Source organism: Mycolicibacterium arabiense (assembly GCF_010731815.2).
Classification (GTDB): Bacteria; Actinomycetota; Actinomycetes; order Mycobacteriales; family Mycobacteriaceae; genus Mycobacterium; species Mycobacterium arabiense.
Genome location: NZ_AP022593.1, coordinates 2,528,558 through 2,757,825, shown reverse-complemented (window position 1 = coordinate 2,757,825; position 229,268 = coordinate 2,528,558). Strand labels below are relative to the sequence as shown.

Below are 229,268 nucleotides of genomic sequence, written 5' to 3'. Positions count from 1 at the left end.
CACGCTGGGCGCCTCCGACGGCATGTGCAACACCACCAGGACGGCGTACGGCAGGTCCGCGGGCAGCGCCGATGCGAGGCGCATCAGTGCCTCGACACCGCCGGCCGAGGCGCCGACGACCACCACGCCAACCATCGCATTCTCGTCAGACATCTCCGCACGGCTACCCACTGACCGGCTCGTCAACCAAGATCGCCAACGGGCGTTTGGTGGCGATGGCCGTGGGAATCCGAAGCCGACATCGGTCGATCGACGAAGGAGGAATCCCGTGGGGGACAACAGCGGTCCGGAAGAGGGCATCAAGGGCGCCGTCGAGGGCGTGAAGGGAAAGGCCAAGGAAGTCGCGGGCACAGTTGCCGGGCGCGACGATCTGCAGCGTGAAGGGCAGGCGCAGCAGGACAAGGCCGATGCGCAGCGCGAGGCGTCCCAGAAGGAAGCGGAGGCCGAGGCGGCACGCGGTGCTGCCGCAGCCAACGAGGCGCGGGAGAAGTCGGAGCAGTAGCGCCATCCACTCGGCGAAACGCGCTGTCCCGACAACGCACGGCCCGGTTTCGCCCTGGGGCGACCCGGTTATCTCGACTCCCCGCGGCTGGGTCGGGCGCGGTCGAGCGATCGGAGTGTCGTGAAGGTATGCCTGGTCGGGCGGCACGCGGAGGTGGACGTCGACGGCGGCATCGGAGAGGAAACCAACCCTGCCCGGCGGGTGAGCGGTTTGGCCGCAGCCCTGTCGAGCCAGGGACATGCCGTCACCGTGTACACCCGACGCACCCGCGCCGGTCAGCCCGACCAGTGCACGACGAGCGCGGGTTACGCGGTCACGGTCCTGACGGCAGGCCAGTCTGTCGTCGCGTGCCCCGATGACGAACTCCCGTTCATGGGCGAGTTCGCACAACGGCTCGACGCCGCCTGGGCGTGCGATCGTCCCGACGTCGTCCACGCCGACTGGTGGACGTACGGCATCGCGGCGCAACTCGCCGCCAACCATCACGGCGTCCCGACCGTGCACTCGTTCACCGCGGTCGGTTCGGTGCAGCGCCGCAGGCAGAACCGCGACGCCGTCTCGGAGAACCGGACGCGCATGGAGAAGGTGTTGGCGCGCAACGCCTCCTGGGTCACCGCGTCGTGTTCGGAGGACGTCGACGACCTGGTTCGATTCGGACGCCCGCGTGGGCGCATGTCGATCCTCGGACGCGGGGTGGACACCGACGCGTTCGCCGTCGACGGGCCCATTGCCTCCCGCACCGAGCGCGACCGCGTCATCGTCGTGGCGCGCAACATACTGCCGCACAAGAACATCGACCTACTGATCCGCGCCATGGCGACCGTTCCGGATGCCGAGCTCTTGGTCATCGGTGGCCCGCCGCGCAGTGAACTCCGACGGCACGCCGAGGCCTGCCGACTGCATCGCCTCGCCGTCGACGGCGCGGTCGCCGACCGCGTGCACTTCACCGGCATGGTGCCGGCCGCCGACATGCCGGCGCTGATGAGGTCGGCCGACGTCTTGGTGTGTCCCTCGGCGTACGAGCCGTTCGGAGTTCCGGTCGTGGAGGCGATGGCATGCGGTGTGCCCGTGGTGGCCTCGAGCGCCGGCGGAATGGTCGACACCGTCGTCCACGACGTCACCGGGTTGCTCGTCTCGTCCGTATCGCCGGTGACACTCGGACAGGCCATCCGCAACGTCCTGCGGCAGGGCGTGCTACGCCGCGGCATGGGGCTCGCCGGACGGGCGCGGGCCACTTCCCGGTATGCCTGGGACCGGGTGGCACGCGATACCGCGGTCGTCTACGACCGGCTGGTGGCGTCCGACGGCCAGCAGGTGCGCCAACCTTCCTGACCGTTTCGTGACGTCTGCGGCGTATGCTTACCAGGTCTGGCTGAGCAACTAGCCGACGAGACTCGACTGATCGTCACTGCCGAGGGTGGTCGTCACGCGAGTCATCGCCCGGACTCTCCAGAGCGGACACGACATGACACAAGTCTCTCTACTTCGAGATCGCGACGTCCCCGAAGAACCGTCGACTCCCGCGCATGCCTTCTCGACCACCGATCCGGTCGCGAGTGATCGCGCCATCGACGCCCTCTACGGCGGCGCAGTCCGCCTATTCGGCTTCACCAGGGGCATGCCACTGCGGCACGCGCGTTACGACGGGGGCGAATTCACCCTGGACGAAGTCACGCTGCCGAGGGGGGTTCGCCTGGAGGTGGCGCCGAACTCCGGCGCGCTGATCTTCGAAGTGGTGGCGGGCGAACTCCGCTTCACCGACGAGGAGGGACAGACCGCGGTGCTGTCCGCGGGTGATTCCGCGCTCGCGTCGGCAGGCCTGCCGTTGACGCTGCATGCCACCCAGGCCAGGGTCCGCATCGTGGGCCTGGCGGCGTCGCTGCTACGCCGGGTCGCCGGCGAACAGGCGCGCTTGTTCCAGGGCTCGGTCGAGTTCCGGTATCGCCTTCCGATGGACCAGGCATCGAGGGACACGTGGGCGCGCTGCCTGCACTTCGTGCTGGAGACGGTCTGGCCGAGTCAGGCCACGGCCGCTGCGCTGCTCGTCGATGCGTGCGCCAGGACCCTCGCCGCATCAGCGCTGACCACGTTCGCCGACCCGGGGCGTGCTGAGCTGCCCGCGCCGGATGACGCTCAGACTCCCGCGCAACTCAAGCGGGCAATGTGGTTCATCAACGGCAGGGTCGACGGCGACATCGGCATCCAGGAGATCGCCGACGCCGTGCACCTGTCACCTCGCGCCGTGCAATACCTGTTCCGCCGTCACCTCGACACCACGCCGACGGAGTACGTCCGCCGACTCCGCCTGCACCGGGCGCACCAGGACCTCCTCGCAGGTAACAACGGCATCACCACCGTCAGCGCGATCGCCCAGCGATGGGGGTTCGCCCACACCGGCCGCTTCGCAGTGCAGTACCGCCAGACCTATGGTCAGAGCCCGCACCAGACGCTGCGCGGCTGAACCGTTTCACGGGCCGGGGCGTTTCGGTCGATGCCCTGCGGGTAGCACCCGAGAATGAAGGCCGTGACGTGGCACGGGAAGCGCGACGTACGCGTCGACACCGTGCCCGACCCAGAGATCCAAGAGCCCACCGACGCCATCATCGAGGTGACGTCCACCAACATCTGCGGTTCCGACCTGCACCTCTACGAGGTGCTCGGCGCGTTCATGACCGAGGGCGACATCCTCGGCCACGAGCCGATGGGCGTGGTGCGCGAAGTCGGCTCGGCGGTCACGAACCTCAGCGTGGGCGACCGCGTCGTCATCCCGTTCCAGATCTCCTGCGGGTCCTGCTACATGTGCGACCTCGCGCTGTACACGCAGTGCGAGACGACTCAGGTCCGCGAGCAGGGCAAGGGCGCAGCCCTGTTCGGCTACTCCCAGCTCTACGGCGCGGTGCCCGGTGGGCAGGCCCAATACCTCCGGGTGCCACAGGCCCAGTTCACCCACATCAAGGTGCCCGACGGACCACCGGACGCGCGCTTCGTGTACCTGTCGGACGTCCTCCCCACCGCCTGGCAGGGGGTCGAGTACGCCGACGTGCCCGACGGCGGTTCGGTGACCGTGCTCGGCCTCGGCCCGATCGGAGACATGGCGGCACGCATCGCCCACCACCGTGGATACCGCGTGATCGGTGTCGACATGGTGCCCGAACGGCTGGCGCGTGCAAACGCCTTCGGCATCGACACCATCGACCTGAACGCCATCGACATGACCGTCGGCGACGTGATCCGGCAGCTGACCTCGGGTCGGGGAACCGACTCGGTGATCGACGCGGTCGGCATGGAAGCCCACGGTTCACCGGTGGCGAAGACCGCACAGCAGATTTCCGGGCTGCTGCCCGACGCGATCGCCAAGCCGATGATGGAGAACGTTGGCGTCGACCGTCTCGACGCGCTGTATTCGGCGATCGACATCGTCCGCCGAGGCGGCACGATCTCGCTGTCCGGCGTCTACGGCGGCGCCGCCGACCCGATGCCGATGCTGACGATGTTCGACAAGCAGATTCAGCTGCGCATGGGCCAGGCGAACGTGAAGCGCTGGGTAGACGACATCATGCCCCTGCTCACCGACGACGACCCGTTGGGCGTCGACACCTTCGCTACGCACGTGCTGCCCATCGAAGAGGCGCCGCACGCCTACGACATCTTCCAGAAGAAGGAGGACGGCGCGGTCAAGATCATCCTCGTGCCCTAACTGGGGACATGCTCCGAACCTGCTGTGCGACAGCAGGTTCGGGTGAGATGCTGCGCTCCGGCACCCCTCTGAAAGATCTTCAATCCTAGAAGTTTCGAGGGTTCGGCCCAGGGTATGTGGCGCGCCATGCCCGACCCGGACGCACCTCGCGACGTGCTCATCTGGCACGTGCACGGCAGTTGGACGGAGGCGTTCGTCTCCGGTGAGCACTCCTATCTCGTGCCGCGGTCCGACGACGGCAGCGCCCGCGGGCTGTGCGGCAGGGTCTGGCCTGCTGCCGAGGAGGTCGGGTACGAAGACCTCGCCGACCGACCGGTCGACCTGGTGGTGCTGCAACGCCCAGAAGAGTTGGAGCTGACCGCACGGTGGCTCCGGCGCCGACCCGGCATCGACGTCCCCGCCGTGTACGTCGAACACAACGCACCGCGTCCGCATGCCGTCGACAGCAGACATCCGCTCGGTGACCGATCGGACATCCCTATCGTCCACGTCACCGACTTCAACCGACTGATGTGGGACAACGGCCGCGCGCCGACACGCGTCGTGGACCACGGCATCCCCGACCGCGGTCACCTCTACAGCGGTGAGATCGGCTCCGCCGCAGCGATGATCAACGAGCCGCTGCGCCGGTGGCGCACGGTCGGTACCGACCTGCTCGGCACGCTCGGCCGCTACGTCCCCGTCGACGTATGGGGTATCGGCAGCGACGACCTCAACGCCGACGAGCATCGGGTCGGGGGCGTCACGGGCCGCGGTGACGTGCCGGCTGCGCGGTTGCTGCGGGAGGTGGCGCGACGCCGGGTCTACGTGCACACCGCACGGTGGACGTCGCTGGGACTGTCGCTGCTCGAGGCGATGACGATCGGGATGCCCGTCGTCGCGGTCGCCGCGACGATGGCCCCGCTGGCGGTACCGCGGGAGGCCGGCGTGGTCAGCGCCGACCCCGATGCACTCGGCCGCGCGGCCGCCCACTTCGTGGCAGATCGCGAGGCCGCCGCGCTGGCAGGCAAGGCCGCGCGCGACTTCGCGCTGACCAACTTCGGCCTCGGTCGTTTCCTCGACGACTGGGACCGGCTGATCGAGGAGGTCTGTTCATGAGGGTCGCGATGATCTCCGAACACGCCAGCCCGCTCGCTCATCTCGGCGGGGTCGACGCAGGAGGCCAGAACGTCGCCGTCGCCGAACTGTCCGCCGCCTTGGCGCGCCGGGGACACGAGGTCGTGGTGTACACCCGCCGTGACGGCGAGGACCTGCCCGAGCACGTCGACACCGAGCAGGGGTACGCCGTCATCCACGTGCCGGCCGGGCCCGCTCGCGAGTTGCCGAAGGATGATCTGCCGCAGTACATGCCCGCATTCGGCGACTTCCTCGCCGACCAGTGGCACCGGTGGCGGCCCGACGTCGCACACGCGCACTTCTGGATGTCGGGTCTTGCCACCATGCCTGCCGCTGCCGCGCACGGCCTGCCCGCGGTCCAGACGTTCCACGCCCTCGGCATCGTCAAGCGCATCCACCAGGGCGCCGACGACACCAGCCCCGACGACCGGATCCGGCTGGAGACCACGATCGCCCGCGACGTCGACTGGGTGGCGGCGACGTGCTCCGACGAAGTCGACGAGTTGGAGCGGATGGGTCGGTCACGGTCGAAGGTGTCGGTGGTGCCTTGCGGTGTGAACACAGACGAGTTCACGCCGGGCGGACCCGCCGCCACCCGCGGCGGCGCGCCCCACCGCATCGTGTCGGTCGGACGGCTGGTGCCCCGCAAGGGGTTCGAGACGATGATCTGCGCGATGCGGATGATCCCGCACTCCGAACTCGTCATCATCGGCGGCCCGGACAAGTCCCGGCTGGACTCCGACGCCGAAGCCCTTCGGCTGCAGCGGCTTGCGACCCACTTCGGCGTCGCCGACCGCGTCCACCTCTACGGATCGGTGGGTAGGGAGGAGATGCCGATGCTGCTGCGGTCGGCCGACGTGGTCGCCGCCACGCCGTGGTACGAGCCGTTCGGCATCGTGCCGCTCGAGGCAATGGCCTGCGGGGTGCCCGTCGTCGCATCGGCGGTCGGCGGCATGCTCGACACGGTGCTCGACGACGTCACGGGCCGGTTGGTGGAGCCGAAGAACCCGCGGGCGCTGGCCGACGCCATCAACCCCATCCTGTGGGACGAGCGGCGTCGGGAGCGGCTGGGCCGCGCGGGCAGACGCCGTGTCCTCGAACACTATTCGTGGGACCGGGTGGCCGCCGCGATGGCCGGTGTCTACCGCCACGTCACCACGCGCAACGCAGTGGGGTCGGCTCGATGAGGCCGCATCCGTTACGACCGGGCGAGCAGCTCCAGCGATTCCTCGACGTCGCGGGGCAGTCGGCGTCTCCCTCGCGCGACGCTCGGCAGCAGCCGCAACGCCTCGGCCATCGCGCGTGCGTGCGCCTGGTCGCGCGTGGCGGCCCTGACCAACCGGGTTGCCGCACGGACGCATTCGCGCGGTGGTCGGCGCAGCCAGGTGGTCAGCACGTCGTTGCGGAGGCTACGGGCGTCCTGCACCGCGTTCGGCGGACGGGCGGACGACGGCTGGTGGTAGGCCACCAGCTCCGGGCAGAAGCACAGGTCCCACCCCGCCGCGGCGAGGTCGATCGCCAGCAGTCCCTCCTCGCCGCGGAAGTGCAGGATGCTGCTGAATCCGCCGACGGCTTCGAAGGCTTCCTTGCGGGCGATCGACGAGCACGCCAGGAATCCGAGGATCGACGGGCCCGGCAGCGATGGATCGTGGCCCAGCGGGCTCGCCGCCAGCATCTCGGAGAGTGCGTCTGTCCGGCCGCTTGGCAGCACCACGGTGCGCGCGGCGAGCAGACCGACCGTGGGGTACTCGGCGAACAGCTCCTCGGCGCGCGCGGTCGCGTCGGGTTCCCACCAGGAGTCGTCGTCGCAGAAGGCGACGAACGGCGTCGTCGCCGCCGACACCCCGACGTTGCGGCCCACGGCACCGAGGTTGTCGGCGAGCGGGATGACCCGCAGCCGTCCCGGGCCGATCGATCCCGCCCGGTGCAGCGCGAGCACCGAGTCGTCACGGGATCCGTTGTCCACGACGATGACCGGGCAGTCGGTCTCGCGCAACAACCGTTCCACGACCGCGACCACCTCCGGGGACCGGTCACGGCTGGCTATGACGAACGAGGTGAGTGACATGACGGCAGCAGCTACCCACCGCGATCCGGGTCAAACTCGGGGGTCGCGTGTCCTGGTGACGGGCGGCAGCGGCTTCCTGGGCAGCAGGCTCTGCGAGCGCCTGTTCGAACTCGGCGCAGCCGAGGTGGTGTGCGTGGACGACCTGTCCACCAGCGCGCCGGACGCCCACACCCGGCTCGCGCACCGGGACGGCTACCACTTCGTCGAACACGACATCGCCGACCCCCTACCGGCGCCGTGGCGAAACGCGCCGTTCGACACGGTGTTTCACCTCGCCAGCCCGGCATCGCCGGTCGACTACCTGCGCATGCCGACGGCCACCCTGCGAACCGGCAGCCAGGGCACCACCGTGGCGCTCGACGTGGCACAACGGTGCGGCGCGCGGTTCGTGCTGGCGTCCACCAGTGAGGTCTACGGCGATCCGCTGGAACACCCGCAGCGCGAACAGTATTGGGGAAACGTCAACCCCATCGGACCGCGGAGCGTCTACGACGAGGCCAAGCGGTACGCCGAGGCGCTGACCTTCGCCTACCGGCGCGAGCGCGGCGTCTCGATTGGCGTGGCCCGGATCTTCAATACCTACGGACCACGGATGCGTGCCGACGACGGACGGGCAGTGCCGACGTTCTGCAGGCAGGCGCTCCTCGGTGAGCCGATCACCGTCGCGGGCGACGGATCGCAGACCCGGTCGCTGTGCTACGTCGACGACACGGTCGACGGGCTGATCGCGCTGTCCCACGGCGACTTTCCCGGTCCGGTGAACATCGGCAACCCCGAGGAGCTGACGGTCCTGCGGATCGCGGAGCTGATCCGCGACCTCGCAGGCAGCGACTCGCCGATCGAGTTCGTCCCGGCCGCCACCGACGATCCCAGGCAGCGCTGCCCGGACGTGACCGTCGCCCGCGACCGGCTCGGTTGGTCCTCGACGATCGACTACGCCCGGGGCCTCGCCGCCACGGTTGAGTGGTTCCGTTCCGCGCTGGAAGCCGCCCCCGCAGCCAACGCCAGGACCACCGTCGACACTGGGAGCCGATGATGAAGATATTGGGCATCAACGCCGTATTCCACGATCCTGCCGCGGCTCTGGTCGTCGACGGCAACGTCGTCGCCGCAGCGGAGGAGGAGCGGTTCAGTCGCCGCAAGCACGGCAAGACGGCCGTGCCGTTCTCGACGTGGGAACTCCCGACCAGTGCCGCACAGTGGTGCCTGGCCGAGGCGGGCCTCGAGCCCGCCGACCTCGATGCGGTCGGCTACTCGTATGACCCCTCGATCATGGAGGGTGAGTCCGACGACCTCGAGGGTCTCGACAACAAGTGGGAGTACCTCCGCACGCTGTACGCCCAACGCGCATCCGGCTTCCTGGCTACGGCGCTGCCAGGGCTCGACCCTGCGAACGTCCGGCACGTGCGCCATCACGTCACCCACGCCGCGTCGACGGCGCTAGCGTCGCCGCACCCGGATTCGGCGGTGCTCGTCGTCGATGGCCGCGGTGAGCGGACGTCGATGCTGGCCGGCGTGTACCGCGAGCACAAGCTGGACGTGCTCGCGTCGCAGTCGCTGCCGCACTCACTCGGACTGCTCTACGAGGACCTCACCGAGCACCTCGGCTTCAAGCGCTCCAGCGATGAGTACAAGGTGATGGCGATGGGCTCCTATGGCAGCCCGCGGTTCGCCGACTACCTGCGCGAGCGGGTATACGTCTGCGACGACGGCGGTTTCCGCACCGAGCGCATCGACTGGTCGGCGTTGGCCCCCAAGCGACGGGCGACGCCTCCGGAGGAGATGTCGGCCTTCGCCAGGCCCGACCCGGTGCACGCCGACCTGGCATGCAGCGTCCAGCTCGTCGTCGAGGAGGTGCTACTAGGCCTGGTGGCGTGGCTGCGCGAGCGCGTGGACACGCCGTATCTCAGCCTGGCAGGCGGGGTGGCGCTCAATTGCGTTGCCAACACCCGGATTCACGCCGAGGGCAGCTTCGACGAGGTGTGGGTGCAACCTGCCGCCGGTGACTCGGGCACCGCGCTGGGCGCGGCGCTGTCACTGGCCGCCGACTTCGGCGAGCCGATCTCGCCGATGCCCTCGGCGCTGCTGGGCCGCGAGTTCTCCGACGAGCAGATCGCCCGCACGCTGGACGAGGCCGCGGTGCCGTATGAACGCCCGGCGGACTTCGCGGCCGCCGTCGGCGACGCCCTCGCCGACGACCAGTTGATCGGATGGTTCCAGGGCCGTGCCGAATTCGGGCCGCGTGCCCTCGGCGCGCGGTCGCTGCTCGCCGACCCCCGGCACGTCGACAACCTCGAGCGTCTCAACATCGTCAAGGGCCGTGAGCAGTTCCGGCCGGTGGCCCCCATGGTGCTCGCCGACCGCGCGGCCGAGATCTTCTCCCGTGGTCCGTTGCCCAGCCCGTACATGCTGTTCGTCCACGACGTGTTGCCGCAGTGGCGTGACCGCATCCCCGCGGTGACGCACGTCGACGGCACCGCCAGGATCCAGACCGTCGAACCGTCCCAGGCTCCGCTGCACGGCGTCATCTCGCGCTTCGCCGAGCGCACGGGTGTCCCGGTGGTCGTCAACACCAGCTTCAACACCGCGGGCAGGCCGATCGTCGACAGCCCGCGCGACGCGCTGGAGTGCTTCGGCAGTTCGCCGATCGACGTGCTGGCGATCGGGCCGTTCCTGGTGAGGCGCGCCCGGTGATCGTGGACTGCACCGTCGTCATCCCGACCATCGGCCGGGAGTCGCTGCACCGCCTGATCGCCGCGCTCGACGAGTCGGCAGGCGGCGTGCATCCGCGGCCCGCCGAGGTGATCGTCGTCGACGACCGCCGTGACAGCTCTTCAGAACTCGAGGTCCGGTCGGATCGGTTGGCGGTCAACGTCTTGCGCAGTGGTGGCCGGGGTCCGGCTGCCGCACGCAACGTCGGGTGGCGCGCAGCGGCCACGAGGTGGATCGCGTTCCTCGACGACGACGTGCTGCCCGGCGCCGACTGGCTGGCGTGCCTCGCCGACGACCTGAACCGCGCCGAGAGCGTCCGTGCCGCGGGTTCCCAGGGTGGCTTGCTGGTGCCTGCCGCCGAGGGCCGGCGGGCGACTGACGACGAGCGGCGCACGCAGCGTCTGGCCACCGCCCAGTGGATCACCGCGGACATGGCCTACCGGCGCGACGTGCTGGTGGCGGTCGGCGGGTTCGATGAGCGTTTCCCGCGTGCCTACCGGGAGGACTCCGACATCGCTCTGCGGATCACGTCGGCGGGACACCGCATCGTGCGCGGTGACCGGCGGGTGACCCATCCGGTCGCGCCTGCGACGGCGATGAGCAGCGTCCGCGCACAGATCGGCAACCGCGACAACGCACTCATGCGGCGGAAGTTCGGCGGCGACTGGCGAACCCGCATCGGTGAGGGTCCCGGCAGGATGCCCGCGCACGTCGCGACGACCGCGGCCCTGGCCACCGGTGCGTTGGCCGCAGTCACGGGCAGGCGCACGACGGCGGGCGTCGCCGCGACCGCGTGGGCCGCGCTCACCACGCAGTTCGCGGTGCGGCGCTTCCTCGACGGACCGCCCACCGCCGGCGAAGCGGTCCGGCTCGCGTGGTCGTCGGTGCTCATCCCGCCGGTTGCGGTGTGGCACAGGCTGGTCGGGGAGTGGACGCACCGCTCCGCGGTACCCGAACCGGTGCTCGCCGTGCTGCTCGACCGCGACGACACCATCATCGAGGACGGCCCTTTCCTCAACGACCCCAATGGGGTTCGGCCGCTGCCGGGTGCGGTGCGCGCGCTGGACAAGCTGCGCGAGCGGGGCATCCTGCTCGGGATCGTGTCGAACCAGTCCGGTGTGGCGCGCGGACTGATCACGCCCGAGCAGCTGCTGGCCGTCAACGCCGAGGTCGACGCCGTGCTCGGGCCGTTCGACACCTGGCAGGTCTGCGTGCACGACGATCACCACCAGTGCGCGTGCCGCAAGCCGCGGCCGGGGATGGTCCTCGCCGCAGCCGAGACGCTCGGCGTGCCACCCGAGCGGTGCGTGATGATCGGCGACACCGGCGGTGACGTCAACGCGGCACTGGCCGCCAACGCGCGTGCGGTGCTGGTGCCGACCGACCGCACCCGGGTCGAGGAGATCCAGCACGCCAGGTCCCGCGCCCGCGTGGCGGCGACGCTGACGGATGCGGTGTCGATGGTGTTGCGGGAGTCGCGATGAGCGCTTGCGCGAAGAGCCGAGGACACCGATGAGTACCGCACTGGTGGCACGCCTGGACAGCGCGGGTGACGTGCTGATCACGGGGCCTGCGGTGCGCGCAGTCGCAACACACCACGACCGGGTGGTGATGCTGGTCGGCCCGCGGGGCCGTGCCGCGGCGGAACTGCTGCCACGGGTCGACGAGATCGTCGAATGGCAGGCCCCGTGGGTCGACTTCGACTCTCCGGAGTTGACGGCCGGCCACGTCGAGGCGCTGGTGAAGCAACTGCGCGACATCGCGCCGGACCGGGCGTTCGTCTTCACCTCGTTCCATCAGTCGCCGCTTCCGCTGGCCCTGCTGTGCCGGATGGCCGGGGTGGCTTGGACCGGCGCCATCTGCGAGGACTACCCGGGCACGCTGCTCGACCTGCGCCACCACGTTCCCGACGGCATACCCGAGGTGGAGCGAGCGCTGTCGCTCGCCCGCGCCGGGGGGTGCGACCTGCCGGGCGGCGACGACGGCGGGCTGCGGATCCGCGACCTCCCGGGCGTGCCCCGCGACGTGGCCGAGGTGATCGGCACGGACCGCTTCATCGCGTTCCACCCCGGCGCCGCGGTACCCGCCCGGATGCCCACGCCTGGCCGGAGTGCGGGGATGGTGCGGGCGCTGTGCGAGGCGGGCTACCGCGTCGTCGTCACCGGATCGGGCGAGGAACGCGACCTGACCGGCCTGGTCGCCGGCGACGCCGCGGTCGATCTCGGCGGTCGGGTGGACCTGCCCGGCCTCGCCGCGGTGTACGCCGCCGCGCGAGTCGTCGTGGCGCCCAACACCGGACCGGCGCACCTCGCCGCCGCCGTCGGGACGCCGGTGGTGTCGTTGTTCGCCCCCGTCGTCCCCGCATCGCAGTGGAGCCCGTACGGCGACGCCGTCACGTTGCTCGGCGACCAAAACTCGGCATGCCGGGCGACCCGCGCCCGAACGTGCCCCGTCCCAGGACATCCGTGCCTGGACGGCATCACTGATTCAAGGCTGGTGGCGGCCGTTCACCAGTGGGGAGGAGCACCATGATCGCGACCAACTTCGACGCGCTCATCGAGGCCGTCGACCGCACGAAGGTCGACATCGACCGCGTCACGTCGTGGGGACAACGGCTCGCCGACGTGCTGCTGTCGGGCGGTCGGCTGCTGGCGTGCGGCAACGGCGGGAGTGCCGCAGAGGCACAGCATCTCACCGCGGAACTGGTGGGCCGGTTCTGCGACGAACGCATCCCGCTCGCGGCGATTTCGCTGCACGCGGACACCTCTGCGCTGACCGCCATCGCCAACGACTACGGCGTGGAGGAGATCTTCGCCAGGGGCGTGCGGGCCCACGGCAGACCGGGCGACGTGCTGGTGACGTTGTCGACCAGCGGCGCGAGCCCCAACGTGCTCGCCGCGGTGAAGGCCGCCCACGACGTCGGCATGGCGACGTGGGCGCTGACGGGCAGGGCGCCCAACCCGCTGGCGGGCATCTCCCACGAGGCGATCTGCGTGGAGGCCGACAGGGGCGCGACGGTGCAGGAGGTGCACCTGCTGCTCGTGCACGCGCTGTGCACGGCCGTCGACGCGGCCGTCCTCGGACGGGGACTCGGATGAGCGCCGGGCCGCTGGTCATCGTCGGCGACGCGATGCTCGACGTCGACCTCGAAGGCTCCGCCACCAGACTCAGTCCCGAGGCACCCGTTCCCGTCGTCGACACCGAACGCGTGTGGCACCGGCCCGGCGGCGCGGGGCTGGCCGCGCTGCTGGCCGCCCGACACGAGGAGGACGTGGTCCTGATCGCCGGCATCGCGTCGGATCCGGACGGCCGCCGGTTGCGAGAGTTGTTGCACGACGGCGGGGTTCGCGTCGTCGGACTCCCGATGTCGGGGTCGACGGTCACCAAGACCAGGGTGCGGGCACGCGGTCAGTCGGTGCTGCGCATCGATCACGGTGACGCCTCGGTGACCCCGGGGCCCCTGGCCCGGGAGGTGACCGAGGCCATTGCCGGCGCGCGGGCCATCTGCGTCGCCGACTACGGCGCCGGATTGACGGCCCTGCCCGCGCTGCGCGATGCGCTGACCGCGGCCACGGCGACGGTGCCCGTCGTATGGGACCCGCATCCCCGCGGTCAGAAGCCGATCCCCGGCTGTGCGCTCGTCACGCCCAACGAGGCCGAGGCACGCCACTTCTCGGGCGACGAGCCATTCGACGCGCTGCGCGAACGGTGGGGCACGGCTGCGCTGTGCGTGACGGTCGGCGCTCGTGGCGCGCGACTGTTCGTTCGCGGCGGCGAGCGCAGCCACGTTGGGGTACCCAAGCTCGTTGCCGCGGCCAGCGCGGACGTCTGCGGAGCGGGGGACAGGTTCGCCGTCGCGGCCTCGGTCGCGCTCGGTGACGGTGCCACACCGGCGGAGGCAGTGCGAGCGGCGGTCGAGGCGGCCGCCAGGTTCGTCGCGGCCGGCGGCGCCAGCGCGGTGTCGGCACCGGCCGCGGTCGCCCGATTCGAGCCTGCTGCAACTGTTTCCGATGAATGGTCGGGTGCCGACGTCACGGACATCGTGGACCGGCTGCGGGCACAGGGCCGAACGGTGGTCGCCACCGGCGGGTGCTTCGATCTGCTGCACACCGGTCACGTGCGGCTGCTGCGGCAGGCCCGCGAACTGGGCGACGCGCTGATCGTCCTGATCAACTCCGACGACTCGGTGCGGCGCATCAAGGGTGACGACCGTCCCATCGTGTCGGCACCCGACCGGGCCCGCGTGCTGTCCGCACTCGGCTGTGTCGACGCCGTCGTCACCTTCGACGAGTCGACGCCCGAGGCGATGCTCGAACTGGTCCGGCCCGACGTCTGGGTCAAGGGCGGCGACTACGCCGTCGACGACCTGCCCGAGACCGAGGTGGTCCGGCGCCACGGTGGCGACGTGGTCATCGTGCCGACGGTCGCCGGCTACTCATCCTCACGTCTGATCGCCGCCGCACGGTCGGACCTCACCCGAAAGGACGCATGACATGGCAGACACCAACACCCACGGAGCACTCGGCAACGTCCTCGTCACCGGCGGTTCGTCCGGTCTGGGTGCGGCAACGGTGGAAGCCGTGCTGCGCCATGGAGGTACGCCGCTGGTCATCGACTTGAAACCGCCGAGTGCCGACGTCGACTACGTGACCGCCGATCTGGCCGACACCGATGCGGTCGACGCCGCGGTGACGCTGCTCGTCGAGCGCGCTGGTGGCGAACTGACGGGTGTGTTCACGGCTGCGGGCATCGACTCGTGCGGCAGCCTCGCCGACGTACCCGCCAAGGAGTGGGAGAAGGTCGTCGCGGTCAATCTGTTCGGTACCGCGGCCGTGATCCGGGCGGCGCTGCCGATGCTGAAGGCCAGCCACGGGCGCGTCGTCACGGTGGCGTCGACGTTGGGCATCAAGGCCGTCGGCGATGCAACGGCATACTGCGCCTCCAAGTTCGGCGTCGTCGGGTTCACGCGCGCGCTGGCCGCCGAACTCGCGGGCGAGGTGGGCGTGACGCTGCTGATTCCCGGCGGCATGCACACGCCGTTCTTCGACGGCCGCACCGAGCAGTACAAGCCGCCTGCGGACGCCAAGCTGAACCAGCCGGGGGACGTGGCCGAGACGGTCGTGTTCGCGTTGTCGCAGCCGGCGGGGTGCGAGGTGCGCGAGCTGGTGGTCTGCGCATCGACGGAATCGTCGTGGCCCTAACGGTCTACGTGCTGAGGGCGCTCGGGCTTGGCGACCTGCTGACGGCGGTACCCGCGCTACGGGGCCTGCGTAGGCACTTTCCCGACGCAGCGATCGTGCTCGCGGCGCCTGCGGCCTACCGCGATCTGGCGCTGCTGACCGACGCGGTCGACGAGGTGGTGCCCACGGCGGGGCTCGGCGACGTTCGGCCGCTGGATGAGCCGCCGATGCTGGGGGTCAACCTGCACGGCGCCGGGCCGCAGAGCATCGAGCACCTGCTCGGTGTGGCACCACTGGCGATGCTCACGCACCGCCATCCGGACCACCCCGAGGTACCGGGGCCGGACTGGTCGGAGGACGTGCACGAGGTCGACCGGTGGTGCGAGCTGCTCCGGTGGGCCGGAATGCCTTGCTCTGCTGATGATCTCGACATCGCGCGGCCGCAGCGGAAGTCGGTGCTTCGCGATGCCGTCGTCATTCACCCGGGTGCGGCGGCGCCGTCGCGCCGGTGGCCGCCGGACCGCTTCGCGGCGGTTGCCGCCGAGCTGGCAGGCGAGGGGTACGACGTCGTCGTCACCGGATCTCGGGCCGAACGCGAGCTGGCCCAGCAGGTGGCCGGCTCTGCCGGTCTGCCCGGATCATCCGTCTTGGCAGGGGAACTGGATCTCCTGGATCTGGTGACGCTGGTGGCCGACGCGCGGCTGCTGGTGTGTGGCGACACCGGGGTAGCGCACGTGGCCACCGCCACCGGCACGGAGTCGGTGCTGCTGTTCGGCCCGACCCCGCCGAGCCGGTGGGGGCCGCGGCGACTCGAGCGTCATCGGGTGCTGTGGGCCGGCGACGTCGGCGACCCGCATGCCGATCATCCCGATCCCGGGTTGTTGTCCCTGTCCACGGCGGAGGTCCTCGACACCGTCCGCACCGCTCTGAAGGAGTCCTCGTGACCGACGTCGGAATAGGAGTGGTGGGCGCCGGGTACGTGGGCCTGACCACCGCCGTGTGCCTGGCCGAGCGGGGATTCGACACGGTGTGCGTGGACGTCGATCTGCGCAAGCTCGATCGACTGACGCAGGGCTTCTCGGCCATCGGGGAGCCGGATCTCGAGGATGCGTTGCGTGCGGGTCTCGCGGCGGGCACGTTGCGCTTCACCGCCGACTACGCCGAGGTGTCGGATCGCGACGTGGTGTTCGTGTGCGTGCCGACGCCCAGCGACGCCGACGGGTCGGCCGATCTGCGGGCGGTCGATGCCGTGGTAGCCGAACTCGGTGAGGTGTTGCGCCCTGGCGCGGTCGTGGCGCTCAAGTCGACGGTTCCGGTGGGAACCACGACGTCGGTGGGACAACGGTTGCGGGACCGCGGCATTGGTGCCGTGTCGACGCCGGAGTTCCTGCGCGAGGGGCGCGCCGTGCACGACTTCCGTCATCCCGACCGGGTGGTGGTCGGGGCAACGGACGACGATCACGTCGAGCTGCTGCGGAAGGTGCTCGGATCGGATGCGCCGACGCTGGCGATGACCCCGGAGAGCGCGGAGCTGGCCAAGTACGCGAGCAACGCATTCCTGGCGGTGAAGCTGTCGTACGCGAATTCCGTTGCGGATCTGTGCGCGCGGGTGGGTGCCGATGTCGACGACGTGACGCGCAGCATGGGCGCCGACCCACGGATTGGAGCGGCGTTCCTGCGGCCGGGACCGGGGTGGGGTGGGTCGTGTCTGCCGAAGGACACCGCGGCGCTGGTGCACGTGGCGCGGAGGCACGGTGGGAAGCTGGCCGAGGTGGAGGCGTGCCGTGTCACGAACGAGGGGCAGGCCGCGCGCATCGCGGAGGCATTGGAACGCAACATGTCCCGGCCGCTGGACGGCGCGCGGGTGACGGCGCTGGGCGTGGCGTTCAAGGCGCATACGAGCGATACCCGCGACTCACCAGCGTTGGCGGTGTGCGAACACCTGACCGGGTTGGGGGCGAACGTCTATGCGTTCGACCCGCGGTTGGCGGCGATCGACCCGGCGGCCCTGCAGTCGGCTGGGGTGACCGCGGTCGACGATCCACACCGAGCAATGAAGGCGACGGACGCGATCGTGGTGCTGACCGAGTGGCCGGAGTTCGGCAGCCTCGACTGGGCGGCAGTGGCCGAGCAGGCGCCGGACGCGGTCGTGGTGGATACGCGCAATGTCGCCGACGCCGATGCCGTCCACCGGGCTGGTCTGAAGTACGTCGCGAACGGCAGGCCGGGCGGGTACTGAGGGGTGGCCTTTACACCCTGGGTGCGACGAAAACACCGCCGCCTAGACGGTTTATCCCCAGTGCTGTTTCCATTCACAGCCTGGTCAGCGCCAGTTTTTGATGCGGAGACTTGTCGTACCCGGGTAGTAGATTCGAAAGTATGTTCGATCGATTCGCCACCGCCTTCGACGCCTCCGGCACCGTCGGGGAATGGGCGCGAGTGGAGGCCGCGGCGACAGCGAGGCGGCTCGCCGCGATGGTCGTGCTATTGGATCGGGCCTACGCCGCGGACGGCTCTGCTGATCGGGAGCAGTGGTATTTGGACAACTGGGGAGCGGTCGCCGCGGAGATCGGGGCCGAGCAGAACATCACCCAAGGCGCAGCGTCGCATCAGCTGTTGATCGCCACCGCGCTGCGGGACCGGCTGCCGGAGGTGGCGGCGTTGTTCGCCGACGGTCTGGTGTCCTACCGCGTCGTGTCGGCGATCACCGCCCGCACCGCTTTGGTCCGAGACCGCGACGCCCAACGCGCGGTAGACCGCGCATTCGCCGAGGTGCTCACGGACTGGGCGCCGATGTCAGAGGACAAGCTCAACAACGCCATCGATGCGATCGTCGCCGAGCACGACCCCCACGGCGTGTACCGCACCAAGCTCACGGCCAAGGGCCGCAACATCCAGTTCGACTACGACGGCTCCGGCATGGCCACCATGTTCGGCACGCTGTTAGCCACCCACGGCAAGGCACTTGAGAAGCGCTTGAATGTTCTGGCCCACACCGTGTGCCCGGGCGACCCGCGGACGGTCGAGCAGCGCCGTGCCGATGCCGTCCACTCCATCACCCATGCACTCGATTACCTACCCTGCCTGTGCGGTAGCGACGACTGCCCAGGACCCAAGACGCCTCCCACCGGCAACGCCGTTGTGTACGTGGTGGTCAACGAGGACACCCTCGACGACACCAGTGACGCGGCCGCTGCTCAGGATGCAGCGCTCGACGGCGACCCCGAGCGGCTGTTCGACAAGCCCCTGTCCGAGATCACGACGTGGGATGAGCTGGGCGGCAACACCGGTGCGGACGGCAGCGATGACTCCCACGCGGATGCCGAAGGTGAACTTGCAGACGCGGCGCCGGACGACGAGAGTCCGATAGCCGAACCGGATGCGAACCACGTTGCAGCGGATGACACGTGCGGCTCGGGTGGACCAGCCGCTCATGCCAATCACGAATCCCCCGCCACCCGCCCCGGCGCCATAATCGGCGGCCCGTTCCTCCCCGGCGCCCTGGCACGCCGCTTCGCGCTCACCGCGAAAGTGCGCAAGGTCTGCCACCCCGGCGACGCACCACCCGAACCCCGCTACACCCCATCGCGCCGGCTGGCCGAGTTCGTCCGCTGCCGAGACCTCACCTGCCGCTTCCCGGGCTGCTCGCAACCGGCCACCGAGGCAGACATCGACCACACCATCGCCTGGCCGATCGGACCCACCTGCGCGTCGAACCTCAAATGCCTATGCCGTCGACACCACTTGCTCAAAACCTTCTGGGGCGGGCCCAACGGCTGGGGCGATCGACAACTCCCAGACGGGACCATCATCTGGACCTCACCGCACGGCCGAACCTACGTCACCGAGCCGGGCAGTAAGCTGCTCTTCCCCAGCCTCTACACGCCCACCGCACCAGTCACCGTCACCGCCGAACAAGCCGAACGGGCACGGGCGCAACACAACCCTGGCCTCCTCATGCCCCGCCGCCAACGCACCCGCGCCCAGGACCGCGCCCAACGCGTCACCGCTGATCGCCGCCTCAACGAAGCCGAGGCGCAGGCCGGAGCGCCCGGGTACTAGGCGCTCAGGTCGTGCGCATCGTCGATCGCGGGCTTCCACGGGCCGTACGTGACGGTCCGCATCAACAGCTGGCCCTCGCCGAGCATGTCGAGCGTGCGCTCGGCTTCGGCGCGGTCCTCGGTGGTCATGAGGACGGTCTTGCTGTGCGGAGTCTGGATCGCGTACTCGACGACCTTCGACGCCGCATTGCCGGCAGGCATGGCAGCCTCCCTTCTCGCGCGCCCCAACAGGGCGTTCATGCTGCGCGTATAGCCCCTGAACGCCCAGTTCAATCCGTTTGAGCACGCCGCAATCGGCTATGGGAAATGAATGAAACCAGCAGACGTGATCGCACTGCCCTTCCAGTGGGGCTCCGAACTGCGGCACCGCAAGCTCTTCCATCCGCGCGGGGTGCTGATGTCCGGTCGACTGGAACGCACCGCCCCCGAAGGCGAGGGCCTGCCCCTCGTCTCCGGGCCCATTCTGGGCCGGGTGTCGAAGGCCCTGGGCGCACCAGGCCGCCTCCCCGACATCGGCGGGCTCGCGTGGCGCATGGAGACGCCGGAAGGCTCGGGCAAGTGGGACGTCCTCCTGGCATCGGTCATGCACGGGCCACTGAGCCGTGCCGTGCTGCGCCCGATCCTCGGATGGACGGGCTCGGAGTTCTCGACGCTCATGCCGCTGGCTCACGACGACGAATTGTGGTGGCTGCGGGCACGCATCACATCGACCATCGACGGCGGCGGACTGGCTCTCACCGACATCGCCCGCCGCGCATCCGGCGAGGGCCTCGACGTCACGGTCGAGCAGGCACTTAAGTTGAACGAGTTTCAGCCCTTGGCGCGCCTGCACTTCGACGGCGTCGTCTCCGGCGAAGACATCTCGTTCGACCCGGTCGTCAACGAACCCGAGCACGTCCGGCTGACGCCGCAGTGGTTGACCGACTTCCGCCGCGCCGCCTACCGGCGTAGCCGAGAGGGCCGTGACGCACCGAACCGGCCCACACCCGAAGAGGCCGCCGAGGCCAAGGACTCCTGACGCGAACCGGCCCCCGCGCAAACACGGGGGCCGATCGCACCAGCAGTGATCAAGCAGCGCCCCGCAAGGCGTCGCGGGCGCGGTCCAACATCGACGCGAACGGCCCGACGGCGAAGTTCGCGAACCCCGACTCGACTCCGGGGTGCGGATGCGTCGGCGCAATGCGCTCGGCGGCCTGCACCGCGGACGCCAACTTGCGGCGTTCCTCGTCGTCGAGTTCGGTTTCCAGCAGCGTGAACTCCTCGGCCTCCTCGGGCTCGGCATGCGCGAGGACCGCGGCCTGCAGGTGAATCAACTCCTTGCTGAACTCGGCAGTGCCGCAGGGGATGTTCTCCAGGCGCGCCAGCGCCTCCTTCGAATCGTGCTCCTCGGCCAGCCGAGCATCGGCCACCGCGGCGCCGCCGTCGACCTTCCGGCGCACACGCGGGTGCACCATCATCTCCTCGGCCGTCTCGTGCACCGCCAACAGCGTGCGCAGCCGGTCGAATGCCTGCTGCTGTTCGGTGGTACTGGCATCGAGTGTCTCGATGAACAGCGCCCTGATGGCCTCGTGCTGTTGCTTCAAGTAGCTGACGACGTCTTCTGACACGGTGAGTTGCCTCCGCAAGTGAATCGAATTGGGCTGACGGCGCGTGGGCTGTGCGCCGGTCCCATTTCGTCTACCCGACGGCAAAAGGCGAGAAACACCGTCAGGCGTTGCGTCCCAGCGCATTCGGTGAGCTGGTGGCCGTGAGCGACCGCTTGCCCAGGAGCACTCCGAGCGCGATCATCCCGATCGCGAGAACCAGGTGCAGCCAGTTGTCTGCCTGGTTGAGCGGGACGAAGTTCGCGGCACTCTCGTGGTCGATCACCAGGCCGTAGACGAACAGCAGGGCGTAGACGATGCCGCCGCCGATCAGGTAGTTGCGCGCCAAGGGGGCGGTGCGCGCCATCAACACGCCTGCGACGCCGAACAGCAGGTGCACCACGTTGTGCAGGATCGACACGTTGAAGATTCCGAGAAGCATGGCGCCGGAATGATGGCCTGCACCCATGAGCTGGTCATAGTTGGTGGTCACGCCGGGGATGAATCCGGCAATGCCGACGAGCAGGAAGACGGCGCCGACGACGAGTGCGGCCATCTGTACGGGGGTGCGGCTGCGGGTCGCCCTGGCCGTTCCACCGGTATTTGCTGTGGTCATGTTCAGTCCTTAGGTTGAGGGAGCCTCGGCGATACCCCGGGTACCGGTGCGCAAACGGGGTTTGTCGCGTGCGGCATGGGGTAGCTGAAGCTCATGATCAACCGGCTTTGGACTCCTCGAGCATCCCGTCGCGCCGTGGCAGCGGGAGTGTTCGCACTCGGCGTCGTCGTGCTGCCCGTCGTCACCGCATGCGGGACCACGCAGGACGCGCCGACCTACACGGATACGTCCGAGACGTCGACGAGCGAGAGTGCCCCGACGACGACCTAGACGACCACCTGGTTCACCGGCGGATGACGTGTGCCCGTGGTTCGTCGGTGCGCAGGGGGGCGCGACCGGTGGAGCGGAAGACGATCCTGCGCGCGATCTCGACGGCATGGTCGGCGAATCGCTCGTAGAACCTGCCGAGCAGGACCACGTCGACCGCGGATGCGGTGCCGTGGTCCCAGCGCAGATCGGTGAGCAAACCGAAGAGCCCCCGGTTGAGGTCGTCCATGGCCTCGTCGTCGTGCTGAACGCGTTCGGCGTGGTCCACGTCCCCCGTGAGCACGGCCGACTGCACGTCGCGGGCGAGGTCGACCGCCACCCGGCCCATCTGAACGAAGTGGTCCGCGGCGATCTCGGGTACGGCGACGTCGGGATGATGCCGGCGGGCGATCTTCGCCACGTTGGCCGCAAGGCCACCCATCCGGTCGGCGTCCGCGGCGATTTGAATCGCCGACACCACCATGCGCAGGTCTCGGGCGACGGGTGCCTGTAGTGCCAGCATGGCCATCGCGCGGTCACGGGCGCGTGCGTCGATGGCATCGAGGCGCGCGAGTTCCGCGGGCACCCGGTCCAGGCACGGCCCGTCGGCGCGGACGAGTGCCACGGTGGCGCATTCCATCAACGACGCCGCTATCCCACACATCTCGCCGAGTTCGCTCGACAGGCGGTCGAGTTCGGCATGGAATTCGGTACGCACAGTTCCTCCCCTGCTCGAAGAGCGCCGGTACCCGCTATGGGGCGGTGTCAAACACGAAGTGCACCCGACCTGCTCCGGGGGTCACGTACGAGTCTCGATTCGGTTTCATCCGATAGGTCTAAATCGGAGCGGAGGGGGAATCCCCACGGCAGCGATCACCCGCAGCGAACCATCTGAATCAATTGCCGGAGCAAACGTGACCACAGCCATCCAGGACGCCGACACGGTGCTCGGAGTCCCCACCATCACCCCCGACGTCTATCCGCCGCAGCACGACTCGGCCCTGCTGATCGACGTCATGCGCTCCACCGGTCGCGTGCCCGGCAACCGCGTCGCTGACCTGTGCACCGGCAGCGGCGTTGTCGGCCTCGCCGCGGCCGCGACCGGCGCCGCGGACGTCACCGCCCTAGATCTGTCCGCCGACGCGGTGCGGTGCGCCCGCGGCAACGCCGCCGCAGCCGGCCTGAACGTCGACGTCCACCTCGGTTCGTGGGCCAGGGCGGTGGAGTTCGGCCCGTTCGACGTCGTGACGTGCAACCCGCCCTACGTCCCCTTCGACGACGGCGCAGACGTCGTGCCCATCGCGGGTCCATCGACGGCATGGAACGCCGGGCGGGACGGGCGACTGGTGCTCGATCCCCTCTGCGAGAACGTGCCCTCGATGCTCGCCGACGGCGGCACCGTGTTGATCGTGCAGTCGGAGTTCGCGGGCATCGGCGCCACCGTGCGCGCGCTGCGCGCCGCCGGGCTGCGGGCCGACGTGGTCGCCGAGCAGCTGATCCCGTTCGGACCGGTCATGTCGGCACGGGCCGAATGGCTGGAGCGTGAGGGGTTGCTCCCGCGCGGCCGGCGCGAGGAGTGGATCGCCGTCATCCGCGGCGACGTGCGCTGACGCGATTCGGTCATACGTCACGTAGTCGTCAGATTGCCGGGCGCGTCGTCTGGGTAGATCACCGGGCGGAGTTACGTAGTCCACGAAGGAGAACACCATGACGCAATTCACCGTGCCCGGCCTGTCCGAACAGCAGGGCCGCGAGATCGCCGACCTGCTGCAGAAGCAGCTCAGCACCTACAACGACCTCCACCTCACGCTCAAGCACGTGCACTGGAACGTCGTCGGCCCCAACTTCATCGGGGTGCACGAGATGATCGACCCGCAGGTCGAGCTGGTCCGCGGTTACGCCGACGAGGCCGCCGAGCGGATCGCCGCACTCGGCGCATCGCCGCAGGGCACGCCCGGCGCGATCGTGAAGGACCGCACGTGGGACGACTACTCGGTTGGCCGCGACACCGTGCAGGCTCACCTCGCCGCCGTCGACCTCGTCTACAACGGCGTCATCGAGGACACCCGCAAGACCATCGAGCGCCTCGAGGAACTCGACCTGGTGTCGCAGGACCTGCTCATCGGCCATGCGGCCGAGCTGGAGAAGTTCCAGTGGTTCGTCCGCGCGCACCTGGAGAACTCGAGCGGCCAGCTCGCCAACGAGGGCAAGGACACCGAGAAGGGCGCCGCTGCCTCGGCGCGCTAGCGCTAGATCGTCACCGACGCGCCGCGGGTAACCCGAAGAAGTCGTTCGGAGTGCCCGCGGCGCGCCATTTCTCGCTCGAAGTCGGCCAGCGGCGACGCGAACACCCCGTAGTCGTCGAAGTGCACCGGAATCACCTTCGGCAGGTCGAGCAGTTCGACGACGTCGGTGCCCTGTTGGCCGTCCATCGTCACCGTGAGTCCGAACGGCAGCCTTGAACCTGCAGGCAACCGGGTGCCGCCCAGGTGCAGCACCCCGGCATGGATCGACTCGAAACGTGCCGGAATCTCCGACAACTCGTCGATCAGCAGCGTGTCGCCCGAGACGTACAGCCGCGACGTGACCGAGCCGTCGAGCGGGCCGAACTCCAGCATGGTCCCGTTCACCGGCGGCAGGAGGCGCTGCGCCCACAGCGGCGCATGCCGACCGGGCAGCGCCGTGACCGTGATCCGCGATTGGGTTCCGGTGAGCGTGTGCGACTGCCACGTCGCCATCCCGGTCGCGCGCGGAAAGCCGCGCTTGCGCAGCGCCTTTGCTGCCGCGTGCGTGGTGAGGATGGGCAAACCGTGGTCGAGTCCTCGCTGAGCGACGCGGTCCCAGTGGTCACCGTGCATGTGCGACAGCACGATTGCGTCGAGTTTCGGTAGCTGGTCGATGGTCAGCGCGGGCGGTTGCAGTCTTTTGGACACCAGGCCGTAGCCGAGGTAGGCGTGCTGGCCCTGGTGCAGGAAGTTCGGGTCGGTCAGCAGCGTGAGGTCGCCTGTCGAGATCAGCGTGGTGGCGTTGCCGATGAACGTGACGGTGACGGTTGTTGACATGGCCCCCGGCTACCCGCCTCCCGCGCAGGCAATCACCGGGTGTTCAGCAGGGACGCGGCGAATCGCAGATCGTCGACGAGTGACTGGAACGCCTCGTCGCGTCGCTCCTGGGGTCCGCGCAGGATCGACGACGGATGCACGGTCGCCACCACGGTCGGGTCGACGGGCGGCACGTCGTCGCCGGCGGGTAGGCGTAGCACCTCCTGCCTATGTGCGGTCAGTCGGAAGTCGTTGCCCAGCAATGCCTTCGCTGCGGTGGCGCCCAGCAGGATCACGACGTCGGGATCCACCGCCTCGAGTTCGGCGAACAGCCACGGCCGGCATGCCACGACCTCGGTCCGCGTGGGTGTCTGGTGAATCCTGCGCTTGCCGCGTTCGGGGAGCGTGAACTTGAAGTGCTTGACGGCGTTGGTGACATAGAGCGGTTCCCGCTCGACGGCAGCGGCGGCCAACGCCCTGTCGAGCAACCGGCCCGCGGGCCCCACGAACGGGCGACCTGCCCGATCCTCCTGGTCGCCGGGTTGCTCGCCGACGAGCATCATGGTCGCCGATCCGGCGCCCTCGCCGAACACGGCTTGGTCGGCATCCCGGAACAGGTCGCACCCCTGGCAGCCCTTCGCCGCGGCGGCGAGGTCGTCGAGATCCTTGGTCGGGGGCAGGAAGTCGGCAGCGGTCACGTCGTCATCACCTCTTCATTCGGTCGAGTTCGCGCAGGTCCAGTGGCGCCAGAAAGGTGCCGACGAGGTCGCGGTGCCACCACGCGCGTTCGGTCCTGCGTTCGTGCGGGGTAGTGAAGCGGTAGCGGTACAGCAGCGCCCGCACATAGCGTGGCGGCTGGTCGGGAAAGGGGTTGTGCCGCAACAGCCGTACGATGTCCGGGTCGTTGCGCAGCAGACCCTCGCAGAACCGCCCGACCCACGGTTGGGCGTACGCCGGAGAGATCGCGGCGAACCACAGCAGCCAGTCGAGCCGCAGGTGATACGGACTCCATTGCCTGGGCATCCGGGTGACGTCGCCGGGCTTTCCCCTGAATCCGTACTCGACCCACGAGGCATCGTCGACCGCCGCGTCCGCGGTGCCCTCGAAGACCACCTCGTTGCGCGTGCGCCCGACGGTGCCGAAGGCGCCATAGGCGTTGACCAGGTGCAGCGGGTCGAAGGTCTTGTTCATGCGCTGGCGTCGCGACAGCAGGTTGCGGGCGGGGTGCCAGCTGAGCACGGCGACCAGCACGGCGAAGGCGACGACGATCGCGCCGAACCAGACCGGCATGGCACCGGCGTGCCCGGGTGGCGAGAGCCCGGTGACCGCGGCGACCGTGCCGTCGTCGACGGCGCTGAACGCGAGCACGATCGTCAGCCAGTTGAGCCACGCGAAGTTCCCGGACGCGACCAGCCACAGCTGGGTGACGATGACGATGCCTGCCGCGACGGCGGCCACGGGCTGTGGGGCGAACAGGCCGAACGGCACGAAGAGCTGCGCCACGTGATTGCCTGCAACCTCGACGCGGTGCAGCGGCTTGGGCAGCCGGTGGAAGAACCAACTCAACGGGCCCGGCATGGGCTGCGTCTCGTGGTGGTAGTCCAGACACGTCAGGTTGCGCCAGCACTCGTCGCCGCGCACCTTGATCAACCCGGCCCCGAACTCGACGCGGAAGAGCAGCCACCAGGCGGCCACCAGCACCGCCCACGGTGGTGCGACGTCGTGGTTGCCGAGGAACACCGTCAGGAAGCCCGCCTCGAGCAGCAGGGACTCCCAGCCGAACGAGTACCAGAGCTGGCCGACGTTGACGATCGACAGATACGCCGCCCACAGCACCAGCCAGAGTGTCATCGCCGCCCAGAGCGGCACGGCGTCGCCGAGGCCGAGCACCATGGCGGCGGCCAGCGTCGCGCCCGCCCAGCACACCAGGGCGAAGAAGCGGTCCGAGTAGTGCAGCTGGAAGACACTAGGTGCCGCCCGGAACGAGTGCGTGCGCAGGAACGCGGGGATCGGCAGCATGCCGCGGGTGCCGAGCAGCCCCTTGAATTGCAGGCCGGCAGCGCCGAACGCGACGACGTAGATGACCGCGATGCCACGCTCCAGGAGCCATCTGGCCCAGGAGTAGTCGGATGCGATCAACCAGTCCACGACGTTCCCTCCGCCCGGGAACGGGTGCCCACTGCCCCGCCCGGGAAACCCGGCGGGTTCAGCTTCGCGATAGCGGGGAAGTCCGGTTCGTCCTAGAAGGAGTTCCCTTGACCCTGCTTTTGATCTTGATCGCGGCGACCGTGGTGCTGGCTCCGCTGGCCGAGCGCATCACGGTGCCCTATCCGGTGATGCTGCTCGCGTTCGGTCTGGTGCTCGCCTTCATTCCGGGGCTGGAGATACCGAACGTCGACCCGGGCTGGATCCTGCCGGTGGTGCTGCCGCCGCTGCTGTTCGCCGCCGCCAGGCGCACGTCGTGGCGCCAATTCCTGGACAACCGCCGCGCCATCGGCCTACTCGCCGTGGCGCTGGTCGCGGTGACGGCGTTCGTGGTCGGCGCGGTTGTCAGCGCCGTGGTGCCAGGGCTGCCACTGGCTGCGGGTGTGGCGCTCGGCGCGGCCGTCGCCCCGCCCGATCCCGTCGCCGCCACCTCGGTGGCGCGCAAGCTGAAGTTGCCACGGCGGCTCCGGACGGTCCTCGAGGGTGAAGGGTTGTCGAACGACGCCACGTCGCTGGTGCTCTACGAAGTCGCGGTGGCGGCCACCCTGACCGGTGCGTTTTCGCCATGGAAGGCAACGGGCACGCTGGCGGTGGCGGTGACCATCGGCATCGCGGTCGGGCTCGCGCTGGCACTGGCGACGCGCCGGCTCCTCGACGTCCTGCCCGCGCACCCGTCGGGTAGCGCGCTGGTGCTCGTAGTCCCGTTCGTGGCCTACGGGGCGGCCGACCTCCTGCACGGCAGCGGCGTGCTGGCGGTCGTGACGGTCGCCTTGGCGCTGAGCCGTTCCGGCGACGTGGAATCCGCGCAGACGCGGCTGGTCAGCGGCACGACGTGGGACGTCGTCGAACTGCTCCTCACCGGTGCCGCGTTCGCCTTCGTCGGAGTGGAGTTGCGCAACGTCGCAGCCAACGTGCCGGGGTCGTTGGACGTCGCCATCGGGCAGGCATTGATCGTCACGGCAGTGGTGATCGCGGTCCGGTTCCTGTGGATCTTCCCGGTCGCCGCCGCCGACGAGAAACTGCGTCGCCGCCAGGGTGCTTCGGGCGAGCCCACCGGGTGGCGGGAGATGACGATCGCCTCGTGGGCGGGCATGCGCGGCGTGGTGACGCTGGCGTGTGTGTTGGCCTTACCCGTTGGCACGCCGGGCTTTCCGGAGCGCGACCGGCTCATCTTCATCGCGTTCGTCGTGATCATGGTGACGATGCTGGTGCAGGGTCTGACGCTGCCGTTCCTGGTCCGGCGGCTGAACGTGAGCGTGTCCAACGACGCGCGGGACGGGGCCACCCAGGATCTGATCCGGCGGGCCAGGGCGGCCGGCCAGCGGCGGCTCGACGAACTGCGTTCCGGCGGTGACGTCGACACCGACGTCCTCGAGCACGCAGGCGAGAACGCCGACCGGATGTGGCATGCCATCGGATTCGCACCGGTCGAGCACGACGCCGAGGAGAGCGCCCGGCACACCGACCATGCGATGTCTAGCAATGCCGTGAAGGATCAGATCCTCGAGGCCGCCCGCAACGAGATCGTCACCGCCAGAGCGGAATCCGGTACCGACCCGACCATCGTCGACGTCGTGCTGCGCAGGCTCGACGCCCGCGGCGCTCAGCCGGAGTGAGAGAATCCACGTAGGTTCGGGCTAGCGCTTGGGCCCAGGGTCGTCGACGTTCGAGTCGACCAGGGGGCCGTCCTCGTCGTCGAGCGAATCGGCCTCCGAGTCGGGATCCTGGGCGGCGAGGACTCGCACGAAACTGTTGAAGAACGCGATGGCAGGCACCACGAGCAGGGCGCCGATCACGCCCGCCAGCACACCGCCCGCGGTGATGCCGATGACCACGGCGAGCGGGTGCAGCGACACCGCGCGACCCATGACCAACGGCTGCAGGACGTGGGCTTCGAGCTGCATGACGGCGATGATGAGCGCAAGGGTGATCAGCGCGTACACGATGCCCTTGGCCAGTAGGGCCACGATCACCGCGAGGAAGCCGGTGACCAGAGCGCCCACCACGGGGACGAAGGCGCCGAGGAAGATGAGTGAGGCCAGCGGCAGCGCCAGCGGAATGCCCATGATCGCCAGGCCGCTGCCGATGGCGACGGCGTCGACGAGGGCCACCAGCGACGTGGCGCGCGCATAGCCGGCCAGTGAATGGAACCCGGCCGCACCAGCTTCGCGCACGCGCGCCCGCTGAGCGCGCGGGATGAGACGGGTGACGAATTCCCAGATGTTGCGGCCGCCGAGGAGGAAGAAGATGACCGTGAAGAGGCACAGCAGTGCGCCGGTGAGGATCTCGGCGATGGTGCCCGCGGTGGACAGGGCGCCAGTGGTGAGCTGCGCCTGATGGTCGCGCAGCGAGTCGATGACGGTGTCGCCGGCCTGGTTGATCTGGTCGCGGCTGAGGTCGGCCGGCCCGTTGATGAGCCAGGCGCGGGCACCTTCGATGCTGCGGGTCACCTCGTCGACGAGTTGCGGTGCACCGTCGACGAATTGGTTGACGACGAACGACATGACACCGGTGAGGATGGCCAGACCGAGCACCATGACGAACGCCACCGCGCCCCCGCGAACCGCGCCGTAACGATCTAGGAAGTCGACGGCGGGCAGCAGGAGCGCGGTGAGGATCAGGGCGATCGCGATCGAGACGACCACGACGCCCATGGTCTGAAGTAGCCAGAGCAGTGCATAGGCGGCCGCCCCTATGACGAGCAGCCGCCATGACCACGCCGCGGCGGCGCGGACCAGGGGATGTACCGCCTGGTCATCACGCCCCGCGGCAGAGGTCACGCGCTAGAACCAGACTTTTCGACCACCGACCGGGCGGCCAACCGCTCCGAGGATCCACAGCACGACACCGACGACGACGAGGATCGCGCCGATCGTGTACAGGATGCTCAGGCTAGTGAAATAGCCGATCAACAGCAGGATTACGCCGAGGACGATCATGTCCGTTCCGATCTGTAGGCGGGGTGTTACGGAACGTGAATTACCTGAAACGTCAAAATCAAACCTAAATACTGAAACACCGGTTTCGGCGCAGCCATGTGGGGCACTCGCTGGCAAACTGCTTTCGACGCGGCCGTCAGTACAGGGCGGAACGCATGTTGTCCTCGTCGAAGTGCGTCTGCAGCTCCTCGAGGCTGATCTCGCGGTAGACCGCCTTGGCCAACTCGGCGACGCTCGGCACCGCAGTCGGATTCCACGTCTCGGGCTTCCACGCGTCCGACCGCAGGAACGCCTTGGCGCAGTGGAAGAACACCTCCTCGACCGCGATCTCGAGCGCGAGGATCGGGCGCTTGCCGTCCACGACCATCGCGTCGAAGTAGTCCGCGTTGGACACCACCCGCGCCGTCCCGTTGATGCGCAGCGTGTCACCGCGGCCCGGGATGACGAACACCGTCCCGACGTGGGGACGCTGCAGCACGTTGAGGTAGCCGTCCACGCGCTTGTTGCCCGGCCGCTCTGGGATCGCGATGGTGGCGTCGTCGATGACGTGGACGAAGCCCGGCGGATCGCCCTTGGGGGAGACGTCGACTCGGCCGTGGGCATCGGCACTGGCGACGAAGCCGAGCGGCGAGTGTGCCAGCCAATCCCGCTGGACGGCCGACAGTCGCGGCTTGACCTTGTCGGCGACCGCGGCGTTCGGATGACCGACGATCGCCCGCAGTTCCTCGACACTGGTGACGACGGTGACTTCGCGACCCATGGAAGCCATCATGCTCCGGTGTCGAATCGCGTGGTGAGTTCCCTACGGTCGACCTTGCCGATGCCCCGGCGCGGCAGCTCGTCGACGACGTGCACCTCGCGAGGCGCGGCGGTGGCGTCCAGTGTCTGGCCGACGTGCTCGCGCAACTCGGCGGGCGTTGGCGGCGCGCCACCCGCGGTGAGGACGACTGCCGCCGCGACGCGCTGACCCAGGCGCGGGTCGGTCACGCCGAACACCGCGCAGTCGGCGATGGCGGGGTGCGTGGCCAGCGCCGCCTCGACGAGTCCCGGCATGACGGTCAGCCCGCCGGTGCTGATCGCGTCGTCGATGCGGCCCAGCACGCGCAGTGCGCCCGAGTCGTCGACGGCGCCTGCGTCGTCGGTGCGGAACCAGCCCGGCTCGGCGAACGGATCCGGGCTGACCGGGTTGCGGTAGCCCTTGGCGACGGTGGCGCCGCCGAGCAGGATGCGGCCGTCGTCGATGCGCACTGCCACGCCTTCCAAGGGCACGCCGTCGTACACGCACCCACCCGCCGTCTCGCTCATGCCGTACGTCCGGACGACGGAAACCCCTGCGCGGGAGGCACGTTCGGCGAGCCCGGCAGGCATCGGCCCGCCGCCGATCAGGACGGCGTCGAGTTCGGCGAGTGCGGCGGCGTCGACCGGATCGGACAGCGCCTTGTCGAGTTGCACGGCCACCAGCGACGCATAGCGGCGACCGGAGTCCATCTCGTCGATGGCGGCGCGCAGTTCCCCGGGGGCGAAGCTGGGGATCAGCGTGACCGGGATGGTGCCAGAGATGATGCTGCGCACCACGACCTGCAGCCCCGCGACGTGGTGGGCGGGCAGGGCGAGCAGCCAGCTTCCGGGACCGCCGAGACGTTCGTTGGTGGCGTCGGCGCTCGCGATCAGGGCGGCCGCAGTCAACATGGCGCCCTTGGGCGTTCCGGTCGTGCCGGAGGTCGACACGACGACCGCGACGTCGTCGGCGACGTCCTCGCCGACGCGCAGCGCGCCGGCCAGGAGTTCGGCCTCCCGCTCGTCGGCGGGCAGCGGGACGATGCCGGACTCACGGCCGTCGAGGACGCCTTCGAGTGCGGCGACCAGTGCCGACGGGCTGGGTACGGGCGGTATGACGACCGCGCGCAGGGCGGCTATGTGGGACCTCCGGCCGAATCCTCGCCACGGGGGTCGTCCAGCGGCCAACCCTTCTTCGCCAGGCGTGCCCGCACCCGCTCGACGTCCTCCTCGCGTGGGAGTTCGTCGGTGACCTGGGTGATCTGCACGCCGATGTCCACGTGGTCGAACTCGCCGCGGTCGAGCAGCGCCTGGGTCACGGTCTTGACCTCGTCCTTGGACAGTCGACGGTCGAGCAGCGCCATGAGCGGCACCCGGTCGGGGCCGGGAACGCCTTCGGGGTAGCCCGAGGTAATCCAGGCCACGATCTTCGTCAGGAACGCGTTCACTGCGTCGATTCCCCCTTCCGGCCGTAGGTCGTCGTTGTCGCGATGCGATGGATCGATGCTAGCGGCGGAGCGTTGCGGTCGACGGGTGAGTCGAACCCTGCGAGGTGGCTGTGCGTCTTGCCGGCGACCGGGACGTGAACAGTCGATGAACACCTCAGCGAAGCAGGCAAACTGCCTGTTCAGGCGCTCTAACGGTGATGAGACCGGCTAGGTGATTTCGCTGAGAATCCCTCAGAATCATGCTCATGAGCGCTGAGCTGATCATTCTGGTGCTGTTGATAGCCACGGCACTGGCATTCGACTTCACCAACGGGTTCCACGACACCGGCAATGCGATGGCCACGTCCATCGCGACCGGTGCGCTGAAGCCCAAGACCGCCGTCATCCTGGCGGGCATCCTGAACCTGGTCGGCGCATTCCTCTCGGTCGAGGTCGCCATTACCGTCACCACGTCGGTCCTGAAGATCCAGGACAGCAAGACCGGGTCGCTGGTCGAGGGCATCGACGCGTCGACGGGCCTGACGATCATCTTCGCCGGCCTGATCGGCGGCATCCTGTGGAACCTGCTCACGTGGCTGTTCGGCATCCCGTCGAGTTCGTCGCACGCGCTGTTCGGCGGTCTGATCGGCGCCGGACTGGCAGCGCTCGGCACGGCGGGCGTCAACTGGAGCGGCGTGTTCGGCAAGGTCATCGTCCCCGCCCTCGCAGCGCCCTTCATCGCAGGCCTGGTTGCGGCGTGCGGCACCTGGATCGTCTACCGCCTGACCCGCAAGGTCCTCAAGAAGCGCCGCGAGGAGGGCTTCCGCTGGGGCCAGATCGCCACCGCGTCACTCGTCGCATTGGCCCACGGCACCAACGACGCACAGAAGACCATGGGCGTCATCGCGCTCGCGCTCATCACCACCGGTCACCTCACCGGCGACGTGAAGGAGGACGGCCTGCCGTTCTGGGTCATCGCGTCCTGCGCCCTGGCGATCGGCCTCGGTACCTACATCGGCGGCTGGCGCGTGATCCGCACGCTGGGCAAGGGTCTGGTCGAGATCGAGTCCCCGCAGGGTCTGGCGGCCGAGGCGTCCTCGGCGGCGATCATCCTGTCCTCGAGCGCCGCGGGCATGGCGCTGTCGACCACCCACGTCGCGACCGGATCCATCCTCGGTAGCGGTGTCGGCAAGCCCGGCGCGCAGGTGCGCTGGGCGGTCGCGGGCCGGATGGCCATGGCGTGGCTGATCACGCTGCCCGCCGCCGGACTCGTCGGTGCGCTGTCCTTCTGGCTCTCGCACTTCGTCGAGAACGCGACCGGTTCGTCGCTCGCAGGCGACGGCCTCATCTTCGTCATCCTGGTGGCGCTGTCGGGCTACATGTACTGGCGCGCCCAGCAGCAGAAGGTCAACCACGAGAACGTCAACGCCGACTGGGACGAGTCGACCAACTCGGTGGTCCCCGCCGACGCCCGCGACATCGCGGCCGACCCGACCAAACCCACGGCTTCGGTCTGATCCCCGACTTCTGCGACCACGAGCGTTCCCCAGAGAAGAGAACTCACATGACCTACCTGGAATCCATCCTCAAGGTGCTCGCCGTCGGGCTGATCCTCGGCGCCGGCCTGCCCGCGGTGTTCGCCGTCGGCCTCGTCGCCTACTCGAAGGGCGCAGGCGGTGCGGAAGCCGACGGCACGGTCGACGCCCCCAACCCCGCGCTCAAGGCCTTCGGCCTGCTGCTGTTCGCCTTGGTGACGGCGGTGATCGTGATCGCGATCCTGTGGATCACCAAGGGCACGATCGACCACCACTTCGGTTTCAACCCCGTCCCCTTCCTTCCGGGAAAGTGAGCTGAACGCCATGACCGAGACGCAGAGCGCGAGTTCGTTCGACAACGTCGTCAACTGGCTGCGTGCGGGCTACCCCGAAGGTGTCCCGCCGAAGGACTACTTCGCGCTGCTGGCGCTACTGAAGCGCTCGCTGACCGAGGAGCAGGTCGTCAAGGCGGCTCAGACGGTGCTCAAGAGCGTGGACTCCGACACCGTTACCGAGGGACAGATCCGCGGGGCCGTCGAGGCGGTCATCGAGAAGGAGCCCAACCCCGAGGAGATCAACCAGGTGGCGGCGCGGTTGGCGTCGGTCGGCTGGCCTTTAGCGGCGCCGGCCTCGCCGGTCTCCTAGTCGTTTCTGGTGTCGCGGCGCAGCGGATGCGTCTCGGGCACCTGAACGAAGATCAGCGTGACGCCGTCGGGGTCGGTCACGTGCATTTCGTGCAGACCCCACGGCTCCTGCTTTGCGGTGCGGGCGATGGTCACGCCGCGCCCCTCCAGTTCGGACTGGGTCGCGTAGACGTCGCGCACCTGCAGCCACAGCGCTCCGGGAAACGGCGGCGCTCCCTCGGCCGGTGAGCCGTGACCGGCGAGTTCGATCAGCGACTGCCCGGCGTAGAACACCGTGCCTGCGCCGTACTCGCGAGCGACCGCGAGACCGATGTCGTCGCGGTAGAACTCGATCGACCGCGCATAGTCCGCCGGCCGGAACAGGACCCGACTGGCGAGAATCTCCATGCTATCGTGTCTAACACACGCGCGGGTCAGGTCCCCGCTTCGGCGGCCTTGCGGTAGCCACGCACGGCAATCGGGCCGAACACCGCCAACAGCCCCGCCACCCACGCCATCGACTGCAGTACCGGCCACAGCGTGGGGCCACCCTCGGCCAGACCGCGCATCGCCTCGATCGCGGGCGACATCGGCTGCGCGCGCACGGCGGGCTGCAGCCAGCCGGGGAACACTTCGATGGGCACCATGCCGGAGTTGAAGAACAGCAGCAGGAAGCACACCGTCGACAGCCCGGTGATGATGTTCTTGCCGCCCGCCTGCACGCCGACCGCGACGATCACCGTCGCGAACCCGACCACCATCAGGACGGGAACCAGCACGAAGCCGACCGCACCGAGCCAACTCCCGGTGAAGCGCAGACCCATCGTGATGCCCACCGCGGTGATGGCCAGCGATCCGACCAGCGCTCGGCCCGCTTCGGCGAGGAGCCGTCCGGACAGTGCGCTGGCCCGGTGCACGGGCAGTGCCCACAGCCGGCTCAGCAGTCCGGACTCGCGCTCGTCGGGCAGTGCCGCGCCCGCGCCGATTGCGCCGAACAGGGCGCCGACGATCGCACACATCGGCACCAGGCCGTACAGGCTATTGCTCCCGGTGAGGGTCGCGATCGACTCGCCGATTACCAGCTTGTAGACCACCAGTAGGAAGGTGGGGAAGATCAGCGCCTGGATGAGGACGACCGGCTCACGCGTCCACCGCACCAGCAGACGTCCGGCCTGCAGCCTGCTCTGCGAGACGAATGTGCTTGTCACACGGCCCTCCTCTGCATCCGGACCGCGATGCCGCCGAACAGCGCCAGCAGTCCGGTACACCACGCCAGGCTCAGGAGCAGGTCGGCAGTCGTCACCTGCCCCTGGGCGAGTTCGCGCAGCGTCTGGGCGATCTGCGACACCGGCTGCCGCGTGACGAACCACCCGAGCCAGCCGGGAAACGCCGATGCGGGCGCGATGCCGGTCGACAGCATGACCAGCAGCAGCTGCGGGATGAGCAGGGTCTGCCCGGCCGCCTCGGCGTTCGTGGACATCGAGCCGAGCGCGTCGGCGCCCAGCGACAGAGCCAGCGACAGCAGCAGCGCGATGCCGCAGAACCCGAGTACGTGTAGGACGTCGCCCTGGAACCGGAAGCCGAACGCGTAGCCGACGGCGACCGCCGCGGCCAGCGACGCGGTGGCGCGGATCAGCGCCGAGAGCATGCGAGCCGTCACCGGTACCAGTGACGTCATCGGCAAGCTGCGCAGCCGAATGCCCATGCCGCTGAGGTTGTCTCGCGCCGCGCGGTCCGCGGTCGTCATCGCGGTGAAGATCATCGCCTGCACCACGATTACGGGCAGGATGTACTGCGGGTAGTTGACGTCGCCGGTGTCGATCACGTGGCGCAACGTGATGTTGAAGCACACGAAGAACGCGACCGGTCCGCCGATCGCGAAGATCAGATCGCCGTCGCGCAGTGTGCCGAGTACCGACCGCTTGGTCAGGGCGGCCAGCGCGCTCACGGGGCGGATTCCTGGACGGGTGCTCCGGTCAGCTTGAAGAAGACCTCGTCGAGTGACGGCTTGCGCAGCGAGATGTCGTGCAGGTCGAGGTCGAGCGGGGCGACGCGACCGAACACCTCGGACATCGTGGCGAAGCCGTCGGGCGCTGGGACCGACACCGTGCCGCGGTCGGGGTCGGTCTCGACGCCTGCGAAGCCGTCGAGCGCGGCGGCCACCCTGGGCAGGTCGGCGAGGTCGACCGGGCTGATCTCGCAGTAGCTCCCGCCGATCGTGCGCTTGAGGTCGTCGGGGGTGCCGTCGGCGATCACGCGGCCGCGGTCGATGACGACGATGGAGTCCGACAGCGCGTCGGCCTCCTCGAGGTACTGGGTGGTCAGCAGGGTCGTAATCCCTTGGTGCCGTAGCGATCCGACGAGGTCCCACACCTCCCGCCGGCTACGCGGATCGAGGCCGGTGGTGGGCTCGTCGAGGAACACGACCTTGGGCGGGACCACCAGGCCGCAGGCGATGTCGACGCGGCGGCGCATGCCTCCGGAGTAGGTGGCGACGCGCTTGTCGCCCGCGTCGGTGAGGCTGAAGGTCGCGAGCATCTCGTCGGCGCGCGCTCGGGCGCTCTGCTTGTCCATGCCACGCAGCCGGGCGAACAGGACGAGGTTCTCCCGGCCGGTCAGCAGTTCGTCGATGGCGGCGTACTGGCCGGTGAGACCGATCGACTCGCGCACCTTCCCGGCCTGGGTCACGACGTCGAACCCGGCGACGGTCGCGGTGCCGCCGGTGGGCCGCTGCAGCGTGGCGAGGATGTTGATCGTCGTGGTCTTGCCCGCGCCGTTGGGGCCGAGCACGCCAAGCACCGAGCCCACCGGCGCCGAGAACGTGACGCCGCTCAGCGCCTGATGGTCGCCGTAGCGCTTGGTTACGCCGTCGAGGGCGATCGCGAGGTCGGACACGCAAGCGAGTATGGCATGCCTAACCTAACTAACTAAATGCCGGTGGGCTGCACCCGCTGGCGCTTCATGACGGCGTCCACCGCGCCCGGCGCGAACGTGTTGACGAAGTCGGCGGTCATCGCCATCCGTGGGGCGATGCGCACTGGACGGTTGCGCGCCGCGGTCACCATCCATTCGGCCGCCTCGTCGGCGCTCAGGCCCGGCACTCCGTCGTAGGCCCGCGTCGGAGCGATCATCGGGGTCTTCACCAGGGGGTAGAACAGCGTCGTGGAGTGCACGCCGTCGGCTGCCCACTCGGTTTCGACGACCCGGCTCACGGCGGTCAGCGCGGCCTTGCTCGCGTTGTAGACGGCGAACAGCGGCGACGACTCGCTCAGCACGCCCCAGGTCGAGACGTTGATGACGTGACCGTCGCGGCGCTCCCGCATTCCAGGCCCGAACCCACGGATCAACCGCAGCGGCGAGTAGTAGTTCAGCGTCATCGTGCGCTCGACGTCGTGCCACCGGTCCAGCGACTCGGCCAGTGGCCGCCGGATCGAGCGGCCCGCGTTGTTGATCAGCACGTCCACCCCGCCGAACCTCTCGTCGACGTCGGCCACCAGGGCATCGACGGCGTCGAGATCGGACAGGTCGCAGTCGATCGCGGTCGCATCCCCACCTGCCGCGGTGACGTCGGCGACCACCGCGTCGAGCAGGTCCCTGCGGCGCGCGACCACGATGAGCTTGGCCCCGGCGGCTGCCAGCTTGCGGGCACCGGCCTCGCCGATGCCCGACGACGCACCGGTGACGAGGATGCGCTTGCCGGTCAGGTCGATGTCGCGCCGCGGCGCGAGCAACTGCGCGGTCAACGGCGGACGCATGCTGGCCAGCAGCAGGCTGTCGGACAGGCGGCGCAACGGGTTCCTGGTCACGGGCATCGAGCTTAGGCCCGCGCGAACTCGCGCAGATTCACCACCGCAAGCGTCTGCTGGACGCCGTGCTCGTCGAACGTCGTCGCGGGCTCGAATCCGAGCCGTCGGGCGAGGTTGAGCGACCTGTCGTTGGCGCTGTGCGTCACGATGATCACGGGCTCGTCGGGCAGCTCGGCGGCGGCCGCGCGCAGTACCGCGGTGGCGGCCTGGAACGCCCAGCCCCGCCCCCAGGCCCGCGGGCTCAGCGTGTAGGCGAGTTCGAGTTCCTCGCCGTCTGGGCTGACGTGGCCAGGGTGGTGCACGCCGCGGCGGGTCAGCGACATCGTGCCGACGAAGGCGTCGGATGCTGTGTCCGCGATCAGGTAGGCCCCGGGCGAGCCGGTCACGGCGCTCACCCCGACCTCGTCGAGATCGCGCGCGACGTCGCGCCGCGACTGCGCGCCGCCGAGGTGCGCGCGTACCTCGGGATCGCTGGCATGGGCGATGATCGCGTCGCGGTCGGAGTCGCGGGCCTTGCGCAGCACGACGTCGCCGGCGTCGATGCGCAGCGCGGTCAGCGTTCGTCCGGGCACCGGTCGAGTGTGCCAGGCCCGGCTGGTCATGCCCCTGCGCGCGGCGCGGGACGTAACACGCAGCGCGCGTAGCCAATCCACGACACGATGACCAGGACGACCGCGAGCCCGATGACCGTCGTCGTCGCCGAAGCGACCTCCACGCCCACCGCGTCGCGGCCAGGGGCGTGCCGGTCGACGACCGGCAGCAGCATCAGTGGCAGCAGGCCGACGCCGAACGTCGACATGGCCCCGATCACCGTGGCGCCGAACGCGGGCTTCACCGCACCCCAGATGGTCAGTCCAGCTGTCAGGTAGACGAGCACCGCCAGCGGCAGCGGACGCAGGCTGGCGTCGACGTCACCGGACCGGCGCCATGCGCCCCAACCGGCCATCTCGGCGTACCCGGCCACGCCGTACGCCGCGAACCAGGGCGCCACGGTCGCGGCCACGACGATCGACGCACCGAGAATCCCGATCGCCCATCGGGTCAGTGTCGCTTCGATGGCAGTACCTTCCCTAGAAGTAGCGGGGGAACCGGGACCAGTCGGGGTCGCGCTTCTCCAGGAAGGCGTCGCGGCCCTCGACGGCCTCGTCGGTCATGTAGGCCAGGCGCGTCGCCTCGCCTGCGAACACCTGCTGGCCGACCAGCCCGTCGTCGAGCAGGTTGAACGCGAACTTCAGCATTCGGATGGCCTGCGGCGACTTCCCGTTGATCTCATGGGCCCACTCCAGCGCGACCTTCTCGAGGTCGGCGTGGTCGACGACCTCGTTCACCGCACCCATCGCGTGCATCTGCTCGGCGGTGTACGGGCGGCCCAGGAAGAAGATCTCGCGTGCGAACTTCTGGCCGGTCTGGCGGGCCAGATAGGCACTGCCGTAACCGCCATCGAAGCTGCCCACGTCGGCGTCGGTCTGCTTGAACCTCGCGTGCTCCCGGCTGGCCAGCGTCAGGTCGCACACCACGTGCAGCGAGTGCCCGCCGCCGGCGGCCCAGCCGTTCACCAGGCAGATCACGGGCTTGGGCATGAACCGGATCAACCGCTGCACCTCGAGGATGTGCAACCGGCCTGCCTGTGCCGGGTCGATGCTGTCCGCGGTCTCGCCGGAGGCGTACTGGTAGCCGGTGCGGCCGCGGATCCGTTGATCGCCGCCGGAACAGAACGCCCACCCACCGTCCTTGGCCGACGGCCCGTTGCCGGTCAGCAGGATCACCCCGACGTCCGACGACATTCGTGCGTGATCGAGGACGCGGTACAGCTCGTCGACGGTGTGCGGCCGGAACGCATTGCGCACCTCAGGACGGTCGAACGCGATGCGGACGGTCGGCTTGCGCACGCCGTCGACGACGTGCCGGTGATAGGTGATGTCGGTGAGTTCGAAGCCCTGCACGGGTTGCCACAGAGACGGGTCGAACGGGTTGTCTGAGCTCACGGAACGACTGTAGAGCGTGACGGCGACGAGTTTCGCAGCGCTTGCCCAGGGGTAGAGAAGCCCCGCAACGGCGTGCTCAGCGCGCCACGATGAAGGAGACGACGATGAAGCGCGTAACTGGTGTGTTGGTGTCCGGTATTGCTGCCGGGCTGATGCTGGTCGGATGCTCGCCGTCGGTTCAGGGTGGCGACACCCCCTGCAAGGACTTCGTGGGTGCCGACGAGAAGACCCAGAACGAGGCCATCAACAAGATGATCAAGGACGAGAAGGGCGCCGAACCCGCGTCGCTCGAAGTCACGGGCACCCGGCTCGCCGTGTCCACCTATTGCCAGACCGCGGGCAAGCAGGACGAGCCGATCAAGAACGCCCCGCACCTGTAACCGGGTCGAACCGAAACACCGCGCATCGCCCGGCGAGGGCTTCGAACTCGTCGGGCGTGCCGTCGGTGACCAGGCCCGAGCGCTTCATGAAGCTCACTCCGGTGGGCACCAGCGTGGGAATTGCTTCAGCAGCGGGCGAGCCTCGTCGGCCGACAATTCCACCATCCGGACCGTCTCCCGACGCTTGCCGGTCGTCAGCGTCGCGGTATCGGCGGCGCGGGCGTTGCGTTCCCAGTCCGCACCGGGGAAACCCGCGACCACGTAGCGCGTGCCGTCAACGACCATCGGCGTGATCGGCGTCGATCGTGGCTTGCCGGACTTGCGGCCGGGCACGGTGAGGACGACGGGGCCGTCACCACCGAAGACGCCGAACTTCATCACGGTCATGAAGACCTTGTTCATGGGCTTGAGCCACCATGGCGGGGTTGGGTTGCCGTCAGCCATGATTCGAGGTTAGACCTCGACGCCTGCGCCCGTCACGGCCTCGATCAGGCCGTTGGGCCGCTCGGTGGTCGGCAGCGGGTCGACGAGCGCGAACCGGCACCCAACGGCGAGCGCGCCGCCGTCGGCCTCCTCGCTGTCCCCGACCATCAGGGCATCCGCGGCGTCCACCCCGAGACGCGACAGCGCGGTGTTGAAGATCTCCGGGGTCGGCTTGACCGCCCCCACCTCGAACGACAGCACGAACTCGGTGACCAGGTCCTCCACGCCGAGGCTGCGGAACGTCGGCCGGATGTCCCACGCGATGTTCGACACGACGCCGACGGCGATGCCGGCCCGGCGCAGGCGTTGCAGCACTTCGGCGGTGTCGGGGTAGGGCACCCAGTACGACGGGTCGACGGTGCGGGCGTAGAGCCGTTCGGCATGGTCGTCGGTGAGTCCGGATTCGCGCATCACGTGCAGGTAGGCCTCGCGGTGCAGATGTGGCTGCAGGTCGCGACCGGCCCAGCTGCGGTACTGCTCGTCGGACATCTCGACCGGTCGTCCGGTCGGCGCGGTGAGGCGGTACATCAGCTCGGCGCGGACGTGCTCGTCGACCTCCTTCTCGTCGACCAGGATGTCGTCGAACCAGCTGTCGTCCTCCTCGAGCCGGAACAGCGTCCCGGAGAAGTCGAACAGCACCGCGCGGATTTTGGACTGCGTCACGGCGTCTTCTCTCTGCGTGCGCGAGCGGCCTTGCGCTGCAAGACCTCTCGTTCGGCATCGTTGGTGGTAAGCGGGGCAGCGACGTCGAACTGGGCAGCGGCCTCGTCGTCGTGGCCCAGTCGGGCGAGCAGTTCGCCCCGCACGCTGGGCAGCAGATAGGAGCCCTCGAGCCCGCTGATGCCGTCGACGAGGGCCAGCCCGTCCGCGGGCCCGGAGTGCATCGCCACCGCGACGGCGCGATTCAACTCGACGACCGGTGATGGCGCGATCTGGAGCAGCCCGTCGTACAGCGCGACGATCCGCGCCCAGTCCGTCTCGGCCGCGGTCGGCGCCACGGCATGGCATTCGGCCAGCGCGGCCTGCAGTGCGTACGGTCCCCATCCGGTTCCCTTGCGCTGCAACGCCATCGAGGCCCGCTCGAGAGCGGCGACGCCGCGGACGATCTGAGCCCGGTCCCACGCAGCGCGGTCCTGGTCCTCGAGCAGGATGGGCGTGCCGTCGGGGCCCGAACGCGCGGCGAAGCGCGAGGACTGGAACTCCATGAGCGCGACCAGGCCGTGCGCCTCGGGTTCGTCGGGCACCAGCGCCGCCAGCGCGCGGCCCAGACGCAGTGCCTCCGTGCACAATTCGTCACGGATCCAGCGTCGGCCGAACGAGGCCGAGTAGCCCTCGTTGTAGACGAGGTAGATGACGCCGAGCACCGCCGACAGTCGGCGGGGGTACTCCGCGGGGTCCGGCACCTCGAATGGAACGCGGGCGTCGCCGAGGGTCTTCTTGGCCCGCACGATGCGCTGGGCGATGGTCGCCTTGGGCACCAGGAACGCCCGCGCGGTCTCCTCGGTGGTCAGCCCGCCGACGACCCGCAGGGTCAACGCGATCTGGTTCTCCCGCGACAGCACCGGGTGGGTGGAGATGAAGATCAGCCGCAGTACGTCGTCGTCGATGCGATCGGGGTCCCACGCCTCGTCGTGCGTCGTCTCGAGGTCGCGGGCCAGCGCCGCGTACTTGGCGTCCTGGCGGTCCAGGCGTCGCCACCCGTCGATCGCCTTGCGCTTGGCGACGGTGGTCAGCCAGGCGCCTGCGTTGCGCGGCACGCCGGCGGTGGGCCACTGCTCGAGCGCGTCGACGAGCGCTTCCTGGGCCAGGTCCTCGGCGAGCCCGACGTCACCGACGAGACGGGTCAGCGTGGCGACGATCTTGGCCGCCTCCATCCGCCACACCGCGTCCACGGTCTGCCGGACTCCCGAAGAGGCGGACGCGGTGGACACCCGACCATTCTGCCGAGTGAGCTAGACGTACCGCGCGCGCCCGGCGAATGCACCGGCCACGATCTGCACGACGTACACCGCCAGGAACATCAGCCACGGCACCGTCCACCCGTGCGTGACGTCGTGCAGCAGGCCGAACAGGAAGGGGCCGGTGCCCGCGATCAGGTAGCCCAATCCCTGTGCCATGCCGGACAGTTGCGCGGTGTCCTCGGCGTTGCGGGCGCGCAGGGCGATGATCGCCAGCGCCATCGAGAACGCGCTCATGCCGAGGCCGATCAGCACGCTCCACAGGATGGGCGCCGCGGCGGGCGCGAGCATCAGGCCGACGGCCCCGGTCATGCCGAGCAGGCCGAGGGCGACGACCCAGCGGCTCTGGCTCGGCTTGCGCGCGGCCAGCGGTGAGATCACCAGCGCGATCGGCACCCCGATCAGAGAGGTCAGCCCGACCAGCAGGCCGGCGTCGGTCTTCCCGATGCCGTTGTCGATGAAGATCTCGGGCAGCCAGCCCATCACGATGTAGGCCATGAACGCCTGACACCCGAAGAACAGCGTGACCGTCCACGCCAGCTTGTTGCGCAGCAGCGAGCGGCGCGGACCGGTCGGCGCCGTGCTCGCGGCCCAGGTGTCGCCGTGCCGCCGCGACGCGGGCATCCAGGCGAGCAGCGCGACGAAGGCGACGACGGCCCACGCTGCCAGCGCGATCCGCCAACCGCCCAGCGGTTCCTCGAGGCCGGGCGTGACCGCCGACCCCAGCGCGCCGCCGCCCTGCAGTGCGGCGGTGTAGATGCCGGTCATCAGGCCCACCCGGGCTGGGAACGAGCCCTTGATGACGACCGGGATCAGGACGTTGACCAGCGCGATGCCCGCGCAGGCGATGAGCGTCGCACCGATGACGAGGTGGGGACCGTCGACCACGCGCAGGGCCAGCCCCGCGGTCAGCGCCACCAGTGCGGCCGAGATGGTGCGGCCGAGGCCGATCCGCGACGAGAGCCACGGCGCGGCGAGGCCCGCCGCCGCGAAGCACAGCGCAGGCACCGTGGTGAGCAGTCCGGCCCACGTCGCGGAGACCCCGAGATCGCTGCGCATCTCGCCGAGCAGGGGAGCGACGCTCGTCACCGCGGGCCGCAGGTTCAGCGCGGTGAGCACCACGGCGAGGGCCAGCAGCGCGCCGCCGGCGACGGCCGGGACCCGGTCGGCGCCGACCTCGGGCGCGTACGCGTCGAGGTCGACCGTTTCGTCCCGCTTCTCCGTACGCATCCTGCTAGATTGCCATACATCCCATGATTGGTTGAAAGGATGTCCTCCGTGCCCCTGAGCACTGCGCGCCGCGCAGGCCTGGTCGACCAGGTGATCGAGCAGCTCCGGACGTCAGTGAGCAGCGGCGAATGGCCCGTCGGCGAGCGCATCCCCAACGAGACGGTGCTCGTCGAGTCACTCGGAGTCGGTCGCAACACCGTCCGCGAAGCGGTCCGCGCGCTGGCCCACGCAGGCATCCTCGACGTGCGGCAGGGCGACGGCACTTACGTCCGGGCGACCAGCGAGGTGTCGGGTGCGCTGCGCAGGCTCTGCGGGGCCGAGCTACGCGACGTGCTGCAGGTGCGCCGCGGCCTCGAGGTCGAGGGCGCCAGGCTGGCGGCCGCCAACCGAACCGACGCCGACGTCGCCGCACTGCGGGCGCTGCTGGCCCGACGCGACGAATGCCTTCGGGACGGGCGCACCGACGAGTTCGCGCGTGCCGACGTGGAGTTCCACCTCGCGGTCGTCGCCAGTTCGCACAACGTCATGCTGACCGAGCTGTACCGCGGGCTGCTCGAGGCCGTCGCCGCGAGCGTCGCGACCACCCACGAGAAGCCGGTCGAGATCGTCGACCACGGTCTGCTGCTCGACCACATCGCAGTCGGCGACGTCGAGGCGGCCGCACGCACCGCGGGCGAACTCCTCGACCGCATCCTCGCCGCCCTGTAGGGGGTTACCTCTCCCGGCGAGCGTGCGTGTCTGCGGGCGACACGCCGGGTCAGAACCCGAGTTTGCGCACGCTCGCGGGCGTCTTCAGCCGGCGCCTCAACCCCACGCATCAGCCCACGCGGCGGTCCGAGCCCTCCCAGAACTGCGCGCGCACGGCCTTCTTGTCGGGCTTGCCGAGCGCGGTGACCGGCACCGAGTCGACGACCACGACCTGCTTGGGCGACTGCACCGACCCCTTGCGCTCCTTGACCGCGGACTGGATCTCGGCGGTCATGCGGGCCACCGACTCCTCGTCGGTCGCGGCGTCGGGACGCAGCACGACGACGGCGGTGACGGCCTCGCCCCACTTCTCATCGGGCGTGCCGATCACGCACACCTGCGCCACGGCGGGATGTTCGGCGACGACGTCCTCCACCTCGCGCGGGAACACGTTGAACCCGCCGGTGACGATCATGTCCTTGGTCCGGTCGACGATGAACCAGAAGCCGTCCTCGTCTTCACGCGCCAGGTCGCCGGTGTGCATCCAGCCGTCGCGGAACGTCTCGGCCGTCGCCTCCGGCTTGTTGAGGTATCCGCCCGCCAGCAGCGGCCCCGACACGCAGATTTCGCCGACCTCGCCCTGGGGCACCGGCTGGCCGTCCTCGCCGAGCAGCGCCGTCCGCGCGAACAGCGTCGGCTTCCCGCACGACGTCAGCCGCTTCTCGTCGTGGTCGGCCTTGGCCAGGTAGGTGATGACCATCGGGGCCTCGGACTGCCCGTAGTACTGCGCGAAGATCGGCCCGAAGCGGTCGAGCGCCTCCTTCAGCCGGACCGGGTTCATCGCCGATGCGCCGTAGTAGACGGTCTCCAGCGACGACAGGTCGCGGGTGTGCGAGTCAGGGTGGTCCATCAGCGCGTAGATCATCGACGGCACGAGCATCGTCGCGGTGATCTTCTGCTCCTCGATCGTCCGCAGCACCTCGGCGGGGTCGAACTTGGGCAGCACCACCATCTCGCCGCCCTTGACGATCGTCGGCAGGAAGAACGCCGCGCCGGCATGCGACAGCGGGGTGCACATCAGGAACTTGGGACGATCCGGCCACTCCCACTCGGCCAGTTGGATCGTCGACATCGTGGTGGTCGCCTGCGACGTCATCATGACGCCCTTCGGCTTGCCGGTGGTGCCGCCGGTGAAGGCCAGTCCGGTGACGGTGTCGGGCGCGAGGTCCGCGGCGACCAGCGGTTGCGGCGAGTACTTGGCGGCCTCGGCGGTCAGGTCGACGCCGACGCCCTCGAGCGCCTGGGGCACCGGACCGATCGTCAGTACCTGCTTGAGCGAGGGCACCTTCTCCAGCAGTCCCAGCGCGCGCTCGGTGAACATCGGGTTCGGATCGATGATCAGCGACGTGACCTCTGCGTCGGTCAGCACGTAGGCGTGATCGTCCAGGGAACCGAGAGGGTGTAGTGCCACGCGGCGGTACCCCTGCGTCTGGCCCGCGCCGACGATCATCAGGACCTCGGGCCGGTTCAGCGCCAGCAGTCCGACGACCGCGCCGGAGCCCGCGCCGAGGGCCTCGAAGGCCTGAACGTACTGGCTGATGCGTTCCGCGAGCTGTCCGCCCGTGAGTGTGGTGTCGCCGAGGAACAGCACCGGCTTGTCCCGGTTGCGCTTCAGCGCGCCGACCGTGAGGTGGCCGGAGTGGATGGGATGACGCAGCAGCGAGTCGGTCATGGCATCAGATTAGAACGTGTTACAGAAATTGTTTCAAGGGTGGCCGCAATGGGCTTCACTCGATGGGTGAGCGAGAGGCTGCGGTCGGCGATCCTGGACATGGCCCGCGAGCGCGGCCCGGCCAAGACGATCTGCCCGTCCGACGCAGCCCGCGCCGTCGGCGGCGAGCAGTGGCGCGACCTGATGGACGACGCCCGCGACATCGCGCGCGACCTGGCCCGCGCCGGCGACGTCGAGATCAGCCAGAAGGGCGAAGTGCTCGACCCCGACGCGACGTGGCGCGGGCCCATTCGGATCCGCGCTACGTCGTAGTCACTGCTGCGCCGAACTGGAGCGTCACGTCGTGATTTCGCGGCGCGAACGACGTGACTCTCCAGTTCGGCGGGAACCTCAGGACTGAGCGAACCGGTCCGCGTCCGCGCGCGCCTGGGCCGCCAGCTTCTCGGCCAGCTCGGCCTTCCACTGGATCTCCTTGCGGACCCACGGGTTGTCCATCGGGAACTCCTCGGTCTCCGACACCCGTCGCACCTCGAGCTTCACGCCCGGGCCCAGCGGCACCTTCAGGGCCCACCGCTTGGCCTCCTCATTCGACGACACGTCGAGGATCCAGAAGCCGTTGAACAGCTCCTTGGCCTCGGTGTACGGCCCGTCGGTCACCACGGGCGGATCGGCGTCGAAGTCGACCACGAAGCCCTCATCGGGCCCGGTCAGGCCTTCGCCCGCCAGCAGGACGCCGGCCTTCATCAGTTCCTCGTTGAAGCGGCCCATCGACTCGATGATCTGGTCGAAGTCGATCTCCTGCTCGGCCATCATCGCTTCGGCCTCGGGGGACACCCGCATGATCAGCATGTAGCGCGCCATCGTTCTCTCCTTCATCTCGTGGGGGAGGGGCTCCGTCATCGTGCCCTCGATGACACGTCGAACGGCAAGCCCCGAAATCGACACGTGGCGTGAACTTTCTTGAAGAATCCGGTGCATGCCCTCCCCGATGCACGCTGACCTGGTCGTTCACGGAACCGTTCTGACGGTCGACGAGAACCGGCCGACGGCCGAGGCGCTCGCGGTCGCGGAAGGCCGCATCGTGGCGGTCGGAACGCGCGACGACGTCGGCCCCTTCATCGGACCCGACACCGCCGTGCTCGAACTCGGTGACGCGTGCGTCATGCCGGGCTTCGTCGAGGCGCACGGCCACCCGCTGATGGAGGCCATCGTGCTGGCCGACCGCATCGTCGACATCCGGCCCGTCACGATGCGCGGCCCCGACGACGTGCTGGCCGCCATCCGCGACGAGGTCGCCAAGCGCGGATCCGATGGCGCCTATCTCAACGGCTGGGACCCGCTGCTGCAGCAGGGCCTGCCCGAGCCGACGCTGGCGTGGCTCGACGCCCAGGCGTCCGACACCCCGCTCGTCATCGTGCACAACTCCGGCCACAAGGCCTACTTCAACACTGCGGCCGCGGAGAAGGCCGGGATCACCCCGGACACCCCGGATCCGAAGGGCGCCTCGTACGGCCGCGACGCCGACGGAAACCTCGACGGCACGGCCGTCGAGTCGGGCGCGGTGTTCTCGCTCATCGGCGGCGTGATCGACGCGTCGGCCTACCCGGCGATGTTGCTCGCCGAGTGTGCGCGGCTCAACCGGGCCGGACTGACGACGTGTTCGGAGATGGCATTCGACCCGATGTTCCAGCCGGCCCTCGACGCGCTGCACGACCACCTCACCGTGCGGCTGCGCACCTACGAGATGTCGACCGCGCAGATGGCGACGACCGCACAGCCGGTGAACGGCGACGACGTGGTCAAGCAGGTCGGCATCAAGATCTGGGTCGACGGGTCGCCGTGGATCGGCAACATCGATCTGACGTTCCCGTACCTCGACACCGAAGCCACCCGCTTGATCGGCGTCGTGCCAGGGTCGTGCGGATGCGCCAACTACACCCGCGAACAGCTCACCGAGATCGTCGAGGCCTACTTCCCGCTCGGCTGGCAGATGGCGTGCCACGTGCAGGGCGACAACGGCGTCGACACCATCCTCGACGTGTACTCCCAAGCGCTGCAGGCACATCCGCGTGACGACCACCGGCTGCGCCTCGAGCACGTCGGCGCGATCACCGATGAGCAGCTCCGCCGCGCGCACGACATGGGCGTCACGTGCAGCATCTTCGTCGACCAGATCCACTACTGGGGCGACGTGCTGGCCGACGGGCTGTTCGGCGAGGAGCACGCGTCGCGCTGGATGCCGGTCGGTTCGGCGCTGGCCGCGGGCATGCGGGTCTCGCTGCACAACGACCCGCCCGTCACGCCGGAGGAGCCGCTGCGCAACATCGGCGTCGCCGTGACCCGCACGGCGCCCAGCGGCCGCGTGCTGGGGCCGGAGCAGCGGATCACCGTCGAGCAGGCCATCCGAGCGCAGACCATCGATGCGGCGTGGCAGTTGTTCTCGGACAACGTCATCGGATCGCTGGAGGTCGGCAAGTACGCCGACCTGGTGGTGCTGTCGGCCGATCCGCGGACCGTGCCGCCGGAGGACATCGCGGACATCGAGGTGCGCGAGACGTACCTCGCGGGTAAGCGCGTTTATGCCAAAGCCGGTTGACAATGTTCGTTGTCATGGCACCCTCTTGGCATGTCCGCGCTGCCTGAACCCCGATTCCTCGACGAACGCGTCGCCCACTGGGCCGCGACCAAGCCCGACGACGAAGCCGTCACCTTCTCCGACCGCACCTGGACGTGGTCGCAGTGGTACGACCGCATCCGCCGCTTGGCCGGCGCGCTGAGCGAGCGCGGCGTCGCCCGTGGCGACGTCGTCGCCTTCCTCGACAAGAACCACCCCGCGTGCGTCGAAACCACGCTGGCCGCAGCATCTCTGGGTGCCGCCACCGCCATCGTCAACTTCCGGCTGGCCGGCGACGAGATGGACTACGTCCTCAACGACTGCGGTGCCAAGCTGCTGATCGTCGGATCGGAACTCAAGGCGGGCGTGGACAAGATCCGCGACAAGCTGACTGGCATCGAGCACGTCATCGAGGTGACGCCCGATGGCGCAGAGGGCGACGAGTACGAGGCCATGCTGGCCTCGGCCACGCCCGTCGACCGTTCACCCGACGTCGACCCCGACGACGTCTGCATCATCATGTACTCCTCGGGCACCACCGGCCGCCCGAAGGGTGTCTCACTCACCCAGGCAAATCTGATCGCGCACACCGCCAACGCGTTCGCGGGCTGGGAATTGGAGGAGGGCGACAAGAACCTCGTTGCGATGCCGCTGTTCCACGTGGGCGGTACGTCGTACATGCAGCTGGGCCTGCACACCGGGATATCCAGTTATATGACCCGCGACGTCGACGGGGCGCAACTGGCCGGCGGCATCCTGTCCGGCGCGAACCGGACCTTCCTGGTGCCCGCGGTCCTGGCCAAGGTGCTCGAGTCGGGCGAGGACGCGGTCAAGCTCTTCAGCGCGCTGAAGACCTATGGATACGGCGCATCGCCGATGCCGCTGCCGCTGCTGCGGCAGGCGCTGGACGCGTGGCCCGACACCGACTTCATCCAGGCCTACGGACTGACCGAGGTGGGCGGCGTGATCAGCCTGCTCGCGCCGGAGGACCACCGCGGTGACAACGAGGAGCGCCTGGTGAGTGCCGGGCGGCTGGTGCCCGGCGCCGAGGTACGGGTGGTCGACCCCGACAGCCTCGAAGACGTGGAGTCCGGCGAGCAGGGCGAATTGTGGTTCCGCACCAAGCAATTGATGAAGGGCTACCACAACAAGCCAGAGGCGACGGCCGAGGCGATCACCGAGGACGGGTGGTTCCGCACCGGCGACATCGGCCGGGTCGACGAGGACGGCTACATCTTCGTCGAGGACCGGCTCAAGGACATGATCATCACCGGCGGTGAGAACGTCTACTCGATCGAGGTCGAGCGCGTTCTGGCCGAGCACCCCGCGGTGACCGAGGTCGCGGTGATCGGCGTGCCCGACGAGAAGTGGGGCGAGGCCGTCAAGGCCGTCGTGGCGCTCGAGGGCGAGGCGTCCGAGAGCGACATCATCTCGTGGGCGCGCGAGCGACTGGCCGGTTACAAGTGTCCCAAGACCGTGGACATCCTCGACGAATTGCCGCGCAACCCCACCGGCAAGATCCTCAAGAAGGACCTCCGCAAGCCGCATTGGGAGGGACGCGAACGGTCCACCGTGTGAGGCCGGCTCGTCCGGCGGCATGATGTACCGCGTGACCCCAACCCTCGACGACCTCGTCGACCGCCTGCACGTCGTCGCGCTGCCGATGCGAGTTCGGTTCCGCGGCATCGACGTTCGCGAGGTCGCGCTCTTCGAGGGACCGCGCGGCTGGGGTGAGTTCGGGGCGTTCCTCGAATACGGTCCCGCCGAGGCGGCGCACTGGCTCGCGTCGGCGATCGAGGCGGCCTACGTCGATCCGCCGGTTCCGGTGCGCGACCGCATCCCGATCAACGCGACGGTGCCCGCGGTCGAGGCCGCCCGGGTGCCCGAGGTGCTGGCCCGGTTTCCCGGGGCCCGTACCGCGAAGGTCAAGGTGGCCGAGGCGGGGCAGACGCTCGCCGACGACGTGGCCCGCGTCGAGGCCGTGCGGGCGTTGGTGCCGACCGTCCGCGTCGACGCCAACGGCGGGTGGACGGTGCCCCAGGCCGTCGAGGCGGCCCGCGCCCTGACCGTCGGCGGCCCGCTCGAATACCTGGAGCAGCCGTGCGCGACGGTGCCCGAACTCGCCGAGGTGCGTCGCCTGGTCGACGTGCCCGTCGCGGCCGACGAGAGCATCCGCAAGGCCGACGACCCGCTGCTCGTCGTGCGCGCGAAGGCGGCCGACGTCGCGGTCGTGAAGGTGGCGCCGCTCGGCGGCGTTCGGCGCCTGCTCGAGATCGCAGCGCAGGTGGACGTCCCGATCGTCGTGTCGAGCGCCCTGGATTCGGCGGTCGGCATGTCGCAGGGGCTGCTGGCCGCCGGGTGCCTGCCCGAACTGCGCCACGCCTGCGGCTTGGGCACCGGCGGGCTGTTCGTCGAGGACGTCACCGAGCCGCTGCTACCGGTCGACGGCTACCTGCCGGTCGCCGCCGTAGCGCCCGACTCCGCGCGGCTCACCGCCCTGGCCGCGACACCGGAACGGAGGCAGTGGTGGATCGAGCGCATTGCCGAGTGCCTACCCCTCGCATCGTGATCAGCTGACGTCGTGCGCACGCGCCCGAAGGATCGCAAGGAGCAGATCGCCCGCGCGTCGGCGGAGGCGTTCAGCGAACTCGGCTATCACCGGGTCAGCATGGACGACATCGCTCGTCGGGTGGGCGTGACGGCGACGTCGCTGTACCGCCACTACGCAGGCAAGTACGACCTCTTCCGGCTCGCCGTCCTCGCACTGGGTCAGCAGCTGGTCGACTGCACCGCGTTCGCAGACGAGTCCGACGGCGAGACCCCGGAACGGGTTTGGGACCGCCTCGTCTCCGCGCTGATTGCGACGACGCTCAGGTACCGCGTCAGCGGCGGGCTGTACCGCTGGGAGGGCCGCTACCTCGAAGAGCAGGACCAGGCCGTCCTGAACGACCAGGTCAAGCTGGTGAATCGCAGGCTCCAGCGCCCGTTGACGGAACTGCGTCCAAATCTGACGTCCCGGCAGCGGTGGACGCTGTCGTCGACGGTGCTCAGTGCCATCGGCAGCATCACCGATCACCGCGCTCAGCTTCCGGCCGACCGGGTGCACGCGATCCTGAACAGGATTGCCCGCGACGTGCGGGACACCGACCTGCCCGACGGCTCTGCGGAGAAGCGACCACTGCCCGGCCGCGTCACGCTGGCCGCGGCTGCAGGCGAGTACGAGACGATCCTGCACGCCGCGATGGCGCTCTTCAACGAGCGTGGCTACCGCGAGACCGGCATGGAGGACATCGCGGCAGCAGCGGGCATGCCCACGTCGAGTCTCTACCGGTTCTTCCCCGGCAAGAGCGCCATCCTGACCGCGTCGTATCGCCGTGCGGCAGACCGGGTATCGGGCGACATACCCGAGGCGCTCGGCAACGCCGACGGGCCCGTCGACGCGGTCGGCCGGCTGATCGACGCGTTCGTGCGCCGGTCCTTCGCCGAACCAGAAGTCGCCTACGTGTACTACGCCGAGCGGGGAAACCTACCCGCCGAGGAATTGGCGGTGCTCACCAACATTCAGCGCGCGACCGTGACGGCGTGGGCGCGTCAGGTCACCGAGGCGAGGCCCGAGATCGCCTCGGGCGAAGCCAGATTCGCCGTGCACGCTGCTTTCGCGACGGTAGTCGACCTGGGTCGGCTGATGCAGTACGAGTACACCGAGGAGGCGCAGGCGGTCGTGCGCCACCTGCTGCGGGTCACGTTGCTCGGCGCGGGCTGATCACGAGGTCGCCCGTGTCCTGATTGGTGGGGTACGTGGCATGGACGCCATCGGCGTCGTCGCCCACACTGAGGGCGTGACGCGGACCGTGGTGATCCTGGGCTTCGAGGGCGTGCAGGCCCTCGACCTGGTGGGTCCGTTCGACGTCTTCACCGCCGCCAGCGCCTGCCTGGCCGCAGCCGGGCGGAGCCGGGACGGCTACGACGTCTCGGTGGTGTCCCTCGGTGGTGGGTCGATCAAGACGGGTACCGGTCTCGAGCTGGTCGCGCACCCGCTGCCCGAGGACGGAGCGGCGCTGGACACCGTCGTGCTGCCGGGCGGGTTCGGTTCCGACGACGCCCGCCGCGACCACGAGGTCATCGCGTGGATTCAGCGGGTCGCGAAGACCGCACGCCGAGTCGTGAGCGTCTGCAATGGCGCGCTGCTCGCCGCCGAGGCGGGATTGCTCGACGGCTGCCCGGCCACCACGCACTGGGCGTTCGCCGGACAGCTGGCCCGCGAATACCCCGCTGTCCGAGTCGATCCCGAGCCCATCTTCGTCCGCAGCTCGGAGACCGTGTGGACCGCTGCAGGCGTCACCGCGGGCATCGACCTGGCGCTGGCGCTGGTCGAGGACGACTACGGCACCGAGATCGCGCAGACCGTGGCCCGCTGGTTGGTGCTCTACCTCCGTCGCCCCGGCGGCCAGACCCAGTTCGCCGCCCCGGTGTGGATGCCGCGTGCCCGGCGGGCGCCGATCCGCGCCGTGCAGGAGGCCATCGAGTCGGACCCGGGCGGCGCGCACGCGATCGCCGACCTCGCGCGGCGCGCCGCGATGAGCCCGCGGCACTTCACCCGGCTGTTCACCGAGGAGGTCGGCGAGGCCCCCGGCGCCTACGTGGAGCGCATCCGCACCGACGCCGCCCGGCGCCAACTCGAGGAGACCGACGACACCGTGACCGTGATCGCCGCGCGGTGCGGCTTCGGGACTTCGGAGACCATGCGCCGCAACTTCGTTCGACGGATGGGCATCTCGCCGGACCAGTACCGGCGCAGTTTCGCCACAGCCCCCGCCTGACCCCCCCACACAGGAGACCACCATGCAGATCGCCATCGTCCTCTATCCGAACTTCACCGCACTGGACTTCATCGGTCCCTACGAGGTGCTGCGCAACCTGCCCGACGCGCAGGTGCGTTTCGTCTGGCACGAGACCGGACCGGTCGCCGCGGACTCCGGCGTCCTCCTCGTCGGAGCCACCCATACGTTCGACGAAACCCCTTCGCCCGACGTCATTCTCGTCCCCGGTGGCCCCGGCACCATGGAGCACGCCCGCGACGAGAAGGTGCTCGAGTGGCTGCGTCGCGCCCACGAGACGTCGATGTGGACGACGTCGGTGTGCACGGGGTCGGTGCTGCTGGCCGCAGCCGGACTGCTCGACGGCCACCGCGCGACGTCGCACTGGAGTGCGCTGCCGCTGCTGCGGCCCTACGGGGTGACGCCGGTCGGCGATCAGCGCATCGTGCGGGAGGGCAAGCTCGTCACGGCGGCCGGAGTGTCGGCGGGTCTGGACATGGCCGTGTGGCTCGCCGGGCAGATCGCAGGCGAGGCCCGCGCCAAGGTCATCCAGCTCGTCATCGAATACGACCCGCAGCCGCCGTTCGACTCCGGCCACATGTCGAAGGCGTCGGCGACCACGAAGGCCACCGCCACGGCGCTGCTGTCGCGGGACATGATCGCCACCGGCCAGGTCACCGCGCCGGTACGCCTGCTCTGGGACCGCGCAATCGGCAAGGTCCGCGCCCGCACCCGGTGATTTCGGCGCGGTAGCCAGTGCTCACCGCGGACGAGCGCGCCGAAATCGCTCTCAAGTAGGGTCGGCCGGGTGAATTTGGCCTACGACGACCGCGGATCCGGCGACCCCGTCCTATTCATCGCCGGCCGCGGGGGAGCGGGACGGACGTGGCACCTGCACCAGGTGCCCGCGTTCCAACGGGCCGGCTACCGCGTCATCACGTTCGACAACCGCGGGATCGGCGCCACCGAGAACGCGACCGGCTTCACCACGGCTCAGATGGTCGCCGACACCGCTGCGCTGATCGAGTCGCTCGACCTGGGCCCGGTGCGCATCATGAGCGTCTCGATGGGGTCCTACATCGCCCAGGAGCTGATGCTCGCCCGCCCCGACCTGGTGTCGGCGGCGGTGCTGATGGCCACCCGCGGCCGCGAGGACCGCACCCGCGAGTTCTCCCGGGTCGCCGAGCGCGAGTTCCACGCGGCGGGCGTCGAGCTGCCGCCCGCCTACGACGCCAAGCTGCGACTGCTCGAGGGCTTCTCGCCTAAGACCCTGAACGACGACGCCGCCGTACGCGACTGGATCGACATGTTCACCATGTGGCCGACGAAGATCACACCCGGGCTGCGCGCCCAGATCGACGTCGCGCCGGACGGCAACCGGCTGCCCGCCTACCGCAGCATCGTCGCCCCGGCGCTGGTCATCGGGTTCGCCGACGACATCATGCTGCCGCCGCACCTCGGCCGCGAGGTCGCCGACGCCCTGCCCAACGGCCGGTACCTGCGGATTCCGGACACCGGGCACCTCGGCTTCCTCGAACGTCCCGAGGTGGTCAACGCAGCCGCTCTGGAGTTCTTCGCGGCCGGGGTCTGATCCGCATGTGACACGCTGTAGTAGTGGTGATGAACCGATGAACCCGTCGACGACGCAGGCGCGCATCGTCGTCGACGAACTCGTCCGCGGCGGTGTCCGCGACGTAGTGCTGTGTCCCGGTTCCCGCAACGCGCCGCTCGCCTTCGCCCTCGAACAGGCCGACCGGCAGGGCCGGCTGCGCCTGCACGTACGGATCGACGAGCGCACCGCGGGCTTCCTCGCCATCGGGCTCGCGGTCGCGGCGGCGTCGCCGGTCTGCATCGCGATGACCTCCGGCACGGCCGTCGCCAACCTCGGCCCCGCCGTCGTCGAGGCGAACTACGCACGCGTCCCGCTGATCGTCTTGAGTGCCAACCGGCCCTACGAACTCCTCGGCACCGGCGCCAACCAGACGATGGAGCAGCTGGGCTACTTCGGCAACCAGGTCCGCGAGACCATCAGCCTCGGCCTGGCCGAGGGTTCACCGGAGAAGCTCGACGCGCTCAACGCGCAATGGCGCTCCGCCACCTGCCGAGTCCTGGTCGCGGCGAAGGGTTCTCGCAGCGCGAACGCCGGGCCGGTGCAGTTCGACATCCCGCTGCGCGAGCCGCTGGTGCCCGACGCCGGCGACGTCGACGACGCGGTGCCGCCCGGGCGGCCCGACGGCAAGTCGTGGACCGTCACGCCCGCGGTGTCGTTCGATCAACCGCTCGACATCGACGTCACACCAGACACCGTCGTCATCGCCGGCCACGGCGCAGGCGTGCATCCCAACCTCGCCGAGCTGCCGACGGTCGCCGAGCCCACCGCCCCACCGGCAGCCAACCCGCTGCATCCGCTGGCACTGCCGCTGCTGCAGCCCCGCCAGGTGATCATGCTGGGCAGGCCCACCCTGCATCGCCCGGTCTCGGCACTGCTGGCCGATTCGTCGGTGCCGGTGTTCGCCCTCACCACCGGACCCCGCTGGCCCGACGTCTCGGGCAACTCGCAGGCCACCGGCACCCGCGCGGTGCTCAGCGGCACGCCCGACCCGACGTGGATCGCGCGCTGCGCGAAGGCCAACGCGGCTGCCGTCGACACGGTCCGCAGCCAGCTCGAGACCCACCACCTCACCACCGGCATGCACGTGGCCGCCGCGGTCGTCGACGGTCTGCGCGACGGCGACCAGCTGGTGCTCGGCGCGTCGAACCCCGTGCGCGACGCGGCCCTGGTCGGCCTGCACCGTCCCGGGATCTCGGTGCGGTCCAACCGCGGGGTCGCAGGCATCGACGGCACGGTGTCCACGGCCATCGGCGCCGCGCTCGCGCACGAGCGGACGGGCGGCCGGACCGTCGCCCTGCTGGGAGACCTCACGTTCGTCCACGACAGCTCCGGCCTGCTGATCGGCCCCACCGAGCCGCGGCCGAAGAGCCTCACGGTCGTGGTCTCCAACGACAACGGCGGCGGCATCTTCGAATTGCTCGAGCAGGGCGACCCGCGCTTCTCCGACGTCTCGTCGCGCATCTTCGGCACCCCGCACGACGTCGACGTCAGCGCGCTGTGCCGGGCGTACCACGTCGAGGCGACCCAGGTGGAGGCCGATCAGCTCGCCGCCGTCGTCGCCGAGCCGTTCGACGGCATGCGCGTCGTGGAGGTGAAGGCCGACCGTTCGTCGCTGCGCGGGCTGCACGCAGCGATCCGCAGCGCGCTGCGAGACACGCCGTGATCGCGTCGCTCACCAGGGCCGTCGCCACGGTGCGTCGCGTCCTGATCCCGCACCTCTACGGCGAACCGGGCGAGACCAAGCCGCAGCGCGTCATCCGCTACACCCGCATCGGGGTGGTGATCTTCGCCTGCCTCGTCACGCTGCAGTCGGTGCTGCTGATCGCCGGGGCGTGGCGCAACGACCGCCAGATCGAACGGCACATGGGCGTGGCCGCCGCCGAGGTGCTCGACGCCGGACCGCGGCGGTCCACCATCGAGTTCGTCACCCCCGACCGCGTGACCTACCGGCCCGAACTCGGCGTGCTGTACCCGTCCGAACTCGACACCGGTATGCGGATCTACGTCGAGTACGACGAGAACGATCCCGACGTCGTCCGCGTTCGGGACCGCAATGCGCTACTCGCGGTGATCCCAGCAGGGTCGATCGCCGTGCTCGGCTGGGTGATCGCGGGCGCGATGCTGGCGGTCCTGGCCCTGTTGGCGCGCAGGCTCGACCGTCAGGACGACATGAGCGTCGAGAGCCAGTCGTTGTCGTAGACGTCGATCTTCTCGCCGTTCACCAGGTCGAAGACCGTCGGCGTTCCGGTGTCGACCGGGTCGATCTCGTAGAGGAACTCGTAGTTCGTGTCCGACATGCCCGTGGTGTCGAATGCCATGTCGCCCTGGGAGATCCGACCCGAGACTGCGCCGGGGATGCCTGCGCGGCCGGCCATGTCGGCCATCTCCTCGGCGCTGGGGCCTGGCCCGCCGGGCTCCTGGTTGGCCCACAGTTCCTCGACGAAGCGCTGGAACTGCGGTCCAGTGGCAGCGGCGCCCTCGGCGGAGTCCGGCGTCGCCGCCTGGAACATCGCGTTCGCGACGCGGGCCGAGTGGCCGTCGGTCTCGTCGTCGAGGAAGGTCAGCGGCCGGTAGGTGACGGCCAGCTGGCCGGTCGCGACGTAGGACGCGAGCTGGTCGCCGAAGTCGGCCTGCAGGTCCGCGCAGTGACTGCACTGGGGCTCGGTGAAGATCTCGACCTCGACGGGCGCGTCGTCGAACCCCAGGCGGATGCCGTACCCGTCCTCGGTGATCACGACGGGCGCGGTCGCCGGATCGGGTTGCGCGACACCGCTGACCTGCTTGGTGCACCCGGCGGTGAGGAGGACGGCCGCCACGATCGCGACCAGCAGACCCGTCCGACCCATCTGCGCTCCTTTGGTCGTCACGTCATTCCAGTATGCGGGGGTGGGAATCTTCGCGTGTCGTATCCCTTGCGGCAACCTCCGCGACAGGCGCGGCTGCCACGCTCTGCGGTGTGCGAGTAGCCATCGTCGCCGAGAGCTTCCTCCCCAACGTCAACGGAGTCACGAACTCGGTGCTCCGGGTGATCGAGCATCTTCGCCGGACGGGCCAGGAAGTGATGGTGGTCGCGCCGGACACTCCGAAGGGCCAGGACCCCGCCGAACGCGTGCACGACGGCGTTCGCGTCCACCGCGTGCCGTCGCGGATGTTCCCCAAGGTGACGTCGCTGCCGCTGGGCGTGCCCCGGCCGCGGATGGTCGGCGTGCTGCGCGGTTTCGACCCCGACGTCGTGCACCTGGCCTCGCCCGCATTGCTCGGCTACGGCGGACTGCACGCTGCCCGCTACCTCGGCGTGCCCACGGTCGCGGTGTTCCAGACCGACGTCGCGGGCTTCGCGGAGAGCTACGGCGTCGGCGTGATGTCACGCGCGGCATGGGCGTGGACGCGGCACCTGCACGGCATGGCCGACCGCACCCTGGCGCCGTCGACGTCGGCGATGGAGAACCTCACCGCCCACCGCGTCCCCCGGGTGCACCACTGGGGCCGCGGCGTCGACATCACCGGCTTCGTGCCCTCGGCGCGCAACGATGGACTGCGCGCGACGTGGTCACCCGAGGGCAAGCCGATCGTGGGCTTCGTCGGAAGGCTCGCCCCCGAGAAGCACGTCGAGCGCCTCGCGGTGCTGGCCCGCCGCGGCGAGGTCCAGCTGCTCGTCGTCGGTGACGGCATCGACTCGGCCAAGCTCCGCGCGCTCATGCCGTCGGCGGTCTTCACCGGCGCCCTCTACGGCGCCGAGCTGGCTGCGGCCTACGCGAGCATGGACGTCTTCGTCCACCCCGGCGAGCACGAGACGTTCTGCCAGACGGTGCAGGAGGCGATGGCCTCGGGCGTACCGGTCATCGCGCCGAACGCGGGCGGCCCGCGCGACCTGGTCACCCCGATGCACACCGGCCTGCTGCTCGGCGTCGACGAGTTCGAGGACAAGCTGCCGGGCGCCGTGGCGCACCTGCTGGCCGAGCGGCACCGTTACTCGGTCGCCGCCCGGCGCAGCGTGCTCGCCCGGACCTGGCCCGCGGTGTGCGGCCAACTCGTCGGCCACTACGAGCAGGTGCTCGGCATCCGCGGGGTTCGCGCGGCCTAGCCGTACTGCAGCTAGCCCTGGGCGAGTTCGGCGACGGGCTGCCACTCCTCCCAGGTCGCCAGCCTGCTCTCGTAGTCGGCCTTGGCCAGTGACAGCGGCAGTGACCCGAAGAACACCCGCAGTGGCGGCTGCTCGGCGTCGACCACCTTCAGCAGCGCAGCCGCCGAGGCCTTCGGGTCGCCCGGGGTGGACATCCGCTGGCTGCGCCGGCGGTCGGCCTCGGCGTGCACCTCGGCGTAGTCGGGCAGGGGGTCGGCGCGCCGCGACGACGGTCCGGCCCAGTCGGTGTCGAAGCCGCCGGGCTCGATCAGCGTGACGTGGATCCCGAAGCTCTCCACCTCCTGTGCCAGTGCCTGGGAGAAGCCCTCCAGCGCCCACTTCGACGCGTGGTAGATGCCGACGTTCTGGAACGCGGTGATGCCGCCGATCGACGACACCTGGACGATGTGTCCGCTGCGCTGCGCCCGCAGGAACGGCAGTGCCGCCTGCGTCACCCACAGTGCGCCGAACACGTTCGTCTCGATCTGGTCGCGCGCGTCGGCTTCGGACAGCTCCTCGATGAAGCCGAACTGCCCGTAGCCGGCGTTGTTCACCACGACGTCGAGCCGTCCGAAGTGGTCGTGGGCCTGCTTGACCGCCGCGAAGTCGGCGTCCCGGTCGGTGACGTCGAGCTGAAGCGGCAGCAGCGCGTCGCCGTACTTCTCCACCAGGTCGTCGAGGGTGCTGGTGTCGCGCGCCGTGGCGGCCACCTTGTCGCCGCGCTCGAGCGCCGCGATCGACCACTCGCGCCCAAACCCGCGCGATGCCCCCGTGATGAACCAGATCTTCTCGGCCATGTCGTCTCCTGTGTCCGTGTGCGTCGCTCGTGTTCGTCTCGCGAGCCTGTGCCGTTCAACACCATCGCGCATCACCCATTCCCGAACGGCGGATGTTCACAGGTAGCTTTGACCTGTGAGCAGGGCGTCGCTGGACAAGAAGCCGCACGAGGTCGCGTCGATGTTCGACGGCGTCGCTCGCCGCTACGACATCACCAACACCGTGCTCTCGCTCGGCCAGGACCGGTTCTGGCGGAAGGCGACGCGCTCGGCACTGCGCATCGGACCCGGCGACCGCGTCCTCGACCTCGCCGCGGGCACCGCCGTCTCGACCGTGGAACTGGCCACTTCGGGCGCGTGGTGCGTGGCGTGTGACTTCTCGGTCGGCATGCTCGCCGCGGGCGCGCAGCGGCCCGTGCCGAAGGTGGCCGGTGACGCGACGCGACTGCCGTTCGACGACGAGACGTTCGACGCGGTGACGATCAGCTTCGGCATCCGCAACGTCGTCGACCACGAGGCGGGCCTGCGCGAGATGGCGCGGGTGACCCGACCCGGCGGCCGTCTCGTGGTCTGCGAGTTCTCGACGCCGACGAATGCGATGTTCGCGACGGCATACAAGGAGTACCTGATGAAGGCGCTCCCGCGAATGGCGACCGTCGTGTCGTCGAACCCGGACGCCTACGTGTACCTCGCCGACTCGATCCGAGCTTGGCCAACGCAATCGGAACTGGCGCAACGGATTTCGTCAGCCGGTTGGTCCGACGTGCGTTGGCGGAACCTCTCCGGCGGCATCGTGGCGCTGCACGCCGCCGTCAAACCCGCCTGACAGCAAACTCCAAATTCGGCCTCGGTCAAAGTCTTTCGCAACCCGAACGACTTCGCCGACGGTTGAGTTCACCTTGCGTGGGTACGCTCCGGTGTCCTAACGGTGAACGACGGGTGAATCGCAGGGCGTGGAAGAGGGCGACATGAACATCATCCAAACGGCGACGCGTGTCGTCGTACAGGCTGCCGAGGCGACGGTGGCCACGGCCGGAGCGTTGAGCGGTGCCGCGATCTCCGGCGTCGTCGGCGGTGTCCGCGGCGCGGTGAACGGCGCACGCGATGGTGTGCGGACGGGAAGCCACTCCGGCCCCGCGGCGGCACTGACGATCGGAGCGGTCGGAGCGGCCGGTCTGGTCGAGTGGCCGCTGCTCGTCGGGATCGGCGGCACCGCGATGGTGCTGCACCGGCTGAACCAACGCCAGCAGCCCGAGCCTGCCAAGGCCCGACTGTCCGCCGTGCCCGATCTGACCGAGCCCAAGCCGGGCCCCGGCACCACCCAGGCCGCGACGACGAGTTCGGCGCAGACCGCGACACCCACCAAGACGCCCGCCAAGGCGCCCGCCAAGGCAGCTCAGAAGGCACCGGCCAAGAAGGCAACGCCGAAGAAGACCGCCAACGCGACACCCGCCGACTCCGTAAAGGCGACCGCGACCACGGGCGCCGCCAAGGCGCCCGCGAAGGCGACCAAGGCAGCCAAGAAGGCCACCCCGCGCAAGACGTCCCCTCGCAAGACCTCCCCCCGCAAGACCTCCCCCCGCGAGACCGAAGCATTTAGTTCCACGACCAAGAAGTAGAGACTTGAACCTGACCCGTCTGGTGCGGTCGTCCGTATCGCTCCCGTTCCGCGCCCTCGACACCGGAGTGCGCGCGGCCACGGTCGCCGCCACGGTGGGTGTCGGCCTCGTCACCGACCCCACCCGCATCGCCACTGCCACCCCCAACGACTTCGTCAACGCCGTCACCGACGTGGCCGCGGAGATCTTCGGCCGCACGCCCTCGCGGCGCCGCTGGCAGGGCGACCGGAGGTGCTGGATCGAGGTCCGCGGCCTCGACGACTCCGAACCCGGCGACGTCCTGGCGCAGGCCGTGCTGCGTCACGTCCGCGACCAGCCGGGCGTGCTGCGCGTCGACCTCAACCACGCACTGTCCCGTGTGGTCGTGCACACCGACGGCACGGAGTCCCTTGACGAACTCTCCGACGCCGTCGCGGCCGCCGAACGCGACGCGGACGTCGACACCACCCAACCCTCGATCGACCTGCCCGGCGACGGCATCGTGCTGGCGAGCAGCATCACCGCGCTGACGGCCAACACGGTCGGCCTGGCCACGGCGCTGGTCGGCCGTGCGCTGATGTGGCCCAAGCTGGTCCCAGGACTGTCGGCCGCGGTGGCGTTCGTCGACTACCAGCCTCGCCTGCGCGGACTGGTGGAGGAGTGGCTCGGCGAGGACGCCACCGACACCGCCCTGGCGCTGGCCGCCAGCATCGGCTACACCCTCGGCCAGGCGCCCACGTCGCTGGCCGTCGACGTGTTCATGCACCTCGTCCGCGTCGCGGAGGCGCAGTCGGCCGCGCTGGCCTGGCAGCGCCACGAACCCACGCTGGCCGAGTACGCCGAGTCCACGGACGGCATCCGGCCCAACGAACGCCCGCAACCACTTCCGTCGGGACCCGTCGAGCGTCACGGCGACCGCAGCAGCGTGATCCAGGGCGTCGGCGCCATCGTGCTCGGCATCGCCACGGGCGGCATCTCGGGTGCCGCGACGACGGCGTTGGTCGCCGCACCGAAAGCCGCGCGCAACACCCGCGAGGCGTTCGCCGGGACCCTGGCACGCGGACTCGCCGACCGCCACGACGTCGTCCCGCTGCGCTCGAATGCGCTACGCAGGCTCGACCGCATCGACGCCGTCGTCATCGACCCACGCGTGCTGTGGACCGCCGATCTGCGCGTCGGGCGCATCCGCGACGTCGACGACCGCCGCCGCGCCGAGGTGTGGCAGTGGGCGCAGGACCAGATCGACGCCGACGCGCTGACCGCGGGCTGGCACGACGAGCCCGACGGTGCCTCCGGGCGGGTGCTCGTCCGCTACGCCACCCACGCACTGGCATCGTCGGTGCTACGCGAGATCCGCCGCAGCGCAATCGAAGTCGTGTCCGTCGACGTCGACGGGCTCGACGATCTACGGTCGTCGTTCGACGACCTACACCCGTTTGACGGTCGGCTCGACGACGCGCTGGCGGCATCCGTGCGCCGGTTGCAGGACGACGGCCGCACGGTCGCCCTGGTGTCGTCGGCCGCCGCACAGGCGCTCGCCGACGCCGACCTGTCGATCGGCGTCGCGATCGACGCGGCGTGCTGGCATGCCGACGTCATCGCCGACGACCTCGACGGCGTGTGGCGCGTCCTACACGCCATCCCCGCCGCCCGACGGGCCAGTGAACGCGGCGTGCAACTGGCCACCGGTGCATCGGTGCTCGGCGCGCTGCTGATGGTGCCGGGCGTGCGCGGCCGCGGCCCAGGACCCGTCACCGCGGGTGCGGGTGCCGGCGCGTGGACCGGCTACCGCATCGCGCGGCAGGTGCTCGGTGACCCGACGCCGGCGCCGCCGCCCACGCTCGAGTGGCACGCGATGTCCATCGAGCAGGTGCGCCGCAAGCTGCCCCGGCCCGAACGCCTCGCCGCCCCGGTGCCCCAATCCCGAATCACCGCAACGGCTTCCACGGTGACCGGGCTCGCTCGCGCGGTCGGCAGCCCCGTGAAGAACAACGTCACCGACTTCGCCACCGCCATGAAGGACGAACTGTCCGACCCGCTGACACCAGTGCTGGCGATCGGTTCCGCGGCCAGCGCGATCCTGGGGTCGCCCGTCGACGCGATCCTGGTCGGCTCGGTGCTGACCGGCAACGCCGCGCTGGCGGCCGTGCAGAGGCTGCGCGCCGAACGCCTGCTGAATCGTCTACTGGCTGTGCAGGATCCACCAGCACGGCTGCTCACCGATGACGGCGAGGAGACCGTCGACGCCGTCGACCTGCGCCCCGGCGACGTCATCGAGGTGCGCCCCGGCGAGGTCGTGCCCGCCGACGTCCGCCTCACCGAGGCAACCGATCTCGAGGTCGACGAGTCGTCACTGACCGGCGAGTCGCTGCCCGTGCCGAAGCGTCTGGCGGCCACGCCCGCCGCACCCGTCGCCGAACGGTCGTCGATGTTGCACGCCACCACCACCGTCGTAGCGGGGACCGGGGTCGGCATCGTCACCGCCGTCGGCTCGCAGACGCAAGCCAGGCGCGCCGAACAGGCGCCGGGCTCGCAGAACTCGTCGGTGGGTCTGCAGGCACAGCTGCGCGACCTCACCAACCGCGCACTGCCGGTGAGCCTCGCAGGCGGTGCGCTGGTGACCGGCCTCGGCATCCTGCGCGGCGCCGGACTGCGGCAGGCCGTCAGCAGCGGCGTCGCGGTGAGCGTCGCCGCGGTGCCCGAAGGACTGCCGCTGGTCGCCACGCTCGCGCAGCAGGCATCGGCCCGCAGGCTCAGCGCACTGGGTGCGCTGGTGCGCAGCCCGCGCTCGGTCGAAGCGCTCGGCCGCGTCGACGTCGTGTGCTTCGACAAGACGGGCACGCTCAGCGAGAACCGGCTGCGCGTCACGTCGGTCGCGGCGCTCGACGGCACCGACGAGGACGTGCTGCGCCACGCCGTGCGCGCCACCCCACCCGCCAACGGCGACGGCCACGAGCACGCCACCGATGCCGCCGTCGCCGAAGCGGGCGACCCGGACGCCAACGGGACGGCCGACGCGTTCCTGCCGTTCCGCAGCGGCCGCCCGTTCGCCGCAGCGATCCACGGCACGGAGCTGTCGATCAAGGGTGCGCCCGAGGTGCTGCTCGCCGCGTGCGGTGACGACGCCGCCGCCGATCGCGTCCAGCAGATGGCCGCCGACGGACTGCGCGTGCTCGCCGTCGCTCGGCGCGACCTCACCAAGGCACGGGCACGAAAGGCGGCGGCCGATGCCGACGCATTCGACGCGCTGTGCCGCGAGGAGCTCCGGCTCGTCGGGCTGCTGGGGCTGTCCGACACGCCTCGACCCGACGCCGCCCGGGTGCTTGCAGGCCTCGCCGAGCAGGGCATCGACGTCCGGCTCATCACCGGCGATCACCCGGTCACCGCTACCGCGATCGCGAACGAACTCGGCCTCGCCGTCGGCGCGGATCAGGTGATCAGCGGCGCCGACTGGGAGGCGCTGTCACGGCGCGGCCAGGAACAGGCCGTCCGCGAGCGGATCGTGTTCGCCAGGATGTCGCCCGAGCACAAGGTGCAGATCGTCGAGACCCTCGAACGGCTCGACCGGGTGTGCGCCATGGTCGGCGACGGGGCCAACGACGCCGCCGCAATCCGTGCGGCGACCGTCGGCATCGGCGTGGCGTCGAAGGGCAGCGACCCGGCGCGCACCGCGGCCGACGTGATGCTGCTCGACGGGCGGATCGGGTCGCTGCTCGAGGCGCTCGAGGAGGGCAGGCAGCTCTGGCAGCGCGTGCAGGCGGCGGTGTCGGTGCTGCTGGGCGGCAACGCAGGCGAGGTGGCCTTCGCGGTGCTCGGCACCGCGCTGACGGGACGCGCGCCGCTCAACACGCGACAGCTGCTGCTGGTGAACATGCTCACCGATGCGCTGCCGGCTGCCGCGTTGGCGGTGAGCCCGCCGACCGCACCGGCCCGCGGCGCGGGCAACGGCCCTGACGAGGCCGCGCTGTGGCGCACGGTCGCGGTCCGTGGCGCGACGACGGCGGGGGCGGCGTCGGCGGCCTGGGTGATGGCCAGCGTCGCGGGACGTCAGCAGCGGGCGTCGACGGTCGCGCTGGTCGCGCTGGTCGCCACGCAGCTGGGTCAGACGCTCATCGACTCGCACAGCCCGTTGGTCGTCGGCACCGCGGTCGGCTCGCTGCTCACACTGGGTGCGCTGATCAGCACGCCAGGGGTGAGCCAACTGCTGGGCAGCACGCCGCTCGGGCCGGTGGGCTGGGGGCAGGCGCTGACCACCGCGGCTGGGGCGACCGCCATCGCCGCGATCGCGCCGCGCGTGCTGGGCCGTGCGAGCGAGGATCAGCCCTCGCCGTCGACCTCCAGCACGCCGAGCCGCCAGAGCACGGCGTACAGCTCGCGCAACGGAACGGTCAGCACGCCGGTGACGACGTCGGTCAACGGATCCGAGCCAGAGGTTGCCACGTCCGCCACGGTCGACGCGTCGGACGTCCACCCGTCGAATACGCCATGACCAGGAGTTGACGAATGGCCGAAGAAACGTCGCCGGACAGCCACCGCGAGGCCGTCGAACGCGTCCGTGACGCACGGACCTTCGCGGTGAACCTGCCGGTGGTGGGGCGCATCCGGGTGCCGCGCCCGGAGCACCTCGCCTACTACGGGGCGCTGGGCGCGCTGGCCGCCCTCGAGATCATCGAATGGCCGATCGCCCTAGCCATCGCTGCGGGCCACGTGCTGGTGGAGAACCAGCACGGCAACCGGATCGTCGAGGAGATCGGCGAAGCGCTCGAAGACGTCTAGGGACGACTGATGCCGGGCACCGCGACGGTCGTCGCAGCACCCGGCATCAGGTGTCGTATTTAGGCGCCCAGCGTGCGCTGGATGTCCGGCTTCATGGCGTTCAACTGCGAACCCCAGTAGCCCCAGCCGTGGGTGCCGTTGGGCGGGAAGTTGAACGTGGCGTTGCTTCCACCATCGGCGGTGTACGCGTTCTGGAAGGCGCGGTTGCTGTCCTGGGTGATGTTCTCGAGCAGCTGGCCGGCGATGTCGCCGCCGCCGCCGAGGTCACCCGGTCGGCCGTTGCCGGTGTACACCCAGATGCGGGTGCCGTTGGCAACCAGTCGGCCGGCCTGCAGCGTCGGGTCGTTGCGCTGCCATGCCGGGCCACCGCCGGGTCCCCACATCGCGGTGGCGTCGAAGCCGCCCGCGTCGCGCATCGCGAAGCCGACCAGCGTGGGCCACAGTCCCTGCGACAGGTTCAGGAAGCCCGAGAGCGAGCCCGCGTAGCTGAACTGACCGGGGTGGTAGGCGGCCAGGATCAGCGCCGCACTGCCCGACATCGACAGACCGACGACGGCGTTGCCGGTGGGCGAGATGCCCTTGTTCGCAGCGAGGTACGACGGCAGCTCCGAGGTGAGGAACGTCTCCCACTGGTAGGTCTGAGTGGTGCCGTTGCCGACGGCCGGGCTCTGCCAGTTGGTGTAGAAGCTCGACATGCCGCCGACGGGCATGACGACCGACAGACCGGACTCGAAGTAGTTCTCGAATGCCGCGGTCTCGATGTCCCAGCCGCTGTTGTCGTCGCGAGCGCGCAGTCCGTCGAGCAGGTAGACGGCCTTGGGGCCGCCACCCTGGAACCGGACGGGGATGTCGCGGCCCATCGCTGCCGAGGGCACCATCAGCGTCTCGACCGGGAGGCCGGGCCGCGAGTAGGCCGAAGCGGTGGCTGCGCCGCCTGCCAGGGCGACGAGCCCGGGCAGCAGCAGTGCCACCAGCGTGACGGCGGAGAGCCGTCGCATCCAACTGTGTAGGGATTTCATGGGGTGGTGCACATCCTTCTCGTTGCAACTGGCGTCGAACGCCTGGTCTCTTCGATGAATCGACAGCCGGCTCGGGCCTACTCGGGCCATCGTGGGCAGCCGGTGAGCGCAGCTGCTTAGCGCGTCACCAGGTTTCTCGCACGGGGCGTAGTTCCCGTTACTGCGCAGCCCATTCCTTACGGTTACGTCACATCGACGCGGGGATCACTGCGGCCGCACCGGGTGATCGGGCTGGCTACCGATCCGCTGGGCGAGCTGCGCACGGGACCGGATGCCGAGCTTGCGGTAGATCTGCGTGAGGTTCGCCTCGACGGTCTTCAGGCTGATCGACAGTGCCTGGGCCAGGTCGCGGTTGCTCATGCCATTGACGGCGAGTTCGGCGACCCGCTGCTCGGATGGGCTCAGGCCGTTCGCAGGCCCGGCGGTCGCGCCGCTCGCCAACGCAGCTCGCGCGCGCTCCGCCCACGCCGCGGCACCCATCCGTTCGAACTCCCGCAACACTTCGGTCAGCGTGTCCCTGGCCGCGCCGGACCGGCGCTGGCGGCGTTCGAGCCGGCCCAGTACGAGCTGGGTCCTGGCCCGTTCGAACGGCATCGGCAGGCGGTCGTGGTGCGCCATCGCCTCGTGCGCTGACCGCACCGCGCTGGGCAGGTCACGGTGCGCCGCGAACCACATGGCGCGGCAGCGTGCGCCGGTGGCCAGGAGCCGCGGCCGGTCGAGTCGGCGCCCGTTCGCCTCGAGCGCCTCGATGAGCGGCAGCGCCTCGTCGGCCCGGCCCACGGCGATCAGCGCTTCCACTGCATCGGGAACGAACCACATGCTCACCACGTCGCCTGCGTGGGCGAGGTCGGCGGCGCCGTCGATCAACCGGCGCGCAGCGGTGAGCGCCGCTGCGTAGTCGGCCACCGACACCTCTGCCGCCGCCATCGCCAGCGTCGGCCATGCCGCCAGATGCGGTGCGTCACCCCTCTCCGCCAGGGCGATCGCCTCGCGAGCGTTGCTGCGCGCCTGGTCGATCCGGCCGGTGTGGGCGGCGACGGTCGCGCGCAGGGTCAGCGCGATGATCCAGATCAGGTCGCCGCCCGCCATCTCGGCGCGCGCCATCGTCTCGTCGGAGAGCTGCTGCGCCTTGGCGAAGTCACCGCGCCAGATCTCGATCAGGGTCGCGTGGCCCGTCATCGCCATCAGGTCGTTCTCGGCGCCGCGTTCGGCGCATCGCCGACGCAGGTCCTCCGCGGCGGCAGCAGCTCCCTCCAGGTGCCCGGTCCAGCCTTGGATGAAGACGTCGACCGCGCTGGCACGCAGCGCGAACAGGGCGTCGGCGTCGCGGTCCTCCAGTTCGAGGGCGCGGCGCAGGCCGGCGTGGTCGACGCCGAGGCCGAGGTGGAAGTCGATGGTGACGCGCATCGCGAGCGCCTGGCTGGTCAGCGCCGGATCGTCGACGCGGTCTGCCAGGCGTAGCGCCTCGGCAATGGAGTCCAGTGCTTCGGCTGCGGCGCCGCCGTGGAACTGCGTGAAGGCGAGCAGCGTCCGACTCGCCATCGCGGTGGCCGCGTCGGCATCGCCTTCGGCCACCGCCCGTGCGGCGAGCTGGGCGGCCTCCGCGAAGGAGTCGTCGTAGACGCACACCCGGGCCAGCTGGTTGAGCGCCTGCGCGCGTAGCGGGCCAGCCGGTAGTTCGTCGACCAGGCCGGCGAGCAGGTGCCGGGCCCGGTCGGCGTCGCCCGCTCGGAAGTGGTGATCTGCCGCGCGGATCCGGCGGTGTGGGTCCGTGGCGTCGAGGGCGACGGCGAGGTCCAGCAGTTCGGCTGCTGCGGCGGGCGCACCCCGGCTGCGGGCCCGGGCGGCCGCATCGTCGAGGGCGCCCAGCGTGGCGGGGTCGGGTGCGGTGGCGGCCAGTGCCAGATGACGGGCGCGCGGTTCGGGGTGCTCGACGATCCGCGACAGGGTGGCGTGCATGGCGCGCCTGCGCTGCGGACTCCCGAGGTCGTAGGCGCCGCGCGCCAGCAGGGGATGGGTGAATCGGACGCGGTTGCCTCCGATCACGACGATGCCCTCGATCTCTGCCGCCTCGAGCAGGTCGACCACCTGGTGCGGGCTGCGGTCGGTGACTCGGGCCAACAGGTCGACCGTGGGCGTTCCGGCCGCCGCAGCCGCGAACAGCACGAGCTGACTCTCCTGGTCGAGGCGCCCGAGGCGGTCACCGACGAGTCCGGCCAGCGACGGTGGTAGCGCGACGTCGTCGGGGAGTGGCCGATCACCCATCGCCCTGGCCAGTTCGAGGGCATAGAACGGGTTGCCGCCGGACAGTTCGGCAATGCGGGTCAGTGCCGTGAGGGAGAAGGTGCGGCCGAGGTTCGCGGTCAGCACCGCGCGCAATCCGGTCGTCTCGAGCGGGCTCATCCGGATCCGCTGCACCCCCAGCAGACCGGCGACCCGAAGCCAGTCGGCGCCTCCGCCGGCGGTGGTGTCCGTGCGCTCGGTGACCAGGACGCCGATCCGGCCCCGGAGCCGACGGACGGCGAACGCGACCACGGCCCTGGACGAGGGGTCGAGCCACTGCGCGTCGTCGATCGCGACGAGCACGGGCGACGACGGCGTCAGCCGGTCGGCGATGGAGAGGAACGCGGACGCGACGACCCTCTCGTCGGTCGGGGGGCCGTCCCGGCGGTCGTCGACGCGGTGGCCGACCCGGTCCAGGGCGATGCGCTGGACGGCGGGCAGGAATTCGACCAAGCCGGGTTCGATGCCGGCGAGCAGATCGGCGACGGTGGCGTAGGCGCCGCCGGCTTGGTCGGCGCGCGCGCCGAACACGCGGAACCCGCGCTCCGACGCCATCCCCATCGCCGCCTGCCACAGCGTCGTCTTCCCGATGCCCGGTTCGCCCTTGATCACCAGCACCGACGGGTGGGTCTCGGCGGACTTCAGAAACTCGGCGACGGCGCGCGACTCGGCAGGTCGCTCCACCACTCGATGCGAATAGCCGATCTTTAGCTCGGCCAAACGTGCGACTTCGTTGGAAACCACTTTTAACAGGACGTATTTCGTGGGGACGCGTCTCGAAGACGCTTCACGTCATTTGCTCGATCAGCTAAATGGCGGTCGATTGTCGAGTCGGGTCGAGCCGCTGCCCGCCCGTCGCCACACCTTGGCGATCCAGTCGTCGTCCTCGTCGGTGACGAGGTTTCCCATCACCCGCACCGCGACGCCCATGAGGAACGTCGATCGCATCGCGAACGGTCCGGCGGAAGGCAGGAACCGGGGGATCGTCAGCAGCAGCGCCAGTCGGCGGGCGACCGAGAAGCCCTGGGCGTAGTGCCGGCGCAGTTCGGCGGGCCATGCGTCGGTGAAGTCGCCCGACCCGAGCATCTCGGCGGCCAGCCGCCCGGTCTCCAGGCCGTAGTCGATGCCCTCGCCGTTGAGCGGGTTCACACAGGCCGCGGCGTCGCCGATCAGCATCCAGTTGGGGCCTGCGACGCCCGAGACGGCGCCGCCCATCGGCAGCAGCGCAGACAGGCCGGCCCTCGGTTCGCCCTCGAAGCCCCACTCGTCGCGACGTAGCTGCGTGTAGTACGACATCAGCGGCCGGAGTGCGGCATCGGCGGGACGCTTGGTGGTGGCGAGCGCGCCGACGCCGATGTTCACCTCGCCGTTGCCGAGCGGGAAGATCCAGCCGTAGCCGGGCAGGACGTCACCCGCGGGGGAGCGCAGCTCCAGGTGCGAGGTGATCCACGGTTCGCTCGCGCGCGGCGTCGCGATGTACCCGCGGATCGCCACGCCGTACACGGTCTCCTGATGCCAGGTGCGACCGAGCTTGCGGCCCAGGGTCGAACGGGCGCCATCGGCGACGATCAGCTCCGCGCACCCGATCTCGTCGCTCGAGTCGAGGACCACCGACGTGACGCGGCCCGTCGAATCATGCCTGACGTCAACGGCTTTGGAACCCAGCAGCATCTTGGCGCCGTCGTCTGCGGCGACCGACCGGATGCGGTCGTCGAGTTCGGTGCGCGGCACTGCGCTGCTGGTCGGCGGAAACGAGGGGCCCGGCCACTCGATCTCGACGTCGGCGCCGAAGCCCGCCATCCGCAGACCGCGGTGGGTCACTCTGCCGTCGAGCCACTCGCCGAGGCCGAGCAACTTCAGCTCGGCGATCGCCCGCGGGGTGAGCCCGTCGCCGCACGCCTTGTCGCGGGGGAATTCCGCGGAGTCGATCACGAGGACGTCGCGACCGCCGCGCGCCGCCCAGGCAGCGGCAGCCGAACCGGCGGGCCCGGCGCCGATCACCACCACGTCGTGCCTCGTCATGTCCCCAGTATGTTGGACCCATGAAGACACCGGCGACCGTGGTCGCGGGCGTGGATTTCGGCGACGCAGAATTCGCCGCGCGGGTGCGCGACGGAGTGGCGCGCGTCGAAGATCTGATGGCCACCGAGCTGGGCAAGTCCGACGAACTGATGGCCGAGGCCGTTCAGCACCTGTTCAAGGCCGGCGGCAAGCGGTTCCGCCCGCTGTTCACGGTCCTGTCGGCGCAACTCGGGCCGGAACCGGACGCGTGGCAGGTGACCGTTGCCGGTGCGGTGATCGAGCTGGTGCACCTCGCGACGCTCTATCACGACGACGTCATGGACGAGGCCCAGGTGCGGCGCGGCGCCGACAGCGCCAACGCGCGATGGGGCAACAACATCGCGATCCTGGCCGGCGACTACCTGTTCGCGACGGCGTCGCGGCTGGTGTCGCGGCTCGGCCCGGAGGCGGTGCGGATCATCGCCGACACCTTCGCCGAGCTGGTGACCGGCCAGATGCGCGAGACCCGAGGGGTGCCCGAGAACACCGACTCCGTCGAGCACTACCTCAAGGTGGTGTACGAGAAGACCGCGTGCCTCATCGCCGCGTCCGGCCGGTTCGGGGCGACGTTCTCGGGCGCCGACGACGAGCAGATCGAGCGGTTGTCGCGCATCGGCGGCATCGTCGGCACCGCGTTCCAGATCTCCGACGACGTCATCGACATCGACAGCGATCCCGACGAATCCGGCAAGGTGCCGGGCACCGACCTGCGCGAGGGCGTGCACACGCTGCCCGTGCTCTATGCGTTGCGCGAGACCGGCCCGGACGCCGAGCGGCTGCGGACGCTGCTCTCGGGACCGGTGGAGGACGACGCGGACCTGGCCGAGGCGCTCGCGCTGTTGCGTTCGTCACGCGGCATCGTCGAGGCCAAGGCGACCGTGGCGCAGTACGCCGCCGACGCCCGCAGCGAGCTGGCCAAATTGCCTGCCGGCCCCGGCCGGGACGCGCTGGCGGGCTTGGTCGAGTACACCGTCAACCGGCACGGCTGACGGGTAGGAACCCCGACGCGCCCTCAGGCGTTTGATCATCGGAAGACTTCGAGTTCAACGTTCAAGGAGGTTGGCCCGCCGATGACCTGGCATCCGCACGCGAACCGATTCAGGACCTTCCTGCTGCTCGTTGGCTTCTCCGGTCTGATCGTGTTCGTCGGAGCCCTGTTCGGCAGGAACGTGATGTTCCTGGCCGTGCTGTTCGCCGTCGGCATGAACGCCTACGTCTACTTCAACAGCGACAAGATGGCGCTCAAGGCGATGCACGCCCAGCCCGTCACCGAGCTGCAAGCGCCTGCGATGTACCGGATCGTGCGCGAGCTGGCGAACGCCGCGCATCAGCCGATGCCGCGGCTGTACATCAGCGACACCGATGCGCCCAACGCGTTCGCGACGGGACGCAACCCGCGCAACGCCGCGGTGTGCTGTACGACCGGCATCCTGCGGATCCTCGACGAGCGTGAGCTGCGCGCGGTGCTCGGCCACGAGCTGTCGCACGTCTACAACCGCGACATCCTGATCTCGTGCGTGGCGGGCGCGATGGCCTCGGTGATCACGGCGCTGGCCAACCTCGCGTTCTTCGCGAGCATGTTCGGCGGGAACCGCGACGGCGGCACCAATCCCTTTGCGATCCTGCTGGTTTCGCTGCTCGGCCCGATCGCGGCGACCGTGATCCGGCTGGCGGTGTCGCGGCAGCGCGAGTACCAGGCCGACCAGTCCGGCGCCGAGCTGACCGGCGACCCACTGGCCCTGGCCAACGCCCTGCGCAAGATCAGCCGCGGTGTCGAGGCGGCCCCGCTCCCGCCGGAGCCGCAGCTGGCCGACCAGGCGCACCTGATGATCGCCAACCCGTTTCGCTCGGGCGAGAAGATCGGCAAGCTCTTCGCCACCCACCCGCCGATGGCCGACCGCATCGCCCGCCTCGAGCAGATGGCCGGCCGCCCCCCGGGTTACTACTGATTTTCCGCGAGCGTGCGTGTCTGCGGCCGACACGCTGCGTCAAAACCCGAGTTCGCGCACGCTCGCCGCGGCTAACGAACCGGGGCCCGTCGCCGAAGATCTTGGTGTGACGAGCCCTTCGCGAGGTAACCGCGCGCCCATCCAACGCCTGCTCTACTCTGATCGCGTGCTGAGCAGAACACTGATCGGCCTGGTTGCTGCGGGGGCAGCAGCGTTGGGCATGTCCACCGTGGCAAATGCCGAACCGCCACCGGCGCCGCCACCCCCACCGCCCAACGTCAACGTCCTCACGCCAGTGAAGCCCTCCGAGTTCGCGGCGATGGACGGCAGCTTCTACTCGTTCCGGGTCGCCGACGGCGTCACGTGCGTGCTGAACCGGAGCACCGGCGGCTACGGCTGCAGCGGGGCACTGCCCGCGGCGCCGAACGGAGCCAACGTCGTCAGCGGCGGACAGATCGGTGCGCCGGGCTTCTCGAACGCCGCAGCGCCGATCTACGACGGTCTCGCCGCCGACGCCAAGCCGATGCCCGCAGGCTCGCGCATCAGCTTCCGCAACGTGACGTGCGGCTTCGACGGCGTCGTCACGACGTGCCAGAACAACTTCGACCAGGCCGGCTTCGTGTTGAGCCCGGCGCGCAGCTTCATCCTCAACGCGACGAACCCGCTGCTGGACCGTCCCGAGGGAACAAACCCCTACTTCAACTAGGGCGACTCAGAACCCCGAGCCGTGCACCTCGTGGCCGGGCTTCTCGACCATGAGGCCGCGGTAGGCCTCTTCGACCGTCGAGCCGTGATTGACCACGCCGTCGACCTCGCGTGCGATCGGCATGGGGATGCCGTACTTCTCGGCGAACTCCATGACGACGCTGGCGGCCTTCACCCCTTCGGCCACCTGATTCATCGCGGAGATGATCTCTTCGATCGACTTGCCCTGCCCGAGTTGCTCGCCGACGTGCCGGTTGCGACTGCGCTGGCTGGTGCAGGTGACGATGAGGTCGCCCATCCCCGCCAGGCCGGCGAAGGTGTCCCGGTGCCCGCCCATCGCTTCGCCGAGCTTCGACATCTCCCGGATCGCGCGGGCCATCACCATGGCGCGGGTGTTCTCCCCGATGCCCAGCGAGTAGCCCATGCCCACGGCGATGGCATAGACGTTCTTCAACGCACCTGCTATCTCGACGCCCACCACGTCGTCGGTGGTGTAGGTGCGAAACCGCTTGGTGCGGAACAGCTGTCCCAGGTTCGCCGCCATGTGCTGGTCGGGCATCGCCAGCACCGCCGCGGCGGCGTAGCCGTCGGCGACCTCGCGTGCGATGTTCGGTCCCGCGAGGATGCCCGCAGGGTGGCCGGGCAGCACCTCGTCGACGACCTGGCTCATCCGTAGGTTGGTGCCCTGCTCGAGGCCCTTCACCAGCGACACCACCGGGACCCACGGCCGCAGCTCCTTGGCCAGCTCCTCGAGGACGCCACGGAATCCGTGCGACGGGACGCCCATGACGACGACGTCGGCACAGTTCGCGGCTTCGCTGAAGTCCGTGGTGGCGCGCAGCGTGTCGGCCAACTCGACCTCGTCGCCGAGGTACTTCTCGTTGCGGTGCCGGTCGTTGATGTCGGCGGCCGTCTCCTCCGAACGCACCCACTGCAGCGTCGGTCCGCGTCGCGCGCAGATGGATGCCACGGTGGTTCCCCAGGAGCCGCCGCCGAGGACGACGACCCTGGGTGCGCGTTGATCGGATGTCATGGCGATCAGGGTATGGCCGACCCGCATCTGCGAGGCCGTTTTTCCCGCCGAACGTCGATTACCGCAACGGTCGAGCGGACGAACCGTGGCTCAACCCGACAGTCGTCGGCGCCTAGCGATAGTTCACGAACTGCAGCGCGACCTCGAGGTCCGCGCCACGCAGCAGCGCCTGGACGGCCTGCAGGTCGTCGCGCTTCTTGGAGCTGACGCGGATCTCCTCGCCCTGGATCTGCGCCTTGACGCCCTTGGGGCCCTCGTCGCGGATGAGCTTGGTGATCTTCTTGGCGTTCTCGCTGTCGATGCCCTGCTTGATGCTGCCTATGACCTTGTAGGTCTTGCCCGACGGCTGCGGGTCACCAGCGTCGAACGCCTTCATGGAGATGTCGCGCCGGATCAGCTTCTCCTTGAACACGTCGACGGCGGCCTTGACGCGCTCCTCGGTCGTGGAGGTGAGGATGATGCCTTCCTCGCCCTGCCATTCGATGGTGGTGTCGGTGCCGCGGAAGTCGAACCGGGTGGACAACTCCTTGGCCGCCTGGTTGAGCGCGTTGTCGACCTCCTGACGATCTGCCTTGCTGACGACGTCGAAGCTTGAATCCGCCATGGGAGTCCTCCTCACGAGGGTGGGTGCGTTTTCGTCTTGGGACCATCCTCGTTGTACCCTGCTAGTCGCACTAAACCCGGGTCGGGTGGCGTGCGTCCCGGCAGGTTGCCCGAGCGGCCAATGGGAGCGGACTGTAAATCCGTCGGCTAACGCCTACACAGGTTCGAATCCTGTACCTGCCACACGAATCAGGCCCCCTCTGCGGAGGGGGCCTGATTGCGTTCTGTAGACCAGCAGCGTCCCGCCTCAGCGTCCTCACAGGACGATCTCCGTACCGTCGAACGCAGGCAAGGTGGCCTACACCTCGGCCGCCTGGCCGAGGTCTCGCCGGCCCTAAGGGTCGGCGGGACCGTCTAAGCGCGTAGGCGCCTACTTCAGCACGACGACGACGGCGTACCCGTCGTGATCCCCGGTGGTCATGGTCGCGGTGTTGTAGGCGTTGTTCAACGGGACCATGCCGCCGTAGGTCGCCTTGCCGCTGGCGATGAGCCGCTTGGCCAGCGCGTTGCGGGCCACGTTGGACGACACGTAGGCGTGCCTCGGCAGGAACTCGTAGATCACGAACTCCTCGGTGCTGAACGCGCCACTCCAGACGTACCCCTCGGCCGTCTCCACCGGGTCGGGCCCGAAGATGCGGCCGTGGTTGTTGGGGAACAGGAAGAAGTTGTCGGAGAACCCCAGCAGCGGTCCGGTGGGCTGCTGCCCGTAGAGGATGTCGTCGATCGCGCCGCGGAAGCCGGTGCTGTGGAAGGGCTGGCCCGGGAACCCCGACCAGAACATGGCGCAGTTGAGCTTCGCGGTGGATTCGGCCGCGGACGACGACGTCGGGTCCACGATGATGACGTTGACCGGCTCGAGGACGGTCCTACCGCCGTACGGCAGTCCGCCGTAGTCCGCGATCTGACCGTTCGGTTCCAGCATCCACTTGCCGATGTCGCCGTACGGCGTCGCCACGTCGTCGGTGGGGCTGGGCACGCCGACGGCCGTCGACGGCACCGCGTTGGTCGGGATCGTGACGGACGGCCCCTGCGGGAAGATGTGGGTGACACCCCAGATGAAGCGTTCGATCTCCCGGTGGACCAGCTGCAGTGCCGCCTGCACGATCGGGAACGGTGCGACGGGTGCGTCGCCGGTGCCCGCAGTCGGTGAGATGCCGAGGGCGGACAAGACGTGGCCGACGACCATTGCGATCGGGTTGGCCGGGGCCGGCTTGGCCTGAGTCGGCGAAACCGGGGAAATCGCAACGACATTCGTGGACACCGGTGCTGCGGCGGGCAGTGTGCCACCCGTTGCGACGACAGTCGTCACGATGGCCTTGGGCACCGTCGCGTCGGACTCGTCGACGACGTCCTTCACGGCGGCCCCGTGGGTAGCGACGATTCTCGGGGCTTCGGCGGGCTTGGTGCCGCCACGATTGGCGGGCGAATTCGAGTCGGAACCGCCCGGCCCTTTGGGCGCAAGGGCCGACACGACCTTCTCCGGGATGCCCACGACCAACTCGGGCAGCGTCTTCGGCTCGTCTTCGACGGGCCGATCCGCGTCGCGGCCGTTGCCCAGCTGCATCGTCGGGACGTTCGACGGCGGGTCGGTCTCGTCGTCCGTCGAAGTCTCATCGGTCGACGGGGTGTCGGTGTCGGTCGCTCCGGTGTCGGTCGACGTCTCGGCCGTACCTGCGGTCGCCCCGGTCGAGCCCGTCGACGTGTCCGGCGAGGACTGTCCGGTCGAATCGCTCGAGGCGTCCGGACCCTCCGCGTGGGCCACGCCCGCGCCACCGGCCACCGCCGCTCCGATGCCCAACGCCAGCGCGAGTGCGCCGACGCGACCGACGAACGATGCCGCACTCGACGCCAATGGTCGCGAATCCCGTTGGTGCGTCCCGATGATCGACGCGCTGTGCCGGCCCATGGTCGTTCCCTTCGCCCCCCGCGGATCGCCACGACTGTCCGCGTCCCCTGTAGTTCGGACGAAGTCTAACCCCGACGACCTGGCTTTCCGCAAACGATCCGAGCCGCGAGCGGACGGACGATCGCGTGGCAGGGCGTAACGATCTTGTGCACCAGAACGATGGCGCTCCACCTGCGTCGATGACGTCGGGTCGGCAACGGCGCAACGACCGCGCGCCCGATCATGACGACGCGACATCGTTTGCCGCGAGCAAAGGCAATCGTGAGCGTTTCGAGCGAAACGGGTCGCCCTCTCAGACCGTCGTCCATACTCGCCGGGAGGCGACGATTGCTGTCCGAAGGAGACGCGCTGGTGAAGCACTCGATGGCGGTAACGGCGTGTGTCATGGCGACGGTCGGCGCACTATCGGGGTGCATGGGCCGGCTGCCCACCAACGAGGCCAGCTCGACCGCGACGGCACCTCCGGAACAGGAGGGACGATCGGTGGCGTCATACTTCCGGGCCGGCGACTGCATCGAGGAGATCTCGCCGTCCGCGACGGCCGTGACGCTGGTCGACTGCACGGAGCCACACGCTGCCGAGGTCTACGCCGTGTTCGCGCTGCCGGACGGGCCGTTTCCGGGCGACGCCCGCATCCAGGAGTATCAGGACAGGTGCAGCAGGGCGGCTCTCGCGGAGTACTCGTCCGCCGCGGCGAACGACCCGTCCATCGACACCGTCAGACGATCCCCGGATCAGGCCTCGTGGGACATCGGAGATCGATCAGTGACCTGCATCGTCACCTTCGATCCGCCTAGGCGGGGCTCCATCCGTCAGCCGTGACGGCAAATGTGCCAACTAATTGTTTCGATCGGGCCATATCGGATACCGCTCCAGTGGGCCGCGCTGCTTGTCGACGCACATCGAAGAGCAGGTCCAGCGAAGCCCCGTCGCGCTTGCGTTCAGACAGAAGCGCGATACGAGAGCGGCGGGGCTTCGTCTCAAGTATCGGCAATCGTTCGGGATCGCCAAAAACCTGACGGCCGCGTTCACATTTTCTTCAGAACCGACCGGATCCGCCCGCGTGGCGACGTTTACGCATGGGTCAACGGGGATAGCCTCCCGACCATGGACGGTCCCGGCCTGTTGGGCGGCCGATACGAACTCCGCGACATCCTCGGGTTCGGGGGAATGGCCGAGGTCCGTGACGGCTGGGACACGCGTCTGGACCGGGCCGTCGCAGTGAAGCTGCTCTACCCGGGCTTGAGTTCGCAGCCCGAGACCCGCGAACGGTTCACCGTCGAAGCGCGCTCGGCTGCCGCGCTCAACCATCCCGACATCGTCTCGATCTTCGACTTCGGCGACGACGACGAGTCACCGTTCATCGTGATGGAGCGGTTGCCCGGCGAGACGCTGGGCGACCGAATCGAGCTGGGCCAGCTGTCGTCGGCCGAGGTGCGCGAGGTGCTGTGCAGCGTGTTGTCCGCGCTGTCGGCGGCACACGCGGCGGGCATGCTGCATCGCGACGTCAAGCCGGGCAACGTCCTGCTGACGTCGTCCGGCGGGGTCAAGCTCGCCGACTTCGGCATCGCGAAGACCCCCGGCGGGGCCCACACGACGACCGGTCAGATCGTCGGCACGCTGGCCTACCTGAGTCCCGAGCGGATCGCGAGCAAGCCGGCGTCCATCGCCGACGACCTCTACGCCGTCGGCGTGGTCGGTTACGAGGCGCTGACCGGCGAGAAGCCGTTCCAGCAGGACGAGATCATGCCGTTGGCCCGGGCGATCCTCGAGGAGGATCCGGTGCCCTTGACCACGCTGCGCCCCGACGTGGACCCCGACCTCGCCGCCGTGATCGAACGGGCGATGTCGCGCGACCCGCAGCGCCGGTTCGCCACTGCCGACGACATGCGCGACGCACTCACCGGGGGAGCGGCCCGCCGGTTCACCCCCGCCCGGCCCGTCGCGTTCGCAGCTCCCGTGAGTCAGCCACCGGTGTCCGCACCGTCGACGGGCTCGACTTCGCGGCCGATCACCAGGGTGTTCGACGCGCCCACCGACACGTTCCCGGCCGTGTCCACGAGTGCCGTCGACGACGGGCACAGGGCAGGCAGGGGCCGGGCCGTCGCCGTGGCATCGGCAGTCCTGTGTTCGATGGCAGCGCTGGTAGTGGTGTTTGGCCTCGATCGGTCGCCGACGTCGACACCGAGCGACACCGAGCCGGTCAGCATCAGCACGCCCGCCGCGCCGCCCCCCGCACCGCCGCCGCCTGCTCCGCTGACCGTCACTCAACTGGCACCCGCCCCGGTCGTCGAGCCGCAGGCCCCCGCGCCCGCTCCCGTCATCGAGCAGGCCACGCAGCAGAAGGAGCGCGGCGGCAACAACGGAAACGGCAAGGGCAACGGCAACGGCACCAAGAAGCCGAAGTAGCTCAGCGGTCTAGCGGATCCACTTCCACGGCTTGTCCCAGTGGCCGGGCGGTACGCCCACGACGTGGCCGATCTGACCGGGAGGCACGCCCAGCCACTGGCCGACCTGTCCCGGCGGCAGCTTGGGATCCCAGTGATCGGGGTCGGCCTGGGCGGGCGCACCCGCCGCCATCGCACCCAGTCCCATGGCCGCGGAGATCGCCGCCGTGGCTGCGAGCTTCTTCACGTTCACCGGTCACTCCCTTCGTTCGGTCACGCCTGTGCCCATGATCAACACCCGGCACGGCGGTCGTGTTCCGGCATCGTCGTTGCCCGACGCCGCGGTGCTTCCGGCGGTACCCTCGGTGAACAACTGAACATGCCGTAGACGCGTGGCGGGAGAAACCTCCTCAACCGGAGGCGCCGTAGGAGCAATGTCCTCCCCAGGAATCTCTCAGGCCCAAGCACCGCCGCGTCGAGGCGACTCTGGAGAACAGCGACCGCACTGCAGCCGTCGCTTACCGAAGGTGAAAGGCGTTGCGGCGCCCAAACTCTCAGGTGCCAGGACAGAGCGGGGAGGTGCCGTATTCGATGCCCTCCTGGGCGCGACGAAACCGGAGTGCCTCGTGACCATCAGCGTGTTCGATCTCTTCACCGTCGGCATCGGGCCGTCGAGTTCCCACACCGTGGGGCCGATGCGCGCCGCCGCACGCTTCGTCGAAGGCCTCTCCGACGACGGCGTGCTCGCCGCAGTCCGTGACCTGCGGGTGGAGCTGTTCGGCTCGCTCGCCGCCACCGGCGCAGGCCACGGCACGATGTCCGCGGTGCTGGTGGGGCTGGAGGGCCTGCATCCCGATCGGATCGATGCCGACGACATGGCAGCGCGGCTGCAGCGGATGCGCGAGACGGGTCTGGTCCGCCTCGGCGGGCAGGTCGAGGTTCCATTCCGCGAGGCCGACATCGCGCTCTCACCGCAGATCGTCCTCGACCGGCACCCCAACGCCATCACGCTCACCGCTCTCGGCGAGGACGCCGACGTGCTCGCCGCCAAGACGTACTTCTCGGTCGGCGGGGGGTTCGTGGTCGCCGAGGAAGAGGCCGCCCCCGACCCGGGGCAGGCCAAGGGCGTCGTCTTCGGATCGGCGCGCGAACTCCTCGACCTGGCGACCCGCCGCGACACGTCGATCTGCTCGGTCATGGCCGAGCACGAGCAAGCCCTGCGACCGATGCCCGAGGTGCGTGCGCGTCTACTGCACATCCGCGACGTCATGGCGCAGTGCTTCGAGCGCGGCATCGCCCAGGACGGCTACCTACCCGGCGGGCTTCAGGTCCGCCGGAGGGCGCGGGCCTGGCACGAGCGGCTGGCGGCCGAGGATCCGGAACGCGATCCCGTCTTTGCCGAGGATTGGGTGAACCTGGTAGCGCTCGCGGTCAACGAGGAGAACGCCGCGGGCGGACGCGTCGTCACGGCGCCCACCAACGGTGCGGCGGGCATCATCCCTGCGGTCCTGCACTATGCCGTGCACTACTGCCCGGCAGGGCGGGCCGACCCCGACGACACCGCCGTTCGCTTCCTGCTGACCGCGGGGGCGATCGGGTCGCTCTACAAGGAACTCGCATCGATCTCCGGCGCGGAGGTCGGGTGTCAGGGCGAGGTGGGCTCCGCGGCGTCGATGGCGGCGGGCGGCCTCACCGAAATCCTGGGTGGCACACCGGCTCAGGTTGAGAACGCCGCGGAGATAGCGATGGAACACAGCCTTGGTCTCACGTGTGATCCGATCGCCGGGCTGGTGCAGATCCCCTGCATCGAACGCAACGCGATCTCGGCGGGCAAGGCCATCAACGCGGCACGGATGGCGATGCGCGGCGACGGAACCCACCGGGTGAGCCTCGACGAGGTGATCGAGACCATGCGGGCCACCGGCCGGGACATGAGTTCCAAGTACAAGGAGACGTCCGCGGGCGGATTGGCCGTCGCCGTCAACGTCGTGGAGTGCTGAGCCCTACCCGCGTCCGTGGCAGCTCTTGTACTTCTTGCCGCTCCCGCAGAAGCATGCACCGCGCCGCGGTATCGGCATCTCGTCGAGCCGACCGGCGAGGGCCTTGTCGATGACGTCGTCGAGCCTGCCCGGTGTGGCGGGTTCCTCGGACAGGATCCAGATCGTCAGCAGCACACCGACGATGGCGGAGAGAGCGGTGGCGACCACCGGCGGCTCAGCGGACTGCCCGCGAAGCCACCTCGCGAGTGGGGCGGACACCGGTTCGACGGTCTCCGCCAGGACCTCGACCGACTCGGCGGAGTCGACGGTGCGCAGGGCCGATTTGAGCTGGAACAGGTCGCGCGCCGGCATCCGGTAAAAGACGCCGTCGAGACCGAGGCGGTTTACCTGACGTCCATGACGACGGGACCGATGCATGCGTGCCGCATGTATCGGAACGGATGATCGCAGATCGGGCAAGCTCCATCATCGTCTTGCTGCGTCACCGCCTGGTGCGGTCGGAGGCGGTGGGCGACCATGGTGGTGGTGTGCGTGAACAGCGTGGACAACATGACAGTCCCCCCAGACGTCGAGCGATGTTTTCCCCGTGGACCAGCATAGACCGGGAAAACCGACGTGGACGTCAAAAGTTAGCAAATTCTCCCGCGTCAGCCCGGCGGGGCCGGTGCGGGGGTCGGCGCCGTGGCCGGCTGCCTCGGCGCGGGCCCGGGTGCAATCCCGGGAGCCTGACCGGGTGCGGGGACGGCGCCGGGTGCGGGCGCGCCGCCTGCCGGCGGTGCCATGCCCGGCCCCATCGGCGGAGGCGGTTGCTGCAGTGTCGGTGACGGCGTGGTGGGCTGCGCGGGGATCCGGTCGACGCCGTTGCCCTTGACGATAAGAACGGCCAGCACGATGAACCCGGCCAGCGCGATCACTGCCAGCGCCGCAAGCGCATACCAGAGCGCATTCGCTGCCTTGCCTACCTGCGGTGACGTCGTCGTCGCCATTGAGCACCACCCTTCGCGCTGCCGAGTGTAGCGAGACGTTTCGGCGCCGAAGTGTCAACCCTTGCGGCACGCGTGCCGCGATCGTAAGACCATGGGCGGACGCCGTACGCCTGCGCGTAACCGCTGCGACAGTCGCCCGGCAGACACTGCGCCGTGCCCATCACGCCGAACCGGCGCAGCGTGCTCAAGGCGGGTGCCGTGTTCGCCGCACTGCCCGTCGTCGGGTTCACCGATCGCCGGCGAGCCGGACCTCTGGCTGGCGACCCATTCACTCTGGGCGTCGCGTCCGGTGAACCCGCGCCCGACGGCGTAGTGCTGTGGACGCGGCTGGCGCCGAACCCGTTGGCCGAGGACGGCTTCGGCGGCATGCCCGCCCGCGCGGCGGACGTCGAATGGGAGGTGGCGACCGACGAGTCGTTCAGCGCAGTGGTGCGACGCGGTGTGACGACGGCCCTGCCCGAGTCGGCGCACAGCGTGCACGTCGAGCTGAGCGGGCTGCGGCCGGGCGCCGAGTACTTCTACCGGTTCCGCACGTCGGGCCACGTGTCTCCGCCCGGGCGCACCCGCACTTCCCCGGAACCGGGCTCGCTGCAGCCGTTCAGGATGTGCTTCGCGTCGTGTTCGCACTACGAGCAGGGCTGGTTCACGGCGTACCGCCACCTCGCCGACGAGCAGCCGGACCTCGTCCTGCATCTTGGGGATTACCAGTACGAGTACGCCGCCGGCCGCAGCACCGAGCGGGTGCGCGACCACGTCGGACCCGAGACGGTGACGCTGGCGGGCTACCGGCAGCGCTACGCCCAGTACAAGACGGACCCGGACTTGCAGGCGGCACACGCCGCCGCGCCGTGGCTGGTGGTGTTCGACGATCACGAGGTCGCCAACAACTGGGCCGACGGAGTGCCCGACGAGCCGGATCCCAGTTTCCTCGGCCGCCGCGCTGCAGCCCTTCGGGCGTACTACGAGAACATGCCGCTGCGACCGTCGGCGCGGCCCCGTGGCATCGACATGGCTCTGCACCGGCGGGTCGACTGGGGTGCGCTGGCGTCGTTCCACATGCTCGACACGAGGCAGTACCGCACGGATCAACCCTGCGGTGACGTCTATCGATCGGACTGCCCCGAACGGCATTCGCCCGCAGCCACTTTGACCGGCGCCGAGCAGGAGCGCTGGCTGCTCGACGGGTTCGCTCGCTCACGGGCGCGGTGGGACGTCCTCGGCCAGCAGGTGTTCTTCGGCGAGGTCGACCTGGTGGCAGGGGAGGGCCGCGGCTACAACCCCGACGCGTGGGACGGCTACACCGTCAATCGGGATCGCATCGTCGCGGGCATCGTCGGCTCGCCCGTGCGCAACGCCGTCGTGCTCACCGGCGACGTCCACGCGCACTGGGCCGCCGAGATCCGCGAGCGGGCGGGCGACCCGTCGTCGCGAACGGTGGCGACCGAACTGGTGACCAGCTCGATCACCTCGGGCGGCGACGGCTCGGACACCAGGCCCGACGTCGAGGCGGTGCTACCCGAGAACCCGCACATCCGGTACTTCTCGGATCGCCGCGGTTACGTGCGCACCCGAATCACGCCCGACGCGATCGAAGCCGACTTCCGCACGGTGCCCTTCGTGTCGCGGCCCGGTGCGCCGATCGCGACCGGCGCGTCGTTCGTGATCGCCGATCGCGACCCCGCCCTCCACCGAACTGGAGCGTAGCGTCGCCGATCGGCCGCAATCACGACGTGACTCTCCAGTTCGGCGAAAGTTCGGCGCGAGCTACTCGTTGTCCCCACCCGTCGAGGCGGCGTCGGCCGCGAAGGACTGGTCGTGCGACGACGGCCACGCCCAGTCCCGAACCTCGGGGATGTCCTCGCCGTGGGCACGGGTGTATTGGCGTGCGGCCAGGCGCTTGTCGACCATCTGCTGGCGCAGCGTGGCGTAGCGCGAGCCCAGGGACGGCACGCGGTCGATGACGTCCATCACCAGGTGGTAGCGGTCCAGGTCGTTGAGCATCACCATGTCGAACGGCGTCGTCGTGGTGCCCTCCTCCTTGTAGCCGCGGACGTGGATGTTCTCGTTCACGGCGCGGCGGTAGGTCAGGCGGTGGATCAGCCACGGGTAGCCGTGGTAGGCGAAGATGACCGGCCGGTCGCGGGTGAAGATCATGTCGAACTCGCGGTTGGTCAGGCCGTGCGGGTGTTCCTTCTCGTCCTGCAGGCGCATCAGGTCCACGACGTTGACGAAGCGGATCTTCAGCTCCGGCAACTGCTTTCGCAGGATGTCAACGGCAGCCAGACCTTCGAGGGTGGGTATGTCACCGCACGTGGCGACCACCACGTCGGGGTTCTCACCTGCCTCCTCGGTGCCTGCCCACTCCCAGATGCCGAGCCCCCGCGTGCAGTGCGCGACGGCCTCGTCCATCGTGAGGAAGTTGGGGCTGGGCTGCTTGCCGGCCACCACGACGTTGACGTACTGGCGCGAGCGCAGGCAGTGGTCGTAGGTGGAAAGCAGGGTGTTGGCGTCCGGCGGCAGGTAGACCCGCACCACCTCTGCCTTCTTGTTGATGACGTGGTCGATGAAACCGGGGTCCTGATGGCTGAACCCGTTGTGGTCCTGACGCCAAACATGGCTGGAGAGCAGGTAGTTCAGGCTGGCGATGGGCCGGCGCCAGGGAATCTCGTTGGTCACCTTCAGCCACTTGGCGTGCTGGTTCATCATCGAGTCGACGATGTGGATGAACGCCTCGTAGCAGTTGAACAGGCCGTGCCTGCCGGTCAGCAGGTAGCCCTCGAGCCAGCCCTGGCACTGATGCTCGGACAGCATCTCCATGACCCGTCCGGCGCGGGCCAGGTGCTCGTCGACCTCGGGGCTTTCGTACTCGGCGTTCCACTGCTTGTCGGTCGCCTCGTACACCGATTGCAGGCGGTTCGACGCGGTCTCGTCGGGGCCGAAGATGCGGAAGTTGTCCGGGTTCAGCCGGATTACCTCGGTGAGCCAGTTGCCGAGGATTCGAGTGGATTCGGCGATCGTGGCGCCCGGTGCGGGCACCTCGACGGCGTAGTCGCGGAAGTCGGGCAGCCGTAGATCCCGCAGCAGCAGTCCGCCGTTGGCGTGCGAGATGGCGCTCATGCGCAGGCCGCCGGGCGGGGCGAGTTCGGCGATCATCGGGTCGAGTTTGCCGTCGGCGTCGAACAATTCGTCGGCACGGTAGGACCCCAGCCAGTCGTTGAGCACCTGCAGGTGTTCGGGGGTGTCGCGGGCGCTGCTCAGCGGCACCTGGTGGGCGCGCCACGACCCGGTGCTCTTCTTGCCGTCGATGTACGCGGGCCCGGTCCAGCCCTTCGGGGTGCGGAAGACGATCATCGGCCAGCGAGGCGTGCGGTCGTCGTCCTCGGGCCACGCCTTGATCTCCGCGATCTGGTCGAGCACGGTGTCGAGCAGCTGGGCGAACTCGCGGTGCGCGGTCGCATGCTCGGCCTCCTCGGTGGCGGTGAAGAAGTGCGGCTCGTAGCCGTAGCCGATCATCAGGCTGCGCAGGTCGTCCTCCGGAATGCGCGCCAGCACAGTCGGATTGGCGATCTTGTAGCCGTTGAGGTGCAGGATCGGCAGGACGACACCGTCGTTGACGCGGTGGGTGAACTTGTTGGAGTGCCAGCTGGTGGCCAGCGGACCGGTCTCGGCCTCGCCGTCACCCACGACCGCCGCGACGAGCAGGTCGGGGTTGTCGAAGGCTGCGCCGTAGGCGTGGGAGAGCGCGTAGCCGAGTTCGCCGCCCTCGTGGATCGAGCCGGGCGTCTCGGGCGCGACGTGCGACGGGATGCCACCGGGGAACGAGAACTGCCGGAACAGTCGGCGCATGCCCTCCTCGTCGGCGGTGACGTCGGAGTACACCTCGGAGTAGGTGCCGTCGAGGTAGGCGTTGGCAACCAGTCCCGGACCGCCGTGGCCGGGGCCGGTGACGTACATGGTGGGCTGCTCGCGCTCGCGGATCGCACGGTTGAGGTGGGCGTAGATGAAGTTCAGCCCTGGCGTGGTGCCCCAGTGCCCGAGCAGGCGGGGTTTGACGTCGTCGCGTGACAGCGGTGTGCGCAGCAGCGGATTGCTCAGCAGGTAGATCTGCCCGACGGACAGGTAGTTGGCGGCGCGCCACCAGCCGTCCACCTGGGCCAGGGTGTCGTCGCTCAACGGTGCGGTGTCGATGGTGCGCCAGGCCGTCGGTTCACGCTCGGTGTCGGTGGTCAGTACCACTAGTGCTCCTCGTGCTCGGGGTCTGCAGTCCATGTAACCCGCATCACCGAGTTCATGCAGGCGGCGTATCCAGGTGTTCACCAGGGCGTTGATTGCATTGGGCAGGACTTGGGTAGTGAAGGGGGGCGCTGCCTGGGCCTATCCGCTACGGGGGAATGGCTCGCAGACAAGCAACGTTGCGTTGTAACGCAAATGGACCAGTGGACGATTTCCTTTGCAGTGTGATGAACTGATCTCACTGAACTGGCGCGCGAGCTGCAGATTCGAAGTTCGAACAGAAACACCAGGGTTGGGAAGGTAATGAGAATGCGTATTGCAACCAAGGCTTTGATTGCATCGGGCGGCGTGGCCGCTGCGCTGTTGGGCACGGCCGGGATGGCCTCCGCGGCCCCCGACACCGAGGCCATCGTGAACACCACGTGCACGTACCCGCAGATCATCGCGGCCGTGAACGCACAGGATCCCGCCGTCGCGCAGCAGATCACCAGCGACCGGCAGGCCGTCGGCGTCCTGCAGGGCTTCGTTGCGGCGAACCCCCAGCAGCGTCGTGGGCTCATCGCGCAGGCGCAGATGTTCCCGCAGCTCACCCAGTACACCGGGCTGATCAACAACGTTGCGGGCACCTGCAACAACTTCTGACGTAGCACGATGCGGTGAAGACCGGCCGGGATCTCCCGGCCGGTCTTTCCGTCGTCAGGGCCCCGTTTCGCTCGACAGGCCGGCGAGCTTCTCGTTGCACGCGGTGAGCGTCGCCGCGATGGCATCCACCGCCTTGGCGCGTGTTTCCTCATCGGTCGGCAGGTCGGCGAACATCCCGCGCAGGATGTTCAGCCGGGCCGACTCCAGCCATGCCGCCAAGTCGGCGTCGCGCAGCCAACGCGACTGAGCGTCGTTGTCGGACATCGTGATCCGCAGCCAGTCCGCCGGTTCGTCGGGGTGGGGTACCGGCACGCACAGCGCGTTGCGTTCGTCGTCGGTGTCGTAGTTCGCCTCGACGTGTGCGATGAGCGCCGAGCTGAACACCTGTTGGCAACCGCGCACGCTCTGCAGCGTGATCTTCCCGTCGGAGAACACCGGCACCGACGGTGGCCGCGACAGGCCCGACGCCGTGCAGTCGACGTAGAGGCTGCCGGGGTCGGCGGGCATGGTGCCGTCGCGCAGGGTCAGCCGTTCCGGTTCGATCCGCTCCACGCGGCCGAGCCGCACCACGTCGCCGATGCGGCGCAGCTGCTCCAGCTCGCGCTCGGACACGATGGCGCAGTGGTACATGGTGGGCTCGACCGCCGTGTCGATCCGCATCAGGCTGCCGTTGGCCTCGAGGCGTTCGAAGAGGTCGTCGACGGAGGTGGCCTCGAAGGAGGCTTGCATGCGGCCGACGATCGCGGCCCGGACCTCGTCGAGGAACCGCGGCGCAGGCTGTACCGTCGCCCGGTTCATCAGCCAGGAGTCGCGCGGCATGATCCAGCGGACCCGCTCGGGTGGAATGCCGTTGCGCAGCAACCACAGGCACGCGTCCATCCCGGTCTTGCCCGCGCCGACGATCGTGAAGTGGTCGTAGTGCGACGCCCGCCCGGGCAGGTCGTTGGGGGTGACGACCTCGACGTCGGGGGCCGCCGCGTACGGCGGGGGACGCATCGACGGGACCGTGGTCTTCAGGTAGGTGGCGTCGACGACGCGACGTCGGACGTCGACGGTGTGCTCGGCGCCGTCGAGCGTGCGGAGGCGGTGGTCGCCGAGGTAGTGCGTCATCGGCAGGTAGGTCAGCCGGCCGGTGGGCTCGAGGTGGTGGCGCATCACCTGGTCGTAGTAGGCGCACACCTCGCTGCCGCTGGCGAGTTCGTAGAAGCCCTCGTTCCACCCGCCGGAGTCGATGACGTCGTCGCCGAACGGACGGGAGTTCACGCCGTAGTAGGCCGACGGCTGGTGCAGCCGGACGAACGGGTAGGTCGACAGCCAGTGGCCGCCGGGCTGGTGGCCCTCGTCGACGAGGACGACCGTGGCCTGCGTGTCGGTGGTGTCGGTGAGGAGCGTGTCGACGAACGCCATGCCCATGGCGCCTGCTCCCACGACGAGGTAGTCGGCTTCGATGGTGCTCACCGGTGCCGACGCTACGCCGGAGGCGCCCGGCAGTGGAGCGGTTTGCGGTGACGATTCGTTTGGCGGACCGGGTGCCGACTAGCCCCGGATCACGGTCTCGCCGAACTCCGTGATCGTCTCAGGCGGCGCGAAGTCGGCGAACCACACGTAGAAGCGTTGTGCGCCCTGGTCTTCGAGCCTGCGGAAGTGGGCGCCGAGCGACTGGGCGTCGCCGCACACCAGGCCGGGCCCGAGGTGACCGAACCGCCGTTGCGCCTTCTCGGTGGTCGCTGCCGGGTCGTCGCCGCTGCGGACGAAACCGGTCATCTGCTGCACCGTCGCCTTGGCCGTGCCGATCTTCGGCAGGAATTCCGGCAATCGGTCGACGTAGGTGGCGGGCAGGTTCCACCAGTCGGCGTGTTCGCGGACCAGGCCGAGCATCCGCGGTCCGATGCCGCCGAGCACGATGGGGATCGGTTGGCTGGGCGTGGGAATCTGGGCGCGCTCGTCGTCGGCGCCCCAGTACTGCCGCAGGGCACGCAGCGTGTCGCCGAGGGCGTCGACGCGTTCGCGTGGTGACGCGGTGCTGAGGTCGAACTTGGCGAGTTCGTCGGGCATGGATCCGGAGCCGAGTCCGAGTTCGAAGCGCCCGCCCGAGGCCTCGGCGAGCGTGACGGTCTGCTTGGCCAGCACGGCGGGGTGCCGGAACGCGTCGCACAGGACGAGGTGGCCGATCTTCAACCGTTCGGTGTGCGCGGCCATCCACGTCGCGACGGTCATGGCCTCCCAGATGGGACTGGTCGGCGCCATCGGCGTCTCGAGGTGATCGAGGAACGCGATGCCGTCGAATCCCGCCGTCTCCGCGGTGCGGGCCTTCTGCACCAGATCGTCGAGGCCCTGCCTGCTCTGCGGGACGTAGAGGAACCATTCGGCCATCCGGTGTCCTTCCGTGGGTGGAGCCCCGATGGTAACGGCATTCTCCGTAGAAGAGAGCGCGTTTCGGCCGGCGGTCGCCGGTCCGACGCGGCGCGGGCTGGCTGTTAGCATCGCGACGATCGTCGACTCCGATCTGAAGGAGGGCCCGTGGCCCGCACCGCGGCAGTGTGGGTCTCGTTGGCCGTCGGCTCGATACTGTGCGCGTCCGGCGTCGCGGCCGCCGATCCGCACCCACCTGCCACGGCCTTCGCGATCGGCATGTGCGTCGACGGCACGCAACCCGTTCAGGAACGGCCCCTGCGCTTCGCCTACAACTGCGACGGCACCGGCGTCATGACCGGCATGAACTGGACGTCGTGGGGTCGCGCCGGCGCGAACGGCACCGGCACCGACGTCGCGATCGAATGTCAGCCCAACTGCGCGCAGGGAACTCGGCTCGCCAACCCGATCGTCGTGCGGGCGTGGAACCCCGTGTCGCCGACGAGCGACGACTGTCCGCGCGGCGTGCAGTACTACTCCGACGTCACGATCGCATACCCGAAGAGTGCGCCGCCGTGGATCGACCCGGGCACGACGTGGGACGTGGGCACCGACTTCGTGACCGTCGATGGCATGCCTGCGGTGCACTTCTCCGGGCTCGCGCCGAACTGCCTAGCCCGCTAGCCACCACCCGGTCGATTCCGAGGTGATGGTGGCCGCGGGGTGCCTATACTCCGAGCGAGTGGTAACGGCATTCTCCTTTGACGAGAGTGCATTCCCGGCAGTGAGAGGACGGTCGACGTGGGAGCGTGCGACGGGAGGATCGCCCTGGTCACCGGCAGCAGCCGGGGACTGGGCAAGGCGATCGCGCAGCGGCTGGCTGCCGAGGGCGCGACGGTCGCACTGACCGCCCGCACGATGGACCCCGACCCCAAGTACGACGGCTCCCTGGCCCAGACCCGCGACGAGATCCTCGCCGGCGGTGGCCACGCGATCGCCGTGCAGGCCGACTTGTCGTCCAGCGAGGACCGCGAGCGGCTGTTCGCCGAGGTGGTGGAATCGGTTGGTGCGCCCGACATCCTGGTCAACAACGCAGCCGTGACGTTCCTGCGCCCGCTCGACGGGTTCCCGGAGAAGCGGGTACGGCTGATGCTGGAGATGCACCTCGTCGGACCGCTGCACCTGTGCCAGTTGGCGATTCCTGCGATGCGCGAGCGGGGTCGGGGCTGGATCCTCAACCTCACGTCGGTGGGCGGGGATCTGCCGGATGGGCCGCCGTTCTCGGAGTTCGACCGCGAGGCGGGCTTCGGGATCTACGGGACGGCGAAGGCCGGGCTGAACCGGCTGACGAAGAGCTTGGCCGCCGAGTTGTACGACGACGGCATCGCGGTCAACGCCGCAGCACCGTCGGACCCGGTCGCGACGCCGGGGGCGGGCACGCTGGACCTGGCGAAGACGAAGACCGAGGACATCGCGCTGATCACCGAGACGGCGTTCCGGCTGTGTACGGGTGATCCGGCGACGTCGACCGGCCTGATCGTGAAGACCCAGCCGTTCCTGCGTGAAGTCGGTTGGTTGGGTGACTGAACTCGGCCTCGACGGGCTGCGGATCCGGCTTGCCCGCAGCGGTGTTCGCGAGGTCGGCGTGCTGGCGGGCGGGGCGTCGAGCCTGACGTTCCGCGGCGTGCTCGACGAGCGGCCGGTCGTGGTGAAGGTGGCGCCGCCCGGGCACGAGCCGGTCGGCCATCGCGACGTGCTGCGGCAGGCGCGCATCCTCAGGGCGCTCGGGCCAACCGACGTGCCGGTCCCGGAGGTGCTGGTCGAGGACGCCGGGTCGCCGCCGCTGTTCGTGATGACGTTGGTGGCGGGTGAGTCGTTCGAGCCGCTGTTCGACGGCGGCACGGGGTTCGACGACACTGTGGCGCAGCGTTATCGGAGTGCGGCTCGAACCTTGGCCGCACTGCACGCGCTGAGCCCGGTCGACCTGGGTGCGGGTGAGGAGCCCGTGGTCGACGCGGCGGCCGAGGTGGAGCGCTGGTGCGCGACGCTGCGGACCGTCGCTCAGGATCTGGTGCCGGGCTGGGAAGCGGTCAGCGGCGAGCTGTTGGCCGGTGTGCCCGCACCGCTGGGTCCCGCGATCGTGCACGGCGACTTCCGACTGGGAAATCTGCTGGCCGTCGGGAGTGAGGTGACGGCGGTGATCGATTGGGAGATCTGGTCGGTAGGCGATCCGCGCATTGATCTGGGCTGGTTCCTGGCCAATGCCGACCCGGCCACGTACTCGCGGCCGTCACCATATGTCGACGCCGTGCCGTCGCGTGGTGACCTGCTCGGACAGTACGGTGACGCGCCGGACGTGGCGTGGTTCATCGCGCTGGCGTGCTTCAAGTCCGCGGCGACGTGGTCGCTGATCGTCAAGCACAATCGCCGGAGGCCAACGCCACGTGCGGAGTTCGAGGAGATGGCGCCCGTGCTGCCGCGGCTCCTGCAGCGGGCGCGAACGCTGCTGGCCTAACCCCGCGGTATGCCTGCGAGCCGGTCGGCGAACTTCGCCTCTGCCGCCTCGCGCAGCCGCAGCACGTGCTCGGACGGGAACCCGTCGGGTGCGGGTGCGACGTCCTTGAGCAGCTGGCGTGCCAACGTCACCTTGTGCACCTCGGTCGGGCCGTCGGCCAGGCCCAGCACGAACGATTCGGTCAGGTACTGCACGAACGGCATCTCGTGCGACGTGCCGAGTGACCCGTGGATCTGCAATGCGCGCGCCGACACGTCGTGCAGCACCTTCTGCATCATGGCCTTGACGGCCGAGATGTCGCCCCGGACGGCCTTGTAGTCGTTGAACTTGTCTATCTTCCAGGCGGTTTGGAGGGTCAGCAGCCGGAACGCCTCGATCTCCATCCAGGAGTCGGCGATCATCTCCTGCACCATCTGCTTGTTGGCCAGCACCTCGCCCTGGGTGTAGCGCGACACGGCCCGCTCGGTGATCATGTCGTAGATCCGGCGCACCAGCCCGACCGTCCGCATGGCGTGATGGATGCGGCCGCCGCCGAGGCGGGTCTGCGCCACGACGAAGGCGCCGCCGCGCGGGCCGAGCATGTGATCGTCGGGCACGCGGACGTTCTCGTAGCGCACGTACCCTTCGCGGCCGCCGCCGAGCGGCTGATAACCCAGGCCGACGTCGCGCAGGATGTTGATGCCGGGGGTGTCGCCGGGCAGCACGAACATCGAATAGCGCTGATAGGGCGGCGCTTCGGGGTCGGTCATCGCCATGACGATGATGAACGACGCCATCGAGGCGAACGACGAGTACCATTTCTCGCCGTTGATGACCCAGTGGTCGCCGTCCTGCACGGCGGTGGTGGTGAAGACCTTGGGGTCGGCGCCGCCTTGGGGCTCGGTCATCGAGAAGCACGACACGATGCGGTTGTCGAGCAGCGGCTCGAGGTAGCGCTGCTTCAGCTCCGGCGTGCCGTAGTGCGCGAGGATCTCGCTGTTGCCCGAATCCGGTGCCTGCGACCCGAATACGATCGGCGCGCACTCGGAGCGTCCGAGAATCTCGTTCAGCAGCGCGAGCTTCACCTGCCCGAAGCCCGGGCCGCCGAGGTGCGGGCCCAGGTGGGTGGCCCACAGCCCGCGGTCCTTCACGATCCGCTGCAGCGGTGGGATCAGCGCCTGGCGCACGGGGTCGTTGAGGTCGTGGGACTCCTCGACGATCATGTCGATCGGTTCGCACTCCTCGCGGACGAACTGCTCGACCCATGCGAGTTGTTCGGCCCACTCGGGGTCGGTGGTGAAGTCCCACGCCATGCGTCGGTCCTTTCAGCTGGGGCCTGTCACGACCACGCGGCGCGGCGTGCGGCCGCGTCGTCGGTGGCGTGGGTGAGCACCTGGTTGCGGTTCTCGAGTTCGAGTGCGGCGTCGAGGTTCGGCGCGTCGGTGTTGACCTGCAATGCGCGCTTGGTCAGTTCGACGCCGAGCGGTGCCAGCCCGGCCACCTGGCCGGCCAGTTCCAGCGCGCGGTCGAGCAGGGCGTCGGCGGTGACCACCTGGCTGACCAGCCCGCGGCGGTCTGCTTCGTCGGCGAGCACGGTGCGACCGGTGAGCGTCCAGTCGGCGGCGACGCTGGTTCCGACGATGCGGGGGAGGTGGTAGCTGGTGCCCATCTCCGCGCCCGACAGGCCGAGCAGGATGGCGGCGTTGCCGAACTTGGCCGTGTCCGAACAGATTCGGATGTCGGATGCCAGACATAGCGCCAGACCTGCGCCGACGCAGGCGCCGTTGACGGCGGCGATGACCGGCTGCGGTGCGTCGCGGATGGCGCGGGGGAGTGCGGCCATGGCCTCCTGGAAGCGCATCCGGTCGATCGCGGGGGCGGTGGCCTCGAGCATGCCGGGACCGAAGTCGCGGACGTCGATGCCTGAGCAGAACCCGCGGCCCGACCCGGTGAGCACGATGGCGCGCACGGACTGGTCGCCGCCGAGCGCGCGCAGCGTGGCGACGAGTTCGTCGCGCATGACCTCGTTGATCGCGTTGAGCCGGTCGGGCCGGTTCAATTGCAGGACCGCGACGCCGTCGGTCAACGTGTCGAGGAGCAGTGTCTCCATCGTCAGACTCGCTCGATGATGGTCGCGGTGCCCATGCCGCCGCCGGTGCACATGGTGACCAGGCCGGTGGTGAGGTCGCGGCGTTCGAGTTCGTCGAGCACGGTGCCGATGAGCATGGCCCCGGTGGCGCCGATGGGGTGGCCGAGCGCAATGGCGCCGCCGTTGACGTTGACCCGCTCGGGATCGAGGCCGAGATCGCGGATCGTCTTGAGCGGCACGGCGGCGAACGCCTCGTTGACCTCCCAGAGGTCGATGTCGGCGGCACGCATGCCGGCGCGGTCGAGGCAGCGCTGCGCGGCGGGGCCCGGCGCGGTCAGCATGATGATCGGCTCGCTCCCGATGGCCGCGGTCGCGCGGATGCGGGCGCGCGGGGTCACGTCGTGCCCGTCGAGCCAGGCCTTGGATGCCACGGCTGCCGCGGCGGCACCGTCGACGACGCCCGAGGAGTTCCCCGCGTGGTGCACGTGGTCGATCGTCTCGACGCCGTAGCGCTCGGCGCCGATCTGGTCGAACGTCCGGCACTCGCCGTCGACGGAGGCGGAACCCATTGGTGCGAACGCAGGTTTGAGGCCGGAGAGATTCTCGGCGGTTGTGCCGGGCCGGGGGTGCTCGTCGGTCTCGAGCACAACGGACCCGTCGGCGTCGGTGACCGGGATGACCGACCGGTCGAAGCGGCCCTCGGCGATGGCTACGGCGGCGCGCCGCTGGCTTTCGGCGGCGTAGGCGTCGACGTCGGCGCGGGTGAAGCCCTCCAGCGTGGCGATCAGGTCGGCCGAGATGCCCTGCGGGACGGTGGGGTAGCGCGCCCGGAAGGCGGGGTTGTCGCCGTCGATGGTCGGTAGGCCGACCCCGACGTCCCAGCGCGACATGGATTCGACGCCGCCGGCGAGCACGAGGTGCTCGGCGCCGGATGCCACGGCGGTCGCGGCGACGGTGATCGCCTGCTGGCCGGAGCCGCAGAACCGGTTGAGCGTCATGCCGGGCACGCTCTCGGGCCACCCGGCAAGCAGGACCGACAGCCTTGCGATGTCGTCGGCGTGGTCACCGGACAGGATGCCGTTGCCCCCGATGACGTCGTCGACCTCCGCGGGGTCGAAGCCGGTGCGCCGGGCAAGCGCGGTGAGGCACTGGGCGAACAACGCCTGCGGATGGATGCCGTGCAGAGCGCCGTCGGGGCGGCCCTTGCCGCGGGGCGTGCGGACGGCGTCGATGATCCAGGCGTCGATGTCGAACTCCCGTCGTTGCGAGAACCGGTGATCCGATATTGAGAATCATGTTCTCATGCTCACCGGTCTACCACGCCGGGTTTGGAACGCGTTCTCGCCCGTGGGCGTTCCGGCGCTTCGAGTGCGGCATAGGCTGGTCACCGCCGTGGCATGCCATCGCGCGCCGCCGGCCCGACGCAATCCCTGGAGGATCCGTGGACCAGTTGACTCTCGGTGTCATCGCCAACACCCGCAAGGAGAACGAGCACCGCCTGCCGGTCCACCCGGAGCACCTCGACCGCATCGACGCCGACGTCCTCAGCCGCATCCATCTCGAGCGGGGTTACGGCGAGCGCTTCGGCGTCAGCGACGAACAGCTCGAGCGCCACGTCGCGGGGACGCGCTCGCGCGCCGAGCTGATCGCCGAGTGCGACGTGATCCTGCTGGCCAAGCCCGACGCCAGGGATCTGGCCGAGTTGCGCGACGGCCAGGTGCTGTGGGGCTGGCCGCACTGCGTGCAGGACCGCGAACTGACCCAGCAGGCGATCGACCGCAAGCTGACGCTGATCGCGTTCGAGGCGATGAACCTCTGGAGCGAGGACGGCGCCTTCAAGCTGCACGTCTTCCACAAGAACAACGAGATGGCCGGCTACTGCTCGGTGCTACATGCCCTGTCGCTCATCGGGTCGACGGGCACCTACGGGCGACGGATGCGGGCGGCGGTCATCGGGTTCGGCGCCACCGCACGCGGTGCGGTGACCGGTCTGCACGCCCACGGCGTCGTCGACATCGACGTGCTGACCAACCGCAACGTCGCCGAGGTGGCCAACCCGATCCACTCAGCCAACATCGTGCAGTTCGAGAGCGTCGAGGACGGCAGCTTCGCCCTCACCGACGACGGCAGGGTGCCGCTGGAGCCGTTCCTCGCCGGGCACGACATCGTCGTGAACTGCGTTCTGCAGGACCCCAATGCGCCGCTGATCTTCCTGACCGAGGACGACCTGGCCTCGTTCCGGCCGGGCAGCCTCATCGTCGACGTGTCGTGCGACGAGGGCATGGGATTCAGCTGGGCGACGCCGACCTCGTTCGGGTCGCCGAGCTTCGTCGTCGGCGACAACGTCACCTACTACGCCGTCGACCACAGCCCGTCGTACCTGTGGAACGCCGCGACGTGGGAGATCAGCGCCGCGCTCATCCCGTACCTGCCGACGGTGCTAGGCGGGGCCGAGGCGTGGCGCGACGATCAGACGATCCAGCGCGCCATCGAGATCCAGGACGGCGTCATCGCCAACCCCGAGATTCTCGAGTTCCAGAAGCGGGAGGCCGAGTACCCGCACGCCGCGACCTGAGGCGGCGAGAAACTGGCACCGACTGCCTAGTTCCTCGTCGACTCGCTGGAATGTGCGGTAACTTCTCCTCGACACACCGACTGGCCGCAGCCGAGGAGTTTCTACGGTGGATGCGACACCTTTCGGGCATTACCAGTTGCAGATGCTGCTGGGCCGGGGCGGTATGGGCGAGGTCTACCAGGCCTACGACACCAAGACCGACCGCATCGTCGCGCTCAAGGTCCTCCCGCCGCACATGGCTGCCGACGAGGTCTTCCAGCAGCGGTTCCGCCGCGAATCGCAGGCCGCCGCGGGGGTCAACGACCCGCACGTCGTTCCCATTCACGGCTACGGCGAGATCGACGGCAGGCTCTATCTCGACATGCGGCTGATCGAGGGCCGCACGCTGGGCGCGATCCTGGCCGAGGACAAGAAGCCGCTCGATCCCGCGACTGCGGTGTCGGTGATCGAACAAGTCGCCAGCGCCCTGGACGCCGCGCACGCCAAGGGCCTGATCCACCGCGACGTCAAGCCATCGAACATCCTGCTGACCGATCGGGACTTCGCCTACCTCATCGACTTCGGCCTGGTGCGCACCGCGGGTGAGGCGGGGATGACGACGGCGGGCAACACCCTCGGCACGTTGGGCTATATGGCGCCGGAGCGGTTCGAGGGCGGCCCGATCGACGGCCGCGCGGACACCTACGCGCTGGCCTGCGTGCTCTACGAACTGCTGACCGGGGTGCGGCCGTACCAGGCCGACAGCCTCGAGCAGCAGATCGCCGGGCACATGATGTCGCCGCCACCGAAGCCGTCGGCCACCGACCCGAAGCTCGGCGCGTTCGACGACGTGATCGCCACGGGCATGGCGAAGAAGCCGATCAAGCGGTACCAGACCGCGGCCCAGTTGGCGGGCGCTGCGCGTCGGGCTTTGACCGCACCGGTCCCACGGGCCCGTTCGATCCGGACCAGCGGACGGCATTCCGCGCCGGTGCCGACCGGTCATCACTCCACGCCGTCGCGGGCGCTGGCGGTGTCGAGCGCCGTCGTGGTGCTGGCAGGCCTGTGCGCATTCGGGGCGTGGCAGCTCTGGGGTTCGCCCGCACGGGACACCAAGCCGGTCGGGGTGGCCGAGTCGACGGTGCCCGCGGTGGCACCCGACGGGGCGGTGCCCCAGATCGCCGCGACGGTACCGCCGGACATCCGTGCGACGGGCCGACTGGTGATCGGGGTCAATACGCCCTACGCGCCCAACGAGTTCGAGGATTCGTCCGGCAAGATCGTCGGCTTCGACGTCGACTTGATGAACGCGATCACGCGTGTGCTCGGCCTCGAGCCGGACTACCGCGAGACCGCGTTCGAGAGCATCATGTCGTCGGTCGGCGGCGGGAGCTTCAACGTGGGGATGTCGTCGATCACCGACACCGCCGAGCGGGAGAAGACCGTCGACTTCGTGACCTACTTCCAGGCGGGCACGCTGTGGGCCCAGCGGTCAGGGGGGTCAGTCGACCCGGACGCGGCGTGCGGGCTGCGGGTCGGCGTGCAGTTCGCGACGATCCAGGAGACCACCGAACTGCCCGCCAAGAGCGCCACGTGTACGGCCGCGGGGTTGGCGCCGATTGACATCGTGGTCTACAGCCGCCAGGACGATCTCACCCAGGCGCTGCTAGCCGGTGATGTCGAGGCGATGTCGGCCGACTCACCGGTCACGGGCTTCGCGGTGAAACTCAGTGCGGGCGCGCTCGAGCCGGCCGGCGAGATCTTCGACGTCGCGCCATACGGCTATCCCGTCGCCAAGGGTTCGCCGCTCGCCGAGTCGCTGCGGTTGGCGGTCGAGCACCTCATCGCCACCGGCGAGTACCGCACGATCGCCACGATGTGGGGTGTCGAGAAGGGCATGATCGACGCGCCCACGATCAACGCCGCCGTCGGGTGACCGGGTGAGCGACCCGGTCGTCGCGCCGGTGCCCGGTGCGCCGAATCTGCTGCTCGGCGCGTACGACGTCGGCACGGTCGGCTACCGCGTCGAGGAGTTCTTCGTCTCGGGCACAGCGGCTTCCGCGGACGCATCCACGAAGGCCGACTACACCACCCGCATCGTCGCGCTGACGCCCACCGACCCGGCCCGGTTCAGCGGAACGGTGATCGTGGAGTGGCTCAACGTCAGCGGTGGTCTCGATGCGCCCGCGGTGTGGTTCATGGCGCACCGCGAGATCGTCCGCGCGGGCCACGCCTACCTCGCGGTGTCCGCGCAGCGGGTCGGGATCGAGGGCGGCGCCAGCCTGGGCCTGGACATGTCGCTCAAGACGCAGAATCCGCAACGGTATTCGGCACTGCGCCATCCCGGCGACGCGTACGCCTACGACGTGTTCAGCCAGGCCGGACGGGTGGTGCGCGACGCCGACGTCCTGGGCGGACTGACGCCGGAAACGGTAGTGGCGGTGGGGGAGTCGCAGTCCGCGCTGTTCCTCACGACGTACGTCAACGTCGTCGACGCGCAGGCCGCGGTGTACGACGGATTCCTGGTGCACTCCCGGTTCGGCCCGGCAGCGCCGCTGGACGGCAGTTCGATCTTCGACGATGCCGGCGATCAGCGGGCGGTGCCGTTCGTCGACGACTTGCGGGTGCCTGTGCTGACGGTGATCACCGAGACCGACCTCGTCGGCGGTGTACGCGCCGGGTATCACGCTGCGCGACAATCGGACTCGGAGTGCCTGCGGGTGTGGGAGATCCCGGGTACGGCGCACGCCGACAACTACACGATCAACGTGGGCTTCATCGACTCCGGTGGGGCGCCGCTGGCCGACCTGGTGGGGGCCTACGCCCCGACGCGGTCGCTGATGGGCCAGGAGTTGCCGTACGCCATCAACTTCGCACCGCAGCACCACTACGTGTTGCAGGCCGCGATCGCAGGGCTCGTCGAATGGGTGCGCACCGGCGCGACGCCACCCTGCGCCCCGCCGATCGACCTGACCGATGCCGCCGAACTCGTCGTCGACGAGCACGGTCTGGCCTCCGGCGGCGTCCGCACGCCGTGGGTCGACGTGCCGGTGGCGCGGACCTCGGGTCTCCCGCCGGGCGGCGGGTTGCCGACCAACGTGATGGCGTTGCTGTTCGGCTCCGGCGAGGTGTTCGACGCCGAGAGGCTCGACCGGCTCTACCCGGGCGGCGCCGCGGAGTACCTCGGCCGGTTCACCGATGCGCTCGACACGGCGATCGCGGCCGGGTTCCTGCTGGCCGCCGACCGCGAGGAGATCGTCACCCTCGCCGCCGCGACCTACCCGGCTGCCGGCTAGCGCCGCCGACGGCACCAAATCGTCACATCTCGCGACGGGCCGAGAGCGCTCTGAACGCTTAGTATCGCAAAGGAGCCCGACGATGTTTGCTGCATCGACGACCGGGCAACCAAGGGGGGCTCGTGGCCAGGTTGCAAGAGCAGGCGCCGACGGCCGTGAACCGTCTGGGCGACGCCGTCGCAGGCGTCGGCATCGTCCCGGCCTACCAGCCGATCGTCGCGCTGCCGGACGGCGTCACCGTCGGTTACGAGGCGTTGGCGCGGTGGCCGTCGCTCGACGACCCGCGTCCGCAGGCGGTGTTCGAGTATGCCGCTGAACACGGCGGCCTCGATGGCCTCGACCAGTCGTGCATCACCGCAGGGGTCGACGTCGCGCTCCGCAACGACCTGGCGCCCGGCACGATGCTGCTGGTCAACTGCGAGCCCACCAGCACGTACGTCGGGCCCGATGACGACCAGGTCCTGGCGTCGGGGCGGGACCGTCTCCGGGTCACGTTCGAGTTCACCGAGCGCAGTCTGCTCGCGCACCCGCAGGCGCTGCTGCGCAAGCTGGCGCGAATCCGCGCCGACGGCTTCTCGATCGCTCTCGACGACGTTGGCGCGCATCCGGATTCGCTGGCGATGCTCGACGTCGTCCGCCCCGACATCATCAAGCTCGATCTCGCTCTGGTGCAGTCGGACCCGTCACGCGATCAGGCCCGGACGCTGTCGGCGGTGCTGGCCCATCACGAACGCACCGGCGCCGTGATCCTCGCCGAGGGCATCGAGAACGACCACCACCTCGAGCAGGCGCTGGCGCTCGGAGCCGACCTGGGGCAGGGCTACAAGTACGGCCGCGCCCGTTCACTCGAGGAGCACGGCGACGCCGCGCCGTGGTCGATGCCCCGGGAGCGCAACGTCGTAGCCGTGGACTCGCAGTCGCCGTTCGACCTCGCGTCGCGGCTGCTCGAGCCGCGGACGGCCCGCAAGCGGACGCTGCTGGCGTTCTCGCGGCACATCGAGAGCCAGGCCCGTCACGCCGCCGACCCGCCCATGCTGATGACCGCGCTGCAGCGCGCGACGTACTTCACGCCGCGCACCAGAATGAACTATCAGGCAATGGCGGCCGAGCTGCCGCTCGTCGCCGTGTTCGGCGAGGATCTGCCCGACGATCTCGGCCACGGGGTGCGCGGTGTGCCGCTGGCCTCCGACGATCCGCTCCGCCTGGAGTGGACGGTGGTGATCTTGGGCCCGCATACGGCGTCGGCACTGATTGCCCGCGAGCGCGACACCCCTGAGGCGTGGGTGGCCGATGGAGACCGACGATTCGACGTCGTGATGACCCACGACCGGTCGCTGGTGACGATGTGCGTGCGGAGCCTGCTGGACCGCATGTGCTGAGACTGGCCCGCGGCGTTCCGCTCAGTTGGGTGTGGCTGGCGATCCTGTTCGTGACGACGCGGCGCCAACGGTCGGCAGGGCGGCTGGGATCGCGCCGTCTGCAGCGCGAGCACTCGACGAATCTGCGCCGGCTGCGGACCGAGCCCGCGCGGGTTCTGGTGTCGAGCCTGTTCTGGCTCGACGATCGCCGGTGGTGGCCGTACGTCCCGGTGTTCGCGACGGTGGTGGTGCCCGCCGAGCGCCGATTGGGCACGGGGCGTTGGCTTCTCGTCGGCTCTGCAGCGCACGTCATCGGCACCTACGTCGGGCAGGGCCACCTGCGGCTGCGCATCCGCACGGGCCGTGCACCGTCGCGCTTGGTCAACGTTCGCGACGTCGGTGTCAGCTACTACGTGCTCGGGGTGGCAGGCGCGCTGTCCGGCTACGTCCCGACTGCATGGCGGGCACGGACCCAGATGATCGTCACGGGCGCGCTCGCGGCCAACGCGGTAGCACGCCCGACCGCCACCGAGGTCGGGCACCTCACGGCCTTCACCGTCGGGCTCGCAGCGAGCACGACGGCACCCGATCGCGACTGTAAGCCGTACCCTCCCGACGACTGGCCGAGCGCCAAACCGCGTCCCTAGGTCGACTCAGGGTCGCAGGGCCACTCGGATGCACCCGTCGGTCTTGTTCTTGAACATGTCGTAGGCGCGGACGCCCTCGGACAGCGGCAGGTCGTGCGTGATGAGCATCGACGGGTCGAGGTCGCCCTGCTGCACGTAGTCGAAGAACTGCGGGATGTAGCGCTGGCCGTGCTGCTGCGCCGAGCGCAGCGTGAGGCCCTTGTTCATGATGGCGCCCATCGGGAACTTGTCGGTCAGGCCAAAGACGCCGAGCACCGAGACGACGCCACCCTTGCGGCAGGCGAGGATTGCCTCGCGCAGGCTGGCGGCACGATCGGTTTCCAGCCGCAGGGCCTGCTTGGCGCGGTCGTAGGCGTGCTGCACGCCGGTGCTGTGCGCCTCCATGCCGACGGCTTCGATCACCGAGTCTGGGCCGCGGCCGCCCGTGGCCTCCCGCAGCGCCTCCTGCACGCTGTCGACCTCGGCGTAGTTGATGGTCTCGGCGCCTAGTCTCTCTGCGAGAGAGAGCCTTTCGGGCAGACGGTCGATGACGAGAACCTTGCCCGCGCCGTTGAGCAGCGCGCTGCGGGCGGCCATCAGACCGACGGCGCCAGCGCCCCACACCGCGACGGTGTCGTCGGCGGCGATGTTGCAAAAGTCGGCGCCCATGTACCCGGTCGGCACGGCGTCGGACATGAACAGGGCCTGCTCGTCGGTCACGTACTCGGGCACCTCGAAGCAGTTGACGTCGCCGAACGGCACGCGGATGTACTGGGCGTGCGAGCCTGCGTAGCCGCCGAATTCGTGGGTGTAGCCGTAGATGCCGGCCGTGGGCGAGCCGAGGATCGGGGCCTGCAGCTCGGCGTTCGGGTTGGTGGTGTCGCACAGCGAGTACAGGTCGCGGTCGCAGTACCAACACTGGTTGCACGCGATGAACGACGGGACGACGACGCGTGCGCCGACCTTCGTCTTGGTGACGTCGCGGCCGACTTCGATGACTTCGCCCATGAATTCGTGGCCGAAGACGTCGCCTTCGCGCATGCCGGGGATGTAGCCGTCGATGAAGTGCAGATCGGATCCGCAGGTGGTGGTGAGCCGCACCTGCACGATCACGTCATTGGGGTTGAGCATCTGGGGGTCGTCGACGGTCTCGTAGGAGATGTCGTTGACGCCGTTCCATACGAGCGCTTTCATGTCGTGTCCTTCTCAGCGTTCCGACGAGCGGGCGCTGGGGTTGTTCTTGATGGTGGGCAGTTCGCCGGTGAGCAGCAGCGCTCGCGCCCGGTAGAGCGCCTTGAACAGCAGTGGGCCGGTGAGCGCACCGGGGGCGGCCGCGTTAATGCGACCGATGACCTCGGTGCCGCGGTGCTGGGGTGCGTCGCGGAACTCCAGGACGATGCCCATCTCCGACTCGGGATTGACGTCTACGAAGCGCAGCCGTTCGCCCTCTTCGGACGAGACCACGCAGTTCCACTCCGCGCCGTTGTCGCCTGCGAAGTCGAACCGGAGTCGGTCGACGCCCGAGGATTCGACGACGGCGATGTCGCCGAAGATCTGCGAGAGGTGGCCAGGGTCCCGCAGGAAGTCCATCACCTGATGACGTGGCCGACCGATGGTGACGGCCTGCACCCGTGACTCGGTGGTGGCGACATCGGCGACCCGTTCTGCCACCTTCTCCGCGACGTGCTTCAACTGCTCTTTGACGTTGTCGACAACGTTCATCGGTTCTCCTCGAATGTCATTGACGTCCGCGTACCCGAGGGCCGATGCGCGAAACGTCGCGCCCAATCCCGCCGAAAGGGGTGGCCAATCGCCCAACCTTGGTGTTTGCTGTGAATGCGGAGTGTTGCCGAAGGCCGAGGCAGGGGGGTCCGCATGGCCGAACTGAACCCGCGTGCGCCGACGTCGGCCGACGTCGGTCGACTCGATGCAGCGATCGACGGAATCGGCATCGACCCCGCCTTTCAGCCCATCGTTGCGCTCCCAGGCGAGCAGGTGATCGGCTTCGAGGCGCTGGCCCGCTGGCCGGTGCTCGACGATCCCCGGCCGCAGCGGGTGTTCGCGCATGCGACCGACCACGGCGACCTCGACCGGCTCGACCAGACCTGCATCAAGGCGGCCCTGCGCGGCGCTCTGCACGACGATCAGCCGGAAGGCACCCTGCTGCTGGTCAACTGCGAACCCACCAGCGCCTACGTGGGGCCGACGGAACTGTCCGTCCTGGACCGGGCGCGGAACCACTTCCGGGTGACGTTCGAATTCACCGAACGCAGTCTGCTGGCGCATCCCCGCGCACTGCTGCGCAAGCTGGCCGACGTTCGCGCCGATGGGTTCTTCGTCGCGCTCGACGACGTTGGTGCACAACCGGATTCGCTGGCGTTGCTCGACGTCATCCGCCCGGACATCGTCAAACTGGACCTGGCTCTGGTGCAGTCGAACCCGTCGCGCGATCAGGCGCGGACGATGTCGGCGGTGCTGGCCCACCACGAGCGCACCGGCGCGGTGATCCTCGCCGAGGGAATCGAGACCGACGAACACCTCGAGCAGGCGCTGGCGCTGGGGGCGACGCTCGGTCAGGGCTTCATGTTCGGCCAGGCGGCCGCCATCGACGACGCGGCAACGGCGTGGCCGATGCCGCTCGAGCGCAATCTGGTGGACGTGGAGTCGCGGTCACCGTTCGAGGTGGCCACGGAGACCCACCCCGTCCGGACAGCCCGCAAGGACACGCTGGTGGCGTTCTCGCGGCACATCGAAACCCAGGCGTGGCATGCCGCGGACCCGCCCATGCTCATGGCAGCGCTGCAGCGCGGGCGCCACCTCACGCCGGCCACCCATGCCTGCTACGAGGAGCTAGCGACCCGACTGCCGCTGGTGGCCGTCTTCGGTGCGGACATGCCGGACGACCCGGGTTCCGGTCTGCGCTACGTGCCGCTGGCGCCGTCGGACCCGCTGTGCCGGGAGTGGGCGGTGGTCATGCTCGGCCCGCACACGGCCGCCGCACTCCTGGCCCGCGAGCAAGACTCGTCGGACGACGACGTGGTGCTCGATCGCGAACGCCGCTTCGACCTCGTCATGACCCACGACCGCGCGCTGGTCACGTCATGCGCGCGCAGCCTGCTGGACCGGATGCGCTGAGCCAGGTCACGCACGTCGAGTCACCGTAGTCACACCAGTCACTCGACGGGCCGCGGCAATCGAGTTGCGGATGTTCCACCTGACGAGCGAATTCGTCGGGCGGCGAACGCCTTCCGGGACGTTTTCGCTCACCAGGTGGAACAAGTCCCGGTCCGTCACGCCAGCCCGCGCAGTGACGGGTGTGACTCAAGAGACTCGACCCGTCACCACGGTTACTCGGCGGCCTGCTGCTCCTCGGCACGCTCCCGGATCGCGTGTCCGCCGTCCTCCTGCTCCATCGCGTCGTACATGGCGTCGGACTTCGACTCCGGCATGAACGGCGGCAGCAGGGGCGTGGCCGGGTCGGTGATCGCCTCGATGACGAACGGGCGGTCCGCGGCGAAGGCGCGCTGCCAGGCGTCACCGGCCTGCGCGGACTCGGTGATCCGCACGGCGCCGAGTCCGAGCATCTCGGCGTATGCGGCATACGGGAACGACGGCACCTTCTGCGAGTCGTCGAAGCGCGGGTTGTTCTCCATTTCCCGCTGCTCCCAGGACACTTCGGACAGGTCGCCGTTGTGCAGGATCAGCACGACGAAGCGCGGATCAGTCCAGTCCTGGTAGCGGTCGGCCAGCGTGACGAGTTCCTGTAGGCCCGCCATCTGCATTGCGCCGTCGCCGATGAGCGCGACGACGGGCCGGTCCGGCGCGTCGAGTTTGGCGGCGATGCCGTAGGGCAGCGCGCTGCCCATGCACGCGAGGTAGCCGGAGAGGTGCGCGGGGACGCCCGGGGGGAGCCGCAGGTGCCGGGCGTACCAGTAGACCGAGGACCCGACGTCGACGGCGACGCGGGCATCGTCTGGCAGGTGCTTGGACAACTCACGGACCACGAACTCGGGGTTGGCGTGGGTGGAGTCCGCGTTGCACCGCTGGTCGGCCAACTCGTGCCACTGCGTGGTCCAGGCGCGCACCTGCTGCTCCCACCCGCGGTCGGTCTTGCGTTTGAGCAGGGGGATCAGGTCGGCGAGTGCCTGGTGCGCGTCGCCGCTGACGGCGATCTCGATGCCGTACTTGGCGCCCAGCACGCGTGGCTCGATGTCGATCTGTACGGCGCGGGCCTGGCCCGGTGCGGGGTAGAACTCGGTCCACGGGTCGTTGGAGCCGACGATGAGCAGCGTGTCGCACTCGGCCATCAGTTGGGCGCTCGCCGTCGTGCCGAGGTGCCCCATCACCCCGGTGTGCCAGGGCAGGGTCTCGTCGAGCACCGGCTTGCCCAGCAGCGACGTGGTGACGCCGGCGCCGGTCGCGTCGACGAGCGCGGCGATCTGGTCGGCGCACCCGGCGGCGCCGCGGCCTACGAGCAGCGCAACCTTGCTGCCCGCATTGATGACCGCGGCGGCGTCGCGGATCTGCGACTCGGGCGAGATGATCTGCGCCCGTGCGGATATGGGCGAGGACGGCACGACGCCGTGGGTGTGCTCGGTCTCCTCGGGCATCTCCGCCTGCTGGACGTCGTGCGGGATGATCAGGCAGGTCGGGGTGCGGGTGGCAATGGCCGTGCGCATGGCGTTGTCGAGCGCGGTCAGCGCCTGCTCGGGCGCGAACACCGTTTGGACGTACTGGCTGCAGACGTCCTTGAACAGCGAGTGCAGGTCCACTTCCTGGAGGTAGCCACTGCCCAGGGCGGTGGACACCACCTGCCCGACGATCGCGACGACGGGCCTGCGGTCGAGCTTGGCGTCGTAGAGGCCGGTGAGCAGGTGGATGGCACCGGGCCCCTGGGTGGCCATGCAGACGCCGACCTTGTCGGTGTACTTCGCGTGCCCGCACGCGGCGAACGCGGCGAGTTCCTCGTGACGGGTGGAGACGAACTCCGGCCCGCCCGATTCGACGCTCCGCTGCATGGCGCCCAGCAACGTGTTGATGCCGTCGCCGGCGTAGCCGAAGACCCTTGCCACGTCCCATTGTTGGAGGCGTTTGACGATGGCGTCGGCGACGAGCTGTGGCTGGGATCCGGTAGTGGTCATGGGGAGGGGCTTACCCGGCCTGCGTTGCGCGAACCGCCCACGTGACGGCCGTGGCCCGTCAGTTGTGCTCGGGCGTGGCGGTGTCGACGGTGTGGTCGACGGTCAGCCGAGAGTCCAGCAGCAGCCCCCAGCGTGCGCGGACCACGTCGTGCGCGGTGCTCGTACCGTCACGACGCGACGCGATGTCGACCAGCGCGGAGGTGATGCTCGACAGCCGGTGGCCGGTGTCCCGCGCCGCGGTGACCAGTTCCATGAAGGCGTCCTCGCTGCTGCATCCCCGGAGTCCGATCAGAACGCCTTCGGCCCGGTCGAGCGTGCGACGTCCGCGCGTCGCGGCGTCGTATCCAGCGGGTCCGGGCTCACGCAGTGGGTTCATCGCCGCCATCACTTGGGGTCAGAACGGCAAGGCGGGGACAGTGGCTCACCCGGATCTGGTCGCCGCCCGAGCGCCGGGCATCGGCCATCTGGGCGGTGGCCACGGCGACGAGTTCGTCGATGACGGCTGTCGCTGGGGCGTCGACGAGCGCGCGTAGGGGCGTGATCAGAGCGCCGATGCTGGCCGTCAGACGGTAGGGCGCCGTGGCCACGGCACTCCGTAGACGTTCGGCCAGCGGTGACGGGTTCGGCGAGGTGAAGACCTCGGCAACGAGGAACCCGGTGTCGCCGACGTGCGCGAGCAGCGTGTCGCGGCGGATGGCCTCGCGGAGCCGTGCGCCGACGCAGACGCGGGCGCGGATGGCAGCCGCCTCGCCCGCCATGGCCTCGTGCAGCCCGAAGCCGTCGAGATCGATCACGATGACGGCGAGGAAGCGGTCGTCGCCGCGGGTGCGGGAGCCGATCAGGGCAGCGAGGCGCTCGTCGAAACCGCTGCGGTTGAGCAGGCCGGTGACCTGATCCAATCCGCCGGCGCGGTCGTTCCGGATGTCGATCAGGCGAAGCGCAACCGAGCACGCCGAAGCCACGAACGCAGTGAGCATGACGATCAGCAGCACGCCGCCGACGGCAAGTACGACGTCGGTCTGGGCAATGCGCAACCCCAGGACGGCCAAAGTCGCCGCTCCGATCGTCCAGGGGATCACCAACGTCTTCGCGCCGTGGAACATGACGGTGAACGCTGACAGCACCGCGAAGGTGACCGCTCCTAGCAGCCCGAGCATGGGCTGCGCCGTGATGAGGCAATCCGTTGCTATGCACGAGGCGCTGACAACGACGAAGGCGAGCGTCACCCGGCGCGAGGGCCAGCGATGCCCAAGCCACGGGACGGTCATGACGACACACGTCACCGCCACGACGACGGCCAGTCCACGACCCCAAAAACCCTGCGGCCCGGCAGAACTCGAGACCAGCCCGAGCGGGATGATGCCCAAGATCAATGTGGTTGCCGCGATGGCGCGGCACACCGGCCGGCACAGATCGTTGGCCGCGAGTTCTGCGGTCAGTCGGTAGTAGTGGTCGGGCCCGAGTGGCGCGGTCAACGCAACACCAACCTGCCTTGCACGTGGCACGACGGCCCCCGCTCACACGAACAGTCGCTCATGTCAGCCCATCCCCCCGGATCAGCGTCGACCGATCCCCCCGGATCAGCGTCGACCGATCCCCCCGGATCAGCATCGACCGATGATAGGTGACGGGCCCGTCACGCGGACGACTTCGACCCAGGCCTCGCTCGGTGGACTATCTTGCGTTCTCCACCTAAGAGGTCACAGCAGCCCGAGCAGCTCCAGATCGGTCGCGTACTTGGCGATCACCGGCGCGGACAGGTGCGGGATGTCCTTGTCCGGCCCGATCTTGGCGTCCTGCACGGCCGCGCGGAAGTGATCGGCCGGCGCGAGTGACCCGTTGATCGGCACAGCAGGGTGCTGGTAGTTGTGCAGCAGTGGGATCAGCGACGCCTGCCGCTGCTTCTCCGGGAGCGCGCGCAGCGCCGTCTCGAATCGCTCGAGCCACGCCGCGTACCCACCGACCACCCGCGTGATCGGGTAACCCGCCTCGACGAGCCAGTCGACGAAGGTGTCCATGCTGATGCCGTCGTCGTACGGGTTCATCACGTGGTAGGTCTCGTAGCCGTCCTGGACCGCAACACCCAGCGTGGAGATCGCCTCGGCGATGAACTCGACTGGCAGGCCGTCGAAGTGGGACCGCTGGCGGCTGCCTCCCTCGTCCAGCTCGTAGAACGAATCGGGCGCGATGCCGGTGGCGACCAGCGAGAGCATCATGCGGGTGAACATGTCCGGCACGTTGAGCTGCCCGGCGTAGGTGGTGTCGGCCATGATCATGTCGCAGCGGAACACCGACACCGGCAGGCCCGCGAGGTCGTGGGCCTCGCGCAGCAGGACCTCGCCGCCCCACTTGCTGTTGCCGTAGCCGTTGGCGTAGGTCTCGTCGACCTTGCGGGTGGCGCTCATCTGCCGGATGTCGGTCTCCTCGACGAACTGACCAGGCGTGATGCCGTCGCCGACGCCGATGGTCGAGACGTAGGCGAACGGCTTGATCCTGGTGGTCAGCGCGATGCGGATCAGCTCGGCGGTGCCGACGACGTTCGGCCCAAACAGCTGGCTGTAGGGCAGGACGTGGTTGACCAGGGCGGCGGGGTCGACGATGAGGTCGACGGTGTCGGCCAGTCGCTGCCAATCCTGCTGCGCGAGGCCGAGGTTCGCCTCACCCTTGTCGCCGGCGAGCACCTCGAGGTGGTCGGCGGCGAGGTCGCGATAATGGGCCAGCAACTGCGGGTCTCCGCTGTTGAAGGTCGCGTCGAGCCGGGCGCGTGCGGCGTCGTCGTCCTTGGCGCGGACCAGTGCGATGACCTTGCCGTCGACCAGGCTCATCCGCTCCAACCACTCGAGCGCGAGGTACCTGCCGAGGAAGCCCGTCGCACCGGTCAGCAGCACCGTGCGCACCTCGCGGGCCGGACCGGGCAGCGACGGTGCGGCGGCGAGGGTGGCCTCGTCGATGAACTCGTCCAGGGTGAGGTCGCTCGCATGCACGTCGGTCGCGTCGCGGCCGTGTACGGCGTCGTACGTCGGTCGCTTCGATCCGCCGCTGCGCTGTGCCTCGACGTAGGCGGCGATGGCCGCGAGGTCGCTGGCTGGGCTGACGATCACGCCGACGGGGACGTCGACGTCGAAGATGTCGTGCAGCAGGTTGGCGAACGTCAACGCCGACAACGAGTCTCCGCCCAGCTCCGTGAACTGCAGGTCGGGGGAGACGTCGGTGGCCGCAGCACCGAGCAACGCACCCGCCGCCCGGCCGACCGTCTCCAGCACGGGCCGGTCTGCGCCGTGCTGCCGCAGTTCGCGCAGTACGTCGGCCTGCCCGTCGACGAGGTCGACGTACAGCTGCTCGAGTTCGGGCCCGTAGCGTGCCTTGAGTTGCGGGCGGGCCAGCTTGCGGATGCCGGTAAGCAGGCCGTTCTCGAGCGTGAACGGCGTGGTCTCGACCAGGAAGTCGCGGGGGATCTCGAAGGACTGCAGGCCGGCGTCGCGGGCGACGGTCTGCAGCGCCTCGCTCAGCAGCGGCTTGACTGCGTCGGTGTCGCCGCCGACGGATGCCAGTGCGTCGTCGGTGGGGACGATCACGGCGAGCACGTAGGATCGGGCGCTGTTGCCGTACACGAAGATCTGCCGGATGGACGGGTGACCGCCGTAGGCTGCCTCGAGCTTGGAGACGGTGACGAACTCGCCCTGGGAGAGCTTGAGGACATTGTTGCGGCGGTCGACGTAGACGAGCTGGTCGGGTCCGGTCTCGGCCATCACGTCGCCGGTGTGGTACCAGCCGTCGGCGTCGAAGAGTTCAGCGGTGATCTCGGGTCGCCGGTAGTACCCGGGGATGAGATCGGTTGACTTGACGTACAACTCGCCGCGCGGGTAGGGCCGGTCGGTGGCGAAGTAGCCAAGCTCGGGCACGTCGACGAGCTTGTAGTCGAGCACTGGCGGGCGCCGCAGCGTGTCGTCGACCAGCACCACGCCGTCTTCGGTGGAGCCGTAGCCGTTGATGAGGTGCAGGTCCATGAAGTCCTCGGCCCAGGCCCGCAGCTCGGGCGAGATGGGCGCGGAGCCCGTCATCGCCGAGAACTGCCGTCCGCCAAACATGTTCACGCGCTGTTCGGCGAGAATCTCCTGCTCGACCTCGTCGCGGTCGGCGCCGTCGGCGACGCGCTTGTCGACCTGGCTCTGGATTTCCTGGAACAGCATCTCCCAGATGCGGGGGACCAGGTCGAGCTTGGTGGGGCGCACCAACGCGAGGTCGTCGAGCAGGGTGGACAGGTCGCTCTTCGCGGCGAAGTAGGCGGTGCCGCCTGCGCCGAGCGTCGAGTACAGGATGACGCGGCCCATGACGTGGCTGATCGGCATGAAGTTGAACGTGATCGCGGGCAGCTTGCCCTCGGTGTCCCAGTCGGGGCCGAACCAGCCGCGCCAGCAGTTGGCCATGAGGCGGTCGGTGTACATGGCGCCCTTGGGCGTTCCGGTGCTGCCGGAGGTATAGATCAGCAGTCGCAGGTCGTCGTCGTGACCGCGCACGAGTTCGGGCCCGGCTCCGTGCTCCGGTCCGGCGGCGATGACGTCGTCGAGTGCCTCGACGGTGACGTCCTTCTCCGCCAGCCGGGTGGCGGCGTTTTCGAACGCCTCGCGGTGGTCATCGATTTGCGGGTGGTAGTCGAACACGATGAGTCGCTGGGGCGCGTGCGCGGTGAGCGCGAGTTCGACGGCGTCGGCGAGGTGGTCGACGCTGGACAGGATGGCGACGGGCTCGGTCTCGACCAGGATGGGATGCAGCTGGGAGACGGGGGCGCTGGTCTGCAGCGGGACGGCGACGGCGCCGGAGAGTGAGAGCGCCGCGTCGACGACGACGTAGTCGGCGCTGGTGAAGCCGAGTGTGGCGACGCGGTCGCCGGGCTGTACGGGATCGTTGGAGAGGGAGTCGGCGAGGGCTCGGATGCGCGACCACGTCTCGCCGTAGGTGATGGTGTCGAAGCGGGGCTGGTACTCGGCGACGGTACGGCCGTCTGCGTCCTGCACGAATTCGACGGCGCGCTGGCCGAGGGCGGGGCGGTCGGCGTAGCCGTTCATGACGGTGCGGATGGCGTCGGCGAGCGTCACGCCGGGGCGCTGCAGTGCCTCGGTGATCACAGGGTCGGGCCTGGCGGCGATCAGTTGGGCGTCGCCAGAGGTCAATCGCTCGAAGCGTTCCTGACGGCGGGCTTCGCGAGCGGTGGCGGGAGTGGCCATGTACGTCTCCTCTGACAAATCGGTATTCAGTTCACGTCCGCGGACACCACGGGGTGCCCACTGTCCGAAACTAAGATAGGAAGCCTATGCATTCCTGTGAGTTGGCTGTCAGGAGTCGGGTCGCGAGGATGCGGAGAGGTCGAAACGCCTGCAACAGCGGTGTTTTGGCTCGCGGAGCTAGTGCGCTGCGGTGACCCATGTCATAGCGATGCGTCGTGCGCACCGGGGTCTCGGGGGCCGGCAGGGAGTGCGTCGACCGCCGCGACACAGCAGGCGCGCAGCCGGCGCAGGAATTATTCATCCATGTATCACGTCGTTGGAATGGGTCGGGGTGACTCGGAGCAACCACTCCGGACTAGGGAGCAGTAACCATGAATCTCAAGAAAGCCGTTGCAGGCGTTGCCCTCGCAGGCGGAATGGGGCTGGCTTCGATCGCCGGCAGCTCGGGGGTCGCGCTCGCGGCGCCCGGCGGCGGTGGCGGGTGCCAACCTCCCGTCTGCGCAGGAGGACCCGGGCCGGGCGGACCTGGTGGTGGCGGTGGTCCACAGGGCCCCCGAGGGCCAGGTGGACCTGGCGGGCCTGGCGACTTCCGTGGGCCGGGCGGCCCTGGCAACGGACCCGGCGGTGACCGCGGCCCAGGTGGGCCGGGCGGACCGGGTGACGTCCGTGGTCCGGGTGGACCGGGCGGACCGGGTGACGTCCGTGGACCGGGCGGGCCGGGCGAGGGTCGCGGGCCCGAGAACACCCGCGGGCCGGATGGCCGCGACTGGGGACCACGACCCCCGAATGCGTTCAGCGGCTGGCGCGACGCCCCCTGGGGCGGCGGGCCCGCACCGTGGGGCTGGGGAGCACCGCCGCGGTTCAACTGGGATCGGCCGCTTCCGCCTCCCGGCGGGTACTGGAACTACGGCCCCATCAACTACTGGGGTTACGACCAGACGCCGATCTGGAACCCGGGCTTCAACGGCTGGGGCTTCTATTTCTTCGGGATCTGGATCCCGATCTTCAGCATCTGAGGGATGAGCAGCCGCCTCGCAATCATGCGAGGCGGCTGCTTCGTTTCAGTGGCGTGCGCGGGCTACAGGCTCACGAACCGGAGGTCGCGGCGTCGATGGCGCTGAACTCCTCGTCGCTGAGTTCGATCCCGGCGGCCGCGACGTTCGGTTCGAGGTGGTCGACCCGCGAGGTCCCGGGGATCGGCACGATCACCGGCGAGCGCTTGAGCAGCCAGGCCAGCGCGAGCTGCGACGGGCTGGCCCCGTGGTCGGAAGCCAGAGAGCCCAGTGGACCGTCGGCTTCGGCGAGCGGGCCGGCCGCCAAGGGGAACCATGGGATGAAGGCGATGCCCTGCTTCTCGGCTTCGTCGAGCAGCGGTTCGGCGGTGCGGGTGGTCAGGTTGTAGAGGTTCTGCACCGAGACGATCGGCGCGACCTTCTGCGCGGCCGTGAGTTGGTCGACGTCGACCTCGGAGAGTCCGATGTGTCGGATCTTGCCCTCCTGCTGCAACTTCGCGAGTTCGCCGACCTGGTCCTCGAGCGGGAAGTTCGGGTCGATGCGGTGCAGCTGATGCAGGTCGATGTGGTCGACGCCGAGCCGCCGGAGGCTCATTTCGACCTCCTGGCGTAGGTAGCTGGGGTTGCCGAGCGGCACCCAGACGTCCGGCCCGGTGCGCAACAGCCCGGCCTTGGTCGCGATGACGACGTCGTCGGCGTAGGGATGCAGCGCTTCCCGGATCAACTCCTCGGCGACATAGGGACCGTAGGAGTCGGCGGTGTCGATGAAGTTGACGCCCAGTTCGACGGCGCGACGCAGGACGCGGATGGATTCATCATGATCGTCGGGCGGGCCCCAGACGCCCTTGCCGGTGAGCCGCATCGACCCGAAGCCAAGTCGGTTCACAGTGAGGTCGCCGATGGTGATGGTCCCGGCTGCCGCCGCGCTGGTTGCGTCTGTCATGGTGCTCCGTTTCGTCGGGTTCGGTCCACTTCGAGCGTGGCACCGGTGTGCGCGACTGTCCATGCTTGCGGCACGCACGAGTGGAAGGCCAGATGGGTGTCGCCGCGCATGCTGCGTTAGGACTCAATTCCCCGGGTTGTCATCATGTGATGACGGGCCCAGGCCGAATGTCAGATGCCCCGAGGTCCTGGGTCGTAAGACGAACAGAACGTCCAGCGTCGCCTGTCGCCCAGTGCCGGGCCGTCCCCTCGAGCAGGCTCCCCATGCACCCATGGTGCGCGACGACCGCACGTCACCCGAGCGGCAGCCCCTCCAGCAGCGCATCGCAGTGCACCGGCAGGTCCCGCACCCGGATGCCGGTGGCGTGGTGGATCGCGTTGACGACGGCCGCGGCGGAGCCGACGATGCCGATCTCGCCCGCGCCGCGCGAGCCCATCGGGTTGGCGTGCTCGTCGGCGTCGTCGTCGAGCCAGATCGCCTCCAGCGCAGGCACGTCGGCGTGACTGGCGAAGTGGTAGCTCGCGAGGTCCTGGGTGACGACGTGCCCGAAGCGGTGGTCGCGCACGCTCTCCTCGTGCAGCGCCATGGACAGGCCCATGGTCATGCCGCCGATGAGTTGTGAGCGCAGCGTCGTGGGGTTGATCGCCCGGCCGATGGAGAACACCCCCAGCATGCGGGACACGTGGACTTCGCCGGTGTAGCGGTTGACCCGCACCTCGACGAAGTGCGCGCCGAACGAGTACATCCCGTACTTCTCGTCGGCGTCGCTCTCCGGCGGCTCGGCCGTGGTGGCTGCGCCGACCGACGGGTCGTCGCCGTGGTCCTCTCGAAAGCGTTGCACGGCGGCGTGAATGGTGGCGCCCCACGAGCTGAGGCCCGAGGAGCCGCCCGACACCGACGCAGGCGGTAGGTCGGTGTCCCCGATCTGCAGGTCGACGGCGTCGGTCGCGCAGCCGAGCATGTCCGCGGCGATCTGCGTCAATGCGGTCCACGTGCCGGTCCCGATGTCGGTGGCGCCGATCTGCACGGCGTACCGGCCCGGGGCGACGCACTCGATGCGAGCGGCGTTGCCGGGCATGACCATCGCGGGATACACCGCTGATGCAACGCCGGTGCCGACCAGCCACTCACCGTCGCGCTGGCTGCCCGGTTCTGGATCGCGTGCGTCCCAGCCAAACCGTTCCGCGCCGGTGCGCAGGCACTCGAGGAGCCGACGGTTGGACCACGGGTTGCCGGTCTCGGGGTCGACGTCGGGTTCGTTGCGCACGCGCAGCTCGATCGGGTCCAGGTTGCACGCGATCGCGAGTTCGTCCATCGCGACCTCGAGGGCGAACATGCCGGGGCACTCACCGGGTGCGCGCATCCAAAAAGGAACGGCGACATCGAGTTCGGCGAGCCGGTGCGACGTCTTGCGGGCATCGGCGGCGTACATCATCCGCGTCGGCGTGGCGGTCTGCTCGGCGTACTCCTTGACGGTGGCTGTCTGCTCGACGACCTCGTGGCTGATCGCCGTCAGCCTCCCGTCGGCGCCCGCGCCGAGCCGCAGGTGTTGGATGGTCGGGGTGCGGTAGCCGACCATCGCGAACATCTGCTGCCGCGTGAGCGCCAGCTTGACCGGACGGCCGGGCACCCGTTGTGCCGCCATGACCGCCAGGACGTTGTGCGAGTGCGGTGCACCCTTGGAGCCGAACCCGCCGCCGACGTTCTTGGCGACGACGCGGATCTGCTCGGGCTCGAGACCGAACGTCTGCGCCAGCGTCTTGCGAACGACGTGGACGCCCTGGGTGGAGTCGTACAGCGTCAGCGCCGGCCCGTCGGGATCCCAGGTGGCGATGGTCGCGTGCGGTTCCATCGGGTTGTTGTGCTCATGCGGGGTGGTGTAGGTCTGGTCGACGGTGACCTCGGCCGCGGCGAGTGCGGCGTCGACGTCGCCCTTGGAGGTGTCGGTGGGGTAGTCGGGGTTGACCTGCTCGGGTGCGTAGAGGCTGGGATGGTCAGTGCGCAGCGCGGTGTCGTGGTCGGCCTCGTCGTAGGTGACGGTGACGAGAGCGGCTGCCTGCCGGGCGGTTTCGGCGGTGTCGGCGATGACGCCGCCGATGAGCTGCCCGCGATAGTGCACCTGGTCGTCCTGCAGGACGGTGAGGTCGCCGTCGTCGGTGTCGGCCAGCGCGGGGGCGTTGAACACGGTGAGGACGGCGTGCACGCCGTCGAGCGCTTCGGCTGCCGAGGTGTCCATCGCGGTGATCGTGCCCTTGGCAATGGTGGCCTGGACGGGGTGCAGGTACAGCGGGGCGTCGACCTGGTACTCGAACGCGTAGGCCGCGGTGCCGGTGACCTTCGCGGGCCCGTCGAGGCGGGTGAGCTTGCTGCCGATGGCGTGGGGTTCGACGAGGGTCATCGCTGCCGTCCTTCCGCGAGGGTGGTCAAGGTGGCGACGATGGTCCGCTTGGTCAGCTCGACCTTGAACTCGTTGCCCTGCTGCGGTTCTGCCTGCGCCAGTTCGGCGTCGGCGGCCGCGCGGAACGAGGCCTCGGTGGCGGGCTGGCCGATCAGCGCCTGCTCGGCACGCGTTGCGCGCCAGGGCTTGTGGGCCACGCCGCCGAGCGCGATGCGGGCTCCGGTGACGGTCCCGTCGTCGACGACGATCTCGGCGGCCACGGAGGTGACCGCGAAGGCATAGGAGGCGCGGTCGCGGACCTTGCGGTAGGTGGATCGCGCGCCGTCGGGTGCCGGTGGGATCTCGACGGCGATGATGAGCGCACCCCTGGGAAGGTTGGTGTCGACATCGGGCCGGTCACCGGGTAGGCGGTGAAAGTCGTTGAGCGGCAGGCGGTGTTCGCCGTCCGCGTCGACGTAGACGACGTCGGCGTCGAGCACGGCCATCGCGACGGCCATGTCGGACGGGTGGGCCGCGATGCACTGCTCGGAGGCGCCGAGGATGGCGTGGTAGCGGGTGTACCCGCCGATGGCCGAGCAGCCGGTGCCGGGGGTGCGCTTGTTGCAGGGGGTGGTCAGGTCCTGGAAGTAGACGCAGCGGGTGCGCTGCAGGAGATTCCCTGCGGTGGTGGCGAGGTTGCGCAGCTGACCCGAAGCAGCCGAGAGCAGGGCCCGCGCCAGCACGGGGTAGTGGCTGCGGACCAGCGGGTGGGCGGCGAGGTCGCTGTTGCGGACGTCGGCGCCAATGCGCAGGGTGCCGTCGGGCAGGCGTTCGACGTCGGTGAGGGGCAGGTGGCCGACGTCGACGACGAGTCCGGGTTCGGCGATGCCGAGTTTCATGTGGTCGACGAGGTTGGTGCCGCCGGCGAGGAACACGGCGTCGGGCCGGTCGGCGACGGCGGTGACGGCGTCTTGCACGCTGGTGGCGCGGTGGTACTCGAACGGGATCATCGTGCGGCCTGCTGGATCGCGTCGACGATGTTCGGGTAGGCGGCGCAGCGACAGAGGTTGCCGCTCATGCGTTCTCGGATCTCCGCGTCGGTGAGTTCGGGGCTGTCGTCGAGGTCGTCGCTGACGTGGCTGGGGGAGCCGGACTTGACCTCGTCGAGCATGCCGACCGCGGAGCAGATCTGGCCGGGCGTGCAGTAGCCGCACTGGAAGCCGTCGTGGTCGAGGAAGGCCTGGGCGACGGGGTGCAGGTTGTCGGGCTCGCCGAGGCCTGCGGCGGTAACGATCTCCGCGCCGTCGTGCGCGACGGCGAAGCCGAGGCAGGTGGTGGCGCGTCGGCCGTCGAGCAGCACGGTGCACGATCCGCACTGGCCGTGGTCGCACCCCTTCTTCGGGGCGGTGACGCCGAGGTGTTCGCGCAGCAGGTCGAGGAGGGTGATGCGGTTGTCGATGTGGACGGTGTGGTCGGTGCCGTCAACGCGCAGCGTGACGTCGGTGAAGTGGGCTGACTCCATGGGTGCGTCTTCCCCCGGGGCGGCCTCCTGAAACGGGCCGCCTCGCCGGGCGGTTCAGCGCACCTCTATGGCGTACTCCCCGGCCGGAACCAGTTCTCCGATCACCGGGGCGCCGGGGATCTCGCCTGCGATCAGGAGCCCACCAGAGGTCTGGGCGTCGGCCAGTAGGAGCGCTTCGTCGTCGGTGATCGCCGAGCGGTCGACGTGTGGCGCCACCCACTCGAGGTTGCGCCGGGTCCCGCCGCTGACGTGCCCGGCCGCCAGCGCGTCGCGCGCGGCGTCCAGGTACGGCACCGCCGACGCGTCGATGACCGCCGTGACGCCGCTGGCCCGCGCCAGCTAATAGAGGTGCCCGAGCAGCCCGTTGCCGTCGAAGTTATCGCTATCTGTAACGCCGTGCGTCTGGACAGCCTTTATGTGGAACTAGAGAAACTCACCAAAATCGGTAGAGTCTGCCGCTGGGTCACGCCAGTCTTCTGGTGGTTCGATTCTCGCGGTTACGCCGGTGTGCTCGGCTAGCAAATACAGAAGGTTGGCGCCGTCGATTAGTTCGATCGGCTTGTTTTGCGCGAATTCGAACGACGCTGCTCCGTAGCCACTTGTTGTGACTAGAATTCCTTTGGATGCTCCTTCGTTTTGAAGGGTTCCGTAGAGGTCACGCACGGCTGAAACACCAACGGTGTTCTTGTAGCGCTTGGCCTGAATCACCACCTTGCCTCCAAAAATTGGCCGTGTGTCGAAGGCGACGCAATCAACACCGCCATCCCTTGACGGCCGTGTCTGTCTTGCTTCAAGACCCATCTTTGTAAAGAGGTTCTGTATCAGGGACTCGAACTCGCGGAAGCTCAGATCCATCAAGTTGGGCCTGTCGTCCAAGGCCGACAACGCGTCGGTTTCGGTGACGAATCTCGCGTCAACCATTGATATTTCGAGTACGGGCCGCACGGGCACCAACTCCGTGGCACTTCTCGACACGCCTGCGGAGAGATGTTTGAGGCACGCCTGCGAATTGACATGAGCTAGATCTAATTCAGCGAACGTCTTCCGCGTGACCCGAACAGTGATGAGGCACGGTCGAATTGATCGCCCGGTCCGCGGATCGGTGGTTTCGACGACTCCGTTGAAAACGACGACCTCAAACGGGCCGAAAGTGTTGTATTCGAAGATGTGACCGAGGCAAAGTAAAGTCAACTGGGCAATGCAATCCGCGTAGAGCGCGTTAATGTGTGACACCGAGCGTGCGACCTCAATAACCTTGCCGGTGCTCTTGACGTATCGAAATGACTTGGTTCTCGGCACGATCGTCACGTCTGGTAGCTGGTATTCAACAGCGATTAGCCGTGATTCGTGTGAATGGGCGACTTTCACCTTCCTGTCGTGCTCGCCGAGCACCCACATACGGGACAGTGTTTCTTCGACGGAGTCTGCGATCATCGAAGCAAGCTCTTCGTCGTAGTCGCCGTAGAGTTCTTCAGACATGTACTGAAAGGAGTCGAGGATAGAGGCGTGGTCCTCCAAGCCTTGCTTGAGAACATTGGATAGGGCAAGCACGCGTTCTTCGAGCTGGGTGTTCTGGATATCGACCAGCTCTTCGGCGTCATAGACCTCTAGTTGCCGGTCGTCTAGCTCGACGCTTTCTGGCCACATGGCACGATGCCGCTTTCTGCGTTCAGCCTTCCTGGCGGCCCAATCATTTTCGAAGGCCACCGACTCGGCCGCCTCCATCTCCTCGGCCACCGCTCGCGCCGCTTCGAGTTGATTCAAGCGGAGCTTTTCGCGCTGCTCGTAGGCGTTCCGATCGGCCTCGAATCGACGCTGTGCCTCCGACATCACCGCCGCGGTGTCGAAGAGCGCCACCGTCATGTCGTCCGGAAGAAAGTCCTCTAACGCCGGATACGGCTCACGCACCTCCAGGTATTGGACCCGCAACTTCGCTTTGACCGCATTCAGGGCGGCCTCCTCTTGTGTATAACTCTCGCGAAGACGTCTGCATGCTTCGGTCCAGTCACTTAGCTGCGAGGTCTTGCGCAAATCGCGGCTAACGTAAAGGTCGCTGACGTGTTGAAGTTCCTGTATGCGGCTATTCCGCGCATGCTCGGCACGTTGTTGGCCTCTACCGAACAACCCCATTAGGACCCCCTGATCGAACCTCGACGGTTGATTAAACGCTAACAAAGCAGCCGAACGAGCACAGTCCATTTGGCACGGGTACATGCCGACTCCTTGGACGGCGGAGTCGTCCATTAACGCCGCGGGTGCAGCACACTCACCCGACTTCGCGAACGCGTGGGACGACCTTTTGACGGCGGGCCTGAACCAGCCGCCGGCGTCAGGGGCCGATAACTAGCCTGGTCGGCCAGTCTGATATCCAGGAAAATTGGTCAGTATGGCGACTCGTGGCCGACCTCCGATGGCGGAGTGAACTCGGTCGTTATTGTAGAAGTGCATCCAGTCCGGTAGGCCGTCGTTGCGCTGTTCGGTGAACGCGTAGAGGCGGGCGTCGACCCAGCGGTCGCGCAGGTGGGGTGGAAACGTTCGGTCTTGCCGTTGGTCTGCGGCCGGTAGGGCGGCCATGCACGCTCGATATGTACTTTCCCGCAACCCAAGAGAAGGCGTTGGCGCTCTGCGCAGGATCCCGTTGCTGCCACCGCGACTGTCTTGCTCACGGCTGCGGTGGGCGGCTTGTTGCTCATGTCGACATCGCCGCGAGCCTGGGGTATTGCCATCAGCATCTTCGGATCGCTAGCAGTGGCGCTTGTCGGCGGGTCTTGTCTGCGGATTCTGGATCTCGGATGGTGACCGCGAGCGCCGTGTGACTTTGACGAAGCAACATGACCAGCCTGGGTTTCGGCTCTTGCGCCGTGGGTTTACCTCACGGTGTTCATCATTCCGTTGCTGTTGCTGGACGCCGCGATCTCAGTGTTCCTTCGAGGTCGTCCAGGGACGCTCTCGGAGAGATCGGTCGCGGAATGCTGATCGGCTACATTGCCGGGCCGGCGGCCTTGGCCTTCTTCATTCCGCTGTACTTCCTGGCCGCGGCCACCGGCCTGATCTGAGTCTCGGCTGGGTGGCGTCATCATTTGTTGACGCCATCCAGCCGGCAAGCACCGGGCCGCCTCCCCAGCGCCATCAGTCCACGACACAATCACCGGTATGACCGATGACGCACGCCGTGGGTTCCTGCGGTCGATCCGCAAGGAGGTGCCGCAGGCGCTGACGGGCGGGCCGGTCGACGGGCACGCCGAGGTCGCCGCGATGCTGCGCGAGCTGGGCATCGCGCTGATCGAGTGCGAGCAGCCCACGCACCTGGTCGAGGCGCGGCTGCTGGCGATCGCCAAGAACTACACCGACGAGACCGTCCGCGTCGTCGTGTTCCCGACCGCTCTGATGGTCCAGGTCGGCACCGCTGCCTACGAGGTCTCGACGGTCGTGAAGCCGACGACGCAGCTCGACCTCGCGGGGCGCGTCGACGCAATCGCCGAACTCGCCGAGGTCGGGGCCATCACCGCGGCCGACGCTGCGCGTGAGGCTGCCGAAGCCCGGACGATGCCGCCGCGGTTCGGGCCCGTCGTCACCGTCATCGGCTACACGATCACGACGCTGGGCTTCGGCATGGTGATCAACCCGACGTGGGCGTCGCTGTGGGGGTACGTGTTCCTGGGCGCGGTGGTCGGAGCGATCGTCATGCTGGGCCGGCCCTTCCCGACGCTCGGCGCGGTGCTGCCGACCCTAGCCGCGGCAGTGGTCACGCTGCTGGCGACGTGGTTCGTCGCCGATGCCGCCAACGACGGGTTGCTGGCGGTGATCAGCCCGCCGCTGGTGGCGATGCTGCCGGGTCTGGCGCTGACGATCGGCGCGATGGAGTTGGCCAGCTCGCAGATGATCAGCGGCGCGACCCGCCTGATCTACGGAGTGACCCAACTGGCGCTGCTGGTCTTCGGCGTCGGCCTGGGGATCCATCTCGGCGACGACCTAGAGCCGCAGCAACCGTCGGCGCAGATGGGCAGTTGGTCACTGTACCTGGCCATCCTGGTGATCGCGGTCGGACTGTACGTCTATTTGTCGGCGCCGAAGGGCTCGTTCGTGTGGCTGATTCTGGCCGTCGGGGTGGCGTTGATCGGGCAGAAGGTGGGTGGCCTGTTCCTGTCGCCGACGCACTCGGGCGCGGTCGGCGCGTTCCTGATGGTGCCGTTCGCGATGCTGGCGGTGCGGATCAAGACGTCGCCGCCGGCGATCGTGATGATGCTGTCGGCGTTCTGGGCGCTGGTGCCCGGCGCGCTGAGCTTCGAGACGCTCGGCGAGGCCGTGGCGGGCGAGGGCGACGTGATGACGCTGGGCACGACCGCCGCGGCGATCTTCTCGATCGCGCTCGGTACGCTGATCGGGTGGAGCGTGTTCGCGACGATCAACGCCAGGTTGCCGCGCTGGCGCTGAAACAGCTGCCGATGGCGTAGTTGCTGGGTACCGTTTCCTTCATGCCGTTAGGGGACGGCGCGAAGTTTGCGGGCTACACGATCGAGCGGCAGCTTGGCGCAGGGGGAATGGGCGAGGTCTACCTCGCCCAGCACCCGAGGCTGCCCCGGCACGACGCGATCAAGGTCCTGAAAGCCGGCATCTCGTCGGATCCGGACTACATCGAGCGGTTCAACCGGGAAGCCGATCTGGCGTCGAAGCTGTGGCACCCGCACATCGTCGGGATCCTCGACCGGGGCAAGTACCGCGGTCGGCTGTGGATCTCGATGGACTTCGTCGACGGGACGGACGTCAGTCGCCTGCTGCACGGCCACCCAGATGGGATGCCGGTCGACGAAGCGCTCGAGATCGTCCGGGCGGTGGCGTCGGCGTTGGACTACTCGCACTCCAAGGGCCTACTGCACCGCGACGTGAAGCCCGCCAACATCCTGGTCGCCGACGTCGAGCACGGTGAACGTCGAATCCTGCTCGGCGACTTCGGCGTTGCGCGCGACCTGTCCGATAGCACCTCGGGCGGGCTGACGGCGACGAACATGACCGTCGGCACCGCCGCATACGCCGCGCCCGAGCAGCTGATGGGCCTGCCGCTCGACGGATCGGCCGACCAGTACTCGCTCGCGGCGACCGCCTACCACCTGCTGACCGGCAAGCAGATGTTCCAGGAGTCGAACCCGGCTGTCGTCATCGGCAAGCACCTGAACGCCGAGCCGCCGTCGCTGGGTCGGCCAGAACTCGCCGCGATGGACGCGGTGCTGTCCCGAGCGCTCGACAAGGACCCCAAGGATCGATTCGCGACATGCCTTGACTTCGTGGACGCGTTGGAAAGGTCCTTCGAAGTTCCCGACGAGTCGGCGACGACGCCGACCATCCACACGGCCGACACCATGCAGGCGCCGGTGGCGGCGCCCGTCGTCCGTCAACCGGATTACCCGGCGCGACGTAGCCGCGGCCGGTTGGTCGCCATCGTTACGGGGGCGGCTGCGGCCGTGGTCGCAATAGCTGTGGTCGCCTACCTCGCGCTGCAGCCCGCGGAGGCGCCGCCGTCCGGTGAGCCATTCACGCTCGCGGGCACGTTGAAGGTGGTCGGCAACAACGTCAAGACCGTCGGGCTGCCCGCCGGCTACAAGTGCGCCGGTGCGAAGGAGTTCGGCGACATCGCTCCTGACGCTCCGATCACGATCGAGGACGAGTCGGGGACGCTGCTGGCGAAAGGTGCGTTCGAGGGCAGCACCAGCGGTCCCGACGGCTGTCGGATGGAGTTCCAGGTCGGTGACCTGCCGTCGGGCGCGCGGTTCTATCGCGTGCAGGTCGGCGAGGGTCACGAGCGGAACTTCACGGAGTCCGAGGCCAAGGCCGGCGTCGAGTTTCTGATGGGGACGGTCGATGACCCCACCACCACGCGGCCGAAGCCGGCACCGACGCCAACACCGACGCGCACGGTCACCGTGGCGCCGACGCCAGACATGGAGAAGGTCAGTCTCACGCGGCTGCAGAACATCGCCGACGGCGACCGCTCCGACGTCGCGGTCTATCTCGCCGACCGCTGGATTCCGCAGATCAGCTCGAAGCGGGTGGGGCTCGTCGCGAAGGGCATCACCTGGGACAACCGGACGATCCTCGAGGAGCACCTGCGGCTGCGCAACATCTATCCGGATGTGAAGCTGCTGTGGTCGGGTGACTGGTCGACGTACGACGGTCCCAACTTCTGGGTCACCGTCGTGGGTCTCCAGTCCTACAACCCGTACGACGTCCTCGACTGGTGCACGGAGCAGGGCTTCGACCGGGACAACTGCATCGCAAAGCTGGTCAGCACCACGCATCCGATCGAGGGAAGTACGAAGCTGAACCCCTGACGGTCAGGCTGGCGTCAGGCGGATCGCGGCGATCTTCAGTCGCGTCGCTGCCTCGGTGAACTCCTCGAGCGAGGGCACCGTATCGCTGCCGAACGTCAGGCCCATCGAGCGCTGAGCCTTCTTCGGTCCGTAGCCGGTGGTGACGCGGTGCACGATGTCGGCGACGGTCGCAGGGTCCCTGATGAGCACGCCCTGCATTGGCGTCTTCCTGCCGGCGTGGGTGACCTCGGCGGGAGCGCCGTCGGCGAAGTTGTGCTTCCAGCCGGCCGCGAGGATGACATAAAGGTCGCCGTCGAGGCGGTGCGCGCTGACGGGCACGGCGAAACGCCGTCCCGACTTGCGGCCGGTGTACTCGACGACCATGAAGTCCTTGAGCTTGGAGCCGAGCACGGGGAGGCGGAGAGCGGCTCGCAGCGTCGGGTTGACGGCGCGCAGGAGCGCCTCCGGGGGATGGGACATCTCGATGGTGGCGGCCATGTCGCCACAGTAGGCCCGTCGTGTGGTGTGGATCGCGATTCCGCGACGTTTGCGCTGGTGATGGTGCCGGGGGTTTGATCAAGTCTCGACGTGTACCGTGGCATGCGAGCAATTGGCTTGTGCTGCTGCGACTTCGGTGTCGCGGTGCGCCGCCTGCCGCGGGGGTGCGGGTTGAGCGCCTAGACATGCGGGAACACCGTCAGCGTGGACGGCGTGACCTGCGCCGTCACCAGAATCGCAGCGAAAGGGCGGAGGGATCGGACATGGGCTCGTCAGGGGTCAGCTCTCGTCTGGGCTCGCGCTTCGGGCCTTATGAGCTGCAGTCGGTGATCGGCATCGGCGGGATGGGCGAGGTCTACCGCGCCTACGACACCGTGCGCGAGCGCATGGTTGCGCTCAAGGTGCTGCGGCCCGACGTGGCCGCCGACCCGGTCTTTCAGGACCGCTTCCGCCGCGAGTCGCGGATTGCAGCGCGGCTGCAGGAGCCGCACGTCATCCCCGTGCACGACTTCGGCGAGATCGACGGGGCGCTGTTCATCGACATGCGCCTGGTCGAGGGCTCCAGCGTGAAGGAGGAGCTGCGGCACCACGGCTCGCTCCCGCCGGGGCGGGCGGTGTCGATCGTCGGCCAGGTTGCATCGGCGCTGGACGCCGCGCATGGCAACGGGCTGGTGCATCGCGACATCAAGCCGGAGAACGTGCTGCTGACGACGGAGGACTTCGCCTATCTGGTGGACTTCGGCATCGCCCACGGCGGTGGTGAGGCGACGGTGACGAAGACCGGCCTGGTCATCGGGTCGGCGGCGTACATGGCGCCGGAGCGGTTGAACGGCGAGCCGGGCGGCCCGCCGTCGGACGTGTACTCGCTGGCGTGCCTGCTGTTCGAGAGCCTGACCGGTCGGGCGCCGTTCGAGGCGGGTGACTTGCGGCAGGTGATGAGTGCGCACCTGTTCTCTCCGCCGCCGCGGCCGAGCATCATGCGCCGCGGCGTGCCGGCGGCGTTCGACGACGTGGTGGCGAAGGGCATGGCGAAGAACCCGGCCGAGCGGTACGGGTCGGCGGGGGAGTTGGCCCGCGCTGCGTTGGCTGCGTCGTCGGGACGGGCGGCTTTCGTTCCGCCGGTGCCGCCCCCGGTAGCGGCACCGCCGCGGACGCGCCAGTTCGCGGCGCCCGATCCGCGCCCGGCGTACGCGTCGCACCCGTCGTTGCCGGTGACCCCGCCACCGGTTCGCAAGGCCGGCTTGAGCAGGACACAGAAGGCGTTGCTGCTCGGGACGTTCGCGATGTTCGCGTTGGCAGCTGTACTGGCTGCGGTGGTGGTGGCGAGCGGTGGAGGTTCGGATGACTCGCCGGCGCGGACGCCGCTGGCGGTGCCGCCGTCGACTGCGCCGTCCGCGGCGCCGACGACGACTTCGGAGGAGACGACGACGAGTGCGTCTCCCTCGACGACGTCGTCCTCGACCACTACTACTTCTACTTCGCCGACGACCACGACGAGTGGGGCGCCGATCGCGGGAGTGTCCGGGGCTGACGCGCAGGGCTTCGTCGGTCATTCGGCGCGCTGCGATGCGGGCAGCTCACCCGCGGCGATGATCAGGACGGCGAACTCGCTGGCGATCGTGTGCGAGACCGGGGCGGGGAGCTACTACTACCGCGGCGAGCGGCTGAGTGACGGCGCGCAGTTGGTGCTGCAGAACGCGACGCCGGCGGGTGGTGGGTTCGACGTGGTGAACCCTGCGGATGGGTCGCGGTACCAGGTGCGGCCGGATCAGCTGACGATCTCGAGTAGCCGTGGATCTGAGTCGGATCCTGCGTTGGAGTACGGGGCGCGGTAGGCGGTCGGCGTTGGTTGACAACGCATTTCGATCGACCGAGCTGCACTGAGACAGTCACTGCGGTGCGCATCGAGGCCGAGCTGGCCTCGACAGGCGCTGAATGACTGAAATCGTTTGGCCGGCGCTTCAGTCGTCGACCTGAGGAAAAGGTGTCATCGAGGGTGGAGACGGTGTCGCATAATCGAACGTGCGACGCCGATGCTTAACGGCTGTCGCCTAGGTCGGTCGGTCAGACATCGGGGAAGAGCCGGGGGGCAAGAATGCTGGTTGATCCTGAGATCCTGCGCGCCTTCGCCGGACAGGTCGACATCGCTGCAAGGGAAATCAGCGCAGTGGGCGTCGGCGAGAAGGTTTCGTCTGCTGGGGATGCTCTGCCGGGTTCGACGACGCAGTGGGCGGCGCGGACGGTGGGCGAGCACTTCAGCCAGTTGCTCACTCAGCTGTCGCAGAACGTGACGAAGATGGGGACGGCCGTGCGGGGCGCGGGTGACGCTTTCGAAGTGACTGATGACTCTCTGGCAGGCCAGTTCGACGGGCTCTTCTGACCGATGCTGCCGTCCCGACCGACTCTGCGGAGTTGGAACCCCGATGCGTTGGCGGCATCCGCGGCGGCGATTAGTGCTGCAGCGGAGTCGGTCGCCGGCGCGGTGGGTGGAATAGACACCGCGTGCACTCAGATGCCGGAGACACGGGCGTGGTCTGGTCGCTCGCACGAGGCGGCCAGCGCGATGTTCGGTCGGGCCAGCCGCGACGCGTCGAAGGTGTCCGAGTACGCCAAAGCCGTCGCTGCAGCGCTCAACAGCGGCGGGTCGGCGGTCGGGCAGGCCAGGGCCGCGCTACTGGCCAAGGCGGATCAGGTTGACGCCGGACCGCTCAACGTCAGCGACCAATGGGTGGTGCTGATCGACCCGGTGACGATGTCCGCTGATGACATCGCCAAGCTGCAGAAGCTGGCGGCCGAGGAGCAGGGCGAAATCAACACCCTGTTGACCGCCGTCGGTGACGCCGACGAGAAGACGGCGAACGCCGTTGCTGCGGCCGGCGGACGCTTCGGTTTCGTGGAAGCTAGGCCATCGGGAGATCCGTTCGACATTCCGACGGCGCCTGGACGGCCGCGGGACCAGGTGCCCGATCCGCGCGATCCGATTGGGCTGCTCGATCAGCAGGCGCTACGAAACGGTGACATGGCGATTTCCGTCCGCGAGGTCATCGAGTCGGAGAACGCATACGGCGAGGAGGTGAAGACAGTGATCATGCAGGACGGCAGCAAGCAGGTGATAACCAAGAAGGACCCCTTCGCCTGGCCCAGCAAGCAGAACTTCATCTCAGTCGAGCAATTCGACAAAGACGGCAATGAAGTCTCCGAGTCCAGCTCGTGGCACGACCTCGGAAACGAGTGCGACTACACATCCGTGACGTGGCCGGACGGGTCGAATTTCACCATGTCGATGGATCCGACGGGACACCGCACCGCCGGCTTCACGACCGCCGGAGGGCGACATCAAGCAGTTCCGGTGCAGTTGATCGACAACATGTCGCTCGGAGCGGGTTCAGCGTTGTCAGGCCTCGAGAAGCATGTGGTCAATGGCGGCGGCTTGCCGATGCTGACGGCCGAATCGGTCGAGGACATCGGTAGGTCCGCCAAGTATGGTGGGCCGGCGTTGGGTGTCGCGACGACGGTGTTCGACATGGTGATGGCGGAGTCCGGACGGGACGCGTGCATCGCAGCGTTCGGCGGCGGGGGTGGCGGTGTTGGAGGCTGGGCGTTGGCAGAGGGAGGTGCGATGGCCGGTGCAGCGACAGGACCGTTGGCACCAGTGATGGTCCCGACGCTCGCGGCCGGCGGAGCGCTGCTCGGCGGGTGGGGGTTCGCCGAACTCGGGAAAAAGATCGGAGACCTCGTGTGTCCGTATTGACGCTGCCGGAGCCGCAGGGGTGGGTGTCGAGTGGGCGTCGGCTGGTGTTGGTCACCGTCGCGGGCTTGGCGCCTGCCGTTGCGGCCCTTGGGTTCGGGCTGCGGGCATTACTTCGGGGGAATTACCTGACTGCAGTGGTGATGTGTGGGCTCGGCGCAAGCTTCGTACTCGTCGTAATAGCCCTGCAGCTTGTCCGTCGAGGACGCACAGCCCTACGCGCGGATCATGACTCGACAGGCACAGTGCTGCTGCCGGACCGGCGGTTTTCTGCGCTCGTCGTCGTCAGCCTTGTGCTCGCCACGATGAGCATGCTGGCGATTGCCGTCGCGGTGCCGATGGGAGCGTTCGACATTCCGATGTCTTCGGGTATGAGGATGTTCTCTCCGTTGGTCGCGGGATTCGGTGCGCTGGTGGGAGTAGCCGGCTTGCTTACCGGGTGGCGGCGCGGTGGCGTCGGCTATGTGGGGTTGTCACCGGACGGTGTTGACATCGCCAACATCGTTTACACGGAGTCGGTCGACTGGGACGACATCGCTCAGGTGACAGACACTGCGCATGGAAAGAAGACGCGCAAGGCTGTCGTGCTACAGCTGCAGGACGGCAGCGAGAAGGTCATCGACGGTGCGGACTTGTACGTGCCGGGCGGGGCGACGCTGTATTGGATGGTGCGGCACTACTGGTTGCACGCTGCGGACCGGACTGAATTGGGTGATGGTCGAGCGTTAACGCGAATGTGCGACGGTAGATTCGCGACCGCTTAGAGATGCCGTGACGGGTCCGTTCTCAGTAGGCTTGGCGGTCACGTCTTCGGGATCGCCAGCTTGAATGGCAATCGACGAAAGTTGCGAGTCTCGTCTTAGCTGGCGGATCGGTTTAGCAGCGACCTGCAGTGACCCCACCGGGAGCTTAGAAGCTCCAAAGCCTCGCGGGCAAGAATAAAAGAGGTGACGTGGACGCATCGAGCTGCGTTCTTGCGGCGGGAAAGCGGTGCATCACCGGTGTCCCGTCTTGAGTTATGGGATGACCCATGACAGGCGTCCAGCTTCTTGCAATGCCCCTGGTGAGGATCCTTGAAATCCGACCCTTATCAATGGATCCCATTAATCTATTGGGATAGCGTGGACGGATGCTGGCAACGACACCACTCATGGCGGAGATGGAAACGACCCTGCTGGCCAACGTGGGACGCACACGATTCTCGTTAACGCTCGAAGGCATTCATCGGGGACTCACGAACGAAGAGATGTCCGCGGAGGCCGACCGTGACGGCATCCCGTGCTCGGCTGAAAGCATTGGCATGGTCCGACGTACCCTCACGCTCACGCTTGCCGACCAGCTCCACCCTGCGCCCTCCGACGCCGAAAACCAGTCGTACCTCTACCGGGAGGTGCTGAACTATAAGCACTCGCCCAAACTGCACAAGCTGATAATGACGCGCTTGTCGCAGCTCCAGGCCATCGACCCGGACGTCAAGCTCACACCCCTGGGCCACGTCAATCTCGGAGGCGGCCAGTCTCGCTCGTCCGAGACGCTGCCCGCCCAATGCCCCGATTGCTGGCTGCACCACGCGGGAGAGTGCCCATCCTGACCTCCACAGCGTCGCCGTAGGCCAATGCTCGGCTACGCGCCCGTGTCGACGGCGCACCAGTCGAACGGCGCGCAGACCGACGAGCTGCTCGCCGTCGGCGTCGACGAGGACCGCCTATACGTCGACAAGCTGACTGGCGCGTCCAAACGTGAGGGCCGGGTCCAGTGACGGTGAATTTTCAGCGGACGCTGCAAATCCCCGAGACGGGGGTTGTATCCGCTGCCGCCGGCTCTGGACCGTCGCCCGCTCGCCCACTACGACGAGAGCAGCGCTAGGCGGGTGCTCGTCGATTTGTGCTCGGCCGCGCAGTGGACTGTCCATCACCGGGGAGGTGCCGCCCTCGACCCCGGTCGACCGGGACGGCTACATCGACGCCGGGCTGCCGTGGTTCCACGAACGCGACGCCGATGCGCAGGACCTCGCTCAGTCCAAAATTTCGTCTAACATCGAGGGCGTCGACGAAAAGCCTGGGACCGAGGACGATCAGTTTGTTCCCGTTGACCCGAAGACGGTGATCGCTATCGGCGTCTTCAGTCCCGACGTAGTCGCTGACGGGGAGTGGTAGCTCGTTCGGTCTGGTCAGCCGAAGGTTCGTACGCTGCGGGGGCGACACTCAATCGAAACTTCGTGGTCACCACGCAGGACAACAACTGAGACCTTTCGATTGGCGACATCTCGCCGCAGCGCGCGCAGCAGATCGTTCTGCGAGTCGATGTCGCGATCGCCGACAGCGACTATGGCATCGCCGCGCTCGAAAGGGCCCGCTGAATTATCGCGAACAGCGGTCACCACAAGAGCATGGCCACCGGGTGCGCGGTTGACGGCCCGACGTGCGACGCTCACTCCGAGCGACGCGCGTTCGACCGCTCCGTAGGTGATGAGCTCATGGACGACCTCAGCAACGGTGTCGGCGGGAACTGCGAAGCCGATGCCGTCGGCCTCGGGAATAGCTGCCGTGTTCACGCCGATGACTTGACCGTCGACGTTCACCAACGGCCCCCCGGAGTTCCCCGGATTGATCGCCGCGTCCGTCTGGATGACGTCAAAGATCGCTTGCTTGTCGCCGGTGGGAAGGCTCCGCTTCAGTCCGCTCACGATGCCGATGCTGATGCTCTCCGGGAACTCGCCTAAAGGGCTGCCGAATGCGAAGCAGAGTTCGCCAAGCCGGGCCCCCTGGGGTGAGATCGTAAGTGGCTGAGCAGATTGCGGGTCCACGCGAAGGATCGCCAGATCGGTCAAAGGGTCGCGCCCGACTACCCGTGCCTCGGCCCGCTGCGCGCCGGGAAGCTGAACGTAGATGGGTTCAACGAGGTCTTGTACCACGTGATTGTTTGTGACGAGGTGTTCGACGTCGTAGACGAACGCGGACCCACTACCTTCCTCGAAATCGTGAGTCTGCCCCTTGACGATGGCAGTCGAGAGCACCACCTGCTCAGCCAGATCGATGATCTCGTCACTGAACTGCCGGAGCAACCGCCCCGGTGTGTTAGACATCGAACTCGTCGCCTTCATCGTCCTCGAGCATGGTTCTGCCGCCGAACCGCTTCTGAAGAAGGCTGTCATAGTGGTCCGCTCGGTCAGCCACGAGGTCAATGGTGGCCATGAGCTGATCGGGGGACAGCTCGTCGAAGATGTACAACTCTGCGGTAAGCACGATTTGTACGTTGTCTGGGTCGACGTATGCCTTGGCGAGCGGTGTATTTCGATTGATGGAGTTGACTGCCGCGAACACCTCGGGGCGCATGGTGAAGTCCTCCAGCAGCGGGGAGAAGATCTCGATGCGCGGAGGGTCGTCATCCGCAGTGTGTACGTACACAAGCGCGCTTCCGCGGGGAATGGGGATGTCACCGTCCTCGTCACGCTCAATGGCGTCAACCTTGAACTCGCGCTTGAGTGTCTCCTCGAGCCACTTGTCGAGTTCGTCGGTGCGGCGTTCGCCGCCGGACCCGAATATTCGGCCTAGAAGCGGCGTCGACTGTATCCGTGGTGCGAAGCGGGACAACTCATCATCTCCACTCTGCAAGCTTGCCGGTGGTCATTCTTTCTCGAACCCCGACTGGTCGAACTTCAGCGTCTTCGCGTTCTCCGACACCGTGCGGATCTTGTTCTCGTCAAAGCCGCCTGAGTCGACTGCTTCGATCTCAATCTTCACGACCAGGTTGATGCCCTGTTCCCGAAGGTTGGCGATTACCTCATCGGCGATGTTCTTGAAGTCCATCGCGATCTTGTCCGAGCTGAGCGTCTTGACTCCGTAGAACCGCGTGAACGCGATATCGATAGGGCCGGGGCCGGTTGATGTTCCGGTCCCAGTCCCAGTCCCAGTTCCCGTTCCGGTGCCCTTGCCAGCTTCAGTGTCGGTCTCGGAATCGGTTTCTGTTGGCTCCTCATGCTTCCGCTGATGGATCGCCACGTCGGGCCGGACCAAGAGCAGCGAGTCCGCCGGAGTAGGAGCTGAATGGCTGTCTCCGGGGATCCAGAGTCCGACAAACCGTCCTGAGGCAGCGTCGATCCCGGTCGCCAGGGCAAACGCGTCGGTTTCCCAGATCATCGGAAGGTCGAGGACGCCCTCCTCCAGAACTCGCCGATCCCGCAGGCGCGGCATGTACGGGTACTGGCAGTACAGCCCCCACAGCGCGCCGAGGGTGACGTGACCGTCCTTCCAGATTTGTGGCACCTTGTTGACGGCGAGCCGGATCGTTACCGCGGCCTGCCGAACGGAAAGATCGCCGTCGTTGCCGAGTCGTCGGGCTACTCGTTCGGCCAGGGACTCGGACTGGCCTTCGACCTTCGTTTCTCGCACGACGAATGGAGCGCTCGTATCAGGCTGTGACGGGACCAGTGCCCACGTGAACGTTTGCAGCAGACGCGACTTCACCGTCTGGTCGGCCTGCGCCTGCCGAGTCGACGCTTGATTCTTTTGGTTTTGGGTCAGATCCAGGTCGGCCTCGTTGGTCAGCACATGGGACCAGCCGAGGTAGTCCCGCGTAGCGGCGTCGAGCTCCTCAAGCCGCGCTTCGTCGGCGGCTAAAAACACCAGCATGTTGCGGTTGGTTCGATTGGCGGTGCCACGCTGCTCGGTTGCCTTTTGTGCGAACGCCCTAGCAGGAGAGTCCGATCCGCGTTTGTGCGCAACCTTCGGATGCAGGACGATCAGTCGGGCTTCGTCGGTGTCGGGGATATCCCCGTTCGATTCGGGGCACACGTGCACACCCGCGAAGTCCCCACGAGTCTTCGCCTGGCCCTGCAGGCGACGGGCGATCTCGGCCCAGACATCTTCCTTGTGGAGTCGCTCCGCCTGGTCCTTGGCGGTGCGAGTAATGTTGGCCTGCAGGTCATACCAATACTTGCCCGAACCGGAATAAAAGTAGGTGGCCCGGTCACCAAGCTGGGTCAGCGCGGAATGGAAGTTCCCAGGAACATCACCCGGAACAGCAGTGCCTAGGAAGACCCGCTGGGTTTCGAGGCCCTTGTGCGCGGACCCTATAGTCGGAGTGGCGCCAAAGAACACCGTGCGAGCCAGCCGCTTGGTCAGCGACCGCTGACCGAAGACGGGCTTCTCCTTGTCGATCCGCGCAGGCTCGGAGGTTGGCCCGTCGACATCGGCGTCGATGATCGCTTTCCACGAATCTTGCAGGTAGGACGTGAGTTCGGCGTTAACGTTGGATGTGGCCAGCGGGATGGACCCAGGCATGATCAAGGGCGAGGCGTCCTCACCGGCCCACAACGCGTGAATAACGGTGCTCATCAACCGCAGGACGCCGCGGGTGCGCTGGAAGCGTTCCAGCGAGGACCATTCTTCGTAGAGGCGGTCGAACAACTCAGGATGGATGGGGTAGGTCCTCTTGATGCGGTCTTCGTATGCGGTGTCGCGGGATTCACGCGGGAAGTCGTCGGCGTACTTGCGGTACATGTCGACGTAGGCGCGCGCGGTGGCTCCGATGGAGGCGAGTGCAGCACCGTCAGGTTGGACGAAGAGGCGTTGTCGGACGATCTGGTAGGCCTCTGCCGAGGACGCTGGCCGCCATTGTTCGGCGACGCGACGCACGACGTTCTGCAGTCGTTTGAGCGCTTCGAGGCCGTGCGCGCCGCCGACTTCTTCGGCATTGCCGGCGACGACGATCTTGTCCGAATCGTCCCCGGTTTCCGACGCGGGGATGGAAATGACCAGCAGAACACCGGAAGTGCCCTTTGCCGCCTCGGTGAGGGATTGGGCGAAGGTGAACTGGTCGTCGAAGGTACCGCCGGCCAGGTCGTCGCGGCCGACGAGTGAGCGGGCGTAGGCGACCCATTCGTCGATCAGGATGACCGCGGGGGAGTACTTCGCGAGCAGGTCGTGGAGCGCCTCCCCGGGTGTGGTGCGATCTCCGTCGGCCTTGGCGACCAGAGCGTAGGCCTCGGCGCCTCCGAGTTGCCAGGCGAGCTCGCCCCAGATGGTGTTGACGTGGGTGCCGTCGTCCTTGGTCGTGCCGGCCGGGCTGAAGTGGTTGCCGACGATGGCGACCCGGTTGACCTTGGCACCGGTGTAGCCGTTCTTGGTCAGCAGTTCCTGGGTGTCCTGGGGGAACTGCCCGACGGGCAGTCCTGCGGCGACGTGCCACAGTGCGAGCATCGAATGTGTCTTGCCGCCACCGAAGTTGGTCTGCAGATTGATAACAGGCGGTGCGTTGTCGTCGCCGGAGAGCCGGCGGACTGCGCGGCCGACGAGGTCGGTCAGGCCTTCGGTGAGGTAGGTGCGGCGAAAGAACTCAACCGCGTCGGCATAGCCGGAATCCTTCTCGCCGCCGAAGGCGACTTTGTAAAGGTCGGCGGCAAATTCGGAGGCGGCGAAGTTCCCTGTGGCGACGTCGTGGTGGGGTGGCAGCACTTCGCGCCAGGGTTTGAGGCCCGCAGCCTCGGGGTTGTCGACGGCGGCTTTGAGTGTCTTCTTGTCGTCTTTGTCGGCGGTGACACGGCGCAGGTTGAGGCGGATGGCGTGAACCTCGTCGGCCTCCTTTGCCGCTCCGACGAGCTTGAGCAGTCGCTCGCCGGTGTCCAACGCGCGGTAGGCGTCGTCATCGCTGAAGGTGCCGTTGTGGGCCCACGTGTTGCGGACTTCGCGGAGTTCGATGGCGAAGGACTCCCCGGCTTTGCCCAGTGTTTGGCTGAACGGGTACCAACCCGGCTTGAAACCGTTTGTGATGTTCGTTTCGGTGAGGATGCGGAACTGGACCTGAGGGTCGAGTGGGTTGTAGGTCTTGTCCGACGGCGCGCCCTTCTTCCCATCCTTGAGTTGAACCAGCTTCGTCCAGGCCGCTCCGAGTGCTGGATCGCCCTGCCCGATCACCGAAGCGATGAAGTCATCCAGCGGCGGTGCCATCGTCTGGAACATGCGGTCGATGCGGTCGCGGTTGCTTAGCGCCATCAGTCGTTCTCCAGGCCTGCGTCGTTGGGAAACTCTTCGGGCTCAAACTGTGCCGAGTCTTCGTCGGCGAATCCCAAGTCGATGTCTCGCTGCACGGCCTTACCGATCGCCTTTTCGACCAGCTCGCACAGCGATTCGCGCCGCGTACGGAAAAAGTTCTCGAAGTGGTCCTGGCGGAGGAAGTCGGCCGGAATAAGGTGAGTGGCCACAAGGCCGTCGAGGTGAGTCGAGTCAATTTGTGCTCGCGTCTCGATCACCGGAAGGTACGCAGACGGGGCGACACCGCCGATCGTCCGGTTGGTTCGCGCGCTGATCGTCGTCTTGTTGACGATGCTCTCCCGGTGCTCTGCATCGATGCCATTGGTGTCGCACCACTTCTGGGGGAAGATGTGATGGATGTCGACCGCAAGGTCGACGTACTGAACCTTGTCGAGCGCTTTGTCTTCCATCCAGTCCCGAGCACCTCCGGCAAGGATGAGTGCGGCGAGACCCTTATAAGCAGCAGCGTTGCGTGTTCGAAGCGAGTGCAGGCGGGATTCGGTGAAGCTGGCGTCCTGTACGGTCCTCGGCACCGGCGACGAGCCGTCGGTGGCCCAGGGCGGAACCATCTCGATGTCACGGGTGAACCGTGATTCGATTGCCGATCCGTAGAGTTCGCCGAGCACGCCACACCAGTACCAGCGGACGAGACGTTCACTCGTACTGATCAGATCTGCTTGCTTGCCCAGCACCACCTTGATAGCGGCCAGCGGAACCAGCTGTTTGGGGTAGGGCACGTCTCGTGGTGCGAAGATGTGGCGGTCAGCCAAGAATGTCGATGCCCAAATGAAAGCCTCGCGCAGAGGTTCACGCCACTGCAGATAGTCGCTCAAGGTCAGCTTCAGGACGTCCTCGCGCTTGGCTGAGATGGCGGGCGGCCGGTCGGAGGTGTCGGCGAGGTGGCGTTGGCGGGTGGTGAGCATGGTGACCGCTTGAAGGAAGTCGGTGTTCTCGACAGCCGCCAGCACGGGGTAGGACGACCACTTGAGTTGGGTCTCCCGCCAGTCGTCGTTGAGCCGGAAGTCTTCGCCGCTCTTGGCGTAGTAGTCGGCGTCGCCGGCGAAGACGGCGGTGAGCAGTTCGAACACGTTGAGAGGCAGGCCACCAATGTTCACCTTCTCGAAGACGGTGGCCACGGCCGCCTTGTCGGTGTCCTCGTCCAAGATGATCGCGGGGATGTCGTAGGTGGTCGACTGCTTGATGAACTTGTCATGAAAGTGTTTGCCTAGCGCTGGGTTCTGCAGTTCCAGGATCCAGCTCATGTAGTCCCCGTAAAGCAGATTCAGCGGGAAAAAGCCGTGCTTGTGTTGCTTGCCCTGGTCGCTGAGATCGAGCTCCACGTCCTTGCCGAAGTTCGACCGAACGACGCCGTCAGCCGGTACCGAGATCACCGCCTCGTCAACGCGGTTCGAGTCGTTGAGACTGGTTTCCATGTGGACGAAGTAGCGCCGGTCGAGCAACCGTCCTCGGCTGTCTTTCGTTGCAACCACACCGTTCCCGCTGAGGGCTTGCGTCAGCGATGTCAGACGCTGTTGCCCGTCCAACAGAAGGTATTTCGCGTCGGTGCCTGGGGTGAGGTGGACACCCTCGATGGCGCGCGGCTTGAACCGCACCTGTGAGTTGCCGGTCTTCAGCAGCATGACCGCACCCATCGGGTGTCCGCGCAGCACCGTCACCAAGAGCTGACGGATGCGTTCGTCTTCCCATTTGTATCCGCGCTGGAAGTCCGGCAACTGGATCTCGCCAGAACGAGTCCACTTCAGATACTCACCCAGCTCGTACATCGGCGTGAGGAAACCCATTTCAGTCGTCCCCTTCATCGAAGTCGAACGCACTCTGAGAACTGGTTGCAGATGTGTCCGTTCGTGCGGCATCGGATATCTCTGGCCAACTGGTGACCAGAGTGTTGAAGCTCAACGCGTCTTTGGTCCAGCCGTTGCTCTCCGCGATGCGAAACAACAGGTGCGCCAGCTCTTTGATGAGGTCAGCATCGACAGCACCGTCGGGGCGGCTCAGAGCAGTGCGCAAGAAATCACCCGCTGGGCCGATACCTTCGCCTTCGAGTGTCTTGATCAGATGGTGCAGTGCCTCCCAGTTGCTGGTGTGGAGGTCCGCGAGTATGTCGTAGTCCGTGTTCAGGTCCGAAGGCTTGATGAGGTGCACTTTGCCGGCCCGGCTGGTTAGAATTCCGCCGCGGTCCATCGCGTCGACCGTGGTGTTGCGGGCGTTGGCGAGATTGTTCGCGTCCCCGAAATTCCCAGTGTCGTAGCCGTGTTGGCGGTACCAGGCGATCGCGAACCGGCTTGTCGCATCGAAGTCGCCTTCTTGCTCGTTCAGCACCTGATCGAGGATCTCGTTTATCCGCGACAGCGCCGACCGAACCGACATCTTGGAGCCATCGGGTTCGAGCACTGCTGAGTAGCGGGAGAACACCGCCATACCGGGTCCAATCGCTGCCTGCGGGAGATCTACTGGCGCAATTGCGCCTTGCTGCAGTTCTTTGAGTGCGGCTGGCAGTTCGGCCTTGAGGGCCTCAACTAACTGCCTACGGTCAGTGCTGGCGGCATCTTGTGGTCGCGGGCGCAGCGCTAAGACGATCGATGAAGCGAGGGCATTCGTCCCTGATCCAATCATTCGGCTGCTTAGTTCACTACGCACTGGCCACGTGGCGGTTACTGCCCACCCAGAACCGATCATTCCTTCTAGCAATGTCTCCCAACCAGATGAGGATTCTCCGTTCTCGGTCGTGTCCGACTGCTTGAATGCGTAGTAGACGGTGATCGGGAAATCGGGAAGCGCGGCTTCGCGTGCTCGCCGGAAAACCTCCCGGAATCCCTGCTCAAAGAAATTGTGGGCGCCGGCTTTGCCTCCGTGGCGGTAAGGATTGGCTACGAGCTCTTCAGCTTTGGGCACCAGCATCGTGCTAAGCAGCCTTGGGTGGATCGTTCGCAGTGATCGGCGTAGCCAAACGTAGAAAAAGTCCGACAAATCGGAGTAGCCGATGTTGTCGTAGTAAGGAGGGTCGGTTGAGATGAGCATGCCGGTATAGGGTCGACGAGCGGCATCCGCCTGAATCGTGTGTCCTCCGCGGCCTCCAACCAAAGCGTCGAGAACTTCCACTTCAGATTGGACCACAGCGGTGAACCCGCCTCCACTTCCAGTTAATGGGTTTGCTTCGGCGTAGTCCCATGTCATCGGGATCGCCTGGCGCTGGAACGACCCTCGGAGTCTGTCCATTCCGGATTCCCAACCACACATCGTGTTGTTGCGGGCTAGCGCTTTGGACACCGAAAATCCAAGATATGTGGCAACTGCATCGGCGTACGCCACAGCCCCAGCACCACCAGCTTCTAGACGGTCGCCTTCGGACATACCTGCCGCGACGGAGTCGGCGAGCACCTTCTCGCGAGCTCCCGAAACCAAGTCGCTAAGAGCGGTGAGTGCGGTGAGCTGTCTTGGCGTGAAAAGGTCAGCGAATGATGTCAAACCAAATGCGGGAGTCGAAAACCAACGAGGATTTCTTGCAACATCACCGTCCGGCACGTCAGATGGCACCTCGACTTCCGCTGCCGCTTCGTCTTCAAGTGTCGGGCTGAGGTAGAGGCGAGTGCTATCGCCTTGAGCAACGGTGGCCATGAGCTGTGAGCCCATGCGCCCATTTCGGCCTTCAGCGCGGATGTAGTCCAGTGCAACATTGGCTCCGCAACCAATGCACGTTGCACTTGTGCGGCGTACAGTTCCGTCGTTCTCCTTCGCGGGCGCAGCTGTCGGGTCGTGTCCAATGGTGAACTGGATTGCACCGCTGATTAGCGTCGGTACGACGTACGCTTCCCTTCCTTTCTTCTTGCCAAGCCACCAAGAGCGCACTAGCGGCATCGCGATGCGGCAGGCGGGGTTGGGGCAAGTGACAGTGCGTGCCCATATCCAGGCAATCACAGGCGCTCGGGATCCATTCGGCAAGAGTGCCTTCGGGTAGAGGTGACCAATGCGCTTCTCGGCTTCGTCGCGCATCCAATTGCCGTAGCGGCGTACGTCTTCGGCAAGTCCGGTAGCGTCAGGCCACGGGTGGGTGAGCTGCTCTCCCGCGACGCCCGGTGACACTGGTGAGTATCCGCCGAACTTCGGTGGGATCTCGATCAGCGCCTTATTGATCAGCACTGCAACGGGATTCAAGTCAGATGCGTGCGCCTCGAGTCCAAGTCGCTGTGCCTCGAGCGGAATGGTTCCGCCACCCGCGAAGGGGTCGAGGATCGACGGGGGATTGCCATCCGTGGACCGCAGAATTTCGGCGTGCGCTTCGGCGAGAAGCTTCGTGTCTTGAGAATTATCCCACAGGACAAGACGTTCGATGAGTCTGTGCAGTCGCTCGCGTTCCTTTCGCTGCAGCTCTTCAGAGGGGAACTCCTCGGGACGCGAGGACGGGTCGTCGACCAATTGGGCGAACAGCACCGCGCGGGCCGCGGCGAGTGGACGACGCGCCCACCACAGATGCAGGGTGGAGGGGTGGCCGTGCCGGATCGACTTCTCACGGGCCGATTCCCGGTTGATCACTTCCAGGGGCAGTGCGACTTCGATCAGCTTGCGCTTCGGCGGTTGATTGTCAGAAGTCATTAGAAGGGTTCAGTTCCTTTGTTCCACATCTTGTTCCAGTCGCCACGGACGCCGGTGGCGTCGAAGTCGCCGAGATCGGTCGAGGCGAACGGGTTGTCGAGATAACGCACGTCGTCATGGCCTGGCCCCCGCGGGTCGACCTTGACCAAAGCTAGGCGGTATCGAGGGACTGCGTTCTTGCCGACCATCACCTCGTTGTGAGTGACGAAGAAGTCAGTGGCCCCGTCCAAGCGGGCCTTGACCTCGATTCTGTAAGTGTCACCGTTGGCGTCCGTGGATAGAATGTCGAATCCCTTGTTGTTGAATGATTGTTCGACCGGTGTACGGCCAACTGCTGTTTCCGTCGACATCACCAGATCGACACCGCGGCGCTCAACCTCCTTGGTCTCCTTGGCATGCATCGGTGCCGACGCCGGCAGGTCACCGTCCAGCATGTTTACCGGCAGGACCAGCGCGGCCGTCATGATGCGGGGCGGCTTCGTCGACATCAAGGCCTGTCTCTCCAGCAGGTCCAAGCGCTTGCGCAGTCGTGCGTCGAGTTCGACGGCTTTACGGTTGAGGCTCTCCGCAGTCTCCTTCGACTTGACACCGGCCTGCTCCTTCTCCGCGGCTACCGCTGCGTCCAGGAGCATTCGGTCACGCTCTCCCTCAAGCCTTCTGACGACCAGTTCACGACACTTGGCCAACTCAGCAGAACGTCGCGGCTGCACCTCGGCCAAGTACTCGGGAAGTTGGGTGGTGATGATCCAGCTGGTGGCGCGGTCCTCGGCCTCAGCAAGCCACGGCAGTTGACGCGCCGCGGCAACTACCGGCGTATCCGGTGCGGCGACACAATCCAGATACGGCGCAGGCCCGGCGGGCGCCACGGTGCCCAGGCTGTCGACATAGGCGTAGCCGAATCGTCTGGACACTGCGGCACCGGTGGCGTCGGCAACCTCTTCCACGACACCGACCAGCAAATGGGGCTCGTCCAGCGTCGCCGACACGAGCACCGTGCCGCTGTTGAGCGTGCCGCCGAAATGCCGGATCGCCTCGTCCATTACCGCGTCGTTCAGCGGGTGTCCTGGTGCGAGCAAGTCGGCGCGCGTCAGTTCCTCCGAGTGCACGTGTTCCAGGTCGAAGGCGACTCGGTCGTACTTGGTCGCGATCGGTTGGTACTTACTGGCTCTGATTTGCGCTGGGACGTTGGCGATCTCGTAGCGACCACGTTCGCGTTTGGCGATACGCCCACCAAGTCGGGTGAACGCGGTTTTGAACGCGAGCTCGATGTAGTGCGGTTGTAGACGGCGGGCTCGGGCTTCGTCCATGGCGGCGCGGAGCTTGGCCAGATCGGCGTCGGCGAGATGATCCGACGCCAGGGCGCGTTCGTCGAGCAGGTCCTTGAGTCCGTCGCCCACAGTGTGGTCGATTACTTCGTCTCTCTTCGCCCTCACTTCGGGCAAGTCGCCGTAGCGGATCGCTTCCAGCAGCAGGTCCCGGAGCGGTGTCTCGGAGAATGCTTCGCCGAGAACGTCGAATACCTTTCCGCCGTATGCCTTTCGCTGTTCTTCGATCTTTTCCAGCAGGCGTTCGAAGACCGCACCTTCCCGGGTGTTGCTGGCAACAAGATTCCACAGCCGGCAGACTTCTTCTTGGCCGATGCGGTGGATGCGGCCGAAGCGTTGTTCGATTCGGTTGGGGTTCCACGGTAGGTCGTAGTTGACCATCAGGTGGGCGGCTTGCAGGTTGAGACCCTCGCCGGCGGCATCAGTGGCCAGCAGGATCTGGCAGTCGCGGTTCTTGGTGAACTCTTCGGTGATCATGCGCCGTTCCTTGCGGCGCACGCCGCCGTGGATGGCTTGCACGGCGGAGGGCTTGCCGATCAGGGTCCGAATGCGGCCGGCGAGGTAGTCGAGCGTGTCGCGGTGTTCAGTGAAGATGATGAGCTTGCGAGGCCACCCGTTGGCGTCGACGGTCAGCGCTTCGTCTTGCAGTATTCTGCTGAGCTCGGTCCACTTGCGGTCGGTGCCGGAGTCGCGGACCTGCTTGGCAACGGTCGTCAGCTCGGCTAGTTCGAGGAGTTCGGCGTCGAGTTCCTCGACGGTTTGGGCAGCGGTGGCAGCGTCGAGCAGTTCCTCTTCGAGTTCTTCGATCTGTTCGGAGTTGTAGTCGTCGGCGTCTAGGCCTTCAAGATCGATGCTGGGTTCTTTGTCGGTGTAGGTGCCGTTAAGGATTTCGAGCTTTTTGCGCTCCAGGCGCTCGGTGCGCCGGACCAAGCTCCTATAGATGGCTTCGGGGCTGGAGGCCAGCCGTCGTTGCAGCACCGTCAACGCGAATCCGACGGTGTTCTTGCGTTTGCCGCCTACTCGGTCGGCACGATTCATGCCTTCGCGCACGTATTCCGTGACGTGGGCGTACAGCGAATACTCCAGTTCAGTGAGCTCGTAGGGCACGGTTTCGGCGCGGCGCTCGGGAAACAGTTTCTTGCCCTCGAAGGTCAGGAGATCCTCTTTGACCATGCGACGCATGATGCCGTCGGTGTTGGCGGTCTTGGTGTGCTTGCCCTCGAAGCGGTCGCGGTCGAGCAGTGTGAGGAAGAGCTGGAAGTCTTCTTCTTTGCCCGAGTGCGGCGTCGCTGTCATCAGCAGCAGATGCCGCGTGATGCGCCCGAGCATTTCACCAAGCAGAAAGCGTTTCGTCTTCTCCAGCTTGCCGCCGAAGTAGTGGGCGCCCATGCGATGGGCCTCGTCGACGATGATCAGGTCCCACTCGGTCTCGTTGAGTTGCGCCTGCAGCTCCTCGTTGCGCGATAGCTGATCCATTCGCGCTATCAGCAGTGGGTTGGTCTCGAAGACGTTCAGGTTGACGTTGGCGTCGATGAGCTGGTTGGTCAAGAGGTCGAACCGCAGCCCGAACTTGAAGAAGAGCTCGTCTTGCCACTGCTCGACCAGCCCGCCGGGGGCGACGATCAGGCATTGACGCACGTCGTCGCGCAGCAGGAGCTCTTTGATGTAGAGGCCCGCCATGATCGTCTTACCGGCACCGGGGTCATCGGCGAGTAGGAAGCGCAGCGGAGTGCGGGGGAGAAGCTCGCCGTAGACCGCACGGATCTGATGGGGGAGCGGCCGGACATCGCTGGTTGCCACGGCGAGCATGGGGTCGAACAGCCCGGCCAGGGTGATTCGCTGCGCCTCGGCGACCATTTTGAAGTCGGTGGCGTTGGCATCGAATGCGCGGCTGCCGGTCTGGGCGACTGTGAGGGTGTCCTGGTCCTTGCGGAACACGACCTGCTGACCGAGTGCGCCGTCGTTGGTCTTGTAGGTCAGCTCCAGAGCGTCGGTGCCATGCCATTGGGCAAAGATCACCGTGATCACCTGGGCTGGGATCAGCCCGTCAATGCGCAGGCCAGGCTTCAACTCTTCAAGCAGCACTGTTTGTCCTCCCCGGTAGATAGCCGGCCCACGCTAGTCGACCCCTCCGACAGTATCGGGGGTAGTCCGCGAACCGTCGCTAGGTCCGCTAATCTCCCGCAGAAAGCGAATCGATCCAACGGGGACCATGGCCAGCGAGGAACAGCCGTCAACATCGGCGATTGGTGATGAAGTGCGAGGCTGGGTTGACGCCGCCACAGCGGTGACCGCGGCCCGCCACGAGATTGCTAAAGCGGCCGTCGCACAGTCCGCAGCACTGCGAGCGCGCACTGTGAAGGCCCGACGAAACAACCGCTACCTCTGGCACGTCATCCCGTTGCGCTCGGACGACCATGCCGTCTTTCAAGCCACGGCGCGTTCGGCCTGCCTTCCACCCATACACCCCGATGTTCAACGAGAACTCGACCGCCTCACCACCGAGGTCGCTGCGGCGACAACAGACTTGAGAAAGGTCACGGGGTTCGGCCGCCTGCTGATGTTCGGCGGAACACGGGATAAGGCCAACCAAGCAGCGCAGTTCCTCGCCCACTACCGCCGCTGGTTCATCACCAGCGGTATCCCTGAGGCCATCGAGCAGGCCAGGCCGGTCGACAACCAACGGATCCGCGCCCTGACCGTCCGCGACGCGCTGGCCGACTGGGTGGGCTTCAAACAGAAGCTACCCGATCACGGCCGAACCGCCACGCTGGATGACTCGACGACCTTCGCGATCCTCCCGAACGCCACCGCCGTCATCCGGCGCGCAGCCGCCGAAGAGTCCAAGCTGCGCAAGTCTGCAGTCCACGCCGGCAACACAGTCCGACACAAAGAGACCGAGCGGATGCTGGCCGGCATGTCGGTCGAGCGGCTGCGGGAGGCAACGCGCGACAAGATCCGCGTCGGGGCTCTTACGGACAACGGCATCACCAATGTGCTCGCAGTCCTGGCTAACGAGCACCAGCTCCGGAGCCTGCCCGGCATCGGGGAAACCTCTGCTATCCGGATTCGCGGAGCGGCCCGGACGCTGAGGCAGAACACATTCGAAGAGATGCCGACGCGCATCGACATCAAGAATCGGACCCCAGAGCACTCCGACTTTCTGCGACGGCTGCGGGCCTGGGACGCCGCACGACGAGCGTCCGCTTCGTCCGCGGACATGGCGATCGTCGAGGAATTGGCGCCTGTTGCGGCTGTCATCGACAAGACGGTCACTCACGCCATCGTCATCCCCACCGCACTGTCGACGGTTGCGGACTTTAGAGACGCAGTGCAGATTGTTGCGCGGTCGGCCCGTGCTATAGCCGACGCGCAAGACGCGGCGACGAGTGGTGACCCGTGGGAGGACTTCCTCACGCGCCCCGCTGACTACTTCGCGCTGCTCTCCGAACTGGGGTTCATCACCGAGGACGACGAGAAGACCCATGGCGATCTGCCCGCCGAAATCATCGAGGCCGTTCGTGAGTTCGAGCTGAGGGGTGACTACCTCACCGCTTCGCTACGCGGGTATCAGAGTTTCGCTGCGCGGTTCGCGCTAGTCCAGCGCAAAGTCGTCATCGGCGATGAGATGGGACTCGGGAAGACCGTCGAAGCGATTGCTGCCCTGGCCCACCTTCGCTCGAAGGGCGACCACAACTTCCTGGTGGTCTGTCCCGCAGCCGTGGTGACGAATTGGATTCGTGAAGTCAATGGCAAGTCGAAACTCCGCGCGCACCGTCTGCACGGGCCCGTCCGACTGGGGGCGGCCAAGGACTGGAAGCGCAACGGTGGCGTTGCCGTCACCACCTTCGAGACGCTGCGATGGCTGAACGATGAGGTTGGTTTACCAGCACTTGGGTGCGTCGTCGTCGACGAGGCGCACTACATAAAAAACCCGGATGCGCTTCGTGCGCAGAGAACCTCGAAGCTCATCGCCTCCTGTGAACGAGCGATTCTGCTTACCGGCACGCCCTTAGAGAATCGGTTGGATGAGTTTCGCAACCTGGTCGGCTACCTTCGACCTGACCTTGTGCTAGACGCGAACGAGTTCGCTCCGAAAAAGTTTCGCCGACAAGTGGCACCGGCATATCTTCGTCGCAATCAAGAAGACGTTCTCACCGAACTGCCTGAACTCGTGGAAGTCAACGAGTGGATGCCGATGTCCAACAAGGATGCCTCTGCCTACCGTTCCGCGGTAGAGCGGCGAAACTTCATGGCTATGCGACAAGCCACGATGAAGCAGGGGATCAAGTCCACCAAGATGCAACGCCTGGTCGAGATTGTCCAGGAGGCAGAGGCCAACGGGCGCCGCGTCGTCGTATTCTCGCACTTCCTCGATGTCCTCAACGATGTCGCGCTGCATATGCCCGGAAGGGTCTTCGGCCCCTTGACGGGTTCAGTCGCAGCTAGCCAGCGGCAGGTACTAGTGGACGAATTCTCCGCTGCCAAGCGGGGTGCAGTACTGATCGCCCAGATCGTCGCCGGCGGCGTGGGCCTGAATATCCAAGCCGCTTCAGTTGTCGTAATCTGCGAACCACAGCTCAAGCCCACCACCGAGTGGCAAGCCATCGCGCGCGCATACCGCATGGGACAGCTGGAATCCGTCCAGGTGCATCGGCTCTTGTCAGACGTGGGCGTTGATCAAAGACTCCGCGAAATCCTCGCAGTCAAGAAGGACTTATTCGAGCAGTTCGCGCGCGAAAGTACTGCTGCGGCAAGCGCTCCGGAAGCTTACGACGTCTCCGAAGCTGAACTCGCCCGCGACATCATCGCGGCCGAGCGTGAGAGGCTTTTCAACCAATCTGCAACGACGGCGCAAGCCGAGCTCAAGGTCGACGGAGCAGCGAGCCGTCCTGACCGGCCGCTTAGCGAGCCACCTGCGACACCATTTGGACGGACGGCCCGAGCAGGACTCGCTAGTCAACCGTCATCACCTTTGAAGCCCGGCGTCGGGCCGGAAGGCGTGCAGAGGGAACCCACGCGCGTTGCGGACGCAGAGTCCGTCCACCGGTCGCAGCAAGTATCTGGGCATCATCACGAGCGCGTGTCAAGCGTTGCGCCCGAGATGATCGGCCGCAGTCTTGGAACGCTAAGCGAATACCCCGTCTTCGTTGAAGCGTTGTCGCCCATCTCGCAGACACCGCCGGAGCGCATCGTTGATAACGTCATTCGAATCGTCGGCGTCGAAGGTCCCATGACCGGCTGGCGAATTCATCAGGTGTACCGGGAACGCGCGTCAAGCCGAGAGTCTGGCGACGAGTTCTCACGCTTACTCAACAGGGCGATTTCGGATGCGGAGCGCCACCGACGTGTGGTTTCAGAGAACCCGTTCAATCGCACCGGGAATAAGCCAAGGACCTTCAGGCTGCCGAGTCAGTCGACCGCAGTGATGCGTCAGCTAGGACCTCGGACGATCGACATCGTGCCGGCATCAGAGATCTTGCAATACTGCCTCGGCGTGTCCGCGGACGATAATTTGTCCGATGACGAGCTGGTTGGTCGAGTTGGTAAGTTGTTGCGTACCGAGTCAGCGACTGTGGAAATGCGGAACTCCATCCTGGCCGCGAACCGCTTAGGCGTGACCGGCAGCCGTCAAGCACCCAGGCCGATTCACCGACCAGTCGGCTCCAGCCCTCAAAGGGCCGATGGGGTCTGTCCCCTGTGCTTCCTGGTTCACGCGGGAGAATGCCCTTGAGATCTGAGAAAGTTCCTTTTGATGAACTCGCAGCGGCTGACCTCGTTCTGGACCGTGTCTACTCGGGTGGGACGCAGGGCCATGCGGGGGACGATGCGATCGGAAAGCTCCTTCCCGTCGGCAATCAAGGGGGGTTTCGCCCAAAAGGGAGCGTAATTAAAGACGCCGTGCGGCTTGTGGCGCTTTATACTTCGGGGGCGGAAGTCGACTGGCCCGACCACATAGATCCTACGACAGGTGATTTCACCTACTATGGCGACAACCGAAAACCCGGCAAGGATCTTCACGACACCCCACGAGGTGGGAACCTATTGCTGCGGAGCATTTTCGCCGCATCTCGTGCGGGGGCAGATGACCGGCAGAAGGTTCCGCCGCTATTCCTCTTCGAGAAGGTCAGCGGTCGTGACGTCATCTTCCGTGGGCTATTAGCGCCCGGGTCTCCGCGGCTAACCAGTGACGAAGAACTTGTCGCGATTTGGCGGACCACACGCGATCTGCGATTTCAAAACTATCGTTCCCATTTCACGGTCCTTCAGACGCCGGTCGTTCGGCGTGAATGGATCGATGAGATCGTCGCGGGAGACCCACTTGGGGGAGCATGCCCGCCTGAATGGCGGAACTGGGTCAAAGCCAGGATATACCAGGCGCTCGAAGCGCCACGAAACCTCATCGTGCGCAGCAAGGAAGAACAATTGCCCAGGCCTGGTGACATGTGGATGATTCGGGCAGTACACAGGTACTTTGCCCAGTCCCCAGTTGAGTTTGAGCACTTCGCAGCCGACATGTGGCTCAACTCCGACCCGCACGTCGCATCGGTCGAAGTGACACGGCCCAGCCGTGACGGTGGACGCGATGCAATCGGCGAGTTCCGTATCGGTCCGGATGATGACCCTGTGCGCCTGCAGTTCGCCCTTGAGGCTAAGTGCTACAACCCCGACGGGGGCGGTATCGGTGTCAAGTTGGTCAGTCGGCTGATCGCCCGGATCAAGCAGCGGGAATTCGGCATTTTTGTCACGACGGCATTCATCGCCGCGCAGGCCTACCAGGAAGTTCGAGAAGACCAGCACCCAATCATTTTCATGACAGGCCGAGATCTGGTGAAGGTAATGCGGAGGATGGGGATGTCCGACGACAAGGTTCTTGCCACGTACCTCTCGACCCAGCATCCATTGGCACCGGCTGTGCATCAGATGGGAACCGGGGATGTCGCATGGCCAAAGGATCCTATGGCCGTTGATAGCGCGCCAGCAACGCACGGGACGCAAGAAGACATCGTTGACGAGGCCACGTTTGGTGGAGGACTAAAATGACCGTGGTCGCCGCGCAGCTGGGGCAGGCCGAACGCCCGCGCGTCGACCACCCTGTACGGCCACCGGTAGTCGTACTCGTTGAGCGTCTCGGTGAGGTGCCTCGTCGCCGCGCCTCGTTCGAGCTGGAGCATGAACGGCACGTTCTTCAGTAACAGCCAGCGCGGGCCGTCTTTGCGCTTGATCAGTCGGAACACCTCGCCGACGAGACCGGACTGCGAGCCGGTGATGCCCTTCGCCCGGCCCGCCTGCGAGAGGTCTTGATACGGGAAGCCAGCGGCGACGAGGTCGATGTCACGGGGCAGGCCGCGTAGCTTCCGCACATCGCTGCGCAGGTCGACGCCGGGCATCCGCGCCGAAGGACTGCGCTCGCGGCTGGGTCGATCTCGCAGAGCAGACAGGTTTCCCAGCCTGACCTGGCCAAGCCGACCTCCAGTCCACCGATACCGGCGAACAGACCTGCAGCGGTCTTGGTCAACGTGTCCTCCTCAAGCGTCGGCTCCGACCAGTGCTTACCAGGAGATACCGACAGGGTTATCTCGGCGTAGCTGGGTCGATGACCGCAGCGGCCGAAAAACACACTGAGGTCCCGCGATGACCGAGCCAGGCGTGTCAAGACCTGGAATATCGCTGACCAGCGCCATAATTGCCATGTGGCGGGAGGGGCGGACGACGTATCGGATGCGTCCTCTGTGATTCGCTTCCTGCTAGACACCAATGCGTTCATCGCGCTGGAGCCGTTCGCGGGCCATATGGAGCCTGGCATAGGTCCTGCCGCAACCTTCATGCGTCTGGCGATGAAGCAGCGGCACCAGGTATTCGTGCATCCTGCCAGTGGCGACGAGCTCGCGGAGGGCAAGGTCGAGAATCGCGTGCGGCAGCGTATGGCGGAGCTTCGAGAATTCGAGATGCTCGCCGAATCCCACATTCACTCCGACATCAACACCGAGCTCGGACCAGTTGAAGACGACACAAACGATCATCGCGACCGCCGCATCCTGGCGTCTCTGTACTCGAACTCGGTCACGTTCCTCGTCAGCGATGACGGGCGGCTTGGCAAGAGGGCGAAGCGAATCGGGATCGGCGCTCGTGTAGTGACGCTCGCCGATGCGGTAGCGATGCTGGAGGGCTATGAGCCAACCGCGTTGCCCCCGCCGCCGCATGTCATCAAGTTGCCCACGTACGCCCTCAACCTTGAGGACGCGATCTTCGACACCATTCGTGACGATTACGCAGACTTTGACAGCTGGATCAAAAAGGTGCAGAGCGATTCGGAAAATCGGGAATGCTTTGTGGTGCTTGAAGACGACGGCAGGTATGCGGCAATCGCTATCCTGAAGATCTACGAGAACCCCTGCGGCTACGGACTGACGCGGCCCGTCACAAAGATCTCGACTTTCAAAGTGGCGCAGCCATTCTCGGGGAATCGTTACGGAGAGCTGCTACTGAAAGCCGTGCTGCAGTCTCACCACGATCATAAAGCCGGTAGCGCCTATGTCGAGGCGTGGGACAAGCACCAGCCGCTTGTCGACTTCCTCGGAAATTTCGGCTACTTCGAATGCGGACGGTCGCAACGTGGAGAACGTGTACTAGCGAAGGCCTACGAACCGCGTGACGAGTCGGTCGGAGCGCTGGAGTACCACGTCCGGTACGGACCGCCCGCCGTGTCACTCAATGCGTCCGCGTTTGTTATTCGTATCAAGAACCATTGGCACAATCAGCTCTTCCCGGAGTGTGCGATGTCGTCAGCGGTCGAGAAAGGACAGCTCGCTTTTCCCGATTTTGCAGGCGAGCAGATACGCCCGTGGGGCAACGTATTGCGAAAGGCGTACCTGTGCAACGCAAGTACAAACAGGCTGGAGCCGGGGGATATCATCCTTTTCTACCGATCAGGCTTCAAGACCGTAGAAGTCATTGGGGTTGTCGAAGAGACGCTTCGGACTGGATCAGCAGAAGATGTCACGAACATGGTTGGTGGCAGGACCGTCTACAGCGCCGATGACGTCGAAAGGCTCGCGAGTCACTCACGACAAGTTCTGGTCATCATGTTCCGTCGCGACTGGGTCCTAGACGACCCGTGGACCCTCCCGGAACTCCAATTCAGTAGCGTGCTAAACGTGCCACCGCAGGCCGTTCAACAAGTGGGAGAGGCTGGTAAACAATGGATTCACCGTCAGCTGGCCGCCAGATAGTGATGTCAGTGCATCCGCAGTATGCGGAGGCGATTATGGATGGCCGCAAGAAAGTCGAGTTCCGCAAGCGACCGCTTGCCGATGACGTGTCGCTGGTCTGGGTGTATGCCACGGCTCCCGTTCAGAGGATCGTCGGATGCTTCGCTGCGGGTCCGAGCGTTACCGCCGAGCCGAGCGCCCTGTGGCGGAGGTTTCGTAGAGTGGGCTGTATCGATCGAATTGACTTCGACCGATACTACGGAGGCAGTGCGGTGGGTTCGGGTATCCAAATACTAAGTGCCATTCGTCTGGTTGCGCCTCTTAGTATTGGCGACTTGCTTCCTTCCGGTATCCCGCCCCAGAGTTTCGCGTACGTATCTGAATCAAATGAATTGCGGGACAACATATTTTTCGCTTTCACTTCCGAGAATACATGTGCTTAGACCGCCGGAATTGAACCTTGAATCTAACGCCTGGGTGTCGAGTCTCTGCGGAGACATACCCGGGGTGCGGACTGTGAACTACCTTGCAAAGTAACGATAAATCTCTCGGTTTCCGAATCCTTCAACGTGTTCGACAGTCCCGGCTGGGGCATCGAGCACCGCTCAGAGTGACGAATGCGCTCGACCGAGGAATGGCCTACTCCATCGGTCGCAAGAATCACCGCGTCCACATGGGGAAACTTGGCTCGTCCGACCCAACGTGGGACGCCATCAACGGTTTTCAGATTCCAGTCGGCGAACATGTTCGCATTCCTGGTCTTTTCGCCGTCGAGTTCTTTCCACCGAGCGCATCCGAAGAACTCAAACGAATGATCAAGCGCCATAACTGGCACGGTGGCCCCCACGGCACCACTCAGGCGGACTTCGACATCGTGGCAGATGCGCGGTCGGGGGCTGATTGGGTGTGGTGGACGCTGGGAACGTTCGTCGGAATGGAGAGCCATTCGAAGATTCCTGATGCACGAAAATACAAGTTGCCTAGGACATTCGATGCTGTAGCGCTCAACGCTGTGCAGGTAGGCGAATCTATCACAGCAGTCGTAGCCACTTTCTACGTGACTGAGGATGGCGCGCGTCAAGTTGATTCTGTATGGCAGCAGGACTACGAGCCGGAATTCGTCCACGGTCGGGGCGAATGGCCGCTGGCGTACACCGCGCAGGCTATGGCCAACAGACGCACACAGCAGGCGCGCCAATCGATGCATGACATCGCCAGGTCTTGGCTGAAAACTACCTGCCCAGGTTTCTTCGCTGCGAATGGCGAGCCGCAGCCCCTCGTCGACCTAATGCTATTTACATTGCGTGAAGCCACGATCGCACAGAATCTAAGCGCGAGGGATGACCGCGTCTACGGTGCGCTGGGGCTCTCGGAGAATACGTTCACGCAAACGTCGGACGACCTTCCTGGGCTCAATCTCGAACGGGTAGAACCTTTTACAGTCCACTACATCGACACGCGTCGTACTTGGGCACTGTGGGGCCAGCGTCAGTCGATCCTCGACCGAGGCAAGCATCATTTTGCAACGTACGGCGAGATTGACCGGTGGGATAACTGGCCCATAGTCAATTACGTGCGAGAAGGTCTACAGAACAGCTTGCTTCGACTATCAATCTCCGAGATGCTGCGCGTCTACCACCGGCTGTACGCGACCATGCGTGACGGCGCTCGAAGCGAACACGGACGCTACTCGATGAAGCAACTTGAACGGCTGCGAGGCGACCTACTGACGCTCAGTTTCAACATCAACAGCATCGGAAGAGACATCAAGGTATTCAACGACGCCAAGTGGCTGGAAGACGGTGACGCTCAGTTCACACGTCGAGCAACGCCGTGGGTTCAGACGCTTGACGCGCTTCGAGGCGGCCAAACGACCGTACCGGCAGTTGAAATGAGCGACGAGTTGGCCGCGGAGCAGGCCGAGACGATGAAGCAGTTGATGGACGATGACGCTCAGTATCGAGGCATCTTGACGGCGACGGCGTCGCTGTCGTCGTCTATGCAAAGCATGCGGGTATCGCGTACAGCGTTGAAAGTGTCCGTCCTCTCGTCGACAGTCGCGGTAGTCACCCTGTTGACGACGAATGCGACAGTGCAATCGCTTGGGGTGAAGGTTTGGACCTGGGTATCTGGTCTCGGATTCTGGTAGCGGTTCACGGCCGCAGGTATGGCTAGACGCGGACCGCGCACGGTGGTGGGGCAACCCCCGTGCCGCCACCCGCGGAAACTATCGGCCGAAACTGCTCATTTCGGTCAGCACGGTTCTGGGAATCTTCGGTCCGCCGTGTGTATCGCGCTAAGTCTGCTCAAGTGCGTCGATGACTTCACTGCCGCCGAGCCGAGTGACGATTCGCAACGTAGGCGGCCGCGCTGGCCAGCTTTCATCAGCGATCGCTGATCTCATCGCGGATATCGACTGAGCTTCCCAGACGTCGGTAGTCGTTGCGAGAATGATCTGATCGGCTTGGAAGAGGCGTGCCGCCCGCACTCGTTTCGTAGCGGCTGCGTTTCTGTCGCTCCCGAAAGTGCCGTTTGACTTGGCTTCGGCAATGACGAGTTGGCGGTCCACCAGTGCTAGAAGGTCCGTTTCGACTTCTGAGCTTCCATCGGCTCGCTGTAACTCGAACTCTGGCGCGTCGGTGAAGGCGCGCCGAGAAGAAGTCCGCAGATGCGCCGAAAGGAGTAGTGGAACATCGCCATTGCCCTTGAGAAGCGCACGGGCGGTTGGGTGTAAATCGTAAAACCATCTTGGCTCGCTCACTGGTGAACGCCAGCGCTCGCGTTCGAGGGGGTAGTCGTCAGTGCATCTGGGGCAGCGGATCGTGTTCCCGAGGTCTTCGATGTTGGTGAAAGCCAGGTGATTACAGAATGGGCATCGAAGGATCAACCCTCGTCTCAGGACTCCCCATCGCAGGAGTCGGTCGATCTGGTCGCGTGAACTCGCGTTAGGGGGAACGCTTTGCTGGGCGGGGCCGGCCTGCTGACTCTCGCTCGACGAGTTGCGCGTTCGGAGGCACAATCCCTCGAAATGGAGGTAGCCCTCTTCGCGAGCGCTGTCGAGCACGCAGCCTGCTTGGTCGGGGTAGGCGTCCCTTGTGGCGCCCTTGGCCTGGAATGCTTTTAGCGCCGGGAGAAGGTCGCTTGCGATGAGTTCGGTCAGCGCTTGTCTGCCACCCATCATCTTCGCGATCACTGTTGCTTGTGTCCCTGCAACCGATGGCTTCACAGTCAATCCGTTGGTCTGCGCCCGCGCGCTTGCCCATTCGAGTAGCGATGGGTAGCGGAGAAGTGGGCGCGTGAGCGATTGTGAGACGGTTGCGCCGACGGGTATTACGTCCGACCTGTACGCCCCGTAGGAGATTCCGTTTCGGCTTGCGCGAACTCGCGTTGGTTGTGAGTCTTCGCCATTTGCCAACAGATTTGGCTCGGGAATCGCGGTCGTGACTGGAATATCGTGATCGCGCACTGTGACATCGACGAACCAGCTTGCACTTTTCTCTAACGGCTCCAATCCCCTTACGCCGATGAGGGGAACTCTAGGTAGCATCGCGAACGCAATCGTGCCGGAATCTTCATAGACCGTCGTCGACCACTCATGGGCGAGATTCTCCGCGAGAACATAGTGGGTTTTGAAGTAACGCGAAAACGGCAGCGACTCTGCCGGAAGAACGACGGATTGATCTGGCGGTGGTACGACATCCTGCTTGAGTGATTCTTGTAATGAATTGCGACACTCCTCAACTCGTGCTGTCAACTCTTCACGATTGAGTGATGTAGATGTGAATAGAACTCTGCGAAATCTGGGATAGGCGTCAGCTGCCAGAGTGTCGATGCCCCGCAAGATGTCACTCCGTATTGTGTTGTCCGTCCACCATTCGTCTGGCAGCCATACACCCATTCCGTACGTTCGATCCCAGGCCATTGCGAGCGCGAAGTCGTCGGGTTCATCACCCCACACCACGACTGCATCTGCACGACCCGGCCCCCACCCCTGTGCGCCTTCAAGCCCACAGAGGGTAAGCGCGAGGTCTGTGGCATAAGTCCCTTCGAAATTGTCGCGATTCGTGATGCCAGTCAGGTTCGTAGGGTCAAAGGTCGAAGACGCTAGACGCCGGACGGCCCTTCGCAGAATTGCTGGGTCGACATCCCGCGAGCCCGGAGTCGGTGGCTCGGGCAGTCCCCAACGTGAGGCAGCGGCGAGTCCGATGGAGCTGACGACTGCGGGGTTGACGCCGATCGTTATACCGGGTGGGCGAGGGTTCATTGCGTCATCAAGAGCGGTGGGGCGGCCAGAGCCGGGTTTACCGTGCTCGAAGAGAATTTCCCAAAGGTCCGACGGGCTGGGCGACGCGACGGACTGCTCGTTGGCGATCGGTGACCGAAAATTCGAGCACTGGGCCGAGATGGCGATTTGCGCAGCCATAATCGCTGTTCGATCCGCCTGCGACATTGGCCAACTTCCCGGCGGAACGAGCACGGCGTCGGGGTCGTACTCCCTGAAAGCAGCCAACAGCGCGGGATGAACGTCTTGGGTCGCGGCCGGGTAGACGACGAATCCTGCACCGCCCCATGTTGTTGACAGGACGTGCATTCCATTCATGGCCGCGAGATGCCAGTTGTCGGTTGCGGGAACGACGAGAACGACACGCGGCGCGCGCAGCCCCATGCTTGCCACGGCGTGCGAAGGAAGGTCTCGGTCGCTCATGATGTTGTGCTACCCCCGCAAGGTTGCGTTGACGTCGTTAGTGCGGCACCCACCCTAACTTCGGCGAACGGTCCGAGAACCCATTGCCGACAGCGACTCAGCGGCTATGCAGGAGTGATTGGAGCCTTCGCAAAAGTACGTAGGGGGCATGCACCATGAGACTCGGCTGAAAAATGGTGTCTGAACTGGGTGAATGTGTGTGCCGCCGGCAGGATTCGAACCTGCGGCCAGCGCCAGCTGGCTCTGGCCGGCAAGTTCAAAGCGCGATGACGCAAATTTTTCCGCTCACCGCCCCTCCCGCACCGCCAAGTAGTGCTCCGACACCGCCTCCCCGTCAACGACTCGCTCCACCGCCTCCTCAATGAGCCGGTCCTGCCCCGTGAGCCGGATGTAGTGCTGGTGCATGTGCTCGCCCCACGACCGCACGATGAACGTCTCCACGAACGTCGATTCGTGTTCGATGCTGCGGAACAGCCGCCACTGCGACGCCCCGGTGCGCTGACGCGACCGGCCCAGCACCGCCATCGCCGACAGGAACGCCTCCTCGTTCGAAGCCGCAACCCGATACGAGGTCAAAATCAAGACCGGCCCGTCCAACGGCTCCGGCTCGAACACCAGTGACGGCTCGGGCCAGTGCGAGGACGGCGACAGGTCCAGATCGCTGGTCTTCGCGTGCAACGGCCACCACAGCGACGACAGGCCGCACACCACCAGCAGCGCCGCGGCCACCAGCAGGCTCGTCGAACTCGACGTCGCCCCGGCGAGCACGCCCCACACCACCGAACCGATGGCCTGCCCACCCATGAAGATCAGCTGGTACACCGACAGCCCGCGGGCCCGCACCCACGCCGGCAGGCTCAGCTGCATCGAGGCGTTCAGCGTCGACAGCGACATCAACCAGGACGCACCGCCCACCACCAAGGCCAGGAACACCGCCACGACGTTCGGCACCACGGCCAACACCACGGAGGCGACCGCGAAGCCCGCAGCGCCGACGGTCAGCAGCACGTTCTGGCCGAACCGCGCCCGCAGCCGTCCCAGCAGGAACGCCCCGGTCACCGCGCCTAGGCCGAGTGCGCCCAGCAGCAGTCCGTAGCCCGCCGACGACAGACCCAGGTTGTTCGCCGCGATCACCGGCAGCAGGCCCCAGATCGCACTGCCGGGCGCGATGAACAAAGCCGCCCGCAGCAGAATTCGCCGCACGATCGGCGAGCTGCGAATGAACCGCCCACCCGCACTCAGCGCCGCCAGCGCCCGCTCTGGCGGGTAGTCGCTCACCACGCGGGGGCGGCGCCACCAGACGAGCACGAACACGATCCCGATGAACGACACCGCGTTGAGCGCGAACACCAGCGTCGGGCCCGACAGCGACACCAGCACGCCGGCGATCGCCGGTCCGATCGCCCGGGCGCCGTTGATGCTCATGCTGCCCAGCGCCGCTGCGGCCGGAATCTGCTCGGCCGGAACGAGATCGGGCTGGATCGCCTGCCACGCCGGTGCCGTCAGCGCCTGCCCGCAGCCGATGACGAACAACAACATCAGCAGCACCGCCGGCGTGGTCAACCCGAAACCGGTCAACGTCGCGAGCAGCCCCACCCCGGCGGCCATCGCCCCCTGCGTCGCGATCAGCAGTCGACGCCGGTCGATCAGGTCGGCCAGCACCCCCGAGGGCAACGCCAGCAGCATCACGGGCAGCGTCGTCGCGGTCTGCACCAGCGGCACCAGCACCGCCGCGCGCGGGTCGCCGACGAGCATCCACTGCGCCCCGACGGTCTGCATCCACGTGCCGAGGTTGGAGACCAGCTGCGCGATCCACAGCGCCCGGTAGACCGGCGACCGCAGCGGCGCCCACGTCGAGGTGGACCGAGTCGTTTCGCCCGCCGATGTCATGCGCTGCTCCCGTGTCTGGCCCTCGGGCCACTCTAGGAGCCGTGACCTCGTTCTGCGTCTGACCGCTCGCCGCTGCGTGCAAACATCAGGGTCGCAGCGCTACGAAGGACCGGCCTAACGTGCCACGATGGACACCATGTCCGACGACGACCCGATGACCTCAGAACGTGAGTTCAACACGCGCAACATCGCGGAGTTCCGCGCCAACGACGGGAAGGTGAGCGGCCAGTTCGAGGGCTTCCCGCTGCTGATCATGACCTCGACGGGCGCCAAGAGCGGGGAACCCCGCGAAAACCTGATCGGCTACTTCGACATCGACGACACTATTTACATCGTCGGCTCGGCAGCCGGCCGCGACGCCAGCCCCGCCTGGGTGTTCAATCTGCGCGCCGACCCCACCGTCACGGTCGAGATCGGACCCAATCCGCCGACCCAGATGGTCGCCCGAGAACTGCCGAAGGCGGACCGGGACAACGTGTATGCGCGCATCGTCGAACTCGCACCCGGATTCGGCGAATACGAGAAGCGGACCGACCGCGTCATCCCCGTCTTTGAGCTGGCACCGAGCGCCTGACCTACGCGGCTGCTAGGCGAAGTGGCTCTTCGCGATCTGTGCGTGCACGCCGACGGTCTTATCCACCACCTGGCTGATGGTGAAGTTCGCGGCGGCGGAGAGATAGGCATAAGCGGTGGCGCGGTCCATGCCGCGGTCGTCTTCGAGGAAGTTCAAGGCATTGACGACCGCGCGTCGCATCGCTGCGTTCAGATCGCTGCCTTGACCGTTGGCCGCACCGTCGGGATCGGACAATCCAATCGGGATCCATGAGTCCTGGTTCTCGGCGAACGGATACATGTAGGCGACCGACGGGGCGTCGCCGCTGCCCTTCTTGCAGACCGTCAACCGGAACGTGCCCCGCAACGACCCCTCCATCGCCGTGAGCGCGACTTCACCGTCGCCCATCGCCATGTGCGGATCCCCGACGTAGAACAACGCGCCGTCGGCGAACACGGGCAGGTAGAACGTCGAACCTGGCCCCAGCAGCCCGATGTCGATGTTGCCTCCGCCTAGGGTGGGCGGTATCGAGTTGGCGTTCGGTGACGTCAGGCCGGGAGCGTTCGCGTACGCCACGCCCATCATCCCCATGAACGGCCGCAGCGGAAACCGAACGGCCGCATTGCCGAACGGCATCACACCATGTCCGTCTTCGACGGCGGTGAAGGTAGAGACGTTGCCGTACTTGGCCGGATTCTTCGTGTTCCTGCCATCCGTCGCGCGAGGCGGCATCACCTCGTCGAGTCCGATCCCCGCTGGCGCCTCTCCCTGGGCGGTCACTCCGAGCGCTCCCTTTCCGTGCCGGCTGGAGACCACGCCGTAGGGGACGCGAGGGGTGGCTTCGAGGGTCTCGATCTTCAGGACGTCGCCGGGCTGGGCTCCTTCGACGAAGATCGGGCCGGTGACCACGTGCGGCCCATCCACGTCGAAGTTCCGTGGCGTGCGGTTGTATTCGGACGCAATGTCCACCGCATCCTGCAGCACGTCCGATTCGGCGACGCCGTGAGAACCGAAGTACTCCCGGGGGTTTCGTCCCTGATCCTCCAGGATCCCCTCATGGGACAACGCGTCGATGGTGACGGTTTGCCCCGAGTCCATGCGAAGCACCGACTGCGATTCGACTGTGGGGACGTAGCCCCACAGCACCTGGTCGGGTTCGGAACTCAGGTAGTGGTCCCCGGGTCTGTCGCCGGTGCCCGGCTGCAGGATCGCGCCGCCACCCGGGGTCGGAGTGCCCGACGGCGTGGCACTGCTGCCGCCGCCTCCCGGTGAGGAGCACGCCGCCGCAGTACCGGCGATGCCGAGGCCGACCACTCCGGCCACTGCCTGAGCGAACCCCCTGCGTCCGATGCCGCGGGCAAGGGTCTCGGCGGCGTGTTCAGCAAGCGGTTGTGACATGGTGCTCCCAGTTCGTTCGATGGACGGGACGTTGACCCGACCCCGCTGGGGTTCCCGGATTGCATTTCTGACAGATTGCTGTGACGTAAAGGTTGCCGGTCCGGCCAGGCATCCCAGAAACCGGGACGACGATGAGTTTGGCCCGCTGCTCGGGTCTGCCTGACGTCATCACCCGCACCCTCGAAATGGAGCCCGCCGTGCCCCGCACCAACCTCTCGATGTCGATCTCGGCCGACGGCTACGTCGCCGGCCCGAACCAGAGCGAGGAGCATCCGCTCGGCGTCGGCGGCCAGCTGCTGCACGGCTGGCACATCGGTCCCGACGCGGAGCACCCGGTCAACCGGCAGGTGGTGTCGGAGATGCTCGACGGCATGGGCGCGACCATCATGGGCCGCAACATGTTCGGGCCGGTGCGCGGTGACTGGGGAGACTCGGACTGGACCGGGTGGTGGGGCGACGAACCGCCGTACCACTGCCCGGTGTTCGTCCTGACCCACCACGCCCACGACCCCATCGCGCTCGAGGGAACGACGTTCCACTTCGTCACCGACGGCATCGAGTCCGCCTACGCCCAGGCCGTCGAGGCGGCGGGGGACCGGCCGATCAGCATCGCCGGCGGCGCGTCCTGCGCCCGCCAGGCGATCCAGGCCGGGCTCGTCGACGAGATCGACCTGCAGGTGAGCCCGGTCATCCTCGGGTCGGGGGAGCGGCTTTTCGACGGCTTCGAAGCGGGCACCCCGCGCCTCGAACTCGAGCGCGTGCTCGAGGCGCCCGGGGTCGCGCACCTGCGGTACCGCGTGCTTCGCTAGGCGCTCGGGAATCTCGCGAGATCGACACCACGGTCGTGGCCCCGGGCCGATTCACGACGCTGGTGTAGACCTCGCGAGGACGCTCGACGTGCGCTACCCGCGCAGCCACACCTAGAAACCGGCAGTGCCTGCCTCCCCAACCCCCGCACCCCGCCGCAGCAGCGCCATCGACCGGCCCATCGTCGCGCGCGTGCGCTTCTGGTCGCCGACGTGGACGTGCTCCAGCACCGCCATAGCGAAGGCGCCGTAGTAGGCCTGTTCCAACGCTGCCGCGTCATCCGCCTCAGCAAGAGTGCCGTCACCCACGGCCTCCCGCACGATGCGCCGCAGCCGCGCGCGCAGCTCGACCACCTCGGAGAACGTCGACGTCGGATACCGCAGCAGCAGAGTGTAATACGCACCGACGTTGTCGACGTCATCGAAGAACATCGTCAGGCAGTCGTCGTAGAACGCCTCGACCCGACGCAGCGACGGCTCGCTCTCGGACGCTGCGAGGAACGCGTCCCAGCGCGCGGACAGTCGCTCGCCGAACACCCGCAGCAGCAGCTCATCCTTATTGGAGGCGTAGAGGAAGATCGTGCCCAGCGCGACACCCGCGCGTTCGGCCACCTGCCGCATCGTCACCGCCGAGAACCCCTGCGCCGCAACCAGGTCCCACGTCGCGGCGAACACCGCCTCACGCCGGCGCCGGCTCTCATCCTGGCGGACGGCCATGCGACGGGCTAGATCCGGTTGACCGGGTAGCGGGGCGCCTCACCGCGTAGGACGCGGGCCACCTCGGCGAAGCTCTTGGTCATCGTCTCGCCAAGCGACTCCCTGCTCCAGTGCGCGGCATGCGGAGAGAGCAGGATCCCGTCGACCCCGAGCAGCGGACTGTCGGCCGGCAGCGGCTCGGTCTCGAACGTGTCGAGCGCAGCGCCACCGAGGTGCTTCGCGGCGATGGAGTCGGCGAGCGCCGCCTCGTCGATCAGCCCGCCGCGCGACACGTTGACGACGAACGCGCCGCGCTTCATCCGGGACAGCGCGTCGGCGTCGAGCAGGTGGTGCGTGGCATTGGTCAGCGGAACATGCAGCGACAGAACGTCAGACGCGGCAATCACCTCGTCGGCGTCCATCAGCGTCACGTCCAGCGCCGCGGCGTCTTCGGCCGAGACGGCTGGGTCGTACGCGACGACGGAGAACCCGACGGCCCGCGCAGCGACCGCCACCCGTCGGCCGATCCGGCCCAGTCCGATCAGCCCGACTGTTTGCACATCGGGCCGGTGCAGCGACATACCCAGTCGGCCGTCGCCGAACTTGCCCGCGCGCACGCCTGCGTCCCACGCGACGAGCCGTCGAGTCAGCGCCAGGATGAACGCCATCGCATGCGCGGCGACCTCGTGGAAGTTCGCATCCGGCACGTTGGTCACCTGGATGCCCGCCTGGGTGGCCGCCTCCACGTCCACGACGTCGACGCCGATGCCGCAGCGGTGAATCAGTCTGCACTGAGCCAACTCTGCGATCAGCGGCTCGCGAATCGGTTCGACGGCGACGATGAGCGCATCGGCGTCGCGGGCGGCCTCGAGGAGTGCCTCGGGCGATCCGTCGGACACGGTGACGATGTCGGCGACCTCCCGCAGCGGGGCGGTGACCGCGTGCGGCGGCGTCATCGACGGGTTGGTGATCAGGGCCTTCATGAGTCGACCTCCGCAGTCAGTTCGTCAGTGAGCTTGCGCGCGGCTTTCGCGCCCGCGGTCAGCCACTGCCCATCGGAGCCATAGACCTGCAGTCGCACCCCCGCGCGGGTCATCGCGCGGGCGTGGTCGGGTGTGAAGACCGCACCGGCCAAGACTTTGTCGTGCGTGCGCGCGGCGTCGGCGATGGTGTCCACTGCGGCAAGAGTCTCTGAAGCCCCGATTCCCTTGAGCACGTTGCCGTCCGGGACAGCGCCGATGCCCAGCGCGAGGTCGATGGGGCCGACGAACAGTCCGTCGATGCCCGGGGTGGCGGCGATCGCGTCGACCTCGGCGAGTCCCCGTGCGGTCTCGATCATGACGAGCAGCAGCGGTCCGTCGCCCGAGGTGAAGCCGGCGCCGGGGGAGGGCCGCACCGGTCCGTAGGAGCGTTCGCCGTGTGGCGGGTAGAGCATCGCCGACGCGGCGATCGCGGCCTCTGCCGCGGTGTTGACCATCGGCACGATGACGCCGGCGGCGCCGAGGTCGAGCACGCGCATGATCTGCCACGGCTCGTTGGCGGGGACGCGGACGAGGACGGGCTTGTCGTGCAGTGCGGCAGCGCGCAGCATCGGGAGCAGCGCGCCGAGATCGGCCGAGCCGTGCTGACAGTCGATGACGAGGTAGTCGAGGTCGAGTCTCGCGAGCCCTTCCATGGCGTGCGGATCGGCGAAGGTGATCCACGGTCCGGTGGTGACGGCGCGCTCGGCCAGCGCACGTCGGACCGGCGACTTGGGTTGTGGCGATTCAGGACTGCTCATCGATGCGCTCCTTCGGGAGGGGTGTCGCACACGCCAGCAGACGGGCCGGGGTGCCGACGAGAATCTGGTGCAGGTGGGCGTCGGAGACACCGGCCTCGCGCAGGGCGGGCACGACGGTGGTGGGGACGAAGGTCGGATCCCAGTCCGGGAACGCCGCGGTGTACCCGTCGTCGAGCCAGTCGGTGTGCAGCATCGCGTCGTGGGACACCACGATGCGGTCGGCGTAGCCCTCGTTGCACAGGTCGGCGATGACCGCGACGCGTTCCTGTGTCGTCGCCGTGCCCGGCAGCGCGTAGCCGAACCGGTCCGAGGCGATCGTCGCGCCGGTGTCCATGACGGCCTTGAGGTAGTCGAGATCGGTGGTGTCGCCGCTGTGGCCGATCACCACCCGGGCGAGATCGACGCCCTCGGCGGCGAATAGCTCGAGTTGTTCGAGCCCGCCTCGCGCGTGGGGGTCGGAGTGCGTGGTGATCGGCACGCCGGTCTCACGTGCGGCGATCGCGGCGGCCCGCAACAGTCCCTTCGATCCGCGGGTCAGGCCGGCAGCGCCGGTGACGCACTTGATGATCCCGGCGCGGACGCCGGTGGTGCCGATGCCGTCGACGATGTCGGCCACGAACACGTCGACGAAGAAGTTTCCGCCGCGCTGCCGGGCCAAGGCCTGGCGTATCTCGAAGGTCTTCGACGGCACGTCCTCGGTGTAGAACCCCGTGGCGACGACGATATTCAGATCCACGCGCTCGTTGATCCGGACCAGGCTGGGGATGTCGCGGTCGTGACCGAATACGGTGACGTCGACGATCGTGTCGATGCCGGCGTCCTTGACCCGCTGCAGCCGCGCGACGGCATCGTCGACGGCGGCCTGCTTGCCGTCGGGGAAGGCGATCTCGGGGCGGTCGTTGGCCAGCGCCGCGGACACCGCGAACACGTGCTCGTGCATCAGCGTGCGCCCGAGGTCGGCGCTGGACCGATCACCCCGGACGGTGGCGACGGCCCCGGTGGTCACGACGGTTCCGCCAGTCGGCGGATGCGGACGGGCAGGACGTCCCAGCCCTTCTGGAAGCTGGAGGCACTGCGTACCGCGGCGTCCCCGTCGAAGTCGAATTCTTCCACGGCGCTGAGGAATTCCTGCAGTATCACCCGGCCCTCCATCTTCGCCAGATGGATGCCCATGCAGAAGTGACCGCCGTGGCCGAAGGCCAGCGTCCGCTTCATCTGCCGGTCCCACCGGAACGCGTCGGGGTCGGGGAACTCGCGCGGGTCACGCTGTGCGGACTGGATGAGGAAGATGATGCGTTGCCCCGGCGTCAGGTGGCGACCGAGGACGTCGACGGGTGCGGTGACGGTCCGCGAGAACCATTGCGCAGGACCGCAATAGCGGGACATCTCGTCGAACGCGACGGGCGTGTTGGCTGCCAGGTCGGCGCGGACGGCGGCGAGTTGGTCGGGGTTCTTGGTCAGCTCCCACAGCCCGTGGGAGGTCACCTTGGGCACGGTCTCCACGCCGCCGATCAGCGGCACCACGAGTTGTGCGGCGGCCTCGCGGTCGGACAGCGGCCGTCCCTCGAACGATGCGTTGATGACCCTGTCGACGAGCGGGTGGGCGCCGTCGGCGCCGGCGTCGCGCCGGGTCGTCACGGCGAGGCGGGCGGCGCGGCTGATTCGCTTGAGGCCGTCGAGCGGGTCCAGGCCGAGGGCGGGGTCGCCGATTGCCGCCGAGGACTCGTTTATCGCGTCGCGCAGATCAGCCGCCATCTCGGCGGGCAAGCCCGCGAGGTGGCACATGGTGCGGGCCGTCCAAAGCCCAAAGACTGCAGGCAGATTGAACTCGCCTTGGGCGAGCACGCCGGGCAGGTCGGCTCGCACCATGGCGCGGAACCAATCCTCCAGCGCTGACACCGAACGGGGCCGGAACGGCTGATTCAGGAACCCGCGCAGTCGACCCTGGTGGGGCTGATCCATGCGGGTGAATCCTGCGACGGGGTCCAACGGGAGGGGCGGCACCGGACCGTCGTTACGCGCGAGCATCTCAGCACGCGTCGGCACCGTGCCCTCACGGGCCTCGAACGGCAGCTCCGGGTCGCCGAGCATGTCGTAGACGTCCTGGAACCGCGACACCACCCACATGTCGTAGTCCTCGACGTAGTACAGCGGGTGCTCGTCGCGCAGCCACGCGTAGTACGGGTAGGGGTCGTCGAGGCACTCGGGTGAGAACGGGTCGTAGTGCGTGATCGCGGCACCGGCTGCGCGCATCGACGTCGACCTCCGTTTCACTGAACGTGTTCAGTGGAGTGTGTCGGACCCTGTCGGGCGAGTCAACCCCGAGCCTCGTCGGCGCGACCCGTCGTCGTCCTATCTAGTCCGGCTAGGTACCGTGTGACGGGTGACCACCGCCATGAAGCACGGAATGCTCGCTCTCGGGAGTGCGCTGGCGCTGGTGTCCGCGCCGGTGATCTTCGCGTCGTCCGCATCGGCCCAGACGTGCCCAAGCGGCACGTCACCCACCAGGTGGGAAGGCGTGTGCGCCAAGAGTGGCTCCAACGCGCCTGCGTTCCTCCCGCCGGGATCGACACCGGGTGGCGGTGTCGTGCAGCGACCCAATGAGCTTCCGTCCGTAGGCGGCATCCCCTGCACGCCGGAGCATTACGGCACGTGCCTCGCCCTGCAGCAGAGCGGCGCGTAGACCTCCCTTTGGGTATCGGCCTGCGCTGAACCCTCCATCGGCGATAGTCGTCAACGTCCGCCGCCGCGTCGGTACCTCGCGCTAACCTCCCCGAGGGGTTGTTTGCAAGGGGGAGGACCCGAGTTTGGCCATGACCATCACCGTCACTGAGACGCCGCGTCTCAACAGTTCGGAGCGCAGCACCTGGCAGACGCTCGTCGCCCAACTCGAACCCAATGACCTGCTCGTCCCGGGTCAGCGCGTCACCGACCACCTCAAGGACCACGAGGTCGACTTCGTCGTCGGCATCGAGGGCGCGGGAATCGTCTGCCTCGAGGTCAAGGGCGGCGACGTTTGGCACGACGGCGAGCGCTGGTGGCAGAAGCGCGGCGGCCGCGACAAGAAGATCCATCCGGTCCGCCAGGCCCGCGAGGCCTGCTACGCGCTGCGGGACTACGTCGAGAAGGACCCGCGCTGGACGCAGGAGCGGCAGCGCTGGGATCACGTCGTGGTGCTGCCCCACACCGAGCTGCCCGCCGACTTCGACCTGCCGGATTGCCCGCGTTGGAAGGTCATCGACCGCACCGATCTGCCGCATCTCGTCGACAGGCTTCGCGAGATCCTCGTCACGCAGGAGCAGGACCGCCCGCTGCTGACCCGAGACGGCGTGAAGCAACTCGCAACGGCATTGAGCGGCAGGGGTTTACCGCAACGCGACGTCGTCGCGCGCGCGCTGGCCAACAACGACGCCGCCGACGCGCTGACCGAGCACCAGGCCGTCATCCTCGACGCGATCCGACTGCTCAACCGCGTCGAGGTCCGCGGCGGTGCCGGCAGCGGCAAGACCTTCCTGGCGATGGAGCAGGCCCGCCGGCTTGCCCAGCGCGGCCAGCGCGTCGCGCTGGTCTGTTACTCCCATGGTCTGGCGTCCTACCTCGAGCGCATCGCTGCCACGTGGCCGCGCAACCATCAGCCGGCGTACGTGGGCGAGTTCCACGACCTCGGCAAGAAGTGGGGCGCACCCGCAGGACCCGACGAGGCCCTGCGCACCGAGGACACCGTCAAGTTCTGGGAGCACGACCTCCCTCTCCAAATGGCGGAGCTGGCAGCGGGACTCGCCGTCGGCCACCGCTTCGACTCCATCGTCGTAGACGAGGCGCAGGACTTCGCCGACGCATGGTGGGATCCGCTGCTCGCCGCGCTCAAGGATCCCGTCGAGGGCGGTCTCTACGTCTTCACCGACGAGGGCCAGCGCGTCTTCAACCGCCACGGCGCACCGCCCGTGCCGTTGGTCCCGCTCATCCTCGACCACAATCTGCGCAACACCCGCCAGATCGCGAACGCGTTTCAACCGCTCGTCGACCACCCGATGCGCTTCCTCGGCGGCGAGGGCCCGGCCGTCACGTTCGTCGCGTGTGACCGTGACGAGGCCATGGGGGAGGGCGACGATCAGATCGAGCTACTCCTCGAACAGGGTTGGCGGCCCGAGGATCTCGCGTTGCTGACCACCGGCAGTCGGCATCCCGAACAGGCGGAGCGGCAGAAGGACGGGCACAAGGCCTACTGGGACACGTTCTGGGACACCGACCAGGTGTTCTACGGGCACGTGCTGGGGTTCAAGGGGCTAGAGCGCCGCGCGGTCGTGGTCGTGGTCAACGAGGGAAGCAAGTTCGAGCGCTCCCGCGAACGGCTGTACGTCGGGCTGTCGCGGGCTCGCGATCAACTCGTCGTGTGCGGTGACCCGGACTTCATCCGCGAGGTGGGTGGCCCGGATCTGGCGCGACGGCTGGGAGTGAGCGCGCCGTAACTCCGGCACGGGCTGTCATCAAATGATGACGGCCCCCAGCGAAGACCGGCGCCGCAGAACGGTCCGCGGACGTCGGCGGGCCGCGCTAACATCGAAACAGCTTCACGAGACACCGTCGCCAAGCTCCGACTTGACGGTGCGCCAACCCCACGCTCGTGGGTGGCTCGGATGACGAAGCGGCCGACGTCGACCGACGCCGGCAAGAGCGCCTCCCGCAGCGGAGGCCGGCGTGAGGACCGGACCATGACCGACGATGCCAAGCTGATGCCCTTGTACTGGGGACCGGGTGGGCCGCCGAGGATCAGAGAACTCGTCGACTCGTGGACGCCAGGACGCGGTGACGATGCGACCTGGGGCCCGTACCACGCCGTGCTGTTTCCGCCGCGGCGGACGACGCCGTGGATCAGCTACAAGATCATGAGTACCGGCCGGAACGTCGCGAGAAGGTTGTGGGAGGAGCGCGAGGACAAGCGGCGCGAGTACGAGGCCGTGCACGGCGCCGAACCAGAGTTCTGGCCCACGCGTCATCCCGGGGTCGTCCTCGAGTCGGTGCTGTGGGTGGCGCACTCGGCATGCCTGGGCTGCCGGTGGCTGGAACGCAAGGGTTCGTACATGAAGATCGACGGGTGGCGTGCGTTGGCTGCGGAAGTGGCACTCGGGCATCAGGATTCGCCGTTCTGACTGAGATCCGTTTCGTTGTCACAGCCCCTGAGTAGCGTCCGAGCCATGAACGACGGACGTAGGCGCCGCAGCGCCAAACAGGATCGGCGAAACGCAAAACGAGCACGGGGACGGCAACCGGTCGCCGACGACGCCCTCCTGGTGCGCACCCTCCGCGAGGCGATGAACAAGTCCCCGGCGGCCTTGATCGGCCTGGCCGGTCTCTGGATCAGCTTGGCCACGGCCGAGCCGTCTTCGCGTCCGAAAGAGGAGTCAAGAGATGAGTACTCGTTGCAGGCCTTCGTCTACTCTCTCGTCCTTCGGAAGTATCGCGAGACGACCGCTATGCTCGCGATCCTCGGCGAACTGATCGTCGACGATGACGTTGTCCGCGATTGGTGCCGCCGGGAGGTCTCGACCCGGCATGACCGCATACCGAGGTGGATCGCCCGCCTTTCCACCGTCGAAGTGAGCCGAGTGATGCGTAGGTCGGACGTCCTCGGTGACGTCGACGAGGTGGTGGTGAGTTTCCGGCTCACTGACGCGACAGAACTGACCCTCTGCGCCGTTCTCGATCACAATCACCAGTCGGTGGTCGTTGACTTCTATCTGCTCACGGGTCCCTTGGAAGCGCTGGTTCGGGCCCGCGAAAAATCCGATCCCGAGACGACATTCGTGGACATGGACCCTGCCGACGCCCGTGCCTGGCTCGAGAACGGACTGAGGTACGAGAAGTATGCGCGTCGTTCGCCAGAGTGCCACTACGCCGCACCCATCATGAAGTGGATGGTCGCTCGGCTCCCGGAGGGTGGCACTGCATACGAGAAGCCGGACTGGGACGACGAAGCGATCACGGAGCTGCTCGACGAATTCTTCGCCTCACCCTCGGGCACTCCGTTCCCGAGCGACGACTACCGGGACATGTTGCGAGAACTGTGCGAATCTGGTTGCGGAGACCCGCTGCGGTGGAGCGGCTTTCGCATCTCGAACATCTTGCGGAACCCCTATCGTGATGAACACGTCCCGCTGGAGATCGCTCTGGATGCGCCGGCCATGCTGCGCGCTTACGTACCATTCGCGCACTCCCGTAGCGGGGTCCGGCAGGGCCTGACTCACGACGCGATCAAGACCATCGACGAGATGAGCCGTGACTACAGGCGGCGACTCGTCGACGAGGCGATGGAGTATCTGGACGGCGATGACAATCCGCCGTGGCCAGCCTATCCCGGCCGAGCATCGTGAGGCAGGTAACCGCATGCTTGCACCTAGCAAGCACTATGCAAGCAAACGGGTAGAATCTCAGTCATGCGGACCCTCTACCTGCGAAACGTGCCTGACGACGTCATCGACCGACTCGAGAGGTTGGCCCGCGCAGGAGGAATGTCGGTGAACGCCGCCGCCATCCGTGAACTCGACGCGGCCACGCGGCGGGCGGACAACGCGGCGCTGGTGGCGACCCTGCCGGATCTGAACGTCGCACCCGAAGACATCGTCGCGAACGTCGATGCTGACCGACGGTGATCGTCCTCGATGCGTCGGCGGCGGTGTCCGCGTTGCTCAACGACGGCGAGGCTCGTCGACTCGTGGCGAGCGAGTCCCTGCATGTTCCGCACTTGATCGACGTCGAGGTCTTGAGCGCTTTACGGCGGCAAGTCTTCGCGTCTGAACTCTCGAATAGCCAAGCCGAGCGTGTGCTCGGCGTATGGGGGAGAATCGGTCTCGTAAGCTATGCGGCCGGTCCCTTGCTCGCCCGTGCCTGGACGTTACGGGATTCGATGACCGCATACGATGCGATCTACGTTGCGCTGGCGGAGTTCCTGGATTGTGCGCTGGTGACGGCTGACGCGCGTCTAGCGGGCGCAAGCGGGAAACGCTGCGCTACAACTGTGGTGCCTCGCTGACGTCCATGACGCGGGTCGTCCGAGGCGAGTGGGGCTCGGACGGCTGACCTAACCTGCATCTCCCGGCCACCCCACGAGCGCCATGTCCGCCACGGCGTGCAGATCAGCGCGGCTGGCACCGCTGCGGGCCTGGATGGCGATGCCTTGACACACGGCCGCGACCCAGCGGGCTAGCAGCAGGGGGTCGACCCCCGTTAGCTCGGGCGCAGCCTCGAAGCGCGCGGCGAGTTGGTGCACGGTCGCGTCGCGCATCTCGGGTAGACCCGGGGCTTCTCCGACGGTCAGGCATCCGCGGATCTCGCCGCTGACCGTGTCTGCCGCTCCATGCATCATCGCCTCGGAGACCTCGCGTGCGGTGGGTCGGGCCAGGGCCTCGTGCAAATAGCCGCCGGGGCCGGCGAGGTAACGCCGCATCGCTCGTTCGAACAGGTTCTCCTTTGATCCGAACTCGTCGTAGACGCTGCGACGGTTCACGCCTGCGGCGGCGGTGACGTCGGAGATCGACACCCCGTCGAATCCGCGTTCCCAGAACAGTTTCATCGCCGCGTCCTCGACCTCGTCGGGGTCGAATTCCCGTGGCCGTCCGACCGTCATCGCAGACCGCCCTTTCATGTGATGCCGGTCACAGCTGGAATGCATCTAGCGCGACAAGGCTTGACCTGAGCGTACTTAGTAACAAACCGGTTCGTAATTACGAGGAGGCCACGCAGTGAGCACAGCACCCCTGACGGGACGTCGAGCAATCGTCACCGGCGGTTCCCGCGGCATCGGGGCGGAGATCGTCCGGCGCCTGACCTCAGAGGGCGCCGCGGTGGCATTCACCTACTCCGCCTCCGGCGCCGACGCAGAAAAGCTCGTCGCCGACGTCACCGCCAACGGCGCCAAGGTGGTGGCCATCCAGGCCGACGCCGCCGACCCCGCCCAGACCGCGAACGCAGTCGATCGGGCCGTCGCCGAACTCGGCGGCCTGGACATCGTGGTGAACAACGCCGCGGTCGCCCACATGGCGCCGATCGGCGAATTCCCGGGGGAGCAATTCGACCGTCTGGTCGCCATCAACATCGGCGGCATGTTCTGGACGACCCGCAGCGCGATCAAGCACCTCGGGGAGGGCGCGCGGGTCATCAACATCGGCAGCATCAACGCCGACCGCGTACCGGGACCCGGGGTGTCGGTGTACGCGATGACGAAGGGCGCGGTGTCCTCGTTCACCCGTGGGCTCGCCCGCGAACTCGGCCCGCAGGGCATCACGGTCAACAATGTGCAGCCGGGCCCGATCGACACGGACGCCAACCCCGACGCAGGCGACTTCGCCGAAAGCCTCAAGCTCGTCACCGCTCAGGGCCGCTACGGACACACCACCGATGTTGCGTCCTTCGTGGCCTTCCTGGCCGGCCCAGAGTCCGGATACATCACCGGCGTCAACCTCAACGTCGACGGCGGCTTCACCGTCTAATCGCAGCACCCAAGTCATCGCATCGAACTACACAGGGAGACAACGAACATGAGCACTACCAATTTGGCTGGACGGCGAGCACTGGTCACCGGAGGATCGCGCGGCATCGGCGCGGAGATCGTCCGCCGACTGACCGCGGACGGCGCCGCGGTGGCCTTCACCTACTCCTCCTCGGCGACGTACGCCGAGAAGCTCGTCGCCGAACTGAGCGCAAACGGAGCGACGGTCGTGGCCATCCAGGCCGACGCCGCCGACGCGGCTCAGACCGCCGCCGCGGTGGACCGGGCCGTCGCCGAGCTCGGGGGCTTGGACGTCCTCGTCAACAACGCGGCGATCGCCACTCTCGCCCCGATCGACGAGTTCACTGCCGAGCAGTTCGACCGCATACTGGCGATCAACATCGGCGGTGTCTTCTGGGCGGCCCGCAGCGCGTCTGCACACCTGGGTGATGGTGGACGGATCATCAACATCGGCAGCGTGAACGCCGACAGGGTTCCCGGGCCCGGGGTCTCGGTCTACGCGATGACGAAGGGTGCGGTCTCGTCGTTCACCCGTGGCCTCGCCCGCGAGCTCGGCCCGCGCGGTATCACCGTCAACAACGTGCAGCCGGGCCCGATCGACACGGACATGAATCCCGACGAAGGTGATTTCGCTGAGAGCCTGAAGGCGATCACGCCGCTGGGTCGCTACGGGCGCACCAGCGACATCTCCGCACTGGTGAGCTTCCTGGCCGGCCCGGAGTCCGGCTACATCACCGGCGCCAACCTCAACGTCGACGGCGGTTTCACCGTCTGACATCGTCCGGCTGACGGCGTCATCAGCAAACATCCGCCGTCCTCAAATGTCACACTCGGCTGGAACAATGGGTGAGTGAAGCAACCAGCCACGAAACGCATCCACATCGTCGAAGGGCCCGATTGGCGCGAGTCGATCGTCGCGCTACTGGACTCGCGCTCGCCCTGTCGCCCATGGCGATACGGCTTTGGTGAGGCACACGAGGGCGATCCCGTCGCCATCGTCCTGCACACCGAACCACGCACCGTCATGACGACGGTGGCGCGGATCGGGGCGGATGGGCGGCGGGACCGCGCTGTGGCCAAGCCGGGACTGACGGGCTCGGGCCTCGTCGACATCGATTCATTGGTGATGCTGACTCGGTTCGACACGGGCGCCGACCCGCGCGACGCATGGGTGCTCTACGGGGACGACGCGACTCGCCTCAAACGGGCGTTGAAGCGCGCCGATCGACGACGCGACAAGTCGATGCGATACGGCCACTCGTCTCTGACCGCGGCGCGGATTCTGCTGCGCTCCAGAGGGCGCTGCAGCGGGTGCAGCGAGTTGCTCGACCTGACAGGAGAAGACGCGACGGAGGCGTTTCGCATCCACACAGTCGATCAGCCGCTACGGGATGCGCCCGAGGTGCTCATCAAGGAGGAACCATTCCCCAGTTATAAAGAGCAGGGAATCCCGGACCGTTGTTGGCTCCCGCGGCTACCCGCCGACTGGCCGGGCGTCGTATGCCGAAGGTGTTGTGCCCGAATGGAGGCGGCGGGGTACACCAACTTGCTCGACTTCCGCTTCTCACAGCACCCGGAGTGTCGGAAGTGCGGCGGACGACGGGTCCAGGTGGCGCAGTTCGGGATGCCGGTCAACCCGGACGTCTACTGGGACACCTCGCCCTGGATCGACTGGCGGGGGTGTGTGAACGACGGAGGCAAATGGACGTGCACCGACTGTGGGTACCAGTGGTGACTGCGCTACCGACTGATCGCGTCCAACCGCTTCGTCAGATGGGATACGCCCTTGATGTCGAGATCCAGTGCGAGTGAACCCAGATGGATGTCACCGTCTGCATGCCGCAGGAACTTCGGCAGCGCCTCGACCACGTCGACCAGCTCCGCGATGAAGTCGCGGTAGCCCTGCAACAGGCGGTTGATAACCCGCGCGCACTCCGCGACGACGTCGCCGTAATAGGAAGACGGAGTGACGCGTCGGCAGCGTTCCGACAACTCGAGTAGCCGGTCGTGGTAGTCCATCAACCGGTTGGCGACGTGCTCGATGGCCTCGGCGTCCCCGCCGTGCTCATCGCCGGGATTCAGCGTCGCCATGAATGCAGGTGCGGCCATGAAGTCGTCGATCTGCCGGGCTGTCGACAGCATCTCGTCGACGAACCCGAAGAGGATTCTGGCCAGTTCTGTCCCCGAGTACACGGGGACTCCGACTGATGGGCTGAACCCCAGCTCGCTATCTCGTAGGCGCGGCAGCACGTTGTTGCGCCGCTCAACCAAGACCGACGCGAACAGCGCCCACGTCCACCCCGGCGGCTTCTCCCTCACCAGCGTTGCGAGTCCATCGGCGGTCGTGGCCATCGTCGCGACCGCGACGGAATCGTCGTCTACGTCCTCGTCCGACCCCGGCAAGGCTGGAGGTGGCGACAGCGCGTCGGTGGCAGAGGCGCCCTCGGGCCCGTACACGGCGCGGCTGTCCCCGGCGATCGTCCACCGCATGTGACGGTCGGCCCGCAGCTTGAGTTCTTCTTCACGCGCGGCGGCCAACTCCCTGCGCTCGTCGGCCTGCCGGACGAGGGCTCGGCCGACGAAGAACAGCCCGACCACGGCCGCCGCGCCAACGATCCACCAGATGTAGGTGACGATGAACCCGATCACCAGCATCAGCAGGAATACCGCAGCGAATCCGCTGCCGGAATCGGAGTTCCCCCTCGCCATGGAGAAACGGTACGAGGGGGCACCGACAACCTGGCGCGGCGCGACCCTGGTACTCGAGGTGACACTTCGTGAACGGCCCCGCGCTTCGTTCTGGTGACACCTGGGGCTCCAGTGACTTGCGCCCACCTAGTGCGCAGACCTGATTGACTCTGCGCATGGATCCCAGGCACCGGATGCACAGCCCGGTCGCGCGCATGACGGGTAGTGCGCTCGTCGGGCTCGCGGCCACGGGCGTCGCGGCCTCGATGGGCCTGCGCTGGTTCTCCCTGGCTCATCGGGTGGGACGTGCTCGCGGTGACGTACATGGTGTGGACGTGGGCGGTGGTCTGGCCGTTCGACGCAGCGCAGACCGCCTTGCACGCCGAGCACGAGGAGCCGGGGCGTCAGACGGTGTTCGCGCTGATCCTCTCCGGAGCGCTGGCCAGCCTCGTCGGCGTCGGACTGCTGCTGACGAAGGCGCGACCGGACGACTTGGGAGTCATCGCGCCTGCCGTGGCCGTGGCCAGTGTCGTCATCTCCTGGCTCGCCGTACACACGCTGTATGCGCTCACCTACGCCAAGGCCTACTTTCAAGAAAAGCCCGTCGGTGGAATCGATTTCAACACCGACGAACTGCCCCGCTATAGCGACTTCGCCTACGTCGCCTACACCGTCGGCATGAGCTTCGCGATCTCGGACACGAACCTGACGTCGTCGAGGATGCGGGCCACCGCCATCAAGCACGGCCTGTTGTCGTACGTGTTCGGCTCGGTGATCGTGGCCACCGTGGTCAACCTGATTGCGTCGGGAGCGTAGGCGGGTCTGAAAACGACGAGTCGCAGAATGACGACGGCGGGCAAGATTTCCTTGGCAAATACTCGGTTGCAGCGACAAAACGATTCATCGACATCGTCAATAATTGGCGATATATTCGGCTATGGCCTGCGAGAACGCCGATGTGCCCGCCGTTTTGCTGTCGCAGTCTCAAGCCGAGGCTGCAGTACTCTGTCTCATCAACGAGCGTCGCGCCGACGAAGGCGTCCCGCCTTTGACCTTGAACCTGGCGCTCCGTACCGCCGCCCGCGAACACGCCACCGCCGCAGCGGCGATCAAGTGGTGGGACGGCGGCGGATCCGTAATACACACCAATCCGGTGACAGGGAAGAACGAGCAGGAGCGGATCAGGGAGGCGGGATACTGCCCACTGAATCCCGATGGGGTGCCGAGGAGCGAAAACGGTTACACCTCTTGGTATACCGGAGGTCAGGCCTATGCGGGCGACACCTCACCCGCAGCTGCGGTCGAGTGGTGGATGAGCAGTCCTGGGCACCGTAAGACACTGCTTGACCCCCAGTACCGAGAGACCGGCGTCGGGATCATCCGCGGCACTGCGGTGTCCAGCGCACCCCCGGACGCAGACGGGGCGATCTTCGTTCAAACCTTTGGAGGCTGCGACAAGACCGATCCACTCGTCGACACCGAGCTGTGGGGGTTCGGTGGGAACGGCCGCGGTCAAGTGGGCGACGGAAGTGGTGCACCCGAACACGATCGGCCGGTACACCCCGCTGACTTCGAGGAGTTCATTGCCGTCGCCGCATCCCGCCACAGTATCGGCCTGAAGGCCGACGGCACCGTGTGGACTTGGGGACCGCGCGAGAACAAGGGTCCCTTTCCGGGAGGGAGCGACGTACCCGTGCAAGTTCCCGGACTCAGTCAAGTTACGGCCATTGCAGCGGGGTACGAACACAATCTGGCCATCACGAGCGACACCCGGGTATGGGCGTGGGGCGACAATAGGTACGGGCAGTTGGGTGACAACTCCGGGCAAGACCAAGAGACCCCGGTTCGCGTCCGCGGTCTGACCGGCGCAGTGTCCGTGGCGGCCGGTTGGGGCCACAGCATCGCACTCACTCATGACGGACGTTTGTGGGGATGGGGAGGGAACTATCACGGCCAGCTCGGCATCGGCTCGTACGACAACCAAAAGCTCGCAGTGCCGATACCGCATGTCTTCAACGCTCCTATCGCGTCGATCGCCTGCGGCGATGACCACACGCTCGCTATTGAACGTGGAACCGGCCAACTGTGGTTGTGGGGCTGGAACAGCAGTGGGTGCTTGGGCACCGGCACGCTGGCGATGATGGACAGCAAGGTGCCCCTTCAACCGGGGCCGATCGGCGAGTTCAGTGGTGACGGCATCGTGTCCGCGGGCGGCGGTTTCGGCACAAGTTACGCCGTTGATTCCTCCGGCCGCGTATTCGCCTGGGGCGGCAACTGGTTCGACCAACTTGGCCCCGGCCACAGCCACATACTCGAGGATCCGTCCGCATATCGGATCGCTCGAATAGACGACGCAATCAGTCTGTCTGCAGGCAGTTTTCACTGCCTAGTGCTGCGACGGGACAAGACGCTGTGGGGCTGGGGAAGCAACTCGGTCGGCCAACTCGGACGGGGCGTGCAAACGGGCCCGCCGCAACCACCCGGCCGTGTCGTGCAACTGAAGAACGTCACGGCCTACTCGGGTGGCTACGTGCACTCCCTCGCCATTGGTCAGGACGAGAACAAGGAGTGACGTCCACAATTGCCGTGCTGTGCCGTGTCGGACGACCCGGTAACTGACTTCAGGTCAAAGCGAGCGTGTGGCGACGGCGAACATGTCATCCTTCGGCCGGAGGCCGGTGCGGTGCATCGGCGAGATCGAAACGAGAAGGTTGTCGCGTGCGAGAAGCGCCGCCATTGCGGACTGTGTCGGCCGATCCATCGACGATTCGGAGTCGCCCCGTCGAATACGTCGGAGTGTTGTTGGGGTCCGCAGCAGCCGCGATGATCGTCGGCGTCGGCGTCGGCGTCGGCATCGCTCACGCCGACGAAGGCGCTTCCCCGGCGTCGGACCGAAGCACCGAGTCCAGTGAGCAATCAGATGCGTCCACGGCCACCGGACCGAGTGCGGAACCGAACCAAACCACCGTGGCGGACCTGCCGTCAGGCGGTAATACGAAGACCGATACCAGCGCGACGTCGAGCGCCTCGCAGAACGACGACGACGCAGGCACCGGCAATGGCCGGATCCTTGCGAATCAGACCCCGACCGTCGACCGTCTGGACGCAACGCCGGCCACCCCGGCGCAGTCGATCGACGACGAAAACACCCCCGACGCCAAACCCGAACCAAGCGCTGCCGAAACACCTGTCGCAGAACCGAAATCGGACCCTGCGACCCCCAAGGACCCGGAGCCGCTGACGCCCGTGATCGTGCCCACGGGTCGCCAGGAAGGCGACGCCGACGTGCGCGCGCCGGCGCTTGCGCATTCAACCCCATACCGTTCAGCCGCGGCCGCGCCACTAACGACGGTTGCCGCACTCCCGCCGCTCCCGAACCTCCCGCAGTTAATGCGGCAGCTCACCGGGCTGACGGTCGACGCTGCGGCGTTCAGCGCCTCACTGGTCAGCGCCGTCGCCTATCAGGTCGCGCAGACGCTCGGCCCGAACTTCTTGGGCGGCGGGCCGCACTACGCCGCGCTGACCGTCGCCAACTTCGCGGCCGACATCAGCAGGCAGGTCACCGGCACGCCACCGACCGCGTCGGCAGGGCCGTTCCCAGTGAACTACGGGGTGTTCAACCCGCTGGCATGGCTCAACCCCTACGCCATCCCACCGGGCGCCAACGATCCGGCCATCACCGTCACCCCCGCCCACCCGCTGCCGATCATCCTCGTCAACGGCACCACGGAGACCCAGGCCTACAACTGGAGCGTCGGGGCGCCCGTGCTCGCCAACGCCGGCTACAAGGTGTACTCCTTTGCCTACGGTGCCTCGACGACCATCCCGGGCTTCCCGTTCGGAGGCGTCGCCGACGTCGCCCAGTCGGCCCAACAGCTGTCCGCGCAGATCGACGCCGTACTCGCCGAGACGGGCGCCTCGAAGGTCATCCTGGTCGGCCATTCGCAAGGCGGCGGGATTCTGCCGGCGTACTACATGAACGTGATGGGCGGCGCTGACAAGGTGTCGCAGCTGATCGGCATCGCCCCGAGTAACCACGGGACCGACGTCAACTACGCGGCATACGCCTTGACGCTGCCCGTCCTCGGGCCGCTGCTCACCGGGCTCCTGAGCGCGACGCTGCCTTCCCTCGAGCAGCAAAGCATCACGTCGCCGTTCCAGCAGATCGTCTACGGCAACGGGGACACCAGGCCCGGCGTTCTCTACACCACCATCGTGTCGACCTACGACGAGGTGCTGACGCCGTACACGCAGCAGTTCCTCGACGGTCCGAACGTCACGAACATCGTCATTCAGGATCAGCACCCCGGGTTCATGGGCGGCCACCTGAGCGTGCTCGTCAATCCCGCGGTGTGGTCCTACGTGCTGGACGCGCTCGAAGCGAACCCGGCTGCCAATCCGCTGCTGGCACCGCTGGCGCAGATGGCCGTATGAACGGCCGACCTACCGCTTGACCAGCGTGAACTGCCCCAACTCGCTGATTCCACGCTTGAAGAAGTCGCTGCACCCGGTCAGGTACTTCATGTACCGCTCGTAGACCTCCTGCGACGTCGCGGCAACCGCTTCGTCGTGGTGGGCCTCCAGTGCCTCGGCCCAGATGTCGAGCGTCTTCACGTAGTGCTCGTCGAGCAGCTGCTTCTCCTCCAGCGAGAAGCCCGCGTCGGCCGACAGCGAGATGATGTCCTCGTCGCACGGCACCGACCCGCCGGGGAAGATCTCCTTGGCGATGAACCGCATGAACCGCAGGTCGGTCATCACGATCGGGATGCCCATCTCTGGCCAACGCTTCAGGGGATGGCCGAGGATCGCCTGGATGAGCATGCGGCCGTCGGACGGCAGGACACTGCTGCAGAACTGAAAGAACGGGGCGTAGCGCTCCTGCGGGAACGCCTCGATCGCCTCCAGGCTGATGATGCGGTCGACGGGCTCGTCGAACTGCTCCCAGCCCATCAGCAGCACCCGCCGGGAACGCTCGCTGTCGATGCCATCCAGGAGTTCCTGCGCGAACTTGCACTGGTTCTTGCTCAACGTCAGGCCGATCACGTTGACGTCGTACTTCTCGATGGCACGCTGCATGACCGAACCCCAGCCGCACCCGATGTCGAGCAGCGTCATGCCCGGCTCGAGGTTCAGCTTGCCCAGCGCCAGATCGATCTTGGCCATCTGCGCTTCTTCGAGTGACATGTCGTCGCGTTCGAAGTACGCGCAGCTGTAGGTCCGCGAGGGATCCTGGAACAGCCCGAAGAAGTCATCGGAGAGGTCGTAGTGAGCTTGCACCTCTTCGAAGTGCGGCTCCATCTCCTTGCGTGACTGCGGTGGCTTCACCGTGCTTTCAACCATGCCCCGACCAACTTCCATCCGACTGCTTCGGACTCTTCGTCTCTTGCGTGTCCCACGTATGCGTGAAAGATATGACGTCCGGGTTGGTTACGCCTTCTCGAGCGTGAACTGTGCGACGTCGGTGTAGCCCTCGCGGAACAGATCCGCGCAGCCCTCGAGGTACTTGACGAACCGCTCGTAGATCTCCTCGTCGGTGATCGCGATGGCCTCGTCCTTGTTGGCCTTGAGGTTGTTCGCCCAGGTGTCGAGGGTCTTGACGTAGTGCGGCTGCAGGTGCTGCTCGCGGGTGACCGTGTAACCGGCCTTGACCGCGTGCTCCCTGACCATCGACGCCAGCGGCAAGCGGCCGCCGGGGTAGATGTAATCCATGATGAACTTGATGAAGCGCACCCGCGACATCGTCAGCGGCAGACCCTTGGCCTTGATCTCCTCATCCTCCGGGATGATGATCGTGTGCAGCATCTGCACGCCGTCGTCGGGCAGCCAGTCATAGGTCTTCTTGAAGTAGTCGTCGTACTTGTTGAAGCCGAAGTGCTCGAACGCGCCGATCGACACGATCCTGTCGACCTTGCCGTCGAAGTCCTCCCACGGCTGCAGCCTGACGTCCATGGTCCGGTTGCCCTTGTAATTGGCGAGCCAGTGCTCCTCGATGTGGCGCTTCTGGTTCTCCGACAGGGTCAGTCCGATGACGTTGACGTCGTACTTCTCGACGGCGCGGTTGATCGTGGCCCCCCAGCCGCAGCCGATGTCCAGCAGCGTCATGCCGGGCTCGAGGCCCAGCTTGCCCAGCGAGAGGTCGATCTTCGCCATCTGCGCCTGCTCGAGGGTGTAGTCGTCCTTCTCGAAGTAGGCGCAGCTGTAGACCTGGTTCGGGTCCTGCCAGAGCTTGAAGAACTCGTTGGAGATGTCGTAGTGGAACTGGACTTCCTTCTTGTCCGACCCGCGCGTTTGGCTCGCGGACTTGGACAACCAGGCTGACTCCGCCTTGTGCGGTGTCTGTGCCGAATCCTTGGTTTCACTCGAAGAGGTCATTCATCCACCTGTGGCTGTAGAGCGTCGCGGTCCTGCCAACCAGCCGTTTCTTCGCCGGCCCAGCGTTTCGAACCCTACCCCTTCGTGCCTCGCCGTTGAAGCGCGACCCGCAGGCGCCCGACCTCAGCAAACAGCTCAGATCGCGTAGTCCCGCGGCGTGTGCTGGACCGATACCCAGTGGTCGGTGGTGAACTCGTCGATGGCCCATTGGCCACCGAAACGTCCGACGCCAGAACCCTTCTCGCCGCCAAACGCCGTGTTCGAGTCGTCATTCACCGGCGAATCGTTGACGTGGGTCATCCCCGCCTCGATGCGGCGGCCGAAGCGAACTGCGCGCTCGACGTCCCGGCTGAACACCGCCGACGACAAGCCGTACTCGGTGTCGTTGGCAATCCGCAACGCGTCCTCGTCGCCGTCGGCGGAGATCACGGTCATCACGGGTCCGAATACCTCTTCGCGAGCCGTCGCGACGTCGTTCGTGGCGGTCAGGACGTGCGGCGGCAGGCACAGCCCGGTCGGACCGAAGGGATCACCGCCGATGAGCTGTTCCGCCCCGGCGTCCCGCGCCCGCGCAAGCTTGTCCTGGATGCCCTCGAGCTGCGAAGAGTTGATGACCGGCCCCAGGTGTGTCGCCGGATCGCTGGGGTCGCCCACCTGCAGGGACCTCACCCGTTCGACGAATCGGCCGGTGAATTCGTCGTGCACGCTGGCGTCGACGATGATCCGGTTGGCGATCATGCAGATCTGGCCCTGGTGGAAGAACGAGCCGAACACCGCGGCCCTCACCGCGAGGTCCAGGTCGGCGTCGTCGAGCACTACGAGCGGCCCATTGCCTCCGAGTTCCAGTGCCAGGCGCTTCAGTCCGGCCTTCTCCGCGATGCCCTTGCCGACCGGTGTCGAACCCGTGAACGACACGACCCGGGGCACGGGATGCTGCACGATTGCGTCGCCGATGTCGGAACCGGAGCCCACCACCACCGAGAGCAGGCCGGGCGGCAGGCCCGCCTCCTTGAAGATGCGGGCCAGCAGCAAGCCGCCGGTGACGGGGGTGTCCCCAGCCGGCTTGAGAACGACGGCGTTGCCGACCGCGAGGGCGGGAGCGACGGACCGGTTCGACAGCTGCATCGGGAAGTTCCACGGCGAGATTACGGCGACGACGCCGACGGGCTCGCGGTAGACGCGGCTCTCCTTGCCAGGGATGTCGGACGGCATGATGCGGCCCTCGACGTGGTGTGGCATCGACGCCGCCTCCCACATCACCGAGCGCACCAGGCTCCACTCGAGTTCGGCCTTCGCGAGAGTGCCGCCGGTTTCGCGAACGAGCCAGTTCGTGATCTCGTCCTTGCGCCGACTCATGACGTCGGCGGCGGCACGCATGACGTTGGCGCGCTCCAATGGCGGCGCCTCCGCCCAATCGCGTTGCGCAGCAACGGCAACGTGATAGGCCTCGTCGAGGTCGGCCTCGTTGGCCTGCGGTATCTCCGCCAGTGTGGCCCCGCTGTAAGGGTCGGTGGTCTCGCGAGTCTTGCCCGCAGCGCCGGCCCGCCACGTCCTGCCGATCGGCATCGTCTCGAATTCCGGGTAGCTGCTCACGAGACTGCGACTCCGATCTTCACGTGGGGTTCGTTGGCCTGGGCGCGCCACGCCTGCTGGACGTCGGGTTGTCCCATTTCTCCGGACGCCAGAGCCAGGTCGACGCGGTGGCAACCGGCTGATCGCACCCGCACCACGTCGCCGTCGGGATCGTCGAAGTCCTGGACCGTAGGCAGCAGCCCTGCAGCCTTCAGTACCGATGCGCGCATCGCTTCCTCTTCCGTGTCGTTCGTTTCTGCGAACGATCGGCTACCCGAGCGCTGGCGGCTGAAACGGGACTCGAGTCAGCCGCTTCCTGCCGTTGCGGGACTCGGGTTGCGACGCCAATGTGCCCATCTCGACTGGTCATCGACAAGCGTTCGCAGGCAATTGGTTTCGCTCGCTCAGAGCGAGAAGACCGAATCAGGGCGATGTCGGGGTAGGCTCATGACCATCGAGTAGCTCGGTTCCGAGCAGACATGCTCGACATTGAGGATTCCAGATGACCACGTCCGAACTCGTCCGCACGCCTTATGACCGCCGCGTCCAACTGGTGCAGGACACCATCACGAGCCGCTCCAAGCTCACGGACGACGCTGCGAAGGAACTGGCCGTGCACGTCCTGCACGCGCTGGACTCGATCCCCGAGCGGATGCGCTAACCACACCATCTGGGTGACGCTTTCCGGCGAAGGCACCAATCACTCCAAGACCATTCTGTGAGGACCCTGATTGACTGCCTTGTCCTACGGCCGGGATTCGTCCGGCATCGTTGTGACGCAGGGGCGTTCCGCGCCCCTGCGCTTCGGCGTGCTCGCCTCGCACACCCCCACCATGTGCGGTGTGGCGAACTTCAGCGGAGCACTCTGTGACGCGCTGCAGGCTACCGGCGCCTCCGTCGAGGTCGTCCGCGTCGCCGACGGCCAGCACTCGGTGGCTGCGCGCGTCGTCGCCGAACTGACCGGCGGGTCGACCGACTCCATCGCCGAGTGCGCCGCCGTTCTGAACCAGTGCGACGTCGCAATCATCCATCACGATGTCGGCGTCTACGGCGGCGACGAAGGTTCCGACCTCGTCGCCGTGATGCGCCTGCTCGAGGTGCCCACGATCGTGGTTGCCCACGCCGTTCCACGACACCCGTCGCACCAGCAGCGGACCGTCTTCGAAGAGGTCCTGCACCGGGCCGACCGCATCGTGGTCGTCTCGGATGCCGTCGGCGACCGGCTGCGCGCCCACTACGACGTATGGCGCGGCAGGGTGAAGACAATCCCGCACGGCGTGACGCTGGCGCCCACCGTCTCGGCTAAGCGCTCCGGCCGGCCGACGCTGTTGACCTGGGGCCTCCTGCGCCCCGGCAAGGGCATCGAGCGCGTCATCGACGCGATGGCCACGCTGCGCGAGGTGCGCGGCCAGCCGAAGTACGTCATCGCCGGCAAGACGCACCCCCGAACCCTCGCCACCGACGGCGAGTCCTACCGCACGGCGCTCTCCGATCAGGTGGAGCGCGCGGGTCTCGGTACGTCCGTGGGATTCGAACCGGACTACCGCGGCCCCGGCACGCTCGCTGCTCTCGTGCAGTCCTGCGCTGCCGTGGTGCTGCCATACGATGCGACCGACCAGGTGACGTCCGGAGTGCTGGTGCAAGCCGTCGCCAGCGGCCGACCCGTGGTCGCGACGGCGTTCCCACACGCGATCGATGTACTCGGCTCCGGCGCGGGCATCCTGGTGGCGCACGACGACACCGAAGGTCTCACCGCGGCCCTGCGCAGCGTCCTCACCGACCCACGGCTCTCCGGCGCGATGGCCGCCGAGGGACGACGGCTCGCGCCGTCGATGGCCTGGTCGGTCGTCGCCGAGGAGTACGCCACGTTGGCGACCAAGCTGGTCCGCGAGAAGCGCACGCACGCCTAGCTCGCCGTCGCGGCGTAGCTCCTCAGTTCGTCGATGAAGCCCGCCGGGAACCGCAAGGCGCCCTTGCCAGTACGGCTGAGGAAGCCGGTTGCCGCGCGAGCGGACAGTGGCTTCCCGGGGTAGTTCAGAAAACCCTTGAGCGGTTGTCGATCTCGGGCGACGGGCCAGGGGCCGACGTCGGCCGCATGAACGATGCCGTCGCGATCTGCCCATGCCGCCTTGCGCGGCCACTTCGTCCCCCGCCACGGTGCGTCGTTGGTCGAGTCGTAGTCGCCGGGTGCGTCGAGCCGCCCGCCGATCCAGGCCGCGACCGGCACGCTAACCGAGTTGCCCACCATCCGCCACCGCTCACCGGACCGGGCGACCTCCTCGGCCGGCGCGGTCCAGTCGGCTGGAAAACCCTGCAGCCGTTCGGTATCCCGGATGTCCGGCGTGACGTAGTGGCCGTCCGGTAGCCGGATGGCAGGCGGAGAGGCGACGCCCACCGACGAGCCACACTTGATCGGCGGAACGGCGTCGATCGCCCAGCCGAACGACCGCATGCCCTCGGTCCAGTAGAAGCCGCACGCGACGTCGGGGTAGGTGTCGATGGGTGCGGGCTTGGCGATCTCGTCGACGAGCAGCACGTCGCGGGGATCGCCGTCCCGGCTGGCCACCAGATACCAGCGGTTGCGCCGCTGGGGCAACCCGAACGCGTTGGTGTCGACGACGCGGTAGGCCCACCGGTAGCCGAGGCCCGTGAGCGTTTCGGTGACCAGCCGCAGCGCCGCACCCTGGTTCAGCGACATCAGGAACGGCACGTTCTCCAGCACCAGCCACGGCACGTCCGAGGTGTCTGCCAGCCGCAGCGCCTCCCCGACGAGACTGCTTCGTGCACCGGTGATTCCGGTCTTCCGGCCGACGCTGCTGAGGTCTTGGCACGGAAAGCCTGCGACGAGGACGTCGGTGCCCTTGGGGAGTCGGTGGACGTCGCGGACGTCGGCCTCGAGCTTGACGTCGGGGAAGCGGCGGCGCAGCACGTGCATCGCCGCAGGGTTGTTCTCGACCATCAGCGTGGCGTGGTGGCCCCCAGCAGCCATGCCCAGTTCCAGGCCACCGATGCCGGCGAACAGACCTGCGACCGTGAGTGTCACCGAAGCCATTCCAGGGCAACGGCATACGAGAGTCGTGACGGCACGGCGTTGCCGATCATGCGGGCCAGCGCGGTGCGGTGCGTGACGCCGTCGAAGCTGAACCAGTCGGGGATGTACTGCAGACGGGCGGCCTCGTGGGCGGTGAGCGTGCGGCGCTGGCTCGGATGGACGTTGCGGCCCATGCACATGCTGTAGAAGCCGGTGGTGACGGTCTGCGCGGGCCGGTCCCACGCGAGGCGGCCGTAGATGGACTTGTAGCTGTGCCCGCCGCCCGCATGACAGGCGGGACGTTGGCTGTCGGGCAGGTCGAACTGGCCGTGCTCGAAGAGGTAGTCGATGCGTTGCCGGGTGGCCGGGGCGGACCGGGCGGGGGCGTCGACAAGGGTGGCGCCCGACTGGGTCTCGAGGTCCTGGATGGCCCAGCCGACGGTGCGGGTGTCGCGGCGGTGCCGGTCGACTACCTCGGCCGTTGTGACGGAACGGGTGAGGCTGGCCAGCATGACGAGGCGGCGGCGGGTCTGTGGCACGCCGAGGTGGCTGAGGTCGACGATGCCCATGTCGACTTGATAGCCGAGGTGGTCGAGTGCATCGGCGGTGCGCTGAACCACTGCGCGCCTGTCGTTGAGGGCGCCGGGAACGTTCTCAATCAGGATGTGCTGTGGTGCAAGCACTTCGGCGGCGCGAACCATGGTCTGGTACAGCTCGTTCTTGTCGTCACTGTGGCGGGTGCGGTTGTTGAAGTCGCTGTGTCCCTGGCACGGTGGGCCGCCGACGAGGACGTCGACGTCCGGGTACTGCTTGGCCAGGAGCCGCTCGGCTGGGGCAAGTCGGGTACCGATGCGGCCGGGCAGGAGGGCAGCGACGTCGTGGCAGAGCGCTGCGGCGGTGGGGAAGTTGGCGGCGTACGTGCGGGTCGCGATCGCGTCGAGGTCGACGGCGAGCAGCGGCTCGAAGGGTCGGTCGAGCGCGCGGGCGGCCTCGGCGAGGCCGATGGAGAGTCCACCGCAGCCCGCGAAGAGATCGACGACGCGGACCGAGTCACGGGCCGAGGACTGGGGTGGGGTGGCGGTGCTGCGCAGCCAGGCACGCTCGGCGTCGTCGGCGGTCGCGGGTCCGTTCGGGATCGGCGCTCGGGCCAGCAGGCTGGTGGATGTGGCGCCGTCACTGTGGGTGAGCACCCGCTCGAACGCGCCGTTGCGGGTGCGGAATCGCTCCAACCCGGAGCCGGCTTGCGGCCGACGTCGCTTCAGGGCTGGTTCGAGCATCCTTGGGATCGTATTCAGGTTGTGCGGACTGGTCTGGCGGCGCGCCGCTTCTAGGCTGGTGGCATGGCCGAGTCGTGGGCGTCCTCACCGGAGGCGCGGGCGCGGATGCAGTCGAACAAGAGCCGGGACACCAAGCCGGAGTTGGCCCTGCGGTCGGCGGTGCATTCGCTGGGGCTGCGCTACCGGGTGGATGCGCGTCCGTTGCAGGCGCTGCGGCGCCGGGCGGACCTCGTCTTCCCCCGGGCCAAGGTGGCGGTGTTCCTGGACGGTTGCTTCTGGCACGGCTGCCCGGTGCACCACACCGTGGCGGCGGCAAACGCGTCGTTCTGGGCGGAGAAGGTGTCGACGAACCGGGCGCGGGACTCCGACACCGACGCGAAGCTGGCCGAGGCCGGCTGGGTCAGCGTGCGGGTGTGGGAGCACGAAGACCCGGTCGAGGCGGCCGAACGGGTGCGGGCCGTGGTGCACGAACGGCGGGCGTGACTCGGCTGAGGACGGGCTCAGCGAGTGACCGATAGGGTGCCTTGCATGAGAGCAGTCGCAGCAGCGTTGGCTTTTTCGGCAGCACTGTTCACCGCCGCGCCGGCGGCTGCCGAGGAACCCGACGACTCGTTCCTCGGCACGATAGACGTCATCGGCATTCCGATCACCGATCCGGCCGTAGCGATCGGCACGGCGCGCGCGGCGTGCCAGTCCCTCGATGACGGTGCCGAAGTACCCGCTGCCGTCGACACCGTCGCCGCCGACACCGGCATATCGCCCGACGACGCCGCCTACTTCGTCGGCGTCTCGATCGGGGCGTACTGCCCGCACCATGAGGGCCTTTTGAGCTGACCGGTGTTGGACTGGGGAGCGTCATCAAATGATGACGCCGTCCAACGCCGCACTACTTCAGCCGCACCAACCGCGTCGTCGAACTCTCGTCCAGCTCGACCACCTCGGTACGCGAGCGCAGGAAGTCGCTGAACGACTTGAAACCCAGCGACTTCTCGCTGAATGACGGGTCCATGCGCTTCATCTGGGCCTTGACCGCGGAGTTGTGCAACCAGTCGGCGTCGTCCTTCTCCAGGCCGATCTGCAAGGCGCGGGTGAGCAGCGCGGTGGCGGCGATCTGGGGGTCCGGCGGTTCCGGATCGTCGTCGATGGTCTGCGGCCGGGTGGCCCGACGGCGCGGCGCGCGCTTCTTCGGGGCGGGTTCCGACTCTTCCTCCTCGGCCGCGGGCGCCTCCGGCGGTTCGAACACCGGCACGCCGGGCAGCGCGTCGTAGATGAGGAACTCGTCGCACGCGGCGGCGAGCGACCGGCTCGACGAACCGGCCACGCCGATGCCCACGACGTAGCGGCCGAGCCGCTTGCACCGCTGGGCCAGGGCGATGTAGTCGGAGTCGCCGGCGACGATCACGACGTGGGTGAGGTCGGGCAGCCGGAACATGTCCTCGACGGCGTCGACGGCGAGCCGGATGTCGGCGCCGTTCTTGCCGTACGCGGCGGCGGGGAAGAGCTGTACCAAGTCGACGGCGCGGCCGACCAACTGGCCGCGGTATCCGGCGTTGACGTCCGCGGACCAGTCGGCGTAGGCCCGGGTCAGCACCAGCGTGCCGAACGATGACGCGAAGTCGATGATGGCGCCGACGTCGACCGTGGCGCGCTGCAGCTTGTCCTCGTCGAGGCCCTTCTGCTTGTCGCGCTGGAACGAGCTGCGTCCGTTGACCTGGTCATACCGCGAGATCACGATGTTGTCGAAGTCGAGATAGACCGCGACGCGGGTGTGAGCAGGTTCCGTCATGGGGTTCAGTGTGGTCGATGGGGCGCTGCCTAGCGATGAGTTGCGTGACGGCGGCGGGTCTACCCGGGACCACGAGCGAAGGAGACCAGTCGATGCGTTCGATCAGCGTCACGATGTTCATGACCCTCGACGGGGTCGTACAGGGACTCGGCCGCGCCGACGAGGACACCCGCGGCGGCTTCGCTTCACCCACGGCGGGTGGGGCCCGCAGTACAACGACGACGTCATGGCTCAGGAGATGGGCAAGGGCATGGCCGCCGCGGGGGACCTGTTGTTCGGACGCAGGACGTGGCAGGACTTCTACGCCGCGTGGGGTCACTCGACCGACGGTAACCCGTTCACGACGCTGATGAACGGCGCCACGAAGTACGTCGCGTCGAGGACGCTGCGGAGCGCCGACGAGTGGGAGAACTCCGTGTTGTTGCCGGGTGACGCTGCATCGTCGGTGGCCGAGCTGAAGGCGCAACCGGGCAATGACCTGGCGATCAACGGCAGCGCGTCGTTGGTGCGAAGCCTGCACGCCGCCGGGCTGATCGACCACTACACGCTGCTGATCCACCCGTTGACGCTGGGCAGCGGTGCTCGGCTGTTCGAGGGCCCGGCGCCGCTGACCGAGTTCGACCTCACTGGCAGCGTGACGACGACCAAGGGCGTCATCATCGCCGCACTACTCGCGACGGTAGGTACGGCCTACAGCCACGACGGTGGAAAGGCGATGTCCAAACGCTTGCTCTGCTTGAAGCCTGCCCACGTCGGCACCCCGCTCGGCTGCCCGCGGTACAGGCCACGGGCGGCGGCGACAACGCGTTCTCGCTGTGTCGGCCACGTCAGGTCGGAGGCGATCTGCTCGAGGACGTCGGGGTTCCTGGCCAAGCTGCGGTCGACGAGATCAACGGCGGGCAGTGCACCACCCTTGTCCCCGTTGCACCTCGCGCACGACGACACCAGGTTGGCTAACCCGTCGATCCCGACCAGTGACCACGGGAGGACGTGGTCGATCGGGTTGTCGGGCGGAAGCGTTGCGCCACAGTAGAAGCAGTCATTGCCGAAGGCATCCTTGAGCGGTCCCCGGACGGCAGCCAGCGCGATCCTCTCCCGGCCGAAGAGGTGGCCGGCGACATCGGGTACCTGTTCGTCGAGGAACCGGTTCATTCGGCGGACGTCATCGACCCACATAGTCTCCAAGGCCGGTTTCAACAGTCCTGCCAAACGGGCCAATCCGTGGGCGATACCGGCGTTCAGAACGATCGAGTCTCCGTGCGCGCGCAGCCGTGACCTCGTCACGCCCTCGCCGAGAAGTGAATCGTCGTAGAGGAACGGATCGCTCGTCGGTGCGCCCGGCAGCTTTTGCAGCCGGGGCAGCGGCTGCTTGGCGAGGGCGACGGTGATCTTCTCGATCGCCTGCTCGTAGGCGTCAGGTGCGCGAAGCATCGCGACCTCCAGCGACAGACCGCTGTTGGCGGCGCCCGCGGCTGCCCGCAGTGTCTTGGCGGCCTCCGTGATGCGTCCGGTGCTACCCCTCACCTGCACCAGATCGCGGCCTTCGAACGCGCGTACCTGCCGCCAGTAGATAGACAACACCCGATGCGCGAGTTCGGGGATCGGAACCGTCAACCGGTCGTCCGGCCGCTCGGGCAGGTTCTCGATGCAGTGTTCGATGAGCGCCATGAGCAGTGCCAGCTTGTAGGTGGCGGTGCGCTGACCGGTCTCGAGGATGGCGACGACGCGTTGCCCGAGGAGCAACGGATCGAGCGGAGCGTCGGCCACCTGGCAAGTATCGCCACACGCCGCTGCCCGAGTGGTCGCATTGCCGCCGACTTGTCCCGCACGGTGGACGCAACAGCCGTAGTCCGCGAGCCACACCCCCCGCGAGCGTGCGCAAACTCCCGCCCGCGCGCGGCGTGTCGCCCGCAGACACGCACGCTCGCGGGGGAAGCCGACCCGCGCATTTCGATCAGTGCGAATCAAAGTCGAGGGGGGTGGGCGGGGGTGGCGCAATGCGGGGGGCGGGCCGGCAAAGCCCAGGTGACCAGGCCTGAGGACCGGCGCAATCAGCTCACCGGCCGGAGGCCCTCGCCGCACGCAACCGGCAGGGCCTGATACCGCCGATACCGTTCCGCACCAGGTCAGTCACATACCGCCAGCCCCCAGGAGGTGACCATGGCCGCGACGAACGCCGACCGCGACGAGCCCACGCCCATCCGCCGACCCCGCGCGGACCAGGCGCGCCTCGTCGCCGACGTGCTGCGCCACCAGATCCACGCCGGTGGCTACGCCGACGGGCTGCCGCAGGAGCAGGAACTGGCCGAGGAGTTCTTCGTCTCCCGCAATACCGTCCGCGAAGCACTCGCCACGCTGAAGGACGAGGGCCTGATCGACCGCGGCCCTCGCACCGGCACCCACGTCGCCATCCGCAAGTACGACCACGGTCTCGACGCCCTCACCGGCCTCAAGGAGACGTTCAAGGGCTACGGCGAGATCCGCAACGAGGTCCGCGCCACCATGACCGTCTCCGCGCCGCCGAGTGTGGCCAACAAGCTCGCGCTGAACCCCGGCGAACCCGTCGTCTTCATCGAGCGCCTCCGCTACCTCGGCGACCTGCCGCTGAGCCTCGACATGACCTACCTGGCGCAGGACATCGGCGCCCAGGTCGTCGAGCACGACCTCGAGTCCAACGACGTCTTCGCCCTCATCGAACACGTCACCGGCCAGCGCCTCGGCAACGCCACCCTCGCCGTCGAAGCCGTTCCCGCCGAACCACATTCGGCAGCCATCCTGCAGGTGCCCGACACCGCCAGCCTGCTGCTGCTCGAGCGACTCACCCACCTCGACGACGGCAGACCCGTCGACCTCGAGTACATCCGCATGCGCGGCGATCGAATCACGCTGCGCGGCAACCTAGTCAGAGGAGATTGACCGTGGCCCAAGTCAACCAGCGCGTCGACGTGCCCGTCACCATCGACGAGTCGCTGTGCATCGAGGGCTGCACCCTCTGCGTCGAGATCTGCCCCCTGGATTCCCTGGCCATCAACCCGGAGAACGGCAAGGCGTTCATGCACGTCGACGAGTGTTGGTACTGCGGACCCTGCGCAGCGCGCTGTCCCACCGGCGCCGTCACCGTCAACATGCCCTACCTCCTCCGATGACAACCCAGGACCACCCATGAAACGCACCGTCGCCGCCCTGCTCACCGCCGCCACTGTCACGTCCCTCGCCGCCTGCTCCCTGGACTCGCAGACCCAGTCCGACGACACCGTCACCGTCGTCATCGGCTACCAGTCCAAGACCATCAACACCGTCACCGCCGGAACGCTGCTCAAGGCCAAGGGCTTCCTCGAGAAGCGCCTCGACGACCTCACCAAGTCCTCCGACGTGAAGTACGACGTCCAATGGCAGGACTACGACACCGGCGCCCCCATCACCGCCCAGATGGTCGCCGAGAAGATCGACATCGGCTCCATGGGCGACTACCCCCTGCTCATCAACGGCTCCAAGACGCAGGCCAACGAACGCGCCCGCACCGAACTCGTCTCCATCACCGGCTACAGCCCCACCGGTGCGCTCAACATGGTGGTCGTCCCACCCGACTCGCCGGCCCGCAGCATCACCGACCTCAAGGGCCAGAAGGTCTCCGCCAGCGTCGGTTCCGCGGGCCACGGCACGCTGGTCCGTGCGCTCGACAACGCAGGCATCGACCCCAAGACCGGCGTCGAAGTCCTCAACCAGCAACCGCAGGTCGGTGCGTCGGCACTCGAATCCGGCCAGGCGCAGGCGCTCTCGCAGTTCGTCGCATGGCCCGGCCTGCTCGTGTTCCAGGACAAGGCCAAGCTGCTTTACGACGGCGCCGAAGGCGACTACCCGACGTTCCACGGCGTCGTCGTCCGGCGCGACTACGCCGGCCAGCACCCCGAGGTGCTCGACGCGTTCCTGCAGGCCCAGCTCGACGCAACCGAGTTCCTCAACGACAACCCGCTCGAGTCGGCCAAGCTCGTCGCCGACGGCAGCGGACTGCCGCAGGAAGTCGTCTACCTCTACAACGGCCCCGGCGGCACCAGCTTCGACACCACGCTGAAGCCGTCGCTCATCGAGGCGTTCAAAGGCGATGTGCCGTACCTGAAGTCGATCGGTGACTTCGCCGACCTCGACGTGAACGGCTTCGTGAACCCCGACCCGATCCAGAAGGCCTTCGCCGACCGCGGCCAGGACTACGACGCCGCGCTGCAGAGCACCACCAACCCGTCGGCGCTGCGCGGTCAGGACCCCGTCTGCAACGCGCCCGTCACCGACGCCAAGCTCGCCGGCGAGCTGTGGATCGACGGCAGGGACGCCACCCAGCCCTCGGCCAACCCCGACTGCCTGCTGCGCGCCATCCGGGAGGCCACCGCCGCGGGCGACACCATTCGCGCCGCCTACGTCCCCGATACCGAGTTCGGCACCCGCTGGTTCGCCGACAAGTCGACCTGGGTTCGCGACGGCCAGCGCCACCTGCCGTTCGACACCGCCGCAGGCGCCGGGCGCTACACCGCTGCGCACCCCGGCGCGACGATCGTCGACTACCAGCAGGCCCTGGCGGGTGCGGTGTGACCGCCGCACCCGTCGTCCTGACCACCGACGAACCGGCCGTCGCCAGCCCAGCCGCCCCGGCGAGGAACGACCGCCGCCCGTCGTGGCCGTCCTGGCTGGTCCGCATCGGCTCCGTTGCCGCAGCGATCGCACTGTGGCAGCTGTTGACGGCCAACGACGTTCGGCTGTGGTTGCGCTTCGACACGTTGCCCACCGTCACCGAGATCGTGCACGCCTTCGGCAACCGGCTCGGAACCCAGGACTACTGGCTCGACCTCGGCCAGTCGCTGATCCGCATCCTCACCGGCTTCGCCCTCGCGGCCATCGCGGGCGTCGTGACCGGCATCTTGCTCGGCCGCTCACCGAGGTTCGCCAACGTGTTCGGTCCGCTCACCGAACTCGCCCGACCCATCCCGGCGATCGCCATCGTGCCGGTCGCGATCCTGCTCTTCCCCTCCGATGAGGCCGGGATCGTCTTCATCACGTTCCTCGCCGCGTACTTCCCGATCATGGTCAGCACCCGGCACGCCGTACGCGCGCTGCCCACGCTCTGGGAGGACTCCGTGCGCACCCTCGGCGGCAGCCGCTGGGACGTCATCGCGCGAGTCGTGTTGCCCGGCATCCTCCCCGGCGTCTTCGGCGGCCTCTCGGTCGGCATCGGCGTCGCATGGATCTGCGTCATCTCGGCCGAGATGATCTCCGGACGCCTCGGCGTCGGCTACCGCACCTGGCAGGCCTACACCGTGCTCGCCTACCCCGAGGTGTTCGTCGGCATCATCACGATCGGCGTGCTCGGCTTCGGCACGTCTGCCGCCATCGAACTGATCGGCCGCCGCGTCACGCGCTGGCTGCCCCGCGGGCAGGAGGCCCGACAGTGACGGGAATGAACCTGCGACTGCGCGACGTCGTGCTCAGCTACGGCGGAGCGCCCGTCGTCGACCACCTGAACCTCGACGTGCGGCCCGGCGAGATCCTGGTCCTCACCGGACCGTCCGGCTGCGGCAAGTCCACGGTGCTGCGCGCGCTCGCCGGTCTACTGCCGCCCGATGGGGGAGAGGTGCTCGCCGACGGCGACCGCGTGACCACCACGTTGCGTGACCGCGCAATGGTGTTCCAGGACAACGCGCTTCTGCCGTGGCGGACCGTCCGGTCCAACGTCGAGCTGGCGCTGAAGCTCGCCGGCCGACCGCGCCAGGGCCGCCGCGCCGAGGCGGCCAAGTGGATCGCCGACGTCGGCCTCACCGGGTTCGAGGACTACCTGCCCAAGAGCCTGTCCGGCGGCATGCGCCAGCGCGTCCAACTCGCCCGCGGCCTCGCCGGTGCACCGCGCGCGGTGATGATGGACGAGCCGTTCGGAGCGCTGGACACCCAGACCCGAACAACGATGCAGCGCCTGCTGATCGACACCTGGCGTGCGCATCCCACCACCGTCGTCTTCGTCACCCACGACGTCGACGAGGCACTGCTGATCGGCGACCGCATCGCCGTCCTCGGCCGCGCAGGCCAACCGCTGCGCGCGCTGCTCGACGTGCCCTCGCCCCGCACCGCCGACGTCGACCGGGCCGCGCTGCGCGCCGACGTCATCACCGCCCTCGACCATCCCTTTCCCGTCGCTTCGCTCGCCCCGACCGGTTCATCTCCCGTCGCTTCGCTCGCCCAGAGGAGTTCGTAACCCTGATGCAGATCCCCCCACTCGACGACGCCGTACGCCTCGACTGCGACGTGCTCGTCATCGGCGGTGGCACCGCGGGCACCATGGCCGCGCTGACTGCCGCCGAGAACGGCGCGCAGGTCCTGCTGCTCGAGAAGGCGCACGTCCGCCATTCCGGTGCGCTCGCCATGGGGATGGACGGCGTCAACAACGCCGTCATCCCCGGTAAGGCCACACCCGAGGACTACGTCGCCGAGATCACCCGCGCCAACGACGGAATCGTCAACCAGCGCACCATCTATCAGACCGCGACCCGTGGTTTCGCGATGGTGCAGCGGCTCGAGCGCTACGGCGTGAAGTTCGAGAAGGACGAGCACGGCGAGTACGCCGTTCGCCGCGTGCACCGCTCCGGCTCCTACGTGCTGCCGATGCCCGAGGGCAAGGACGTCAAGAAGGCGCTCTACCGGGTTCTGCGGCAGCGGTCCATGCGCGAGAAGATCCGCATCGAGAACCGGTTCGTGCCGGTGCGGGTCCTCACGTCCGACGACGGCCGAGCGGTAGGCGCCGTCGCGCTCAACAGCCGCACCGGCGAGTTCGTCGTCGTCGGCGCCAAGGCCGTCATCCTCGCCACCGGTCCCTGTGGGCGGCTCGGGCTGCCTGCCTCCGGTTACCTCTACGGCACCTACGAGAACCCGACCAACGCGGGTGACGGCTACTCCATGGCATTCCACGCCGGCGCCGAGCTCTCAGGCATCGAGTGCTTCCAGATCAACCCGCTCATCAAGGACTACAACGGGCCCGCGTGCGCCTACGTCGCCAACCCCTTCGGCGGCTACCAGGTGAACGCCCTCGGTGAGCGCTTCGTCGACTCGGACTACTGGTCGGGCGCGATGATGGCCGAGGTGAAGGAGGAGATCGAGTCGGCTCGCGGCCCCATCTACCTCAAGGTCAGCCACCTGCCCGACGAGACGCTGTCGACGCTCGAGGGCATCCTGCACACCACCGAGCGCCCCACCCGCGGAACCTTCCACGCCAACCGCGGTCACGACTACCGCACCCATGACATCGAGATGCACATCTCCGAGATCGGTTTGTGCAGTGGGCATTCCGCGTCGGGAGTGTGGGTCGACGAGAACGCCCGTACGACCGTGCCCGGGCTCTACGCTGCGGGCGACCTGGCGTGCGTGCCGCACAACTACATGATCGGCGCCTTCGTGTACGGGGAGTTGGCCGGCTCGCACGCGGCGTCGACGCTCGACGACACCCCCGCGCCGGACGCCCTGCCGGCCGATCAGATCGCCGAGGCCCACGAGCTGATCTACCGCCCGCTGCGCCACCCGGACGGGCCGCCGCAACCCCAGGTCGAGTACAAGCTGCGCCGCTTCGTCAACGACTACGTCGCGCCGCCGAAGACCGCCGCCAAGCTGTCCCTGGCGGTGCAGACCTTCGACCGGATGCGCGACGAGGTGGCAGGCATCGGCGCCAGCACGCCGCACGAGCTGATGCGTGCCGTGGAGGTCTCGTTCATCCGCGACTGCGCCGAGATGGCGGCCCGCTCGTCGCTCACCCGCACCGAATCGCGGTGGGGGCTCTACCACGACCGCAGCGACATCCCCGACCGCGACGACGTCGACTGGCGCTACCACCTCAACCTGCGCAAGACCGCCGACGGCGACATGGAGTTCCTCAAGCGGCCCGTCGCCCCGTACTTCGTGCCGGTGCCCGGTCTCGACGACATCCCCACCGGCGGAACCGAACCCATCCACGTGCACCAGCCACCACTGGTCGGCGGCCAGGCGCCCGCGTCGGAGGTGTCCCGCATCGACAGCGGTCCCGCAACGCAGCCGCCGTCACCGCGCATCGCCGCCGTGCTGGCACTCGACGAGCCGTCGGTGGACGACCTCGCGCCCTACCTGCGCGACGACGACCCGGGAGTGCGGCGCACCGCGGTCGACGTGCTCACCGAGCACCTTTGCGACGGGTGGGGGCCCGCGCTCGTCGCGGCGCTCGACGACCCGTCGGGGGAGGTGCGTCGCGTCGCCGCCGACGGCATCCGCGAACTCGTCGAGGTCTTGCCGAACCCGGCCGACGTGGCGCCGCTGATCTCATCGACCGACGCCGGCGTCCGCGGCGCCGCGCTGTACGTGGCCAGCTCGCGGCGAGTCGGCGACCCCGACCAGTACCGGCACGCACTGACCGACGCCGACCACCGCGTCCGCATCGAGGCCGTCCGAGCCCTGGTGTCGGTCGACGACGCCGACGGAGTCGCCGCGGCTTGGGACGACGCCAACCGCGAAGTGCGCATCGCGGTCGCCAACGGCCTCGGCACGCTGCGCGCGGGCATCGATTCCGTGCGTGTGCTCGTCGGCGACCCGGACCCGTTGGTTCGCGCCGCGGCGCTGGCCGCACTCGGTTCGGTCGGATGGGAGGACGCCGACGTCGCGACCGTCGAAGACGCTTTGGCCGCCTCGGCATGGCAGATCCGGCAGGGTGCCGCGCGGGCGTTGGCGGGGGCGCCGTCGTCGGAAACCGCCGTGCTGCCCCTGTCGAGGGCGCTCACCGATCCGCACCTCGACGTCCGGAAGGCCGCGGTACTGAGCCTCACCCGGTGGGCGGAATCGGAGTACGGCGCCAGGGAGGCTCTGGCAGGCGCCTTGGACGACGGGGACGCCGACGTCCGCGCCTACGCTCGGCAGGCGCTCGAACGTGTGACTCAGGTCACAACAGGCGTACGCTGAGGGCATCGCTCCTGGAAGGAGATGCCATGAAGGGCGCTTATCGGGATCCGGTTGACCACTCCCGCACCTATCAGCCCCGCGCGGGTGAGTCGTTCATCGACACGCTCTGGTTGCCCGGACTCGGGCTCATCATGATCGGCACGGTGATGATCGCCGGCACCGTCGCCGCGAGTGCCTACGGCCGCAGCGATCTGGTGATGATGCTTGCGCTCGTCGCCGGCGCATTGGTGACCGCGGGCGCCATCCTGATCGCGATCGAGCATCACCGGGTGAAGCGCGTCGAGGCGAAGTGGACGGCGGACCATCCGGAGGGACACCTGCGCGCATAGCCCATTCGCTCGCCAGGTGGAACATTCGGCGGTCGATCACGCCGCCCGGCGCGGGTGCTGAAGTGACTCGTGTGACGGAAAGCGCTAGCGCGCCGCCATCCGTTCCTTCGCCAACGCGAGCGTGTCGCGCGTCGTCCTGTCGACGACGCCGGCATACTCCGGGTGCTTGCCGACGAACGCGGCGACCATCGGACAGATCGCCACGATGCGTAGCCCCTCGTCGCGGGTGGCGGCCAACGCCGCACTGATCACCACGGTCCCCAGTCCACGTCCGCCATAGGCGTCGTCGACTTCGGTGTGAAAGAACACGCGTTGCCCGTCTCGGTCTGCAAAGGCGGTCAGTCCCACCGTCTTTCCGTCGACCGCTACGGCGAAGTCATCCTCGCGCCGGATGACCTCCACGGGGGCGCCGGTCTTGTCCGTCAGTGCCTCGTCGCTGGCCATCTCGCTCCTGTCCGGGTGCGTACGATCGACCCGACCATACCGATCGGAGTGAGTGCGTGAACGTCGACTACGTACACATCGACAAGCAGACCCCGGCTGTCTATCGCTCGATGGTCGGCGTTGCGACCTCGGTCGCGAAAGCCGCCGAGGACGCCGGTCTGTCGCGTGGGATCGTCGAACTCGTCAACGTCCGCGTCTCGCAGATGAATGGTTGTGCGACGTGCCTCGACGTCCACCACCGCAAGGCGCTTGCTGCCGGCGTCACCGAGAAACAGCTCTCGACGGTGTCGGTCTGGCGCGACACCGAGCTGTTCGACGAACGGGAGCAAGCCGCCCTGCGGTTGGCCGAGATGACCACGTCCCTACTCGACCGTGACGCCGCCGACCGCGAATACTCGCGCGCACGACGGGTGTTCGGCGACGACGAGCTGTCCGCGGTCATCTGGGTGGCGACGGCGATCAACGCCTTCAACCGCGTCTCGATCCTGAGCCATCACACGGTCAGGCCGTAGCCGCATACCGAAGGAGCGCGGGTCAGGACTTCTTGGCGGCTTCCTGGCGGGCTTCCTGAGTCTTGGCCTCGGCACGGGCGGCGTCAGCCTGCGCTTCCTTCTTGGCCACGTCCTTCTCGGCTTCGGCCTTGTCCTGCTGAGCCTTGCCCTGCTCCTCGAGACGGTTGTTGCCCAACACGACGCCGAGGACCTGCTTGACGACACCGAATGCTCCGTCGACGACGCTCTTCACCAGGTTGATGGGTCCGCCATTGCTGTTCGACATGATTGCCTTTCATCGGGTGACCCGGCGCCGGTCCGGCATGCCGGGTGCGTGCCCACCGAGTCTGACAATCGGGTGCTAGCTATAGCAAGCACCTTGTTAGCATGATCACTCGGCGTTTGGCGCCGGCGAATTTCGGGTGCGTCAGGCGGTAATCGGCCCATTCGTCGCCCCGCCGCGGGCGCGCTGCCACCGCAGCACCGCGACGAGCACAACGGCGACCGCTCCAAAGGCGGCCGTCGAGGCCAGCGTCGAACTGCCCCGCTCGGCAGCGCCTATCGCGATCGCCACCAGCGCCCACAGCGCACCGACGACGTAGCCGATGGTGCCCCGCAGCATGACGGTCGTGACCACTGCGCTCACGGCCGCGAGTGCCAGCACGACGAACTGCCACGCCACGTCCGCCGACGACCAGCCGCCCTGGATCAGTGCAGCCGCGACGTTCGCGAAGATCGCAATGCTGCTCCACCCGAGATAGAGCCCGAACGTGACGGTCGCCAGCGTCCTGACCCAAGACGGGCACGTCACCTGATCGGGATGGCGCACCAGCTTTCGCATGACGTGCACCAGCGCCCCCGCCATCACGAGGAACACCACCACGCTCGTCCACAACCAGTCCTGCGCGGCGATCACCAGCCAGACGCTGAACCCGGTGAACACGATGCACAGGTCGATCAGCACGCCCAGTTCCCACCACGCGCCGAAGCCGTAACGCACGATCGCGAGCGCGGTGATCGCGCTGAGCACCGTGATGACGCCCCACAGTCCGAATGCGTAGCCCGCCGGCGTGATCAGTGCTTCGTTGGTGGCTCCCGAGGCGAGGAAGTCACCCGCGATCGCGCTCGTCACCGCCGGTGCGGCCAGCTGACTGACCGCCAGCAGAAGCGTGATCCAGCGCCACGTGACGACCGCTCGCGATGGCTTCGACGTCTTCTCCACGGTGGTCACGGTGATCCCTTCCTCGGCGGTCGCGCAGGACGGATACCCAGGGAGTTCGATGGCGACACCGACGCCGGTGCCGACGAGATCAGACCGATACCGGCACCGCGATCTCGTTGCGCCTGCAGAACGGCAGCGTCCACGGCGGGTCGTAGAACCACGCCGACGGCTCGCCCGCCGCATCGAAGCCGTACGTCGCCAGCACGTCCATCAGCTCGGCCGTCCGCTTCGCGACCGCCTCGGGCCCCCGGTCGCCGCTGAACCGCAGCACCGCGAACGTCTCGCCGGGCACCTCGACCACACGGACGCGCTCGTCATTCGGCGTCGGCAGAGTCGCCATCGTCCACTCCGACGGCATGAAGAACCTGATGACCCAACTGCTTCCGACCTCCACGTCCTGAGCGGACTGGACGACCGGCGCCGTCATCGCGATCTTGCGGCCCTCGCGCGACTGCACGACCGGCGCGGTCATCGCGATGTCGTCCTTGCCGTGATTCTTGCCGAAGATGTAGCCCGCCAGGCGACGGAACCCCTCGCTGCGCGCTCCAATCTCGTCCATGGCGCTAATGGTCGTCTCGGCGGCGATCCGCGGCCCGTAGGTGCGCAGCTCCACGTCACCGGCGATCGGCTTGGTGGTGTGGGCAGGCTCCTCGGTGCCGATGCGAATACCGACGATGGACAGCGCCGATTCGCCGACCTGCCCGGCCACCCTTGCAATGCGGTTCAGCACGGTCACCCTCCTCGTTCCTCGCACGTGGATGTAGCCCCAGCTTGCGCTCAGCACACGTCATCCGGAATGACGGAACCGTGACGATCGGCGTGCGCTAGTTTCGACGGGTCAACGCGGTCTGCGTACGTCTTCACCCTGGAGGGTCAGTTGCGAGTACTCGTCACCGGTGGCACCGGCTTCGTCGGTGCCTGGACCGCGAAGGCCGCGCAGGACGCCGGCCATCAGGTGCGCTTCCTCGTCCGCAACGCCGACCGGCTACGCACCAGCGCCGAGAAGATCGGCGTCGACATCGGCGACCACGTCGTCGGCGACATCGCCGATCCGGACACCACCGCGACGGCCCTGGACGGGTGTGACGCCGTGATCCATTGCGCGGCAATGGTGTCTACCGACCCGGCGCGCGCCGACGAGATGCTGCACACCAACCTCGAGGGCGCCCGCAACGTCCTGGGCGGCGCGGTGAAGGCAGGCATCGATCCAGTGGTCCACGTGTCGAGCTTCTCGGCGCTGTTCCGTCCCGGGCTGGAGACCCTGCACGCGGACCTGCCCGTCGTCGGTGGCTCCGACGGCTACGGCAAGTCGAAGGCCGTCGTCGAGGCATACGCCCGCGGGCTGCAGGACGCCGGCGCACCGGTGAGCATCAGCTACCCCGGCATGGTGCTCGGCCCGCCCGCCGGCGACCAGTTCGGCGAGGCCGCCGAGGGCGTCGAGGCCGCGGTCAAGATGTACGGCGTGCCCGGCCGCAGCGCCGCCTGGATCGTGATCGACGTCCGCGATCTGGCCGACCTGCACGTCGCGCTGCTCGAGCGGGGCAAGGGGCCGCGCCGCTACATGGCAGGTGGGCAGCGGGTCCCGGTGGCCCGCCTCGCGAAGCTGATCGGCAAATCCGCCAACCGGCCGCTCGTCGCAGTTCCGGTGCCCGACAGCGGATTGCGTGCGCTGGGCCGGCTGTTCGACGTCATCGGCGACCGGCTGCCGTTCGACACTCCGATCGATTCGGCCGCGATGCAGTACTACACGCAGATGCCCGCGTCCGACGACGGGCCTGCCGAACGCGAGCTGGGCATCGTGCAGCGCGACCCGGGGGAGACTCTCGCCGACACCGTCGAGGGCCTGCGTAGCGTCGGCCGCCTCTAGCGCCTACTCGGCGGGCGGCACCGGCTCCGGACCGACGCCGATCGTGATCCGGGGGTTGGCCGACGGCGTCAACCACTGCAGCAGCGACCGCATCTCGTCGCGCTCGACGGCGATGCAGCCCCACGTCGGGTCGCCGTCGGTGACGTGCAGGAAGATTCCCGCCGACCGGCCAGGGACGCGCTGCGGGTTGTGCTCGACGAGTACGGCGTAGTCGTACATCTCCCCGGAGGTGTATAGATTTTCCGCGTCCTCGGACGGTTTGGTGGGCGACTGAACCAGCGTGTTGTAGGTGGGGGAGTCGACGTCCTCGTCCCACCAGTCGTCCTTGGTCACCTGCGTATAGGGCAACGACGTGCCGGGATTGGGTTCGCGACCGAACGCCATGCCCAGCGGGTACGTGCCCGTCGGGGTGCGGAAGACGTCGTCGGCGGGAGCGCCCACCCCGAGTTCGCCGAGGTCGGCGTCCATCGGCCCGCGCACCAGCGTCCACTCCGACCCGGTGCGCTCGTAGGCGGCGAGGCGACCGACCTCGGAGTCCGCGGTGGGTGCGGTGACGACGATGAGCTGCTCGGCCGGGGTGGCCATCGGCTCGCCGTACGCCGACGGTGCCTCGGCCGCGGTGAGTGCGACCGCCACGAGCAGCGCGACGACTCTCATCGCAGCCTCGACGCCAACCCGGTCGCGCGGACCGCCCGTCGTGAAATCGCCTCGCGCACTTCGTCAGCCGAGCCAACCACCCGCACCTTCTCCTTCGCTCGCGTCACCGCGGTGTAGAACAGCTCACGGGTGAGCAACCGCGAGTCGACCGGCGGCATCAGCACCGTCACCTCGCGCGCCTGCGAACCCTGGCTCTTGTGGATCGTCATCGCATGCATCGTCTCGACGTCGGCCAGTCGGCTCGTCGCCAGCGAGACGGTCGCACCGCTGCCCGCGACGACCGCGCGCAGCCCGGCGTCGTCTACCAGTGTCACCCCGACGTCGCCGTTGTACAGCTGCAGCCCGTAGTCGTTGGCCGTGACGAGAATCGGTCGCCCCGCGTACCAGGCCGTCCAGATCGGCTCACCCGTCGCGTCGGTCAGCCAGCGCTCGACCTGACGGTTCCAGTGCGCAACCCCGTGCGGGCCGCGTCGGTGCGCGCACAGGAGGCGGTGCGCGTCGAGCGTCGCGAGCGCAGCCTTGGCGTCGCGCAGGATCGCTGCCCGCCTCAGGTCCATGGCCGGCGGCAGCAGCACCGCACGCAGTGCCGGGGTCGGATCGTCGGCGTCGATCCACTCGACGTGGTCGCCGCCCGTGTGCAGCACCTCGATCGCCGCATCCGCATCGCCGTCGCGGATCGCGGTGGCCAGCGCGCCGATCGCCGCGCCGAACCGGTGCGGGGTCTTCAGCTCAGCGATGCGGACGTCGCCGCGTTCCCCGAGTCCGTCGACGAGGTCGGCCAGCACGGCACCTGCGTCCACCGACGCCAGCTGGTCCGGGTCGCCCACCAGCAGCAGCCGCGCCTCCGGACGCACCGCCTCGAGCAGCCGCGCCATCATCGTCAGCGACACCATCGACGTCTCGTCGACGACCACCACGTCGTGCGGCAGCCGGTTGCCGCGGTGGTGGCGGAACCGCGACGAGTTGTCGGGCCTGCTGCCGAGCAGCCGGTGCATCGTGGTGGCCTGCAGTCCCGCGATGCGGCGCTGGTCCACGAGGTCGAGTTGGTCGATCTCGGACTGGACGGCCTCCTGCAGACGCGCGGCGGCCTTCCCGGTCGGCGCTGCCAGCGCGATGCGCAGCGGCGGCGCACCCGAGGCATGCGCGTGACCGGCCAGCAGGGCCAGCAGCCGCGCGACCGTCGTCGTCTTGCCGGTGCCAGGGCCGCCGGTGATGACCGTGAGGCGTTGCCGCAGAGCGAGTTCGGCGGCGGCGCGCTGTTCGGCGTAGTCCGGCGGGAACAGCCTGTCGACGTCGGTGGCGGCGGTCGTCATCGGATCGGCCGACACCATCGCGAGGAGGTCGTCGGCCACCTGCTGCTCCTCGCGCCAGTACCGGTCGAGGTAGATGGCGTCGCCGCGCATCCGCAACACGTGCGGCGGCGTGTCGACCAGCGGGCTCGTGCGCACGGCGTCCACCCATCCGACGGCGTCGGGCCACGCCAGGTCGGGCACGTCGACCTGTTCGGAGACGCCGGCCAGCTCCAGGCACACCGATCCGCCACGCAGCGCCCGCACGGTCAGTGCGACCGCCAGCGCCACCCGCTCGTCGGACTCGCCGCCGAGCGCGGTCACCCGCTGCGCGACCAGCACGTCGGAGGCGTCGAGCACGCCGGCGTCGTTGAACTCGCGCAGCAGCCCGGTCGCCCCGGCCGCGCGCCGCCAGTGCGCCTCGTCGACGACCGTCATGCCACCGCCCTCCCCGTGTCGAGCAGATCCGACATCGCCACGATCAGCGCGGCGGGCGGCTGCCAGTCGAACACCCCGGCCCGGTGACCGTCGACCACCGGCGTCTCCGGGCCGCACATCCCACGGACGTACAGGTAGAGGATGCCGCCGAGGTGCCGCTCCGGTTCGTAGCCGCGCTGCCGCCATCGCAGGAACCGATGCAGCACAACGCTGTACAACAGCGCCTGCAGCGGATAGTCGGAGTGCAGCATTGCTTCGATCAAGCGCGGTCGGTCGTAGTCGGCGGCGGTCAGCGGTTCGTCACCGTCGCCGAGCCAGTTGGTCTTGTAGTCGACGACGACGTAGCGGTGCCCGGTGTGTTCGGGATCCGGCGGGCAGGAGCGAAGCGACCCGGGAAGTGTGTTGGGCACGCGCAGTACGGCGTCGATCTGACCGCTCAGGTACCCGCGCAGGGTCTGGCCGGCCAGCGGCTCGCTGGTCAGCCGCCCGGCGTAGGACGCCATCGGGTCGTCGGCCGGCAGGTGCTCGGTGAGCAGCCGCCCCACGTCGCGCAGCCGGACGTCGGGCGCGTCCGCGCGCAGATCGCCGCCGGCGAGCGGAAACTCGAAGTCCAACTCGCGCAACCTGTCCGGCAGTCCGATCTCGCGCAGCGTCAGATCGTTCGCCAGCGGTCCCAGCGGAGTGTCGTGCATCGGTACCAGAGCAGCGGCCAGGTCATCGGGTGGCACGTCGACCGGCCACCACACCAGGTGCTCGCGGATCCGAACCGCGAGTTCGGCGCCGAGATCAGTCGCCATCGGATCGGCGGTCTCCAGCACCGAGTGCACCAGGGTGCCGAACCTCGCGCCCGTCGGCAGGTCGGCCATCGGCGACGGCATCGAGGGCCCGGCGGGCGGCAGGGCCAACGGGATCTCGGCGGACGCCTCGTCGTCCAACTCCGCGACCTCGGGCTCGCTACTGACGTTCGAGGTCTCGGTGACTCGAATGAGCCCGGAGTACGACGTGCGCCGCCACGACGTGTCGATGCCGCGGTGGAAGTGCCTGGCGCCGAGATCGGTGGGCCGCTGCGGCACCGGTGCCTTCGGCGCGGGAGTCAGCACCGACTGCTCGAGGACGGGTCCGCCCGCATCGGCCCACGCCTGCAGGCGCGCCCAGGCGTCGTCGTCGTTGGTCTTGCTGGGGACGCAGACGTCGGGCACCGCCGCCTCGCCGGGGGCACGGCCCCGCAGGATGCGGGACAGCCCGCCGGTGGGTTCGTCGCGCGCCGGCGCCCACCATGCCACCACCTGCGCCTGCGCCCGGGTCAGCGCGACGTAGGTCAATCTGCTGTCGTCCCCGGCGTTCTCGGCGCGACCCTGCTTGGCGACGGCGTGGTAGTCGGGCCCGTCCTTGCCGCCGACGTACAGGCACCGCACGTCGCCCTCGTGGTACAGGACGTTCTCGTCCTCGGGCACCCACCGGTTGAACGCGAACGGCAGGTACACGATCGGGTACTGCAGGCCCTTGCTGACCCAGACGGTCATGATCTGCACCGCGGCCACGTCACTGTCGAGCCTGCGATTGCGTTCGGTGCGACCGTCACCGCGCTCGTCGCGTTCGGCGCGCAGCCAGTCCCGAAGCGCGGGCAGGGTGTAGCGCTCGCGGTGGGCGACGTCCTGCAGCATCTCGGTCACGTGCGCGAGGTCGGTCATGTGCCGCTCGCCGTCGGGCCAGGACAGCACGCGGTCGGCCATCCCGCGCAGCTGCGCCGCCTCGAAGATGGCCGCGACCCCGCGCTCGCGGGCGTGACCGGCCCACTCGCGCAACGTCTCCGACAGCTCATCGGTCAACTCGTCGCCACCGGCGACCAGCGATTCGGCGGTGTGGCCGAAGAAGACGGTCGCGGCCGCGGCCCGCACGACACCAGGCCGGTGCGGCTGGTCGAACGCCTCCAGCAGTGCGAGCCAGTCCTCGGCCGCGGAGGACTCGAAGATGTCGGAGTCGCCGGTGTAGACGCACGGAATGCCCGCGGCCGCCAACGCGTTCTGACAGATCCGCGCGTCCTTGTGCTTCTCGACGATGACCGCGACGTCGCGCGCCTCGATCCGGCGGCCGCCGAACGTGGCCCCGCTCGCGAGCAGAGTGGCAACGTCGTTGGCCAGGTCGCGACCGATGTGCCTGCGGATGTCGTCGATGGGAACGTTCTGAGTTCCCCTCTTGCCAAACGTCGTTCGCTGCACGACGCGGACGCGGAACGGGTCGGGAAACGGCGCACCGGCCAGCCGGGTGCCCCGATGGGCGGCCTCGATCTCGTGCACGACGATGCGCGGGTCGCCGAGCTGGGCGCCTTTCAGGACGGCCTGCAACCGGTCGACGAGTGCGGCGTCGCTGCGCCAGTTGGTCGCCAGCGTCATCTGAGCGCCCGCGCTCTGCGCCGCGCTGAGGTAGGTGACGATGTCGCCACCGCGGAACGCGTAGATGGCCTGCTTCGGGTCGCCGATCAGGATCAGCGTCGATCGTCCGCTGAATGCCCGGTCAATCACCTGCCACTGCACGAGGTCAGTGTCCTGGAACTCGTCGACCATGACGATCGGCCAGCGCTGGTGCATCCGGGTGCGGGCGGGGGAGTCGGGCGCATCGAGTGCGTTCGCCAGCCGGGTCAGCAGGTCGTCGTAGCCGAGGATGGCCATGCGCCGCTTGCGGATCTCCATCTCCGTCAGCACGTCCGTGGCGAACCGGATGCAGGTCTCGGCACGCGAGCCCGGCTCGGGATCCAGCGGCCGAAGCTCCGTCGCCGGGTTGCGCACTACCTCGCGCGCCAGGCTCAGCGCGTCGGCGTACGTGAGCGCCGGATCCTCGCGCTCCTGTCCGAAGTGCGCCAGGTAGAGGTCGTCGACGACCTCGGTCACCAGGTCGGTGAGGCTCTCCACCAGCGTCACCGCGGTGTCGGAGTCGCCGGCCACGCCGAGCGAGCGCAGCACCAGCTGGCAGAACTGGTGGGTGGTCGCGATCGTCGCGGAGTCGAACGAGGCCAGCGCATCCCGCAGCCGCTGCCGGCGCTCAGTGCGCTCCTCGGTGGTGCCGTTCACCAGGTGGGCGACGAGCAGGTTGTCACCGATCAGCGACGGGTCGTCGAATGCCGCTGCGGCATCAGCCATCTGGCGACGTACCCGATCGCGCAGCTCCTGGGTCGCGGCCCGACCGAATGTGATGAGCAGCATCTGGTCGAGCGTCGCGACGCCCTCGGCGACGTAGCGGGTGACCAGACCCGCCAGCGCGAACGTCTTGCCAGTGCCCGCGCTGGCCTCCAGCACGGTGGTGGCGTTCTCGGGCGGCAACGCTCCGCACAGGTCGAAGGGCTTCATCGGGTGGGATCCTGACCGGCGCGCAGCATCGGCAACCACAGGCGGCTGGAGTAGGCGCCGAGGCGGTTGGTCTCGCCCTCGTATTCCTCACCCGGACGCAGCGGCTGCATCAGGTGCTTGAGCCAGGTGCCCTTCCCCCAGGCACGCACCTGAGCCGGGTCCTCCTCCTCGCCGGGGAACTTGTTCGATCGCCACTTGTAGCTCGCCGCAGTCTCCGGGTCGTCGCCGGTGTGCCGAGCGCTGGCCCACGCGTACGACGTCTTGATGGGCAGCGGCAGCGGCTCGCGCCTGCCCGCGTCGTATATCCGCACCAGATCCCGCAGCAGGTCGACGGGGGAGTCGTCGGGACGGCCGAGCCCCTCCTCCTCGGGGGTGGTCCCGCGCCTCCGACGCCCGATGCACACCGACGACCACTCCGTCGAGGGATCGCGAGCGTATAACGCCAGCAACGGGATCCACGTTCCCAGCAGGTGCTTGCCCGCCAGCTTGGAGTACGTGACCGACACCATCCGGTCGCCGAACACCGGGGACACCGTCCCGGTCAGCCGTCGGCCGCCGCCCAGGTCGACGTCCACGTCGAAGGCCCGGACAGTCGTGTTGCGGTAGCGCATGGCCGCCGCGGCCAGCAGGTGCGCCTGGTCGCGCAGTTCGGTGGCCTTGCGCCAGCCCAGCCGGCCGGGTGGCAGCGTGCCCCGCCGCCACTCCGCGTCGCGCGCGTCCTCGGGCGTCATACCGCCCAGCATGTCGGCGAGCATCCGGTCGCCGACGCTCCACTCCTCGAGCGCGTCGATGTCGACGGGCATCTCGTCGTCGACGCCGTCGACGTCCCACGGCAGCGTGTACTGCAGCTCGCGGAAGAAGCCCTTGACCGGGTCGCGGAAGAACGCGATCAGCTCGGCGAGTTCCACGTCCGACGGCGGGGGCGCCGGCAGCGGGCCGCTGACGAACGGGTCGCGCGCGGCGCGGTCACCCGCTCCGGCGCGGGCCGCGCGCAACACGGTGGGGTCGAACGTGAACGGTACCTCGGGCACCAGCCTGCCCGGCTCGACGTTGCGAACGTTGAACGGCTGCAGCGGATGCCGGACGAGGATGTGGTCGCGAACCGGCTCGGGCGTGGTGCGGTCCAGCGCGTCGAGCAGCTCGGCGAGCGGAACGGCGGGCGGCCGCTGCTGACCCGACTTCGCGTCGGCGCCGGTGTAGGTGATCACCAGCTTTTCGGTGGCCGCGCCGATGGCGTCGAGCAGCAGCTGGCGGTCCTCCGAGCGGGAGTCGCGCTCACCGGTCATTGGGTCGCGGCCGAGCACGTCGTCGCCGTCGATGATGCCGCGGCGCGGGAACACGCCGTCGTCGAGGCCGACGAGGCACACCACGCGATGCGGCACCGACCGCATCGGGACCATCGTGCACACGGTCAGCGTGCCGGTGCGGAAGTTCGCGCGGGTGGGCCGCCCGGCCAGGCGTCGCTCGAGCAGCGCCTTGACGTCGGGTAGTCGCAGCACGGTGTCTCCGCGCGCACCGGCGGCCGCCAGCACGTCGGCGAACTCGCGCTCCATCTGCCCGACCTGCCACGCGTCGGCGTCGGTGGTGCGGGTCAGCAGGCCGATGCTCTCCGACATCGAGGTCAGCCAGTCGCGCAGCGGCTGAGCGTTGTCCAGCGCGTCCACGGTGCGGCGGAGCCGGTCGACGAACTCGGCGAAGCGTCCGGCGAGTTCGACGCGATTGCTGCTGACGTCGTCGAGCGGCAGCGTCGAGTCGATCCAGGCGTGCGCATCGTCGGACATGGCGACGCCGGTGAGCACCCGGTCGATGCCGAAACGCCATGTGTTGTGTACGAAGTCGACGCCGTAGGGCTTGCGGTGCTCTTGGTCGAAGCCCCACCGGATGTTGGCTTGGCGCACCCATCGGGTGACGTCCTCGAGGTCGTCGTCGGTGAAGTCGAACCGGGCCCGCACCGGAGCGGACTGCGCGAAGTTGAGCACCTCGCTGGCCGTCACCCGGCTGCCCGCGAGGCTCAGCAGCTGCGTGGCGACGCCGAGCAGTGGGTTGGTCTGCACCAGCGCACGGTCGGCCAGCCGCATCCGCAGCTTGTGTGCGGGGTGCACGCCGGGCAGCACGTCGCCGAGACCGAAGTCCGCGTTGATGAGCGGCGCGTAGGTGTCGATGTCCGGGCACATCACCAGGATGTCGCGGGGCTCCAGGGTCGGGTCGTCGGCGAGCAGTCCGAGCAGCACCTCGCGTAGGACGTCGACTTGGCGCGCGGGGCCGTGGCACGCGTGCACCTGGACCGACCGGTCGGCGCCGGTGTGCGTGCGGCCCTGCGGTGCAACGGCATTCGCGGCGATGTCGGCTTGCAGCCACCCGAGCAGGTGGTCGCCGTGGGCGGTGCCGGGCAGGTGCTCGTCGGTGGCGACGTCGTCGGGCAGGCTGCGCTGCAGCTCTCGCAGGTCGCGACCGAGCGTGGCGAGGAGCGGGTGGCCGACGGCGCGATGGCTCTCGTCGGCGAGGCGGGGCACTGCGCCGTGCACACCGCTCAGCGCCTGCCACAGCTGGTCGCTGGGGTGGGGCAGCCAGAGGTGGAGGTCGTGGTGGGTGGCCAGCGCGGTGATCAGTTCGATCTCGGTGGCGGGCAGACGGGTGTGGCCGAACATCGAGAGTCGTTGCGGCAGAGCTGGGTTGGCTGCTCGAGTCAGGCCGACGACGGTGGCGCGGTGCCGGACGTACGGCGGGTCGGCCGGGATGCGGGCCGCCAGCTCACGCCACAGCGGCGGTTGCCAGTCGAGGTCGACGGGAAGGTCGCCGGGAACGCCGTCGAGCCAGTCCACGAGCAGCCTGGGGCGCTGCCGGGCGTAGGAGGCGAACAGCCCAGCGATGCGCCGCGCCACCGCGTACCGGCGGCCTAGACGCAGCTCCTTCTCGGCTTCGCCGTCCTCGAAGTGGCCGAGGTGCAGTGCCAGCGCGCGGCACCACGGCTCGTCGAGGTTGGCGTCGACCACCTCGAGCAGCGGCCACACCATCGCGTCGGGCGACCAAGGGTCGTCGTCGGCGGTCCCGGTCAGTTCGGCGATCAGCGAGCGGGGGTTGCGGAACTCGACGCCCGCGCACACGCCGTCGCTGCCGTCGCCGCGGCCGAGAACGTGCGACAACCGTTGCGACAACCAGCGTTCGACCCCGCGGGCGGGGACGAGCACCAGCTCGGTCGCGAACGGATCGGGCAGCGGGTCGGCGAGGAGGTCACCGAGGCCCGCAGCGAGCGCGTCGGTGCGCTCGGCACGGTGGAGGTGAAGTCCCATCGACTCCACCCTAGGACCTGGGCCCGACGGCCAGCACCGAATTAGGTGGGCCGACCGTGCTGTCGTACCGCCGTGCCACAGTGAGGGTGTGCCGGACGACTAGAGACAGGGAGCCACATGGCAACGGAGACCGCGGGAAAGCTGACCACCCGATTCGACGAGGCGCTCGCATACGCCTCGGCTCTGCACCGCACGCAGGAGCGCAAGGGCAGCGGCATCCCGTATGTCGGTCACCTGCTGTCGGTGGCGAGTCTGGTGATCGAGGGCGGTGGCACGGAGGATCAGGCAATTGCCGGGCTGCTGCACGACGCGGTCGAGGACCAGGGCGGCGCCCCGACGCTTGCCGTCATCCGGGAGCGGTTCGGCGACGGCGTGGCCCGCATCGTCGAGGAGTGCAGCGACACCGACCAGGTGCCCAAGCCGCCCTGGAAGCAGCGCAAGCAGCAGTACGTCGACCATCTGGTGTACGCGTCGAAGGAGACGATCCTCGTCTCGCTCGCCGACAAGCTCGACAATGCTCGCGCCATCCTGCGCGACTACCGCACCGACGGCCCGGCGCTCTGGGATCGCTTCAGTCAGAACGACCCCAAGGAGCACCTCTGGTACTACCGGTCGCCGCTGAACATTTATCAGCGGGCGGACGACACCTGGCTGGTCGCCGAACTCGAGCGAGTGCTCGACGAACTCGAGGAGTTGATCAACGCCGCAGAGGCGTAGCGCGGCCTGCGGCGTTCGGTCTAGTCGCGGCGGTTCGGTGATGGCGAGCCCTGCCACTGCCTCCCCCGACAGTGAACAAGGGTGTTGCCTCAGCCATCACCTCACGTCAGCAAGCGCAACATACCTGTGCTTCCGCTGGGAGTGGGATAACCGCTGACGGGGCCGCAAATACCTCGTTGCGACCTATCTCACTCATCGACGACGAGCGCCGCGCGGCGGATTCAGTTGCCGCTGGCGAACTCAGTGGGCAGACCTTCGATGCCGGCGCGGATGGCCTTGAGCGCCTCATCGCGGGCCTTGAGCTTGCTGGCTCGATGCGCCTTGACGTGCAGGGTGGCGGCGAACTCGGCCGCGACCTCCTGGGCACGCGACAACACGTTGCCTTCGTCGACGATCTCGTCGAGCCACCCGGCGGCCACGGCGGTGTCACCGGAGAACGTGGTGGCCAGTGCCACCGCACGCTGAAACGCGGCCCGCGTCAGCCGCATCCGCATGATCTCGATGGCCGAGATGGGCAGCACCATGCCGATGGCGACTTCGTTGGCTTGGCAGCGGGACCGCGGCGATCCGATCCGGTGGTCACCGCTGAGCAGCAGGAAGGAGCCCATGGCGATGGCGGGGCCGGTGGCCGCGATGACGACGGGCACAGGGAACGTCAGCAGCCGGATCGACAACTCGAACCCGCCGGACAGCATGCCCAGCGCGGCGGCCGCGTCACCCGAGTTGAACACCGACAGGTCGAAGCCGGCGCTGAGTACCCGCGAGTTCCCAGCGATGACGATCGCCTTGATCTCGCCGTCCGCCGCTGCCTTCTCGGCACGGTCGAGTGCCTCGTTCACGTGCTGTTGCATCGTGGGGGACAGCACGTTGACCTTGCCGTCGTCGAGCGTGATCGTCGCTACGGATTCGGTGCGCTCATACGTGACCGGGGTGCTCATCGACTCTCCCTGCTCGTGGATGTTCGCCGCCGATGTTACTGAGGCGCCGTGGCCGTCGATCGGGGGCAGCGCTCAGCGTGCGTTCACCCGGTGTCGGCCGGCGTCGCCCTTGTTGATCCACGGGAAGTCGAGTTCAGTCGTCTTGTCGAGCTGCGTTGTGCGCCAACGGTCTTGCGTCTCTTCCACCGCCTGCTTCATCCGTTCGATCTCGGCGCGGAACACGTCGGGCCGAGTTTCCTTCGACGCGTAGTGAAAGTAGGTCAGCACGTTGCGCAGCAGTTCGAGCTTCTGCTTCTCCCGCTTCGCCAGGTCGTGGGACGTGAGCAGTTCGAGGCGCTGTACGGGCTGCAGGGTCGCCCAGTCCAGGCAGACCTTCGATTCGAACGTCTGCCGTGTCCTCCACGCCCGCGACTTCTTGCCGCCGTCCGGACGCGGCCGGTCCGAGTACGTCACCGCGCCGTCGAAGCGTGACCGGATGGAGCCGCCGAGTTCCTCGCGGCTGATCGCCGAATCCCACACCGTTCGCCATTCCTGCCCGGGTGCGAGAAGTGGCAGTTCGCTGGGCAGATCCAGTTCGGTGACGTCGGGCCGTCCGTCGTGGGGGTGGTCCTCGTACACCGCGACCGTCGGATGGTGGGCGAAGTCGAAGCGGACGTCGTGAGCAGCAGTCTGTCCGAAGTTGCGGACCACCAGCTCGATCACGTGCCAGTCGGAGGGGTGCGGCTCCATGAACATGGCCACCTGTGGGCGCAGCTGTTCGGTCCTGAGCTGCCGATTCGCCTTGAGTTGCCGATGTGCGTAGATCACGACTGCGACGCCGAACAGCAGTGCTGCCCACGCGGCGACGGCGAGCCACCCCTGCGATCCCAGGCTGGTTACGTCAGCCCAACTGATGGTCATCGTCAGTCCCCATTGCCGTCGCGTGATCTTGGAGTTCGCCCAGGACACTACTGCTTCGCTGGCGGCTTCGTAAATTGATGGCGACGGAGTTTGCTGCGAGGCGGACTCGCTCGCGCCATGGGTGGGGCCTAGGCGGTGGCAGACGCCATTTCGTTTTCAGGGACGCTGACAGGCGCTCCCTCGGTCCGCGCCACCAGGCGTTCGCCTCGCGAGAGCCAGTCGCGGTCGGTCCACACGACCGATGCGGGGAGCCGACGCCAATACGCGGGGTGCGCCTGCAGGTACACCTCGACACTCGCATGCACCTTCGCGCCCGAGGGGACGCCCCGCAGCGGTAAGCCGCGGGCGCTGCCTGCCAGAGCATCGGCGTGTTGGGGCACCTCATGCCCGGTGCCTGCACGGAGTCGCAGCCCCGCGGTCTTCGCGCCGTCGGCGACCCAGTCGAAGGCGATGCGCCGCAACCCAACACATGCGCCCGGACCACCTGCGACGTCGCAATGGTCGCCACGGAACCATGCTTCCTCGATGCCGTCCGCTCGGACGGGCAACGGCCGTCGCACCAGCGATGGTGCACCGTCGGCCGCCAGCGCGAGCCGGCCTGACGCCACGACGAGAGGCTCGGCTGGCGGTGCGGGCATCGTGACCGGCCGGGCGGCGTCCCACAGGCCGAGGTACGCGGGCGCCTCGCATGATTCGCCGCCGACCAACGCTGCGACGACGTCGCGCACCGCCTGCCATTGCGCACCACTTCGGACGGTCCGGGGGCTGGAGTAGGCGCCGACGCAGAAGTCGACGAGGTCGTCGAGATCACTTGGCAGGACGCCGACCGTGTTAAGGAGCCGGACGAGCGCCTCGGCGCAGTAGCCGCCTCGTCCCGCGCCGAACACGAAGATGCGATCGCCAGGCTGCCAGTGTCGACGCAGGAAGGCGTACGCACCATCAAGTGCGGCGCGCTCATCGACGCGTGCGCCCGCACAGTGGCGGGTCACCGCTTCGGCGCAATACCAGCAGAGTTGATCGGGGGATTGATCCAACAGGCCAAACAGCGCCGTCGCGTTGGACGCCGAGCGTGCATCCGATGGCTCGCGAACGTGATCGAAGCACAGCACGACGTTCTTCATCGCTACCCCCGGATGACCACGAGTTCTCAATCCGCCGGAAAACCATTCTGCTGGACTGAGATCCACTTGTCAGGCGAATTGGACGATCAAACCGTCTTATCACGACGGAATCCTGCCTCCGAAGCAGGAGATGAAACGGAATCCGTCGCCAGTTAGGTCAGGACGAGGTACAGCACCACGGCGAGGATCAAGAGCAGGAGGGCCGCGGTGCCCAGCCAGAGGAGCCGGGCCCGGCCGGCTCCTGGACTCGTGGGGGCGTTCGGCACTGCGGGCGCCGGACTCTCTACCGGGTCGTGCCACGAGACCTGGGGTTGTTGATTCGACTGCCCGTAGGCCGCGTGCGTCGCCTGGTCGACGGGTGGCGGATTGGTGAACGCCGGCGGCTCAGTGGGTTCCAGTACCGACGGCGGCTCGGGCGCGGCCGGTGCCGGTGGTTCGCCGATCACCTCCGGGGACGGCGGCGGCGCGGGTGGTGTCTCGAACGAGCCTGAGGAGATGGACTCGAACGGTGGTGTCTCGAACGTCTCGAACGTGGGTAGTTCGAACCGCTCGGGCTCCGCGGGGTGCGCCGCGCGCCCGGTCGACTCCGAGTCGTCGGGTTCGGGATGCCGGCCGGCGGGCGTCGGCGGTGTCGTCATCGCAGGGTCCTCCCCGTCACGCGTCTGTCAAGACGCTGCGAATCGGGACACTAGCGCAGGGTCTGACGGGCGGCCATTCACGAGCAGGCCGGGGCGAGGCGTCAGGCGCCCATCACGGCACGCCATTGGTCGAGGTTGGTGGCGCGGTAGACGTAGTTCGTCTGCCGCACGTCGGACAGTGCCGCGCTCGGCTCGGCTGAATACCAGTGGCCGGGGAACACGGTCGGGTCGCCAGGCAGCTTGGCCAGTGCCTGAAGGCTGCGGAACATGTCGTCGACGTTGCCGCCGGGGAAGTCGGTGCGGCCGCAGCCCTCGAGGAAGAGGGTGTCGCCCGCGATGAGCCTTCGGTCGAGCAGGAAGCACTGGCTGCCGGGAGTGTGACCGGGGGTGTGCAGCAGTTCGATCTCGACGTCGCCGATGGCCACCTTGTCGCCGTGTTCGTGAGCGGTGAGGTCGCCGAGCGGGATGCCGGTGATGCGTGACACCCAGTCCGCCTCGTGGGTGTTGACGTGGACTGGCAGTTCGACGCGCTCCAGCAGTTCGGCCAGGCCCTTCAACTCGAAGCCCATCATCGACCCGCCGACGTGGTCGGGGTGATGGTGGGTGACCAGGACGCCGGACAGTCGCATCCCGTCGCTCTCGGCGATGTCGGCCAGCTCGTTGGCCGCGTAGGCCGGGTCGATCACGAGGCACTCGCCGGTGTCGCGGTCACCGATGAGGTACGAGAAGTTCCGCATCTGCTGGGCGATCGTGTCGCCGGCCGCGAAGTCGCGTCCGGACAGCAGCTGCCGGAAGTACAGACGGTCGTCGCCGGCGGGACTCGGGACCCCTGGATTCGCCATGCCGACAGACTATTGCCGGGCGTCGGGAACCAATGCGGGGCGCCCGCTGTTGATGTCTTCGGCACCGCCGCGAGGTGGGGTAACGATCGGCGGTTTGGCGAGCGAATCGGCGAGACTGTACCCTCTTTAAGGCCCTCGACATGGACTCGATCCACGCCGTAGGTCACGCCCCCTTAGCTCAGTCGGTAGAGCGTTTCCATGGTAAGGAAAAGGTCAACGGTTCGATTCCGTTAGGGGGCTCGGCGGGACACCGGGCGAGCGGAGCTTGGCTGGTCAGTCGGCCTGGCATGGCGGTGTAGCTCAGCTGGTTAGAGCGCACGACTCATAATCGTGAGGTCGGGGGATCGAGTCCCCCCACCGCTACAAGTAGTGACTGGGTTTCATCGAGCACCATTGAACTAAAGACATCGAAAGAGGCACTGACGTGGCGTCGAGTACCGACGTACGGCCCAAGATCACCTTGGCCTGCGAGGTGTGCAAGCACCGTAACTACATCACCAAGAAGAACCGTCGGAACGACCCCGACCGGCTCGAGATCAAGAAGTTCTGCCCGAACTGCGGTCACCACCAGCCGCACAAGGAATCGCGCTGACGGTCGACCCATGGGCCGAGCCCAGGGTTTGACCGGTTAGGTTCACTAACTGTGGCTTTGTCTTCGAGCATCGTCGGGAAGCGCTTCCGGTACCCCGACCACTACGTGGTGGGGCGCGAGAAGGTTCGTGAATACGCGATCGCCGTCAAGAACGACGATCAGGCGTTCCACGACGAGGCTGCCGCGGCCGAACTCGGCCACACTGCGATCCCCGCGCCGCTGACCTTCATCTCGGTCTTCGGCTACACGGCGCAGACGGCGTTCTTCGCCGACGCCAACATCGGGATCAAGGACGCCAAGATCGTCCAGGTCGACCAGGAGTTCAAGTTCCTGCGGCCGATCTACGCGGGCGACAAGTTGTACTGCGACGTCTCGGTGCACGCCGTTCGTCAGGCGCACGGTACGGACCTCATCGTGCTGAAGTGCGTCATCACGAACGAGGCGGGAGACGCCGTGCAGGAGTCTTATACGACCCTCGCGGGTCGTTCTGGGGAAACGGGAGAAGAGGGTTTCGACGATGGCGCTGCGTGAGTTCGATTCGGTGAAGGTGGGCGACCAGCTCCCCGAGCGGGTGATACCGCTGACCCGTGGGGACCTGGTGAACTACGCCGGCGTGTCCGGTGACCTGAACCCCATCCACTGGGACGACGAGATCGCCAAGCAGGTCGGCCTCGACACTGCGATCGCCCACGGCATGCTCACCATGGGCCTCGGTGGCGGGTACGTCACCTCGTGGGTCGGAGACCCCGCCGCGGTCACCGAGTACAACGTCCGCTTCACCGCAGTCGTACCCGTCCCAAACGACGGCGTCGGCGCGGAGATCGTCTTCAACGGCCGGGTGAAGTCCGTCGACCCGGAGTCCAAGTCGATCTCGATCGCGATCTCGGCCACCACGGGTGGCAAGAAGATCTTCGGTCGCGCGGTGGCCACGGCGAAGCTGGCGTAGTCATGGCTCTGAAGACCGACATCCGAGGCATGGTGTGGAAGTACCCCGACACGTTCGTCGTCGGGCGCGAGCAGGTCCGCCAGTACGCGAGAGCCGTCAAGGCCAACGACCCCGCGTCGGTCGACGAGGCCGCTGCGGCAGACATGGGGCACGACACCCTGATCGCGCCACTCACGTTCGCGTCGATCTTCGCGATCATGATCCAGAACCACTTCTTCCAGCACGTCGACGTCGGGCTGGAGACGATGCAGATCCTGCAGGTCGACCAGAAGTTCCTGTTCCACCGGCCGATCAAGGTCGGTGACGCTCTGACCGGAACCATGTACATCGAGTCGGTCGACGAGCGGTTCGGCGCCGACATCGTGGTGACTCGCAACGTTTGCGCCGACCCCGACGGCACGGTGGTCATGGAGGCCTTCACCACGCTGATGGGCCACGAGGGTGACAACTCGGTGTCGATGAAGTGGGACGCGGAGTCCGGCCAGGTCATCCGCACCGCGGCCACGAGCGCGCCGAAAGCGGATTAGTAAGTCGTAGATGGGCCGATGTACACTCGGTCCTCGGGGTTTAGCCCAATCCAGCGCGCTGTCCGCCGGTCGCGTATCGACCGATCGGGGAGCGCGCGAATTGTGTGAGACCACGGACGCCGGTTGGCCTGCCAACCGCGAAGGGGCGTAGCTCAACTGGCAGAGCAGCGGTCTCCAAAACCGCAGGTTGCAGGTTCAAGTCCTGTCGCCCCTGCTCAATTGAATACTCGACAGGCGTGGACACTGGAAGGTGACCACCCGATGAACACGAAATCCAATAGAGGGAGCATGCGGTGAGCGACGAGCGCGACAGTGCCGGCTCCGCAGGCGACGGCACCGACGAGACCGCCAAGGCTGACAGCGGCAAGACCGCCGTGGTGACTCCGCAGCGGCCGACTGGCAAGCGGACGCGACGCGAGGTCACGGGTGACACCACGCCCGTCACCGAGACTGGCACGACCAAGAATGGCGACGGCAAGAAGCCGAAGACCACGAAGAAGGACGGCCCGGGGCGCAACCCCATCGCGTTCGTCTTCAACTACCTGAAGCAGGTCGTCGCCGAACTTCGCAAGGTGATCTGGCCGAACCGCAAGCAGATGGTCAGCTACACCACCGTCGTGCTGGTCTTCCTGGCCTTCATGGTGGCGCTCATCTTCGGAGTCGACACCGGCTTCGCCAGGCTCATCGGCCTGATGTTCGGCTGACCCGAACCCCACGCGATGGGCTGAATAGTTTTGAGAGAGGACTGACACGTGACTTCCTTCGAGGGCGACACGCCTTCGGCTTCGGCTGTGTCCGACGCGCGCATCGCCGCGGCGGACCCCACGACGGTGATTGCCAGTAGAACTGCGGAATCACTGGAGTCGTCCACGGGTGAGGCTGTTGCCGAGGTTGCCGACGTCGTCGACGATGCCCCAGTGGAGGCCGACGAGCAGTCGGCAGACGAACCCGCGACCGCTGCCGAGGACGAGGTCGACGAGGACGAGGATCCCGCCGTCACCCTCAAGAAGGATCTGCGTAGGCGGCCCGGCAACTGGTACGTGATCCACTCCTACGCCGGTTACGAGAACAAGGTGAAGGCCAACCTCGAGACCCGCGTGCAGAACCTCGACGTCGGCGACTACATCTTCCAGGTCGAGGTTCCGACCGAAGAGGTCACCGAGATCAAGAACGGCCAGCGCAAGCAGGTCAATCGCAAGGTGCTGCCCGGTTACATCCTGGTGCGCATGGAACTCACCGACGAGTCGTGGTCCGCGGTGCGCAACACCCCTGGTGTCACCGGCTTCGTCGGCGCCACCTCGAAGCCCTCACCGCTGTCGCTCGACGACGTCGTGAAGTTCCTGCTGCCCCCGGCCGCGGCGAAGAAGCCCGGCAAGGCCGCGTCGACGTCCGCAGCCGCCTCGTCCGAGGCGACGCTCGAGCGTCCCGAGATCCTCGTCGACTTCGAGGTCGGCGAGTCGGTCACCGTCATGGACGGCCCGTTCGCGACGCTGCCTGCCTCGATCAGCGAGGTCAACGCCGAGCAGCAGAAGCTCAAGGTGCTGGTGTCGATCTTCGGTCGTGAGACACCCGTCGAGCTGACGTTCACCCAGGTCGCCAAGATCTAACCGGCGCCCGGCCCCAACAGAAGACCCCAGAAGAAGAGAAGGAACACCACTCGCATGCCCAAGAAGAAGAAGGTCACTGGGCTGATCAAGCTGCAGATCCAGGCCGGTGCGGCCAACCCCGCACCGCCCGTTGGTCCCGCGCTCGGCCAGCACGGCGTCAACATCATGGAGTTCTGCAAGGCGTACAACGCGGCGACCGAGTCGCAGCGCGGCAACGTCATCCCCGTGGAGATCACGGTCTACGAGGACCGCACCTTCACGTTCCAGCTGAAGACTCCGCCTGCCGCCAAGCTGCTGCTCAAGGCAGCTGGCGTCCAGAAGGGTTCCGGCGAGCCGCACAAGACCAAGGTCGCCTCGGTGACCTGGGATCAGGTGCGCGAGATCGCCGAGACCAAGAAGGAAGACCTCAACGCGAACGACATCGACCAGGCTGCCAAGATCATCGCCGGCACTGCGCGGTCCATGGGCATCACGGTCAAGTAGTACGAGTATTAGCAGTACCCACAGAAGGCGTGGGAGGGCCAGCTTCGGTCCGCTGACCACGGCTCCAACACAACGATTGGATATTCGATGAGCAAGACGAGCAAGGCATACCGCGAAGCCGCCGAGAAGGTGGACCGCGACAATCTGTACACGCCCCTGCAGGCCGCCAAGCTGGCCAAGGAGACGTCGTCGAAGAAGCAGGACGCCACTGTCGAGGTCGCGATCCGGCTCGGCGTCGATCCTCGCAAGGCCGACCAGATGGTGCGCGGCACCGTCAACCTGCCGCACGGCACCGGCAAGACCGCCCGCGTGATCGTGTTCGCCGTGGGTGACAAGGCCGAGGCCGCTCTGGCTGCCGGCGCCGACGAGGTGGGTAGCGACGACCTGATCGAGAAGATCCAGGGTGGTTTCCTCGACTTCGACGCCGCGATCGCGACGCCGGATCAGATGGCCAAGGTCGGACGCATTGCCCGCATCCTGGGCCCGCGTGGCCTGATGCCCAACCCGAAGACGGGCACGGTGACGCCGGACGTCACCAAGGCGGTTCAGGACATCAAGGGCGGCAAGATCAACTTCCGCGTCGACAAGCAGGCCAACCTGCACTTCGTCATCGGCAAGGCCTCGTTCGACGAGACCAAGCTCGCCGAGAACTACGGCGCAGCACTCGACGAGGTCCTGCGCGCCAAGCCCGCGTCGTCGAAGGGTCGGTACCTGAAGAAGGTCACCGTCTCGACGACCACCGGCCCGGGCATCCCGGTCGATCCGGCGGTCACCCGCAACTTCGCGGAGGCGTAGGCCCCCAAGCCCAGCCCTTCGCGTCTCGACGCACCGGACCCCCGCCACGCTCGCGTGGCGGGGGTTTTGCGTACGGAGGGTCAGTCGCGGGGCAACTGAACCGTGGTCACGAAGGCGCGGTGGTCGGTACCCGGTAGTTCGAGGGTGTGCGCCGACACCGCAGTGCAGTCGAGGGTCAAGACGTGGTCGATGCCCATGAACGACGGAATGCGACGGTTCGCGGGGTACGTGCGAACGAATCCCGTGCCCGCCTGCTCCGCGGCGTCGCGGTATCCGTTCGCGAGTAGATCGCGGAATGGTCGCATGTCGGTGGTGGCGTTGAAGTCTCCGCCGACCAGGACGGCGCCCCCGTCCGCCTGATCGGCGACGTCGGCGAGGGTGGCCGGAAACTCCGCGAGGTCCTTCTTCCAGTCGTCGATGGGCTGCGGCCACGGCGCGGCGAGGTGAACCGAGACGACCGTGGTGTCGCGGGCGACGCCGACGACGCGGATGCGCGCGCTCACCATCGGGAGGGCATGGCGGCCGATCCGTTCCTGCTGCGTGATCGGGTAGCGACTGTAGAGGCCGATTCCGGTGGCCTCCGGTCGGGCATCGAGGAACTCGTACGGGAAGGTCTGCCGGATTCCTGCCGCCGCCAGGCCGTCTGCAGCTTCCTGCGTGAATTCCTGAACCATGACGACGTCGGCCTGCACGTCGGCGGCACGAACGATCGCGACCGGATCGGCACGTCCGTACAGCATGTTGATGGTCATGGCACGCAGTGGTACGTGGTCTGCGTGGGTGTCGGTGTGGACGAACCACGGCAGTTGCGCGACGACGAGCGCGACCGAGAGGGCGGCGGCCACGACCGCGAACACCCAGCGATGGCCCCACGCGAACAGTGCGACGGCGAGCGGCCCGGCCGGGATGAGGTAGGGCGACGCGACGACGAGGTAGAGCACGGGATGGCTCGGTACGGGGGTGAACCGGACCGTGAGCGCGACGGCGGCGATGACGGCGAACCCGAAGCCGAGGATGGTGACCAGTAGGCGGGCGTTGCTCAAGCTTCCCCTTCGGTGGGTGGTGTCGGCATTGCGAGTATCCCGAATGCGGCTGAGAGGTGGGATGTTGCAGACTCGGTGCGTGGCCGTGCCCGTCAGGTGGAGCTTGAGCGTATTGGGCGTAGTGTGCGCCGCGATGATCAGTGTGCCGCCGGCTGGAGCCGAACCTCCGCCCGTGTCGCCGCAGGCGCGCGCCGCGGGCTTGGTCGACGTGCGCTCGATCGTTCCCGATGCCCGCATCGATCTGCGGTACGCCACGACCAACAACTTCGTCGGCGTCGCGCTGTACCCGGCCGACGCGCGGTGCCTGGTGCACGAGTCGCTCGCAGGTGGTCTCGAGATTGCGGCCGCCAAGTTTCGCGAGCAGGGCCTGCGACTCGTGTTCTGGGATTGCTACCGACCACACGACGTCCAGGTGCGGATGTTCGACGCGGTGCCGAACCCGAACTGGGTGGCCCGCCCGAGTGAGTTCGCGCGCAGCCACGAGGCGGGACGCTCGGTGGACGTCACGCTCGCCGACGGCCACTACGGCTGGCTGGTGGACATGGGCACGGACTTCGACGACTTCTCGCCGCGCAGCCTGGCGTATGCCATCGACGACGTGACGTCGGAACAGCAGGCGAACCGTGAGGTACTCCGAAAGGGCATGGAGGCAGGCGGTTTCGCGGTGTACCCCGGTGAGTGGTGGCACTTCGACGGACCGGGAGCGAAGGAGCCGCGGCCGATCCTCGACGTACCGGTGGCGTGACGGCTCGCGGCTACATCGCGGTCGCGGCCACGGGGGGCATGCCGTGGCAGCTCTTGAAGGTGGCACGACTCCCGCAGAAGCATGGATCCGTCCGGGGGATCGGCAGCATGTAGACGCGACCCTCCTCGATGATGGTCATCGCCTGCCGCAGCGTCGTGTCCGGAGCGGGTGTCTCGCGATAGGTCATCCACGCAATCGACACTGCAAGCGCACCCAGCAGCATCGCCAGTTTCGCCGCCTCCGTGTGATTCGCGTGGAAGCGCAGCCAGACGGCTACCTCGATGCTGTGGGCGCCAGCGGCCTTGGCGAGCTTCGTCGTGGTCGGCCGACCCGTTCGAAGCTCATCGTGCAGGACCCGTTGCAGTGCAACGAGTTCCCCCAGTGCCATGCGTTCGAGTGTCGCTACCAGCTGCTCGTCGTCTCGGTTCGCAAACATGTATCCCCCAATACATGAAGCCGCACCCCCGCGCGGATCAACAGATGGTGCCAGTCTTGGTGGCCGGTCGCAATAGTGAACGGGCTAGTTCCTCAGCGGTCAGCCGGCCTTGCGCAGATCGGCACCGATGCAGAAGTGCATCGAGTCGCCGAACGGGTGATCGCAGATGGAGCAGGCGCCGTCGTCATCCACGAACGGCTTCGACCCGCGGCCAATGAACACCCACGACGTCAACAAGCCAATCGACGATCCGTACAGTCGCACCAACACGAGTTCCCCCCAGAACGATCGAGCCGCGATGGCAGCTCCATGTCCACGACGGTAGAGGACGCCTCCGACATGGGAATCGGGGGAAACCCTCGTCGTGCGTCGCAGATCGCCATCAAAGGGTCTCAGCCACCACACTCCACCAACCGCCGCGCCAAGAACGCCCGTGCCGGCTCCGATCCGTCGAGTCGAAGCGCAGCTCGATACGCCTCGGCCGCCTCGGTGAACCGGCCCGAGCGCCTCAACAGATCTGCGCGGATCGCGGCCGTCGACGACGACCGTGCGAGGCGCGGATCACCGGACACCTCGTCGAGCGCCCGCAGTCCTGCCCGATACCCGTCCCGGAATCCGATTGCCAACGCGCGGTTCGCCTGCGCGACAGGCGAACCCGTCAGGTCCACCACGCGGTCGTACGCCTTGCAGATCAGACCCCAGTCGGTGTCATTCCACGTCGGCGCCGTCGCGTGCGCGGCCGCGATCACTGCCTGCGGCAGGTAGGTGCCCGCCGCACCCTCGGCTCGCCGCAGGCGGCTCAGCCCGCGGGTCATCCGTTCGCGGTCCCAGCGAGCGCGGTCCTGTTCGTCCAGGGGCACCAGTGCACCGGTGGCGTCCACACGCGTCGCGCGACGCGAGTCGTGTAGCAGTACGAGTGCCGAGAGTGCCTGCGCATCGCAAGAGTCCGGTACGAGCGTGCACAGCTCGTCGGCAAGTCGAACGCCTTCGTCGCACAGGTCGTCACGTATCGCCGACGGACCGGCCGTCGACCAGTAGCCCTCGGTGAAGACCGAGTAGATGCATGCCAGGACCTGCGGGGTGCGTTCGGGCAGCAGTTCGAGCGGAGGCACGCGCAGCGGTATGCGCGCGCCTCGGATCTTGCCCTTGGCCCGCGAGATACGGCGCGCGACGGCATCTTCGGACTGCAGCAGTGCGCGGGCGATCTGCGGCACAGTGAGCCCCGAGATCAAGCGAAGTGTCAATGCCAGCTGGGACGCCGGTTCCAAGGCCGGGTGCGCGCAGGTAAACATCATCCGCAGTTCGTCGTCGCGGACGGGGTGAACCTCCGCCGAGTCCATCGCCGCCCACCTTCCGTCGAGCGCCGCTTCGACCTCCCGGCGCGGCCTCGTCGACTCGCGTCGCATCCGGTCCAGTGCACGGTTGCGCGCCACGCTGATCACCCACGCGCCCGGACGCTCCGGTGGGCCGTCACGCGGCCAGGTTCGCAACGCCTCGGCAAAGGCCTCCGCAACGGCGTCCTCGGCGACGTCGAGATCGCCAGACCACCGAGCGATCGCCGCGACGGCCGGACCCCACTCCCGCCGAAAGACGCCGTCTAGCTCAGTCATTCGCCTCCGGTCAGAGGCCCCCGACGTCGGCGAGACGTCGCAGCTCGACCGCCGTCGCAGGAATCATCGACGCCAACTTCACCGCTTCGTTGCGGTCGGCGGCGCGCAGGACGTAGAAGCCGTTGGCCACCTCGGCTCCCTCTGCGTACGGCCCGTCGGTGAAGGTCGCTCGCCCGTCTCGGACCCGAACCGTCGTAGCGGTGCTCGGCGGATGCAGCGCAGCACCGGCAAGGATGTGGTCACCAACGGTCTTGCCGAACTCCTCGTGCTGACGGGCCCCGCTGACCCACTCGTCGGAGTCGGGCGCGTACGCCGTCTCGGCCGGTTCGAGGAGAAGTGCGAGCCAGTCGTCACGGATCCGATCGGCCGGCTGGTTCCACTCCACCATGGGCCACACCTCGACTCCGCCGGACGCGCACGCGGGGATCTGACGAGCCAGCTCCAGGGCGTCGTCGAGGTTCTCGGCCTGCATGACGTAGTACCCGCCTGCCACCTCGGCGCCCTCGGCGAAGGGCCCGTCGGTGACGGTTGGTGCGTCGGGTCCGCCGGTGATGCGCACCGCCGACGCTGCCGAGGTGAGGGCATCGCCGGCGCGGAGCGCGGGGCCGGCGGCGGCGTGAAACTCCACGTACGCACGCATGATCGCGGCTTCGGTGGCGGCGTCGGGCTGCTCGGTCGGCTCCGGGCCCAGCAGCAGTGCGAAGTAGTGCATGTGTCGTACCTCCGATCAGCGAGCGAGACCCTGCGCCTCACTCTCTACACCTACGACGAACCGACGCGGACGGATCGGACACGCCCCGCGAAAAATCGTCGGTGAACTCTCGCCGTTTTCGTCACCTCGACGGGCGCACGGGTGTAACCGTTGACGGATGCGTCAGACAGCCAAGGCGGTCGTTCTCGCCTTCATCGCGTTGCTCGGTTCGATCGCCCTCACCATCGGCTCCGCCTTCTCGGCTGCCCTCGCCTTCGGTGCCATCGGCCTCCTCGTTCCGGGCACTGGCACCCCGAACGGCAACACCGTCTCGGATTACTTGGAGAACGCCCGCGACTGGTACATGCAGGGCACCGCATGCAACAGCGAAGCGAATTGCGGAACGGTCGCGGAGGGCAGCCCCGACCCCACGTTGGTGGGCATCGACTACCCGGCCTCGTTCTGGCCACTGAAGATCTTTCCGTCCTGGTGCCGGTCCGGTCCCGACGGCTGCGACAAATGGGACGTTTCCGTCGACAAGGGCGTGTTGGGGCTCTCGACCGCTCTGGACGCCGCGTTCGCCACCCCGGGCACTCCCGGCGTGCGCGACATCGTCGTCTTCGGGTATTCCCAGGGCGGCGACGTCGTCTCCACGACGCTCAACGAATACGGACTGACCGAAGAACAGAAGGCCCGGCTCGACGTCGTCACCATCGGTGGCATCGAGAACCCCGACGGCGGCCTGTGGCAGCGGCTCGGCTTCCTGCGGTACGTCCCCATCCTGGACGTGACCCTCGGGCCGCCCATGCCGGTCGATCCCAACATCAAGACGACGACCTTCGGCTTCGAATACGACCCCGTGGTCTACGCGCCGCGGTACTGGGGGAACCCGTTCGCGATGCTCAACGCCATCGCCGCGTTCGACAACGTGCACGGTGAGTACCTGTCACCGAACGGCAACGGCCCCACCGACACCCTGCCGTACGGCTACACGCCGGCGACGTTGGCGCCTCACCTGGAGTGCAACCTCGGAGTGAACTGCCGTCTCGACAGCGCCGGCAACGAATACATCATGATCCCTGCGACGTCGTTGCCGATCATGAACCTGGTGATGTCCCTGACGCCGGGTGCGTTGAAGCCACTGGTCAAGCCGATCGTCGACCTGATCTCCCCGGCGTACAAGGTGCTCGCCGACCTGGGTTACGACTGGTCGGGCAACCCCGGCACCCCGACGCCACTGTCGATTCTGCCGTTCAACCCGTTCCAGAACTGGGGCGCGGTCGGCGTGAAGTTGGTCGCCGCGGTGATCCAGGGCATCCAGGACGCCATCAACGGTGGCCCCACCCTTTCTACGCCTGCGCCGCTCACCGAGACGGCATCCACGTTGGCCGCGCGTTCGATTGCGCCGCAAGGCGTCGAGGAAGCGGAGGTTGCCGAGGTGATGGCAGGAGCAACCGTCACGGAACTGTCATCGGTGAGGAAGTCGACACCGGAGGCACCCGCCGAAGGCACGCCGACTTCCTCGGTGGCGAGTGCAGCACCGTCGACCGAGCCAGTCGTCGAAGCGAGTCCGGTCGAGCAGTCCGAGACGAACGGCAACGACCAGACGCCGGCGCACGAGGCCGTCGAGGACGACGCGACGGTCGACGATGCCGCCGGCACCAAGCACGACGAGGAAGCCGACTCGAAGGGCGACGACGTCAAGGACACGTCCGCTGTCACCAAGGACGACGAGAAGGATGCGAGCGAACAGTCCGAGCCGCAGAAGTCCGAGCCGCAGAGGTCCGAGCCGTCCAAGTCCGATGACTCCAAGGACGGCGACGACGGCAGCACCGCCGGCTCGGAGGACAAGAAGGCCGCCTGAGCGAGTATCAACCGCGAGGAACCAGCACGGTGGCCACCAACGCCCGGTGGTCGGTGCCCGGAATGGTGATCGTCGCGGTCGAGACGCCAGTGGCGTTTCGGGTGAGCACATGGTCGAGGCCCATGACCGGTGGGAAACGCCGATTGCTCGGAAAGGTGAACTGCCGCCCCGCGCCCGCCTGCTCGGAGGCGTCGCGGTAGCCGTCTTTCAGCAGGCGGCGAAACGGACGCATGTCGACCGTCGCGTTGAAGTCGCCCGCGATGATGACGGAGCCCCCGCCTGCCTGCGCCGCGAGTGTGGTCAAGACGCCCGGGAAGGCGTCGAAGTCCCGATGCCATCCCTCGATCGGGCGTGGCCACGGTGAGTCCAGATGTACCGCAGCGACGATGGGATCGGTTCGCACACCGTCGATTTCGAGACGCGTCGTGACCATGGCTCGTTGCAACCCGGAGATCGGAGCGGACCCCGAGATCGGATGCCTGCTGAAGATGCCTGCCCCCGCGGCCATGGGGCGAGGCTCGATCGCGTGGTGCGGAAACGCTCGATCGACGCCCGCCTGCTGCAGTCGCCGAAGTGCTTCCGGGGTCAGTTCCTGGACCATCAGGACGTCGGCTTGTCGACTCGCGGTCGCGACGATCGACGCCGCGTTGGCACGCCCGTAGAGCATGTTGATGGTCATCACGCGGACGGTGACCGACGACTCGGGGGGTGGGTCGGCCACGTACAGCGGCACCTGCACCGCGATGGTGATGACGGTGAGGATCGCGGCCACTGCGCTGAGCGCCCAACGCCGAGCGAGCGACAACACGACCAGTGCCACTGGCGCCGCGATGGCGAGGAACGGTGCCGCGACCGAAGCGAACACCAGCGGCTGCGTGGGCAGGGGTGCGTACCGGATGGCCAGCGCAGCGCCTGCGATGATCATCGACAGCACGCCGACGACGGTGGCGATCATCCG

211 protein-coding genes, 4 tRNA genes, 6 pseudogenes and 2 riboswitches (2 of these 223 running past the window's edge) are annotated in these 229,268 nt (G+C 67.8%); of the genes and pseudogenes, 116 read left to right on the top strand and 105 right to left on the bottom strand.

Going from position 1 to position 229,268, the window contains the following annotated elements; genetic code table 11:
- Positions 1-153: the 5' portion of a chemotaxis protein CheB gene (locus tag G6N61_RS14895; RefSeq protein WP_163919217.1), read on the bottom strand. The gene continues 843 nt to the left of window position 1, outside the view; only the first 153 of its 996 coding nucleotides appear in the window; its start codon is at positions 151-153; the stop codon falls past the left edge of the window.
- A 115-nt stretch (positions 154-268) separates the two neighbouring features.
- Here G6N61_RS14895 and mbp1 (G6N61_RS14890) point away from each other — a divergent pair, with 115 nt between their 5' ends.
- The 6 genes from mbp1 (G6N61_RS14890) (at position 269) to G6N61_RS14865 (ending at position 6,502) form a co-directional block, all read left to right on the top strand.
- Positions 269-502 carry a microaggregate-binding protein 1 gene (gene mbp1 / locus G6N61_RS14890; protein WP_163919216.1) on the top strand — a complete coding sequence of 78 codons (234 nt, stop codon included), beginning with the start codon at positions 269-271 and terminating at the stop codon, positions 500-502.
- A gap of 120 nt (positions 503-622) precedes the next feature.
- Complete coding sequence (locus tag G6N61_RS14885; protein ID WP_163919215.1) at positions 623-1,834, top strand: glycosyltransferase; 1,212 nt, start codon at positions 623-625, stop codon at positions 1,832-1,834.
- Between the two features lie 133 nt (positions 1,835-1,967).
- A complete protein-coding gene (locus G6N61_RS14880; protein WP_163919214.1) occupies positions 1,968-2,963 on the top strand; it encodes an AraC family transcriptional regulator in 996 nt (331 codons plus the stop codon).
- A 54-nt stretch (positions 2,964-3,017) separates the two neighbouring features.
- A complete protein-coding gene (locus G6N61_RS14875; protein ID WP_163919213.1) occupies positions 3,018-4,199 on the top strand; it encodes a zinc-dependent alcohol dehydrogenase in 1,182 nt (393 codons plus the stop codon).
- 126 nt (positions 4,200-4,325) lie between these two features.
- Positions 4,326-5,297 (top strand): glycosyltransferase, encoded by a 972-nt coding sequence (locus G6N61_RS14870; protein ID WP_163919212.1) that lies wholly within the window; start codon positions 4,326-4,328, stop codon positions 5,295-5,297.
- Positions 5,294-6,502 carry a glycosyltransferase gene (locus G6N61_RS14865; protein ID WP_163919211.1) on the top strand — a complete coding sequence of 403 codons (1,209 nt, stop codon included), beginning with the start codon at positions 5,294-5,296 and terminating at the stop codon, positions 6,500-6,502. Before G6N61_RS14870 ends, G6N61_RS14865 begins: the two co-directional genes overlap by 4 nt.
- Positions 6,503-6,513: 11 nt before the next feature.
- On the opposite strand, the gene G6N61_RS14860 is transcribed toward G6N61_RS14865, so the two are convergent.
- Positions 6,514-7,383 carry a glycosyltransferase family 2 protein gene (locus tag G6N61_RS14860; protein WP_163919210.1) on the bottom strand — a complete coding sequence of 290 codons (870 nt, stop codon included), beginning with the start codon at positions 7,381-7,383 and terminating at the stop codon, positions 6,514-6,516.
- On the opposite strand from G6N61_RS14860, the gene G6N61_RS14855 reads away from it, so the two are divergent.
- The 10 genes from G6N61_RS14855 (at position 7,382) to G6N61_RS30865 (ending at position 19,337) form a co-directional block, all read left to right on the top strand.
- Positions 7,382-8,419 carry an NAD-dependent epimerase/dehydratase family protein gene (locus tag G6N61_RS14855; RefSeq protein ID WP_163919209.1) on the top strand — a complete coding sequence of 346 codons (1,038 nt, stop codon included), beginning with the start codon at positions 7,382-7,384 and terminating at the stop codon, positions 8,417-8,419. The genes G6N61_RS14860 and G6N61_RS14855 overlap by 2 nt on opposite strands.
- A complete protein-coding gene (locus G6N61_RS14850) occupies positions 8,419-10,077 on the top strand; it encodes a carbamoyltransferase family protein (RefSeq protein WP_163924836.1) in 1,659 nt (552 codons plus the stop codon). Before G6N61_RS14855 ends, G6N61_RS14850 begins: the two co-directional genes overlap by 1 nt.
- The gene (locus tag G6N61_RS14845) at positions 10,074-11,579 is read left to right on the top strand and encodes an HAD-IIIA family hydrolase (protein ID WP_198339343.1); all 1,506 of its coding nucleotides are present in this window, start codon (positions 10,074-10,076) and stop codon (positions 11,577-11,579) included. Before G6N61_RS14850 ends, G6N61_RS14845 begins: the two co-directional genes overlap by 4 nt.
- Before the next feature lie 28 nt (positions 11,580-11,607).
- Positions 11,608-12,627, top strand: coding sequence for a glycosyltransferase family 9 protein (locus tag G6N61_RS14840; RefSeq protein WP_163919208.1), 1,020 nt, complete (start codon positions 11,608-11,610; stop codon positions 12,625-12,627).
- Positions 12,624-13,193 carry a D-sedoheptulose-7-phosphate isomerase gene (locus G6N61_RS14835; RefSeq protein ID WP_163919207.1) on the top strand — a complete coding sequence of 190 codons (570 nt, stop codon included), beginning with the start codon at positions 12,624-12,626 and terminating at the stop codon, positions 13,191-13,193. Before G6N61_RS14840 ends, G6N61_RS14835 begins: the two co-directional genes overlap by 4 nt.
- The gene (gene rfaE2 / locus G6N61_RS14830) at positions 13,190-14,587 is read left to right on the top strand and encodes a D-glycero-beta-D-manno-heptose 1-phosphate adenylyltransferase (protein WP_163919206.1); all 1,398 of its coding nucleotides are present in this window, start codon (positions 13,190-13,192) and stop codon (positions 14,585-14,587) included. The genes G6N61_RS14835 and rfaE2 overlap by 4 nt, the downstream gene beginning before the upstream one ends.
- A gap of 1 nt (position 14,588) precedes the next feature.
- On the top strand, positions 14,589-15,296 hold the full coding sequence (locus tag G6N61_RS14825) for an SDR family oxidoreductase (RefSeq protein WP_163919205.1): 708 nt from the start codon (positions 14,589-14,591) through the stop codon (positions 15,294-15,296).
- Positions 15,287-16,219 carry a glycosyltransferase family 9 protein gene (locus G6N61_RS14820; protein ID WP_163919204.1) on the top strand — a complete coding sequence of 311 codons (933 nt, stop codon included), beginning with the start codon at positions 15,287-15,289 and terminating at the stop codon, positions 16,217-16,219. Before G6N61_RS14825 ends, G6N61_RS14820 begins: the two co-directional genes overlap by 10 nt.
- Positions 16,216-17,514, top strand: coding sequence for a UDP-glucose dehydrogenase family protein (locus tag G6N61_RS14815; protein ID WP_163919203.1), 1,299 nt, complete (start codon positions 16,216-16,218; stop codon positions 17,512-17,514). Before G6N61_RS14820 ends, G6N61_RS14815 begins: the two co-directional genes overlap by 4 nt.
- A 140-nt stretch (positions 17,515-17,654) precedes the next feature.
- Positions 17,655-19,337, top strand: coding sequence for an HNH endonuclease signature motif containing protein (locus G6N61_RS30865; RefSeq protein WP_235887551.1), 1,683 nt, complete (start codon positions 17,655-17,657; stop codon positions 19,335-19,337).
- On the opposite strand, the gene G6N61_RS14805 is transcribed toward G6N61_RS30865, so the two are convergent.
- A complete protein-coding gene (locus G6N61_RS14805; protein WP_163919202.1) occupies positions 19,334-19,537 on the bottom strand; it encodes a hypothetical protein in 204 nt (67 codons plus the stop codon). The two genes, G6N61_RS30865 and G6N61_RS14805, sit on opposite strands and share 4 nt — an antisense overlap.
- A gap of 109 nt (positions 19,538-19,646) precedes the next feature.
- Here G6N61_RS14805 and G6N61_RS14800 point away from each other — a divergent pair, with 109 nt between their 5' ends.
- The gene (locus G6N61_RS14800; RefSeq protein ID WP_163919201.1) at positions 19,647-20,354 is read left to right on the top strand and encodes a phosphodiesterase; all 708 of its coding nucleotides are present in this window, start codon (positions 19,647-19,649) and stop codon (positions 20,352-20,354) included.
- Between the two features lie 49 nt (positions 20,355-20,403).
- Here the strand turns inward: G6N61_RS14800 and G6N61_RS14795 are convergent, their stop codons facing one another.
- On the bottom strand, positions 20,404-20,943 hold the full coding sequence (locus G6N61_RS14795; RefSeq protein WP_235887550.1) for a hemerythrin domain-containing protein: 540 nt from the start codon (positions 20,941-20,943) through the stop codon (positions 20,404-20,406).
- Positions 20,944-21,043: 100 nt separating this feature from the next.
- A complete protein-coding gene (locus G6N61_RS14790) occupies positions 21,044-21,535 on the bottom strand; it encodes a DUF4383 domain-containing protein (RefSeq protein WP_163919199.1) in 492 nt (163 codons plus the stop codon).
- A 135-nt stretch (positions 21,536-21,670) separates the two neighbouring features.
- Here G6N61_RS14790 and G6N61_RS31130 point away from each other — a divergent pair, with 135 nt between their 5' ends.
- A complete protein-coding gene (locus tag G6N61_RS31130; RefSeq protein WP_264077085.1) occupies positions 21,671-21,805 on the top strand; it encodes a hypothetical protein in 135 nt (44 codons plus the stop codon).
- 13 nt (positions 21,806-21,818) lie between these two features.
- Here the strand turns inward: G6N61_RS31130 and phoU are convergent, their stop codons facing one another.
- Positions 21,819-22,499 (bottom strand): phosphate signaling complex protein PhoU, encoded by a 681-nt coding sequence (phoU, locus tag G6N61_RS14785; protein WP_163919198.1) that lies wholly within the window; start codon positions 22,497-22,499, stop codon positions 21,819-21,821.
- Between the two features lie 196 nt (positions 22,500-22,695).
- On the opposite strand from phoU, the gene G6N61_RS14780 reads away from it, so the two are divergent.
- Both G6N61_RS14780 and G6N61_RS14775 read left to right on the top strand, forming a co-directional pair.
- The gene (locus tag G6N61_RS14780; protein WP_235887549.1) at positions 22,696-23,391 is read left to right on the top strand and encodes a HemK2/MTQ2 family protein methyltransferase; all 696 of its coding nucleotides are present in this window, start codon (positions 22,696-22,698) and stop codon (positions 23,389-23,391) included.
- 97 nt (positions 23,392-23,488) lie between these two features.
- Positions 23,489-24,028, top strand: a complete 540-nt coding sequence (locus G6N61_RS14775) for a Dps family protein (RefSeq protein WP_163919197.1) — start codon at positions 23,489-23,491, stop codon at positions 24,026-24,028.
- 2 nt (positions 24,029-24,030) lie between these two features.
- Here G6N61_RS14775 and G6N61_RS14770 read toward each other — a convergent pair whose 3' ends face one another.
- Genes G6N61_RS14770 through G6N61_RS14760 form a run of 3 tightly spaced genes read right to left on the bottom strand, consistent with a single transcriptional unit; the run spans position 24,031 to position 26,970 of the window.
- Entirely contained in the window at positions 24,031-24,843 is an 813-nt protein-coding gene (locus G6N61_RS14770) for an MBL fold metallo-hydrolase (protein WP_163919196.1), read from the bottom strand.
- 32 nt (positions 24,844-24,875) lie between these two features.
- Positions 24,876-25,520, bottom strand: coding sequence for a UdgX family uracil-DNA binding protein (locus tag G6N61_RS14765; protein WP_163919195.1), 645 nt, complete (start codon positions 25,518-25,520; stop codon positions 24,876-24,878).
- Between the two features lie 7 nt (positions 25,521-25,527).
- Positions 25,528-26,970, bottom strand: a complete 1,443-nt coding sequence (locus tag G6N61_RS14760; protein ID WP_163919194.1) for a lipase maturation factor family protein — start codon at positions 26,968-26,970, stop codon at positions 25,528-25,530.
- Between the two features lie 107 nt (positions 26,971-27,077).
- Here G6N61_RS14760 and G6N61_RS14755 point away from each other — a divergent pair, with 107 nt between their 5' ends.
- Complete coding sequence (locus G6N61_RS14755) at positions 27,078-28,643, top strand: Na+/H+ antiporter (RefSeq protein WP_235887548.1); 1,566 nt, start codon at positions 27,078-27,080, stop codon at positions 28,641-28,643.
- A gap of 21 nt (positions 28,644-28,664) precedes the next feature.
- Here the strand turns inward: G6N61_RS14755 and G6N61_RS14750 are convergent, their stop codons facing one another.
- From G6N61_RS14750 to G6N61_RS14730, 5 genes are all read right to left on the bottom strand, one after another.
- Entirely contained in the window at positions 28,665-29,807 is a 1,143-nt protein-coding gene (locus tag G6N61_RS14750; protein ID WP_163919192.1) for an AI-2E family transporter, read from the bottom strand.
- A gap of 3 nt (positions 29,808-29,810) precedes the next feature.
- On the bottom strand, positions 29,811-29,966 hold the full coding sequence (locus tag G6N61_RS14745; RefSeq protein WP_170314468.1) for a hypothetical protein: 156 nt from the start codon (positions 29,964-29,966) through the stop codon (positions 29,811-29,813).
- Positions 29,967-30,102: 136 nt separating this feature from the next.
- Positions 30,103-30,726 carry a pyridoxamine 5'-phosphate oxidase family protein gene (locus G6N61_RS14740; RefSeq protein ID WP_163919191.1) on the bottom strand — a complete coding sequence of 208 codons (624 nt, stop codon included), beginning with the start codon at positions 30,724-30,726 and terminating at the stop codon, positions 30,103-30,105.
- An 8-nt stretch (positions 30,727-30,734) separates the two neighbouring features.
- Complete coding sequence (gene menE, locus G6N61_RS14735; RefSeq protein ID WP_179973680.1) at positions 30,735-31,883, bottom strand: o-succinylbenzoate--CoA ligase; 1,149 nt, start codon at positions 31,881-31,883, stop codon at positions 30,735-30,737.
- Entirely contained in the window at positions 31,880-32,191 is a 312-nt protein-coding gene (locus G6N61_RS14730) for a DUF3349 domain-containing protein (RefSeq protein WP_163919190.1), read from the bottom strand. Before G6N61_RS14730 ends, menE begins: the two co-directional genes overlap by 4 nt.
- 245 nt (positions 32,192-32,436) lie before the next feature.
- Here G6N61_RS14730 and G6N61_RS14725 point away from each other — a divergent pair, with 245 nt between their 5' ends.
- The 3 genes from G6N61_RS14725 to G6N61_RS14715 are packed head-to-tail and all read left to right on the top strand — an operon-like array spanning position 32,437 to position 34,350.
- Positions 32,437-33,687, top strand: a complete 1,251-nt coding sequence (locus tag G6N61_RS14725; protein WP_163919189.1) for an inorganic phosphate transporter — start codon at positions 32,437-32,439, stop codon at positions 33,685-33,687.
- A 47-nt stretch (positions 33,688-33,734) separates the two neighbouring features.
- Positions 33,735-34,019, top strand: coding sequence for a hypothetical protein (locus G6N61_RS14720; RefSeq protein WP_163919188.1), 285 nt, complete (start codon positions 33,735-33,737; stop codon positions 34,017-34,019).
- A gap of 10 nt (positions 34,020-34,029) precedes the next feature.
- Positions 34,030-34,350: a DUF3349 domain-containing protein gene (locus G6N61_RS14715; protein WP_163919187.1), complete on the top strand. Its 321-nt coding sequence runs from the start codon at positions 34,030-34,032 to the stop codon at positions 34,348-34,350.
- On the opposite strand, the gene G6N61_RS14710 is transcribed toward G6N61_RS14715, so the two are convergent.
- The 8 genes from G6N61_RS14710 to G6N61_RS14675 form a co-directional block, all read right to left on the bottom strand.
- Complete coding sequence (locus G6N61_RS14710) at positions 34,347-34,736, bottom strand: VOC family protein (protein ID WP_163919186.1); 390 nt, start codon at positions 34,734-34,736, stop codon at positions 34,347-34,349. The two genes, G6N61_RS14715 and G6N61_RS14710, sit on opposite strands and share 4 nt — an antisense overlap.
- Before the next feature lie 26 nt (positions 34,737-34,762).
- Complete coding sequence (locus tag G6N61_RS14705; RefSeq protein ID WP_163919185.1) at positions 34,763-35,536, bottom strand: ABC transporter permease; 774 nt, start codon at positions 35,534-35,536, stop codon at positions 34,763-34,765.
- Entirely contained in the window at positions 35,533-36,276 is a 744-nt protein-coding gene (locus G6N61_RS14700) for an ABC transporter permease (protein WP_163919184.1), read from the bottom strand. The genes G6N61_RS14705 and G6N61_RS14700 overlap by 4 nt, the downstream gene beginning before the upstream one ends.
- Positions 36,273-37,223 (bottom strand): efflux ABC transporter ATPase subunit, DrrA-related, encoded by a 951-nt coding sequence (locus tag G6N61_RS14695; protein ID WP_235887547.1) that lies wholly within the window; start codon positions 37,221-37,223, stop codon positions 36,273-36,275. Before G6N61_RS14695 ends, G6N61_RS14700 begins: the two co-directional genes overlap by 4 nt.
- 32 nt (positions 37,224-37,255) lie before the next feature.
- Positions 37,256-38,134, bottom strand: a complete 879-nt coding sequence (locus G6N61_RS14690; RefSeq protein WP_163919183.1) for an SDR family oxidoreductase — start codon at positions 38,132-38,134, stop codon at positions 37,256-37,258.
- A gap of 11 nt (positions 38,135-38,145) precedes the next feature.
- On the bottom strand, positions 38,146-38,706 hold the full coding sequence (locus tag G6N61_RS14685; RefSeq protein WP_235887546.1) for a GNAT family N-acetyltransferase: 561 nt from the start codon (positions 38,704-38,706) through the stop codon (positions 38,146-38,148).
- A 26-nt stretch (positions 38,707-38,732) separates the two neighbouring features.
- Positions 38,733-39,137: a hypothetical protein gene (locus G6N61_RS14680; RefSeq protein ID WP_163919181.1), complete on the bottom strand. Its 405-nt coding sequence runs from the start codon at positions 39,135-39,137 to the stop codon at positions 38,733-38,735.
- Positions 39,138-39,204: 67 nt separating this feature from the next.
- Positions 39,205-40,119, bottom strand: coding sequence for a 1,4-dihydroxy-2-naphthoyl-CoA synthase (locus G6N61_RS14675; RefSeq protein WP_163919180.1), 915 nt, complete (start codon positions 40,117-40,119; stop codon positions 39,205-39,207).
- A 104-nt stretch (positions 40,120-40,223) separates the two neighbouring features.
- On the opposite strand from G6N61_RS14675, the gene G6N61_RS14670 reads away from it, so the two are divergent.
- The gene (locus G6N61_RS14670; protein WP_163919179.1) at positions 40,224-40,499 is read left to right on the top strand and encodes a hypothetical protein; all 276 of its coding nucleotides are present in this window, start codon (positions 40,224-40,226) and stop codon (positions 40,497-40,499) included.
- Here G6N61_RS14670 and G6N61_RS14665 read toward each other — a convergent pair.
- The 4 genes and pseudogenes from G6N61_RS14665 to G6N61_RS14650 all read right to left on the bottom strand — a co-directional run bounded on the left by G6N61_RS14665 (position 40,477) and on the right by G6N61_RS14650 (position 44,170).
- Positions 40,477-40,943: pseudogene (locus G6N61_RS14665) on the bottom strand (nitroreductase family deazaflavin-dependent oxidoreductase). The gene G6N61_RS14670 and the pseudogene G6N61_RS14665 sit on opposite strands and share 23 nt — an antisense overlap.
- A 9-nt stretch (positions 40,944-40,952) precedes the next feature.
- Entirely contained in the window at positions 40,953-41,645 is a 693-nt protein-coding gene (locus G6N61_RS14660; RefSeq protein ID WP_163919178.1) for an HAD family hydrolase, read from the bottom strand.
- Entirely contained in the window at positions 41,642-42,856 is a 1,215-nt protein-coding gene (locus G6N61_RS14655; RefSeq protein ID WP_163924831.1) for an RNA polymerase sigma factor, read from the bottom strand. Before G6N61_RS14655 ends, G6N61_RS14660 begins: the two co-directional genes overlap by 4 nt.
- 78 nt (positions 42,857-42,934) lie before the next feature.
- Positions 42,935-44,170 carry a CynX/NimT family MFS transporter gene (locus G6N61_RS14650; protein WP_163919177.1) on the bottom strand — a complete coding sequence of 412 codons (1,236 nt, stop codon included), beginning with the start codon at positions 44,168-44,170 and terminating at the stop codon, positions 42,935-42,937.
- 48 nt (positions 44,171-44,218) lie between these two features.
- Between G6N61_RS14650 and G6N61_RS14645 the strand changes: the two genes are divergently transcribed.
- Positions 44,219-44,878 (top strand): FadR/GntR family transcriptional regulator, encoded by a 660-nt coding sequence (locus G6N61_RS14645; RefSeq protein ID WP_163919176.1) that lies wholly within the window; start codon positions 44,219-44,221, stop codon positions 44,876-44,878.
- Positions 44,879-44,987: 109 nt separating this feature from the next.
- On the opposite strand, the gene fadD8 is transcribed toward G6N61_RS14645, so the two are convergent.
- Positions 44,988-46,589 (bottom strand): fatty-acid--CoA ligase FadD8, encoded by a 1,602-nt coding sequence (fadD8, locus tag G6N61_RS14640; protein ID WP_163919175.1) that lies wholly within the window; start codon positions 46,587-46,589, stop codon positions 44,988-44,990.
- A 66-nt stretch (positions 46,590-46,655) separates the two neighbouring features.
- Here fadD8 and G6N61_RS14635 point away from each other — a divergent pair, with 66 nt between their 5' ends.
- Positions 46,656-46,901 carry a DUF3253 domain-containing protein gene (locus tag G6N61_RS14635; protein ID WP_179973627.1) on the top strand — a complete coding sequence of 82 codons (246 nt, stop codon included), beginning with the start codon at positions 46,656-46,658 and terminating at the stop codon, positions 46,899-46,901.
- A gap of 78 nt (positions 46,902-46,979) precedes the next feature.
- On the opposite strand, the gene G6N61_RS14630 is transcribed toward G6N61_RS14635, so the two are convergent.
- The gene (locus G6N61_RS14630) at positions 46,980-47,450 is read right to left on the bottom strand and encodes a YciI family protein (protein WP_163924830.1); all 471 of its coding nucleotides are present in this window, start codon (positions 47,448-47,450) and stop codon (positions 46,980-46,982) included.
- A 115-nt stretch (positions 47,451-47,565) separates the two neighbouring features.
- Here G6N61_RS14630 and G6N61_RS14625 point away from each other — a divergent pair, with 115 nt between their 5' ends.
- The 9 genes from G6N61_RS14625 to G6N61_RS14585 all read left to right on the top strand — a co-directional run bounded on the left by G6N61_RS14625 (position 47,566) and on the right by G6N61_RS14585 (position 57,831).
- Entirely contained in the window at positions 47,566-49,185 is a 1,620-nt protein-coding gene (locus G6N61_RS14625; RefSeq protein WP_163919173.1) for an amidohydrolase, read from the top strand.
- A 30-nt stretch (positions 49,186-49,215) separates the two neighbouring features.
- Positions 49,216-50,781 carry a long-chain-fatty-acid--CoA ligase gene (locus tag G6N61_RS14620; protein WP_163919172.1) on the top strand — a complete coding sequence of 522 codons (1,566 nt, stop codon included), beginning with the start codon at positions 49,216-49,218 and terminating at the stop codon, positions 50,779-50,781.
- A gap of 22 nt (positions 50,782-50,803) precedes the next feature.
- On the top strand, positions 50,804-51,772 hold the full coding sequence (locus G6N61_RS14615; protein ID WP_276078370.1) for an o-succinylbenzoate synthase: 969 nt from the start codon (positions 50,804-50,806) through the stop codon (positions 51,770-51,772).
- Positions 51,773-51,784: 12 nt separating this feature from the next.
- Positions 51,785-52,966, top strand: coding sequence for a TetR/AcrR family transcriptional regulator (locus tag G6N61_RS14610; RefSeq protein ID WP_163919170.1), 1,182 nt, complete (start codon positions 51,785-51,787; stop codon positions 52,964-52,966).
- A 40-nt stretch (positions 52,967-53,006) separates the two neighbouring features.
- On the top strand, positions 53,007-54,023 hold the full coding sequence (locus tag G6N61_RS14605) for a GlxA family transcriptional regulator (protein ID WP_163919169.1): 1,017 nt from the start codon (positions 53,007-53,009) through the stop codon (positions 54,021-54,023).
- Positions 54,024-54,045: 22 nt separating this feature from the next.
- Complete coding sequence (locus tag G6N61_RS14600; RefSeq protein WP_163919168.1) at positions 54,046-54,759, top strand: DJ-1/PfpI family protein; 714 nt, start codon at positions 54,046-54,048, stop codon at positions 54,757-54,759.
- Between the two features lie 69 nt (positions 54,760-54,828).
- Positions 54,829-55,611: an alpha/beta fold hydrolase gene (locus tag G6N61_RS14595; protein ID WP_163919167.1), complete on the top strand. Its 783-nt coding sequence runs from the start codon at positions 54,829-54,831 to the stop codon at positions 55,609-55,611.
- Positions 55,612-55,648: 37 nt separating this feature from the next.
- Positions 55,649-57,295: a 2-succinyl-5-enolpyruvyl-6-hydroxy-3-cyclohexene-1-carboxylic-acid synthase gene (menD, locus tag G6N61_RS14590; protein ID WP_163919166.1), complete on the top strand. Its 1,647-nt coding sequence runs from the start codon at positions 55,649-55,651 to the stop codon at positions 57,293-57,295.
- A complete protein-coding gene (locus G6N61_RS14585; RefSeq protein ID WP_163924829.1) occupies positions 57,295-57,831 on the top strand; it encodes a DUF3592 domain-containing protein in 537 nt (178 codons plus the stop codon). Before menD ends, G6N61_RS14585 begins: the two co-directional genes overlap by 1 nt.
- Here the strand turns inward: G6N61_RS14585 and G6N61_RS14580 are convergent.
- On the bottom strand, positions 57,792-58,499 hold the full coding sequence (locus tag G6N61_RS14580; protein WP_407666454.1) for a DsbA family protein: 708 nt from the start codon (positions 58,497-58,499) through the stop codon (positions 57,792-57,794). The genes G6N61_RS14585 and G6N61_RS14580 overlap by 40 nt on opposite strands.
- Positions 58,500-58,588: 89 nt before the next feature.
- On the opposite strand from G6N61_RS14580, the gene G6N61_RS14575 reads away from it, so the two are divergent.
- Positions 58,589-59,716 (top strand): glycosyltransferase family 4 protein, encoded by a 1,128-nt coding sequence (locus tag G6N61_RS14575; protein WP_163919165.1) that lies wholly within the window; start codon positions 58,589-58,591, stop codon positions 59,714-59,716.
- 11 nt (positions 59,717-59,727) lie between these two features.
- Here G6N61_RS14575 and G6N61_RS14570 read toward each other — a convergent pair whose 3' ends face one another.
- Entirely contained in the window at positions 59,728-60,552 is an 825-nt protein-coding gene (locus tag G6N61_RS14570; protein WP_163919164.1) for an SDR family oxidoreductase, read from the bottom strand.
- Positions 60,553-60,667: 115 nt separating this feature from the next.
- On the opposite strand from G6N61_RS14570, the gene G6N61_RS14565 reads away from it, so the two are divergent.
- The 3 genes from G6N61_RS14565 (at position 60,668) to G6N61_RS31240 (ending at position 66,618) form a co-directional block, all read left to right on the top strand.
- Positions 60,668-61,357, top strand: coding sequence for a demethylmenaquinone methyltransferase (locus tag G6N61_RS14565; protein ID WP_163919163.1), 690 nt, complete (start codon positions 60,668-60,670; stop codon positions 61,355-61,357).
- Positions 61,358-61,499: 142 nt separating this feature from the next.
- Positions 61,500-62,150, top strand: a complete 651-nt coding sequence (locus tag G6N61_RS14560) for a hypothetical protein (RefSeq protein ID WP_235887545.1) — start codon at positions 61,500-61,502, stop codon at positions 62,148-62,150.
- A 4-nt stretch (positions 62,151-62,154) separates the two neighbouring features.
- Positions 62,155-66,618: a cation-translocating P-type ATPase gene (locus tag G6N61_RS31240; protein ID WP_163919162.1), complete on the top strand. Its 4,464-nt coding sequence runs from the start codon at positions 62,155-62,157 to the stop codon at positions 66,616-66,618.
- Here the strand turns inward: G6N61_RS31240 and G6N61_RS31235 are convergent.
- Positions 66,501-66,752 (bottom strand): annotated as a pseudogene (locus G6N61_RS31235) (hypothetical protein); the annotation flags it as partial. The gene G6N61_RS31240 and the pseudogene G6N61_RS31235 overlap by 118 nt on opposite strands.
- Between G6N61_RS31235 and G6N61_RS14550 the strand changes: the two are divergent.
- Positions 66,633-66,905, top strand: a complete 273-nt coding sequence (locus G6N61_RS14550) for a hypothetical protein (protein ID WP_163919161.1) — start codon at positions 66,633-66,635, stop codon at positions 66,903-66,905. The pseudogene G6N61_RS31235 and the gene G6N61_RS14550 overlap by 120 nt on opposite strands.
- 59 nt (positions 66,906-66,964) lie before the next feature.
- Here the strand turns inward: G6N61_RS14550 and G6N61_RS14545 are convergent, their stop codons facing one another.
- The 3 genes from G6N61_RS14545 to menJ all read right to left on the bottom strand — a co-directional run bounded on the left by G6N61_RS14545 (position 66,965) and on the right by menJ (position 72,229).
- Entirely contained in the window at positions 66,965-67,924 is a 960-nt protein-coding gene (locus G6N61_RS14545; protein ID WP_163919160.1) for an alpha/beta hydrolase, read from the bottom strand.
- Between the two features lie 204 nt (positions 67,925-68,128).
- Positions 68,129-70,891 (bottom strand): AAA family ATPase, encoded by a 2,763-nt coding sequence (locus G6N61_RS14540; RefSeq protein WP_235887544.1) that lies wholly within the window; start codon positions 70,889-70,891, stop codon positions 68,129-68,131.
- Positions 70,892-71,011: 120 nt separating this feature from the next.
- Complete coding sequence (gene menJ / locus G6N61_RS14535; RefSeq protein WP_163919158.1) at positions 71,012-72,229, bottom strand: menaquinone reductase MenJ; 1,218 nt, start codon at positions 72,227-72,229, stop codon at positions 71,012-71,014.
- 20 nt (positions 72,230-72,249) lie between these two features.
- Here menJ and grcC1 point away from each other — a divergent pair, with 20 nt between their 5' ends.
- The 3 genes from grcC1 (at position 72,250) to G6N61_RS14520 (ending at position 74,923) form a co-directional block, all read left to right on the top strand.
- Entirely contained in the window at positions 72,250-73,257 is a 1,008-nt protein-coding gene (gene grcC1 / locus G6N61_RS14530) for a nonaprenyl/(2E,6E)-farnesyl/geranylgeranyl diphosphat synthase (RefSeq protein ID WP_179973626.1), read from the top strand.
- Positions 73,258-73,338: 81 nt separating this feature from the next.
- Positions 73,339-74,217 (top strand): zinc metalloprotease HtpX, encoded by an 879-nt coding sequence (gene htpX, locus G6N61_RS14525; protein WP_163919157.1) that lies wholly within the window; start codon positions 73,339-73,341, stop codon positions 74,215-74,217.
- A gap of 166 nt (positions 74,218-74,383) precedes the next feature.
- A complete protein-coding gene (locus G6N61_RS14520) occupies positions 74,384-74,923 on the top strand; it encodes a hypothetical protein (protein ID WP_235887543.1) in 540 nt (179 codons plus the stop codon).
- Between the two features lie 6 nt (positions 74,924-74,929).
- Here G6N61_RS14520 and G6N61_RS14515 read toward each other — a convergent pair whose 3' ends face one another.
- The gene (locus G6N61_RS14515) at positions 74,930-75,955 is read right to left on the bottom strand and encodes an NAD(P)H-dependent glycerol-3-phosphate dehydrogenase (protein WP_163919156.1); all 1,026 of its coding nucleotides are present in this window, start codon (positions 75,953-75,955) and stop codon (positions 74,930-74,932) included.
- 112 nt (positions 75,956-76,067) lie between these two features.
- Positions 76,068-76,559, bottom strand: a complete 492-nt coding sequence (locus G6N61_RS14510) for a YajQ family cyclic di-GMP-binding protein (protein ID WP_163919155.1) — start codon at positions 76,557-76,559, stop codon at positions 76,068-76,070.
- A gap of 99 nt (positions 76,560-76,658) precedes the next feature.
- On the opposite strand from G6N61_RS14510, the gene G6N61_RS14505 reads away from it, so the two are divergent.
- A tRNA-Tyr gene (locus tag G6N61_RS14505) sits at positions 76,659-76,741 on the top strand.
- 187 nt (positions 76,742-76,928) lie between these two features.
- On the opposite strand, the gene G6N61_RS14500 is transcribed toward G6N61_RS14505, so the two are convergent.
- On the bottom strand, positions 76,929-78,464 hold the full coding sequence (locus G6N61_RS14500) for a hypothetical protein (RefSeq protein ID WP_163919154.1): 1,536 nt from the start codon (positions 78,462-78,464) through the stop codon (positions 76,929-76,931).
- Positions 78,465-78,815: 351 nt separating this feature from the next.
- Here G6N61_RS14500 and G6N61_RS14495 point away from each other — a divergent pair, with 351 nt between their 5' ends.
- Positions 78,816-79,286 (top strand): septum formation family protein, encoded by a 471-nt coding sequence (locus tag G6N61_RS14495; protein WP_163919153.1) that lies wholly within the window; start codon positions 78,816-78,818, stop codon positions 79,284-79,286.
- 285 nt (positions 79,287-79,571) lie between these two features.
- Positions 79,572-80,873 (top strand): serine/threonine-protein kinase, encoded by a 1,302-nt coding sequence (locus tag G6N61_RS14490; protein WP_163919152.1) that lies wholly within the window; start codon positions 79,572-79,574, stop codon positions 80,871-80,873.
- Positions 80,874-80,882: 9 nt separating this feature from the next.
- Here the strand turns inward: G6N61_RS14490 and G6N61_RS14485 are convergent, their stop codons facing one another.
- Entirely contained in the window at positions 80,883-81,104 is a 222-nt protein-coding gene (locus G6N61_RS14485) for a hypothetical protein (protein ID WP_163919151.1), read from the bottom strand.
- 133 nt (positions 81,105-81,237) lie between these two features.
- A riboswitch (glycine riboswitch) is annotated at positions 81,238-81,331 on the top strand.
- 146 nt (positions 81,332-81,477) lie between these two features.
- Here G6N61_RS14485 and G6N61_RS14480 point away from each other — a divergent pair.
- Positions 81,478-82,851, top strand: coding sequence for an L-serine ammonia-lyase (locus G6N61_RS14480; RefSeq protein WP_163919150.1), 1,374 nt, complete (start codon positions 81,478-81,480; stop codon positions 82,849-82,851).
- Positions 82,852-82,854: 3 nt separating this feature from the next.
- On the opposite strand, the gene G6N61_RS14475 is transcribed toward G6N61_RS14480, so the two are convergent.
- Entirely contained in the window at positions 82,855-83,202 is a 348-nt protein-coding gene (locus G6N61_RS14475; protein ID WP_163919149.1) for an SEC-C domain-containing protein, read from the bottom strand.
- 296 nt (positions 83,203-83,498) lie between these two features.
- On the bottom strand, positions 83,499-83,837 hold the full coding sequence (locus G6N61_RS14470) for a hypothetical protein (protein ID WP_163919148.1): 339 nt from the start codon (positions 83,835-83,837) through the stop codon (positions 83,499-83,501).
- 153 nt (positions 83,838-83,990) lie between these two features.
- On the opposite strand from G6N61_RS14470, the gene G6N61_RS14465 reads away from it, so the two are divergent.
- Complete coding sequence (locus G6N61_RS14465) at positions 83,991-85,541, top strand: alkaline phosphatase D family protein (RefSeq protein WP_235887542.1); 1,551 nt, start codon at positions 83,991-83,993, stop codon at positions 85,539-85,541.
- A 60-nt stretch (positions 85,542-85,601) separates the two neighbouring features.
- Here G6N61_RS14465 and G6N61_RS14460 read toward each other — a convergent pair whose 3' ends face one another.
- Entirely contained in the window at positions 85,602-88,067 is a 2,466-nt protein-coding gene (locus G6N61_RS14460; RefSeq protein ID WP_407666489.1) for a phosphoketolase family protein, read from the bottom strand.
- 312 nt (positions 88,068-88,379) lie between these two features.
- On the opposite strand from G6N61_RS14460, the gene G6N61_RS14455 reads away from it, so the two are divergent.
- A complete protein-coding gene (locus tag G6N61_RS14455) occupies positions 88,380-88,712 on the top strand; it encodes a hemophore-related protein (RefSeq protein WP_163919147.1) in 333 nt (110 codons plus the stop codon).
- 54 nt (positions 88,713-88,766) lie between these two features.
- Here the strand turns inward: G6N61_RS14455 and G6N61_RS14450 are convergent, their stop codons facing one another.
- Both G6N61_RS14450 and G6N61_RS14445 read right to left on the bottom strand, forming a co-directional pair.
- Positions 88,767-90,170: an NAD(P)/FAD-dependent oxidoreductase gene (locus tag G6N61_RS14450; RefSeq protein WP_163919146.1), complete on the bottom strand. Its 1,404-nt coding sequence runs from the start codon at positions 90,168-90,170 to the stop codon at positions 88,767-88,769.
- A 78-nt stretch (positions 90,171-90,248) separates the two neighbouring features.
- Positions 90,249-91,085 carry an LLM class flavin-dependent oxidoreductase gene (locus G6N61_RS14445; protein WP_163919145.1) on the bottom strand — a complete coding sequence of 279 codons (837 nt, stop codon included), beginning with the start codon at positions 91,083-91,085 and terminating at the stop codon, positions 90,249-90,251.
- A 147-nt stretch (positions 91,086-91,232) separates the two neighbouring features.
- Here G6N61_RS14445 and G6N61_RS14440 point away from each other — a divergent pair, with 147 nt between their 5' ends.
- The 3 genes from G6N61_RS14440 to G6N61_RS14430 all read left to right on the top strand — a co-directional run bounded on the left by G6N61_RS14440 (position 91,233) and on the right by G6N61_RS14430 (position 93,579).
- Positions 91,233-91,748, top strand: coding sequence for a hypothetical protein (locus tag G6N61_RS14440; protein WP_163919144.1), 516 nt, complete (start codon positions 91,233-91,235; stop codon positions 91,746-91,748).
- Between the two features lie 117 nt (positions 91,749-91,865).
- Complete coding sequence (locus G6N61_RS14435) at positions 91,866-92,651, top strand: SDR family NAD(P)-dependent oxidoreductase (RefSeq protein WP_163919143.1); 786 nt, start codon at positions 91,866-91,868, stop codon at positions 92,649-92,651.
- Positions 92,644-93,579 (top strand): phosphotransferase family protein, encoded by a 936-nt coding sequence (locus tag G6N61_RS14430; RefSeq protein WP_163919142.1) that lies wholly within the window; start codon positions 92,644-92,646, stop codon positions 93,577-93,579. The genes G6N61_RS14435 and G6N61_RS14430 overlap by 8 nt, the downstream gene beginning before the upstream one ends.
- On the opposite strand, the gene G6N61_RS14425 is transcribed toward G6N61_RS14430, so the two are convergent.
- Genes G6N61_RS14425 through G6N61_RS14415 form a run of 3 tightly spaced genes read right to left on the bottom strand, consistent with a single transcriptional unit; the run spans position 93,576 to position 96,879 of the window.
- A complete protein-coding gene (locus tag G6N61_RS14425) occupies positions 93,576-94,871 on the bottom strand; it encodes an acyl-CoA dehydrogenase family protein (RefSeq protein ID WP_163919141.1) in 1,296 nt (431 codons plus the stop codon). The two genes, G6N61_RS14430 and G6N61_RS14425, sit on opposite strands and share 4 nt — an antisense overlap.
- A 26-nt stretch (positions 94,872-94,897) precedes the next feature.
- On the bottom strand, positions 94,898-95,668 hold the full coding sequence (locus G6N61_RS14420) for an enoyl-CoA hydratase/isomerase family protein (protein ID WP_163919140.1): 771 nt from the start codon (positions 95,666-95,668) through the stop codon (positions 94,898-94,900).
- 2 nt (positions 95,669-95,670) lie between these two features.
- Positions 95,671-96,879, bottom strand: a complete 1,209-nt coding sequence (locus tag G6N61_RS14415; protein WP_264077107.1) for an acetyl-CoA C-acetyltransferase — start codon at positions 96,877-96,879, stop codon at positions 95,671-95,673.
- Between the two features lie 209 nt (positions 96,880-97,088).
- On the opposite strand from G6N61_RS14415, the gene G6N61_RS14410 reads away from it, so the two are divergent.
- The 5 genes from G6N61_RS14410 to G6N61_RS14390 all read left to right on the top strand — a co-directional run bounded on the left by G6N61_RS14410 (position 97,089) and on the right by G6N61_RS14390 (position 103,502).
- Complete coding sequence (locus G6N61_RS14410) at positions 97,089-98,222, top strand: N(5)-(carboxyethyl)ornithine synthase (protein WP_163919139.1); 1,134 nt, start codon at positions 97,089-97,091, stop codon at positions 98,220-98,222.
- Positions 98,223-98,328: 106 nt separating this feature from the next.
- Positions 98,329-100,137: a serine/threonine protein kinase StpK7 gene (gene stpK7, locus G6N61_RS14405; protein ID WP_163919138.1), complete on the top strand. Its 1,809-nt coding sequence runs from the start codon at positions 98,329-98,331 to the stop codon at positions 100,135-100,137.
- Between the two features lie 4 nt (positions 100,138-100,141).
- Positions 100,142-101,497, top strand: a complete 1,356-nt coding sequence (locus G6N61_RS14400) for an alpha/beta hydrolase domain-containing protein (protein WP_163919137.1) — start codon at positions 100,142-100,144, stop codon at positions 101,495-101,497.
- A gap of 122 nt (positions 101,498-101,619) precedes the next feature.
- Entirely contained in the window at positions 101,620-102,876 is a 1,257-nt protein-coding gene (locus tag G6N61_RS14395; RefSeq protein ID WP_235887541.1) for a sensor domain-containing phosphodiesterase, read from the top strand.
- Positions 102,870-103,502 carry a rhomboid-like protein gene (locus G6N61_RS14390; protein ID WP_235887540.1) on the top strand — a complete coding sequence of 211 codons (633 nt, stop codon included), beginning with the start codon at positions 102,870-102,872 and terminating at the stop codon, positions 103,500-103,502. The genes G6N61_RS14395 and G6N61_RS14390 overlap by 7 nt, the downstream gene beginning before the upstream one ends.
- A 6-nt stretch (positions 103,503-103,508) precedes the next feature.
- Here the strand turns inward: G6N61_RS14390 and G6N61_RS14385 are convergent, their stop codons facing one another.
- Positions 103,509-104,675 carry a zinc-dependent alcohol dehydrogenase gene (locus G6N61_RS14385; protein ID WP_163919136.1) on the bottom strand — a complete coding sequence of 389 codons (1,167 nt, stop codon included), beginning with the start codon at positions 104,673-104,675 and terminating at the stop codon, positions 103,509-103,511.
- A gap of 12 nt (positions 104,676-104,687) precedes the next feature.
- Positions 104,688-105,203: an SRPBCC family protein gene (locus G6N61_RS14380; protein WP_163919135.1), complete on the bottom strand. Its 516-nt coding sequence runs from the start codon at positions 105,201-105,203 to the stop codon at positions 104,688-104,690.
- A 153-nt stretch (positions 105,204-105,356) separates the two neighbouring features.
- Between G6N61_RS14380 and G6N61_RS14375 the strand changes: the two genes are divergently transcribed.
- A complete protein-coding gene (locus G6N61_RS14375; protein WP_163919134.1) occupies positions 105,357-106,616 on the top strand; it encodes a sensor domain-containing phosphodiesterase in 1,260 nt (419 codons plus the stop codon).
- A gap of 212 nt (positions 106,617-106,828) precedes the next feature.
- On the opposite strand, the gene G6N61_RS14370 is transcribed toward G6N61_RS14375, so the two are convergent.
- From G6N61_RS14370 to car, 4 genes are all read right to left on the bottom strand, one after another.
- The gene (locus tag G6N61_RS14370; RefSeq protein ID WP_163919133.1) at positions 106,829-108,622 is read right to left on the bottom strand and encodes a thiamine pyrophosphate-requiring protein; all 1,794 of its coding nucleotides are present in this window, start codon (positions 108,620-108,622) and stop codon (positions 106,829-106,831) included.
- Positions 108,623-108,680: 58 nt separating this feature from the next.
- On the bottom strand, positions 108,681-108,998 hold the full coding sequence (locus tag G6N61_RS14365; protein WP_235887539.1) for an ANTAR domain-containing protein: 318 nt from the start codon (positions 108,996-108,998) through the stop codon (positions 108,681-108,683).
- Positions 108,982-110,097, bottom strand: coding sequence for a GGDEF domain-containing protein (locus tag G6N61_RS14360; RefSeq protein ID WP_163919132.1), 1,116 nt, complete (start codon positions 110,095-110,097; stop codon positions 108,982-108,984). The genes G6N61_RS14365 and G6N61_RS14360 overlap by 17 nt, the downstream gene beginning before the upstream one ends.
- Positions 110,098-110,322: 225 nt before the next feature.
- Entirely contained in the window at positions 110,323-113,847 is a 3,525-nt protein-coding gene (gene car, locus G6N61_RS14355; RefSeq protein WP_163919131.1) for a carboxylic acid reductase, read from the bottom strand.
- A gap of 371 nt (positions 113,848-114,218) precedes the next feature.
- Here car and G6N61_RS14350 point away from each other — a divergent pair, with 371 nt between their 5' ends.
- A complete protein-coding gene (locus G6N61_RS14350) occupies positions 114,219-114,863 on the top strand; it encodes a chitin-binding protein (RefSeq protein WP_163919130.1) in 645 nt (214 codons plus the stop codon).
- A 70-nt stretch (positions 114,864-114,933) separates the two neighbouring features.
- Here the strand turns inward: G6N61_RS14350 and G6N61_RS14345 are convergent, their stop codons facing one another.
- From G6N61_RS14345 to G6N61_RS30860, 7 genes and pseudogenes are all read right to left on the bottom strand, one after another.
- The gene (locus tag G6N61_RS14345) at positions 114,934-115,803 is read right to left on the bottom strand and encodes an aldo/keto reductase (protein ID WP_163919129.1); all 870 of its coding nucleotides are present in this window, start codon (positions 115,801-115,803) and stop codon (positions 114,934-114,936) included.
- A 292-nt stretch (positions 115,804-116,095) separates the two neighbouring features.
- Positions 116,096-118,201, bottom strand: a complete 2,106-nt coding sequence (locus tag G6N61_RS14340) for a xanthine dehydrogenase family protein molybdopterin-binding subunit (RefSeq protein ID WP_163919128.1) — start codon at positions 118,199-118,201, stop codon at positions 116,096-116,098.
- On the bottom strand, positions 118,198-119,190 hold the full coding sequence (locus G6N61_RS14335) for an FAD binding domain-containing protein (protein WP_163919127.1): 993 nt from the start codon (positions 119,188-119,190) through the stop codon (positions 118,198-118,200). Before G6N61_RS14335 ends, G6N61_RS14340 begins: the two co-directional genes overlap by 4 nt.
- Positions 119,187-119,702 (bottom strand): 2Fe-2S iron-sulfur cluster-binding protein, encoded by a 516-nt coding sequence (locus G6N61_RS14330; protein ID WP_163919126.1) that lies wholly within the window; start codon positions 119,700-119,702, stop codon positions 119,187-119,189. The genes G6N61_RS14335 and G6N61_RS14330 overlap by 4 nt, the downstream gene beginning before the upstream one ends.
- A 54-nt stretch (positions 119,703-119,756) precedes the next feature.
- Positions 119,757-120,190, bottom strand: a pseudogene (locus G6N61_RS14325) (selenide, water dikinase SelD); the annotation flags it as partial.
- Positions 120,126-120,557 carry a restriction endonuclease gene (locus G6N61_RS31335; protein ID WP_407666488.1) on the bottom strand — a complete coding sequence of 144 codons (432 nt, stop codon included), beginning with the start codon at positions 120,555-120,557 and terminating at the stop codon, positions 120,126-120,128. The gene G6N61_RS31335 and the pseudogene G6N61_RS14325, both read right to left, overlap by 65 nt.
- 1,488 nt (positions 120,558-122,045) lie before the next feature.
- Positions 122,046-122,302 (bottom strand): annotated as a pseudogene (locus G6N61_RS30860) (integrase core domain-containing protein); the annotation flags it as partial.
- Between the two features lie 231 nt (positions 122,303-122,533).
- On the opposite strand from G6N61_RS30860, the gene G6N61_RS14315 reads away from it, so the two are divergent.
- From G6N61_RS14315 to G6N61_RS14305, 3 genes are all read left to right on the top strand, one after another.
- Positions 122,534-122,758 carry a hypothetical protein gene (locus G6N61_RS14315; RefSeq protein WP_163919124.1) on the top strand — a complete coding sequence of 75 codons (225 nt, stop codon included), beginning with the start codon at positions 122,534-122,536 and terminating at the stop codon, positions 122,756-122,758.
- Positions 122,759-122,855: 97 nt separating this feature from the next.
- Positions 122,856-124,136, top strand: coding sequence for a threonine/serine exporter family protein (locus G6N61_RS14310; protein WP_163919123.1), 1,281 nt, complete (start codon positions 122,856-122,858; stop codon positions 124,134-124,136).
- 41 nt (positions 124,137-124,177) lie between these two features.
- Positions 124,178-126,028, top strand: coding sequence for a serine/threonine-protein kinase (locus G6N61_RS14305; protein ID WP_163919122.1), 1,851 nt, complete (start codon positions 124,178-124,180; stop codon positions 126,026-126,028).
- Positions 126,029-126,031: 3 nt separating this feature from the next.
- Here G6N61_RS14305 and G6N61_RS14300 read toward each other — a convergent pair whose 3' ends face one another.
- On the bottom strand, positions 126,032-126,505 hold the full coding sequence (locus G6N61_RS14300; RefSeq protein ID WP_163919121.1) for a hypothetical protein: 474 nt from the start codon (positions 126,503-126,505) through the stop codon (positions 126,032-126,034).
- Positions 126,506-126,768: 263 nt separating this feature from the next.
- Between G6N61_RS14300 and G6N61_RS14295 the strand changes: the two genes are divergently transcribed.
- Both G6N61_RS14295 and G6N61_RS14290 read left to right on the top strand, forming a co-directional pair.
- Positions 126,769-128,340 (top strand): serine/threonine-protein kinase, encoded by a 1,572-nt coding sequence (locus G6N61_RS14295; protein WP_163919120.1) that lies wholly within the window; start codon positions 126,769-126,771, stop codon positions 128,338-128,340.
- A 260-nt stretch (positions 128,341-128,600) separates the two neighbouring features.
- Entirely contained in the window at positions 128,601-128,885 is a 285-nt protein-coding gene (locus tag G6N61_RS14290; protein ID WP_163919119.1) for a WXG100 family type VII secretion target, read from the top strand.
- Between the two features lie 128 nt (positions 128,886-129,013).
- Here the strand turns inward: G6N61_RS14290 and G6N61_RS30855 are convergent, their stop codons facing one another.
- On the bottom strand, positions 129,014-129,187 hold the full coding sequence (locus G6N61_RS30855) for a hypothetical protein (RefSeq protein ID WP_235887538.1): 174 nt from the start codon (positions 129,185-129,187) through the stop codon (positions 129,014-129,016).
- Between the two features lie 46 nt (positions 129,188-129,233).
- Between G6N61_RS30855 and G6N61_RS14285 the strand changes: the two genes are divergently transcribed.
- The 5 genes from G6N61_RS14285 to G6N61_RS14265 all read left to right on the top strand — a co-directional run bounded on the left by G6N61_RS14285 (position 129,234) and on the right by G6N61_RS14265 (position 132,409).
- Positions 129,234-130,256: a hypothetical protein gene (locus tag G6N61_RS14285; RefSeq protein WP_235887537.1), complete on the top strand. Its 1,023-nt coding sequence runs from the start codon at positions 129,234-129,236 to the stop codon at positions 130,254-130,256.
- 242 nt (positions 130,257-130,498) lie between these two features.
- Positions 130,499-131,017, top strand: a complete 519-nt coding sequence (locus G6N61_RS14280; RefSeq protein WP_163919117.1) for a hypothetical protein — start codon at positions 130,499-130,501, stop codon at positions 131,015-131,017.
- A gap of 365 nt (positions 131,018-131,382) precedes the next feature.
- A complete protein-coding gene (locus G6N61_RS14275; protein WP_163919116.1) occupies positions 131,383-131,844 on the top strand; it encodes a hypothetical protein in 462 nt (153 codons plus the stop codon).
- A gap of 24 nt (positions 131,845-131,868) precedes the next feature.
- Entirely contained in the window at positions 131,869-132,012 is a 144-nt protein-coding gene (locus G6N61_RS14270; protein WP_163919115.1) for a recombinase family protein, read from the top strand.
- Between the two features lie 163 nt (positions 132,013-132,175).
- The gene (locus tag G6N61_RS14265; RefSeq protein ID WP_163919114.1) at positions 132,176-132,409 is read left to right on the top strand and encodes a hypothetical protein; all 234 of its coding nucleotides are present in this window, start codon (positions 132,176-132,178) and stop codon (positions 132,407-132,409) included.
- 14 nt (positions 132,410-132,423) lie between these two features.
- Here the strand turns inward: G6N61_RS14265 and G6N61_RS14260 are convergent, their stop codons facing one another.
- Genes G6N61_RS14260 through G6N61_RS14235 form a run of 6 tightly spaced genes read right to left on the bottom strand, consistent with a single transcriptional unit; the run spans position 132,424 to position 145,305 of the window.
- Positions 132,424-133,356 (bottom strand): S1C family serine protease, encoded by a 933-nt coding sequence (locus tag G6N61_RS14260; protein WP_235887536.1) that lies wholly within the window; start codon positions 133,354-133,356, stop codon positions 132,424-132,426.
- Positions 133,331-133,846: a T3SS (YopN, CesT) and YbjN peptide-binding chaperone 1 gene (locus tag G6N61_RS14255; RefSeq protein WP_163919113.1), complete on the bottom strand. Its 516-nt coding sequence runs from the start codon at positions 133,844-133,846 to the stop codon at positions 133,331-133,333. The genes G6N61_RS14260 and G6N61_RS14255 overlap by 26 nt, the downstream gene beginning before the upstream one ends.
- Before the next feature lie 33 nt (positions 133,847-133,879).
- On the bottom strand, positions 133,880-137,245 hold the full coding sequence (locus G6N61_RS14250; protein ID WP_179973625.1) for a Swt1 family HEPN domain-containing protein: 3,366 nt from the start codon (positions 137,243-137,245) through the stop codon (positions 133,880-133,882).
- The gene (locus tag G6N61_RS14245) at positions 137,245-139,086 is read right to left on the bottom strand and encodes a GmrSD restriction endonuclease domain-containing protein (protein ID WP_163919112.1); all 1,842 of its coding nucleotides are present in this window, start codon (positions 139,084-139,086) and stop codon (positions 137,245-137,247) included. Before G6N61_RS14245 ends, G6N61_RS14250 begins: the two co-directional genes overlap by 1 nt.
- A gap of 1 nt (position 139,087) precedes the next feature.
- Positions 139,088-141,895, bottom strand: coding sequence for a DUF1156 domain-containing protein (locus G6N61_RS14240; protein WP_163919111.1), 2,808 nt, complete (start codon positions 141,893-141,895; stop codon positions 139,088-139,090).
- Positions 141,895-145,305 carry a helicase-related protein gene (locus tag G6N61_RS14235; RefSeq protein ID WP_163919110.1) on the bottom strand — a complete coding sequence of 1,137 codons (3,411 nt, stop codon included), beginning with the start codon at positions 145,303-145,305 and terminating at the stop codon, positions 141,895-141,897. The genes G6N61_RS14240 and G6N61_RS14235 overlap by 1 nt, the downstream gene beginning before the upstream one ends.
- Before the next feature lie 127 nt (positions 145,306-145,432).
- Between G6N61_RS14235 and G6N61_RS14230 the strand changes: the two genes are divergently transcribed.
- Both G6N61_RS14230 and G6N61_RS14225 read left to right on the top strand, forming a co-directional pair.
- Positions 145,433-148,954 carry a DEAD/DEAH box helicase gene (locus G6N61_RS14230; protein WP_163919109.1) on the top strand — a complete coding sequence of 1,174 codons (3,522 nt, stop codon included), beginning with the start codon at positions 145,433-145,435 and terminating at the stop codon, positions 148,952-148,954.
- Positions 148,951-150,264: a restriction endonuclease gene (locus tag G6N61_RS14225; protein ID WP_198339341.1), complete on the top strand. Its 1,314-nt coding sequence runs from the start codon at positions 148,951-148,953 to the stop codon at positions 150,262-150,264. Before G6N61_RS14230 ends, G6N61_RS14225 begins: the two co-directional genes overlap by 4 nt.
- A gap of 11 nt (positions 150,265-150,275) precedes the next feature.
- Here the strand turns inward: G6N61_RS14225 and G6N61_RS30850 are convergent.
- Positions 150,276-150,739: pseudogene (locus G6N61_RS30850) on the bottom strand (DNA cytosine methyltransferase); the annotation flags it as partial.
- A gap of 175 nt (positions 150,740-150,914) precedes the next feature.
- On the opposite strand from G6N61_RS30850, the gene G6N61_RS14220 reads away from it, so the two are divergent.
- Together G6N61_RS14220 and G6N61_RS14215 are read left to right on the top strand one after the other, a co-directional pair.
- The gene (locus G6N61_RS14220; RefSeq protein WP_235887535.1) at positions 150,915-152,453 is read left to right on the top strand and encodes a GNAT family N-acetyltransferase; all 1,539 of its coding nucleotides are present in this window, start codon (positions 150,915-150,917) and stop codon (positions 152,451-152,453) included.
- Between the two features lie 589 nt (positions 152,454-153,042).
- Positions 153,043-154,581, top strand: a complete 1,539-nt coding sequence (locus G6N61_RS14215) for a hypothetical protein (protein ID WP_163919107.1) — start codon at positions 153,043-153,045, stop codon at positions 154,579-154,581.
- A gap of 147 nt (positions 154,582-154,728) precedes the next feature.
- Here G6N61_RS14215 and G6N61_RS14210 read toward each other — a convergent pair whose 3' ends face one another.
- Entirely contained in the window at positions 154,729-157,137 is a 2,409-nt protein-coding gene (locus tag G6N61_RS14210) for a hypothetical protein (protein ID WP_163919106.1), read from the bottom strand.
- Positions 157,138-157,422: 285 nt separating this feature from the next.
- Positions 157,423-159,027: an MFS transporter gene (locus G6N61_RS14205; protein ID WP_163919105.1), complete on the bottom strand. Its 1,605-nt coding sequence runs from the start codon at positions 159,025-159,027 to the stop codon at positions 157,423-157,425.
- A gap of 136 nt (positions 159,028-159,163) precedes the next feature.
- Between G6N61_RS14205 and G6N61_RS14200 the strand changes: the two genes are divergently transcribed.
- Positions 159,164-159,601, top strand: a complete 438-nt coding sequence (locus G6N61_RS14200) for a nitroreductase/quinone reductase family protein (protein WP_179973678.1) — start codon at positions 159,164-159,166, stop codon at positions 159,599-159,601.
- Positions 159,602-159,613: 12 nt separating this feature from the next.
- On the opposite strand, the gene G6N61_RS14195 is transcribed toward G6N61_RS14200, so the two are convergent.
- Complete coding sequence (locus tag G6N61_RS14195; protein ID WP_163919104.1) at positions 159,614-160,978, bottom strand: acetamidase/formamidase family protein; 1,365 nt, start codon at positions 160,976-160,978, stop codon at positions 159,614-159,616.
- A gap of 197 nt (positions 160,979-161,175) precedes the next feature.
- Here G6N61_RS14195 and G6N61_RS14190 point away from each other — a divergent pair, with 197 nt between their 5' ends.
- Positions 161,176-161,787, top strand: coding sequence for a dihydrofolate reductase family protein (locus G6N61_RS14190; RefSeq protein ID WP_179973677.1), 612 nt, complete (start codon positions 161,176-161,178; stop codon positions 161,785-161,787).
- A 111-nt stretch (positions 161,788-161,898) separates the two neighbouring features.
- Here the strand turns inward: G6N61_RS14190 and G6N61_RS14185 are convergent, their stop codons facing one another.
- From G6N61_RS14185 to G6N61_RS14165, 5 genes are read right to left on the bottom strand one after another with little or no spacing between them, the layout of a single operon-like run.
- Positions 161,899-162,501, bottom strand: a complete 603-nt coding sequence (locus G6N61_RS14185) for a TetR/AcrR family transcriptional regulator (RefSeq protein ID WP_163919103.1) — start codon at positions 162,499-162,501, stop codon at positions 161,899-161,901.
- 8 nt (positions 162,502-162,509) lie between these two features.
- Positions 162,510-163,463: a C-terminal binding protein gene (locus G6N61_RS14180; protein ID WP_163919102.1), complete on the bottom strand. Its 954-nt coding sequence runs from the start codon at positions 163,461-163,463 to the stop codon at positions 162,510-162,512.
- Entirely contained in the window at positions 163,460-164,260 is an 801-nt protein-coding gene (locus G6N61_RS14175; protein ID WP_163919101.1) for an HpcH/HpaI aldolase family protein, read from the bottom strand. Before G6N61_RS14175 ends, G6N61_RS14180 begins: the two co-directional genes overlap by 4 nt.
- Positions 164,247-165,266, bottom strand: coding sequence for a phosphotriesterase family protein (locus G6N61_RS14170; protein WP_198339340.1), 1,020 nt, complete (start codon positions 165,264-165,266; stop codon positions 164,247-164,249). Before G6N61_RS14170 ends, G6N61_RS14175 begins: the two co-directional genes overlap by 14 nt.
- Entirely contained in the window at positions 165,263-166,513 is a 1,251-nt protein-coding gene (locus tag G6N61_RS14165; protein WP_163919100.1) for a cytochrome P450, read from the bottom strand. The genes G6N61_RS14170 and G6N61_RS14165 overlap by 4 nt, the downstream gene beginning before the upstream one ends.
- A 130-nt stretch (positions 166,514-166,643) precedes the next feature.
- Here G6N61_RS14165 and G6N61_RS14160 point away from each other — a divergent pair, with 130 nt between their 5' ends.
- The 6 genes from G6N61_RS14160 (at position 166,644) to G6N61_RS14135 (ending at position 171,290) form a co-directional block, all read left to right on the top strand.
- On the top strand, positions 166,644-166,943 hold the full coding sequence (locus G6N61_RS14160) for a hypothetical protein (protein ID WP_235887534.1): 300 nt from the start codon (positions 166,644-166,646) through the stop codon (positions 166,941-166,943).
- A gap of 130 nt (positions 166,944-167,073) precedes the next feature.
- Positions 167,074-168,729, top strand: coding sequence for an ATP-binding domain-containing protein (locus G6N61_RS14155; protein ID WP_163919099.1), 1,656 nt, complete (start codon positions 167,074-167,076; stop codon positions 168,727-168,729).
- A 100-nt stretch (positions 168,730-168,829) separates the two neighbouring features.
- Positions 168,830-168,941, top strand: a riboswitch (SAM riboswitch).
- On the top strand, positions 168,898-169,410 hold the full coding sequence (locus tag G6N61_RS14150; protein ID WP_179973624.1) for a hypothetical protein: 513 nt from the start codon (positions 168,898-168,900) through the stop codon (positions 169,408-169,410). Its footprint overlaps the riboswitch before it by 44 nt.
- A gap of 45 nt (positions 169,411-169,455) precedes the next feature.
- Positions 169,456-170,631: a hypothetical protein gene (locus G6N61_RS14145; protein WP_163919098.1), complete on the top strand. Its 1,176-nt coding sequence runs from the start codon at positions 169,456-169,458 to the stop codon at positions 170,629-170,631.
- Positions 170,632-170,694: 63 nt separating this feature from the next.
- The gene (locus G6N61_RS14140) at positions 170,695-170,910 is read left to right on the top strand and encodes an antitoxin (RefSeq protein ID WP_163919097.1); all 216 of its coding nucleotides are present in this window, start codon (positions 170,695-170,697) and stop codon (positions 170,908-170,910) included.
- A complete protein-coding gene (locus tag G6N61_RS14135) occupies positions 170,907-171,290 on the top strand; it encodes a type II toxin-antitoxin system VapC family toxin (RefSeq protein WP_163919096.1) in 384 nt (127 codons plus the stop codon). The genes G6N61_RS14140 and G6N61_RS14135 overlap by 4 nt, the downstream gene beginning before the upstream one ends.
- A 48-nt stretch (positions 171,291-171,338) precedes the next feature.
- On the opposite strand, the gene G6N61_RS14130 is transcribed toward G6N61_RS14135, so the two are convergent.
- Positions 171,339-171,884: a TetR/AcrR family transcriptional regulator gene (locus tag G6N61_RS14130; protein ID WP_163919095.1), complete on the bottom strand. Its 546-nt coding sequence runs from the start codon at positions 171,882-171,884 to the stop codon at positions 171,339-171,341.
- A 115-nt stretch (positions 171,885-171,999) separates the two neighbouring features.
- On the opposite strand from G6N61_RS14130, the gene G6N61_RS14125 reads away from it, so the two are divergent.
- The 3 genes from G6N61_RS14125 (at position 172,000) to G6N61_RS14115 (ending at position 174,501) form a co-directional block, all read left to right on the top strand.
- Complete coding sequence (locus G6N61_RS14125) at positions 172,000-172,746, top strand: 3-oxoacyl-ACP reductase family protein (RefSeq protein WP_163919094.1); 747 nt, start codon at positions 172,000-172,002, stop codon at positions 172,744-172,746.
- Positions 172,747-172,794: 48 nt separating this feature from the next.
- Complete coding sequence (locus tag G6N61_RS14120) at positions 172,795-173,541, top strand: 3-oxoacyl-ACP reductase family protein (protein WP_163919093.1); 747 nt, start codon at positions 172,795-172,797, stop codon at positions 173,539-173,541.
- A 75-nt stretch (positions 173,542-173,616) separates the two neighbouring features.
- Complete coding sequence (locus G6N61_RS14115; RefSeq protein ID WP_163919092.1) at positions 173,617-174,501, top strand: hypothetical protein; 885 nt, start codon at positions 173,617-173,619, stop codon at positions 174,499-174,501.
- Between the two features lie 5 nt (positions 174,502-174,506).
- Here G6N61_RS14115 and G6N61_RS14110 read toward each other — a convergent pair whose 3' ends face one another.
- On the bottom strand, positions 174,507-175,475 hold the full coding sequence (locus tag G6N61_RS14110) for a hypothetical protein (RefSeq protein ID WP_163919091.1): 969 nt from the start codon (positions 175,473-175,475) through the stop codon (positions 174,507-174,509).
- A 303-nt stretch (positions 175,476-175,778) separates the two neighbouring features.
- On the opposite strand from G6N61_RS14110, the gene G6N61_RS14105 reads away from it, so the two are divergent.
- From G6N61_RS14105 to G6N61_RS14095, 3 genes are all read left to right on the top strand, one after another.
- Positions 175,779-176,270, top strand: coding sequence for a DUF1345 domain-containing protein (locus G6N61_RS14105; protein WP_235887636.1), 492 nt, complete (start codon positions 175,779-175,781; stop codon positions 176,268-176,270).
- Between the two features lie 121 nt (positions 176,271-176,391).
- Positions 176,392-178,026 carry an RCC1 domain-containing protein gene (locus G6N61_RS14100; RefSeq protein WP_163919090.1) on the top strand — a complete coding sequence of 545 codons (1,635 nt, stop codon included), beginning with the start codon at positions 176,392-176,394 and terminating at the stop codon, positions 178,024-178,026.
- Between the two features lie 230 nt (positions 178,027-178,256).
- Complete coding sequence (locus G6N61_RS14095) at positions 178,257-179,888, top strand: alpha/beta fold hydrolase (protein ID WP_163919089.1); 1,632 nt, start codon at positions 178,257-178,259, stop codon at positions 179,886-179,888.
- Between the two features lie 9 nt (positions 179,889-179,897).
- On the opposite strand, the gene G6N61_RS14090 is transcribed toward G6N61_RS14095, so the two are convergent.
- From G6N61_RS14090 to G6N61_RS14075, 4 genes are all read right to left on the bottom strand, one after another.
- Entirely contained in the window at positions 179,898-180,794 is an 897-nt protein-coding gene (locus G6N61_RS14090) for a cyclopropane mycolic acid synthase family methyltransferase (protein WP_163919088.1), read from the bottom strand.
- Between the two features lie 87 nt (positions 180,795-180,881).
- A complete protein-coding gene (locus tag G6N61_RS14085) occupies positions 180,882-181,826 on the bottom strand; it encodes a cyclopropane mycolic acid synthase family methyltransferase (protein WP_163919087.1) in 945 nt (314 codons plus the stop codon).
- A 135-nt stretch (positions 181,827-181,961) separates the two neighbouring features.
- On the bottom strand, positions 181,962-183,419 hold the full coding sequence (locus tag G6N61_RS14080; RefSeq protein WP_235887533.1) for an aldehyde dehydrogenase family protein: 1,458 nt from the start codon (positions 183,417-183,419) through the stop codon (positions 181,962-181,964).
- Entirely contained in the window at positions 183,416-183,628 is a 213-nt protein-coding gene (locus tag G6N61_RS14075) for a hypothetical protein (RefSeq protein WP_163919086.1), read from the bottom strand. Before G6N61_RS14075 ends, G6N61_RS14080 begins: the two co-directional genes overlap by 4 nt.
- A gap of 272 nt (positions 183,629-183,900) precedes the next feature.
- Here G6N61_RS14075 and G6N61_RS14070 point away from each other — a divergent pair, with 272 nt between their 5' ends.
- Both G6N61_RS14070 and G6N61_RS14065 read left to right on the top strand, forming a co-directional pair.
- A complete protein-coding gene (locus G6N61_RS14070) occupies positions 183,901-184,059 on the top strand; it encodes a DUF6307 family protein (RefSeq protein WP_170314467.1) in 159 nt (52 codons plus the stop codon).
- Positions 184,060-184,129: 70 nt separating this feature from the next.
- Positions 184,130-185,308, top strand: a complete 1,179-nt coding sequence (locus G6N61_RS14065) for a glycosyltransferase (protein WP_235887532.1) — start codon at positions 184,130-184,132, stop codon at positions 185,306-185,308.
- Here G6N61_RS14065 and G6N61_RS14060 read toward each other — a convergent pair.
- Both G6N61_RS14060 and G6N61_RS14055 read right to left on the bottom strand, forming a co-directional pair.
- Complete coding sequence (locus G6N61_RS14060; RefSeq protein WP_179973623.1) at positions 185,305-186,450, bottom strand: DNA cytosine methyltransferase; 1,146 nt, start codon at positions 186,448-186,450, stop codon at positions 185,305-185,307. The genes G6N61_RS14065 and G6N61_RS14060 overlap by 4 nt on opposite strands.
- Positions 186,438-187,706 carry a DNA cytosine methyltransferase gene (locus G6N61_RS14055; protein ID WP_163919084.1) on the bottom strand — a complete coding sequence of 423 codons (1,269 nt, stop codon included), beginning with the start codon at positions 187,704-187,706 and terminating at the stop codon, positions 186,438-186,440. Before G6N61_RS14055 ends, G6N61_RS14060 begins: the two co-directional genes overlap by 13 nt.
- Positions 187,707-187,769: 63 nt before the next feature.
- Here G6N61_RS14055 and G6N61_RS14050 point away from each other — a divergent pair, with 63 nt between their 5' ends.
- Both G6N61_RS14050 and G6N61_RS14045 read left to right on the top strand, forming a co-directional pair.
- Entirely contained in the window at positions 187,770-188,189 is a 420-nt protein-coding gene (locus tag G6N61_RS14050; RefSeq protein WP_163919083.1) for a very short patch repair endonuclease, read from the top strand.
- A gap of 45 nt (positions 188,190-188,234) precedes the next feature.
- Positions 188,235-188,540 carry a DUF732 domain-containing protein gene (locus tag G6N61_RS14045; RefSeq protein WP_163919082.1) on the top strand — a complete coding sequence of 102 codons (306 nt, stop codon included), beginning with the start codon at positions 188,235-188,237 and terminating at the stop codon, positions 188,538-188,540.
- Between the two features lie 52 nt (positions 188,541-188,592).
- On the opposite strand, the gene G6N61_RS14040 is transcribed toward G6N61_RS14045, so the two are convergent.
- Entirely contained in the window at positions 188,593-189,492 is a 900-nt protein-coding gene (locus G6N61_RS14040; RefSeq protein WP_163919081.1) for an NYN domain-containing protein, read from the bottom strand.
- Here G6N61_RS14040 and G6N61_RS31230 point away from each other — a divergent pair.
- Positions 189,491-190,090, top strand: a pseudogene (locus G6N61_RS31230) (dihydrofolate reductase family protein); the annotation flags it as partial. The gene G6N61_RS14040 and the pseudogene G6N61_RS31230 overlap by 2 nt on opposite strands.
- Positions 190,091-190,182: 92 nt before the next feature.
- On the opposite strand, the gene G6N61_RS14030 reads toward G6N61_RS31230, so the two are convergent.
- Positions 190,183-191,259 carry an HNH endonuclease gene (locus G6N61_RS14030; protein ID WP_235887531.1) on the bottom strand — a complete coding sequence of 359 codons (1,077 nt, stop codon included), beginning with the start codon at positions 191,257-191,259 and terminating at the stop codon, positions 190,183-190,185.
- A 393-nt stretch (positions 191,260-191,652) separates the two neighbouring features.
- Here G6N61_RS14030 and G6N61_RS14025 point away from each other — a divergent pair, with 393 nt between their 5' ends.
- The 7 genes from G6N61_RS14025 to usfY all read left to right on the top strand — a co-directional run bounded on the left by G6N61_RS14025 (position 191,653) and on the right by usfY (position 198,773).
- Positions 191,653-192,408, top strand: coding sequence for a GntR family transcriptional regulator (locus G6N61_RS14025; RefSeq protein WP_163919080.1), 756 nt, complete (start codon positions 191,653-191,655; stop codon positions 192,406-192,408).
- 2 nt (positions 192,409-192,410) lie between these two features.
- Positions 192,411-192,638, top strand: a complete 228-nt coding sequence (locus G6N61_RS14020; RefSeq protein ID WP_163919079.1) for a 4Fe-4S dicluster domain-containing protein — start codon at positions 192,411-192,413, stop codon at positions 192,636-192,638.
- Between the two features lie 16 nt (positions 192,639-192,654).
- On the top strand, positions 192,655-194,076 hold the full coding sequence (locus tag G6N61_RS14015; RefSeq protein WP_163919078.1) for an ABC transporter substrate-binding protein: 1,422 nt from the start codon (positions 192,655-192,657) through the stop codon (positions 194,074-194,076).
- Positions 194,077-194,171: 95 nt separating this feature from the next.
- On the top strand, positions 194,172-194,933 hold the full coding sequence (locus G6N61_RS14010) for an ABC transporter permease (protein ID WP_163924809.1): 762 nt from the start codon (positions 194,172-194,174) through the stop codon (positions 194,931-194,933).
- 5 nt (positions 194,934-194,938) lie between these two features.
- A complete protein-coding gene (locus G6N61_RS14005; RefSeq protein ID WP_163924810.1) occupies positions 194,939-195,727 on the top strand; it encodes an ABC transporter ATP-binding protein in 789 nt (262 codons plus the stop codon).
- A gap of 5 nt (positions 195,728-195,732) precedes the next feature.
- Entirely contained in the window at positions 195,733-198,444 is a 2,712-nt protein-coding gene (locus G6N61_RS14000) for a fumarate reductase/succinate dehydrogenase flavoprotein subunit (RefSeq protein WP_163919077.1), read from the top strand.
- Between the two features lie 26 nt (positions 198,445-198,470).
- Positions 198,471-198,773 carry a protein UsfY gene (gene usfY / locus G6N61_RS13995; RefSeq protein ID WP_163919076.1) on the top strand — a complete coding sequence of 101 codons (303 nt, stop codon included), beginning with the start codon at positions 198,471-198,473 and terminating at the stop codon, positions 198,771-198,773.
- Positions 198,774-198,857: 84 nt separating this feature from the next.
- Here usfY and G6N61_RS13990 read toward each other — a convergent pair whose 3' ends face one another.
- Positions 198,858-199,217, bottom strand: coding sequence for a GNAT family N-acetyltransferase (locus tag G6N61_RS13990; RefSeq protein ID WP_163919075.1), 360 nt, complete (start codon positions 199,215-199,217; stop codon positions 198,858-198,860).
- Between the two features lie 56 nt (positions 199,218-199,273).
- On the opposite strand from G6N61_RS13990, the gene G6N61_RS13985 reads away from it, so the two are divergent.
- Positions 199,274-199,729, top strand: a complete 456-nt coding sequence (locus G6N61_RS13985) for a carboxymuconolactone decarboxylase family protein (protein ID WP_163919074.1) — start codon at positions 199,274-199,276, stop codon at positions 199,727-199,729.
- A gap of 22 nt (positions 199,730-199,751) precedes the next feature.
- Here G6N61_RS13985 and mbp1 (G6N61_RS13980) read toward each other — a convergent pair whose 3' ends face one another.
- From mbp1 (G6N61_RS13980) to G6N61_RS13970, 3 genes are all read right to left on the bottom strand, one after another.
- Positions 199,752-199,994, bottom strand: coding sequence for a microaggregate-binding protein 1 (mbp1, locus tag G6N61_RS13980; RefSeq protein ID WP_163919073.1), 243 nt, complete (start codon positions 199,992-199,994; stop codon positions 199,752-199,754).
- 141 nt (positions 199,995-200,135) lie between these two features.
- Positions 200,136-200,939 carry a TspO-related membrane protein gene (locus G6N61_RS13975; protein ID WP_163919072.1) on the bottom strand — a complete coding sequence of 268 codons (804 nt, stop codon included), beginning with the start codon at positions 200,937-200,939 and terminating at the stop codon, positions 200,136-200,138.
- Between the two features lie 79 nt (positions 200,940-201,018).
- Positions 201,019-201,660, bottom strand: coding sequence for an SOUL family heme-binding protein (locus tag G6N61_RS13970; RefSeq protein ID WP_163919071.1), 642 nt, complete (start codon positions 201,658-201,660; stop codon positions 201,019-201,021).
- A gap of 147 nt (positions 201,661-201,807) precedes the next feature.
- Here G6N61_RS13970 and G6N61_RS13965 point away from each other — a divergent pair, with 147 nt between their 5' ends.
- Positions 201,808-202,797: an NAD-dependent epimerase/dehydratase family protein gene (locus G6N61_RS13965; RefSeq protein WP_163919070.1), complete on the top strand. Its 990-nt coding sequence runs from the start codon at positions 201,808-201,810 to the stop codon at positions 202,795-202,797.
- A gap of 3 nt (positions 202,798-202,800) precedes the next feature.
- Here G6N61_RS13965 and G6N61_RS13960 read toward each other — a convergent pair whose 3' ends face one another.
- Genes G6N61_RS13960 through recC form a run of 4 tightly spaced genes read right to left on the bottom strand, consistent with a single transcriptional unit; the run spans position 202,801 to position 211,815 of the window.
- Positions 202,801-203,454, bottom strand: coding sequence for a L,D-transpeptidase family protein (locus G6N61_RS13960; RefSeq protein ID WP_163919069.1), 654 nt, complete (start codon positions 203,452-203,454; stop codon positions 202,801-202,803).
- The gene (gene recD / locus G6N61_RS13955; RefSeq protein WP_163919068.1) at positions 203,451-205,181 is read right to left on the bottom strand and encodes an exodeoxyribonuclease V subunit alpha; all 1,731 of its coding nucleotides are present in this window, start codon (positions 205,179-205,181) and stop codon (positions 203,451-203,453) included. The genes G6N61_RS13960 and recD overlap by 4 nt, the downstream gene beginning before the upstream one ends.
- The gene (locus G6N61_RS13950) at positions 205,178-208,525 is read right to left on the bottom strand and encodes a UvrD-helicase domain-containing protein (RefSeq protein WP_163919067.1); all 3,348 of its coding nucleotides are present in this window, start codon (positions 208,523-208,525) and stop codon (positions 205,178-205,180) included. The genes recD and G6N61_RS13950 overlap by 4 nt, the downstream gene beginning before the upstream one ends.
- On the bottom strand, positions 208,522-211,815 hold the full coding sequence (gene recC / locus G6N61_RS13945) for an exodeoxyribonuclease V subunit gamma (protein WP_163919066.1): 3,294 nt from the start codon (positions 211,813-211,815) through the stop codon (positions 208,522-208,524). The genes G6N61_RS13950 and recC overlap by 4 nt, the downstream gene beginning before the upstream one ends.
- A gap of 117 nt (positions 211,816-211,932) precedes the next feature.
- Between recC and G6N61_RS13940 the strand changes: the two genes are divergently transcribed.
- Entirely contained in the window at positions 211,933-212,532 is a 600-nt protein-coding gene (locus tag G6N61_RS13940; protein WP_163919065.1) for an HD domain-containing protein, read from the top strand.
- A gap of 221 nt (positions 212,533-212,753) precedes the next feature.
- On the opposite strand, the gene G6N61_RS13935 is transcribed toward G6N61_RS13940, so the two are convergent.
- From G6N61_RS13935 to G6N61_RS13915, 5 genes are all read right to left on the bottom strand, one after another.
- On the bottom strand, positions 212,754-213,470 hold the full coding sequence (locus tag G6N61_RS13935; RefSeq protein WP_163919064.1) for a crotonase/enoyl-CoA hydratase family protein: 717 nt from the start codon (positions 213,468-213,470) through the stop codon (positions 212,754-212,756).
- A gap of 72 nt (positions 213,471-213,542) precedes the next feature.
- The gene (locus tag G6N61_RS13930) at positions 213,543-214,370 is read right to left on the bottom strand and encodes a DUF8453 domain-containing protein (RefSeq protein ID WP_163919063.1); all 828 of its coding nucleotides are present in this window, start codon (positions 214,368-214,370) and stop codon (positions 213,543-213,545) included.
- A 128-nt stretch (positions 214,371-214,498) separates the two neighbouring features.
- A complete protein-coding gene (locus G6N61_RS13925; protein ID WP_163919062.1) occupies positions 214,499-215,491 on the bottom strand; it encodes a phospholipase effector Tle1 domain-containing protein in 993 nt (330 codons plus the stop codon).
- Positions 215,492-215,643: 152 nt separating this feature from the next.
- Entirely contained in the window at positions 215,644-216,129 is a 486-nt protein-coding gene (locus G6N61_RS13920) for a hypothetical protein (RefSeq protein ID WP_163919061.1), read from the bottom strand.
- Positions 216,130-216,230: 101 nt separating this feature from the next.
- The gene (locus G6N61_RS13915; protein ID WP_163919060.1) at positions 216,231-216,971 is read right to left on the bottom strand and encodes an MBL fold metallo-hydrolase; all 741 of its coding nucleotides are present in this window, start codon (positions 216,969-216,971) and stop codon (positions 216,231-216,233) included.
- Positions 216,972-217,138: 167 nt separating this feature from the next.
- Between G6N61_RS13915 and G6N61_RS13910 the strand changes: the two genes are divergently transcribed.
- From G6N61_RS13910 to rplA, 11 genes are all read left to right on the top strand, one after another.
- Positions 217,139-217,211, top strand: a tRNA-Thr gene (locus G6N61_RS13910).
- Positions 217,212-217,260: 49 nt separating this feature from the next.
- Positions 217,261-217,334: transfer RNA gene (locus G6N61_RS13905), tRNA-Met, on the top strand.
- Between the two features lie 61 nt (positions 217,335-217,395).
- Positions 217,396-217,563, top strand: a complete 168-nt coding sequence (gene rpmG, locus G6N61_RS13900; RefSeq protein ID WP_023985310.1) for a 50S ribosomal protein L33 — start codon at positions 217,396-217,398, stop codon at positions 217,561-217,563.
- A gap of 51 nt (positions 217,564-217,614) precedes the next feature.
- Positions 217,615-218,094 (top strand): (3R)-hydroxyacyl-ACP dehydratase subunit HadA, encoded by a 480-nt coding sequence (gene hadA, locus G6N61_RS13895; protein ID WP_163919059.1) that lies wholly within the window; start codon positions 217,615-217,617, stop codon positions 218,092-218,094.
- On the top strand, positions 218,081-218,509 hold the full coding sequence (gene hadB, locus G6N61_RS13890) for a (3R)-hydroxyacyl-ACP dehydratase subunit HadB (RefSeq protein ID WP_163919058.1): 429 nt from the start codon (positions 218,081-218,083) through the stop codon (positions 218,507-218,509). Before hadA ends, hadB begins: the two co-directional genes overlap by 14 nt.
- Positions 218,510-218,511: 2 nt before the next feature.
- Complete coding sequence (hadC, locus tag G6N61_RS13885; protein ID WP_163919057.1) at positions 218,512-219,036, top strand: (3R)-hydroxyacyl-ACP dehydratase subunit HadC; 525 nt, start codon at positions 218,512-218,514, stop codon at positions 219,034-219,036.
- Between the two features lie 141 nt (positions 219,037-219,177).
- Positions 219,178-219,250, top strand: a tRNA-Trp gene (locus G6N61_RS13880).
- 79 nt (positions 219,251-219,329) lie between these two features.
- Positions 219,330-219,740: a preprotein translocase subunit SecE gene (gene secE / locus G6N61_RS13875; RefSeq protein WP_163919056.1), complete on the top strand. Its 411-nt coding sequence runs from the start codon at positions 219,330-219,332 to the stop codon at positions 219,738-219,740.
- A gap of 48 nt (positions 219,741-219,788) precedes the next feature.
- On the top strand, positions 219,789-220,643 hold the full coding sequence (gene nusG / locus G6N61_RS13870; RefSeq protein WP_163919055.1) for a transcription termination/antitermination protein NusG: 855 nt from the start codon (positions 219,789-219,791) through the stop codon (positions 220,641-220,643).
- Between the two features lie 54 nt (positions 220,644-220,697).
- A complete protein-coding gene (gene rplK / locus G6N61_RS13865; RefSeq protein ID WP_163919054.1) occupies positions 220,698-221,126 on the top strand; it encodes a 50S ribosomal protein L11 in 429 nt (142 codons plus the stop codon).
- Between the two features lie 87 nt (positions 221,127-221,213).
- A complete protein-coding gene (gene rplA / locus G6N61_RS13860; RefSeq protein ID WP_163919053.1) occupies positions 221,214-221,921 on the top strand; it encodes a 50S ribosomal protein L1 in 708 nt (235 codons plus the stop codon).
- Positions 221,922-222,001: 80 nt separating this feature from the next.
- On the opposite strand, the gene G6N61_RS13855 is transcribed toward rplA, so the two are convergent.
- Positions 222,002-222,964 carry an endonuclease/exonuclease/phosphatase family protein gene (locus G6N61_RS13855; protein ID WP_163919052.1) on the bottom strand — a complete coding sequence of 321 codons (963 nt, stop codon included), beginning with the start codon at positions 222,962-222,964 and terminating at the stop codon, positions 222,002-222,004.
- A 61-nt stretch (positions 222,965-223,025) separates the two neighbouring features.
- Here G6N61_RS13855 and G6N61_RS13850 point away from each other — a divergent pair, with 61 nt between their 5' ends.
- Positions 223,026-223,709 carry a M15 family metallopeptidase gene (locus G6N61_RS13850; protein WP_170314466.1) on the top strand — a complete coding sequence of 228 codons (684 nt, stop codon included), beginning with the start codon at positions 223,026-223,028 and terminating at the stop codon, positions 223,707-223,709.
- A gap of 10 nt (positions 223,710-223,719) precedes the next feature.
- On the opposite strand, the gene G6N61_RS13845 is transcribed toward G6N61_RS13850, so the two are convergent.
- From G6N61_RS13845 to G6N61_RS13830, 4 genes are all read right to left on the bottom strand, one after another.
- On the bottom strand, positions 223,720-224,145 hold the full coding sequence (locus G6N61_RS13845; RefSeq protein ID WP_163919050.1) for an SEC-C domain-containing protein: 426 nt from the start codon (positions 224,143-224,145) through the stop codon (positions 223,720-223,722).
- A 99-nt stretch (positions 224,146-224,244) separates the two neighbouring features.
- Complete coding sequence (locus tag G6N61_RS13840; protein ID WP_163919049.1) at positions 224,245-224,415, bottom strand: hypothetical protein; 171 nt, start codon at positions 224,413-224,415, stop codon at positions 224,245-224,247.
- Positions 224,416-224,537: 122 nt separating this feature from the next.
- The gene (locus tag G6N61_RS13835; RefSeq protein ID WP_163919048.1) at positions 224,538-225,755 is read right to left on the bottom strand and encodes an RNA polymerase sigma factor; all 1,218 of its coding nucleotides are present in this window, start codon (positions 225,753-225,755) and stop codon (positions 224,538-224,540) included.
- Positions 225,756-225,765: 10 nt separating this feature from the next.
- A complete protein-coding gene (locus tag G6N61_RS13830) occupies positions 225,766-226,467 on the bottom strand; it encodes a YciI family protein (protein ID WP_163919047.1) in 702 nt (233 codons plus the stop codon).
- 157 nt (positions 226,468-226,624) lie between these two features.
- On the opposite strand from G6N61_RS13830, the gene G6N61_RS13825 reads away from it, so the two are divergent.
- Entirely contained in the window at positions 226,625-228,310 is a 1,686-nt protein-coding gene (locus G6N61_RS13825) for a PE-PPE domain-containing protein (protein ID WP_163919046.1), read from the top strand.
- A 7-nt stretch (positions 228,311-228,317) separates the two neighbouring features.
- On the opposite strand, the gene G6N61_RS13820 is transcribed toward G6N61_RS13825, so the two are convergent.
- Positions 228,318-229,268: the 3' portion of an endonuclease/exonuclease/phosphatase family protein gene (locus tag G6N61_RS13820; protein WP_163919045.1), read on the bottom strand. Its footprint extends 24 nt past the window's final position; the window shows 951 of its 975 coding nt (coding positions 25-975); its start codon lies beyond the right edge, outside the window; its stop codon occupies positions 228,318-228,320.

What these genes read in the sequence shown, in the direction of transcription:
- G6N61_RS14055 (WP_163919084.1), bottom strand. Translation starts at nt 187,706, where the DNA reads ATGCTCGAACCAGCCCTGAAGCGACGTCGGCCGCAAGCCGGCTCCGGG.
- G6N61_RS14110 (WP_163919091.1), bottom strand. Translation starts at nt 175,475, where the DNA reads ATGGCGAGGGGGAACTCCGATTCCGGCAGCGGATTCGCTGCGGTATTC.
- G6N61_RS14605 (WP_163919169.1), top strand. Translation starts at nt 53,007, where the DNA reads ATGGACGCCATCGGCGTCGTCGCCCACACTGAGGGCGTGACGCGGACC.
- G6N61_RS14250 (WP_179973625.1), bottom strand. Translation starts at nt 137,245, where the DNA reads ATGGCGCTAAGCAACCGCGACCGCATCGACCGCATGTTCCAGACGATG.
- G6N61_RS14245 (WP_163919112.1), bottom strand. Translation starts at nt 139,086, where the DNA reads ATGGGTTTCCTCACGCCGATGTACGAGCTGGGTGAGTATCTGAAGTGG.
- G6N61_RS14445 (WP_163919145.1), bottom strand. Translation starts at nt 91,085, where the DNA reads ATGGCCGAATGGTTCCTCTACGTCCCGCAGAGCAGGCAGGGCCTCGAC.
- rplK (WP_163919054.1), top strand. Translation starts at nt 220,698, where the DNA reads ATGCCCAAGAAGAAGAAGGTCACTGGGCTGATCAAGCTGCAGATCCAG.
- G6N61_RS14775 (WP_163919197.1), top strand. Translation starts at nt 23,489, where the DNA reads ATGACGCAATTCACCGTGCCCGGCCTGTCCGAACAGCAGGGCCGCGAG.
- G6N61_RS14670 (WP_163919179.1), top strand. Translation starts at nt 40,224, where the DNA reads ATGAAGCGCGTAACTGGTGTGTTGGTGTCCGGTATTGCTGCCGGGCTG.
- G6N61_RS14365 (WP_235887539.1), bottom strand. Translation starts at nt 108,998, where the DNA reads ATGAACCCACTGCGTGAGCCCGGACCCGCTGGATACGACGCCGCGACG.
- G6N61_RS14240 (WP_163919111.1), bottom strand. Translation starts at nt 141,895, where the DNA reads ATGACTTCTGACAATCAACCGCCGAAGCGCAAGCTGATCGAAGTCGCA.
- recD (WP_163919068.1), bottom strand. Translation starts at nt 205,181, where the DNA reads ATGACGGTCGTCGACGAGGCGCACTGGCGGCGCGCGGCCGGGGCGACC.
- G6N61_RS14710 (WP_163919186.1), bottom strand. Translation starts at nt 34,736, where the DNA reads ATGGAGATTCTCGCCAGTCGGGTCCTGTTCCGGCCGGCGGACTATGCG.
- G6N61_RS14060 (WP_179973623.1), bottom strand. Translation starts at nt 186,450, where the DNA reads ATGGCTTCGGTGACACTCACGGTCGCAGGTCTGTTCGCCGGCATCGGT.
- rplA (WP_163919053.1), top strand. Translation starts at nt 221,214, where the DNA reads ATGAGCAAGACGAGCAAGGCATACCGCGAAGCCGCCGAGAAGGTGGAC.
- G6N61_RS14425 (WP_163919141.1), bottom strand. Translation starts at nt 94,871, where the DNA reads ATGGCGTGGGACTTCACCACCGACCCCGAGTGGGCCGAACAACTCGCA.
- G6N61_RS14155 (WP_163919099.1), top strand. Translation starts at nt 167,074, where the DNA reads ATGACCATCACCGTCACTGAGACGCCGCGTCTCAACAGTTCGGAGCGC.
- G6N61_RS14740 (WP_163919191.1), bottom strand. Translation starts at nt 30,726, where the DNA reads ATGGGTCGCGAAGTCACCGTCGTCACCAGTGTCGAGGAACTGCGGGCG.
- hadC (WP_163919057.1), top strand. Translation starts at nt 218,512, where the DNA reads ATGGCTCTGAAGACCGACATCCGAGGCATGGTGTGGAAGTACCCCGAC.
- G6N61_RS13835 (WP_163919048.1), bottom strand. Translation starts at nt 225,755, where the DNA reads ATGACTGAGCTAGACGGCGTCTTTCGGCGGGAGTGGGGTCCGGCCGTC.
- G6N61_RS14475 (WP_163919149.1), bottom strand. Translation starts at nt 83,202, where the DNA reads ATGCCGGCGCGCGACCTGTTCCAGCTCAAATCGGCCCTGCGCACCGTC.
- G6N61_RS14315 (WP_163919124.1), top strand. Translation starts at nt 122,534, where the DNA reads ATGACCAGCCTGGGTTTCGGCTCTTGCGCCGTGGGTTTACCTCACGGT.
- G6N61_RS14105 (WP_235887636.1), top strand. Translation starts at nt 175,779, where the DNA reads ATGGTGTGGACGTGGGCGGTGGTCTGGCCGTTCGACGCAGCGCAGACC.
- G6N61_RS14230 (WP_163919109.1), top strand. Translation starts at nt 145,433, where the DNA reads ATGGCCAGCGAGGAACAGCCGTCAACATCGGCGATTGGTGATGAAGTG.
- G6N61_RS13920 (WP_163919061.1), bottom strand. Translation starts at nt 216,129, where the DNA reads ATGACGACACCGCCGACGCCCGCCGGCCGGCATCCCGAACCCGACGAC.
- G6N61_RS13925 (WP_163919062.1), bottom strand. Translation starts at nt 215,491, where the DNA reads ATGAAGAACGTCGTGCTGTGCTTCGATCACGTTCGCGAGCCATCGGAT.
- G6N61_RS14550 (WP_163919161.1), top strand. Translation starts at nt 66,633, where the DNA reads ATGGCCGAAGAAACGTCGCCGGACAGCCACCGCGAGGCCGTCGAACGC.
- G6N61_RS14600 (WP_163919168.1), top strand. Translation starts at nt 54,046, where the DNA reads ATGCAGATCGCCATCGTCCTCTATCCGAACTTCACCGCACTGGACTTC.
- G6N61_RS14210 (WP_163919106.1), bottom strand. Translation starts at nt 157,137, where the DNA reads ATGAGCGACCGAGACCTTCCTTCGCACGCCGTGGCAAGCATGGGGCTG.
- G6N61_RS14205 (WP_163919105.1), bottom strand. Translation starts at nt 159,027, where the DNA reads ATGACATCGGCGGGCGAAACGACTCGGTCCACCTCGACGTGGGCGCCG.
- G6N61_RS14070 (WP_170314467.1), top strand. Translation starts at nt 183,901, where the DNA reads ATGACCACGTCCGAACTCGTCCGCACGCCTTATGACCGCCGCGTCCAA.
- rfaE2 (WP_163919206.1), top strand. Translation starts at nt 13,190, where the DNA reads ATGAGCGCCGGGCCGCTGGTCATCGTCGGCGACGCGATGCTCGACGTC.
- G6N61_RS14745 (WP_170314468.1), bottom strand. Translation starts at nt 29,966, where the DNA reads ATGATCGTCCTCGGCGTAATCCTGCTGTTGATCGGCTATTTCACTAGC.
- G6N61_RS14385 (WP_163919136.1), bottom strand. Translation starts at nt 104,675, where the DNA reads ATGAAAGCGCTCGTATGGAACGGCGTCAACGACATCTCCTACGAGACC.
- G6N61_RS14420 (WP_163919140.1), bottom strand. Translation starts at nt 95,668, where the DNA reads ATGGAGACACTGCTCCTCGACACGTTGACCGACGGCGTCGCGGTCCTG.
- G6N61_RS13940 (WP_163919065.1), top strand. Translation starts at nt 211,933, where the DNA reads ATGGCAACGGAGACCGCGGGAAAGCTGACCACCCGATTCGACGAGGCG.
- G6N61_RS14865 (WP_163919211.1), top strand. Translation starts at nt 5,294, where the DNA reads ATGAGGGTCGCGATGATCTCCGAACACGCCAGCCCGCTCGCTCATCTC.
- hadB (WP_163919058.1), top strand. Translation starts at nt 218,081, where the DNA reads ATGGCGCTGCGTGAGTTCGATTCGGTGAAGGTGGGCGACCAGCTCCCC.
- G6N61_RS14715 (WP_163919187.1), top strand. Translation starts at nt 34,030, where the DNA reads ATGACCGAGACGCAGAGCGCGAGTTCGTTCGACAACGTCGTCAACTGG.
- G6N61_RS14490 (WP_163919152.1), top strand. Translation starts at nt 79,572, where the DNA reads ATGGACGGTCCCGGCCTGTTGGGCGGCCGATACGAACTCCGCGACATC.
- G6N61_RS14335 (WP_163919127.1), bottom strand. Translation starts at nt 119,190, where the DNA reads ATGATCCCGTTCGAGTACCACCGCGCCACCAGCGTGCAAGACGCCGTC.
- G6N61_RS13960 (WP_163919069.1), bottom strand. Translation starts at nt 203,454, where the DNA reads ATGAGAGTCGTCGCGCTGCTCGTGGCGGTCGCACTCACCGCGGCCGAG.
- grcC1 (WP_179973626.1), top strand. Translation starts at nt 72,250, where the DNA reads ATGAAGACACCGGCGACCGTGGTCGCGGGCGTGGATTTCGGCGACGCA.
- G6N61_RS14800 (WP_163919201.1), top strand. Translation starts at nt 19,647, where the DNA reads ATGAAACCAGCAGACGTGATCGCACTGCCCTTCCAGTGGGGCTCCGAA.
- G6N61_RS14085 (WP_163919087.1), bottom strand. Translation starts at nt 181,826, where the DNA reads ATGACCTCTTCGAGTGAAACCAAGGATTCGGCACAGACACCGCACAAG.
- G6N61_RS14860 (WP_163919210.1), bottom strand. Translation starts at nt 7,383, where the DNA reads ATGTCACTCACCTCGTTCGTCATAGCCAGCCGTGACCGGTCCCCGGAG.
- G6N61_RS14840 (WP_163919208.1), top strand. Translation starts at nt 11,608, where the DNA reads ATGAGTACCGCACTGGTGGCACGCCTGGACAGCGCGGGTGACGTGCTG.
- G6N61_RS14720 (WP_163919188.1), top strand. Translation starts at nt 33,735, where the DNA reads ATGACCTACCTGGAATCCATCCTCAAGGTGCTCGCCGTCGGGCTGATC.
- G6N61_RS14310 (WP_163919123.1), top strand. Translation starts at nt 122,856, where the DNA reads ATGACCGATGACGCACGCCGTGGGTTCCTGCGGTCGATCCGCAAGGAG.
- G6N61_RS14270 (WP_163919115.1), top strand. Translation starts at nt 131,869, where the DNA reads ATGCTCGGCTACGCGCCCGTGTCGACGGCGCACCAGTCGAACGGCGCG.
- G6N61_RS13990 (WP_163919075.1), bottom strand. Translation starts at nt 199,217, where the DNA reads ATGGCCAGCGACGAGGCACTGACGGACAAGACCGGCGCCCCCGTGGAG.
- G6N61_RS14150 (WP_179973624.1), top strand. Translation starts at nt 168,898, where the DNA reads ATGACGAAGCGGCCGACGTCGACCGACGCCGGCAAGAGCGCCTCCCGC.
- G6N61_RS14620 (WP_163919172.1), top strand. Translation starts at nt 49,216, where the DNA reads ATGTCCGCGCTGCCTGAACCCCGATTCCTCGACGAACGCGTCGCCCAC.
- G6N61_RS14770 (WP_163919196.1), bottom strand. Translation starts at nt 24,843, where the DNA reads ATGTCAACAACCGTCACCGTCACGTTCATCGGCAACGCCACCACGCTG.
- G6N61_RS14455 (WP_163919147.1), top strand. Translation starts at nt 88,380, where the DNA reads ATGCGTATTGCAACCAAGGCTTTGATTGCATCGGGCGGCGTGGCCGCT.
- G6N61_RS14345 (WP_163919129.1), bottom strand. Translation starts at nt 115,803, where the DNA reads ATGACAGACGCAACCAGCGCGGCGGCAGCCGGGACCATCACCATCGGC.
- G6N61_RS14370 (WP_163919133.1), bottom strand. Translation starts at nt 108,622, where the DNA reads ATGACCACTACCGGATCCCAGCCACAGCTCGTCGCCGACGCCATCGTC.
- G6N61_RS14290 (WP_163919119.1), top strand. Translation starts at nt 128,601, where the DNA reads ATGCTGGTTGATCCTGAGATCCTGCGCGCCTTCGCCGGACAGGTCGAC.
- G6N61_RS14630 (WP_163924830.1), bottom strand. Translation starts at nt 47,450, where the DNA reads ATGGCGCGCTACATGCTGATCATGCGGGTGTCCCCCGAGGCCGAAGCG.
- G6N61_RS14075 (WP_163919086.1), bottom strand. Translation starts at nt 183,628, where the DNA reads ATGCGCGCATCGGTACTGAAGGCTGCAGGGCTGCTGCCTACGGTCCAG.
- menJ (WP_163919158.1), bottom strand. Translation starts at nt 72,229, where the DNA reads ATGACGAGGCACGACGTGGTGGTGATCGGCGCCGGGCCCGCCGGTTCG.
- recC (WP_163919066.1), bottom strand. Translation starts at nt 211,815, where the DNA reads ATGGGACTTCACCTCCACCGTGCCGAGCGCACCGACGCGCTCGCTGCG.
- G6N61_RS14295 (WP_163919120.1), top strand. Translation starts at nt 126,769, where the DNA reads ATGGGCTCGTCAGGGGTCAGCTCTCGTCTGGGCTCGCGCTTCGGGCCT.
- G6N61_RS14855 (WP_163919209.1), top strand. Translation starts at nt 7,382, where the DNA reads ATGACGGCAGCAGCTACCCACCGCGATCCGGGTCAAACTCGGGGGTCG.
- G6N61_RS14340 (WP_163919128.1), bottom strand. Translation starts at nt 118,201, where the DNA reads ATGACCCTCGTCGAACCCCACGCCATCGGCAGCAAGCTCACCCGCCTC.
- G6N61_RS14655 (WP_163924831.1), bottom strand. Translation starts at nt 42,856, where the DNA reads ATGGAGGCGGCCAAGATCGTCGCCACGCTGACCCGTCTCGTCGGTGAC.
- menD (WP_163919166.1), top strand. Translation starts at nt 55,649, where the DNA reads ATGAACCCGTCGACGACGCAGGCGCGCATCGTCGTCGACGAACTCGTC.
- G6N61_RS13845 (WP_163919050.1), bottom strand. Translation starts at nt 224,145, where the DNA reads ATGTTTGCGAACCGAGACGACGAGCAGCTGGTAGCGACACTCGAACGC.
- G6N61_RS14040 (WP_163919081.1), bottom strand. Translation starts at nt 189,492, where the DNA reads ATGACGGAACCTGCTCACACCCGCGTCGCGGTCTATCTCGACTTCGAC.
- G6N61_RS13830 (WP_163919047.1), bottom strand. Translation starts at nt 226,467, where the DNA reads ATGCACTACTTCGCACTGCTGCTGGGCCCGGAGCCGACCGAGCAGCCC.
- G6N61_RS14515 (WP_163919156.1), bottom strand. Translation starts at nt 75,955, where the DNA reads ATGACATCCGATCAACGCGCACCCAGGGTCGTCGTCCTCGGCGGCGGC.
- G6N61_RS14825 (WP_163919205.1), top strand. Translation starts at nt 14,589, where the DNA reads ATGGCAGACACCAACACCCACGGAGCACTCGGCAACGTCCTCGTCACC.
- G6N61_RS14510 (WP_163919155.1), bottom strand. Translation starts at nt 76,559, where the DNA reads ATGGCGGATTCAAGCTTCGACGTCGTCAGCAAGGCAGATCGTCAGGAG.
- G6N61_RS14145 (WP_163919098.1), top strand. Translation starts at nt 169,456, where the DNA reads ATGAACGACGGACGTAGGCGCCGCAGCGCCAAACAGGATCGGCGAAAC.
- mbp1 (WP_163919073.1), bottom strand. Translation starts at nt 199,994, where the DNA reads ATGTCGAACAGCAATGGCGGACCCATCAACCTGGTGAAGAGCGTCGTC.
- G6N61_RS14570 (WP_163919164.1), bottom strand. Translation starts at nt 60,552, where the DNA reads ATGGCCGAGAAGATCTGGTTCATCACGGGGGCATCGCGCGGGTTTGGG.
- G6N61_RS14835 (WP_163919207.1), top strand. Translation starts at nt 12,624, where the DNA reads ATGATCGCGACCAACTTCGACGCGCTCATCGAGGCCGTCGACCGCACG.
- G6N61_RS14790 (WP_163919199.1), bottom strand. Translation starts at nt 21,535, where the DNA reads ATGACCACAGCAAATACCGGTGGAACGGCCAGGGCGACCCGCAGCCGC.
- fadD8 (WP_163919175.1), bottom strand. Translation starts at nt 46,589, where the DNA reads ATGACCGACTCGCTGCTGCGTCATCCCATCCACTCCGGCCACCTCACG.
- G6N61_RS14870 (WP_163919212.1), top strand. Translation starts at nt 4,326, where the DNA reads ATGCCCGACCCGGACGCACCTCGCGACGTGCTCATCTGGCACGTGCAC.
- G6N61_RS14175 (WP_163919101.1), bottom strand. Translation starts at nt 164,260, where the DNA reads ATGAGCAGTCCTGAATCGCCACAACCCAAGTCGCCGGTCCGACGTGCG.
- G6N61_RS14300 (WP_163919121.1), bottom strand. Translation starts at nt 126,505, where the DNA reads ATGGCCGCCACCATCGAGATGTCCCATCCCCCGGAGGCGCTCCTGCGC.
- G6N61_RS14050 (WP_163919083.1), top strand. Translation starts at nt 187,770, where the DNA reads ATGGCCGAGTCGTGGGCGTCCTCACCGGAGGCGCGGGCGCGGATGCAG.
- G6N61_RS14180 (WP_163919102.1), bottom strand. Translation starts at nt 163,463, where the DNA reads ATGAAGGCCCTGATCACCAACCCGTCGATGACGCCGCCGCACGCGGTC.
- G6N61_RS14305 (WP_163919122.1), top strand. Translation starts at nt 124,178, where the DNA reads ATGCCGTTAGGGGACGGCGCGAAGTTTGCGGGCTACACGATCGAGCGG.
- G6N61_RS14275 (WP_163919116.1), top strand. Translation starts at nt 131,383, where the DNA reads ATGCTGGCAACGACACCACTCATGGCGGAGATGGAAACGACCCTGCTG.
- G6N61_RS14140 (WP_163919097.1), top strand. Translation starts at nt 170,695, where the DNA reads ATGCGGACCCTCTACCTGCGAAACGTGCCTGACGACGTCATCGACCGA.
- G6N61_RS14380 (WP_163919135.1), bottom strand. Translation starts at nt 105,203, where the DNA reads ATGAACGTTGTCGACAACGTCAAAGAGCAGTTGAAGCACGTCGCGGAG.
- G6N61_RS14615 (WP_276078370.1), top strand. Translation starts at nt 50,804, where the DNA reads ATGTACCGCGTGACCCCAACCCTCGACGACCTCGTCGACCGCCTGCAC.
- G6N61_RS14165 (WP_163919100.1), bottom strand. Translation starts at nt 166,513, where the DNA reads ATGCGCGCAGCCGGTGCCGCGATCACGCACTACGACCCGTTCTCACCC.
- G6N61_RS14045 (WP_163919082.1), top strand. Translation starts at nt 188,235, where the DNA reads ATGAGAGCAGTCGCAGCAGCGTTGGCTTTTTCGGCAGCACTGTTCACC.
- G6N61_RS14560 (WP_235887545.1), top strand. Translation starts at nt 61,500, where the DNA reads ATGAACATCATCCAAACGGCGACGCGTGTCGTCGTACAGGCTGCCGAG.
- G6N61_RS14650 (WP_163919177.1), bottom strand. Translation starts at nt 44,170, where the DNA reads ATGCGTACGGAGAAGCGGGACGAAACGGTCGACCTCGACGCGTACGCG.
- G6N61_RS13915 (WP_163919060.1), bottom strand. Translation starts at nt 216,971, where the DNA reads ATGGCGAATCCAGGGGTCCCGAGTCCCGCCGGCGACGACCGTCTGTAC.
- G6N61_RS14025 (WP_163919080.1), top strand. Translation starts at nt 191,653, where the DNA reads ATGGCCGCGACGAACGCCGACCGCGACGAGCCCACGCCCATCCGCCGA.
- G6N61_RS13850 (WP_170314466.1), top strand. Translation starts at nt 223,026, where the DNA reads ATGTTGCAGACTCGGTGCGTGGCCGTGCCCGTCAGGTGGAGCTTGAGC.
- G6N61_RS14875 (WP_163919213.1), top strand. Translation starts at nt 3,018, where the DNA reads ATGAAGGCCGTGACGTGGCACGGGAAGCGCGACGTACGCGTCGACACC.
- G6N61_RS14195 (WP_163919104.1), bottom strand. Translation starts at nt 160,978, where the DNA reads ATGTCACAACCGCTTGCTGAACACGCCGCCGAGACCCTTGCCCGCGGC.
- car (WP_163919131.1), bottom strand. Translation starts at nt 113,847, where the DNA reads ATGGCCACTCCCGCCACCGCTCGCGAAGCCCGCCGTCAGGAACGCTTC.
- G6N61_RS14375 (WP_163919134.1), top strand. Translation starts at nt 105,357, where the DNA reads ATGGCCGAACTGAACCCGCGTGCGCCGACGTCGGCCGACGTCGGTCGA.
- G6N61_RS14005 (WP_163924810.1), top strand. Translation starts at nt 194,939, where the DNA reads ATGAACCTGCGACTGCGCGACGTCGTGCTCAGCTACGGCGGAGCGCCC.
- G6N61_RS13950 (WP_163919067.1), bottom strand. Translation starts at nt 208,525, where the DNA reads ATGAAGCCCTTCGACCTGTGCGGAGCGTTGCCGCCCGAGAACGCCACC.
- G6N61_RS13825 (WP_163919046.1), top strand. Translation starts at nt 226,625, where the DNA reads ATGCGTCAGACAGCCAAGGCGGTCGTTCTCGCCTTCATCGCGTTGCTC.
- G6N61_RS13930 (WP_163919063.1), bottom strand. Translation starts at nt 214,370, where the DNA reads ATGACCATCAGTTGGGCTGACGTAACCAGCCTGGGATCGCAGGGGTGG.
- G6N61_RS14015 (WP_163919078.1), top strand. Translation starts at nt 192,655, where the DNA reads ATGAAACGCACCGTCGCCGCCCTGCTCACCGCCGCCACTGTCACGTCC.
- G6N61_RS14470 (WP_163919148.1), bottom strand. Translation starts at nt 83,837, where the DNA reads ATGGCGACGACGACGTCACCGCAGGTAGGCAAGGCAGCGAATGCGCTC.
- G6N61_RS31335 (WP_407666488.1), bottom strand. Translation starts at nt 120,557, where the DNA reads ATGGATCTGAGCTTCCGCGAGTTCGAGTCCCTGATACAGAACCTCTTT.
- G6N61_RS14330 (WP_163919126.1), bottom strand. Translation starts at nt 119,702, where the DNA reads ATGGAGTCAGCCCACTTCACCGACGTCACGCTGCGCGTTGACGGCACC.
- G6N61_RS13935 (WP_163919064.1), bottom strand. Translation starts at nt 213,470, where the DNA reads ATGAGCACCCCGGTCACGTATGAGCGCACCGAATCCGTAGCGACGATC.
- G6N61_RS14850 (WP_163924836.1), top strand. Translation starts at nt 8,419, where the DNA reads ATGAAGATATTGGGCATCAACGCCGTATTCCACGATCCTGCCGCGGCT.
- G6N61_RS14120 (WP_163919093.1), top strand. Translation starts at nt 172,795, where the DNA reads ATGAGCACTACCAATTTGGCTGGACGGCGAGCACTGGTCACCGGAGGA.
- G6N61_RS14805 (WP_163919202.1), bottom strand. Translation starts at nt 19,537, where the DNA reads ATGCCTGCCGGCAATGCGGCGTCGAAGGTCGTCGAGTACGCGATCCAG.
- G6N61_RS14090 (WP_163919088.1), bottom strand. Translation starts at nt 180,794, where the DNA reads ATGGTTGAAAGCACGGTGAAGCCACCGCAGTCACGCAAGGAGATGGAG.
- usfY (WP_163919076.1), top strand. Translation starts at nt 198,471, where the DNA reads ATGAAGGGCGCTTATCGGGATCCGGTTGACCACTCCCGCACCTATCAG.
- G6N61_RS14200 (WP_179973678.1), top strand. Translation starts at nt 159,164, where the DNA reads ATGTCCGACGACGACCCGATGACCTCAGAACGTGAGTTCAACACGCGC.
- G6N61_RS14100 (WP_163919090.1), top strand. Translation starts at nt 176,392, where the DNA reads ATGGCCTGCGAGAACGCCGATGTGCCCGCCGTTTTGCTGTCGCAGTCT.
- G6N61_RS14545 (WP_163919160.1), bottom strand. Translation starts at nt 67,924, where the DNA reads ATGAAATCCCTACACAGTTGGATGCGACGGCTCTCCGCCGTCACGCTG.
- G6N61_RS14500 (WP_163919154.1), bottom strand. Translation starts at nt 78,464, where the DNA reads ATGGGCCGGCACAGCGCGTCGATCATCGGGACGCACCAACGGGATTCG.
- G6N61_RS14880 (WP_163919214.1), top strand. Translation starts at nt 1,968, where the DNA reads ATGACACAAGTCTCTCTACTTCGAGATCGCGACGTCCCCGAAGAACCG.
- G6N61_RS14185 (WP_163919103.1), bottom strand. Translation starts at nt 162,501, where the DNA reads ATGGCCGTCCGCCAGGATGAGAGCCGGCGCCGGCGTGAGGCGGTGTTC.
- htpX (WP_163919157.1), top strand. Translation starts at nt 73,339, where the DNA reads ATGACCTGGCATCCGCACGCGAACCGATTCAGGACCTTCCTGCTGCTC.
- G6N61_RS14130 (WP_163919095.1), bottom strand. Translation starts at nt 171,884, where the DNA reads ATGACGGTCGGACGGCCACGGGAATTCGACCCCGACGAGGTCGAGGAC.
- G6N61_RS14260 (WP_235887536.1), bottom strand. Translation starts at nt 133,356, where the DNA reads ATGAAGGCGACGAGTTCGATGTCTAACACACCGGGGCGGTTGCTCCGG.
- G6N61_RS14000 (WP_163919077.1), top strand. Translation starts at nt 195,733, where the DNA reads ATGCAGATCCCCCCACTCGACGACGCCGTACGCCTCGACTGCGACGTG.
- G6N61_RS14725 (WP_163919189.1), top strand. Translation starts at nt 32,437, where the DNA reads ATGAGCGCTGAGCTGATCATTCTGGTGCTGTTGATAGCCACGGCACTG.
- G6N61_RS30865 (WP_235887551.1), top strand. Translation starts at nt 17,655, where the DNA reads ATGTTCGATCGATTCGCCACCGCCTTCGACGCCTCCGGCACCGTCGGG.
- G6N61_RS14350 (WP_163919130.1), top strand. Translation starts at nt 114,219, where the DNA reads ATGAATCTCAAGAAAGCCGTTGCAGGCGTTGCCCTCGCAGGCGGAATG.
- G6N61_RS14625 (WP_163919173.1), top strand. Translation starts at nt 47,566, where the DNA reads ATGCCCTCCCCGATGCACGCTGACCTGGTCGTTCACGGAACCGTTCTG.